Source organism: Nonomuraea polychroma, assembly GCF_004011505.1.
In the GTDB taxonomy this organism is placed as follows: domain Bacteria; phylum Actinomycetota; class Actinomycetes; order Streptosporangiales; family Streptosporangiaceae; genus Nonomuraea; species Nonomuraea polychroma.
Genome location: NZ_SAUN01000001.1, coordinates 10605353 through 10834032, shown reverse-complemented (window position 1 = coordinate 10834032; position 228680 = coordinate 10605353). Strand labels below are relative to the sequence as shown.

Below are 228680 nucleotides of genomic sequence, written 5' to 3'. Positions count from 1 at the left end.
ACCTCGAAACCATCGCCAGGCTGTACGAGCGACTGGTGGCGTACGACGCGCAATTCGGCTGGGTGGCCCTACGCCCCTCGGCCCCGTCCCGCATCCGCGAGTTCCTGACCACGGAGGTCCTGCCCACGGAGTGGTGCTGGCTGGCCGAGCCGGACGGGGAGGCGGTGGGCTGCGTCATCGTGCAGCCTCCTGTCCACTCCGCGTGGATCGCCCGATCCGTGAACGTGACGCCGCTGGCGTACCTGAGCGTCCTGTACGTGGAGCCGTCCGCCCGAGGCCGCGGCGTGGGCGCGGTGCTCACCGAGGTGGCCCATGGCCATGCGGCGGCCCTGGGCGTGACGACGATGACGCTCCACCACGCCCTCCCGAATCCGCTCTCGACGCCGTTCTGGCTGCGCCGCGGCTATCGCCCGCTGTTCACCCAGTGGGTCCGCCACCTGGGGGCGTGAGGCCGCATGCGGCCCGGCGAGGCCGGGTGAGGCCTTACGGCCGCCCCAGGGCCCGGTAGTGCCATCCGGCCGACCGCCATATCTCGGCGTCCAGCGCGTTGCGCCCGTCCACGATGCGCCGGGTCGCGACCACCGCCCCCAGCTCCTCCGGATCGAGCTCCACGAACTCCTGCCACTCCGTGAGCAGCAACACCACATGCGCCCCGCGAACCGCCTCCACAGCCGACTCGCCGTAGTTCAGCTCGGGATGAGCCTTGCGAGCGTTGCCGATCGCGATCGGGTCGTAGATGGTGACCTGTCCGCCTTGGTGGCCGATGGTGACGGCGACGTCGAGCGCGGGAGAGTCGCGAATGTCGTCCGAGTTCGGCTTGAAGGCCGCCCCCAGAACGCCCACGGTGCACCCGTGGAAGGAACCACCTGCCAGTTCCCTGGCCATGTCCACCATGCGGGCACGCCGCCGCATGTTGATGGCGTCCACCTCACGCAGGAACGTCAGCGCCTGGTCCGCGCCCAGCTCGCCGGCCCGGGCCATGAACGCCCGGATGTCCTTGGGCAGGCAACCGCCGCCGAACCCGAGCCCGGCGTTCAGGTAGCGTCCGCCGATCCGGTCGTCGTACGAGAGCGCCTCGGACAGCAGCTGGACGTCGGCGTGGGCGGCCTCGCAGACCTCGGCCATGGCGTTGATGAAAGAGATCTTGGTGGCGAGGAAAGCGTTGGCGGCCGTCTTGACCAGCTCGGACGTGGCGAAATCCGTCACCACGATCGGAACGTCACCCAGCGGCTCGTAAACCTCACGCAGCACCTTCTCCGCCCGTTCCGTACGGACGCCGAACACGATGCGGTCCGGGTTCAAGGTGTCCTGCACCGCGAACCCCTCCCGCAGGAACTCGGGATTCCAAGCCAGCTCGGCCTCGGCGCCGGCCGGGGCGAGGCGCGCCATCTTGTCGGCGAGCCGCTCCGCGGTCCCCACGGGCACGGTCGACTTGCCGACGACCAGGCACTCCCGATCGAGCAGCGGGGCAAGGGATTCGACCGCGGCGTCCATGTAGGAGACGTCCGCCGCGTACTCGCCGCGTTTCTGCGGCGTGCCGACGCAGATGAAGTGCACATCGCCGAATTCGGCGACCTCCTCGTAGGAGGTCGTGAAGCGCAGGCGGCCGGATTCGAGCCCGCGGCGGAGCACAGGTTCGAGCCCCGGTTCATGAATCGGGAGCTCACCGTTGTTCAGGCGGCGGACTTTGTCGGCGTCGATGTCGAGGCCTAGGACGTCGAATCCAAGATCCGCCATGCATGCCGCATGCGTGATGCCCAGGTATCCGGTCCCGATCACCGTGAGGCGATATGGCACGAGTGAGCTCCTTTCGATCGCGCAGGCATGCTACCGGCCTTTCGCTACCAGCTACGTGCCACGGGTGCCCGTCCGCAAACCGTACCCGCTGGTAACAAGATGGTCGGACGTCCTAGTATTTGACGCATGAGCTTCCCTCTATACGCGCCCGCCGAAGAGCACGACATGCTCAGGGAGAGCGTCCGAGCCCTGGCCGACGAGAAGATCGCTCCGCATGCCGCGGAGGCCGACGAGACCGAGGAGTTCTCCTGGGACGTCTACAAGGCGCTGGTGGCGGCGGACCTGCACGCCGTCCACGTCCCCGAGCAGTACGGGGGCGCCGGGGCGGACGCGCTGGCGACGGTGATCGTCATCGAGGAGGTGGCCCGCGCCTGCGCGTCCACTTCCCTGATCCCCGCCGTCAACAAGCTAGGCACCGTCCCGCTCCTCCTCTCGGCCTCGGAGGAGCTGAAGTCGCGTTACCTGGCGCCCGTGGCCAGAGGGGAGGCCATGTTCTCGTACGCGCTGTCGGAGCCGGAGGCCGGCTCGGACGCCGCCGCGATGAAGACGCGGGCGGTGGCCGACGGCGATGAGTACGTGCTCAACGGCACCAAGATGTGGATCACGAACGCCGGCGTCTCCGAGTACTACACGGTGATGGCCGTCACCGACCCGTCGGCCGGCGCCCGCGGCATTTCCGCCTTCGTCGTGGAGAAGTCGGACGAGGGCGTCTCCTTCGGCCCCAAGGAACGAAAGCTCGGCATCAAGGGCTCCCCGACCCGCCAGGTCATCCTGGACAACGTCAGAATCCCCGCCAGCCGCATGATCGGCGCCCCCGGCAGCGGTTTCAAGACGGCTCTGGCGACCTTGGACCACACCCGCATCACCATCGCCGCCCAAGCGCTGGGCATCGCCCAGGGCGCACTGGACTACGCGATCGGCTACGTGAAGGAGCGCAAGCAGTTCGGCCGCCCGATCGCCGACTTCCAGGGCCTGCAGTTCATGGTGGCCGACATGGCCATGAAACTGGAGGCGGCGCGGCAGCTCACGTACCACGCGGCCGCGAAGTCGGAACGCGCGATGCACGGCGAGCCCCAGAAGGACCTGACGTTCTTGTCGAGCGCCGCCAAGTGCGCCGCCTCGGACGCCGCCATGGAAATCACCACGGACGCGGTGCAGTTGCTGGGCGGGTACGGCTACACGAAGGATTTCCCGGTGGAGCGCATGATGCGCGACGCCAAGATCACCCAGATCTACGAGGGCACCAACCAGATCCAGCGCATGGTGATGGCCCGCCAGCTCCTGAAGTAGGCGTTGACGTGCGGATACCCGGCACTTCCTGTGGGATGGGCCGGGTCCGCCGTGACGTCGGCTGATCTTCGGCATCCGCCTGTTCCGTCCCTGTTCCGTGAGCGTTCCCCACGGAGAACAGTGGGATTTCGACGATAAGCAGGAGTTGGCTCGCAGGCTTCCGCGGATAGCCCGCTACCGGGACCGGTGAAGATCCCGGCAATGACCCCTCTACGCCGATTCAGCGGCCGCATGCGGCAAGAAACGCTCGTCGATCGCCTTGCGGGCGCGGTCGTGAGATCCGGGCATCATGTGGGCGTAGACACGCACGGTGAAGCCTGGGTCGGCGTGGCCTAGGTACTCGGCGAGTTCCTTGACCGAGACGCCGTCGGTCAGCATCACGCTCGCGTAGTAGTGGCGGAGCTGGTGAAGCCCTTCTTTGCGAGCCGTGGTGAAACGCGTGCGTTGACGAGAGTCCATTTCGGGCGCCGGAATCAAGCCCGCTTGCACGAGCGCGGGCTTCCACACGGTCTCGTTGTAGCTGCGAGCTCTGATGTAGCGATCATCCGTCCAGCGGAACAGCAGGTTGTGAGTGCGTAGCTTGCCATCGGCCTTCTCCCAGGGGAGCGAGCAGACCAGCGGCGGATAGGTTACGACGTGCCGATTGATGGCCTCAGCCGCCCATTCGGGGAGCGTTACCACACGCTCACGGTCGTTTTTCGGCAGCGCGAAGACGTGGTCGGCTCCAAGCTTCTTGAGCTGCCGACGCACGCGAAGGACGCGCTCCTCGAAGTCGACGTCTTCCAGAGCCAGGCCGAACAGCTCACCTTGCCGCAGCCCGCATGCGGCCCCGAGCATCGGAAGCAAACGGAAGAGAGCGGGGTGAGCGTGGATCAAGGCGTGAATTCGCTCATCCGACCACGCCATGATCTCTTCAGCAGCGCGCTTCGAAACCAGCGCGGACGGCCTCAGCTGACTGTTCGTGCTGGTCAGTCCTACCTCATGTGCCTGATCATGGTCGCGATCAAGTGACTTCGCATTGAACGGGTCAGGGTCCAATCCCTCAGCTCAACATGCGTCAGTAGTCGAGACGGCCTAAATCTTTGACGCAGTCCGTCTGATCCTCTGGTTCGGCCAGGGCTCCACGTTCTTCGAGCTAGAGCAACGTATCTCGCCGTCTTCGACGGCGTTGATCCCTGTGGGGCAATTGGCCCACGCCTACTGCGTTCCCTGTGGGCTTGATCGGTAGAGTGGCCGGCCATGGGCGTTCTAGTCGACTACTTCACGGCGGACTCCGATCAGTCCGCCCGACTGGCCCTAGATGGCGGGCCGGAGGGCATGAACCTGCCGTACATCGACTGCAAGGGGTGGCTGGACGAGCTCAACACGCTGGTCGCGGAGCTCAGCGGACGCGATCTCAGCGAGTTCGGGGACAGCGAGACCATTGTGGACGACGGCGAGTCAGCGGGCGTGGACCGGGCAGCGCCAGAGACCGTTGCCGCGCTCGCCCTTGTGGATGACGTGCGGCTGCGTGAGTACGCCGAAGAGGAACTGCTCGACGAGTTCGAGGTCGAACGCATCACGGCCTTGCGGGATCTGGCCCGCGAGGCGGTACGGCTCAATCAGGGGCTGTATCGCTGGACGTGCGTCTGAACGCCTCGAACAACTCCTCGCGGAGCGCCGGCGGCAGCTTGCGGCCCATGTCCAACGGACTCACCAGCGCCTGGTCGTCATTCTGTGCCAGGGCCGTGTCCGCGAGGAACTCCAGGCTGAAGCGAGCCTCCTTCCGGTGCCGTGTGTCCGGCCACCGCTCCAGCAGGGGCAGCACCGCGGCCACGCGCGCGCTGATCCGGTCGAGGAGCGCGTAGCCGGGCAGGCCGGGCCAGCGCTGGGCCTGCAGGTCGATGTGATGGAAGGCGACGTAGTCCAACTCCGCGCCGGTGAAGTCGTTTCCGGTGAAGTCATTGCGGTCCCTGCCCAGCGCGGCCTGGTGCTGGGTCGTGCGGCCCCGGAAGTTCATGTTCCGCACCCTGCCGAGGAAGACGCAGTCGACGAACTCTGCTTCGAAGGTGTCTGTCTGGTCTCTCAGCCGAGAGCGGTCGAAGGTGCATCTCTCGAAGCGGACGTTGCCGAAGAACGTGGAGAGCGGGAAGCGGGTGCGTCGGAACACGCAACCGCGGAAGACCGACTGCGGCCAGCCGACGCCGTCCCATGTCCCTTGTCTGCAGGTCGTAGCCATCGAGAGGCGCTCGAAGACGACGCCCGTGAAGTCACATTCCTCGAACTCGCTGCCATGAACGGTGAACTCGGCGAACCGCATTCCGGAAAAGTCCACGTCCACCAGCCGTGCCTGGTCGAAGGTCACGCTCGACACTCCGGCGGGCAACTCGAACCGCTGACCGCGACGCTCACCGCGCGCGATCCACGCAGGATCCCATGCCCCTGGACTCGGCTGCAGGCTGTGCTGCTCGAACGCGCTCATGTGCGCCACCTGCCACGGCTGCGATCGGAACACCTGTCCGCGATGCGTCTCACCGCGCGGGAGGACCAGCTGCGATGATGTTCGCTGAGAGAACCCCTGGGTCTGGCCACAGTCCCACTCCGCATCGCCTTGGCGGCAGGGGGCTGAATCCGGTCATCCCGACTTGCAAGGCGGGCCGGTAGCCGGTGAGCCTGATTACCACTCGCTGCACTATCAAAATGTACTCATGCGTGCTGGTCGGTCCCGACGATGAGCGTGTAATCAACGCCCGTGCGGAAGCCGCCAGAGGACCCGCGGATGGTCAATGTATGACGGCCGGGCTTCAGCGGTTGGAGGCGCACCCAGATACCACAAGCATACGATGTGGTCGTTCCTTCTTCGCCGGTCAGGGGATTGCCCGCTACACCCGTCACGGCGACGTTGTCGTCTTTCATCCGTTCCGGCGTGGCCGCGTTGCCGTCAAGGGTGGCCTTGCCTTTCGCCGTGGCCATGAACTCCCTGCATTGCGCCTCGGTGCTAACCTGATTCACCAGCGGGAAGACCACCGGCCGTCCGGCAGGGATTCTGCATGTCCGCTGCACGGTACCGCCAAAGGTCCCAGCGAGAAACCACACATCATCTGGCTGATTCCGGTCGCAGAACTCCCCGGTCGTGTCCGTCACAGGGTTCGTGCTCTCGCCCTCGGAGGCCGCCCACGTCCACCAACGTCCTTGGATGGTCTCCGCCGCCGCGGCCGCAGTCTTCGAGGATACGACGCCGTACGGGCCGCTCTCTCGGGCCACCCCGCAGCCAGCGAAGAGACCGAGCACCAGCAGAAGTGGTATAGCGGATCTAGGGGGCATCCGAGAATTATAGTCTCAATGAGAACAAAGTGATCAGCGATTCTATCGTGACGATCGTGTCTCGAACGGGAGCAGGGGGACTGCCCTTCAAAGGGAAGCATGCCGAAGCGGGGGACGCTTCCAGTTCGGTGGCCGTTCCGTCAGAGCGTCCAAGATACGGAGAACCAGTGAGGGACGGTGGAAGCTCTTTTGGCTGATCAAGGATCTATCGCTGGTGTAGCCCTTGACGATCGCAATAGGGCTCCGCGAGCCTTGACGATGTGGGAGATCAACACCGCCTCACCGCTTGTCTTGACTCCAAATCTGAGTGCATCGAGGGAGGTCTTTGATGCCGCCACCTTCCGGGATCATGCCCCAGAGGAATGGGATCAGGTATTGAGGCTGTTCGCCCAGGAGCGCGATCAGTTCATCCTCAGTGACGGTAAGGGCGAATCCCGGTCCCGGTTGCCCCGAATTCCATCCTTGTTCCAGAGCCCGCCGGATGCATCCCACAACGAGGACGGGACGGATCACGATCGTTCGCTGTCCTCCCCAGTTGTCCGGCCGGGCGCAGGGAAGTGACACCACAAGGACGCTTCCCGGCTTCTCGGCTCGCTCAACGGCGAAGGTGAGAGGGCTCCACTTCTTGTCTTGGCTGTAGGTCGGCTTGTGGCTGACACGCCAGCGAAGGACGGTGCCATCGACGGTGATGAGCCGCGAGCCCTTCTTCGGCATCGCCATAGCTGCCTCCAAGCTCTGCTCTTGTTCCGCGCTGCTCCGTGGGACCATCCGAATCAGCAAGAAGTGATGCGAGACGCCCGCAAGAGTAACCACTGCGGAACAGCATGATCGAACTGTTTTCGAGCTGCGCTCCCCGAGCACGTGGCCTCTGCTCCCGGAACGTTCATGCGATGCCGTACAGGCGCGGCAGATCGACGAGGACCACGTCGGCGCGGGAGGCGGCGGTCCGGGCGAGGTCTGGAGTGAAGCCGGTCACCGAGAAGAGAGCGATGATCAGGTCGGTCGTGTCGTGACCTTCTCGGCTGAGCAAGTCTCGTATGCCGTCCAGGCGTTCGAGATCGGGCAGCCCTCGACGGGCGAGGGTGGCCTTGGCCTCGCCGATCAGATGGACGCGGGTGTTCTCAGTGGCGATGACGTCGATGTCGTGCTTGGCGCGTCCCGCATTGTCCTGGACGCTGCCGAAACCCACCGTGCCGAAGCCGAGAGGACGGCCCAGCTCGTCTGGGGCGAAGCGGTGGACCCAGTCCCGGGCCAGCTCTTCCAGGTGTGGCCCGAGGATGTTGGATCGAAAGGTCGGGGCGGCGGCGCGCCATACCTGCTCGGCGCGGCCCAGCTCGAGCTGGCCGAGGTGGGGGGCAGTGATAAGGCGGTCGAAACGGATGATCGGGTCGCAGACGGAAAGCGTCGGCTTCCTGCTGCGAATGAGGTCCTGGGCCCTCGTGAGATAGCCGGCCGATTCGAGGACACCGATGGGGTAGCGGACGGCATTGCTGTCGCGACCTATCGCTGCGCCTATCTTGGCGGGGGTGTGCGCGCCTTGTGCGACCGCGCTCAGGATGTCGTAGTAGAGGGCTCGGGCGGTGATCCGCGGGTCTTCGCGGAGCAGGTAGTCGACCTCGGTGCGGGTGAAGACACTGACGTCAACGGCGAGCAGATTGTCGGTGACCCACGTGTCGAAGTGGTCGGCGGACACCGGCCCGCCGGTCATCAAAGGGCGATAGCCGGGGATGCCGCCGACGCAGGCATGCACGCGCAGAGCGGCCTCCGGATCGTCGAGACCCCACAGCCTGGCCGCCTCACGATAGTCGAGCGCGTTGAGGCGCATGTCCATCATGGCCCGGCCTCTGAGCGGCTTCGTTCCCGACAGCAGGGTGTGCATGACGCTCAGTGCGGAGCCGCAGAGGATCAGCCGGCCGCCCGGAGCCTGGCCTCGCTGGGAATCGTCGTACAGGTGCTGAATGAGCGACGGCAGTTGAGGTGCGTTGCTCATCACGTACGGGAACTCGTCGATGACGAGGACGCCGGGCAAGCCTGGCGGGGCCAGACGGGTCACCGTGTCCAAGGCCGCCCGCAGCAACCGCTCCCAGGATTCCGGCTCCCCACGGACCGTCTCGCCCAGGCCGGCATGACGTGCCAGCGCAGAGGCGAACCTACGCCGAGCCGCACGGTCGCCCTCGTCCTGGACACAGGCGATGTACAAACCGCCGAGAGCCTCGCATACCGCGGTCAGAAGCTGTGTTTTACCTGTTCGGCGACGCCCTGACACGAGGCCGAGCCGTAGCGGGCCGTCGCGGTCGCCCCCCAGCAGAAAATGCTCGATGGCACGCCACTGCCGGTGCCTTCCAATGATCTGAGATGGCTTGTCCATGGCCGCCCCGGCATACTCCAACTCGGCTTACGGATATTAGTGTAAATCAATTACTTCTATCATGGTAAATGAATCTACGCCTGTAGGCATGCTGGGCATCATGCGACCCGACCAGCTGCCCTGTTCTGCGGATGGGCGAGACATGACGCGAGTCTCATGCTCCTTCACACGGTGGAGAGTGCCTCGGTGGGGCGAGGCGGGCGACGCGGCGCGCCGGGTGGAGGCCGGTGAGGGCGCCGATCAGGACGGCGAGCAGCACACCTCCGGCGATGGCGGCGCCGGGGAGCACGAGCGGCCATCATCGATAGAGCGCGTAGCCGAGCGTCACGGCGAGGCCGACGACGACGCCCACCATCCCGCCCAGGGTGGAGACGGCGACCGACTCGGTGAGGAAATGCAGGCGGATCTGCCGGCGTGTGGCGCCGAGTGAACGGCGTAGGCCGATCTCCTGGCGGCGCTCCAGCACTGAGATGATCACGATGTTGGCGATGCCGATGGCCCCGACCAGCAAGGCGACCGCACCGAGCCCGAGGAACAGGGAGCTGAAGGCGGACGCCGCGGCCAGTTGGCTCGTCAGCGCGTCGGAGGGCCCGCTCACGTCGACTTCGCGCGGGTGCTCCAGATAGACCGTCGCCGCCAGAACGCCAGCCACCGACGTCACGGACTCGTCGGAGGACCGCTCGTAGATCGTGGTCGGGTGGCCGTCGAAGCCGAGCCGGGCCGCCGCGTACGTCCAGCCGATCAGCGCGGACCGGTCGATGTCCGGCGCCAGGCCGGTGGTGTCGAGTACGCCGATGACGGTGTACCACCGGCCCCCGATGTAAATCTGCTCGTCCTGGCCCGCTCGGGCGACGCCGAGCCGTTCGGCGGCGACCGCGCCCGAGCCTGCGAAGCTGACGGAGCTGGGCGGTCGTTCCGGGTGGCCCTCGCAGGCACGGCCGCCCAGCGACCTGCACCGTAGCGTATTGCCGCCCCTTCGGAATCGCCTCCCATAGAACGATATTTCTAAGTGCCCTCTTTACGCGGTAAGTTCATCCGTCTGACACCCGGCCTACATCGTGGCCGGTACGCTGGGTGGACCAGGCAGCCGAGGGAAGGGACCGAGCGGAGACGTGGATCTCGTTAGACGCCTCTATGACCGGTTCGCGTCCCTCGTCCATGAGCTGGCCAAGTTCGGCAGCGTCGGGGCCATCGCCTTCGTGATCGACCTGGGGCTGCTCAACCTCTGCAGCGTGGTGCTCGATCTGGGGCCGCTGACGTCCAAGGTCGCCGCGACGACGGTCTCCACGACCTTCGCCTACGCCGGCAACCGCTTCTGGACCTTCCGCCACCGCGAGCAGAGCGGCCTGAGGCGCGAATACTTCCTGTTCTTCCTGCTCAACGGCATCGCGCTGCTGTTCGGGATGCTGACGATCGGCTTCACCACCTACACGCTCAACCTGCACGACACGCTCAGCCTCAACATCGCCAACATCATCGGTGTCGGGCTCGGCACGTTGTTCCGTTACTGGTCGTACAAGAAGTGGGTGTTCCTGGAGGCCACCGCCCCGATCCCGCTCGAGCTGCCCGAGACCGGGGTCAGGCAGGACCGCTGACCACCCTGTTCCTGCTCTCGTCGTCCGCGGGGCGCAGGAAGATGGCGAACGTCGCGGGACGGCGGCGCACGAGCTCCAACCGGCCGCCGTCGGCGGCGGCCAGCGCGCGGGCGAGCGTCAAGCCGAGGCCGGTGCCCCCGCCGCCGCTGACGTTGCGGTCGAAGATCTTGGGGGCGATCTCGTCGGCGATGCCGGGGCCCTCGTCCGCGACCTCGATGACGATGTAGTTGTCACCGCTGCTGGTCGTGATGGTGACCGGGCCGCCCCCGTGGCGCAGGGAGTTCTCCAGCAGGGACGCGATCACCTGGCCGAACCCTCCGGTCGTGGCCATCGCCTTCAGCTCGCGGGCCCCGTCCAGCCGCAAGGTGCGGCCCGCGTCCCTGAACACCGGCTCCCACTCGGTGATCTGCTGGCCCAGCACCTCGTCGATGGCGACCGGCTCGGCCTGGGCGTGGCGCTGGCGGCGGGCCGCGGCCAGCAGTTCGTCGATCACGGCGGTCAGCCGCTCGGCCTGGACGATCGCCGCCTCACCCTCCTCACGCACCACCTCGGGATGGTCGGAGGCGGCGACGATCTCCTCCAGGCGCATGGTGAGGCCGGTCAGCGGGGTACGGAGCTGGTGCGAGGCGTCGGTGGCGAACTCGCGTTCCCTGGTCAGCAGGTCGGAGATGCGGGTGGCGCTGCGATCGAGCACCTGGGCCACCCGGTCGAGCTCGGGAATCCCGTAGCGGTGTTTGCTCGGCCGCGCGTCCCCGGAGCCCAGGCGCTCGGCGATCTTCGCGAGGTCCTGCAGGGGCAGCGTCAGCCGGCGGGACTGCACGACGGCCAGGCTCACGGCCACCGCCAGGGCGGCCACGGCCAGGGCGACGATGAGGAGCAGGCGAGCCCGGACGTCCCGCTCGACCTGATCACGGTCTCGGCTTATTCGTACGTAGACGCCGGTGTTGGTCTGCGCGTCCTCCGTCATCAGGTGACCGGACGGCGGCGGCGTGCCGACGACGGTCACCCGAAGGGGGGTTCCGCGTTCCCAGATCTGTATGTACCTGCCCGGGTATTTCTGTTCCAGTTGCTGGGGATCGAGCGGTGTCTCCTGTACGCGGGCATACTCGACCTCACCCACGAGGCGCTTGGCCTCTGCCCCGAGCTCCTGAGCCGCCTCGTCGACGATCAGGCGGCTCACCACGACGCCCAGGGGGACCCCCAGCAACAGGACCGCGATCACCGCGACGACCAGGGTGGAGGTGAGCAGTCGACGGCGCATCCGCCTACTCGCGTTCGAACCGGAAGCCGACTCCCCGGACGGTGGTGATGTAGCGGGGCTTGGCGGCGTCGTCGCCGAGCTTGCGGCGTAGCCACGAGATGTGCATGTCGAGTGTCTTGGTGGAACCCCACCAGTTGGTGTCCCACACCTCGCGCATGATCTGCTCGCGGGTGACCACCTTGCCGGCGTCCCTTACGAGCACGCGCAGCAGGTCGAACTCCTTGGTCGTGAGATGTAGCTCCTTCTCCCCCATCCAGGCGCGCCGCGAGTCGGCGTCGATCCGCACGCCCTGGACCACTGGGGTCTCGGAGGTGCCGCGACGTAGCAGCGCGCGTACTCGGGCCAGCAGCTCGGCCAGCCGGAACGGTTTCGTGACGTAGTCGTCCGCGCCGGCGTCGAGCCCGACGACCGTGTCGACCTCGTCGACGCGGGCTGTGAGTATGAGAACCGGAGTGCCGTGGCCCTCTGCCCGGATCCGGCGGGCCACCTCGAGGCCGTCCATCTCTGGCAGGCCAAGATCAAGAACGATGAGGTCGATGCCGCCCGACAGGGCCCTCTCGAGGGCCTGTGGGCCATCCGGGCTCACCTCGACCTGATAGCCCTCACGGCGCAAAGCACGCGCAAGAGGCTCGGAGATCGAGGTGTCGTCCTCGGCTAGAAGTACGCAGGTCATGAAGCGATCGTAGGACCTTAGGCGATCGTTTCCCGGGCACAGCGCGCGGTTTGACTTGTCATTGACCTATCTATTGACCTGGGCAAACACGACTAAAAGGTGGTTGGTCGTGATTAAATTACCGCGACTTTCCGTGGGAGATCATTGGCTGATCCTTCCCGGAGACGGAATTCTCAACCGTCCGAGAGAAAACCCATCATCGACTCGATGATCCGATCGAGCTGTGCCGCATCCGGCAAAAGGTACGGACCGCGGAGGGCGATCATGCGTGCGCCCGACAATTTTGCGCTCTGTGTCGAATGACCTGTTCGCCGGAGGGAACTCCACGGATCCTCGTCCGGGACATTCTGTGGGGGAAAGGAAGAACGATCATGTCGACAACTACCGACGAGTTCGCCGAGCGTCTGTTCCAGGCGTCGCTCGGCACCATCGAGGTGCTCTCCGTGCACATCGGCGACCGCATGGGCTGGTACCGCGCGCTGGCCGCGCACGGCCCGGCCGACCCGGGGGAGCTGGTCACGCGGGCGGGCGGCCACGAGCGCTACGCCAGGGAATGGCTGGAGCAGCAGGCCGCGTACGGGATCCTGGAGATCGCGCCGGACGGCCGCTTCGTGTTGCCGAAGGGCGCGGCCGAGGTGCTGACGCATGAGGCCAGTCTCGCCTACCTCGCGCCGCTGGCGCGGATGCTGGCGGGCGCGGCCGTGCAGATGCCCGCTCTCCTGGAGGCGTACCGGAACGGCGGCGGGGTCGGCTGGGCGCAGTTCGGGGCGGACGTGCGGGAATCACAGGCCGACATGAACCGGCCCTGGTTCGAGCACGCGTTGCCCGGCGCCCTGGCCGGCGTGCCGGACCTCGACGCCGTGTTGCGCCGTCCCGGCGCCCGCATCGCCGACGTCGGCTGCGGGGGCGGCTGGTCGTCCATCGCGCTGGCCAGGGCGTACCCGGAGGCGCTGGTGGAGGGCGTCGACATCGACGCGCCCTCCATCGAGCTGGCCGGGCGCAACGCGGCCGCCTCCGGCCTCGGCGAGCGGATCTCCTTCCGGCGCGGCGACGCCGCGCTCCTGGACGAGGGGCGCTACGACGCGATCTTCGCCTTCGAGTGCGTACATGACATGCCGCGGCCGGTGGACACGCTGGCGGCGGTGCGGCGCGCGATCGCGCCCGGCGGGGCGGTCGTCATCATGGACGAGGCCGTGGGCGAGTCCTTCACGGCCCCGGCCGACGACACCGAGCGGCTGATGTACGGCTTCAGCCTGCTCATCTGCCTGCCGGACGGGATGCACGACCAGCCGTCGGCCGGGACCGGCACCGTGATGCGGCCGGACACGTTGCGCCGGTACGCGCGGGAGGCCGGTTTCGGCGACATCGAGGTGCTGCCGATCGAGGACTTCGGGTTCTGGCGTTTCTACCGGCTGATCCCGTAAGCCGCGAAGCCTTCGCGCCAGGACGTGTACGCCGGCGTCCAGCCGAGGTGCTTGCGGGCGTACCGGTTGTCCGCGCCGCGCGCGAACCCGTTCCGCGGCGCGTCGTCCTCCGCCGGCGCGGGCGCCCTGACCGCCCCGCAGAACGCGGGCAGCCAGTCGTACGCGGGAGCGGGCTCGTCATCGCACACGTTCACGGGCCCGGACGGCCAGTCGAGGGCCTGGACGGCGGCGGCCGCGGCATCGTCGACGTGCACGAAGCTCGTCACGTCCGCATTGGCCACAAGGCCGCCCGAACGGGCCTGGTCCGCCCGCAGCCCGCGCGGCTCGAACCAGGTGCCCGGCCCGTAGAACATCCCGTAGCGCAGCACCACCCACTCCGGCAGCTCCCGCGCCGCCGATTCCAGGGCCGCGACCGCTTCGACCATGGGCCGGCGCGGCTCCGGCGCGTGCATGTCGAGCGGGGTTTCCTCGGCGGCGGGTGCGTCACCCGGCTCGTACACCCACGAGATGCTCTGCGCCACGATGCGCCGCACTCCGGCGGCCAGGGCCGCGTCGACCAGGTTGCGGGTCCCGATCACGCGGATCCGGCTGTTGGCCGCGAAGTCACCCCCGCTCAGATCCGTCAGCTGGTGCATCACGACGTCGGCGCCGGACTCGGCGAGCGCGGTCCGCAGCGCGGCGGCGTCGTAGACGTCCACCCGCACGGGTACGGCCCCCAGGTCCCGCAGCAGCACGGCCTTCGCCTCGTCGCGGGTCGTGGCGGTCACCGTGTGCCCCCGGGCGACCAGCAGCGGCACGATCCGGCGGCCCAGCACACCGGCGCCGCCGGCCAGGAAGACATGCATGGTCATGCCACGCCACGTTAGGACGTGGCCGGTCCACGCAAATAGTCCACTTGACCCGCATTCCCGTGGACCACTTAGTTACCGTTGTCCCTCATGACAGGCTTAACCCTCTGGTATGACCGGCCCGCTGTCGACTGGGAGACCGAGGCGCTGCCGATCGGCAATGGGGCGCTCGGCGCGATGATCTTCGGCGGCACGGCACTCGAACAGATCCAGTTCAACGAGAAGACCCTGTGGACGGGAGGTCCGGGGTCGCGGCAGGGGTACGACTTCGGCAACTGGACGGCCCCGCGGCCGGGCGCGCTCGCCGAGGTCCGCGAGCGGCTGGACCGCGAGGGGCGCATGGTGCCGGAGGAGGTCGCAGCCGCGCTGGGCCAGCCGAAGTCCGGCTTCGGGGCGTACCAGACCTTCGGCGACCTGTGGCTGGACCTGCCCGAGGACTCCCCCGCCACCGGCTATCGCAGGGAGCTGAGCCTGCGCGAGGCCGTGGCCACGGTGACGTACACGGCCGGTGGGGTGCGGCACTCGCGCGAGTACTTCGCCTGCCACCCGGGCAACGTGATCGTCGGGCGGATCTCGGCCGACCGGCCTGGCGCGGTGGAGTTCACGTTGCGCGCGTCCTCGCCGCACGACGACAAGCGGGTCAGCGTCGCGGACGGGCGGCTGACGATGCGCGGGGCGCTGGCGGACAACGGGATGGTGTTCGAGGCTCAGGTGCAGGTGGTCGTGGAGGGCGGCACCCGTACGGACGGAGCCGACCGGATCATCGTCGCCGGGGCCGACAGCGCGGTGTTCGTGCTGTCCGCCGGCACCGACTACGCCCCCGTCTACCCGGCGTACCGTGGCGACGACCCGCACGACGTCGTCACCGCGACCGTGGACAAGGCGGTGGCGCAGGGGTACGAGGCGCTCAGGCAGGCACACAGGGACGACTACGCGGGGCTGTTCGACCGGGTGGAGCTGGATCTCGGGCAGGAGACGCCGGAGGTGCCGACGGATCGGCTGCGGGCGTCGTACACCGGCGGCGATTCGGCCGCCGACCGGGCGCTGGAGGCGCTGTTCTTCGCCTACGGGCGCTACCTGCTGATCGCGTCCTCCCGGGCCGGGTCGCTGCCGGCGAACCTGCAAGGGGTGTGGAACGACTCCACCAGCCCGGCCTGGGCAGGCGACTACCACGTCAACATCAACCTGCAGATGAACTACTGGCCCGCGGACGTGGTGAACCTGACCGAGACGGCCCGCCCCTACGACGACTTCGCGCGGGCGCTGATGGCGCCGGGCCGGCGGACGGCGCGGGAGATGTTCGAGGCGGACGGGTGGGTGGTGCACAACGAGACGAACCCGTTCGGGTTCACCGGCGTGCACGACTGGGCCACCGCCTTCTGGTTCCCCGAAGCGGCGGCCTGGGTCACGCAGCACCTGTACGACCGTTACCGGTTCAGCGGAGACGTGGGCTACCTGCGCGAGAGCGCCTATCCGGTGATGAAGGGGGCGGCCGAGCTCTGGCTGGACACGCTGCACGCCGACCCGGGCGATGGGATGCTCGTCGTGTCCCCGAGCTACTCCCCCGAGCATGGGGACTTCTCGGCGGGAGCCTCGATGGCGCAGCAGATTGTCTGGGACCTGTTCACGAACGTCGCGGAGGCGGCGGAGATCCTGGACGTGGACGCCGAGTTCCGTGCACGGGTGCTGGAGGCGCTGGAGAGGCTGGATCCCGGGCTGCGGATCGGGTCATGGGGCCAGTTGCAGGAGTGGAAGGCCGACTGGGACGAGCAGGACAACCAGCACCGGCACGTCTCACACCTGTTCGGGCTGCACCCCGGGCGGCAGATCGTCGCAGGCAGCCCCGAGGGCGAGGCCGCCAAGGTCACGCTGGCGGCCAGAGGCGACGGCGGCACGGGGTGGAGCAAGGCCTGGAAGATCAACTTCTGGGCGCGGCTGCTCGATGGCGATCATGCGCACCGGATGCTGGGCGAGCTGCTCAAGCACTCGACGCTGGACAACCTGTGGGACACGCACCCGCCGTTCCAGATCGACGGCAATTTCGGGGCCGTCGCGGGCATCGCGGAGATGCTGGTGCAGAGCCACCAGGGGGTGATCCACGTGTTGCCCGCGCTGCCGCGGGCCTGGCGTACCGGGTCGGTGCGCGGGCTGAGGGCCCGGGGCGACGTGACGGTGGACGTCTCGTGGCGCGACGGGGCCGCCGAGAAGGTGACGCTGCACGCGGGGCGCACCGGGGAGATCAGGGTGCGGGCAGCCGTCGAGGGCCGGATGTGGGACGGCGGGAGCCGTTCCGGGGACACGTGGAGCTGGCAGGCGCGGGCCGGAGAGTCGTACACGATGGGCGGGTGAGCCGCGGGCTCGCCCGCCCGTCGTGCGGTCAGTCGTCGGCGGACGGCGGCTCGGCGTAGCGGGCCAGGTAGAGCTGGATGCCCAGGCTGTTGATCAGGCCGAGCTCCGTCTCCAGGTAGTCGATGTGCTGTTCCTCGTCCCGCAGGATGTCCTCGAAAATGTTGGCCGAGGTGATGTCGCCCTTCTCGCGCATGAGGGCGATCGCCGGGCGCAGCCGCTGCACCACCGACATCTCCACTTCCAGGTCGGCCCTCAACTGCTCCTCGACGGTCTGCCCGATGTGCAGGGTGCCAAGTCTCTGATAATTGGGCAGGCCCTCCAGGAAGAGGATGCGATCAGTGAGGCGCTCGGCATGGCGCATCTCGTCGATCGACTCTTCGCGCGTGTGCTCGGCGAGCTTGGTGTAACCCCAGTTCTCCTGCATCTTCGCGTGCAGGAAGTACTGGTTGATCGCGGTGAGTTCGGCGGTCAACTGTTCGTTGAGCAACTCGATGATCTGCTTGTCGCCCTGCATGTGACGGGCCCCTTGCTGCTATCCGGCTATGCGGTCGTCAGTTCTTCCGACCGTTTCAGGATCGCACAGATCTTCCGTACACATCGGGCACAGTCCCCACCAGCCCCGGTGGTGTCGCGAATCTGCTTCGCGCTCGTCGCCCCTGAGGCAATACAGTCGTGGACCTCGTTTTCGGTCACAGCACGACAAATGCACACGTACATCCAGGGACGGCCTCTCGTGAAGGGTTGGGACGCCAAGGTTAGGCACACCTAAGATAGCCCACTTTGGTAAGGCTTGCCTACGTTAGGTGGGCCACACTCCTGTATCCCTCTGCGAGCGGGAGATTACGGCCTGTCTCGATCAGTGCCCTCGGGCGATCCACTCCTCCAGATGCGGAGCCTCGGCGCCGATCGTGGTGGAGTCGCCATGGCCGGTGTGCACGACGGTTTCCGCCGGCAGCGTCAGCAGGCGCTTCCTGATCGACTCGATGATCGTGTCGAAGGAGGAGTACGAGCGGCCGGTCGCGCCCGGGCCTCCCTTGAACAGGGTGTCGCCGCTGAACAGCGCGCCGAGCTCCCGCCCGTGCACGCAGACCGCGCCGGGGGCGTGGCCGGGGGTGTGCAGGATCTCCAGCGCGCAACCGCCGACCTCGATGCGCTCGCCGTCGGTCAGCGGCTGGTACGGCACCGCGTCGCCGTACTCCATGTCCCACAGCACCTGGTCGGCGGGGTGCAGCCGGATCGGCGCCCCGGTCAGCTCGGCCAGCGGCCGGGCGGCGTTGATGTGGTCGTTGTGCGCGTGCGTGCAGATGATGGCCTTGACCGTGCGCCCGCCGACCCGCTCGGCGATCACGTTCGCATCGTGGGCGGCGTCGATCACGATCACCTCGCGGGCGTCGCCGATCAGCCAGACGTTGTTGTCGACCTCCCAGGTGCCGCCGTCCAGCGAGAACGTCCCGGAGGTGATGACACGGTCGATCATCTAGAACGTCACCACCGAACGCAGCACCTCGCCGCGGTGCATCTTGGCGAACGCCTCCTCCACCTGGCCGATCCCGATCGTCTCCGAGACGAACTTGTCGAGCGGCAGCCGGTTCTGCAGGAACAAATCGATCAGCATCGGGAAGTCGCGGCTCGGCAGGCAGTCGCCGTACCAGGACGACTTCAGCGACCCGCCGCGGCCGAAGACGTCCAGCAGCGGCAGCTCCAGCTTCATCTCCGGCGTCGGCACGCCGACCAGGACGACCGTGCCGGCCAGGTCCCGGGCGTAGAAGGCCTGGTTGTAGGTCTCGGGGCGGCCGACGGCCTCGATGACCACGTCGGCGCCGAAGCCGCCGGTCAGCTCGCGGATGGCCTCGACCGGGTCGTTCTCCCGAGAGTTGACCGTGTGGGTGGCGCCGAAGTCGCGGGCCCACTCCAGTTTGCGGTCGTCCACATCAACCGCAATGATCTTGGCGGCGCCGGCCAGCGAGGAGCCCAGGATGGCCGCGTCCCCGACGCCACCGCAGCCGATCACGGCCACGCTGTCGCCGCGGGTCACGCCGCCGGTGTTGATCGCCGCGCCGATGCCGGCCATCACCCCGCACCCCAGCAGGCCCGCGACCTGCGCCGGGGCCTCTGCGGAGACCTTGGTGCACTGCCCGGCCGCGACCAGGGTCTTCTCGAGGAACGCGCCGATCCCCAGGGCCGGGGACAGCTCTGTGCCGTCCTTGAGCGTCATCTTCTGCGCCGCGTTGTGCGTGTTGAAGCAGTACCAGGGGCGGCCGCGCAGGCAGGCGCGGCACTGGCCGCACACCGCGCGCCAGTTGAGTATCACGAAGTCGCCCGGCTCGACCTCGGTGACGCCGGGACCGACCGCCTCGACGACGCCCGCGGCCTCGTGGCCCAGCAGGAACGGGAAGTCGTCGCTGATGCCGCCTTCCCGATAGTGCAGGTCGGTGTGGCAGACGCCGCAGGCCTGCACGTTCACGACGGCCTCACCCGGCCCCGGGTCCGGCACCACGACCGTCTCGAGGGTAACTTCCTGGCCCTTACCTCGGGCGATGACGCCCTGCACTTCGTACGGCATGGCAGCCATCTTGTGTCAGGAGGATGATCTCCGCAAGACATAGGGCTGCACCACGCCGAGGCCTCTCGCCGGGCGGCGTCTGATCTTGTGCAGCTCGTGGCCGTCCAGCGCGCCGGCCAGCTCGGGGTCCACCAGCACGGTGCCCGGGCGGGCGATCGCGGTGAGCCTGGCGGCCAGATTGACGGTGGTGCCGAAGACGTCGCCCATCACGGGCAGCACCGGGCCATAAGCCATGCCGATGCGCAGCTCCTCGGCATCGACCAGGTCGAGCGCGATCGCCGCCGCCTGCGCCGGGGTCGGCGCCGTGAACAGCACCTCGTCGCCGAGCGTCTTGACCAGCCTGGCGCCGTGCGTGGCCACCACGTCGGAGGCCCGCGACTCGAAACCCTCCACCAGCTCCGCCAGCTCCCGCTCGTCCAGCTCGCGGGCGCGCCGGGTGAACGACACCAGGTCCGCGAACCCCACCGCCATCGACACGCGGGTCGGCACCAGCTCGTCGTGGCCGTCGGCGAGGGCCAGCAACCGCGTGCCGGCCGCGGCGAGCTGGGCCCGCCAGACGTGGATCAGCACGTGCTCGAAGTCCGGCAGCAGCTCCTGGGCGGTGTCCAGCACGTCGGCCAGGTCGCCTTCGTCGGGGTCTTTCGGCAGCATCGAGCCCGTCATGATCTCGGCCTGCCACTGGGCCAGCCTGGCGGTGGTCTGGCCGAGCGCGCGGGCCATGCGGACGACCGTCTCCTCGTCGAGCAGGCCGCTGCCGAGCATGCTGCGTACCCGGCGCAGGGCGTCGACGTCGGCGTCGGTGAACGCCGCGTCGTCGTCGGCGCGCTGGGCGAACCCGAGCGCCCGCCAGATACGCGCCGCCAGCTCCTGCGACACGCCGGCCAGCGCCGCGACCTGCGCGCGCGTGTAGCGGGGAGGCAGGCCGAGCAGCCGCCGCTCGATCTCCTCGGCGGTCGGCCGCCCCCGCGGATCAGAGCTCAACGGCCGTCGAGCTCGCCGTCCGTGGCGTCCTCGACGAGCCTGAACAGGTCGGTACGGACATCCTGGATCTTCGGGATGTCACGGAGCACGATCTCGCCGCGGTCGCCGGCCGACTCGACGGTCAACGTGCCGCAGCCGAGCAGGCGCTCGGGGAACGTCTGGTCGGAGCTGACCGTGTTGACCTTGGTGATCGGGATCTCGTCGGTGGACTTGTTGAGCACGCCCGTGCTGATCGTGAAGCGGTGCGTGGTCAGCACGTAGCCGGTGTTCTTCCACTGCAGGTAGGGCACGAACGACCAGATCGTCAGCAGGATGAGCGCGATGACGACGACGGCGATCCTGGCGTAGAAGGCGAACTCCCACTCAGGTATGAACCACAGCGCCGCGCCCGAGGCGGCGGCGATGAGGATGAGCGCGACGAACGGGCCGATGAGCCGCTTCCAGTGCGGGTGGAAGGACCGGATGCGCCGCTCACCCTGCGTCAGATGGTGGTCGGGAAGGGTCATGGGCCAAATCGTGCCATCATCGCCGCCCGGCGGCTATGAGAAACGACGTAACCGGCTCATCCCAGGCTCCGTGCGAAGAAACCAGGTCATGCCGTGCTCCGTCACGAGCCACCCGGTTCATCCCGCGATCCGTACGTGCACCACGTCCCCCGCGCTCAGCGTGTGACGCTGGTCCTCGGCCGCCACCTGCAGGTGGCCGAAGGTGTCCACGCCGGTCGCCTGCCCGATCAGCACCTGCCCGTTGGGCAGCTCCACCCGCACCAGGCGGCCGATCGTGGCGCTCGCCGCCAGGTAGGCCGAGTGCAGCCCGGAGGCGTCGGCGTCGCCGCCCGCCGCCGTCCACTCCCTGTAGTGGCTCTCGACCTCCCTGAGCACGGCCCTGAGCAGCGGATCCCGGTCCAGGCACGCCGCCTCCTCGATGGCCAGCGACGTGGCCGTCTCCACGGGCAGTTCCTCGGCCTTGAGTGACACGTTGAGCCCCATGCCGATGACGACGGCGTCGTCGGCCCGCTCCGCCAGCACCCCGGCCAGCTTGCGCTCGCCGATCAGGAGGTCGTTGGGCCACTTCAGGAGCACGTCGACCTCGGCGAGGCGGCGTACGGCCGAGGCGGCGGCGACGCCGTACAGGAGCGGCAACCAGCCCTGCGCGGTCACCGGGACCTGCGGCCGCAGCAGGATCGAGAACGTCAGCCCGGAGCGCGGCGGCGCCGTCCAGGCACGCCCCAGTCTGCCGCGGCCGGCGAGCTGCTCCTCCGCCACCAGCACCGCACCCTCGGCGGCTCCCTCGCTCGCCGCCTTGGCCAGGTCGGCGTTGGTGGAGCCGGTGCTGTCGACGACGGTGACGCCCGTCCACAGGCCGCCCGGGCGGACCAGGGCGCGGTTGAGCGCCGCCTCGGAGAGGGGCGGCCGGTCGAGGTCGGAGTAGCGCATTCTCACATCTTCGCAGGAGGGAAGATGTGAGACATGAGCAGCAAGCGTCTGGACCCGCGCATCTTGGCCTCCTGGCGGCCGTCCGGCGCCGCCCACCGAGGAGACCTGGACGTGCTCATCTCCTCGGGCGGCAACTTCCTGGAGGTGCTCCCCGACCCGGCGTACTGCCGGGAGGCCCTGTCGCGGCGGGCGCCATGAAGAAGCGACCCGGCCCCACCACCCGGGCCAGGATCCGGGAGATCACCGGCTCCGTCGCCCATGACCGGCGCGACGACCTGGCCACGGAGGAGCCGCTGGAGATCCGGCTCACCGCGCCGGACGGCGACCGCAAGACCGTCGCCATCACCATGCGCACGCCGGGCCACGACTTCGAACTGGCCGCCGGGTTCCTGCAGGGCGAAGGGCTCGTGCGCTCCGGTGACGTCGCGGCCATCGTCTACTGCACCGACGAGGACCTCCCGCCGGATGCCCGCTACAACACGGTCACCGTGCGCCTGCGCGGCCCCATCCCCGACCTGCCCGCGCTGGACCGGCACTTCCTCACCTCCAGCGCGTGCGGCGTCTGCGGCTCGGCCAGCCTCGACGCACTGCGCGACCGCTGCGTGCCCATCCCGGAGGGGACGCTCCGGCTCACCCCCGACATCCTGTACGGGCTGCCGGACGCGCTGCGCCGGGCGCAGGGCGTGTTCGGCAAGACCGGCGGGCTGCACGCGGCCGGGTTGTTCTCGGCCGCCGGCACCCTGGTGGCGCTGCGCGAGGACGTGGGACGGCACAACGCCGTGGACAAGCTGGTCGGCTGGGCCGCGCTGGCGGGACGGCTGCCGCTGGCCGAGCACGTGCTCATGGTCAGCGGCCGGGCCAGCTACGAGATCATGCAGAAGGCGCTGGCGGCCGGGATCCCGGCGGTGTGCGCGGTGTCGGCGCCGTCGTCGCTGGCCGTGGACCTGGCCAGGGAGTTCGGTATGACCCTGGTGGGCTTCCTGCGGGGAGAGCGGTGCAACGTGTACGCGGGCCAGGAAAGGATCATTGCCCCAGTGATGGAATGAAGCATTCCGTTCTGATATTCTCGGAACAGAACAAACCGTTCCGAGAGGAATCGCCATGACCGCCATCACCCCCTTCCGCATCGAGATCCCGCAGGCCGACCTCGACGACCTCCAGGCCCGGCTCGCCCTGACCCGCTTCACCGACGAGATCCCCGGCACCGACCAGGGCGTGTCCGTCGAGCGGGTCAAGCGCCTGGTCGGCTACTGGCGCGACGGCTTCGACTGGCGGGCCCAGGAAGCCAGGCTCAACGCGTACCCGCAGTTCACCACGGAGATCGACGGGCAGGACATCCACTTCATCCACGTGCGCAGCGACAACCCGGACGCCATGGCGCTGATCCTCACCCACGGCTGGCCCGGCTCGATCGCCGAATACCTGGACGCCATCGAGCCGCTGTCGCGCCACTTCCACGTGGCCGTCCCGTCACTGCCCGGCTACGGCTTCTCTGGCCCCACCAAGGAGCTGGGCTGGAACAACCTGCGTATCGCCCGCGCGTGGGCCGAGCTGATGGCCCGGCTGGGCTACGAGCGCTACGGCGCGGTCGGCAACGACGCCGGCTCGATGATCTCGCCCGAGGTCGGCCGCGTCGACCCCGAGCACGTCGTGGGCGTGCATGTCACGCAGCTGTTCTCGTTCCCCTCGGGCGACCCTGCCGAATTCGCGGAGCTGAGCGAGGAGGAGCAGGCGGGGCTGGCCGTGCTGGAGTGGTTCTGGAAGGAGAAGGGCGCCTTCAACGTGCTGCACTCGCAGCAGCCGCAGACCCTCGCCCATGCCATCGCCGACTCCCCCGCCGGCCTGCTCGGCTGGCTGGCCCAGCTCCTCGACGACGACCTGGACGACGACTTCGTCCTGGCCAACGCGGCGATCTACTGGTTCACCGGGACCGCCGGCTCCGCGATCCGCCTGTACTGGGAGAACGCCCGCATGGAGCATCCCAAGGAGCCCACGACCGTGCCGACGGCGCTGGCCATGGCCGAAGGCGACTTCCAGTCCATGCGCCGCTTCGCCGACCGCGACCACAGCAACATCGTGAGCTGGAAGACGCTCCCGGCCCCGGCCCGCGGCCACTACACCGCGCACACCGCGACCGAGGCCCTCACCTCCGACGTCATCGCCTTCTTCGCCGGCCTCCGCTAGCCCCGTCGTCCGCACCCGTCCCGGCTTTGACTCCCTCCCGCGGGGCCTCCACCGCCCCTCGGCCCCATCCTCGAAGGACCCCCGCCGTCCCCGGCCCACACTCCAAGGACTCCGCCGCTCCTCGCCCCACACCCAAAGGACCTCCGCCGCAGTGCGGAGGGGTGGCGAAGGAAGGCAGGCCAGTCGTGACGAGGTGCCGAAAGCGGGGGTCTTCCGCCCTTCGTAGCCCCCTTGGGAGGAGGGCAGAGAGGCGCGGCGGACCCGTGGAGCCGACATGGCGTGCGCGCCATGCCTCGGCCGCGACGCCCCGGATACGGTCGTCAGCCCGTGTTCTGCAGGCCCGCCGCCACCCCGTTGACCGACAGGAGCAGGAGCGTGGACAGGCGGTCGCGCTCCTGCTCCGACGGGTTGCCGGTGCGCAGGGCGCGCAGGGCCCGCAGCTGGAGGTGCGACAGCGCGTCCACGTACGGGTCCCGGAGCTGGACGGCACGTGAGAGCACCTTGCGGTTCTCCAGCAGCCGCGTGTGCCCGGTCACGCGCAGCACCAGGTCGCGAGTCCGGTCGTACTCCTCCAGCACCTGCTGGGTGAAGTCCTCCCGCCCGCCCAGGGCAAGGTAGCGCTTGGCGATCGAGCGGTCGGTCTTGGCCAGCGACATCTCCGCGTTGTCCAGCATCGCGTTGAACAGCGGCCACTCCGCGTACGCGGCCCGCAGCTCGTCCAGGGAGCCCACCGATGCCAGGCCGGTGCCCAGGCCGTACCAGCCGGGCAGGTTGACCCGGGTCTGCGCCCACGCGAACACCCACGGGATCGCCCGCAGGTCGTCGAGCGAGCGCGGCGCGCCCAGGCCGCGGCGGGCCGGGCGGGAGCCGAGGCGCAGCGAGCCGATCTCCTCCAGCGGGCTGACCAGGGCGAACCACTCGGGGAAGCCCGGCGCCTCGGTCAGCGCCCGGTACGCCTGCTCCGACGCGACGGCCACCTGCTCAGCCATGCCGCGGAAGCGCTCGGCCGCGGCCGCGGTGCGGGCGCCGACCGTGGGCGAGGAGGCCATCAGGACGGCGTTGGTGACCTGCTCCAGGTGGCGGCGGGCGATCGCGATGTGGCCGTAGCGGGCGAAGATGACCTCACCCTGCTCGGTGACCTTGAAGCGGCCCGCGACCGAGCCGGGAGCCTGGGCCAGCACCGCGCGGTTGGCCGGGCCGCCGCCACGGCCGAGCGCGCCGCCGCGGCCGTGGAACATGCGCAGCTTCACGTCGTGCTTCGCGGCCCAGGCGGTCAGCTCCTCCTGCGCCTCGTAGAGCCGGAGCGTGGCGGCGGCGGGGCCGAGCTCCTTGGCCGAGTCGGAGTAGCCGAGCATGATCTCCATGCGCCGGCCGGTCTCCGCCAGGCGCTGCTGGACCTGCGGGATCTCCAGCATGCCCGTCAGCACGCGCGGCGAGTTGGCCAGGTCCTGTCCGGACTCGAAGAGCGGCACCACGTCCAGCACGGGCGCGCGGTCGCCGAGCGCATGCCGGGCCAGCTCGTAGACGGCCGCGACGTCGTCGGCCGAGCGGGTGAAGGACACGACGTACCGGGAGCAGGCGGTGACGCCGAACCGCTCCTGGATCCAGCCGATCACCCGGATCGTGGCCAGGACCTCTTCGGTGCGCTCCGACAGCTCGCCGCCGGCCCGCAGCTCCTCCAGCGTCGCCGCGTGCACCTGGGAGTGCTGGCGCACCTCCAGCTCGGCCAGGTGGAAGCCGAACGTCTCCACCTGCCAGATGAGGTGCTGCAACTCCCCGTACGCCTGCCGCGGCGCGGTGGCGGCCAGCGACTCCTGCGCCAGCCGCAGGTCGGCCAGCAGGTCGGCAGGCGAGCGGTAGGCGAGGTCGAGGTGGCGGCGCTGGGTGGCGGCGATGCGCGCGGCCACGAACAACAACCACTGCCGGTGCGGCTCCCGCGGCGAGCGGGTGGCCAGCTCCGAGACGACCTCGGGGTAAGCGGCCACGACCGCGGCCAGCGCCGTCTTCAGCTCGGCCGAGCAGGGGGCGAGCGTGGCGGCGGCGGTGAGCGTACGGGCGATACGCGAGCAGGCGGCCTCGAGCGCGGCCAGCACGTGGTCCGACTGGATCTGGATGGTCTCGCGGGTGACCCTGGCCGTGACGTTGGGGTTGCCGTCGCGGTCGCCGCCGATCCAGCTGCCGTACCTGATGAAGGGCCTGCCCTGCGGCGGTCGGGTGCCGGTGCCCGGGTCGAGCGCCGCGTCCAGCGCGCGGTAGACCTGCGGCACCATGCGGAACAGCGTCTCGTCGAAGGCCGCCATGGCGGTGCGCACCTCGTCGAGCGGGTCGAGCTTGGTCGAGCGCAGCTGAGCCGTGCGCCACAGCAGGTCGATCTCCTCCAGCAGGCGGCGCTTGCTCTCGGCCCGCTCGGAGGCTCCGCGACCTGGGGCGTTGTATTCGGTGAGCTGGCCGCTGATCCGCTGGATGGCGGTGACCACCGCACGCCTGCGCGCCTCGGTGGGATGCGCGGTGAGCACCGGGTGCAGCTCCAGGCCCTCCAGCAGCTCGGCGACACGATCGTGGCCCAGCTCCTGCACGGCCTGCGCCAGCGACTCCCGCTGGACCCTGCCCTCGGCGTCCCGCTCGCGCAGCGTGCGGATCCTGTAGTGCTCCTCGGCCAGGTTGGCCAGGTGGAAGTAGCACGTGAACGCGCGGGCGACCTGGACGGCCCGCTCGATGTCCCACGCGGCGACCATCTCGGTGATCACGTCGGCCGAGATCTCGCCTCTGCGTGCCGCGATGACGGCCTTGCGCAGCCGCTCGACGTCGGCCAGCAAGTCCTCGCCGCCCTGCTCGGCGAGCACCTGGCCGAGCAGCTTGCCGAGCATCCGCACATCGTGGCGCAGCTCGTCCGGCATCTCCGTCACGGCGGCGCTGCGATGTTCGAGCCCCTGGTCAATCATGTCTCGAAGGGTATCTACTCGCGCGAAGTGCCCGCAGACCGGTCTCATTAATTGGACTAGACCACTGGTCAGGAGGCCTTTGATACTGCCCCGAGCAACTCGGGCAACCGGGCGAAGCCGATTCTGGCGGCGAGCCGTCTGCCGAGCATCTCGGCCAGCAGGCCGTAGAACGGTGCGAGCACGCTGACCCACAGAAGCCCGAAGACGAGAGGCACCACGAACGGCAGCGACAGCAGCGTGATCCCGAGCATCGCGCCTATGGAGGAGGCGAACGCCTGCCCGCCCTGACCGGGGGCGGCGCCGCTGAAGGCGTTCATGCGCTCGGGCACGGAGTACGGCAGCACGACGCTGGTCACGGACCCGACGCCGAGGCCGATTCCCAGCGCGCCCCAGGCGGCCAGCATCGCCGGCAGGATCGCCGCCGGATGGCCGGCGAGCAGGCCGGCGCCGACCGCGATCACGGCCAGCAGCGGCACCGCGACCATGGCGTTGGCCAGGTGACGCCCGGCCAGGTCGACGGCCAGGCTGCGCTCGGAGCCGAACGTCACGGCGTTCATCCACAAGGAGCGGCCGTCGATGCCGAACGCGTTGCCGGACTGCAGCACGATCATCAGGGCGCCGGCGGTGGCGATCACGATCGGCTGGCCCTGTCCCGGCGGGCCTTCCGACGTGCCGCCCAGCGAGAACGACAACACGAGCGTGACCACGACGGCGCTGAACCAGCCCACGCGGAACCTCGGCTCGCGCCTGATGTACTTCAGCTCCTTGGTGACCACCGCGGCCAGCGGCCCGTCGGGCAGGATCCGGTCCACCACGCCCGTCTCCCTGCGTACGGAGGCTGCCTGGGTGGAGACGTCCGGCGTGACCAGCGCCCGGCTCAGCGCCTTGATCCACAGCCAGCCGAGCGCCACGACGAGCAGCGCCAGGAACGCGAGCTCGGCCAGCCCGATCAGGCCGCCGTCGGCGATCGCGTGCGCGGCCATGCCGGGCGGGGTCCACCGGAGCACGGCCGCCATCTGGTGCAACATGGCCTCGGGGTCGCCGAAGCCGCGGTTCATCACCAGGTTGGGCAGCTGCGCGAGCACCACCACGAGCACGGCGGCCACGGCCAGGACGTCACGGCCGCGCCGGGTACGCAGCGCGCTGGACAGCGACGTGGTGATCAGCCGCGACGTCACCACGCAGAGCGCGAACTGCAGTAACACGGCCGGCACGCCGAGCAGCACGCCGCCGGCGTTCGTCGGCAGGGCGATCAGCGCGGCCAACGTGACGATCAGCATCGCGGCGGGCCAGACGCCGGTCACGGACGCGGTGAACATGCCGACCGCGAGCGTGCGCGTACGCAGCGGGAACAACGACAGCTTGGCCGGATCGAGCGTGTCGTCCAGGCCGAACGCCAGCAGCGGCACGATCATCCAGGCGAACAGGAAGAACGCGAACGCCACGATCACGAGCGAGCTCGCGATGTCGGCGGGCGCCAGCCTGAGCAGGCTCATCAGGAAGAAGCCGAGCGCGGCCAGGCCGGCGGCCATGATGAGGGTGAAGACGAAGCCGAGCTTGCGCTGGAGGTCGCCGCGCAGGTTGCCGGCCAGCAGCCGGAGCTTCAGCCGCGCGAAGAGCGTGACGGTGCTCAAGGGGTGTCCTTGGCCTTGGCGCCCAGCCAGGTCAGCCCCGCCTCGCGGTCCTGGGCCGGGCCGCCGACCAGATCGAGGAACGCCTGGTTGAGGCTGCGGCCACCGCGTACGTGCTCCAGCGGCCCCTGCGCCACGATGTGGCCGGCGCTCATCACCGACACCCAGTCGCACAACCGCTCGACCAGATCCATGACGTGGCTGGAGAAGATGACGGTCGAGCCGGAGGCGGTGAAGCGCTGGAGCACCTCGGTGAGGGTGTTGGCGCTGACCGGATCGACGCCCTCGAACGGCTCGTCCAGGAACAACACCGACGGATTGTGCAATAAGGCGGCCGCCAGGCCGATCTTCTTGCGCATGCCGGTGGAGTAGTCGACGACCAGTTTGTCGGCGGCGCCGGCCAGGTCCATCACGTTCAGCAGCTCGCTCGCCCGCTGCTCCACCTCGCCTTTGGGGATGCCGCGCAACCGCCCGGAGTAAAGAAGCAGCTCGCGCCCCGACAACCGCTCGAACAGCCGCAGCCCTTCCGGCAGCACCCCGATGCGGGCCTTGACCTCGACGGGATCTCGCCACACGTGGAACCCGTCCACCTCGGCCGACCCGCCGTCCGGCCTGAGCAAGCCGGTGATCATGCTGAGGGTGGTGGTCTTGCCCGCGCCGTTGGGCCCGACCAGGCCCGCGAAGCTGCCGGCGGGGACGACGAGATCGACTCCAGCCACCGCGACCTGCTGTCCGTACCGCTTGAACAGGCCATGGGTGCGAACGGCATCCGTCATGGAACCAATCTAGGGGGAGCGACTAGCCTTGCGCGCATGGCGCAGCGAACCCGACGTAGTGAGCGGAGTGGAGGCCCGGCGCAGGAGGGACTCCGCGGAGCGAATGAGGAGTGGTGAGCGACCGATGAGCACAGCAGCTGCGGAGCCTATGCCGGACAAGCCGGACATTCATACGACTGCAGGAAAGATCGCTGACCTCGAGCGCCGCCTCGATGAGGCCGCGCACGCCGGATCCGCGGCGGCGGTGGAGAAGCAGCACGCCAAGGGCAAGATGACGGCCAGGGAGCGGGTGCTGGCGCTGCTGGACGAGGGCTCGTTCGTGGAGTTCGACGAGTTCGCCAGGCACCGGTCCACGATGTTCGGGCTGGAGAAGCGGCGGCCGTACGGCGACGGCGTGATCACCGGGCACGGCACCGTCGACGGGCGGCAGGTCTGCGTGTTCTCGCAGGACGTGACCGTGTTCGGCGGCTCGCTCGGCGAGGTGTACGGCGAGAAGATCGTCAAGGTGCTGGACATGGCGCTCAAGACCGGCTGCCCGATCATCGGGATCAACGAGGGCGGCGGCGCGCGGATCCAGGAGGGCGTGGTCGCGCTCGGTCTCTACGCCGAGATCTTCAAGCGCAACGTGCACGCCTCCGGCGTTATCCCGCAGATCTCACTCATCATGGGCGCCGCGGCCGGCGGGCACGTCTACTCCCCCGCACTGACCGACTTCGTGGTGATGGTGGACCAGACGTCGCAGATGTTCATCACGGGCCCGGACGTGATCAAGACGGTGACGGGCGAGGAGGTCACGTTCGAGGAGCTCGGCGGGGCCCACACGCACAACACGAAGTCGGGCGTGGCCCACTACCAGGCCGCCGACGAGGAGGACGCCCTCGACTACGTCAAGGCGCTGCTGTCGTACCTGCCGTCGAACAACCTCGACGAGGCGCCGGTCTTCGAGCCCGCCGCGGACCTGGACCCGGATCCCGAGCTCGACGAGCTGATCCCGGACTCGGCGAACCAGCCGTACGACATGCACCGGGTGATCGAGCACGTGGTCGACGACGGAGAGTTCCTGGAAGTGCACGCGTTGTTCGCGCCGAACGTCGTGGTCGGGTACGGCCGGGTGGACGGCCAGCCGGTCGGGGTGGTCGCGAACCAGCCCATGCATTTCGCCGGATGTCTGGATATCAACGCATCCGAGAAGGCCGCAAGATTTATTCGAACATGTGATGCTTTTAATATTCCTATCCTGACTTTCGTTGATGTACCGGGATTCCTGCCCGGCACCGATCAGGAATGGAACGGAATCATCCGGCGCGGCGCCAAGCTCCTCTACGCCTACGCCGAGGCCACGGTGCCGCTGATCACGGTGATCACGAGGAAGGCGTACGGCGGCGCGTACGACGTCATGGGTTCCAAGCACCTGGGCGCGGACGTGAACCTGGCCTGGCCCACCGCCCAGATCGCGGTCATGGGCGCGCAGGGCGCGGTCAACATTCTTTACCGCCGCGAGCTGGCCGCCGCCGAGGACCCGGACGCCGAGCGCGCCAGGCTCGTCACCGAGTACGAGGACACGCTGGCCAACCCGTACATCGCGGCCGAGCGCGGATACGTGGACGCGGTGATCCGGCCGTCCGACACCCGGCCACAGGTCGTCAGAGCGCTGCGCGCGCTGCGGAACAAACGGGCGACGCTCCCGCCGAAGAAGCATGGGAACATCCCGCTATGACGGCACATCTGCGTATTGTCCGGGGCGACGCCACGCCCGAGGAGATCGCCGCGTTGGTGACCGCGCTCGCCACACGACAGAGCTCGCACGCCCAACCGCCAACGCCACCCCAACCACGTCGGCAAACATGGCGAAACCCCGCCAGAGGCATGCGTAAGCCTGCCCTTCCCGGGAAGTCGGCATGGCGGATGAGCGCTCTACCTTAGATAGATCCTGGGAAACGGGTGTCAAGCTCGCCGGGAGTTGGGACTATCTAGAGAAAGTAGGCGTATATAGTCGGCCGATCAACTAACACCGCGGCCTGGAGGACGACATGGCCATCCCAGACCTCATGCCGCATCCTGTGGCAGCCAAGTACGCCGTCCTAGTGGATGTCGGTTATCTCTATGCGGCGGCAGGCGAAGTGCTGCTCGGCGCCAAGGAGCGCAAGGAATATCGGGTGGCCGCAGATGAGCTCATCCAGAGTCTACAGAAACATGCAGAGGAACGTATTTCTGGCGAACTTCTGCGGATCTATTGGTATGACGCCGCCCGTGACCGCGTGCCCACCGTCGACCAGCGGGTCATCGCCCAGCTCCCCTGGGTCAAGGTGCGCCTTGGCAACCTGAACGCCCGTGGCCAGCAAAAAGGTGTGGACGCGCAGATCAGGAGCGATCTGGAGGCCCTGGCGAGACATCATGCGGTCACCGACACGATCCTGCTGGCCGGTGACGAGGACATGGTCCCGGCGGTGGAGGCCGCGCAGGCGTACGGCGTGCGCATCCACCTGTGGGGCGTCGAGCCGCCGTACGGCACCAACCAGGCCGAGCGCCTGGTTTGGGAGTCCGACACCGTGGAAGTGATCTCTGCTGATTTCCTGAGGCCCTTTTTCAGCCGTGCTCCCCAGCCTGTCCCCGTCACCCCGCCTGCCGCTCCCTCGCCCGCCCAGGTCTTCGCCGGCCGCGCGCCGGTCAAGCCGCACGCCAAGCCGGGGCAGGTGGCCAAGCTCGGGCCGAGCCGGCCGCGGGTGGAGGACGTGGGCGAGCACGTGGCGCAGAAGTGGATTCTCACCCGTGGCCGCGACAACATTCGCGACCTGCTGCCGGGGCCGATCCTGCCGACCGTGATCGACACCGAGCTGCTGATCGAGGCGGAGAAGGAGCTCGGCCACTCGCTGCGGCCGTTCCCGGAGGCCCGGGTGTGGCTGCGTGACGGGTTCTGGGCGCGCGTCTACCGCGAGTTCGACCTGGGTGTGGGGGTCTCATCGAAGTAGCGCCTCGGCGATCTCCGTGCGGGCGTACAGAACGTATCGGCCCGTACGGTGCGCCGAGCACAGTCCCGCCTTGCGGAGCGCGGTGAGGTGCTGGTTGACGCCGGGCTCGGAAAGCCCGGCACGCTGGGCCAGGTCGCGCGTGGAGGCGGGCTGGTCGAGCTCGGCCAGCAGCCGGGCACGGGTCCTGCCGAGCACGGCGGCCAGCGCCTCCGGCGGTTCCAGCTCGCGGCGCTCCCACAACGTGGCGATGCCGCGCGGCGCGTAGCGCACGGTGGGCTGGTACGGCGGCGTGGTGACCGAGAAGACCCGTGGCGCGACGAACACGCACGGCACCAGCAGCAGCCCGAGCCCGCGCAGCGAGCGCACTCCCGACGCGTACCGGTGCTTGATGCGCAGCGTCCCGTCCTCCCAGGTGACGGCCTGGTCGAGGTCCGCCAGCATGCGCTGGGCGCCGCCCTCGGCGAGCAGCTTGGCCCGGTAGAGGATCTCGCCTTCCAGCAGCGACCTGATCCGCGGCCAGTAGGGCGCCATCGCGGCCGCCCAGTAGGTCTCGACCTCCTGGGCCAGTCGGTCCAGGCCCCGCTCGGGGTCGTCGTAGAGGGCTTGGACCCGTTTCGTCCGCGGGCCTGGGATCTCGTCCAGGTCTGAGCGGACCCGGTCGGCCGCGCCTCGCATCGTGGCGAGTTCCAGCTCCAGGTCCGGCAGGGACGTGGACGGGGGTGTGCAGGTGAAGCCGGCGATGGCGATCGTCGGCACCGGCACCAGGTCGGACAGCAGGCGCCAGTCGACGTCCTGGAGGCGCCGGTGTACCTGCTTTGCCCAGGGGCGCAGGAGGGGGTGGGCGTTCGGGTCCTTCACCACGCGGACGCTGGCCACGACCTCGCCGAGCGGTGAGATCGCGAAGCGGGTGTCGGCGATGTCGCGAGCCGTGAACGTCAGGTCCAGGGTCATTGGATTCGCGTGTCACTTAATCGATGGCCACTTTTGTTGATATCTCAGCACTCTGGCTGGCATGTCGGCAACTGTGATGGAAGAGCCGCTGCTGCGGTTCCGCGGATTTCGTAACCTCTTCGTCGCCGGGGCGGTCAGCCAGCTCGGCAGCCAGATCAGCTACGTCGCGCTGCCCCTGCTGGCCGTGACCGTACTGGGCGCGGGCGCCGGTGAGGTGGGGCTGCTGGCGGCGCTCGGCACGCTCACGGTGCTCGTGCTGGGGCTGCCCGCCGGGGCCTGGGTGGACCGGGTACGGCGGCGGCCGGTGATGATCGCCACCGATCTGCTGCGTGCGGGGGCGCTGCTGTCGGTGCCGGTCGCCTGGTGGGGCGGGTGGTTGTCCATGGGGCAGCTCTATGCGGTGGCGGTGCTGGTGGGGGCGGGCACGCTGGTGTTCGACGTGGCCTCGATGGCTCTCGTGCCCGGGCTGGTGGGGCGCGAGCGGCTGACGTCGGCGAACTCGCTGCTGGTCGGGATGGGCGCGGGCATGGACATCGCGGGGCGGAGCATGGCCGGGGTGCTGGTGCAGGTCGCGGGGGCGCCGGTCGCGGTGCTGGCGGACGCGCTGAGCTACCTGTGGTCGGCCGCCTGGCTGCGTCGTGTGCCCGAACCGCCGACGACCCTGGAACGCCGGGAGCCGATCGGGCGGCAGATCTCGGCCGGCGTGCGTTTCCTCTTCCACGACCGGGTGCTCGTGGCGGCCCTGGTCCAAGGGACCATGGCGAACCTGGCGTTCCCGCTCTGCTCGGTCCTGTTGCCGGTCCTCCTCGTCGGCGAGCTCGGTTACCCGGAGTGGGTGCTCGGCGCGTACCTCGCGGTCGGCGGGCTCGGGGCGCTGGCGGGCTCGTCCTTCGCCCACTTGATCGGCCGCCGCCTCGGCACCGGCCGGGCCACCTGGCTCGTCAGCCTGGCCACCGCACCCGCCTCGCTGGCGATCCCGTTCCTGGACCGGGGGCCGTGGTTGTGGGCGGCCGCGGCGGCCTGGTTCGTGGTGGCGTTCCGTACCGGGGTCAACAACGTGCTGCTCGTCAGCCTGCGGCAACGCGTCACCCCCGACGCCATGCTGGGCCGGATGACGGCCACGATGCGGCTGCTCCTCATGGGCGCGGTCGGCCTGGGCGGCTTGCTGGCGGGCGCGCTCGGCGAGATCTGGGGCGTGCGCTCCGCGTTGTGGCTGGGCGCCCTGATCATGGCCGCGAGCTGGATCCCGATCCTCTTCTCCCCGCTCCGCCGCCACCCCTGAGAATCCATGTCCGATTCCTGCCGGTCATCTGCTGTGACCTGCTGACCTGGTGTTTCACGGTCGTGTCCGATTTCCGCCGGTCAACACTCGGCGAAGCGCATACCGTCGAAGACATGTCACCACTTGAGCTCGACTTCGACTCCTGCTACCGGGCCGTCTCGGCCAGGGACGCCCGGTTCGACGGGCGCTTCTACACGGCGGTGACGACGACGCGCATCTACTGCCGCCCGATCTGCCCGGCTCGTACGCCGGCGTCGCGCAACGTGCGCTTCTACCGGCACGCGGCGTCGGCCGAGGCCGCCGGGTTCCGCCCGTGCAAGCGCTGCCGCCCCGAGCTGTCCCCCGGCGACCCCGGCTGGGACGTGCGTGGCGACCTCGTCGGCCGGGCTCTGCGGCTGATCGACGACGGCGGGGCCGACGAGCAGGGCGTCGCGGGGCTGGCCAGGCGGCTGCACATCACCGAGCGGCACCTGCACCGGCTGTTCGTGGCCGAGCTGGGCGTCGGGCCGCTGGCGGTGGCGCGGACGAAGCGGCTGCTGCTGGCCAAGCAGCTCCTGACGGAGACAGGGCTGCCGGTGACGGACGTGGCGTTCGCAGCCGGGTTCGGGAGCGTGCGGCAGTTCAACGCGACGATGCGGGAGACGTACGGCTTCACGCCAAGCGAGCTGCGGGCCACGGCCGGGCCGCGGGTGTCCGACGCCTCGCTCAGGCTGCGGCTGCACCGGCGGGAGCCGTACGACGTGGAGGGGGTCTTCGCATTTCTGGCCTCCCGGGCGATTCCCGGGCTGGAGGTGGCGGACCGGACGTCGTACTCCCGGGCCGTGCCGGGTGGGACGATCACGCTCACACCACGGCAGGACCACATCGCACTCGACGTGGCGGTGGACGACACGCGGCAGCTCGCCCGCGTCGTGGCCCGCTGCCGCCGCCTCCTCGACCTGGACGCCGACCCTGACGCCATCGCCGAGATCCTCGGCCAGACCTCGCTCGGGCCTTTGGTCGCGGCGCGGCCCGGGCTGCGGGTGCCGGGGGCGTTCGACGGGTTCGAGCTGGCCGTACGGGCGGTCGTGGGCCAGCAGATCTCCGTGGCGGGCGCCCGTACCCTGCTGGGGCGCATCGTCGCCAGGGCCGCCGCACCCGGAGGCCTCTTCCCTGCGCCGTCCCACCTCCTGGAGACCGACCTCACCGGCCTGGGCCTGACCAACCGCCGGATCGAGACCCTCAAGGACCTGGCCGCCCGCCTGGCCGAGGGCCAGATCGACCTGGACGGCGGCCAGGACCCCGCGGAGGCGGTGGCGGGGCTGCTCGAAGTCCCCGGCATCGGCCCGTGGACGGCCAGCTACATCGCGTTGCGGGCGCTCCGCGACCCCGACGCCTGGCCCACGGGCGACCTCGTGCTCAAGAAGCGCATGGCCGCCCTGGGCATCACCGACGATCACATCGAGCGGTGGCGGCCCTGGCGGGCCTACGCCGCGCTGCACCTCTGGAGCTCATCATGATCGCTGCACAGCTCATCCCGACCCCCATCGGGCCTTTGTCCCTGCTGTCCCGCGAGGGAGTGCTGGTCGCGGCCGGCTTCACCGCCGACCCGAAGGAGATGTACGCCCGCCTCACACCCGCGCTCCAGGCGGAGGGCCTGGAGGTGGTGGACGACCTGGGTGCGGCGTCGGAGGCCGTCCGCGCGTACCTGGCGGGCGACCTGCACGCCCTGGACGCCATCCCGGTCTCCCAGCCCGGCAGCCCGACACGCAAGCGCCTGCACGAGGCGTTGCGCGAGGTCAAGGCGGGGACGACCGTGTCGTACGCGGAGCTGGCCGAACGGGCCGGGCTGCCGAAGACGGCGGCACGGGCGGCCGGGTCGGCGTGCGCGCAGAACCTGATCGCGCCGTTCGTCCCATGCCACCGGGTCCTGCCCAGCAGTGGAGGGTATGGCGGCTATTACTACGGCGTACCGGTCAAAGAGTGGCTGCTTGCCCACGAATCCGGGGGAATCACCTACCCATAGCAATGTCTCGGGCCGTCAGGACGGCCGGCACATGCGCATGCAGCAGCCGGCCCGCGCGGTCGGGCTCAGCCAGAGCGCCACCACGCGCCTCGTCACCAGGCTGGAGAACCGCGGGCTGCTCAGGCGCTACCTGTGCGAGGACGACAGGCGCGGCATCTGCTCCGAGGTCACGCAGGACGGACGGGACCTGCTCGCGCAGGCCCGCCCGACGCACGACGCCGTGCTCAAGGAAGTGCTGGCCGAGGCGGCGGAGCAGCCGGAGCTCGCCCCGCTCGCCGCGGTCCTCAGTTAGGCGGCTTGACGTTGCTCTGGATCTCACCGACCGGCACGTCCCGGGTCACGCCGAGCTCCACCGGCGCGAACTGGAACGGGACCACGTCGCCCTGGACCTCCACCGGCCACACGGCGGTGACGGTCAGCGGGTACGTCTCGCGCGGCTGATCGATCGAAGAACGCAGGTAACGTACGCCGCAGGAGAACTCCCCGCCTTTGACGTACGGCTTCCCGGCCGTGCCGCACCCGCTCTCGGTCACCTCCGCACGATCCGGAGTGGTGCCGGAGTCGATCTTGAGGTCTTGGAGCGTGGCCACCAGTGTCACGCTCATGACGCCGGGGATCTCGGCCGTGACCGAACGGCGGGTCTCGCCTATCCCCTCCAGCCAGACGTGGGTGGGCAGGTTCACGAAGCTCTTGGCGTCCGGATTCAGCTTGACGGTCTGCTCGGGCACGGTCATCGCGGCCCTGGCGAGCTCGGCCAGCTGCTCGATGGTGATCCCCGAGGGCGGCGTGACCCCAGGCGGCACGAACAGGAACTGCTGGAGATCGGCCCAGCAGGCCGCTCCCGCTGGATCGCCCTTGTTGTAGCCCGGCGTCCACCACAACCCCTTCTGGCCCAGCTTGTCCTTGAACTGCTGGGTGAAGGCGCGGAAGCTCTCCTCGTCGATCCGCGCTCGGTTGGCCGCGTCACGGCCCTCCGTGAAGAAGCGGTGCATGTCCTCGGCGTTCAGGAAGGGTTCGTACCAGCACGGTCGCTTCATCCGGAAGCCGTCACCCTTGCCGCCTCTGACACCATTGCCGGAGACCTTGATCCGTCTCGACTCGATCTCGGCGCGTAAATTCTCCCCGGAGTCGCCGATCTGGGAGCCGCGTGCGGACGTGTCACTTCCCGGCCCCGGATCGTAGGTGATCCAAGGCTGCAGGAGCAGCAGTCCTGCCGTCGCAATCGAGATCAACGCTTTCATCGGGTGCATCCTTCTCTGGGAGTGAGGTAGGACCTGATGCGCCACACTCCGTCGTCACCGTGGTGCGCGGCCACGCTCTCGGCGTAAGGGCGGGTCCAATCAGGGTGGGGGGAGACGACCTCCCCGGTGCGCGAGGAGATCAGGCGCACTTTCGACTCGTCCACGCATGCGTCGATCTGCGCGCCCCTGCCCATGCGCGCGCTGACCCGCAGGTTGTAGATGCGGCCCGTGCCACGCATCGAGCGTTCCTGGTCGATGAGCTCGTTCACCCACTCGGTCGCCTGGACCTGGGCGTCGATCTCGAGGTTGCGCTTGTAGCCGCGTTTTCCCTCGACGACGGCCTTACGGGTGCCGACGTACTGGTCGACCATGACCTTCAGCAGCGGGTCCGGGTTCGCGGGCCATTCCACCCGCACGCGCATGCCCTCGGCGATGTCGATGAGCTGCGGGCCGGACGGAAGCCCCTCTTCCGCCGGCTCGGTCTGTGCCGTGTCGCTCTTCGCGGGTTTCGGCGCCTCCTGCGGCCGGTACGGCTGCTCGGCCTGGCCGCAGCCCGCCACGGCCAGCAGGATCAGCGCCATCGCCATTCGTCTCATGCCGACGACTCCCTCACGACGTGGATGCGCCACGTGGGCAGCAGTTCCTCGATCAACGCCTCGGTCTCCGGAGCCATCCCGCCGCCGTACGGGTGCGAGGCCGCTCTCCTGGTCAGACCCTCGACGACGGCGCGCAGTCGTACGACGTCCTCGGTCGCGTGCGTGGCCCGCAGCAGGTCGCGCCACAGGCCCTCGTCGTCGGCCGCCAGCAGCAGCGCCGCGCGTACGGCCGCCACCGCGGCGTCCGGCTGCTCCTGCGCGAGCCTGATCTCGCAGAGCTGGTGCGCCGCGTCGGCGACCTCGGCGGCCACGTCGTACTCCAGGTCCTCGGCCGCCAGCCACGCGTACCTGCCGGGCGGCCGACCGGCCAGCAGCGGCCCCCTGACCAGGCCGAGCGCCTTCTCCAGCAGCACGGCCCTGGCCATCGGGTCGACGTGCGAGCGGCGAACGAGCTCCCGGAACAACGCCCAGTCCGTACGCACCTCGGGCCCAAGCCGCAGCCGCCCGGCTCCGTCGGTGAGCAGGTGGCGGGGTCCCAGCCATTCGGCGACCCTGGCGATCGTGGCGTCCCTGACCATGTCCTGCACGCCACGCGGCCACAACACCCCGCCGAGCACCACGGGATGCACGCCGCCCGGGTGTGTGGCCAGGTAGATCAGCAGCTCCGTGGCCAGCGCGAGCCGGCCTTCCTCCAGCGGGCCGAGGCCGAGCAACTCGATGGGGCCGAGCATCCTGATCTCGACGGCCGGCGGGTGCAGTCCCGGCAGCGGCTCCGCCTCGGGGATGGCCTCGCCGTCGAGCCGCCCGGCGGTGCGGAACAGATCGACGAGCGCCCGGTAGTGGCGGCGGGGCAGGAGCTGGGCATCCACCTCGAACCCCAGCTCGGCGATCTTGGCCTTGCCGTCGTCGCTGATCTCCAGCGTCCACGTGGCGTGCGGGACGTCGCCCGCGACGACGTACCCGGCAGTGTCCCTGCGGGCCAGCAGCGCCAGCCGGCGCGCCTCCTCGTGCGTGGGCGCGACCGCGGACAGCAGGTAGTGGGCGTCGCGCGGGCTGCCGCTGATGCGGCCGGTCAGCACCTCCCTGCGGGGCGCCGCGGCGGCCTCCAGCTCGGGGAGCACCTCGGCCAGGCTGCCGACGGCCCTGATGCGGTCGGGGGCGATCGCGGTCAGCTCCTCGCCGAAGCCGACGAGCGTGACGCGCATGCGGTCGGACCAGCGGTTGGTGGCCAGCTCGACGGCGAGGGCGGCCAGCGCGGCCGTGGTCTGCGTGCCGCGTACGTTGATCAGGCCCTGCGCGGCTTCGAGGTCGATGAGCACCCGTCCGTGCACGTTCGTGCCGATGGAGACCAGCCCCGGGTACGGCGCTCCGCCCAGCTGGTTCTCCGCCAGCATGCGGCCCTCGTGGGCGGGCAGCCGCCACACCTGGCCGCCGTCCTCCGCCGTCCAGGGCGCGGGCGGGTCGGGGGCCGGCGGATGCACCCACAGGTCGAGCGTGCGTGGTGACAGGTGGGCCGCGTACACGATGGGCGGGGTGCGGTGCTGCGCCGCCAGCTCGGCGCCGAGCAGGCGCAGGCCGATGTCCAGGATGCGAGCGCCCGGCGCGTCCCCGCCCAGCCGGAGCGCGACCTCGGCTTCGGCGGCGTCGCCGCGCGGGCGGGCGATCCTGCGGCCGAACACCCGGTTCCACAGCTGCTCGCGGCGCCGCCTGGCCAGCACGAGGAGCAGCCCGGCGGCGGCCAGCGAGGCCGCGGCCAGGTATTCGACCAGGTCGTCGCCCTGGCTCTCGCGGACGATCGGCTGCTCCTGCTGCTCGGGCTCCTGCCGCCGCTGGTCCTGCTGCTCCGGCAGGCGGTGCTTGGCCTCGCCCCTCTTCTCGGTCTTCCGCTCGACGTCGTCCTTCTTCTTCTCGATGTGGTCGGGCACCTGCGCCCGGCCCGGGTGGTCGCGCAGCGTCTCCTCGCGCGGCTGGTCGACAGGGACGATGTGGACGTTTCTGGCGTCGTCCGGCATGTCGAGCACCCAGCCGGGCCTGATCAGATCAGCCATCTTCAGGCGGGTGCCGTCCGGCTGCACTTTCGCCTGGTTGAGTCGGTAAATTTCGGGATAGCGGCGGCCGTCGCCCAGGCACTTCTCCGCGATCTCCCACAGGCTCTCGTGGTGGCGGCCGTGCGGCGGCTGGACGACGTACACCTTTTTGGTCTTGTTCGTCTCCATCGCCTTCTCGACGATCGGCGCGGAGTACGCCACCGCCGTCACGGGAGGTGCGGCGGGAGTGGGCGTCAGCTTGGCGATCGGCGCGAGCATCGCCCCGGTGGTGAACAGCAGCAGCACGGCGCCGACGAGCTTGTTGGCCAGGGCCTGGGTGCCGCCGGAGAACGGCACGCGGGCGGGCATGCCCACCCGGCGGACCCCGGCGTACACCTCGACGAGCACACACGCGAACAGCTGGAACCAGGCCAGCCACACCAGCAGCACCAGCACCGCCACGATCGTGCTGGGGCCGACCCGGCTGGTGAGCGTCTCGAGGTCGAGCAGCTCCGGTCTGAGCGGGGGCCCGACGAACGTGAGCAGCGCGTACGGCACCCCGCCCACGAGCGCGACCAGCACGACCAGCGCCGCGAGCCCGGCGACCACGTCGCCGGCGCTGCGTCTGGCGGGCATGCGCGCGGACGTGTGCCGCCCCTGGGGACGCGCGGGCTCTCGCGTCGGCATCGCCTCTCTGTCTCCTTTACCTCGGGGGCTCCGCGCCCTTCGGGTCTCCGGTCCAGCGTCTTGCCTCGTGCGTTCCGCAATCCATCGAGTGGAGCGATTCGGTCTATCTCGCTTCGGGCGCGGCGGTCGCCTGGCCGGTCATCTCCGAGCCGGGGAATCCGATCGCGCCGAGGAAGAACGCCTCCCACCGCACCGACACGGTGACCGTCACCAGTGCCTGCCCCTGCCCCACCGAGCACTCGCCGCTGGTCACGTCGTCGCCGCCCTGGGCCGCGACGATCTCGTCGGCCCGCGCGCACACCTGGTCGTCGCCGAGCAGCCTGGTCTCCCCGATGGCACGCAGGTGGTCCACGTCGATCTGGTCGGCGCCGGCCCGCGCGGCCTGCTCGGCCACGTCGGCGGCACGCAGCCGGGCGTTGATCGCCGCCCCGCCGTCCACCAGCAGCCCGGCCAGCAGGAACACGACCACGGAGAACAGCACGGTGAACACCGACATCGAGCCGCGTTCACTCATCGATCCTCCTGAACTGCTCCAGAGGCACCACGGCCGTGCCGGTCATCTGCTTGGTGCCGCCGAAGCCGAGGAAGCCGAGGTCGAGTTCGCACGTCACCTCGGCCTGGACCTGGCCGCCCTGCTCCCACGCCGAGCCGTCCAGCGTGACCGACGGCGACCCGCAGGGGCCGGTGAGCGTGCTCTCGGCGATCGCCTCGGCGGCCGCCTCGGCCTCGTCGAACGTACGCTGCACCGACGCCGCCCTGGCGGCGTCCCTGGCCGCCCCGTTGACCCGCCCCTGGGTCTCCACGAGCACCCCGGCGCCGACGAGGAACATGAGGAACAGCAGGAAGAGCGGGGCCAGCATGACCGTCTCCACGGCCATGGAGCCGCGCTCGGGATCTCTGGTCGTCATCCGCAGTCCTCGCCGCCGTCGTCGGGGCGGAAGCACTCGACGGGACCGCCCGCGGTGGCGGTGATCGTGAACGTGAGTGGCGGCAGCAGCGGGATGACCTGCACGGCGCTGCCGGTCACCGTGACGAAGCGCTGGTCGGGCTCCCGCTCGGACGTCGTGGCGGTGGCGTTGCCGAGCAGCCGCGGCCCGATGGCCCGCACGATGTCGGTGGCCTTGGCCGTGGCCGCACCGGGCCAGTCGCCCGAGTCGATCGGCGCCGCCCTTGCCACGCGGGCGCCTTCCCTGGCGGCCGCCTCGGCCACCTGCCGCCCGTGGAACCAGAGCGCCACCTGCACGATGAGCAGCACCACCGCGAGCACGACCGGCATGAGGATGGCCAGCTCGACCGCGGTCACGCCGCGCTCGCCGTCGCGGGGCCTAGCCGCCGCCACCGCCGCCGCCGCCGCCGCCGAAGTTCGACCGGATCTGCTCCTGTTGCTGCTCGACCAGGCTTCTGATCAACGTGGCCAGGCCGAGCGCCACACCGGCGATGATGGCGGTGATGATCACCCATTCCACGGCGGAGGCGCCGCGGGTGGGCGCCGTGCGGGCGCGGTGGATGCGCAGGCTCAGCCACGCGGTGAGGTAAACGATCCAGGGATGGTTCATGAGACCCCCAACATCTTCATTGCGGCGGGAAAACTGAGAAAAATCACGAATCCGGCGCAGAGCAGGAGCTGGGCCACGAGCATCGACTGCGAGCGCTCGCCCGCCCGGCCCTCGATCTCCGCCAGCTCGCGGCGGCGCAGGGTGGCGGCCCTGGCCGTGAGCGAGGCGCGTACCTTGGCGCCGTCGTCGGCCACGAGGCCGAGCGCTGCGGACAGGTCACGCAGCTCGTCGACGTTGATCTCCTCGCCGAGCTGGCCGAGTGCCTGCCATGGGGTGATGCCGACGATCCTGGCGCCGCTCAGCGCGTCGCGGATGCGGCCCATCGCCCAGTTGGGCCGCTCGCCGCTGACCGAGACGGCCATCATGAGCGCCTCGGGCACGCCGCGACCGCCGGCCAGGTTCATGGAGACGAGGTCGAGGAACGCGCTCACGGCGTGGCGGAAGTCGCGTCTCCTCGCCGCCGCCTCCTTCTTCACCTGCAGGTCGGGCAGGAAGAAGAACAGGATCGCCACGAGCACGGAGGTCCAGAACGGGATGGTCAGCGAGGCGCCCCACTCCATGAGCACCAGCCAGCCGAGCAGCAGCGGGAAGGCCAGCAGGCCACTGGCACCCAGCAGCGCCTTGGTGGCGAGGAACGCCTCGAACGACCGTCCCAGCAAGGCCAGGTCCGCTCTGGCCGATCTCGCCTCCCAGCCGCGGGCGCCGTAGAGGCGGGCGAGCCGCGCGCCGAGGCCGCGGCGGAACGCGCTGACCTCCTCGTCCGGCAGCACGAGCTGGATACGCGGGGCGCCGGCGTCCTCGCGTACGGCGTCCAGCGCCAGCAGCCGCGCCACCAGCCCGGGGCGGGCCGGGAACAGCGCCCGCAGGAACACGAACAGGCCGAGCCCCAGTACGGCGCCGGCCAGCGCGCCCTCAACCATTGCCGCCCCCTCCCGTCAGCAGCCGCGTCGGTTTGTCGAACCTGGCCAGCCGTCTCATCCACGCGAACCCCGCCCCGAACAGCCCGGCCACGACCACGAGCACGGCCTGGCCGAGGAGGCCTTCGTACTCGGCGACGTAGGAGGGGTTGAACACGACGAGGATCCCGGCGAAGAGCAGCGCCGTGATCACGACGATCTGCACGCTGCGCCTGGTCGAGCGGCGTTCGGCCTCGACGCGGCGGCGCATGTCGAGCTCCTCGCGGGCCGAGACGGCCAGCGCGCCGAGCACGTCGCGCAGACCGGGGCCGCGAAGCTTGGAGTTGAGGATGAGCGCGGCCACCACCAGGTCGGCCGAAGGGTCGTCGAGCTCGTCGGCGAAGAGGGCGAGCGCCTCGGGCAGCGCCATCCTGGTGTGCAACCGGTCGATCATGGCCCGCAGGTGGGGCCTGAGCGTGGGCGCGGCGGCCCTGATGGACGACGGGATGGCCTGTTCGAGCCCGGCCGCGCCGGCGATCGTGTCACGCAGCGACTCGGTCCAGGCGGCGAGCCCTTCGAGGCGGCGCATGGCCGCGCGTTCCTCGGCCGCGCCGCCCGACAGGCCGCGCCAGGCGAACACCAGCAGCACCGTCCCCACCGCCATGACCGGCCAGCGGGTGATCACCAAGACGACGGTGGCGGCCACGGCGGCGATCGCGGCGCGCGTGGTCAACATCTTGACCAGGTGCCGCTTGGGTTGCGGCGGGCGGGGGCGCAGGCCGTACAGGGAAAGGACGAACAGGAACAGGCCGCCGCCGGCCACGGCGCCGGCCAGCAGGGCGAGCGGGTCGAACGTGAGCGGCATCCGTCACCATCCCCCCGGCGTGTAGCCGTGCGCCATGAGCTCGTCCAGGCAGGAGACCGGGGCATGCGGGACGGCGCCGCCGCCGGGTCCCGGGACGAACACCTCGCTCGACAACACGCGCCCGTCGCAGCCGTTGACCTCGCGGATGCTGGAGACGTAGCGGCGCAGGGTGCCGCCGCGGTGGTAGTCGTTGCGCTTCTCGATGAAGACCACGAAGTCGATGGCGCCCGCGATGAGCATGTGGGTGGCGTCGATGGGCAGGCGCTCGCTGGCCTGCAGGGCGTAGGTGGCGATGCGGTTGAAGACCTCCATGCTGGAGTTGGCGTGGATGGTCGACAGGGAGCCGTCGTTGCCCTGGGTCATCGCGTTGAGCATGGTGACGATCTCGTCGCCGAGGACCTCGCCGACGATGACGCGGCTGGGGTTCATCCGGAGCGACCTCCTGACCAGCTCGGCCATGGAGATCTCGCCCTGCCCCTCGGAGTTGGGCAGGCGCTGCTCGAAGGCGACGACGTTCGGGTGGAGCTCGGGGAACTGGTCGAGGCCGAGCTCCAAGGCGCGCTCGACGGTGATGAGGCGCTCGCTGGGCGGGATCTCGTTGGCCAGGGCCCGCAGCAGGGTGGTCTTGCCGGCGTTGGTGGAGCCGGCGATCATGAGGTTTTTGCGGGCGGCGACGGCCGCGCTCAAGAACCTCCCCACGTCCGGACTTATCGTGCCGTTGCCGACTAGATCGGACATGAAGACCTTGCCCAGGCGGGCGCGGCGGATCGACACCGCCGGCCTCACCGTGACGTCCATGACCGCGCTCAGCCGGGAGCCGTCCGGAAGGCGCAGGTCGAGCTGTGGGTTGGCGGTGTCGAACGGCCTGCTCGACAGGCCCGAGTACGCCGCCAGAATCTGGATCAGCTCGATCAGCTCGTCGTCGGACTCGGCGACCGGGTCGTGCATGAGCTCCTGGCCGTCGGCGTAGCTGACGAACACCTTGTCGCAGCCGTTGATGTCGATGTTCTCGACCTCGGGGTCGTCGAGCAGCGGCTGCAGGCGGCCCACGCCGAACAACGCGGCATGGATGCCGGCCGCGAGCGCCTCCTCCTCCTCCACCGTGGGGGGCGTGCGGCCGAGGCCGATCTCGCTGCGCGCGTGCTCCTCGAGGACCTGGGAGATCAGCGCCCTGGCGAACTGGCGCTCGTCCTCCCCCGTCATCGCGGGCAGGCCGTTGGCCTGGTCGAGCCTGCGCTGATGGGCCAGGCGGTCGCCGACCTCCTGGCGGAACCGCTTGACCAGCGAGTGATCGATCATCGGTGGCTCACCAGCCTCGCCGCCAGGTCGCGAGCCGTACGGATGAGGAGCGAGCGGTCCAGGCGGCCGCCCCACTGGCCGCGCAGGAGCTCGGCGCCCTTGGGGTCGTACGCGAGGCCGTGGACGAACTGCACGCTGGGGCCGACGATCCTGCGGACGTCCTCGATCGAGGCGCGGTAGGCGCGCGGGTCGGCGATCACCACCACGCCGTGGGCCTTGGTGATCTGGAGGCGTTCGCGCAGGTGGGCGACGTGGTCGAGGGTCGCTCTGGTCAGCAGCACGACCTGCTCGGCCTCGGCCAGCAGGTCGCCGAGCTGCGGGTACGCTCCTAGGCGGCCGCAGTCGGCGATCACGTCGGCGTTCGGGATCCCGGCGAGCGACCTGCCGAGCGGGCCCCACAACCAGGTGAGACCCGCGGCCTGCTCGCCGTGGGTGAGCCCGGCCAGCACGTCCAGCCCACCGATGATCTTCTGCGTGTGCTGGTGTATCTGGGCGGGTTCCAGGCCGCGCCGGGCCGTCGCGCCCAGCGTGAGCAGGCCCTTGCCCGGGTTGAGCACGCCGCCGTCGGCGGCGGGCAGACGGTAGGCGAGGTCGCCGCCGGCCGGGTCGCACTCGGCCAGCAGCACCGGCCGCGGCCAGACCGCGGCCATGGCCGTCGCGGCCGTCGTCACCCCCGGCGCGCCCTTGTCGGCGGCCAGCACGATCAGTCCCACGTCAGCGTGCCCCCGGCAGCTCGGCCACCGCGATCTCACCGGTGGAGGCGAACGCCGCTATTTCCGCCGCGGCCGCCGAATCCACGACCACCGTGATCTGGCCGGAATTTCCAGATCTGGACTTGTCGCCCGAGGCGAAGACGAGCGCGCTGGACGCCAGGACGCGTGTTTGTCCCTGGCTCGAGCGGCTCGGCACGAATATCACCTGGACGCGGTCGCCTTGTTGGATGCCGGCGGGCATTTGCCCTGGCTTGAGCGCCAATCCGACCGTCGCCTTTCCCTCGCCGAGCTCGGTGCTGGCCCGGACGCCCATCTGGTTCGTCAGCAGGGTGCCGGGGAGGATCGTGACGGCCGCGAAGCTGTTGACGACCTGCTGGCGCTGCGACCAGCTGACGTAGTCGATGCCCGTCTCGGCGATCTTCACCTCTTCGAGCGCCTCGGGCGGGAACTTCTGACCTGCGCCGATCTGCTGGGTGACCCTGATGGCGGAGACGCGGTCGCCGCTGTTGAGCACGAGCAGGGTCGTGGCCAGCGCGCCGCCGAGGATGAGCAGGACGGCGAGCGCGGCCAGGGCCGGCTTGCGTTCGCGGGGTGGCACGGGGAGCTTGCGCGAGGCCGGGCCGGACAACCCCGCCGCCGCGTTGACGGCAGGCTTTTCACTGGTCCTCATGGGTGGGGGGCTCCCAATGTGAATTGTGGAATCCACGCCATTATGTGGGGCTGGTCCGAACGGCGGGGGCGAAATGCGAGGACCAATGCTCGTTTCGCAGGTGACGGTATGTCAACGGGAAATAACCGATGCTTATTGTTTCTATCGAGTTGACGGATGGGGATTTTTCCGGCTAGTTCCGCGCGATTACCACTGGCGTCACATCAGGCACAGGATCAACTGCTTTTACGGATTCATACCGACGAATGGCCGGTCGGTCATGCCATTGATGTCAACCGGCCGGTCTCGCCCCGCTTCGGGCGCTACCTTGGCGGCCGAAGTCGAGCGAGGAGACGGCACCATGCGGATCATGCTCACCGTGCTCGGCGGGCAGGGCGACCGTGACGTCGTGATCGACGGCGACGACCACACCACAGTGGCCAGGGTGAGTGCGGCGCTCAGCGACGCCGGGCCGCTCGCGACGGTCGTCCGGCTGCCCAGAGCCAGAGCGCCCTACGGCATGTCCGCCGGACGCGGGCCTGCGCCCGACGACGCCGGGCTGCACGTGCCCCGCCCGCGCCGGCCTGACCGCGCCGGCAGGCCCGGCCGGCACGAGGCGGCCATGCCAGGCGGGCAGGCTGCTGTCACGCCGGGCGGTCAGGAGCCGGCTATGCCGGGCGGGCAGGAGCCGGTCATATGGCGTGACGGCCGCCCGCTCGACCCGCGCGCCCCGGCCACCTCCGTGCTGCGGGACGGCGACAAGATCACGCTCGACCCTCGCCTGGCCCGGGCCACGGTGGTCGAAGAGCCGGGCGGGGTGGCCGAGGTGCGGGTGGTGGGCGGGCCCGCGGCAGGGGCGGTGCACCGGCTGGGGCTGGGGACGTACATCATCGGCTCCGATCCGATGTGCGCGATCGCCGCCGCCGATCCGGCGCTCGCCCCGGAGGCGGTGACCGTACGCGTGACGCCGGATGCGATCACCGTGGAGCGCACGTGGCAGCAGCCGGGCGACGCGCCCAAGCTCAAACTCAAGGGCCGATGGGCCGAGGAGGTCGCCGAGCTGACGGCACGGGTCGCCGAGCGGGAGGCGGCCGAGCTCGCGGCCGGCTACGGCGAGGTGCCCGAGCTCGACGGCCGGCCGCTCACCGAGCCCGTCCAATGGATCGACCAGGCGGTGCTGACCTGTGGTTCCTCGGTCTTCGTCCTGACGTCGATCGAGGCCAAGGACGCGCACCTGACGCCCAGGAGCGAGGGCGGCGTGGCGTACAACCGCCCGCCCAGGCTGCGCCGCCCCGAGCCGGAGCGCACGTTCGTGAAGCCGAAGGAGCCGAGCAGGAACGAAGGGCTGCGCCTGCAGTTGCTGGCCGCGCTCCTGCCCGCCGCGCTGGGGCTGACGCTGGCGATCGCCCTGGGGCAGTGGTACTACCTGCTCATCGCCTTCATGACGCCGATCATCATGATCGGCCAATGGTGGAGCGACCGCCGCCACGGCAAGAAACAGCACAAGAAGGCGATCAAGGAATACAAGGAACGGCTCCAGAAATTCGACGAGGTGGTCGAGCAGGCCAGGGTCGCCGACGAGGCCGCCCGTAGAGCCGACGCTCCAGACCCGGCCCAGGTGCTGCTCACAGCCACGGGGCCGCGCAGGCGGCTGTGGGAGCGCAGGATCCACGACTCCGACGCGCTCCGGCTGCGGGTCGGTCTCGCCGACCTGCCCGCCGATCTGCAGCTGTCAGAGGAGCAGGGCGGACCCATCGATCCACCGATCTGCCGTTCCGTGCCCGTGGCACTGCCGATGCGGCGGCTGGGAGTGGCGGGGGTCACCGGTCCGCGAGGCGCCGCGGCCGCCCTGGCGAGCTGGCTGATCGCCCAGGCCGCGACCCTCCACAGCCCCCGCGACCTGGCCATCGTGGTGGTGTCGGCGCACGCCGACGCCGAGCACCGCTGGGGCTGGATGCGCTGGCTGCCGCACTGTGCGCCACGTGCCGGCGAGGAGTGCGTGGCGCTGGTCGGCACCGACCCCGAGTCGGCCGCGCGCCGCGTCTCCGAGCTCGCCGCCCTCATCGACGAGCGCCAGAACACCAAGATCCCCGAGCTCGGCAAGGTCCCGAGCGGCTGGGACGACCTCGGCGGATCCGAGAAGCCCACGTTCTCCTCCTACGACGTGCGCCCTTACGACGTGCTGGTGATCCTCGACGGCGCCCAGGTGCTGCGCGGCCTGCCCAACATGCCGCAGGTGCTGCGCCAGGGACCCCGCGCCGGGGTGTACACGCTCGCCATCGACGACGACCAGCGCCTGCTGCCGGAGGAGTGTCAGACAGTGGCCGCGTGCGGCGGCGACGGCCTCGTGCACCTGCGGGGCGGCGGCCTCGACGTCATCGGCCCGGTGCTGGGCGATTTCGTGTCGGGCGCCTGGTGCGACCGCTTGGCCAGGTCACTGGCTCCGATCCGCGACGTGAGCAGGGACGACCCTGCGGGCAACCTGCCCGGGGCGGTCCGCCTGCTCGACCTGATGGGCATGCCCGACCCGTCGGGCAAGGAGCTGGCCTCCCGGTGGCGCGACCATGGCACCACCCGCGCGCTGATCGGCGTCGGCCCCGAGGGACCGTTCTCGGTGGACCTCAAGCTCGACGGGCCGCACGGCCTGATCGCCGGCACCACGGGCGCGGGCAAGTCGGAGCTGCTGCAGACGCTGATCTGCACGCTGGCGGTGGCCAACCGGCCGGACCAGCTGACGTTCGTGTTGATCGACTACAAGGGCGGGGCCGCGTTCAAGGAGTGCGTACGCCTGCCGCACACGGTCGGCATGGTCAGCGACCTCGACGGCCACCTGACGCAACGGGCGCTCGACTCGCTGGCGGCGGAGATCCGGCGCAGGGAGCGACTGCTGCTGAAGGCCGGGGCCAAGGACATCGACGACTACGCGGGCGACGTCCCGCTGCCGCGGCTGGTGCTGATCATCGACGAGTTCGCCGCTCTGGTGGCCGAGTTGCCCGACTTCGTCGCCGGCCTCGTGGACATCGCCCGCAGAGGCCGCTCACTGGGCATCCACCTGATCCTGGCCACCCAGCGCCCGGCGGGCGTGGTGACGGCCGACATCCAGGCCAACACGTCCCTGCGGATCGCACTTCGCGTGACCGAGCCCGCCGAGTCGTCGGACGTCATCGACCTGCCTGACGCGGCCCACATCTCGAAGTCCACACCGGGCCGCTGTTACGTGCGTTCGGGGGTGGGCGCGGCCACCGCGGTGCAAACGGCCAGAGTCGGAGGCCGCAGCCCGGCGAGACCGGCCACGTCGCCGAGCGGAGCCGACCATGCGGCGACCGTCCGGGTGCTCGACGTAACCTGGCGTTCCCTCGGCAAATCCCTCCCACCTCCGCCGGAGCCGGAGGAGGAATCGGCGGTCACGGACCTCACGCTGGTCGCCGACGCCCTCATCGAGGCCGCCCGGCTGGCCGGCGTCCCCACCCAGCCGAGCCCCTGGCTGGACCCCCTCCCCACCCATTTCGTCCTGGACCTCCCCGACTCGAGCGCACCTGTCTCGCCCACGCTCACCCCCGAAGCGTCCGATCCCGCGACGTCTGACGGCGCAGGTCCCGAGACGCCGAGCGCGGTGGAAGCCGTTCCCCTCAGCGCGTCCGGGCTTCCCTTCCGCGGCAATCCCCTCCAGGCCCGCGTGAAAGCGCCGTTGGGCACGTTTCCGAAGGCTGCCCCGCCTGCGGGATTCGGGGCCCTCCCGCCATCGGAGCCGGGTGTGGGCCTGTCGCCGGAACCCGCCGGAGCTGGCGCATTCGCCGAGGTGGCGCCACTGCCTTTCGGGCTGACGGACCGTCCGTGGGCGCAGGATCGGCGGCCTCTCGCTCTGGACCTGGCCCACGGAGGACACCTGCTCATCGCGGGCGCCGCGCGCAGCGGCAGGTCGACGGCGTTGCGGACGATCGCGGGGTCGATCGCGGCCCATGCCTCTCCCGGCGACGTACATCTCCATGCGGTCGACTGTGGCTCGGGCGCGCTGTTGCCGCTGGTGGCGATGCCGCACTGCGGGGCGGTGGTGACCCGTGACCAGCTCGACCGGGTCGAACGCCTGCTCACCCGGCTCCGCGTCGAGATCGGGCGCCGCCAGCAGTTACTGGCCGAGGCCGGGCACGCCTCGCTGGCCGAATACCGGCAGGCGGGCCACCGGATTCCCTGGCTGGTGTTCATGCTCGACCGTTGGGAAGGCTTCGTGGCCGCGTTCGAGGGTTACGACTACGGCCGCCTGATCGAGTCGCTGCTCCAGTTGCTGCGTGAAGGACCGGCGGTGGGATTCAGGGCGGTGATCACCAGCGACCGGTCGGGGCTGCTGGGCCAGGTGTCCACGGTGTTCGACGACCGCCTGCTCCTGCGCCTCGCCGACTCCTCCGACTACGGTCTGGCAGGATTCCCGCTCAAGGGCCTGCCGTCCTCCATGCCTGCGGGCCGCGCTCTGTCCATGGGCGATCACGGCATCGTGGAGCACCACATCGCGCTGCTCTCCCCCGATCCCGCCGGCCCCGCGCAGGTGGCGACCCTCCAGGCACTGGCCCGGGCCGCCGCCACCGCCCCGTGCGCTCCCCCGGCTGGGCGGGCCCAGCCCTGGCCCGCCCATGCGGCCGGCCGGAGTGGCTGGCATTGGCACGGGGAGCCGCCGCTGCGCGTCGACGCCCTTCCGATGCGCATCACCGCGAGCCAGGCGCTCGCGCTGGACCCGTCCTTCAGTCCTCCGTCGCCGCTGTGGGCGCTGGTGGGTGCGGGCGGCGACGCGCTCGCGCCGCTCGGGCTCGACCTGCTGGCTCACGGACCCGGGGCCGTGATCGCGGGCCCGGCGCGCTCGGGCCGCTCGTCGACCCTGCTGGCGGCCGCTCATTCGCTGATCGCACGAGGGACGCCCGTCATCGCCGTCGCGCCGAGACGCAGCCCGCTACGAGAGCTGGCCGGAGCGCGGGCCGTGCTGGACGGCAACGCCACGAACCTGGCCGAGCTCGTCGCGGATCTGCACCACTATGTCGTGCTGGTCGACGACGCCGAGCTGATCAACGCGGACGGTCCGCTGGGGATGGCGCTGGAGGAGGTGCTCAAGTCGGGGAGAGACGGCGATCACGCGCTGCTGATCGCGGGCACGACAGGGGATCTGGCCGTCGCCTACCGCGGGTTCGCGGCGGAGACCCGGAAATCCCGTACGGGTGTGCTGCTGTCGGTCCAGGGCCAGAACGACGGTGACATCTTCACCATTCGCCTGCCCCGTGGGGCGACCGGAGGTCCGCCCGGGCGCGGGATCCTCGTGACGACCGGCACCATCACTCCGATCCAAGCGGCTCTCCCGGACGGCGAATAGCCCTGGTGGGGCGCGGGGTGAATGTACGGTTTCTGAATAGTCCGCGAAGATCTGGACGGGCCGATGATCCGGCTGACAATGTTCCGCCATGCGGATCAAGACCCTATTAGCCGGCCTCTGCGGCATGGCCGTGCTTTCCCTCGGCGGCGTCAACGCGGCGAGCGCCTCCGCGGTATCGGCAGGACCCACGTTCCAGCTCCCGTTCCCCTGCGGAGAGACCTGGGTGGGCAGCAACAAGAGCTCAGCGCACACCGCCGGTTACGAGATCGACTTCAACGGGAGCGCCGGCGACGGCGACAGGGACCTGGGCAGGACTGTCGTGGCGGCGGCCGCGGGCACGGTCGTGATGTCGGAGTTCCGGACCACGGACGGCTTCGGCAAAGTGATCAAGATCCGGCATTCCGATGGCTCCGTCACCTTGTACGCCCACCTGAACGACCTGCTGGTCAGCAAGGGCGCGACAGTGCGGCAGGGGCAGAAGATCGGCACCGTGGGCAAGACGTCCAAGAAGTACAAGATGCTGGCTCACCTCCACTACGAGCAGCGCACGTCCGCGGGGACGATCGTCGCGGCCACGTTCAACGGCGTCAGGTTCCGCTACCCGAACCAGACGCTGACCTCGAAGAACTGCGGCGGCAGCCAGCCCACCACGCCGCCCCCGGCCACCGGCGGCACGAAGAACCCGTACTCGGCCACGCAGGTCTGCGGTTCCGGTTTCAAGCAGATCGACTCGGCCGCCCTCGGCACGGTGGGGCGGGTGGTCCTGCTCTACTCGGCGGCCAGCGGCGAGAACTGCGTCGTCACGCTGCGTAACAACGTCGCAGGAAAGGCGGCCATGCGGGCGTACCTGGAGGTCAAGGGCCAGCCGAGGAAGACGGGCGCGGGCAGCTTCCAGTTCTACGCGGGTCCGATCCGGGCCAAGGCCGTCCGCACCTGCGTCAAGTGGGGCGGCGCCATCGGCTCCGTCACGTACGACAGCCCCTTCGAACACTGCGGCTGAGAAGCCGGACGTCGGCCTCGTGACTCCGGCAGTCACGAGGCCACAGGTGGATATGGTGCTTTAGGGACGTTCGGGAAACAAGGGCCTTTATGCTGATGCGCGGGCTGTGACGCGCGGGAGGGGCGGGAGGGACTGTGCAGACCAAGAAAGACCTCTATCAGGCCCACCGCCTGATGCAGCAGCGGCTCGGGATGGCGCTCCTGCAGGCGGAGCCGGACGTGCCCGAGTCCCCGATGCGGCGGCAGAACGTGGCAACGTTCGGCGGGATCCTGGTCGGAGTCCTGGTCATGGCGGTGTTCGGGATCTGGGGGCTGGTCAAGCCCGGCAACGCCACCAAGCTGACCGACCCGGGCCAACTGCTGGTCGAGGAGGAGACCGGGGCCACGTTCGTCTACAGCCAGCAGCAGCAGCGGCTGTTGCCGGTCGCGAACTACGTGTCCGCGCGGTTGGTGCTGGACGCCGGGGAGATCACGACGCGGAGCGTGACCGCCGCCTCCCTGGCGGGGCTCAGCCGTGGGCCGCTCATCGGCATTCCCGGCGCACCCGACTCGCTGCCGGTCAGGGAGAAGCTGGTCAAGGCCCCGTGGTCGGTGTGCGTCGTGGACGTGCCCGACAACCTGACCGGGCGCAGGCCGTACACGACGCTGGTCGGGGGGACCGACGTCGGCGGGAAGCCCGTGGGCACGAGTGCCATGGTGGTCTCCGACGGACAGCAGAACTGGGTCATCTGGGGCGACCGGCGCATGCGCGTCGGCGAGCCGGGCGTGCGCGCGCTCAACGCGCAGCCCAGGAAGGTGCCCACCGCCTGGCTGACCGCGCTGCCGGTCGGCCGCGACTTCAAGGGCCCCGACGTGGCGAACCGGGGGAAGAAGCTACGCGCCGGAGGCCAGGCCACAGCGGTGGTCGGGCAGGTGTTCACGGTGCCGGCCCTGCCGGGCACCGCGGCGCGCTGGTACGTCCTGCTCGACGACGGCTTGGCGCCCATCACCGCCGTCCAGGCCAGGTTGCTGCTGGAGGATCCGGCCAGCAAGAAGGCCTACGGCAACCGCCCGGTGCAGCCCATCCAGATCGACGCCGCGTCGGCCAACGCGGCACCGTCGCGCCAGAACGTCATGGACACCAGCCTGCCGCCGGCCATGCCGAACGTGATCAACGTGCCGGGCTCGGCACCGCTCTGCTCGGTGTACGCCAACACGGCGGCGGGCTCCGTCGCGGCGAAGGTGACCGTCGGCAGCAGGATCACCATTCCGACGCCGGCGAACTCGAGCGTCCAGAACCGCTTCGACCAGGTCCTGCTCCCGCCGGGAAGCGCCGTGGTGGCCGGCGTGCTGCCCGGCGAGGGTCAGCTCAACGCGGTGGCCGGCGCGCTGTCACTGATCACCGACCAGGGCGTGCGCTTTCCAGTGCCGTCGGCGGATGTGCTCACCAAGCTCGGCTACGACGCCGCCGACATCGCTCCGGTGCCGGCGAGCATCATGCAGTCGATCCCGCAGGGCCCGACGCTCGACCTGGCGGCCGCCATGGTGCCGGTGACGGTGGCCGGCAGGTAGGCCCGTCTCAGCCGCCGGGGTCGCCGTCGGCCACGACGAGAGCGAAGCTCCCGGGCAGGGGGATGACCTCGGCGAGCCGGAAGCCGGCCGCCCGCAGCAACGTGGTGTACTCCTGGCGCGTGCGCTCCATCCCGCCGTCGAACACCGCGAGCATCCTGATGTCCATGTCCTTGCCAGGATGCGGGCTGTCGTCGTCCGGCAGCACCATTTCGAGCACGAACAGCGTCCCGCCCGGGCTCATCGCCGACCGGACGTTGCGGAGGATCCGTACGGCCTCCTGGTCCGACCAGTTGTGCAGGACGCTGGCCAGCAGGTACGCATCGGCACCTGGCGGGACACTGTCGAAGAAGTCTCCCGCCACGAGCCGGCATCGGTCCGCCACGCCGCGCTCGCCCAGGGCACGTGCGGCGCCCGGAACGACATGGTCGAGGTCGAAGAGCACGCCCTTGAGCCGCGGATGCCCGGCCAGCACCGCGGCCAGCAGATGCCCTCGCCCGCCGCCGACATCAACAAGTGTGTGGAATCTGGAGAAGTCATAACTCGCGGCTATCGTCCCGAGGTACGGCCGCGTACGCGCGATCATGTACTCGTCGAAGAGCGTCCTGAGCGCCGGGTCGCGGTCGAGGTACGCATAAAAGCTCCCGTACCGCTCGGCGAACGCGCTCCTGCCGGTCCGCACCGTCCGGGTCAGGGCGCCTATCGCGTACCAGAGCCCCTCCTGGGCGATCGCCCGCACGGCGGGACGCAACGACCCGGGCGCTCCGGAGCGCAAGGTCATTCCGTGTTCGGTGAGCTCGTAGCCGTCGTCAGTGGAGCGCACGATTCCCATGCTCGCCACCTCACGCAAGGCACGATGCAACGACGGCGCGTCCGCCCCGCACAGGTCGGCCAGTTCGTCCACCCTGCGAGGGCCGTCCGCGAGATGATCGGCGCAGCCGAGCTCGGCCACCGCCGCCAGCGCCGCGAAGCGTGAGAGACCGTAGATCGCCTCCCACACCGGTTTCCCTGAAGACGACATCGGACCCCCTGCCTGTGTTCGGGCACCCGCTCCATCGCCGGTCGTGCCCGCCCGATGCCGTGCTTCTACCCAGCGTGCACTCGCCTGCCCCCGTGGCCGGCTACCAGCCAGGCATGAGCGACGGCTGCTCGAACTGGCCGGTGTCGAACTTGCTCTCCGGGGAGTCGACCATGTCCAGCGAGGCGGCATCGTAGATCGCGCTCGCCTCCATCAGGTTCGGCTTGCTCGCCGACACGGCCTGCAGCCCCGGCAGGTCCTTGGCGAACTGGTTGTAGGCGATGCCTGCGATCCCCAGGATGCCGGTGGCCTTCATGATGAGCTTCCAGTGGTTCTTGAAGACCGTGGACACCGAATTGTGCAGCCCCACCACCGCGCGCATCGCCGCCGCCTCGCCCTGCAGTGCGCCCGCCACCGACATCCGGCACGCCAGGACGAACACCGCCAGCGCCTCCAGGAAGGCCCCGACGATGATGCACACGGACATCAGCACGTGGTAGCCCTGCGCCGTGCACCTGAGGGTGTTCCCGCAACCGGTCCTGTTCTCGTCGAGCGTGGCGAGGTGGCCATCAAGGACGTCGACCTTGTCCTTGAACGACTGGTAGGCCCGGCCCTCCCAATCCCCGGCCTCGCCGATCTCCTTGGTCAGCCGCTGCAACTCGCCGCGCAGGGCGGCGATGTCACTGGCGGCGGGCGCCGCCATCGGCGGGCGCCACTCCTGCTGCCCGCCACCGGCGAAGAGCGGTGACGCCGAGGCGGGTGAGATGTTGACGGAGTGGGGGTTGAGCCACTGGTCGGCCGCCTGGTCCTGCGCGAACGGGTCCGCGACCATCAGCCCCATGAGCCCGACGATCGGCCAGGCGTACGGCATGACCACGGCCGCCGCGGTGGCGAGCCCCAACGCGGTGACGAAGCCATCGAAATCCGTCTCGTAACCCGCCATCTGCCTGCCCCTATATCTCTTCCTTGCCGAGCACCGCCGGCGCGACGTCCTCGTCCATCCCCCAGACGCCCTCTTCCTCGGCGAGATGCGGGCCGCGCTCGCGGTCGTTGTCCCCGTTGCCGGGGCTCGCCCCGCCCATGGCGCCGGGAGGGTAGATCGGCGGTATGCCGGTGTTCAGCGCGCGGGCGATGCTGCCCGGCGCCACGCCACCGCCCGCCGACGGCCCGCCGGGTCCCAGGGGGCCCTCCGGATAGCCGACCGCGGGACGGGCCATGGAGGCACGCGGGTCGAACGCCGAGGTGTCCGGCACGGAGATCCGCGGGGTGGTGCCGGTCGGCAGGTTGGGATTCACCGCCGCCAGGTCGGTGTCGGGCTTCTCCACGCCGCTGAGGTCCGGGGTGTTGACGCCGGGATTGTTCAGGTCCGGATTGTTGAGGTCAGGGCTGTTGAGGTTGGGCTGCTGGATGTCGCCCGGGTTCGGGGTGTTCAGGTCCGGCCGCTCGATGTCGCCGGGGTCCGGCGTGTCGAGGTCCGGCGTGTCGAGGTCCGGCTGCTTGATGTGCCCCGTGTCGGGCTTGGGGATGGACGGCCGGTCAATCGAAGGGTCGCCCAGCTTGCTCGGATCGACGCCGCCGGGATCTCCCATGCCGCCGATCTTCGGCATCTTGCCCAGCCCGCCGCCCGGTATCTTGCCCGGCCCGCCGCCGCCAGGACCCCCCGGGCCTGGCGGCTTCTTGCCCCCCTTGCCGGCCTCTTCGGCCGCCTCGGTGTTGTCGGCGGCCGTGTTGAGCGCCTTCTTCCAGGAGTCCAGCACGTCCTTGGCCTGCTTCAGCGCGTCGGCCGCGCCGTCCCGCACCGAGCGGTGCACCACGTTCAGGCCGCCGCCGATCGTGCCGAAGGCCATGGTGTGGATGTCGATGGCCCTGGTCTTGTCGCTCATCTCCGTCAGGTCCTGGCCGTAGCCGCCCACGTTGGTGCCCAGCGTCCTGACCCTGGAGTGGCGCATCGTGAACTTCGGGTCGATGGACCGCGGGTCGAGATTGGCGCCGAGGTTGCCGGCGCCCAGATTGCCGTAGGCGCCGGCGAAGGGACTGCCGCTGGACGAGGATGAGTTGGACACGCGCCCCCCTTGTCACGTACGCCACATACGCTACGCCAACGGCATTACGGACGCACCCGAATCAGAGGCACTGTTCTGGGCGATACACCCACGAGCCACCCCGAGGATATGGAAAATTAACTGGATCACATGCGACGCTAGCGACAGTTGTTCACTAATGTGACCAATCAGGCCGACATGTCGCCGTCGGCCTGAGTCAGCCAACCAGCAAGGGAGGGAGACCCTATGGGGGCCGAACCGCAGACTCAAGTAAGTGAAGCCGATCTCAAGGCCGCCGTCATCGCCATTGAGGACGCGGCCACACGCCTGCGCACGATCCAGCGGAACCTCGACACCGCCGGCGTGGAGCTCAAGCACAACTGGGTCGGCCAGTCGGAGTATGCCTTCGACGCCGTGCACAGGAAGTGGCACGAGCGGATGGACAAGGTCCTCGAAAGCCTGCAGCGCCTGGCGCAGGCCATCACCACGAGCAACACGAACTACACGGAGTTCAACAGAGAGCGGACTGAGGCGATGAACCAGATCGCCGCGATGATCAGCGGCCAGTTCAACTCCCGCATCTAGCAGCACAGGAGGCCGCGATGCCCGCGGAAGACATCTTCGACATCACAAAGGTCAACTACGCCGGTCTGGACAAGGGCGAGGAAGCCTTCGCCACCGCGCTCAACGGGATGATCGACACTTTGGAGCAGCTGGAGCAGAAGCTGCTGGCCCAGAGCGCGATCTGGCAGGGCCAGACCAAGACCGTCTTCGATCAGGAACGACAGCTCTGGAACCGCGAGGCCAACGACATGTCGCAGTTCGTCAGCCTGTTGAAGCAGAACATCAACATCACGAACATGAACATGCAGCAGGTAGAGAGGATCAACTCGCAGATCTTCGACGGCAGGTAGGAACACGCGAGGCGAGACCGCCGGAGCCCTGACAGCGAAGGGGGAGCATGGGCACCGATCGTGGAGTGGACCTCAGCAGGCGAGCGATCCAGACCGCCAGGAACGACCTGGCGGAGGCGCTCGCGCTTCTGAGCCCTGACAGGGAGAAGGGCGGCACCGCCACACCTGTGCTCAGGCCGGAGGGCGTGGCGGCCGAGTTGTCCGCCGACTTCTCGGCCATCGGCTTCACCTGGCCGGCGGCCATGAACTTCCACGAGAGCGCGAGCAACGGCATCAGGGCCGTGACCACGTCGTACAACAGCATCGTCCTGCAGTTGCAGACCCTCCTCGAGCTGTTCGACCAGGCGTTGCGCAACTACGACGGCGTCGAAGTGGACAGCGGGGACCGATCCGGTCAGGTGCGGGTCTGATGGCTCAGGAAACGCATGCGATCAGGGCGCCGATCAACACCGAGGAGGTCGAGGACGCGAACCTCGAGATGCTCCGGGAGGATCTGGCCAACAACAAGCCCGAACTGTTGCGCAACGCGGCCTCTGAGCTTCTCACCGCCAAGCGGCGCCTCGACAACCTGGTGGGAGTGATCGACCGCCATCTGAGGGAGCTGGACCAGCACTGGACCGTCGGCGAGGACGCCAGGACGGTGAAGGCCGGGCTCCGCAGGCTGCGCGAGTCGGCCGCGGACGTGTCCACCACGATCAGCGAGCAGACCCTCGACCCCGACGCGAACCAGTGCCTCGCCAACCCGTCCGGCGTCGCCCCCGCGCTCCTCCTGCAGGCCCACACGTTGTCGGCGTTCAGCGGCAAGAACGTGCCGGAGTCCGCGGACAAGGACGTCAACTTCCTCGAGGGCGCATTCCAGGGCGGCGTGGCCGGCACCATCGGAGGCGGACTCATAGGCGGCCCGCCGGGAATGGTGATCGGCGCCGTCGTCGGCACGCTGGCCGGAGGCGTCACCGCCCTGTTCACCGACGGCCCCTTCGCCAACCTCGTCGGCGATTCCAAGGAGGAGCAGGACAGGAAGGCAGCAAAGGAGCACATCCGGCTGCTCACCGAGGCGACCGAGCAGAACAACCGGGCCTTCCCGGCTCAGCTGCAGACCGACATCCCGCAGTTCGATCCGCTCGCGCCCAAGATCCCCAAGATCCCGTTCAACGGCGGCGGCGGGTTCGACGGCACGGCGCCGGCCGGCCTCAACCAGTCCTTCACCTCCCCGAACACCGATCTGAACGGTCTGGGCCATCCGGACCAGGACGGCCTGCGGGATCCAGGCCTCCACCAGATCCCCGGCCTCGGCAACACCGACCCGAGCAGCAGGTTCCCCGGCGGCCCCGGCACGGACGCCGGCACGGGCGCGGTCCCCGACCCCGGCACGGACCTGAACGGCGCAGGGATGCCCGACGGCCCGAACCTCAACACCCCCTCGGCGAACACCCCCGACGCCCCCGGCACTGACGTGAATGCCCCGCGGACCTCCCTGGCGGGCCTGCCCGACCCGTCGACGTCCCTGCCCACCACGTCCGCCGCGAACACGCCGGGCACGCCGAACACGCCGAGCACGCCGAGCACCAGCGGCATCGGCAGCCCGTACGGCGGCGGCGGCGGCACAGGCCCGGGCAACGGAATGGCGAGCGCCGCGAACGCGGCCGCCGCCATGCGCGGCACGGGCAACAGGTCCCCGATGATTCCGTTGATCCCGCCGGCAGGCCGAGGCGGCCAGCAGGAGGGACAGGAATCGACCCGGACCACGTGGCTTCTCGAGGACGAGGACTACTTCATGAGCGACGAGGCGACCACGATTCCCTACCTCCGCGGTGATTCGAAAGGCAAAGCATGAGCAGGCCCCCGGAAAGCGGCAGCCCGCCGCCGGAGTTGGAGCTGCCCAGCGGCTTCCCCGGGCTCGGCGAGGACGACGGCGGCGGCCCCTTCATCGATCACCAGGAGGTCAAGAGCGTCATCTCGGCGCTGCGCGAGAGCCTCGGCGCGCTGCGCGGCGAAACGATGCCGAACATGAGCGCCACCTGGACCGGGCCCGGCACCGTCAACGAGGTGTCCTACCTGGGCAACGTGGGGCCGCAGGAGGCCGGCCAGTGGGAGGCGGCCTCCGCCTTCGGCAACAACATCCACTTCGCCTACGGCGCGTTCGACAACAGCTATGCGCTGCTCATCGAGCACGTCGAGAAGTGGGCCAACGCGGTGGAGAAGGCCATCGCCAACTACGAGAGATTCCATCAGGACAGCAGTGCGTGAGAACCGGCAGGGATGAGCGATGGCCGATCACTGGGAGCCGATCAGGGTCTATGAGGTCGGCGTCACCGCACCCGACTGCGACACCACCAAGCAGCAGATCGTCGCTTGGCTGGAGGCCACCGATCCGGACCGGATCGAGTCCGCCGGCCAGAGCTACCTGCAGGCGGCCAAGCTGATCCGGGACGAGGGCGGCGTCCAGGACGCCATCATGACCGCCGCCAACGGGTTGTCGCGCGCATGGCGGGGCGAGGACGCCACCAAGGCGCTGAAGGCGCTGCGGCTGCTGTACGCCAGCGCGGGCGCGCTCGCCGACGCCATGCACGACACCGGCCGGCCGATGACCGACTACGCCAGAGAGGTCAGGACCACCCGCGAGAAGGTGGCCGCCCCGGCGAACAGCGCCCCCCTGCTGTCCAACGACAGGCTCTTCACCAACGGCGGCAACTACGGCGCCTACGGCGGCTCGGGCCTTGGAACCGGCCAGACCGCGCCGCCGCTGATCACCGGCAACGGCAGCCTGCCGAACACCCCGTTGCTGCCGCCGGCGGCCCAGGTGGACGCGCAGGCGAGGAAGGACCTGGAGGACCTCAACGTCAAGATCGCCAGTCTGAACAGCCAGCTGGCCGAGGGCCTCGCCTTCCAGATGCCCGACATCACCCCTCTCGAGGTGGACCTGCAGAAGCAGGACAAGCTCGACCCCGGCAGCGGGTCCAGGACGTCCACGGGCACGACCACGTACTGGAACGGCGGCGGCACGGACGGCGGCGGTCCAGGATCAGGTGCCGGTTCGGGATCAGGCGGCGGCACCGGTGGGGGCGACACCGGAAACGGTCCGGAGAGCGGCGAGGACACGCCGCAGGACCCCGACCGGACGGATCCCGAGCAGGGCCGGGACGACCCGTCCACGGACCCGCAGGATCCTTCCACCCCGGAGCAGCCCGGCGGCCCCGGCGAGCAACAACAGCCTCCCGGCCAGAACCAGGGCCAGGACGGCGCCGACCAGCAGCAGGACGTTCCCCCGGTCATCGGCGCCGACAACAAGGACCAGACCCAGCTCGCGGACGCCGGGAACCCGACCACCACGACGCCGCCCGGCACGACCACGAACCCGTACCAGACGACCACGCCGAACGGGACGATCATCCCGACCACCCAGCCCCCGGCGAGCACCCCCAACCCGTACGCGTCCGCTCAGCCGGGCGCGGCCACGTGGTACGGCACGAACGGCACGGCTCCGGCGGCCACCCCGGCCGTGCTCAGGGGCGGGACGGCCACTCCAGGCTCGGGCTTCATGACCTACCCCCCGGGGGTGGGCATGGGCGCGGCGGCCGGCAACGAGGGAGACGAGCGCACCCGCGAGATCTACGACCCGGAGCCCGGCGTCTGGTCCGTCCCCCATGAGGCAGGCCCGGAGAAGATCGGCTGACCCGGGCGCGGTCGGCCCATAAAGGTTGTGGGCCGGCCCATGAAGGCGCTCTGGGCGAGGCCGGCCCATGAAGGCGCTCTGGGCCGGCCTCTCAGCCCTCCATGCGCTGGCGGATCCGGTCGAGCTGCCCCATCAGATCCTCGAAGGTCCGGTTGTAGGCGGCCTGCGCCTGGCGTACCTGTTCCATGGCGGCGTCGGAGTCGGTGCCGAAGCGCATCGGGTTGTCCTCGCCGAAGGCCTCCTCCATCGCCTCTCCCATCTGCCGCCGCAGGTCCGCGGCGGCCTCGGCGACGGTGAGCTTGATGCGCTCGGCGAGCTCGCCCGAGGTCAGGCGCATGGCCTTCGGGTGGAGGACCAGCTCCTTGAGCCCGCCGCCGGAGAACTCCACGGTGACGAGGCCGTCCTCGTCCTCGGCCTGGCCGACCAGCTCGGTCATGGAGGTCCGCAACTCGGCCACGCGTGACATCTGCTCGTCGGCGTTCTTCAGGATCCTGTCGAAATCCAGCGCGCCGAACTCCCGCTCGATCATCCGCATACCCCACATGCCACAAAAGACGCTTTGGTCACAACCCTATCCTCAAGGGTTGGCGGGGGCAGGGATGTCCGGCTAGTGGTCGCCGGAATCAACGCGGCGGCGGATGGTCTCCAGGCCGTCGAGCCGCTCGCTCATCTGCCGGGAGAAGTCATCCTGGAGTTCCTGGAACTGGCGGCTGACCTCATCGAAGGACATGCCGGGGAAGGACTGCTGGGGCATCAGCTCCAAGGCCTTGCGCGCCTGGTCGTCCTGGGCGGCGCGGACCGCCTGGACGATCTCCGCGGTCAGTTCGTCCAGCTCCATCCTGGAGGCCCTCGCGCTCAGCCGCAGGTCATCGAGCCAACCGTTGGCATCCACCCGGGCACGGACCACGCCGCTGAGACTCTCGCCCTCTCCGGTGACTGCGCCCAGCTCGTGCAGGGCGCCGGCCAGCGCGCGGATCGAGCTTTCACTCTCCTGCAGGACGCGGTCGAGATCGTCGGGGTGGAAGTGGCTGGAGTTCATTCCGACACGCCACCGCTCCTAGGTTAACGCTCCGGGAGCAGCGGCTTTCCGACCACTGAAGTGATCACTAAATCCTGTTCTAGGTGATGAAACAGGGGCAAAGCACCGCGAGAATCGGGCATCGTGGCAGCTAATCGTGAAATCCACATCACCTCGTCCTGTATCGCCAAAACGCGGAACATGGTGGAGCTCGAGCTCAAGAACGACATGATCGGCTTCGTCAAGGGCCTGGTCCCGGAGACGGCGCTGTCAGGTCTCGGGTTCGGCGTCTTGGGCGACATGATCCTCGGGGGCACGTACGGAGGCATCATGCAGCGGGCCGACGAGCTGCTGAAGGATGCCGAGACCACGCTCGACGGCTGGAATCGGGCGCTGACCAACTGTCAGCGCAACTGGCGGGCCGCCGAGGATGCCAGCATCGTGAGATACCGCGCATGAGCCGTGACCCATATCTGGATGCGATCAATAAGGGCAGGGGACCCACACGCGACCCGTACCTGGATGCGGTCAACAGACGCTCCCCGCTCCGCCCGGCGCGCCCGCCCTCGCCCAGCCCGACGCTCGGCCGGGTGGCGCCCATGGCCGCCCGCTCCGCGGAGTCCCTCAGCGCCAGGGTTCTCAGCGCTCTGCGCGGGCTCGCCAGGCTGTCGCCCTACATGATCCCGGTCGTCGCGGTGGCGACCATGGCCGCGGCCGACGAACCGGCCATGGCGGCGGCCGCCGCCACGTGGAAGTTCGGCATGGCGTCCCGTCTCGACGACGGCGTCAAGAACGTCATGCCCCGGATCGTCGCGGCGTCCAAGAGCGGCTGGATCGCGGAGGACCAGGAGGCGTTCGCGCGGGCACAGGGGATCTTCCATCGGGAGATCGGCGCGCTGCGCAACACGTTCAGCGAGGTCGGGGGTGTGATCGACGAGGTCGCCGCCGGGTTCCGCAGCTTCTGGCTCGAGCTCGGGGGGACGGTGCTGACGGCGGGCTCGCTGCTCGTCGCGGCCCTTCGGATGAAGTTCTCACCGGTACCCACGGTGTCGGCGGCCGGCATGATCATGGAGCGGCTTGTCGGATCGATGATGCTCAGCGCCACGGCGATCTTCGCCGGCATGCTGGGAAACATGCTCAAGGAGGGCATGCAGGTCCTCGGGTCCCTGGTCAAGAAGCAGCACCAGTTCGGGTTCGTGTTCCCGGGAGGGGGCGCGGCCATCGACTTCTCCCATGCCACCATCGACACCCGCGACCTGCCCTCGTTCCAGGAGCCACCCGCCCCGGGGCAATTGCCCGTCGGCCACCAGGACTTCGAGTGGATCGCACCGGATGTGAAGACCACCACTTAGCCGGCCAGGCCCCGGATCCAGGTGTAGACCTCGAGCACGCCGAGCGCCAGCGGGAAGAGCGCGATGAGCAGGATGACGTCCACGACCTCGCCCGCACGCCCCCAGAACGGCGAGAGCCGCCCGGACGGCAACCACAGCCCGAGCCCGACGACCAGCATGGCCAGCCAGAGCAGCCCCATCACCACGGCCGCGGCCGCCACCGTGCCGGCGCCCGCGGCCAGCGCGATCGCCACCGCCACCAGACCGGCGAGCCCCGTGCCCAGCAGCCAGAGCCGCTGACCGAGCCCGTGGAAGACGCGGGCACGCAGCAGCAGCACCAAAGAGAGCACGATGGCCATCGAGACCGCCATCCAGGTGGCGGCGGTGATCAGGTACGCCAGCGCCCCGATGGCGGTCAGCGCGATGCCGACGACCATGCCGGTGGCGTACCGGCCGGCCTGTGCGGTCCGGCTGAGCACGGCGTCGCTGTCCAGCCGCTGGTTGTCGGCACGCAACTCTTCGGCGTTGGCGGGCAGGGCGGGCAGCGGCACCCGGGCGATCCGGAACGACAGGGACGGGATCAGCGGGCTGAGCGAGATCAGGATCGTGACCGTCATGGCGGCGACGCCCACTGCGGGCACACCGAACACCATGACCACGGCCGCGGCCACCGCGCCTGCCACCGTCGCGATGGCCGTGCCCAGGAATCCCGCCACACCGTCCGCGACCAGGGTGCCTCCGACCGTGGCGACCAGTGCGGTGCAGGTGAGCGCGGCCAGCAGGTGCGGGGCGCCGATCCCGGCCAGGGTGGAGCCGCTGACCAGGCCGTACAGGCCGGCCAGGAAGGCGTACGGGAGGGCGGCGTATCCGATGAGGGCGCCGGCGGACGAGTCGCCGACCGCCCTGGACAGCGCGGCGCTGACGCCGAGCAGCAGCAGCGCGAGCATGCCCGCGACCACGGTCACGCCCAGCGGCGCGCTGCCGGACAGGACCAGCGCGGGGGCGCCGAGCGCGAGCAGGACGGCCGACGCGCCCGTGCCCATGGCCTTGGTGTGGCGGGATTCCCATTTGCCGGTGCTCTGCTTCACGCCGGTGGCCACGACGTCGGCCACGTCGTCGTACAGGGCGGGCGGCAACGTGAACTCGCGGGGCCGTAGGTAGAGGAGCTCCCCATCCAGCACCCCGAGCGAGGACAGCGTCTGTCCCAGATCGAACGGCTGGCCACCGAGCCGCTGGAGCACCCAGCCGGGCGCGCCGGCCGCGTCACCGCTCGCCTCACCGACCGCGCGCAACAACCCCGGCAGCACGTGCGGCAGCGGGATGTCGGCAGGCAGCGCCAGATCCACCCGGCGGCGCGGGGCGACGATCGTGACATGGCACAGCGGCGCCAGCGGCGCCCGGCCCGGCGCGCCGTGCGGGACCGGGGGCACCGGCGGCATGGGCTGCATGGGCGGATGGGCGAGCGAGGTCACGACCACTCCAGATCCGGCTGGCTTAAAACGACACGACCGACATGGCGAACATATAGGGACGGCCACATATAAGGATGGCGCATCTGGTAAGAAAGTGTTTCAGGTGACAGGAGGGTTGTCCCGTCAGTGAGCATTGTTGTCGTCCGGCGTCCTGAGCGCCGTCCGAGCCCCCAGCCACCGCGCGGGGAGATCCTGCTGGAGTCTCCGCCGGAGATTCCCGAGGTCCAGCCGGCCGGGCTCGGCGGCGTCCTCATGTACGTCCCGATGCTGGCCGGTGGGGCGGCCATGGGGCTGATGTTCACCGCGGGCGGCCACTCCAGCCCGATCATGTACGTGGCCAGCGGACTGTTCGCCGTCTCGATGCTGGGCATGACCGCCGGCCAGTTCGGCCGCAACGCCAGCGAGCGCAAGAACCGGCTCAACGGCCTGCGCCGGGACTACTTCCGTTACCTCTCCCAGATCCGCAAGAGGGTCCGCAAGGCTGCCGTCCAGCAACGCGAGGCCCTCGAGTGGAGCGGCCCGGCCCCCGACACCCTGTGGTGGGTGGCCATGGGGCCGCGCCTGTGGGAGCGCAGGCCCCGCGACGACGACTTCGGCACCGTACGCCTGGGCACGGGCGTGCAGAAGCTCGCCGTGCAGCTCATCCCGCCCGACTCCAAGCCGATCGAGGACCTCGACGCGTTGACGGCGGGCGCGCTGCGCAGGTTCGTCAGGGCCCACTCCACCGTGGCCGGGCTGCCGGTCGCGGTCGCGCTCAACTCCTTCGCCCGCATCCACCTCAGCGGCGACCCGCGTGCCGTCCGCGGCCTCGTCCGGGCGATGATCGCCCAGCTGGCCACCTTCCACTCCCCCGACGACATGCGCATCCTCGTGTGCGCGAGCAAGGAGTGGATGCCGCACTGGGACTGGGTGAAATGGCTGCCGCACGCGCTGCACCCCGAGGAGGTGGACGCGGCCGGCCAGGTGCGGCTGATGGGCGAGAACCTGGGGCAGCTCGACCAGCTCGTGGGCGACGAGCTGAAGGAACGGGCCAGGTTCCGGCCGGGCACCTCGACGGACGCGTTGCCGTACCACGTGGTGATCGTGGACGGCGGGCACGTGCCGCACGACTCCCAGCTCGGCACCGACGCCATCCAGGGCGTCACGGTGATCGACCTGTCGGACGCGACCGGGCCGGTCGAGGAGGCCAGCACGCTGCGGCTGGACATCCGGCCCGACGGCTTCCACATGGTGAAGATCGACCACGCCGGCAAACGCTCCACGACCCGGCTGGGCGACCCCGACTCGCTGGACTACCCCCGCGCCGAGGGGCTGGCCAGGCAGCTCGCGCCGCTGCGGGCCTCGGCAGGCTCGGGCGGCGAGTCGCAGGACCTGCTGAGCACCAACACCACGCTGACCGACCTGCTCGGCGTCGGCGACCCCGCCAGGCTCCAGCCCGCGGTCACCTGGCAGCCGAGGGCCGGCCGCAACAGGTTCCGCGTGCCGATCGGCCTGGGCGGCGACGGCAGGGTGGTCGAGCTGGACATCAAGGAGTCGGCACAGGGCGGCATGGGCCCGCACGGGCTGGTCATCGGCGCGACCGGCTCGGGCAAGTCGGAGCTGCTGCGCACGCTCGTCCTCGGGCTCGCGATCACGCACTCGTCCGAGATCCTCAACTTCGTCCTGGTCGACTTCAAAGGTGGCGCGACGTTCCTCGGCCTGGACACGCTGTCGCACGTCTCCGCCGTGATCACCAACCTGGAGGACGAGCTCCCCCTGGTCGACCGCATGCACGACGCGCTGCACGGCGAGATGGTGCGCAGGCAGGAGCTGCTGCGCGCGGCCGGCAACTACGCCTCGCTGCGCGACTACGAGCGGGCTCGCGAGCAGGGCGCGGACCTGCGGCCGATGCCGACGTTGTTCATCGTGCTGGACGAGTTCAGCGAGCTGCTGGCGGCCAAGCCGGAGTTCATCGACCTGTTCGTGATGATCGGCCGGCTGGGCCGCTCGCTCGGCGTGCACCTGCTGCTGGCCTCGCAGCGGCTGGAGGAGGGGCGGCTGCGCGGTCTGGACACGCACCTGTCGTACCGGATCGGCCTGCGGACGTTCTCCGCCATGGAGAGCCGGGTGGTGCTGGGCGTGGCGGACGCGTACGAGCTGCCGTCCGCGCCGGGCAACGGCTACCTGAAGTACGACACGAGCGGCATGACCAGGTTCAAGGCCGCCTACGTCTCCGGCGCCCACCACGAGGACCCGGCCCAGGCCGTCGCCGCGGACGGTCAGGCGCCGCTGCGCGAGATCGTCGAGTACGGGCCCGCGTTCATGCCGCTGCCCGAGATCACCACGCCCGTCCAGACCACACCGCAGGAGGATGACGAGCCCGCGAGCCGCAACCAGCGCAGCCTGCTCGACGTCGTGGTCGGCCGGCTGGCCGGGCACGGGCCGGCGGCCCACCGCATCTGGCTGCCGCCGCTGTCCGAGCCGCCCACCCTCGCCCACCTCATGCCGCCGCTGTCCGTCACGCAAGAGCACGGCCTGACCACTGCGGGCTGGGCCGGGCGGGGCAAGCTGCACGCCGTCATCGGCATCATCGACAAGCCCTTCGAGCAGCGGCGCGACCCGTTCTGGCTGGACGTGTCCGGCGCCGCGGGCCACGTGGGCGTGGCCGGCGGCACGCAGAGCGGCAAGAGCACCGTGGTGCGAACGCTGATCGCGAGCATGGCGCTCATGCACACGCCGCGCGAGGTGCAGTTCTACTGCCTGGACTTCGGCGGCGGCGCGCTGGCCTCGTTGGAGGGGCTGCCGCACGTGGGCGGTGTGGCCACCAGGCTCGACGCCGAGCGCGTGCGCCGCACGGTGGCCGAGGTCGGCGCGATCCTGGAGCAGCGCGAACGGGACTTCGGCGAGCACGGCATCGAGTCGATCGTGACGTACCGGCGGCTGCTCGAGGAGGGCGCCATCGAGGGCGACGGCTGGGGCGACGTGTTCCTGGTCGTGGACGGGTGGCTGACGCTCCGGCAGGATTTCGACTCGCTGGAGCCGACGATCACCGACATCGCGGCACGCGGGCTCGGCTACGGCATCCACCTCGTCGCCGCGACCAACAAGTGGTCGGAGTTCCGGCCCAGCATCCGCGACCTGCTCGGCACCAAGATCGAGCTCAAGCTCGGCGACGCGTACGAGTCCGAGGTCAGCAGGAAGAAGGCCCTCGCTGTCCCCGAGGGCGCTCCCGGGCGCGGGCTGACCAAGGACGGCTTCCACTTCCTGTCCGCGCTGCCCAGGATCGACGGCGTGCAGAACGCGACGGATCTCGCGGCCGGGGCGCGCGGGCTGGTGCAGGCCGTCCGCGACTCCTGGCACGGCCCGGTGGCGCCCCCGGTCCGGCTGCTCCCGCCGGTGTTGTCCGTCTCGGCGCTGCCCGACGACCCGGACCGCATCCCGATCGGCATCGACGAGGCCTCCCTGTCTCCCGTGGCGCTGGACTTCGACGCCGACCCCCACTTCGTGGTGTTCGGCGAGAACGAGAGCGGCAAGTCGAACCTGCTGCGCCTCATCGCCGAGGGGCTGGTACGCAGGAAGCAGCCGAGTGAAGCCATGATGATCGTGATCGACTACCGCAGGTCGCTGCTGGACTCGGCGGCCACCGAGCACCGCATCGGCTACGCGGCCTCCAGCGCGGCCGCCACCGAGCTGATCAACGACGCCAGGGGCGCCCTGCTGAGCCGCCTGCCGCCGGCGAACCTGACACCCGAGCAACTCCGCGACCGCAGCTGGTGGCAGGGCTCGGACCTGTACATCTTCGTCGACGACTACGACCTGGTCGCGACCTCGTCCAACCCGCTGCTGCCGCTGGTCGAGCTGCTGCCGCAGGCCCGCGACATCGGCCTGCACCTGGTGCTGGCCCGCCAGATGGGCGGCGCAGGCCGCGCCATGTTCGACCCGGTGATCCAGCGCATGAAGGACATGGCGACCCCGGCGCTGCTCATGTCCGGCAGCAAGGACGAAGGTTTCCTCTTCGGCAACGTGCGCCCCCAGACGCTGCCACAGGGGCGCGGTCACCTCGTGGACAGGCGGTTCGGCGCGCGCCTGATGCAGACCGCGTACCTGGACACCGGACCGTCAGGAGGCGAACGTGGCGGATCTTGACATTCACCTCTCCGCACTGGACCGATGCCGGCAGGCCATCAACAAGGCGGCCGGCCAGTACGAGGACACCCTGCGCGAGCGCAACCCCGGCAAGCAGAGCTACGACGAGCACGGCAACCTGCGTAACAACCGCACCCCGGTCAACGAGGAGATCTTCGGCGACCTGCCCGACTCCGGCCTGCTGGCCGCGGCCGCCGACAACGTCTGGACCACGCTGGCCAGGGAAATGGACCAGGCCTACCGCAAGCTCGACGGCACCGAACGCGGCCTCAGCAGCGTCGAGGAGAACATTCGCGCCGCGCACCGAGGGACCTCGTGAGCGTCTCCGACCTGCCGGAGTACCAGCAGCTCATGGAGATGCTCAGGAAGGTGACCGGCGACCCGGACAAGATCACGTCGCTGGCCGGCGCGTGGCGGAGTGCCTCCGGCGACCTCAACGAGTTCGCCGGAGAGTTGGGGGCGGCGGTCGAGGTCGTGGACGACGCCTGGAAGGGCCGCTCGGCCGACCAGTTCGACACCTACATGCGCAAGTACGGCAGGGCCGCCGAGGAACTGAAGGGGGCCCTGTCCAGCTGCGCGTCCTCGCTGGACGGCGTCGCGAGCGCGCTGCGCGAGGCGCGCACCGAGATCAGCGCCATCCGCAAGGACCTGGTCACCAACGCGCACAACTACGAGGTCCGCTACTTCGCGAACAACTCCGAGGCGACCGAGGAGGACGTGAAGCCGGAGCTGCGCAGGATGGTGAACGAGGCGCTCGGCGAGGCCCGGCCGTGGCTGAACAAGGCGAAGAGCGCCGTGCACAAGGCCCAGGGCGACATCAACCGGTTCCTCACCGAACGCGAGCTGCTCTTCCGCGACATCCCGGACGTGACGCTCCAGGAGTTCACGCCGGCGCCCGGACGGAAGATCGAGTGGAAGCCCGACCCCGGCTACCAGACACAGGACCGCACCTCCCTCGAAGGTCACCGAGGCGGCGGCTCTGCGGGCGGCGGCGGCTCCACAGGCGGCTACGGCGGGTACGGCCCGAGCGGTCCGCCCCCGCCCGGCGGCGGGCCCGCGCCGACGGGCCAGGTCAAGGAGTGGATCGAGCAGGCCATCGAGATCCTGACCCGGCACGGCGTGCCCGCCTCGAAGATGAACGCCAACGACATCTGGATGATCATCCAGCACGAGTCCGGCGGGAACCCCAACGCGATCAACAACTGGGACTCGAACGCGGACCGCGGCACGCCGTCCAAGGGCCTGATGCAGACCATCGACCCCACGTTCAACGCCCACAAACTGCCCGGTCACGGAAACATCTACGACCCCGTCGACAACATCATCGCGGGCGTTCGGTACGCGATCTCACGCTACGGATCGGTGTCGAACGTGCCGGGTGTGGTCAACACCAAGAACGGCCTGGACTACGTCGGCTACTGACCGGCGTTCAGGGCCCGGACGCGAGGTCCGGGCCCTGGGACGGCTCAGCCGCAGTTGGCCCAGCCGACGCTGGTGCGCTGCGAGCCGACGCTGCCGGAGAACTTCACGCACTTGCCCTTGGCGGGCAGCTTGACCGGCCCCGCGTAGTACTCGAAGTTGCCCGAGTCCGTGGCCGAGCCCCCGCCCTGGACGTCCAGGGTGGCGCTGACCGGGGTCTTCTTGCCCACGTCCGCGGACTTCATGGTGACCACGCAGTTCTGGCCGGTGCTGTTGTTCCACAGCTGGTACGTGGTGCCGCCGGTGAACACGCTGGAGCGCTGGATGGAGAAGCCGGCCCCGCACACCTGCTGAGGCGTGTACGGGTTCTTCGCCGGCGGCTGCGTGGGCTTGGCCGTCGTCTTGGTCGGCGTGGGCTTCGCCGTGGTCTTCGTGGGGGTCGGCTTGGCCGTCGTCTTCGTGGGAGTGGGCTTCGCCGTGGTCTTCGTCGGGGTCGGCTTGGCCGTCGTCTTCGTGGGCGTCGGCGTCGGCTCCTCCGTCGGCGTGGGCTCCTGGGTGGGGGTCGTGCTCGGCTTCACCGTCTTGGTGACGGTGGCCGTGGGCGTGTGCTTGCGCTTCTTGGTGGGCGTCGCCCGGACCGGGGCCGATCCCGTCGCGGTGGGCTGCGTGGTGGGGATCGGCTGCGTGGGCACCGGGGCCGGCGTGGGGGGCATGGTCGTGAGCTCGGGCACCGGGGGCGAGGCCGACGTGTCGTCGGTGGGCAGGATCATCGGGCCGATGCCCGAATCGTCAGTGCTGCCCGTGGTGTTCCAGGGAACCGGGACATCGGGCTGCGTCTGCTGCGGGTCGGCGCCGACGGGGTTGGAGCCCTGCGGCACGGGAGCCACCGAGGTGCCGGCGGGCACCGGGACCTGGTCCGCGTTGGCCTGAGCCACGGAGGCAGGGTTGACCGGCTCCAACTTCACGTACCTGTTGGCGCCCCACAGGCCCAGGCCGGACAGGAGCACCACCACTCCGACGCCGGCGACCAGCGCCACGGGGAAGCCCCGGCGCGGTGTCTGGGCGGCGGACCCGGCGGGCATCGCCTCCAGCCTGATCTGGTGCGGCGGCTGCGGGTCCTGCTCCGGCGGTCCCCACATGGGCGCCTCGGGCTGCTGCGGCACCGGGGGCGGCACGCTCATGCCCTGCATCGGCGGCGGCCCCTGAACGGGCGCACCGTGCACGGGTGGCCCCTGCACCAGCGGCCCCGGCACGGGCGGGTACCCCTCCATGGGCGGACCTTGCACCGGCGGCCCCTGCAGCGGGGGACCTTGTATGGGAGGACCCTGCAGCGGGGGCCCCTGCATAGGAGGACCCTGCAGCGGAGGGCTCTGCATGGGCGGACCCTGCAGCGGAGGGCCCTGCATGGGAGGACCCTGCGGGGGCGGGCCCTGGATCGGGCCCTGCGCCAGCGGGATGTGGATCGGCGGAGCACCCTCGATGAGCGTGGGCTGACCCTGGTCGGGGATCGGCACGCCTGGGACCGGAACGCCTTCGATCACCGTCTCCGGTGCGGCCGGCGGCCGGGCGGCGCCGGCGTCGCCGAGCACCTGCATGAGCGCGCTGTACGTGGTCGGCCGCTGCCCGACCTCCTTCGCCAGTGCCGACAGCAGCACCCTGCGCATCGGCTCGGCCTCGACGTCCACCTCGGGCTCGGCGTTCAGCACCGCCTCCCGCCCGTCGAACGGCGGACGGCCGGACCCCGCGAAGGCGATGATCGAGGCCCAGGCGAACACGTCCGCGTACGGACCGTACTGCAGGCCGGCGAGCTGCTCGGGAGCCTGGTAGACGACCTCGCCGACGGGCTCGCCGAGCGCGGCGTCGGTCACTCTCGGACCGTCGGCGCCGAGGATCACGTTGTGCGGCGTCAGCGATCCGTGCGACAGCCCGGCGAGGTGCACGGCCGACAGCGCGGTCAGCACCCCGACCGCGACCCGCTCGAGCGCGTCACCGCTCAGCGCCCCGTCGTCCGCCACCACCTGGGCGAGGCTCTTGCCCTCGACGTACTCGCGGACGACGTACGGACGATCCTCCAGCCGGCCGGCGCCCAGCACCCTGGCCACGTAGGAACTCGACACCCGCTTGGCGCGCAGGTATTTGGCCAGCGCGTCCGGGCCGGTCTCAGGGTCGGACGGGAGCAGCTTGATGGCGACGATGGGCGCGTCTTCGGATTCCCGTCCGAGGAAAACCTCGCCCCGCGGCCCCTCTCCCAGGAGACCGACGATGGCGTACTCGCCGATCTGCTCTGGATCACCAGGGCGCAAAGGGTTCATGACCAGACCTTTCACAGCAAAGCATGATCTCGTCACATTGAACCAGATCTGTCACATCAGCATCAGTTGTTTGCCGCCCCACTCGACAATTCACAGTCCCGTTTCCTTGCAGACGCTGTGAGGCCCGTCACTCGGCGCGTCCGGGCCGCCAGCCCCTGCGCCGGCCCATGGGGATCACGACGCGGGCGGCGGCCACGAGCAGCGCCAGTCCCAGCGCCGACCCGGCGATGATGAGGGCGAGGTCGACCGCGTTCTGGTCCACGGGCGGGACCTTTGCCACGGCTCCACGCGGGAGCGGGCTGGCCGGAGGCGGGGCGACCACGGGGGCGTTCGCGGGCTCGAAGGGAAGGACGGCGCTGAGCGCCTGCATGGGGTTGACCATGCCGGCGCCCTTCCCCGCGCCGGTGGCGCCGTCGGCCGTCGCGATGATGCGCTGCCGCACCTGGGCCTGGTCCAGGGTGGGGAAGCGGGCCCGGACGAGCGCCGCCACCCCGGACACGTACGGGGCCGCGTAGCTGGTCCCCTTGAGGTCCTTGTAGTAGGAACCTCCCGGCCAGGTCGAGGTGATGCCCTGGCCCGGACCGAGCACGGCGACAGGCGTCTTGGGGTTGGAGAATTCGGACAGGAGGCCGTTCGGCCCGGCCGCGCCCACCGCCAGGACGCCCTCGTAGGACGCCGGGTAGTCGCGGACAGGGGTGCCGTCCTCGCTCTTGATGTTGCCCGCGGCGGCCACGATGACGGCGTCCTTGGCGAGCGCGTAGTCCACGGCCGCCTTGAGCGAGGGCTGGTCCGTCGTCGAGATCGACACGTTGATGACCTCGGCCCCCTGGTCGGCGGCCGACTTGATGGCCCTCACAAGCAGGTCGAGCCCCTCGGACCGCTCGGCGTTGGTCTGCTTGTACGACAGCAGCCGCGCGCCCGGCGCCATGCCGTAGAAGAGCACGCCCTGCATGTATTGTGCGCCGATGATGCCCGCCACCGCGGTCCCGTGCCCTACGCAGTCGCGGTAGCCGGTGCCGGTGAGGTCGGCTCTGCCTGCCAGGCGGATCTGCGGATGTTGCAGGTCGACGCCGCTGTCGATGATCGCCACACGCACGCCGGCGCCGGTGGACAGCGACCAGACACGTTTGGGGTCGAGCCGTTTCTGCGCCCAGGACTCGCTGCTCTCCAGGACGCCCCTGGGCGGGTTGCAGGGCTCACGAGCGGCCGTCGCGGGCGCCAGCGGAACCTGCAGGGCGAGCACGCTCGCCACAAGGGCGCGACCAATCATGGCGGAAAAGCGTAGCTTGCCCGATTCGGCGCGTTGCCCGGTTCAACGGAAAGAAGCCCCAGCGGCGCGTCGCCAGGGCTCCGTTCCGTTGATCATTTCGTCGCGGACTCGATGTTCTGCCGGTAGGTGCCGATGACGCGAGAAGCCTCCGCGAGCTCCTCCGTCATGCGCTGGAAGGCCGTGCGGTAGTTCTGCCAGGCCTGCTGGAAACGCTGCGCTCCGGGACCCGTCCACGCCGTGCCGACCTTGGCGGCCTCGCGGTCGAGCGCGGTCATCGTGGTGCGGACCGCCTCCGACTGCTGCGTGAACTGGCTGGCCATCTGCTGCATTTCCGCGGGATCGCCGCCGAGCATACTCTGGCTCATGCAAACCTCCTGACCGTGTGAAAGCGCCATCACACTAAAGGGGGTACACCGGGCGTCGTCGTGGTTATACCGAGCGGCTATGGTCTTCCAGAGGAAGATTCGGATTTGACGGGAGCTGTCCGGGCATGCGCGAGGTTGTGGTGACCGGCGGCGGCACCGGGATCGGCTACGCGATCGCCGCGGCGTTCTCCTCGCTGGGCGACCACGTCACGATCACCGGCCGCCGCGAGCACGTGCTGAAAGAGGCCGCCGAACGGCTCGGCGCGGCGTACGCGGCCTTCAACGCCGCCAGCCCCGTCGCCGTCAAGGAGGCGCTCGACAGCCTGCCGTCGCGCGTGGACGTGCTCGTCAACAACGCCGGCGGCAACACCAACCTCGACCGCAGGCAGCCGGACGACCTGATGGACGTGGCCGAGGCGTGGTGGGCCAATCTCAACGCCAACCTGATGTCCGCCGTGCTGGTCACGACCGCGCTGGCGCCGCGCATGAGCAAGGGCGGCCGGATCGTGTCGATCGGCTCGATCGCCGCCCGCGGCACGGGCTCCGGCTCCTACGGCGCCGCCAAGGCCGCCATCGAGTCCTGGACCGCCGACCTGGCCGCCGAGCTGGGCCCCAGGGGCATCACCGCGAACGTCGTCTCCCCCGGCCTGGTCCTGGACACCGAGTTCTTCCGCGGCCGCCTCACGGAGGACGGCATCAGGGCCCGCGTGGAGAACACGCGTAACGGCCGGCCTGGCACTCCATCTGACGTGGCGGATACCGTTCTGTACCTGGCCTCCGCGGGAGCCGGGCACGTCACCGGGCAGGTGCTCCACGTCAACGGCGGCGCGTACCTGGGCCGCTGACTCTCACAGGAAGGACGGACATCGGTGCGGAAGGTTCTGATCGCCAACCGCGGCGAGATCGCCGTACGGGTGGCCCGTGCGTGCAAGGACGCCGGCATCGCCAGCGTGGCGGTCTACGCCGACCAGGACCTCGACGCACTGCACGCCAGGGTGGCCGATGAGGCCTACGCGCTGGGTGGACAGTCCCCTGCCGAGACCTACCTCGACATCGCCAAGCTGCTCGACGTGGCGTCCCGCTCGGGCGCCGAGGCCGTGCATCCCGGGTACGGCTTCCTGGCCGAGAACGCCGCCTTCGCCGAGGCCGTCATCGACGCGGGCCTGATCTGGATCGGGCCGCCCCCGGCCGCGATCGCCGCGCTCGGGGACAAGGTGCAGGCCAGGCACATCGCGCAGAAGGTCGGCGCGCCGCTCGTCGCGGGCACCAAGGACCCGGTGTCCGGGGTCGGCGAGGTGGTGGCGTTCGCCGAGGAGCACGGGCTGCCGATCGCGATCAAGGCCGCGTACGGCGGCGGCGGGCGCGGGCTGAAGGTCGCCCGGACCCTGGAGGAGATCCCCGACCTGTACGACAGCGCGGTACGCGAGGCGGTGGCGGCCTTCGGGCGCGGCGAGTGCTTCGTCGAGCGTTACCTGGACCGGCCCCGCCACGTCGAGACCCAGTGCCTGGCCGACGCGCACGGCTCCGTGGTCGTGGTCTCCACCCGCGACTGCTCGCTGCAGCGCCGCCACCAGAAGCTGGTGGAGGAGGCGCCGGCGCCGTTCCTGTCGGCCGAGCAGGAAGCGCTGCTGCGCGACAGCTCCAAGGCCATCCTGCGGGAGGCGGGATATGTCGGGGCCGGGACGTGCGAGTTCCTCGTCGGCCAGGACGGCACGGTCTCGTTCCTGGAGGTCAACACCCGCCTGCAGGTCGAGCACCCGGTGACCGAGGAGGTCGTCGGCATCGACCTCGTACGGGAGATGTTCCGCATCGCCGACGGCGAGCCCCTGGGCTACGACGACCCGCCCCTGCGCGGCCACTCCATCGAGTTCCGCGTCAACGCCGAGGACGCCGGGCGGGGCTTCCTGCCCGCCCCCGGCACCATCACCGGCTGGCGCGCTCCCTCCGGTCCCGGCGTGCGCCTGGACTCCGGTTATGAGCAGGGCGAGACGGTGCCCGGAGCGTTCGACTCGCTGCTGGCCAAGTTGATCGTGACCGGGCGCACCCGGCAGGAGGCGTTGGAGCGCTCGCGGCGGGCGCTGGCGGAGTTCGAGATCTCCGGGATGCCGACGGTGCTGCCGTTCCACCGGGCGGTCGTCGCCGACCCGGCTTTCACGTCCGCGCCGTTCTCCGTGCACACGCGGTGGATCGAGACCGAGTGGGACAACACGATCCCGCCATACGCGGAGGAGGTGGCCGCGACCGAGGCCCCGTCGCGCGAGACGGTGACGGTCGAGGTCGGCGGCAAACGCCTGGAGGTGGTCCTGCCCGCGGGGCTCGGCACGTCCGCCGCTACGCCTGCGGCGAACAAGGCGCCGCATCGGCGCGGCGGCGGCGCGGCCAAGAAGTCCGCGGCGGGCGGGGACTCGCTGGTGAGCCCGATGCAGGGCACGATCGTCAAGCTGGTGGCCGCCGACGGGGACACGGTGCACGAGGGCGACACGGTCGTCGTGCTGGAAGCCATGAAGATGGAGCAGCCGCTGGCCGCGCACAAGTCCGGCACGATCACCGGTCTCACGGCGGCCGTGGGCCAGACGGTGACGTCAGGCGCGGTGATCTGCGAGATCAAGGACTCCTGACCCACCGCACGTGACCTTGACTTGACGTCAATGGGATGGGTAAGAGAATTCGCAGCCCCAGGATCTTCGTCGAGGGTGTGCGCCTGCGGGCTTTCCTGCGGGTAACGTGCGCAGTGAGGAACTTTGCCGACCGCCCATTCGTCCTCAAGGGCGAAGGAGGCTTGCTGCCAATGACCCATTCGCTGCGCCGAGCAGGGGCCGCGATCGCGGCTCTGATCGTCGGTCTATTCGTCGTTCTTGCGCTGTCCCCTGCCGCCAACGCGGCGGCGGCTCCCCCTGACGCTCAGTCGGTGGTGTCCAACTGGAAGAACAATCCGCTTTACGTGGTGTCCGGCTCCCCCTTGACGTCGGACCAGCAGAGTGAGATCAGTGACGCGCTGAAGGGAGCCGACAGCAAGATCTACGCTGTGGCGCTTCCCGACGGGACCGTGGACAACTCCACCATTGCGCCGTTCATGAGCTCGCTCAACTCCGCGCTGACCGCGGCGGGCCGGCCCCGCGCCACCATCGCGGTGCTCGACGGCCAGACGTTGTTCGCCGCCTCGAGCGCCATCCGCCGGAGCGGCATGGCGGGCGAGCTGGCCAATCGCGCCGTCACTGCCAACTCTGACGTCGTCGACGGGATGAAGGACTTCGTCAACCGGGTCGACGCCGCCGTCGCGGGCAAGACGCGCACGGCTCTCGACACCGGCAGCCAGGCCAACCCGGGCGCCGGCGGCACCGCCGCGCTGGTCGGCCTGGGCGTGCTGGCCCTGGTCGGCGGTGGCGGCTACTTCCTCTACTCCAGCAACAAGAAGAAGAAGCGCGCCATCCAGGAGGCCAAGGACCTGGCCGCGGTCAAGCAGACCGTGGACGAGGACGTCACCAAGCTCGGTGAGGAGATCACCGCTGTCGACGCCGACGTCACCCTCTCCGGTGAGGGCGGCAAGCACATCGACGAGTGGCAGACGGCGCTGGACTCCTACGAGAAGGCCAAGACCCAGCTGGCCACCATCGAGCGTGTCGACCAGGTCCGCGAGGTCACCCAGACCCTCGAGGACGGCCGCTACGCGCTGGCCGTGGTCAAGGCCAAGGTCAACAACGAGCCGGTCCCCGAGCGGCGCGCGCCCTGCTTCTTCAACCCGCAGCACGGCCCGTCGGCCCGCGACGTGCGCTGGGCCCCGCCCGGCGGCGCCGTCCGCGACGTGCCCGCCTGCCGTGCGGACGCCGAGGCCGTGGAGCGCGGCTTCGACCCGCAGATGCGCGAGGTCATGGTCGACGGCCAGCGCCGGCCCTACTACGACGCGGGCCCGGCCTACCAGCCCTACGCGTACGGCTACTACGGTGGCTTCGGCGACATCATGACCGGCATGTTCATCGGCACCATGATGGGCAGCATGCTGAGCGGCGGCTGGGGCATGGGCGGCTACGGCGCCGGCTACGCCGAGGGCGCCGCTGACGCCGGCGCGGGCGACTTCGGCGGCGGAGACGGCGGCTGGGGCGACTTCGGCGGCGGCGGCGGAGACTTCGGAGGCGGAGACTTCGGCGGCGACTGGTAGCCGATCAATCATCACAAAGCGCTCCCCCGGGACGACCGTCCCCGCGGGGAGCGCTTCTTGTTGCTCAGCCGTTCCGTTCGGGCAGCCCGCCGATGGCGGCGATGACCGTCTTCGTCTGCGGGCACGCCCACACGGCGACGCCGCCCGTGACCGTGGCGCTCAGCGGGTGGGTGTCCGGATGCGCCGGGCATTCCGGCCAGACTGCCGGCAAACCCTCCAGCCACAGGGCTTCGACGGCCCACTCCTGCACCTGATCAGCGAGATCGGCCACTTGATGCGGGGTGTCGCCACCGCGGCGGATCTGCACGCCCTGCCCGCTGCCGTCGGGAGCGTGCAGCCAGACGAACGGCTCTTCCCAGCTTCGAACATCGGCCAAGCGGACGGTGGGCCGCACCGCGCAGTTCGCGTAGAGATCCTTGAGCGCGGGCTGCAGCGTCGCAGGGAGCACCTTATCCATGAGGCGATTCAAACCCGGCTCGTGTCCCCGTGTCACGAGGGCAGCTCGGCATCAAGGCGTAAGATCACCTGAATGACCTACCTGGCCGTGGGCAGCCGTGTCGGCATCCGCCGTGTCTCCCGCCGGGACCGCTCCGAGTTCCTGGCCTTGAACAGGGAGAGCGCGGAGTTCCTCGCCCCGTGGATGCCCGGCACGCCCATCACCACACCTGAGGCCTTCGACGCCTACATCGAGCGCTTCATCGGCCCCGCGCACGACGGGTTCGTGATCTGCCGCCTGGACACCGGCGCGATCGCCGGGCGGGCCAACATCAACAACATCATCCGGGGCACCCATCAGGCCGGGACCCTCGGTTACAACGCCTACGCGACCACAGCCGGCCGCGGTTACATGACCGAGGGCCTGCGGCTGCTCGTCCAGTACGCCTTCGGCGAGCTCGCGCTGCACCGCCTGGAGGCGAACATCCAGCCGTCGAACACCGCCTCACTCAACCTGATCAAACGTGCCGGGTTCCAGCGCGAGGGCTACTCACCCAACTTCCAGTTCATCGACGGCGCGTGGCGCGACCACGAGCGTTGGGCCATCACCGCGGAAATGGTCTGAACGGGTGGCGCATCGCCCACACGGTGCCGTGGGTGATGGCCTCGCCCAGGCTCATGGGCAGGCCGGTCTGGCAGGACATGCGGGCCGGCCGACCGACTCACGGGCCCGCCGGGCCCACGAGTGGCAGGACCGGTCAAGAGATCTGATCTGGCCGGTGAACTGAGCTGATCGATATGGGCGAGCGCAAGGCATGGTCGGACAAGCGCGCCGAGATCATGACCAGTTCGTGAAGCGAGCTGACCTTCCACGACGTGGCGCCGAGTTCCGCATCGAGCTCTCCGGCGATCACTCGCACGGCGTGGTGTAGAGGATGTCGTCGCCGAAGTGACGACGCCATCCGTCGGCGGTGAGACCCGCGGAGGTCGCTGGCGGTCTCGCTCGGGATCAGCGGGTGAATACCACGATGTCGGCCTCCGGCCTGGTCAGGCGCTGCCAGCCCAGCTTTTCGTAGAGTCTGATCGCATCGACCGCCGCCGGGGCGGTGAGCAGCCAGCAGGCGTCGGCGCCATCGCACAGCAGGTCGAGGATGCGTCCCGCCAGTCCCTGGCCGCGCGCGTGCGGACTCACCGCGAGCTCGTCGACCTCCAGCGCCCCGACCAGGCGCGCTTCCACCTCGTCGCCGAGCTCCGCGCGTACCCGATCGTAGGCGCGACCCGTGGGAAAGGGGCTCTGGGTCGGCCATGCCGTGCCTAATCCCGCGGGCACACCGTCGTGGCCGGCCAGCACCGCCGCGAACCCAGGGCGGTTGACGTCTGCGGTCAGGCGCTCGGCGAAGTCGGCGGCGCCGTACCCGTCCTCATACCAGGGTGAGCCGCTGAATGCGGTGCGGTAGATGTCGACCAGTTGGGCGGTGCGGGCGAGTGCCTCCGGTCCGGTGAGTCGTTCGAGCTTCATGCGGGTACCCGTACCTTGCCGATGCCCAGGGTGCTCGTCGCCGGTAGCAGGCCTGACTCGAAGACCGCGCCGAGCAAGGGCCGGTTGAGATCGGCCAGGCGCTCGGCCTTCGCCTCGCCGAGGACTCGCCACGGCTCGGCGGCCAGGTCGTCGGTGAGCCGCTCGACCTGGTCGCGCAGGGCCTGTCCGGCCGCGGTGGCCGATCCTTCGGCATCGATGAGGCCGCGGCTCGCGAGCCGTTCCCGCGCGGCTGCCCATTCCTCGGGGCTCCAGCCCCGTCCGGCGAAGTTGGCGACGGGGGCGGCTCCGACCGAGGCGAAGGAGACCAGAGCCTCGCAGGCGTCCAGGCCGACGGCCTGCAAGGCGGTCAGGTGTCCGTCGCCGCGATGTTCACGCAGCACCGTGTACGCCTGCCACAGGGCCAGATGCGGCTCGTCCGGCCAGGGCAGGTCGAGGTTGGCCGCGGCCAGCGGCCGGTGGCCGATTTGGATGCTCTCCGCGGTCCTGACGGCCAGCTCAGCCGCCTCTTTCAGGTCGGGCAGGTCGCCGGGCAACGCGTGGATCGTACGGTCCATCGCGCGCAGGCGGGCGTCGAGCACCTGCTGGGGCGTCGCGGTGGCCCAGATGCCGGGCACATGGTCGGCGATCATCGCGGGGCTGAAACTGTAGTAGGTGGCGGCGACCAGCCTCGAGCCGGCGGCGCCGAGCGGCGCCGTGCGCCAGGCGAAGTAGCTCGGCCAGCGCGAGATGACGTCGTAGCCGAGTCCCGCCGCCTCCTCGAAGGCCTCAGGGCTGAAGTAGAGCGTCGCATGCACCGGCTCGATCTGATGCCACATCTGCCGCGCGAGCGATCCGAAACTCATCACACACCTCACTGTCTATATAAACTATGCCAGTGACGATAGATCCGTGGCGCATCACTGGTCAACCTGAAATAGACAGTTATGTTGGGGGAAGGGTCGAGCTGGCGGTCCTTCTGGTCAACTGCCTGGCTGTCACCACGGCACATGGCAGGCCCGTCACGCCGCCGCAATCCGGGGAGGAACGGCGCGCCGCCATCAACGCCCAGCTGGCCGCGGCCGGTCGCCCGCCCAGCGCGCTCACCGTCGCCGACGCCGACCGGCTGGCGGAGGTCGCCGGGCAGCTACGCCCGGTCTTCGGTGCGGGCGATCGCATCCTCGCCGTCGTGGCACAGCTCAATGATCTGCTGATCCGCCACCAGGCCGTCGCCAACCTGCACGACCATCCTGACCGGCCCCCGACACTGGCCTTCCACCGGGCCGATGCCGGCCTGGTGGACGCCTGGGCCGCGGACATGGGCACGGCACTGGCCATGGTCATCGGTGTCGGCCAGTCCATTCGCCTCGGCGCCTGTCAGGCCGGCAAGTGTTCCCTGGTCTTCTTCGACACCACGCGCAATGCTTCCCGCCGCTTCTGCGATCTGTCCTGCCAGAACCGCGCCAAAGCCAGCGCCTACCGGGCCAGACGGAGAGCGTGAGACACCCGCCGCCCGAGCTCGAGGCGGCCCACGTGGGGCCGTGGCGAGTGGCCGTCCTTCTCAACAGCCTGGCAGGATCGGTTCGTGACCTTCACACCTCCGCCGAAGACCGCCGCCTGGCGGCACGCCGACGTGCAAACGGGCTTCGAGGTGGTCTACTTCCGTCCGCTGGGCGACTGGTACCGCATCGAGGGTTGTACGACCGGCGTCGAAGAGGGCCGGACCTGGATCGTCGGCTACGCCATCGACGTCGACTCGCGGTGGATCACGAGACGCGCCGAGGTCACGGGACGGTGGGTGACCGGGTCCCGGCGCACCACCCTGGAGAGCGACGGGGACGGCCACTGGCTGGTCGACGGCGCACCCGCCCCGCACCTGGACGGCTGTTTCGACGTCGACCTGGAGTCGTCGGCGATGACCAACGCGTTCCCCGTGCACCGCATGCGGCTGGCCGTGGGCGCCGCGTCCGAAGCCCCCGCCGCCTACGTCCGTTCCCTGGACCTCGCCGTCGAGCGCCTCGAACAGCACTATGCCCGGGTCGACGGCGAGAGCTACGACTACGTCTCGCCGGGCGACGGGTTCTCCTGCCGCCTGGTCTACGACAAGGCGGGTTTCGTCCTGGACTATCCCGGCATCGCCGTGCGGGCCTTGTAGGCCCCTCAGGTGCTGCTGCGGACGGCCAGCAGCGGGGTGAGGAGGGTGGAGTCCGGCACGGCGCGCCCTTCCAGCTTGTCCATGACGAGGCGCACCGCCTCCCTGCCGACCTCCTCGGCCGGGATCAGCACCGAGGTCAGGGCCGGGCTGGCGCGCTCGGCCACGTCCTCGGGGCAGATCGCCACCACGGCCATGTCGTGCGGCACTCGCCGGTTCAGCTGGCGCAACGCCGCCATCACGTGCCCCACCGCGGCCTCGTTGTGCACCACCAGCCCGGACAGGCCAGGATGGTCGAGGAGCAGGTCGCGCACGGTCTCGTAGACCTCGTCGAACGTCTCCTCGCAGGGCAGCGCCACACCCTTGAGCCCGTGGTCGGCCATGGCGGCCTCGAAGCCCTCGCGGGTGCGGGTGGCGAAGCCGGTGCCGCGGTCGTACACCACGGAAGGCGCCCCGAGCAGGGCGATCTCCCCGTGCCCGCGCTCGGCCAGGTGCTCCACGCAGCGCGCCCCGGCCGCGTGGAAGTCGAGGTCGACGCAGGTCAGCCCGGCCGGCTCGGCGGGGAAGCCGATGAGCACGCTCGGCTCGGCCAGCTCGCGCAGCAGCGGCACCCGGCGGTCGTCCAGCTCCACGTCCATGAGGACCAGCGCGTCCACCAGCGCGCTCGCGGCCACCCGGCGGATGCCGGCGGCGCCCTCGTCGGCGGTCAGCAGCAGCACGTCGTGGTCGAAGCGGCGGGCGGCCGTGACGACGGCGCTGGCGAAGCGCATCAGCACGGGCACGTGCATGCCTGCCCGCAGCGGCAGCACCAGCGCGATCACGTTGGAGCGCTTGCTCGCCAGGGCCCGGGCGCCGGCGTTGGGGTGGTAGCCGAGCGCGCTGATGCTGTCGAGCACCCGCCGCCTGGTGTCGGCCGAGATCGTCCGCTTGCCGCTGAGCACGTACGAGACCGTGCTGACGGCCACGCCCGCGTGCTTGGCGACCTCGGAGATCGTGACCGTGCGCCGGCTCAAGCCCCGGCTCCGAAGTCGAGCTGGACCAACGTCACGCCGTCGTTCTCGAACACCACATAAAGATCCTGCACCCCGTCGGGGGCCGCAAGGGGTGCCGTGATGGCGTGATAGTCGTAACGGTCCGTTCTGGGCACCGGGAAGGTCGCCAGGGCCTGGCCGTAGAGCGGGTCGCCGCGGCGGATCGTGATCATGCCGCCTTCGCTGCTGCCGGCCGTGGCCACGCAGGCCGTGACGCCGGTGAGGTCCACCTGCCGGAACAGGATCCAGGCGCCTTCCTCGTCCGACCGCACCGCGTCGCCGTCCACCCTGGTCTCGTCCACGAACGTGATCGCGTCGTACTCGTCGTGGCCGGCCGCGCGCAGCAGCCCTGCTTGCGGCGGGATGGCCTCCCCTTCGACCTCGAAGCGGGCGCTCAGGCGCAGGTCGGTGGCGCTGCGGCCGACCATGAGCTGGTGCGGCGCGCTCTCCACCACGAACCTGTTCCTGGTCACGTCCCAGAAGGCCAGCTCGGACACGGGTATTTCCAGGGTCACGGTCCGGCTCTCGCCGGGTGCGAGGCGGGCCTTGTCGAACCCGCGCAGGCGGCGCACCGGCTGCTTGACGCGGGAGCGTTGCTGATGGGTGTAGAACTGGACGACCTCCACACCGGGCCGGTCCCCCGTGTTCGTCACCGTGACCTCGGCGGTGATCACGCCGTCCGCGTTCCGGACGCGCAGGTCGGCGTACTCGAACGTGGTGTAGCTGAGGCCGTGGCCGAAGGGGTGCAGCGGGGTGCCGCGGAAGTACAGGTAGGTGGCGTCCGCGGCGATGATGTCGTAGTCGAGCAGGTCGGGAAGCTCCTGCTCGGAGCGGTACCAGGTCTGGGTGAGGCGGCCCTCCGGGTCCGCGTCGCCGAAGAGCACCTCGGCCAGGGCGTGGCCGTACTCCTGGCCGCCGTGGGCCGACCAGAGCACGGCGGGCACCTCGTCGTCGGTCCAGGTGAGCGGGTAGCCGCTGGTGATGACCATGACGGTGCGGGGGTTGGCCTTGCGCACGGCCGCGACCACGGCGTCCTGAGCGGAGGCGAGGGCCAGCGTCATGCGGTCCTCGGTCTCGCGGCCGTTGACCAGCGGATGGTCGCCGACCACCACGACCGCCACGTCGGCGTCCGCGGCCAGGCGGGCGGCCTGGTCGGTGCCGCTCCTGAGCACCTCCATGGCCAGCCACACGGCCTGGTCGGCGTCGTCGACCAGGCGCAGCACGCCGTCCTCGCCCGCGCCGACGTAGCAGCCGGTCGAGATGTGGCGCAGGGCGAGCGTGCCGCGCGGCCGTTCCTCCATGCGGAAGGTCTCGCGCACCTCCCACCCGTTCGGCCCCGGCTGGTCGTTCACCAGCGTTCCGTCGACCACGGACACGAACCGGCCGGTCGTCACGGAGCGCAGCGCGTACGCGCCGCCGCCCCAGTCGAACAGGTCGAACGCGCCGGCCTCCGCCGTCCTGATCTGCAGCGGCCCGCCGGCGGGGTCGGCGATGACCGGTCCCGCGTCGGCGGTCAGCGTCACGCGGTCCACGGCCTCGCAGAAGACGGTCTCGCACCGCTCGGCCAGCCCGGCGCGGGCGGTCACGGCGTAGGGCAGGGTGCCGCTGTACCAGTCCTCCATGAGCGTGTCACCGAGCTGCCCGATCACCGCGATCCTGGTCACGTCCGCCAGCGGCAGCAGGCCGTCGTTCTTCAGCAACACGAATGAGCGCCGCGCCGCCTCCCTGGCCAGCGCCTGGTGGTCGGGGCAGTTGACCACGCTCTCGTCGATGTCGTCGTACGGCGTCGCGGGGTCGAACTCGCCGAGCCTGAGCCGGATCGACAACGCGTGCCGCACGGCCGCGTCGACGTCCTCCTCGGCCAGGAGGCCCTGCTCCAACGCGTGCCGGAGATGCCCGAGCGTGGCCTCGCTGCGGTCGTCGTCCTGGGTGAAGCTGTCCAGCCCGGCCTTGACCGCGTGGGCGTACGCCTCCGGCAGCGTGTCGTGGTAGCCCTGCAGCGAGGTGAGGTTGCCCGGCGCGTACGCGTCGCTGACGACCAGCAGGTCGTCCGGCGCCCACGTCCGCAGCACGCTGTTGATCAGCGGGCTGAGGTGGGCCGGCCGGCCGTTGACCAGGTTGTAGGACGGCATGACGGCCACGGCCACGCCCTGCTCGATGGCCGGCCGGAACGCGGGCAGCTCGTATTCGTGCAGCACCCGCGGCGGCATGCTGCTGGAGGTCGTGCAGCGATCGGTCTCGTTGTTGTAGGCGAGGAAATGCTTGAGCGTGGGGGCGGTCTTGAGAACTTCGGGAGCGCTCCCACGAAGTCCGCGCGCGTAGGCGGTGGCCATGACTCCGGTCAACCACGGATCCTCGGAGTAACCCTCCTCGTTGCGCCCCCACCGAGGGTCACGCAGCGGGTTGACCACGGGCGCCCACACGTTGAGCCCCGCCCCGGCCGGGTCCTTGTGGTGAAAGGCCAGCACCTCGTCGCTGGTGGCCTCGCCGACGCGTCTCATGAGATCGAGGTCCCACGTCGAGGCCAGTCCGATGGCCTGGGGAAACACGGTGGCCGGGCCGAGCCAGGCCAGGCCGTGGAGCGCCTCGGTGCCGGTACGGAACGCGCCGAGGCCCACGCGCTCGACGGGCGCCTGGTACTGGTGCAGCAGCCCGACCTTCTCCTCGAGCGTGAGCCTGCGCACCAGGTCGTCGATCCGGTCGGTCAGGGGAACCGAGGGGTCGCGGAAGGGGGGTTCGTGCATGGTCATCCCTCTAAGAGTGTCGAAGCGCTTCGACGACCGGCCTGGGGAAGTTACGCGGACATTTCGGTGGGTTGACTGAAGGGTGCACTTCCCGGTGACCGAGGTCAAGGGATTCGCGACAATCCCCCGGGCAATCTTCCCGAATCAATGGAATCGAGGACTCTTGCCGCGCCGCCCAGGGCGGCCGCGTCGTGGCCCAACGTCGAGGCCACGACCTGGCATCCCCCTGCTTCGGAGGCGATGGCGCGGTCGCTCAGCTCGTCGTGGACGGCCGGCAACAACCACGGCGCGAGCGGCACGTAGTAGCCACCGAGGATCACCACCTCGGGATTGAGCAGGTTGGCCAGAACGGACACTCCCCGGCCCAGGCTCCGGCCGACCGAATCCAGCAGGGCCAGGGTGTCGGCGTCTCCGGCCCGGGCCAGGCGCACCGACTCCTCTATCTCGATCTGGATCTCGGCGGGGGAAGGGACCTTGCGCAACACGGCGCCGATCCCCGCCATGACCTCCAGGCAACCGCGCCGGCCGCAGTGGCACTCGGGGCCCTCGGGATCCAGCTGCACATGGCCGATCTCGCCGCTGTAGCCGAGGCCGCCGCGGCGCAGCCGCCCGTCGAGGATGATGCCCGCGCCCACGCCCATCTCGCCGGTCAGGTAGACCAGGTCGGAGGCGCCGGCGTGGGCCCCGAAACGCTGCTCGGCCAGGGCCGCGAGGTTGGCGTCGTTGTCCACCTGGATGGGGAAGCCGGGATCGCGCAGCGCCTTGGCCAGGTCCCCGCCGATGTCGGCGTCACGCCAGCCGAGGTTGGGCGCCAGGCGAACGGTGCCCTGCACGTCGACCAGCCCCGGCACGGCCACGGCCAGGCCGAGCACCTGGCGCTCCTCCTTGGCCATGCGGTTGACCACCCGCCTGATGATCGCCCCGACGCTGGCCACCCCCTGGTTGACCGAGTCGCCGGTCGAGAACGAGCGCCGCCACGTCAGCAGCCGCTCCCCCGCGAGACCGGTGGCCACGGCCGACACGTGGTCGACGTTGATCTCGACTCCGATGGCCGCGTACGGCGAACCGTCCAGGACCAGCATCGTGGCCGGCCGGCCCACGCGGTTTTCCGTCAGGCCGGTCTCGCGGACCAGCCGCCGGTCGATGAGGTCGGCGACCAGGCTCGACACGGTGGCCTTGTTGAGGCCCGTGGAGGCCGCGATGTCGGCGCGCGAGCAGGGGGCGTGCTCGCGTACGAACCGCAGCACGACCGCTAGGTTGGTGGCCCGTACGTCGGCGAAGTCGGCCGGCTGCGGGCCGGTCGTAGAAGTGATCAATATCAGCCCCGTTCCCGCCAAGAGACGACCCCAGCATGCCGCATTCCCGGGCCTCCTTCACCAACCTGTGACCGTAACGATCCCTTGTGGTCAGGACAACACTCTACTAATTTGTTTGGTCGCAATACCAACTAATTTTAATAGGCCATCCCCCACTCGGAGAAGGGAGAGATCCATGGCGACCAACACGACTCGCCGCGGGTTCCTCGGCCTGGTAGGCGCAAGCGTTCTGGTGGCGGGCTGCGCCGAGAAAAAAGCAACCTCCAAGGGCACCGCCGTGGCGGCGGACAAGCTCAAGAGCCTGGTACCGACGCGGATCCCGTTCGAGATCCCCGGGCTCAAGCCGGACCTTCCTGGCAGCGAGTTCGTCGCGCCCGGCTTCCTGACCCGACCGGCCAACATGGTGCAGGCCGTCACTACCAAGCCGCTGACCAGCGGCAAGGAAGTGACCGCGATGACGCCACTGTGGGGGACCGTGCCGCCCGGGCTGGGCGAAAACTCCTACTACGAGTACATGAACGAGCGTCTGGGCGGCACCGTCCGCTTCAACATCTCGGACGGCAACACCTACCACGAGAAGCTCAGCACCACCCTGGCCAGCGGCGACGTACCCGAGATGGTCATGGTCCCGGGCTGGGAACTCATCAAGATCGCCCGTTTCACCGAGGCGGCCAACAAGCTCTTCGCCGATCTGGGGCCCTACCTGGCCGGGGACAAGGCCAAGGAGTTCCCGCTGCTGGCCAACTACGACACCGCGGCCTGGCAGTACGGCGTCTTCGGCGGCATCCTCCAGGGCATCCCCTGGCAGAACGAGCCGTTCCCGTTCGCCACGTTCGTCCGCCAGGACATCATGGAAGAGCTGGGCCTGCAGCACCCCAAGAGCGGCGACGACCTACTCGTGCTCGGCAAGGCCATCACCGACGCGAAGAAGAAGCGCTGGGCCTTCGGCGGCGGCATGGAGCAGGAGATGCAGCGGGCCTTCGGCGCGCCGCGCGAGTGGCGCAAGAAGAGCGACGGCACGCTCGAGTACAAGTACGAGACCGCCGAATTTGCCGCCTCGATCGAGTTCATGGTCAAGCTCTTCGAGGCCGGGTACATGCATCCCGACCTCGTGGCCAACAAGGACGCCGACATGAAGGGCCCCTTCGGCAGCGGCCAGATGATCATCTACCGGGACGGTCTCGGCGCCTGGCACGAGAACCTCGGCCGCTTCCAGACCGACAACCCCAAGTTCGACATGCAGGCCGTCGTCCCCTACCCGGCCAAGCCCGGCGGCAAGACGATCATGTGGCGAAACGAGCCCGCCGGCATGTTCGTCTTCATCAAGAAGGGTCTGGGCGACGCCCGCACGCGCGAGCTGCTCGCGCTGTCCAACTGGACCTCGGCACCTTTCGGCACGCAGGAGTACGAGCTGGTCACCAACGGCGTCGAGGGCAAGCACTACAACGTCAAGGACGGCAAGGTCGAGCAGACCGCGCTGGGCCGCAAGGAGGTCGCGCCCACGTACATGTTCCTGTCCGGCCGGCCGCCGGCGAACGAGAAGGTCCAGTACAAAGGCCTCGTCCAGGCCCTGTACGACTGGCAGACGCAGGCCGCGAAGCTCCTGGAGAACGACCCGTTCGTCGGGATCCGCGTGGAGGTGCCCTCCAAGATGGCCGGCCTGGCGCAGCCCACAGAGGACAAGATGCAGGAGATCTTCCGCGGCAAGCGGCCCGTCTCCGAGTGGGCGAAGATCGTCAAGGAGTGGCAGGACGGCGGCGGCAACGAGGCGCGTGAGTTCTACATGAAGGTCGCGCGGGAGAACGGCAGGCTGTGAGGAGCGCTTCATGGGGGTAGTCACGGCCAAGCGGCCGGTCAAGCCCGGCCCGGCCCCCACCGCTGAACAGGTGAAAATAACCTGGCAGGCCAAGCTACGCAGGGACTGGCCGCTGCTGGTGATGAACCTGCCGATGTTCCTGCTGGTGCTCGCCTTCTGGTGGATCCCGGCGCTCGGCAACGTCATCGCCTTCCAGGACTACAACCCCTACACCGGCGGCATCACCGGCAGCCCGATCATCGGCTTCACCAACTTCGCGCTGCTCTTCCAGGACCCGCAGTTCCTGCGGGCGATCGCGAACACGCTGTCGATCACGGCCTTCCAGCTCGCCTTCTACTTCCCCGTGCCGATCATGCTGGCGTTGCTGCTCAACAGCATCGTCTCGGCCAGGCTGAGGGCGTTCGTGCAGGGCGTCGTCTACATGCCGTACTTCTTCTCCTGGGTGCTGGTCGTGGCCATCTTCCAGCAGATGTTCGGCGGGGCCGGCCTGCTCGCGCAGATCCTGCGCGAGCGCGGCCACGAGGGCGTCGACTGGATGACGAACTCCGACACGTTCATCCTGCTCATCACCAGCCAGACCATCTGGAAGGACGCCGGCTGGGGCGCGATCATCTTCCTGGCCGCGCTGAGCACCATCGACCCCAACCTGTACGAGGCCGCCGCCGTGGACGGGGCCCGCAGGTGGCGGCGCATGTGGCACATCACGCTGCCCGGGCTGCGCCCGGTGATCGTGCTGCTGCTGATCCTGCGCCTGGGTGACGCGCTGAACGTCGGGTTCGAGCAGTTCATGCTGCAACGCAGCGCCGTCGGCAGCGGGGCGTCCGAAGTGTTCGACACGTTCGTCTACTGGCAGGGCCTGCGTACCGGGGACCTCGGGTACGGGGCGGCGGCCGGGTTGTTCAAGGGCCTGGTCGGGCTGCTGCTGATCCTGGCGGCCAACCGGGTCGCGCACGCGATGGGCGAGCGAGGGGTGTATTCGCGATCATGACAGCTCTGACGTCCAGGAAACCGTCGAAGCTGGCGCCTTGGGAGGAGCGGCGCTCGCCGGTCGGCCAGGTGGGCAAGGGCACGCTGGTGACGTTGATCGTCCTGGCCGTGCTCGGCCCCCTCTACACGATCGTGCTGACCAGTCTCAGCTCGTCGGCCACCGTCAACCGCGCCGGCGGGCTCGTGCTGGTGCCCGACGGGATCACGTTCGAGGCGTACCGGCAGATCTTCTCCGACACCGTGGTCAGCAGGGCCGTACTGGTCAGCACCGGGGTGACCGTCATCGGGACGCTGGCCAGCACCGCGGTCAGCATCCTGGGGGCGTACTCGCTGTCACGCCCCGGCTCGTTCCTGCACCGGCCGCTGCTGTTCAGCATCCTGCTGATGTTCGTGTTCTTCCCCGGCATCATCCCCGTGTATTTGATGGTGAGCGGTCTGGGCCTGAAGGACACGTACTGGTCGCTGATCCTCCCGACGGCCGTCTCCGCGTTCAACGTGGTGGTGCTGCGCTCGTTCTTCATGAACATCCCCGGGGAGGTCCTGGACAGCGCGCGCATCGACGGAGCCGGCGAGTTCCGCATCCTGTGGCGCATCGTGTTGCCCATGTCGAAGGCGGTCACGGCCGTCGTCGCGATGTTCTACGCGGTGGGCTACTGGAACGCCTGGTTCAACGCCATGTTGTACATCGACGACACGCGTAAATGGCCCCTGGCGTTGATCCTGCGGCAGTACGTGGTGGACTCGAACCCGCTGCCGGCGGCGACGGCGGGGGTGACAGGCGACGCACCCCCGACCCTGGCGATCAAGATGGCGATCGTCGTGATCGCCGTCGTGCCCGCCTTGATCATCTACCCCTTCGTCCAACGCCACTTCACCAAGGGCGTCATCGTGGGGGCCATCAAGGGCTAAAAGGCAAGGCCTTCCACAAGAGCCGCTTCGCGGGCGTGACTCCAGACGTGCTTCCCAGGGGGCTCCGCTCCCTTCGACCCCCTTACAAGCACCCACCCGTTGCCCGATTACCAAGTGGGCTGGCGGGATCCCGCCCTGAGCGGTCCTCGCTGACGCTCGGGCGTACTCATCCGGATCGGGGCTTCGCCCCGATCCCGGGCGAGAGGGCTTTCCAGCCCTCTCGCGCTCTCCCGGCCTTGGCCGACAGGCCGTGAACCTGCCGAATCCTCACCACAGCACAACCAGCCTCCGCGCCCTTGTCCCCCGTTCGCTGGCGCATGAACCACAAGCGGGGTTTCAGGTCGCATCCTGTCCGACGGTGATCGTGAACGTCGTACCCATTGCCCGGGCCAGCCGATCCAGCATGGCAAGCGTCGGCACACCACCGCCGCCCTCGATCCGGGACAGAGCGGGCTGGCCGATCTGCGCACGCTGCGCCACCTCAGCCTGAGTCAGGCCCAACTCGATCCGCCGCGCCCGCACCATGTCGCCCAGCCGCAGATCCAGCCCCGCCTGCGCATACTCGGAATGTTCGACCACGTCTTCACGCAGCCGAGCTGCCTTAATCGTCTTCCATCTGCTGTGTGCCGACATCAGCCCTTCCTCTCGAACATGTGGGTCGCGCGGTCGAGGTGGGCCTCTTCACAGATGCGCTTGGCCTTCACTGCCCGCTCAACGTCGTCATCCTGTGGGCCCTTGCGCCACTCACGGACGTCTGCAAGACACGGTTGCCGCGACCGGCGCCGCTGTGCCGGCGAGAGAAGCCACCGTGCGGCGCCATCGCCACGATGACCGCCACATTACCCCTGGCAATTGGCATAGCGGACTCGTCCCACCAGCACGCTTAGCAGCAACACCGCGATGACGATGGACGTCAAAGCGAAGCGGAGTCCGATCGCGCCGCTCAAGGCACCGATCAACGCCGGCGCGACGATCGACGCTCCCGGCATCTGCCCGATCTCCACCATTGAGACGCCCTCGCTTGACGACAGGCCCTCCTGGTTCCCGGCAAGGGTGTAGACGCTCGGATTCACGGCTGACATCCCTGCCGCGAGGAGAACGAATCCGATGATCGCCGCCGCAGGACTACTGATCACGAGACAGACGCCGAATCCTGCCGCCGCAAATAAGGTGGACGTCCGCACGAGGCGGACAATGCCCAGGCGTGCCGTGGCTCGGTCCACGGCCAGCAACGCCACGGTGCCCGCAGTAGCGGCAGCGGTGTAGGAGATGCCGCCGGCAACGGAGCCCGCGCCCATGGTTTCGGAGACGTAGATGGCGTTCCAGAGGATCGCCGACTCGGACACGTATCCGGACAGGAAGGCCATCGCAGTGATCGGGAGCATCCGGCGGTTGAACCTTCTCCGCAGCGACGTCCGGAGCGTCCCGTTTCCCTCCCTGATCTCCTCAGGCAACCATCGAGCCACCGCCGCCAAGCACAGCACGAGCAGTCCACTCGTGACGGCGAACTGTACCCACGGGGGCACTCCCAAGGCCGCCGACAACGTGCCGGCTATTCCGCCGATCAGCGTCCCTGCTCCGAAGCAGGCATCGAAACTGCCCATGAGGGGTCTGCGGTAGCGGCGTTGGACCTCGAGCGCGAGTGCGCCCATGGGGATGTCCATGATGTGGGCGACCAGAGCCCACGTCGTCAAGCCGAGCACCACCGCCGCGAAGTTGGCCGACCACGCCATGAGAGGCACGGTCAGGAGGACGAGCCCAGCCCCGACGACAGCAAGGAGACGGCTACCGACCCGCCCTGCCAAGAGGACGATCGTGCAGAGGCCGATGATGTTTCCGACGCTCGGCACGGTGTTCGCCAAGCCCCAGATAGTGTCGTCCGCACCCACCTGTCGGCGCACGTCGGGGACTCGGGCAGCCCACCCGCCGATGGGCATGCTCATGATCACATAGAGCAGGGCGACGGCTAGGCGCGCCTGTCGATTTCTGCGCTGCTCGCCAGTACGTTGCAGACTTCCTGAGGCGTCAATCGGGCCGTGCCTCACCGGTATCGCGTCGGCCTGTTTCGGGCATGCCGAAAGCTCCTCCGTGGCGGTCGTGTGAGTCGTGCAGGTAATGCTTCTGCGCGTTGGCAGAATCGCGATAGAAACGCTACGAACGGACCACATGTCCCGTCAATCCCGCGGGCATCGGACTCCTCGGCACCAGGGCGTTGCTGCTTCCAACCCTGCCTTTCTCACCGGCGTCTGACCTGGTACGGGAGCAGATCACGGTTCCAACGGGCGGCACATCCGCATCGCCTCTGGTGGCGCCGGAGCATGGCTCTACATTCTCACGAGCAACGCGAATGTCCGGAAATGCGATCCCACTTGGCCGATCGATCAATGATTTCTTTGACTTGCGCATCTGCGCAGAGCGCGATGTCACGGCATAAATCCAGCCCAAGCTGTGGATACCCAGCAAGCGTCAGATTGTGCTGCATTGGGCGAGGTCGTAGACGGGCGGATGGGGCGATTACCATCCGAAAAGGCCTGCCCCGGGTCACTGCAGAGCAACGGGGGTGGCCCACACTGCTCGTAGGCCCGCAAGCGCAAGAAAGAGGATCAGAACCGCCGAGTATGGACAGGAGCGCGCGTCGGGATGAAAGGATAACCCGTATCCTTTCATCGCCCCGGTCTTCGTGAAAGGAAACAGTCCTCGCGGCGGCACGCGCCGCCAGCCGACGCTTCAACAGAATTCCGTTGCAGCCGCCGTCGCCCGACGGCGCGGTTCCCGCGGAAGCCGGCGCCGCGGGACTGCACACTTCGCGCAGGGTGACTGCCCGGCCTGCGGGACGGTTCGCCGTCCGGCTCCCATTGGGGGGCACCGTTGGTGGCGCCCCCCAATCTCGCGACTTAAGCCGGAGTGCAGGTGACGGTGGTGGGTGTGGCCGCGGCGCCGGAGCCGGTGAAGCCGAACGACGTGGACGCGTTCGCCGCCAGGTTGCCGTTGTAACTGGCGTTCGTCACACTGACGTTGGCGCCCGTCTGGGTCGGGGTGCCGTTCCACAGCTGGGTGATCTTCTGGTCACCCGGCCACGTCCAGGTGACCTTCCAGCCGGTGATCGCCGACGAGCCGGTGTTCTGGACCGACACCTCCGCCTGGAAGCCGCCCTGCCACTGGTTGCCGGGTTTGTAGGTGGCGGCGCAGCCCGTGCCCGTCGTCGGGGTGACGGTGGGGGTCACGGTCGGGGTGACCGTCGGGCTTACGGTGACGGTGGGGGTGACTGTCGGGGTGACCGTGACCGGGGGGCCGGTGCGGTCGCCGTAGATGATGCCGCGGCCGTTGGTGCCCAGGTAGACGCGGCCGTACACGCGCGGGTCGCCGGTCAGCGCCTCGCCCATGTTGCCCCACTGGTGCTTGTCGTCGTTGATGCGCAGCCAGCTCGACCCGGCGTCGTCCGAGCGGTACAGGCCGGTGACGCCGTCGATCGTGGCCACCGCGAAGATCGCCATGTAGTTCCCGCCGGGTGCGGCCTTGCCGAAACCGACGTTCACGGACTTGGTGATCCCGGACACCTTCGTGAAGGAGGCGCCGCTGTTGGTGGAGTGCCACAGGCCGCCGTCGCCGGCCAGCCAGAGGTCGCCCTCGATGCCCGGGACCGCCTTGAACTTGCCGCTGGTGGGCAGGCCCGTGGCCGCGGTGGCGGTGAAGGTGGCGCCGCCGTTGGTGCTGACGTACAGGCGGCCGCCGCTGAGGCCGTAGAACTTCATCGGGTTGACCCGGTCGGACTCCACGACGGCGTCGGTGGGCAGGCCGGAGGCCTGCTGCCAGGAGTTGCCGTAGCCGACCGAATAGACCGGGGTCACCCCGCGAGGCGCCCACACGAAGCGGGAGCCGTCGGCCGCCGCCGCCACCGTGCCGCCCTCGTTGATGCCGCCCGGCTCCGAGCCCTGGAACCAGTTCGCGCCACCGTCGGTGGAGAAGGCCACGTGGCTGTCGTTCGGGCGGTCGGCGTCGGTGAAGTTGCCGGCCCGCACCATGATCGACGGCGACTTCTCGGCGTAGTCGAGGCTCGTGGTGGAGGTGAAGTTCGGCTGGGTGAACATCATCGGCGGTACGGCGTCCAGGTTCGTGTGCCGGAAGCCGCCGATGTCACCCAGACCGCTGACCAGAGGCGCGCCGCTGGGCGGGCTGATCAGGTCGAGCACGGCCGTCTCCTCCAGGCCCTTCGCCATGGGCTTGATGGTGAACTGGCCACCCGCCACGTCCCATTGCGTGAGGTTCTCGGTGCCGTAGATCGTGGCGCCGGTGCCGTACATCATCCTGTTGGAGTCGAACGGGTCGATCTCCAGCGACTCGGTCATCCAGCCGAGCTTCGGCGTGACCTCCGGCGGCTGCGGGTTGCCGCCGAACGTCAGCCACGGGTTCTCCGTGATGTCCATCTTGTAGCGGAAGCTGCGGTTCGGGTACGAGGTCCAGTCCCACACCCGGGTCCACGTGGCACCGGAGTCGGTGGAGCGGAAGAAGATCACGTCAGGCCACCACGAGATCTGCGTGGCCACCATGATCGTGCCCGGGTTCTGCCTGTCGATGGTCAGGCCGCTGTAGCCGAAGTAGTCGTCGCTGCTGGAGGACGGGACGGGGCTGATCTGGGTCCAGGTGCCGGTCGCGGTGGCGTAGCGCCACACGTCGCCCTTGGCGCCGTCGTACGGGCCGCCGGTGTCGCTGGTGGCGATGTAGAGGTAGCCGTTGACCGTGTCGAGCACGCCCTTGTGCGCCAGATAGCCCGTGGGCTGACCGGCCAGCCGCGACCAGGTGGCGCCCCCGTCGGTGGTGCGGTAGACGGTGTTCTCCTTGTCGGCGACGCCGACGTAGATGGTCTTGGTAGGCGTTCCGCGGGTGGACGAGCGCGGGTCGTAGGTCACCCACACCACGCCCGGCTTGTGGCTCAGGTAGCCATTGGGGTCGTTCGGGTCCTGGGCGTAGTTGCCAGGGTTGGGGAAGCTCGCCACCTTGGCCCAGGTCGCGCCGTAGTCGGTGCTGCGCCACAGGCCGTTGCCGTTGGGCGCGCCGAAGTAGAGCACGCGGTTGTCGTTCGGGTCGACGGACAGCGCCTCGCCCATGCCGCGGCCGGGCATGTTGCCGCCGAGCTTGAACGGCAGCGCCGTGGCCTGCCAGGTGTCGCCCTTGTCGGTCGAGCGCAGGATCGCGCCGTTGTTCGGGTCCCAGCTGTTGGTGTACATGCCGACGGCGGCGTACACGCGGTTGGTCTGCACGGGGTCGGTGGCTAGGCTGATCACGCCGTTGTAGCCCCACTTGTCCCAGCCGACCCAGTCGAGCAAGGGGGTCCAGGATTTGGTGGACTGGTTCCAGCGGTATGCCCCGCCGATGTCGGTGCGGGCGTAGATGAGGTTCCGCTCCGTCTGGTTGAAGATGATCCCCGGTACGAAACCGCCACCGTCGATCCTGACGTTCTTGTACGCGTACGGATCCGAGGCGACGGCCGAGACCGGCGACATCCTCACGACAGCCGCCACCAGCAGCACGGCGGCGGTCGCCAGCATGACGAATAATCTTCTTCGCATGCGCGGCTCTCCCTTTCCAGGCACGCCAACAGGCGCCCCAAAGGCGTCAGATGACCGCCATGCACGATCAGATTGCAGGACCCTGACCGTCACCGCGCCTTCGCGCATGAGCTCAATTAGAAGGCTCACACAAGGGTGAGGCGAAGGTCAATAGTTTGGATATACAACGAATTAAGGGGTGAGGGCAGTGTTTCCCGAGTTTCGGGTCGACGGAGAGGTCGCCCTGGTCACAGGGGCGGCGCGCGGCCTCGGCCGGGCCATCTCACTGGCGCTGGCCAACGCCGGGGCTGACGTCGCCATCGGTCTGCGGGACGCCGGCGACGACGACGGGCTGGCCGGCGAGATCACCGGCATGGGGCGCGCCACGCTGCCTCTCCAGATGGACATGACCGTCCCGGAGCAGATCGCCGGGGCGGTGCGGGACGTGGTGGACCGGTTCGGCAGGATCGACATCCTGGTCAACAACGCCGGCATCGCGCCGGGCAACCCGGCGGAGGAGGTCACCGAGGAGGACTTCGACCGCACGCTCGCGGTCAACCTCAAGGGCACCTTCCTGGCCACCCAGGCCGTGGGCCGGGTCATGATCGGGCAGCGGCACGGCAGGATCGTCAACGTCGGATCCCAGGCCGGCGAGGTCGCCCTGCCCGGCGAATCCATCTATTGCATGACGAAGGCGGCGATCGCCCACCTCACCCGCTGCCTCGCGGTCGAGTGGGGACCGCACGGGATCACGGTCAACAACGTCGCGCCGACGTTCATCCGCACGCCGGGCACCGCCGAGGCCCTGTCCGACCCGGCGTTCGAGGCGGACGTGATCGAGCGGATCGCGGCGCTGCACCGCATCGGCGAGCCCATGGACGTGGCCGGGGCCGTGTTGTTCCTGGTCTCCCCCGCCGCCTCCCTGGTCACCGGGCACACGCTGGTCGTGGACGGAGGCTGGACGGTTCGATGAGCGACTTCGAGGACACCTTCGAGGGCGACCGCCTCGACGAGACGAAGTGGATCCCCTCCTACCTGCCGCAGTGGACCACCCGGGCCGCCGCCGCGGCCCGCTACCGGCTCGGTGACGGCCATCTGACCCTGCTGATCGAGGAGGACCAGCCGCCATGGGCACCCGACCTGGAGGGCGACCTGCGGGTGTCCTCCCTCCAGACGGGACTCTTCTCCGGTCCGGTGGGCAGCCGGATCGGACAGCACGGGCGCGGCGCCGTGGTCCGCGAGGAACAACCCGAGGTCAGGCTTTACACCCCGCAGTACGGCCGGATCGAGATGCGTGCGAAGGCGATCGACGACCCGAACTGCATGGTGGCCCTGTGGCTGATCGGTTTCGAGGACGTGCCCGAGCACTCAGCCGAGATCTGCGTCGCGGAGATCTTCGGCCGCGACGTCACGCCGGCCGAGGCGCGGATCGGCATGGGCCTGCACCCGTTCGGCGATCCGGACATCACCGATGACTTCACGGTGGAGACGCTGCCCATCGACGCCCGCGAGTTCCACGTCTACGCCGCCGACTGGACGCCCGGCCGCGTGTCCTTCTTCGTGGACGGGCGACACGTGCGGACGGTGAACCAGTCGCCGGCGTATCCGATGCAGCTGATGCTCAACATCTACGAGTTCGAGCCGGGAGGCGCCTACCCGAAGGAGTTCACGGTCGACTGGGTACGCGTCCGGGCAGCCCACAACGCGATCCCGATGTAGAGCACCTGCTCCGGGACACGCTGCCACAGCGGCGACGCAGGCTCGCCGCCGAGGGTGACGTCATTGAGCGCGGCGTGCACGTTCGCCGGAAGCATGGCCACGAAGAGCACCGCCAGGCAGACGCCGGCGGCTTTGCGGGTCCTTTCGAGCATCAGCCCCACGGCCCCGGCCAGCTCCAGCACACCGGTCAGGTAGACCATGAAGGCGGGGAACGGCACGAACGGCGGCACCATGGCCACCATGTCGCCGTGGTTGGGCATGAAGGTGACGCCCGCCGGGACGAAATGGGCACTGGCCGTCATGACGAGCATGACGGCCAGCCCGTGCGCGGCGCTGACCCGCCAGGTGGTGAACCGGGCCACGCCCAGCACGCCGAGGAGGCGGAACACCAGCGTGGCGACCAGCAGAACGATGACGGTCATTCACTTCCCCCTTTAGATAGCAGGACTATCCTGCAGTTGGATAACGATACTATCCAACCGCTTGGGAGGAAAGGCTTATTTCATCAGCTCGCGACTTGGCTCTTCGGTGGGGCGGAGATGCTCACCCGAGCGCCCCAGCGCTCGTAGCGGGTCTCGGTGCTGAACTTGCCGTCCCCGACCTCGACGCCCTCGGCGACGTGACTGGACGCCAGGTGGGAGGTGACGAGCTTCTTGGGCAGATTGTCGGCTCCGAGCGTGAGCTTGTACTCGATCACCGTCTTCTCTTTCTCGCTGAACGGCGACGACACGCGGAACCACGGCGACACCTTCGCGAGCGCGCTGTAGGTGATCTTCCCGGAGTACGTCCGGCCCTGCTTCTTCCCCTTGAGCAGCACCTTCAGCGTCGCCGGCTCGGCCGGGTTGACCACCTGTGCGAAGGTGCCGAGCCAGCCGCCGGTCGTGCCCAGCGGCTCTCTGACCCACTTCTTGCCTTCGGGGACCTCGTGGAGCATCGGGGCCGTGCTGTAGGTCTTGCCGCCGACCCAGATCGTGCGTCCCGAGCGCAACCGGTACATGTGGTCGAAGATGCCGCCCTGGTACCGCTTGAAGTCGGCGGTGATGTCGGACGCCACGATGCCGGACTTGCCGAACTGCATCTTCCCGGTGCGCTTGAGAAACGTCGTCGTCCCGGTGTCGTCCACGTGGGACGTGGCCTCAGTGAACGTCACCCCCTTGCCGGCGCGCAGCTTGGACTTGAGCGCGGCAAGGGGGTCGGACGCTTCGGCGGGAGTGGCGGCCATGAGCACGGCCATGGCCGCCACGACGGCGCCTGCGATCATCCGCTTCATGGATCTCCTTTATGGGCGCGGAGTGGATCGCAGATTCTTCCGGACGCCGATCACGACGTGATCACCGGGCGAGGGCGAAGTCCTTGATCCGCAGGTCGCCCTTGAACACCAGGTAGAGGTTGCCGGTGCCCGCCTTCACGGTCGCGGTCGCCGTGCCGTACTGGTAGATCCCTCCGGTGGCGGGCGCCTGGAGGGTGCCGAGCAACGTGCCCGTCGGCGAGCCGAGGCGCAGCTCGACCGAGCCGCCGTTCGCCGAGGCCACCGACGCCGTGAGACGGGGGCCCCAGGAAGCGCCGGTGAAGGAGATCCAGTCACCCGCCGAGCCCTCCACGACCTCGCCGCTCACCTTGGACTCGTCGGCGAAGAAGACGCCCGAGTAGTCGTCGAAGTCCATCGCCCTGGTCGTCTTGGCCAGGTCGCGGACCGGGACGGTCTCGCCGGACACGCGCAGGGTGGTGGCCTGGCGGATCCGGTCGGAGGCGGAGCCGACGAGGACGTCGTGGGTGGCGTTCTCGACGACCCACTTGTTGCGGGTGTAGTCCCAAGCGGCCAGATCCTGCTTCTTGAGCTGGAAGGTGACGGTACGGGTCTCGCCCGGGTTCAGCGTGATCCGCTGGAAGCCGCGCAACTGCTTGACCGGCTGCTTGAAGCGGGATTGCTGCTGGTGAGTGTAGAGCTGGACGACCTCGTCGCCCTTGACCTTGCCGGTGTTGGTGACCTTCACGCTCACCTTGTCACCCTGCACCTGAAGGCCCTGGTAGCCGAACGTGGTGTAGCTCAGCCCGTGGCCGAAGGAGTAGAGCGGCTTGCTCTTCCCGTACAGGTACGTCATGCCGGTCTTGGCCAGGTCGTAGTCCAGCTTGTTCGGCAGGTTGTCCGACGCGGGCCAGGTCTGGGTGAGCCGACCGGCCGGGTTGACATCACCGAACAGCACGTCGGCGACCGCGTGGCCGGTCTCGGCGCCGGCGTGCGTGGTCCACAGCAGGGTGGGCGCGTCCACGATCACCGGGTAGCTCGTCTCCAGGACCACGACGGTCTTCGGGTTGGCCTTGCGCACGGCCTCGATCAGCCGCCGCTGCCCGTCACCGAGCTGCAGGTTGTCGCGGTCGTGGAACTCGCGCCCGGCCACGTACGGATGGCTGCCGACCACCACGACCGCGACCTCGGCCTTGGCGGCCTGCGCGGCGGCCGCGGCGATGCCGTCGGCGACGACCTCCTTGCCGAACTTCGCCGCCCCCGCCTTCGGCGCCAGCCCGAGCGCGCCGTCCGCGGTCACGGTCACGTACGGGTCAGGCAGGTTGTACCAGCCTTCGACGTTCTCGTAACCGGCGTATCTGATCAGGTAGCTGCCGTCGGACTGGCGCTCCAGGGCGAACTGCTGCTGGACATACCAGCCGTTGGGCTCGTCGTCGTCGGTGTCGAGCGAGCGCCAGTCACCGCCGAGCAGCTTGCCGTTGCCGGCGTTGCGCAGCGTGGACACGCCGCTGGTCCAGTCGGTCAGGTCCCACTGGGACGCCGCGGTGGGGGCCGCGTCGATCAGGGCCGCGTTGTCGTTGGGGCCCGTGCCGGTGGCGGTGATGTACTTGCCGGAGGCCAGGTGCTTGAGCGCGATCCGCTCCAGGCCCTCACCGGTGCTGACGTCGGACACCCGCTCCTTGATCCCGGCGAGCGGGGTCACCTGGTAGGGCATCTGGCCGGCGTACCAGTCCTGGTAGAGCTTGTTCGACAGCGGCCCCACCACGGCCGCACTCTGCGGCTTGGCCAGCGGCAGCAGGCCGGAGTTCTTGAGCAGCACCGCCGCCTTGCCTGCGGTCTCGCGGTTGAGCTTCTGGTTGGCCGCGCTGTTGATCACATCCTTGGTGATCTTCTTGTACGGCCCCCCGTCCGGGTCGAAGTGCCCGAGCCGGGTCCTGATGGAAAGGACGCTGCGCACGGACTTGTCCACATCGGCTTCGGTGATCCGGCCCTGGTCGAGCGCGGCCTTGAGATTCGTCACCATCGTGGTGATGTCGCTGCCGTCGATGGTGAAGCTGTCCTGCCCGCTCTTCAGTACGGCGGCGAACGCCTCCGGCTTGCTGTCGAAGTACTTCTGCAGGTCGGTGAGCGCGTGCGGGCCCCAGGCATCGCTGACGTTGTAGAGCGTCTTGTCCGTCCACGACCTGACCACCGTGTTCAGGTCGGTGTTGACGTGCGCGGGCCGCCCGTTGACCACGTTGTACGAGGCCATGACACCGGTCGCGGCGTTCGCCGAGATGGCGGCCTTGAACGCCGGCTCGTAGTACTCGTGCTTGAGCTTCGGCGTCAGGTTGGAGGAGGTGAGGCTGCGGTTCTCCTCGTTGTTGTAGGCCATGTAGTGCTTCAGCACCGGCGCGGTCTTCAGGTAGAAGGGATCGTCGCCCTGCAGACCCTTGCCGTAGGCCGTCGAGATGACCCCGGTCAGGAACGGATCCTCCGAATAGCCTTCCTCGTTCCGGCCCGCCCGCGGGTCGCGCAGCAGGTCGACCACGGGCGCCCACACCTGCAGGCCCCACAGGACGGGATCGGCGTCGTTGTAGCCGCGCGTCTCGTCACCAACGGCCGAGCCGACGTTCTTGATCAGCGCCGGGTCCCAGGTGCTGGCCAGCCCGATGGCCTGCGGGAAGACCGTGCCACTGGCGAACTTCTGGTTCCAGTTGTCGTTGAGGTGGTTGGACCAGGCGACGCCGTGCAGCGCCTCGGTGCCGTTCTTGTGATAGGCGATGCCGAGCCGCGGGATCGCCGGCTGCGACTGGTGCAGCAGGCTCAGCTTCTCGTCCAGCGTGAGCCGGCCGAGCAGGTCGTTCACCCGCTGCTCCAGCGGCAGGCTCGGGTTCTGGAAGGGGTAGTCCACCGCCTGGGCGGGCGGCACGGCGAGCAGCGAGGCCGCCAGGGTGAGGGTCGCTAACAACGGGATTCTTGAACGCATACAGGTCTCCATCATTTGATGGCGCCGACCGTGACTCCTCGGGTCAGCGTGCGCTGGAAGATCAGGAAGAAGGCGATCGCCGGTACGACGCCGAGCAGTGCCGAAGCGCTGGACATGGTGGCGTCCATGAACTTCTCGCCCTGCAGGACGGCGAGCGCGACGGGCACCGTCTGGGTGTCGTTGGAGATCAGGAAGATCAGCGGCAGGAAGAACTCGTTCCAGGTCCAGATGAAGAAGAAGATCAGCAGGACGTTCAGGGTGGGCCTGCTGATCGGCACCACGATCCGCAACAGCGACCGCAGCCGCCCCGCGCCGTCGATCGCCGCGGCCTCGAGGATCTCCTTCGGGAACTGCCCCAGGACCGCGCTCAGCAGGTACGTGCCGAACGCCGCCTGGATCACGGTCATGACGATGATCACGGCCAATTGCGTGTCGTAGAGCCCGACCGCCTTGGACAGGTAGTAGAGCGGGTAGGCCAGCGCCTCCTGCGGCAGCGTGTTGGCCACCAGGAACAACACCAGGATGGACAACCGGCCCTTCACCCTGCCGATGCCCAGCGCGTACGCGTTGAGCACCGACAGCACGACGGCCACCACCGCTACGGAGGCGCTGATGATGAAGCTGTTCCAGAGCTTCGTGCCGAAGTCGACCCGGTTCCAGAAGTCGATGATGCCCTGGAGGTAGAGCCCGTCCGGCAGGCTCAGCGGCCCTTGCGTGCTGTACTCGGCCGGCGACTTGACCGCGTTCATCGCCACGATCGCGAACGGGAACATCATCACGACCGCGAGCACGACCAGCGCGAACAGCACCGCCCAGCGTCCTGGACCCCTCATTGCTCACGCTCCTGGACACGGAGGAACAGGAACGTCACCACGATGATGATCAGCGCCAGCACCGTGGCGATCGCGGAGCCGTACCCGACGTTGCTCTTCTGGAAGAAATTCAGGTACGAGAAGTACGAGGGGACCATGGTGGCGTTCCCCGGTCCGCCCCGCGTCAGCACGAAGATCGGCCCGAACACCTTCAGCGCGGCGATCGTGCACGTCAACAGGACCACGAAGATCTCCGGCCGGATCTGCGGGATCGTGATGTGCCAGAACTTGCGCCACCACGAGGCCCCGTCGATCTCGGCCGCCTCGTAGTAGGCCGGATCCACCCGCTGCAGCCCGGCCATGAAGATCACGACCGGGTAGCCGAGCTGGAACCAGACCATGACCGCCATGACCGTCGCCAGCGCCAGGTCGGGATCGCCGAGCCAGTCGAGCTCCAGCCCGAAGATCTGGTTGACCGCGCCGTACGACGGGTGCAACATCCAGCCCCACACCACGCCGGCCACCGCCACCGGCAGGACCTGCGGCAGGTAGTACATCGCGCGCAGCGCCGAGGCCGTTCGGGTCCCGAAGCGTTTGCCGATGTAGTCGAACAACGCGGCCGCCAGCACGAGGCCGATCGCGGTCGGCACGATCGCCATGGCCACGATCAGCGCCACGTTGTGCTGGAACGACTGCCAGAACCGCTCGTCCTGCAGCAGCCTGGTGTAGTTGTCGAACCCGATCCACCTGGGCGTCCCCACCCCGGACCAACGGGTGAAGCTCGCGCCCACGTTCATGAGGAACGGGACGACGATGACGCCCAGGAAGAGCAGCAGGCTGGGGATGAGGTAGAGCCAGTACCCCCTCGTACGTACTCTCATCTAGTTACCAATGTCGGCGAGGTTGTCCTCGTAGGGCTTGGCGATCTCGTCCAGCACCGCGGAGGGAGCCTTGCTGCCGTTGATGAGCTCTTGGACCCCGGCCACCAGCACGTCGTAGTAGCCGGGTGCCGGCCAGTCGGGGTAGAAGGCCAGGCCGTCGGCGGTGGTCAGTTTGTTGAAGGACTCGATGAGCTCCTTGCTCTTGGCGTCGGTGATCGCGGCCGGGTCGGCGGCAACGGGCACGCCGCCGGAGTTGCCCAGAATGTTCTGGATCTCCTTGCTCATCGTGATGTCGATGAAGTCGTAGGCCAGGTCCTTGTTCTTGGAGTTCTCGGGGACGACCCAGAGGTTTCCGCTCGAACCGGGCGACATCGTGGCGCCGGGGAACAGGAAGTGGCCCCACTGGAAGTCCTTGATCGTGGAGGCCACGCGGCCGTACCACCAGCTACCGCTGATCATGATGGGGAACTTGCCGTTCATGAAGGACACGCCCATGTCCTCGGCCTTGAGCCCGGCCGAGTTCTTGGCGATGTAGCCCTTCTTCACCCAGTCGGCGAAGGTCTCCACGCCGTAGGTGAACTCGGGGCCGTGGAAGTCCACCTTGCCCTTGTAGGACTGGAAGGCGTCCAACCACGGCTTCTGCGCCTTGGTGAGCGCGAGCTGGTAGAGGATCTGCTGGGCCGGGTACTCGGCACCGGCGTTCGCGATGGGCGTCACCCCGGCCTTGACGAACGTGTCCAGCCCGGCTGTGAACTCCTCGAACGTGGTCGGGACCTTGACCTTGTGCTTGTCGAACAGGTCCTTGTTGTAATAGACCATCACGAACTCGCCGTAGTTCGGCACGCCGTACCAGTTGCCGGCGCCCATGACGCCCCGGTCGTCGTACTTGGCGGTCGTCTGCAGGCCGCCGGGCAGCAGCTTGTCCCAGCCGCGCTTGGTGGCCTCGTCGGTGAGGTTCGTCAGCAGACCCTGCTTGGACAGCAGTCCGGCCGTGGCGTTGCCCTTGTTGTACTCCATGATGTCGGGCGCCTCGTCGGAGTTGAGCACCATGCTCGCGGTCTTCTGGATCTGCTCGAAGCCCTTCTCCTCGAACTTGACGGTCACGTTCGGGTGCGATGCCTCGAACTTCTTGATGGCCTCCGCCCAGGCCTTGGCCATGGCGCTGTCTTTCGACTCGTAGTGCCAGAGCTTCAGCACGCGGGGCTGGTTGCCCTGCGTCGGGGGACTTTCGGTGCCGCCGGAGCCGCAGGCCGTCAGGACCAGGACCGCGGCGGCCAGTGCCGCCGCGCCTCTGAGTTTGCGCATGATCCCTCCAGGGGGTGTTACGAGATGACGGCCCGCGCGGGAGCTCCGGCCACCGGGGCGATCTCCACCGCGGTGACGCGCTTCGGGCCGGTGACGGCGACACGTAGTTCGTCGCCGTCCCTGGTTGCGACGGCGACCGTCACGCCGTCTTCGTCGTGGATCTCGGTGGTGCCGTCGCCGCCCCCGAAGGCGACGAGGGTGATCTCTCGCGGCACGTCGACCGTGTCTCCCTGCTCGGAGACCGGGATGAGCGCGCCGTCGCGTACGAAAAGGGGAACCTGGTCGAGCGGCTTGCGGACCGCGACATAGCGGGAGCCTTCCAGCACCTCGCCCGTCCAGTAGTCGACCCACCTGCCCTGCGGCAGGTACACCTGCCTGACGCCCTCAGGCGCGACCATGGGCGCGACGAGCAGGTCGCGGCCGAACAGGTACTCCAGGTCCGCCTGCCAGGCAACGGGGTCGTCCGGGTAGTCCACGCAGAGCGCCCGCATCATCGGCGCCCCCGTGCGCGCGGCCTCGACGGCCGCCGAGTAGATGTACGGCATCAGCCGGTAGCGCAGCTTCAGCGCCTCCACCGCCTGCGCCTCGACGGCCGGGAACTCCCACGGCTCGCGGGTGGTCGTGCCGTGCAGCCGTACCAGCGGCGACAGGGCGCCGAACTGGGTCCAGCGGACGTACAGATCGTCCGACGGCCGGCCGGTGAACCCGCCCGCGTCGTGGCTCCAGAACGGCACCCCGGACAGGCCGTGCGCGAGCCCGCCCCTGATCGTGCTGCCCATGGCGGCGTAGCTGGTGTAGGTGTCGCCGTTCCACTGGGCGCTGTGCCGCTGCCCGCCCAGGTACGACGACCGCGCCCACACCAGCTCGTGCCCGTTGACCTCGCGGGTGACCTCGGCGACCGCGTCGTTGAAGAGCAGTGTGTAGACGTTGTGCAGGTCGGTCCCGCTCATGCCGTTGTAGGCGATGGCGTCCGCGGGCACACCTTCGGCGAAGTCCGTCTTGAACGCGTCCACGCCCTGCCGCAGCAGGTTCCTCAGCAGCCCCTTGAACCAGTCGGCCGCCGCCGGATTCGTGAAGTCCACGATCCCGCAGGCCGGGAACGACCCGTGCCAGCAGTCAGCGACGTAAGCCTCCCCGTCCTCGGTCTTCAGGAAAAATCCGGCGCTGGCCGCCTCCTCGAAGGCCGGGCTGAGATGGGAAATGTAGGGATTCATCCAAAGACAGATCTTGAACCCCATGTCATGCAACTCGCCCAGCATCTGCTCCGGCTGCGGGAAGTTGGCAGGATCCCACTGCAGGTCAGACCAGTGCCCGTCGGTCTGCCAGTACGTGTCCAGGTGCAGCACGTCGCACGGGATGCCACGTTCCCTGATCGTGCGCGCCCTGGCCAGCACCCGCTCCTGGCTGTCCACGCAGAACCCGGAGGAGATCCACGTCCCGAACGCCCACTTCGGCGGCAACGACGGGCGGCACGTGAGCCGGTCGTAACGGTCCAGAACGTCGGACGGGGTCGGCCCGGCGATCACGTAGTAGTCCATGACGTCGTCGGGCACCAGGATCTGCACGACGCTGTGCGTGGACTGGCACACGTCGAACTCGGTGGGCGCGCCGCTGTCGACCAGCACGCCGTAGCCGCGGCTCGACACGTACAGGGGGATGTTCTTGTAGGCGCGCTGCGACTCGGCGCCGAACGCGTCGAAGTTCCACATGAGCGGCCGCTGGCCGCGCTTGTCCAGCCGCGTGAACGACTCCCCGAACCCGGCGAAGGCCTCGTCGGGGGCGGCGGCGAAACTCTCGTGGAAGGCCACGGCCGCGCCGCCCGCGCTGGAGCGGCCGAACGGCAGCGTACGCAACCTTCCGCTGATGTCGGTGTGCCCGCGGTCCTGCTCCAGCACCGTGGCCCCGGAGGCGTCGGTGAAGCGCAGGTGCCACGGCGCGAGGCTGATCTCGGCCCGCAGCGCTCCCGCGTCGATCACAATCGGCTCACCTGGAGTGACCCCGGCACGGGCCCCTGAGTACGTACCGGGCGTCACCAGCGAGATGGCCCCTTCCGACCGCGGCCTGGCGGCCGCGTCCTGTGACAACCGCACCCGGATCACGCCCTCGCCGGCCACACCCACCTGCACGACGAGCATCTCCTCCGCCGTGGTGACCGCCTTCAGCATCACCTCGGCGCCGTCGGCCGCGACCAGCTCGGCCGCGGTGACCGCCGACAGACCGCCCTCGCCGCGTGCGCGAACCGGCAGTTCGGGCGGGTCCGCGACGAAGTACTCGTGCGCGACCAGTGGGGGGCGATAGGGCATGGAAGCTCCTTATGAAACGGCTGCGCCAACTCGTGAATTAGTTTGCTGTCCATACCAACAAACGTCAACGGCAACAGCCCGTCGTTTAGTTTGCTTTCCATCCCAACTACGGCGGGCGCACGCCAGTGAACACCGCACGCGCCCGCGCCGACGGCAGGCGTATCAGGTCCACCGCAGGTGGCCAGGGAGCGCATGCGTCAGGCGCACCACAAGTAGCGCGACACCGCCGACGCCGTCGTCGGACCGGCGGATGATCGCGGCCGTAGGGGAGGCTAGATGCCGCTCGCCGTCTGGGGCTGCATGAGGCGGCGGGCGGCCTCGGTGATCGAGCCGGACAGCGACGGGTAGACCGCGAACGTGTGCGCCAGATGATCGACCGTCAGCCGCTGCTGGACGGCCACCGACACCGCCAGGATCAGCTCCGACGCCCGCGGCGCCACCACGACCCCGCCCAGCACGATCCCCGTGTGCGGCCGGCAGAACAGCTTGACGAAGCCGTCGTTGAAGCCCTGCATCTTGGCCCGCGCGTTCGTGGCGAGCGGCAGCTTGACGACGTTGGCCTCGATCTCGCCCGCCTCGATGGCCCGCTGGGCGACCCCGACCGCCGCGATCTCCGGGTCGGTGAAGATGTTGGAGGCGACCGTGGCCAGCCGCAGCGGCTGCACGGCCTCCCCGAGCGCGTGCCAGACCGCGATCCGCCCCTGCATGGCGGCGACCGAGGCCAGCATGAGAACGCCCGTGCAGTCACCGGCCGCGTAGACGCCCGGCGCGGACGTTCGCGAGACCTTGTCGACCTTGATGAAGCCGCCCCGGTCCAGCTGGACCCCGGCCTCCTCCAGCCCGATCCCGGCGGTGTTGGGGACCATGCCGACCGTCATCAGCGCGTGGGACCCCTCGGCCGTGCGCCCGTCCTCCAGGGTCACCACCACTCCGTCGGCGGTGCGCTTGACGGAGGACGCGCGCGAGCGCCCCATGACGTTCATGCCGCGCCGCCGGTAGACCTCTTCGAGCACCTCGGCGCCGTCGGCGTCCTCGTTGGGCATCATCCGGTCCCGGCTGGAGACCAGCGTGACCTCGGCGCCGAGGGACCGATAGGCGCCGGCGAACTCCGCCCCGGTCACGCCCGACCCGACCACGATCAGATGCTCGGGCAGCTCCTCCAAGTCGTAGAGCTGGCGCCAGTTGAGGATGCGTTCGCCGTCGGGCTCGGCCCCGGGCAGCACGCGCGGAGTGGCGCCGGTGGCCACGAGCACGACGTCGGCCCGGATCGTGCGGTCCCCGGCCCGCACCACCTGCGGGTCCACCAGCCGCCCGCGGGCCTTGATGATCTCGACGCCCTCGGCCTCGACCCGGGTCGCGATGTCCGCGGACTGAGCCTGCGCCAGCTCCTTCACCCGCTTGTTGACCAGCGGCAGATCGACCCCGACCGTCCCCGGCTCGCCGTCGGGCCCGCCGTCGAACGAGATGCCCAGCCCGGGCGCGTCGAGCAGGGCCTGCTTGCGCACGGAGGTCGCGATCAGCGTCTTGGAGGGCACGCAGTCGGTCAGCACGCATGCGCCGCCCGGCCCGTCCTGCTCGACCATGGTGACTTGCGCGCCTAGCTGGGCGGCCACCAGCGCCGCCTCGTAGCCGCCGGGTCCGCCACCAATGATCACGATCCTCGTCACGTGTCCCATTCTCCCGTACGAGCTCGACCGAGCTGTAACCGGGCTGCGTCCCATCCAGCTCAGCGACGAAGGATGACGGATCCTTCTGCTGCGCCTGAACCTCATGATGGATCGACTCGGCTCCTCGGCATGGCAGGATGGCGCGGTAGCTGGACGATGAGCAGCACCCAGCGAGAGGGGTGGATCGTGGCGTGGCTTTCAGATTCGGGAAAGCCCAATGAGCTCAGGCTTTATGCCGCGTACGGCTCCAACATGGATCCTGAGCAGATGGCCATGCGCGCCCCGCACTCCCCCATCCGGGGTGTCGGCTGGCTGACCGGTTGGCGCCTGACGTTCGGCGGATTCGATCCGGCCTGGGGCGGCGCGCTCGCCACGATCGTCGAGGACCCGGACGAGCACGTGTTCGTCGTGCTCTACGACGTGCCCGACTGGGAGGAAACCTCACTGGACCAGTGGGAGGGCGCGGTGCGCGGCGCCTACCACAAGGTGCGGCTGCGGGTGCAGACCCTCGAGGGCGAGGTCCTGGCCTGGTTCTACGTGCTCGACGGCTACGAGGGCGGCCTGCCCTCGGCCCGCTACCTGGGCAGCCTGGCCGAGGCGGCCGAGCGGGCGGGCGCCCCCGACGACTACGTCAAGGAGTTGCGGGAGCGCCCCTGCACCTCGTTCGGCTAGCTGAGCGGCTGGTCCTTGGTCTCGCGCAGCACGAAGATGTAGACCAGGGTGGAGATCAGCGCGAGCGCCGACATGTACCACGGGAACAGGCCCGGGTTCTTGGCCTCCTGCAGCGCGGTGCCGATCAGCGGGGCGGTGCCGCCGAAGAGCGCCACGGTCAGGGAGTACGGGAACCCGGCCCCGGCCGCCCGCACCCGCGTGGGGAAGAGCTCGGAGTTCACCGCCGCCGAGATCGAGGTGAAGCAGCCGAGGAAGACCATGCCGATGAGCTGCACCAGCAGCAGGCTGCCGTACGCGTCGGTGAGCATGCCGAGCAGCGGCACGGGCAGGATCAGGAATCCGAGGCCGAAGGTGATCAGCATCGGCTTGCGCCCGATCCGGTCCGACAACATGCCCAGCAGCGGCTGCAGGATCATGAAGAAGACCAGCGAGATCGTGCCGATCTGCAGCGAGTCCGCCTTGTCGAAGTTCACGGTGATCTGCGCGTACGTGGGCAGGAAACTGGTCCAGGTGTAGTACGCGACGGTGCCGGCGATGGTGATGCCGACGATCGTGAGGGCGGACCTCGGGTGGTGCTTGAGGAAGTCGAACATCTGCGGCCGCGCGGCCTCGCCCCGCTGGATCTCCCCGGCCACGGCCGACGTCTCGTCGGCGCCCTTGCGGATCCACAGGCCCACGAGGCTGAGCACGGCGCCCACGATGAACGGGATACGCCAGCCGTAGGAGCTCATGTCGGCCTCGATCAGCACCGTGGCCAGCAACGCGGCCAGTCCGGAGGCCAGCAGCTGGCCGATGGTGGTGCTGACGTACTGGAAGCTCGAGAACAGGCCGCGGCGGCCGGGCGGGGCCGACTCCACCAGGAACGTGGTGGCGGCGGCGAACTCACCGCCGACCGACAGGCCCTGGATCAGGCGGGCCAGGGTCAAGATGACCGGCGCCAGGACGCCCACGGCCGCGTAGGTCGGGGTCAGGCCGACGAGCAGCGATCCCGCGCCCATCAGCATGATCGTGAACGTCATCGCGGCCTTGCGCCCGTAGCGGTCGGCGAACGCGCCGACCAGCAGGCCGCCGAGCGGGCGCATGAAGAAACCGACCGCGAAGACCGCGAACGAGCTAAGCAGCGGCACCAGGCTGTTGCCCGCGCTTTCCGGGAAGACCTGCTTGGAGAAGTAGATGGCCAGGAACGTGTAGGCGTACCAGTCGTACCACTCGACAACGTTGCCGATGCTGGCCGCCATGAGCTGGCGGGAGCGGCTCTTGGGGATGCCGAGGGGGGATTGGGTCACGGGGGAGGTCGCCACGGAGGCTCCTTTGCTGACATGTGCGGTATGCCTTACTCTGCTATTAGACGACCGAAACAGTCAAATTTGCGGATGCGAATTTACATTCCAGACATGGAAACGGGTGTAGGTGGACGTTCTCGACCGGCGCCTGGTCGCCGCTCTCCAAGTCAGCCCCCGCGCCTCATGGGGCGAGATCGGCCGGGCCGTGGGCGAGCATGAGCGCACCGTGGCCCGCCGCCTGCAGCGGCTCCTCACGGACGGCGTGGTCCGGGTCACGGCGATCTACGACGACCTGCGCACCGGGCACGGCCGCCCGGTGCACCTGGACGTCCAGGTACGCCCCGGCTGCGCGGCCCAGGTGGCCAAGGCGCTGGCCGACCGGCCCGACACGCGCTCGGTCTACGCGCTGACCGGCGTCGCCGACCTCGGCTGCGAGCTGGTCTCGCCGTCGCGCGAGGCGCTGCACCGCATCCTGTCCGCGGAGATCAGCGCGATCGACGGGGTGTCGCAGACGCAGACTCAAGTCGTCCTCCACACGTTCAGGACCGTGGCGGAGTGGCACGCTCCTTACCTCACCGATCAGGAGGTCGCCGAGCTGCAGCCGGCGCCGCCCCCTGAAGGCCTGCCCGACGAGGAGGGCCTGTCACCTCTGGAGCAGGAGATCGCCGAACTGCTCGCCGCCGACGGCAGGATCGCCTTCACGGCGGTGGCCGAGCGCCTCAACATCTCCGTGCCCACCGCGCGCCGCCGGGTGACCTCGCTGATCGAGCGCCGGCTGCTGTTGCCGCGCGCGGAGGTGGAGCCCGCCCTGCTCGGCCTGGAGGTGGAGGCCATGTTGTGGCTGAAGGTCCGCCCGTACGGGCTGGACCAGGTCGGGCAGCGGCTGGCCGGGCATCCGAACGTGCGTTACTGCGCGGCCACCTCGGGCACCCATTCCCTGATCGTCCAGGTGGTGGCCGCCCACGAGGCGGACCTCTACCGTTTCATGACCGGCGTCGTCGGATCCCTCGACGAGGTCACCGACAGCGACCTCACCCTCATCACCCGCGCTTACAAGCGCGGGCACCTGCACAAGTCCGGACTGCTCACACTGGAGAAAACGCCATGACACCTGCCGAGAAGGAAGTCGCCGACCTCTGCGTGGAGCTGATCCGCGTCGACAGCAGCAACTACGGGGACGGCAGCGGCCCGGGTGAGCGGGCGGCTGCCGAGGTCGTCCTGGCCAGGCTGGCCGAGGTCGGGATCGAGCCCACCTACGTCGAGAGCGAGCCCGGACGCGGCAACGTGGTCACCCGTGTCGAGGGCACGGACCCGTCGCTGCCCGCGCTGCTCGTCCACGGGCACCTGGACGTGGTTCCGGCCAACGCCGCCGACTGGTCGGTGGACCCCTTCGGCGGCGAGGTGCGCGACGGCTACATCTGGGGCCGCGGCGCCGTGGACATGAAGGACATGGACGCGATGATGCTGGCGGTGCTGCGCCAGATGAAGCGCGAGGGCCGCCGGCCGCGCCGCGACATCGTCTTCGCGTGGGTGGCCGACGAGGAGGCCGGCGGCGTGTACGGCGCCAAATACCTCACCGCACACCACCCCGGGCTGTTCGAGGGCGTCACCGAGTCGATCAGCGAGGTCGGCGGCTACTCGCTGGAGGTGGACCCGTCGCTGCGGCTCTACCTGATCGAGACGGCCCAGAAGGGCCTGGCCTGGATGAAGCTGATCGCGGACGGCACGGCGGGGCACGGCTCGATGCTCAACTCCGACAACGCCGTCACCGAGATCGCCAAGGCGGTGGCCAGGATCGGCGAGCACGACTGGCCGCTGACGTACACACCGACCGTGCGGCAGTTCCTCACCGAGGTCGCCGACGCGTTCGGCATTCCCTTCGACGAGTCGGACCCGCAGCCGATCCTCGACAAGATCGGGCCGCTGGTGCGCTTCGTGGGCGCGACCCTGCGCCACACCACGAACCCGACCCAGCTCGGCGCCGGCTACAAGTCCAACGTGATCCCCGGCCAGGCAACGGCCGTGGTGGACGGGCGGTTCCTGCCGGGGTTCGAGGAGGAGTTCTTCAAGACCATCGACTCGCTGATCGGGCCGCGCGTCCGGAGGGAGTTCGTGCACCACGACATCGCGCTGGAGACGACGTTCGACGGGGCGCTCGTGGAGTCGATGATCGCGGCGCTCAAGGCCGAGGACCCGACGGCGCGGGCGATCCCGTACTGCATGTCCGGCGGCACCGACAACAAGACGTTCTTCGCCGACCTGGGGGTGCGCGGGTTCGGGTTCGTGCCGCTGCGCCTGCCTGCGGACATGGACTTCGCGTCGATGTTCCACGGCGTGGACGAGCGGGTGCCGGTGGAGGCGCTGCAGTTCGGCGTGCGGGTGCTGGACCGGCTGCTCCTAAACTACTGAGCTGTGAGCAACGACGCGTACACCCTGGCCAGTGAGGCCGCTGCGGCACTGCACAACGCCGCCGGTCTCGACACCTTCGACGTGGCGCTCGTCATGGGGTCGGGGTGGGTGCCCGCCGCCGACGCGATAGGCGAGACGGTGCGCGAGATCCCGTTCATCGAGCTGCCCGGCTTCCAGGCCCCCGCCGTGGCCGGGCACGGCGGCAAGATCCGCGTCGTGCGCACCTCCAGCGGGCGGCACGCGCTCGTCTTCCTCGGGCGCACCCACCTGTACGAAGGGCTCGGGGTGGACGCGGTCGTGCACGGTGTGCGTACGGCCGCCGCGGCCGGCGTCCGTACGGTCGTGCTCACCAACGCGGCCGGCGGCCTGCGGCCCGAGACGCAGAGTGTCGGCGACCCGGTCCTGATCAGTGACCACATCAACCTGACCGGCGCCAACCCGATCACGGGGACCACGTTCATCGACCTCACCGAGGTCTACTCGCGCCGCCTGCGCGCGCTGGTCAGGGAGATCGACCCGACTCTCGCCGAGGGCGTCTACGTGGCCTTCCGCGGGCCGACGTACGAGACGCCGGCCGAGATCCGCATGCTGCGCACGCTGGGCGGGGACATGGTCGGCATGTCCACTGTCCTGGAGGCCATCGCCGCCCGCGAGGCGAACCTGGAGGTGCTCGGCATCTCCCTGGTCACCAACCCAGGCGCGGGCCTGTCGGGCGAGCCGCTCAACCATGAGGAGGTCCTCGAGGTCGGCCGCGCCACGGCGACCCGCATGGGCGTGCTGCTCGCCAAGGTGGTGGACCGGCTGTGAGAGACGAGCCCCACGCGCCGGCCGGCACGCCCGCAGCGTCCGACGCCGCCGACCTCATGGCGGCCGCCCGCCTATGGCTCGCCCAGGACCCCGACCCCGACACCCGCGCCGAGCTGACCGCGTTGCTGGAACGCGAGGACATGGCCGCCCTCCAGGACCGCTTCGGCGCCAAGCTCGAGTTCGGCACCGCCGGTCTGCGCGGTGAGCTCGGAGCCGGCCCCAACCGGATGAACCGCGTCACCGTCATGCGCGCCGCCGCCGGCCTGGCCAAGGTCCTCGGCCCCGGCAAGCACGTGGTCATCGGCTATGACGCCAGGCACAAGTCCGACGTGTTCGCCCGCGACACCGCGGCCGTCCTGACGGGCGCCGGCCTGCACGCCTCCCTCCTGCCGTGCCCCCTGCCCACCCCGGTCCTGGCCTTCGCGGTCCGCCACCTGCGGGCGGACGCCGGGGTGACGGTCACGGCCAGCCACAACCCACCCCGCGACAACGGCTACAAGGTCTACTGGGGCGACGGCTCCCAGATCGTGCCGCCCATCGACAGCGAGATCTCCGCCGCCATCGACGCCGTCGGCCGCGTGGACGAGCTGCCGCTGCACGGCCCCGGCACGCTGACGGAGCTCGGCGAGGGCATCATCGACGACTACATCGAGGCCGTCACGTCCCTGCCGCTGGGCGACGCCCGCGACCTCAAAGTGGCGTACACGCCCCTGCACGGCGTAGGCGCGGCCACGTTGACCGGCGCCTTCCTGGCCGCCGGCTTCGACAGCCCCATGGCGGTCGAGGAACAACGCGCCCCCGACCCGGACTTCCCCACCGTGTCCTTCCCCAACCCGGAGGAGCCGGGCGCGATGGACCTGGCCATCGCCCTGGCCGCCAAACAGGGCGCCGACCTGGTCCTGGCCAACGACCCGGACGCCGACCGGTGCGCGGTGGGCGTACCACTGCCCGACGGCACCTGCCGCATGCTGACCGGCGACGAGGTCGGCGGCCTGCTTGCCGAGCACGTGATCACACACACCACCGGCGACCGCATGGTGGCCACCACCATCGTCTCCTCCACCCTCCTCAGCAAGATCGCCCAAGCGCACGGAGTCCGCTACGGCGAGACGCTGACCGGCTTCAAATGGATCATCAAGGCCGGCCCCGGGCTGGTCTTCGGCTACGAGGAGGCCATCGGCTACAGCGTCGGCTCGGACACCGGCCTCCCGGTTCACGACAAGGACGGAATCGGCGCCGCCCTGACGGTGGCCGCCATCGCCGCGGCGGCCAAACGCGACGGCCGTACCTTGCTGGACCTGCTGGACGACCAGGCCCGCCACTACGGCCTGCACGCCACGTCGCAGCTGTCCTTCCGCGTAGCAGACCTGTCGCTGATCGCGGATGCCATGTCCCGCCTGCGTGCGAACCCCCCGGCGGTCCTCGGTGGGCACGCGGTGGAGCACATCGACGACCTGAACAAGGGCGAAGGCGGCCTCCCACCCACCGACGGCCTGCGCTACCGGCTGTCTGGGAACTCCCGCGTGGTGGTCCGCCCTTCGGGCACGGAGCCCAAGCTGAAGTGCTACCTGGAAGTGGTGGTGCCGGTGACGGGCGAGGTGTCGGACGCCCGCGCCCGCGCCACCCAGGACCTCAACGCCCTGAAAGCCGACCTCTCTACCACCCTGGGCCTCTAACGGCTCCCAGGGCCGAAAGCATGGTCCTCCGCGATGAGCGGCGCTACGCGCCATGAGACTCCGGGCAGCGCTCTGTGGGGGCAAGCCCCCAGCCCCCCGGGCGAGGGGACTCCCGTCCCCTCGCGCTCCCTGGACGTGACCTGCCAAGCAAGCCAGCAAAACCGACATGAGCTCGCTTTTCCGAACCAAGAAACGATCTTGCTGGGATGGTCGGAGCAGTTGAGCCGTAGGCTGCTGGTCATGGCGCGATTCGAAGACGTCAAGGCAACGTTCTGGGGCGACGGCGGCTACGGCGTCCAGCTGCCGGTCACGGAAAAGGCGATCACGGAGGCCGAGCGCGAACTTGGTGTGACGCTTCCTTCCGCATTGCTTGACCTTCTCCGCGTTCAGAACGGCGGCCGGGTGGCGGCTGAATGGAACGCCTTCGCCACCAGCCAGCCGACTTCGTGGAGCGAAGACCACATCCCATTCACCGACTTGATGGGTATTGGTCGGCACGAACGCATGACCTCGCTGCTTGACACCCCGTACTTGATCGAGGAGTGGGAGATGCCGTCGCCGATCGTGCTCCTCTCCGGCGATGGGCACCACTGGATCGGGCTCGACGGTCAGCCTGGCTGGCGCCGAGGAGAGGCTCCGCCAGCTCGATCGGGGCCACGGGCAGCATACGGCCGTGGACCTTGGCATCCCCACCACGCGCGGTGATCGATGAACCCCACGAAGGTGGGCTGCCGCATGGCCCTCAACCAAGATCGAGAACAAGTCGAAGAAGTGTGCATCAAACGCCCTTCAGGACACGATCAAGTGCCGCCCGGCCTGCAGGTCCCCAGTTCGGCTTGCCGCCGGGAAGGCCCCGATCTCCGTTCTGCCCCATGAGCATCAGGAAGAGGCTCTTCATCGCGGCCAGCCCGCGGGCGCGCCGGATTGCCGCCTCGTCCGCGTGCCCGTACATGTCGAAGAACCGTGAGGCCGTGCCCGCGGGTAGCAGCACCCATGCAGCGGCAAGGTCCCACGCCGGATCGCCGGCGAACATGTCACCGAAGTCGATGATGCCCGAGAGCGTTCCGTCCGAGACGACGACGTTCGCGGGATGGAGGTCGCCGTGCACCCACACCGGCGGGCCCTCCCACGCCTGGGCCGCAACGGCGTCGTCCCAGACGTCCCGGACGTCGGCAGCAATGTCGTCGGGGGCAACGGCCTGGAAGAAGTTCTCGAAGCCGTCCGTGCAGTTCCTGGGGTGGGCACCGCGGTCCTTAGCGATCGGCGCCTCGGCGGGCGCCTCCACATGGAGCGCCTGGAGGAAGCCCGCCAGCGTGTCGGCCGCGTGGGCGCCGCGGCTGATCGAGCCGTGGTCCAGCGGCTCGCCGGGAACCCACGTCATCACGGTCCAGTGCTTGGGGAAGCGCTCGGACGGTTCGCCGAACCGCACAGGGGTCGGCACCGGGAGCGGCAGGCGCGGGGCCAGCACGGGTAGCCACCGCCGCTCCTTGAGCTGGAGCTCCGGGGTGGGGTCCATGCGCTGCATGCGCACGGCCAACTCGTCCCCGAGGCGCCACATTTGGTTGCCCCAACCGCCCACCACCTCGCGGATGGCCAGCCCTGCAAGGTCTGGATGTTGCTCCTGCAGCAAGTCGCGGACCAGGTCTGCGGTGATCTCGATCTCAGTGTCGGTCATGCGAAGTCACAGTACTGAGGCGGCAGGCGGAGCGGCTCTCGCTCTCCGGAAGATCTCGCTGTCATTCCTCTGGCATCACCAATTCGGCTTCAGAGAGCTCCAGATCAGGGGCTTTGGGACGGAACGGCCCCATAGTTCAGAGAAGCAGGCGTGTTCGTGGGCGCAGGGGTGCCGTAGGGGGTGCGTGATGGGGCGAGCGGTCATAGGGACGCGGAGCCCCCGGCCTCGGCGCGTCGGGGGTTGAAGACGCCTCGCACGGCAGCTTCATCGCCTTCGATGTCGACGAGCCCAAGGGTGTCGTTGAGCGTGAGCACACCCGCTGCCAGGCCGAGAACGATCGAGGCGTCAGCGCGCACGACGGCATCGAGATTGCGACCGTCATGCAGGCTGACCTCGACACCCGAGCCCGTCGTCCTCACCTGAATCAGGCGGCCGTCGACCGCGATCCCCACCGTCGATGGTCGGCATGCGGCCTCCTTGCCGGCGAGCAGGGCCGGAAGGGCGAGGAGGAGCCATTCGGCGCGGAAGTTGTCGCCGCCTGGTCCGCGCGCCATGAGCGGCGTGGACCAGCGGATGAGGCTCTCGATCGGCTCCCGCAGCTCGGCGCCCCACGGGGTGAGGGCGTACACGATGGCGTTGCCCTCCTCGGCCAGGCGCCGCTCGACCACTCCGGCGGTCTCGAGGTCTCGGAGGCGGTCGGTGAGCAGGTTGGTGGCCACGCCAGGGAGCCCATCGAGCAGCTCGCGGTAGCGGGCGGGAGCCATGAGGAGCTGGCGGACGATGAGCAGATTCCACCGGTCGCCCACGACATCGAGCGCCCGGGCGAGACCGCAGTACTGGCCGTAGCTTCGACTCATTCCACCTACTTGATGATTTCAAGCTTGTATGACTATATCTAGCATAGTCAGCGAAAGGAGAGTAGCCGTGGCTGGCACGGGAAGGCCCAGGTGGGTCGACGACGAGCTGTTCCCGTTCGAGAGCCGCTTCGTCGCCATCGACGGGCACACCGTCCACTATGTGGACGAAGGATCGGGGCCGACGCTACTGCTGCTGCATGGCAATCCGACCTGGTCGTTTGTGTATCGCGACGCGATCCGTGCCCTGCGGGACGAGTTCCGCTGCGTCGCCCTCGACTACCCCGGCTTCGGGCTGTCGTCTCCCCGCCCGGGCTACCGGTATCTGCCCGAGGAGCACGCCCAGGTCGTCACCGCCTTCGTCGACGCCTTGGCCTTGAGCGGGGTCACCCTGGTGGCCCAGGACTGGGGTGGCCCCATCGGCCTCGCCACCGTCGAACAGCGGCCCGCCGCCTTCGAGGGTCTTGTGCTGGCCAACACCTGGGGCTGGCCGGTCACCGGCGACCTCCCCTTCGAGGCCGTCTCCCACCTGCTGGGCGGCCCCCTGGGGCGCTTGCTGGTCAGGCAGTTCAACCTGTTCGTCAACGCGATGATCCCTGCCGGGCACCGGCTGCGGAAGCCGACTGCCGACGAGATGGCCCATTACCGAAAGGCTCTCGCCACCCGCAACCGGCGTGACGCGTCGGCCGTGCTCCCCCGGCGCATCACCGCCAGCCGCGCCTTTCTCGCCTGTGTCGAGGCCGGGCTCCCCGCCCTCGCGTCACTCCCGACGCTCATCGTGTGGGGCGACGGCGATTTCGCTTTCCGGGAGAAGGAGCGACAGCGATGGGAGCAGATCTTCGCCGACCACCACACCGTGATCCTCGAAGGCGCTGGCCACTTCGTGCAGTCCGACGCGCCCGGCCTGTTCGCGGCGGCGATCCGTGACTGGCGGTCCGCACCCGACGGGCGGCGCACACCCCCGACTCGCCGGGGCGCCCGGCGCGAAACGCCAACGGAGTCTTAGTGGCCTACGACGCGCGCCTGGCGGACCGTGTCCGGGGAGCTGCTGGTGGACGGCTCGCCGGTGACCGAACAGATGCTGTTCGGAGGACTCGCCTTCCTCGTCGCCGGCAAGGTAGCGGTGGCGGCAAGCGGCCAAGGCGGCTCTTGGCGGGGGTCGATCCCGCACGCGCAGACCGTCTCCTCGCGACCACCAACGTACGGCCGATGGACATGAAGGGCCGAGCGGTCCAGGGCTGGCTGCACGTCGACGGCGACGACCTGCGCACCAAGCGTCAACTGGCCCAATGGATCGCCATCGTGACAGCTACCGCCAGAAATGCTCCCGCCAAGAGACCAGATCGATGACGGACACCCCTGCCGCAGGCAAAGCCCCGTCTCTAACGCCCAGAAAGGTGCTACATGGCTCCGGCTGCGACGCGCAGTGGTGCATCCGAACCCTGGCCCAGGCTCGTGCGGCGTTGCGGGACGTCGTCCCCAGCCTCGTCACACTTGTGCGGAGCGTTCCTGACGCCAACACCGCAGGGGTCGGTACTTGGACGGTGGGCGATGTCGCGGCTCACCTATCCCATGTTTTTCGCTTCGACACCGACGCCGTCGCCGGAAGACCGGTCCCGGACGCCATGGTGACGATGGCGGGAATGGCCGAGGCCAACGCGACGATGCTGGCCGAGGACGGCGAACGGGACCCAGCCGTCCTCGCAGATCGCATCGGCACGCTTGCAAACAAGTTCGACGACGTCGCGTCGCGTTCGCGAGCAGCCACCGTCGATTGGCTGCAAGGCGCCCGCCTTCCGCCTTCGGCGGTGGCATGTCACCTGCTCGAGGAATGCCTGATCCACGGCCACGACATTGCCACAGCCACAGGGCGTCCGTGGCCAATACAGCGTCACCACGCGCTACTCGCGGTCGAGGGCGCCGCGCTTCCGCTTATCGCGGCTCTGCCTCCCACTGCCTTCTTGAACCAGGAGAAGGCCGGGTCCTTCCGAGCCCGCTTCGAACTGCGCCTGCGTGGAGGTGGACGCACGGTGCTGAACTTCGACGGCGGCTCGTTGACGCTCGACGCGGCTGGCACACGTGACGTTGACGCCCACATCTCTGCCGACCCCCCGGCTCTCATGCTGGTGTTCATCGGCCGACAAGCAATATGGAAACCACTTCTTGGAGGGAAGCTCGCCGCTTGGGGCCGTCGGCCATGGAAGCTCGCCCACATGCTCACCGCCATAAGCCCCCCATAGCCCGTTCGTCGGACGGTCCGCCAGCAGCACTGGCCATGTGATTTTGGTGGCGCATCACTCGGGCTGTCGGCACCCGTTCCGTCAGGGCGTCGATCCGTGCCCCTGCGGCGACCGCTCGGCCGCCTTCCGACCCGTGGCGGACCGCGCCTTCGACCTGGCCGACATCGTCCAGGCCCCCGCTACCTGGAGTCCAACAGCCAGATTGGCAAGATCGTAGTCACCGCCGCTCCTCCGATCTGCCGCAAGATCGGAAGAGCGGCCCTGCAAGCTCGCGCACAGCGCCACCGCAGCGCACACGCTGGTGAACGCGGCATCCATGTCCGCCGACGACATCAGCCATGCCGCTGAGGGCTGTCGAGACGAGGCAGCATTTTCGGGTTCACATGCAATTGCGCGCACAGTAGACAAGCGTGCTCATGCTGGCAGCTCATCGCGGTGGGAGCGCAGGGCACCGAACAGGGCGTCCCACTGGCGATCCGCTTCCGGGTGATCGAGTTAATCGTTCCCGCGGCCCCGGCGACCGCGTCCGCGCGGCCTGCTGGGGCTTGGTGGTTCGCTGCAGCCAGAGCACGAACTCGCGAACCTCTGACGCGGTCACCTTGTCCCAACCAAGATCGAAGACTTGGAGCCACCGCCACCAGCGCAGCAGATCATAGGCGTAGCTCCGCACGCTTCCCGAACGCCGTCCCCGCGCCACAAAGTCGCGCAGGTAGCGACGGATCGGCTCGATCACTCGCCCTTCGACGTCCTGCACCTCGTACGGAACCACGCCGACGGTCTCTACCGCGCGCCCCCAAGTTGGGAGGCGCAAGCCCTCGGCGTCCCCCTCCACATCACTCGGTAATAGCACGCAGACCCCTTCACTTCGGCTGCGTGACTTCCTACCGGCACAGACCCGCGAGCCCCCCGACGAACAGGGCGTGTCGCACTCCGTGGTCCGGTCAACGGGTCATGCCGGATGCGTAGTCACAGGGAGGGATAAGAAGACCCCAGGCTTGGGAAGGCCTTGCATGTTGGGCTAGAAGTCGAATTCGCCCTTCTTGGCGCCCGCCACGAAAGCCCGAATGACGCCGCCACGTACCACCCACGACTCCAGGTCGGGTCGCTCGGTGTCACGGATGCCGACACGGTCCCCGCTAAGAACTCCTAACAGAATGATCTTTAAAGAGTGAGGACGAGGCGACCGCGGAGGCCGCCTTTGGCGAGGCGCTGGTGGGCGGCGGCGACTTGGTCGATGGGCATGGTCTCGGCTACGCGTAGGGTGAGCGAACCTGCTTCGACCAGGGCGACAAGCCTGGAGAGGAGGGCGCCGTCAGCGCGGATCCAGTGGTTGAAGACCCGGATGCCGCGCAGCGGAATCGGCGCTCCTCCCGCCACCAGCGCGGCGAAGGCTCCCCCCGACCGGACCGCGTCGAGGGCGGGCGCTCCGACCACGGCAGCGTCCAGCGCTGCGTGCACACCGCCCGGAACGAGGGAACGGACCGCCTCGCCCAGCCGCGCCGTGCGTGGCACGAACAGTTCGGCTCCAAGCCCGCGGACGAGCGGTTCATCATCGGCCCCGGCGACCGCGACCACCCGGAGCCCACGCGCGACGGCCAGTTGAATCGCGAAGCCGCCGACGGCACCGGCCGCCCCTGTCACCAGCAGAGTCTGCCCGTGGCTCAGGTCGAGTCCGTCGAGCGCTTGCGCGGCGGTGAGACCGTTCAGGGGCAGCGTGGCGGCTTGTACGGGCGGGACACCCGCAGGCGCGGCTGTGACCGCACCGGCGTCGAGTACGACGTGTTCGGCCTGAGTGCCGAGCGGCACATCCAGCCGGTCGGACAGGCCGATCACCTGGTCCCCGCGAGCGATACCGGTGACCCCTGGGCCCGTCTGCTCGACGGTTCCAGCGACATCCCACCCGATGCCGATCACGTCGCGCGCCGGCAGCAAGCCCGCCTCGGTGAGCGCACCGGACCGAGTGGCCAGATCGACCGGATTGACCGTCGCGGCCTCGACCCTGATCCGGACTTGCCCTTCTGCCGCAACCGGCATCGGCACGTCCGCGATCTGCAGGACCTCAGGCCCGCCGAAAGCACGGACAACAACTGCGCGCATCAGATCTCCCCGTTCCAAAGGTTTCAGGACTTGAGAACAACCATATGGAGAGCTACTCTCTGGCGGGAAGTACGCACCTCAAAGTGCCTATCGTACGGACAGGAGCGCAATGACCACCCGCACCACCGCTCAGCAGCGCGAGCAGGCGCGCACCGCCTACGACGCCTACCTCGCGACCTGCCCAGCGCGTCAACTGCTCGACCGGATCAGCGACAAATGGGTGAGTCTCCTGCTCACCGCGCTCGCCGACGGCCCGCAGCGCTACAGCAGTCTGTCTCGTACCATCGCCGGTGTCAGTCAGAAGATGCTCACCCAGACCCTGCGTACCCTGGAACGCGATGGCCTGGTCTCTCGCTCCGTCACGCCCTCGGTCCCGGTACGGGTCGATTACACCCTCACCCCACTGGGCATCAGCCTGCTGCCCGTGATGCAGGCCATCAAGGACTGGGCCGAGACACATATCGAACAAGTCGCCGCCGCGCGCGACACCTACGACAACCGCTCTACCTCCCCGGATGCCCTTGCGGAGAGGGTCTGAGATCTGTTGAGACGTCGCCAGCAGATGATGGCGGCGGCAAGGGTCATGAAGGCCTCGTGAATGTCGTCGCGAATCTCCCAGCGGATACGCAGACGGCGGAACCAGTGCAGCAGCGCGATCGTCTGCTCGATCACCCACCGGTGTACGCCCAGGCCAGAGCCGTGCTCGGTACCCCGGCGGGCGATGACCGGCTTGACCCCGGTGGACCAGACCAGCCGCCGGTACTTGTCGTGGTCGTAGCCCCTGTCGGCGTACAACACCTTGGGTCGGCGGCGGGGCCGGCCGCGCCGCCCGCGCACTGACGGGATCGACCGGAGCAGCGGCATGACCTGGGTCACGTCGTTGCGGTTGCCACCGGTCAGGGTGAGGGCAAGGGGGATGCCGTTGCCGTCGGCGATGTCGTGGTGCTTGGAGCCGGTCTTGCCGCGGTCGACCGGGCTCGGACCTGTTTTTGGGCCGCCCTTCAGCGCCCGGATGCGGGAACTGTCGGTTCAGGCGCACATACCCATTCGTCGATCTCGAAGGCGTCCGGCAGGTCGATCACACGCGGTCTGCGCACTCTCATGGAGAAGCGAATGATCACAGCGGACGCACCCCTGTCCACCCGATCCTCCAAGCAGCGCCGTTACCGCATCACGTACATGGACCTGAGTTTCTGGCTGACCTGCATAGAACCGGGCATGCCGGAGATCTACCGACGCCGGGGTGACCTGGCCCTGCGCCGCATCGAGCATTCGTGGACGGCATGGCACAGCACAGCTCTGAAGTCCTTCGTGCGTCAGTCGCTGCGCCGCATGGACGATCTGCCCGAGCGGACCCGCGCGATCGGCGGCTACTGGACCAGGACCAACGATCCCGAGATCGATATTGTGGGCGCCGACCGAGAGCCCATAGCGAAGACGATCACGATGGTGGGTTCCGTGAAATGGCTGGAGGACCAGCCGTTCGACCATCACGACCTGAGCGAACTCATCGTCTACCGCTCCAAGATGCCCGGGGCGGACACCTCCACGCCTCTCTACGCGATCTCCCGTAGCGGGTGCGACGTGGAGGGAGTCGTGCACATCACACCTCAGGACCTGCTCGACGCTTGGCGGTGAGCCGGCCTGCCGAGAACCCTGCGTCCGAGCAGATCGGAGCCGGTCGGCTATCGGCCGGTCACAGTCGCCTGAGGGAGCGATTCCTTGCGTGCGGCAGGTGTGCCGACGACGACGGACACGCCGTCCCCCGACAGCTGGGCGGCGGCATGTCCGTCCAGTGCGACCTTGCGCTGCTTGGTCGTGATCTTGACGAACATGCGGGTGGGCGTGCACATCAGGCTCACTTTGCTTTCGGCCATGCTCACCATCACGGGCTCGGTGGGGCCGGCGAAGCCTTCCTCGGTGCTGGTGCTGGTGCCGGACTGGTTCAGTGGAAAGGACATGCTCCACCCATCGTCGGTCTGCTGGGAAAGCCCGCACACGCCCTTGGTGTGAATCCACGCGACCAGGTCGTAGGAGCCCACCCGGATGCGCGCCAGCGCCCGCTCCGCCTCGTCCGGCAACTCCTCCTTGGTCGCCGTGCCTGTCAGCGTCGCAAGCGGCCACTTCGCCGGATCCTTGAGGATTCCGTCGTCGGTCTCGGCCGAGCAGGCGGTCAGAGCGAGTGTGAGGGCGATTGTCAGACTTCTGCGCATGGGCCGATCATGGTACAGCGAACCCCGTCGGCACCATCTCTGCAGATCGCTGGAGCGCGACGCCCGGAACAGTCGCCGGACGTCGCACCCGAGACGGGCCGTCAGGCCAGGCGGAACTGCAGGTCGGTGTGCCACTTGTTCATGTCGGGCTCTTCAGCGGGATTGGTGTTGTAGAGCTCCAGGCGGCAGCCCCAGTGCTCCGTCCCGTCGTCATCGGTCGTCATGTCCCAGGTCAGCCCCTGCTCCGCGGCCCATTTCCGGAACGCGTCGATGGCGTCGACGAGCTGGTCCGGGTGACCGTGGTGGGCGACGGTGGCGTAGCGGCCGGCGGGGAGGGTGGCGGCGAAGATGTCGCCCTCGCCCTCGATCGGCGTGGCCACCGGCACCCCCGCCTGCACCACCAGCCGGTCGGCGGCCATGTTGATGGCGTCGTACCTCAGGAACGGCGCTCCGGCCGGGTACGTGCCGCGCTCGACGAGCCAGCCGACGATCTCGCCGATCCGGTCCGCGACCAGGCCGAACGTGGTCATGGTGATGGTCTTGCGCACCCCGACGTACGGGCGCTCGGGAAGTTCGATGATCTCTGGCATGTTTCTGTGTTCCTCTTTCTGTGTTCCTCCTTCACCTCTCAGTACGGAGTGCGGGCTCGAAACTCATCGGCAGGCCGAAGAACGGGAACAGGCCGGGATCCAGATACGTCGTCTGGCCCATGATCAGGCCGTCGGCGACGTCGAGAACGACCAGGGCGAAGGACTCGCCGTTGACGTACTGGCCGAAGGCCGGGGAGCCGTTGGCCCGGGTCGGAACGAGGCGGGACCCCGCGCACGCTGCGTCGGCTTCGGCGGCGAGCAGGACGGCGCGGATGTGCTCACGCCCGCGCAGCCACCACGTGAACGGCGGCATGGACGAGGTCGCGTCCTCGTGCAGCAGCGAGACCAGCGTCTCCACGTCATAGCGCTCGAACGCCGTCACGTAGCGAGCCAACAGCTCCTCGTCCACTTTCTCGTCGACCGGCTCGGTCGGCGGGAGCTTGGCGCGGGCACGTTGCAGGGCGCTGTTGACGGACGTCACGCTCGTGTCGAGCAGGGTGGCCGTCTCGGCAGCGGACCATTTCAGCACGTCGCGGAGGATGAGCACGGCGCGCTGGCGGGGCGGCAGGTGCTGCAGGGCCGCCACGAACGCCAGCCGGATCGTCTCCCGCGTCACCGACAGGTCCGCCGGGTCGAGGACACGGCTGTCCGGAATAGGGTGGATCCACCGGTCCGGCGGGAGCGGGGCGCCCAGGTCGGCGCCGGGGATGGCATCGGGGACCAGGTCCATGGCGCGGGCGCGGCGCTGCGGGCCGCGCAGCATGTCCAGGCAGATGTTCGTGGCCAGGTGGAACAGCCACGGGCGCAGCGGGCCCCTGCCCGGGTCGTACGTGCGCCACGCCCGCACGAACGCCTCCTGCACCGCGTCCTCAGCCTCGAACCCCGAGCCCAGCATGCGGTAGCAGTAGCCGGTCAGCTCGACCCGGTGCCGTTCGAAGTCGTGTGCTGACTCACCTCGATCTGCAGCTCTGTCACCCATTCATCCTCATTCTCCGGGCAGTGCAGGGAGATCTCCCTGGCCAGCCCGATAGAGCGATAGCCATGCTCCTCGATCCAGTGGGCCAGCGTCTGGAACGTCGGCCCCACCGCCTCCATCGCTCCCTGATGGATGATGGTGGCCGCCAGCTCGATGGCAGGCAGTTCGACGACGTCGAAATCATAGGAACCGGGCGGCGCGGAGACCGGCAGGCAGGTGTGCACCATGACCGAGCCGTCCTCCTCCGGCACGTAATAGGCCAGCCCGGGAGCCACGACCGACACGCCGGCCGCGTCCACCCGGCGGCAGATCTCCTGGAACAGCGGCTTGATCACCGGCCCGATGTCCTCGCCCTCGTAACTGGCCGCCCTGGCGCTGAGCTCGGCGACCAGCACCGGGGGCACCCTCTTCAGAAGAACCTCGGCCGTCCGCATGTGTCCCTCCGTCTCGATCGTGCGGAGCCTCGCCTCGACGCTGCGCAGCCTGGCCAGGTCGGCGCTGATCTGGGCCTCGAGCTGGGCGCGGCGCATCCGTACCATGCCGTGCAGCTCCTCCGTGCTCACCTTCTCGTCGAGGATCGCCCTGACCTGCTCCAGCGTGAAGCCGAGGTCCTTGATCGCGACGATGCGGTTGAGCCTGGACAACTGGGCGGCTTGGTAGGACCGGTAGCCCGTGACCGGGTCCACGTGGGCGGGGCGCAGCAGGCCGATGGCGTCGTAGTGGCGCAGCATGCGTACCGACACGAGCCCCAGTCTGGCGAAGTCTCCAATGCTGAACATGGCCTCTCCAGATCTAGGGCCTGACACGGTGTCAGGGTCAACCTATGGCGATTTCGCCGGAGAGAGGTTACCTTAGGAGCTACCGAACGTTCGGTAGGAGAAATGATGGACCTCAAGGACCGGGACGCGGACGCGAGCCGGCGGATCAGGATGGCGGCGGTGCTGCTGTTCGCCCGGCAGGGCTACGCCGCCACGAGCATTCGCGACCTGGCCAAAGAGGTCAACATGACCAACGCCGGCATCTACCACCACGTGTCGAGCAAGGAAGCCCTGCTGGCCGACCTCATGCGGGTCGCGCAACAAGGACTGATCGACGCCACCGAGCGCATGGTGCGCGACGTCCAGAGCCCCGCCGACCGACTCGCCCTGCTGATCGGCTCGCTCACCGCGAGCCACGCGATCGCCCCCATGACGACCCGGGTCATGGACGCCGAGCTACGCGCCCTGACCCCCGGCTCCGCCGCCCTCGACGAGATCATCGCACTCCGCGACGCCTACGAGGAGCACTGGAAGCACGCCATCGCCGACGGCGTCTCGGCAGGCGTCTTCCGCATCGCCGACCAGAAGCTGACCCGCCTCGCCCTCATGTCCATGTGCACCGGCACCAGCGAGTGGTACCGCCCCGACGGGGACTCCACGCTGGAGCAGGTGTGCGCGGAGTTCGTGGCGATCGGCCTGGCCGCCGTACGCGCTCCCGTCCAGGTCGTCACGGCCCTCGACCTCTCCCTGCTGCCCGACTTCCCTTGGGAGCCGCCGGATGCCAGAGACGATCCCCGACCTGCTGAGGCACGCCGCTAGTCAGTACGGCCGCCGCGAGTTCCTCCGCTTCCCCGACACCTCGCTGACCTTCGAAGACGCCGACGTCCAGTCGGATCGGCTGGCCGGCGCCCTGATCGACAAGGGCGTACGACCCGGCGACCGCGTGGCGATCATGATGGACAACGTGCCCGGCTGGCCACTGAGCTGGCTGGCGATACTCAAGGCAGGCGCGATCGCCGTGCCGGTCAACGTCCGCTACCGGGCCGCCGACCTGGAGCACGTCCTGCGTGACTCGGGCGCCGTCGCCACCCTGACCACAGCCGAGCACGCCCCGCACATCCCGGGCACGGTCCACACCCTCGACTCCCTGTCCGGGTCACCTCCCACCCGGCCCGTTCCCATTAACTCCAAAGATGTCGCGAATTTTCAGTACACGTCGGGAACGACCGGCTTCCCCAAGGCCTGCATGCTCACCCACGACTACTGGCTCAGAACCGCCCAGATCGTGGCCGACCAGGCACGGCTCCGCGACGACGACGTCATGTTGATGGCCCAGGCCTACTCGTACATGGACCCCCAGTGGGCCACCCTCCTCTGCCTCATCGGCGGCATCCCGCTCGTGGTGCTCCCCCGCTTCTCCGCCTCCGGGTTCTGGCCTGCGGCCAGGGAGCACGGCGCGACGCTCACGTACGTGCTCGGCACGATGCCCCTCCTCCTGCACAAGCAGCCGCCCCACCCCCACGACCGCGAGAACCGGATGCGGCTCGTGCTCTGCTCGGGCATCCGCCCCGACCTGCACCGGGAGTTCGAGGAGCGCTGGGGAGCGCCATGGCGCGAGCTGTACGGCTCCACGGAGAGCGGCCCCGACCTGTACGTGGACATCGACGCCGAGGAGACGGTCGGCACCGGCGCGATGGGCCGCCCGCCGGCCGGCAAGGAGGTCGTGATCGACGAGGAGACCGGCGAGATCCTCGTCAGGGGCGTGCCCATGATGAACGGCTACTGGAACCACCCGGAGGCGACCGCCAAGGCGTTCAGGGACGGCTGGTACCACACCGGCGACCTCGGCTTCCGCGACGCCCACGGCTACATCCACCACGCCGGGCGGATCAAGGACATGGTCCGCAGGGGCGGCGAGAACATCTCGTGCGCCGAGGTCGAGAGCGTGCTCACCCAGCATCCCGCGGTGCTGCAGGCGGCTCTCGTGCCCATCCCCGACGAGCTGTGGGGCGAGCTGCCGAAGGCGTTCCTCCAGCTCCACCCCGGCCACGCCCCCGATGCGGACACGGCCATGAGCGTGATCGAGCACGCCAGGAAGCGCCTGGCCCGCTTCAAGATCCCCGCGTACGTGGAGTTCGTCGAGGGTTTCTCGCTGACCCCGTCGGCCCGCATCGAGAAACGCCACCTGGCGAGACCCGACCAGCGCTCCGCCCCCGCCATCGCAGTCGACCAGGAGAAGAAATGATCGAAATAACGCACCACGACGAGGTGGCCCTGATCACGCTGGCCCGCCCCGAGAAGCTCAACGCCCTCACCGCGCAGATGCGCAGGGATCTGGCCGCGGCGGTACGCGAGCATGGGGACGGCAAGAGCGTCAAAGGCATCGTGGTCACCGGGACGGGCCGGGCGTTCTCCGCCGGGGAGGACCTCCGTGAGGCGGCGGGCAAGTCCCTTTTCGACGAGGTGGAGCTCTTCCACGACATGACCAGGGCCGTGCTGGAGACCCGCGTCCCGGTGGTGGCCGCGGTCAACGGCATGGCCGTGGGCGGGGCCGCCGAATGGACGTTGTGCTTCGACTCCCGCATCGGCACCCCGGCGGCCGAGTATTTCTTCCCCGAGAACCACATCGGCCTGTCGATCTCGAACGCCTCCAGTTACCTGCTGCCCCGCCTGACCGGGGCCAGGGCGATGCGGCTGGTGCTCGACTCGGCCCGCCTGAGCGCCGAGGAGGCCAGGGCCGCGGGCCTGCTGGACGAGATCGCCGGGCAGGAGGCGCTGGTGGAGACGGCGATCGCCCGCGTACGCCACTGGTCACGGCCGGGGACCGCCACGGCCGTCCACCTCACGCTGCTGCGCCCGCCGCTGGCCGAGGTGGAGCGGGCCTTCGCGGTCGAGACGGAGGCCGCCAAGCAGGTCGAGGAGACCGGGATCGCCCAGGCCGGCATGCGGCGCTTCGTCGAAGCTAGGGGATGACGATCGCGACGACCACGAGCACGACCGCGGCCGCCAGCACGGCGATCGCGTCGTAGGCCCAGACGACCCGGACCGGCGCCGCCTCCTCGTGGCGGTGCCGGACCGACTCGGCACGCTCGCGGATCTGGTCGCCCACCCAGTCGGCGTGCGTCTTGCCCGCGAACGCCTCCACCGCCGCCTGCTCGCCCTTGCTCAGTGTCGGCTCGGTGCGGAAACGCCCCCGCTGCTGCCCCGGCATGCCGCGCCGCTGCGCCTTGGCCCGCTCCCGTGCGCTGGCCATCGGCGTCCACAATCGCAGCACCTGGTCCTCGCCATAGCGCACGTTGATGGCGTGCGACACGCTCACGTCCTCGATGGACGCCCACGGCACGTATGTCGTGCGCACCGGGTTGCGGCCCACCAGCTCGGACTCCGTGAACACGGTCGCGGGCCGCAGCGCGACGACATAGACCAGCGCCGTCAGCGCGCCGAGCACGGCGAGCGCCACCAGCGACGGCTTGCCGTTGTATTTGCTGATCAGGTCCCAGACGTTGAACGCGACGAACGCCAGCCAGACCCACGCCAACACGAACGCGGCCCTGGACCGATAGGTCTGTTTCACGGCTGCCACTTCAGCCGCGCGAACCCGGGCTTGATCACACCGTTGATCAACGACAGCCGCTCGTCGAACGGGATGAACGCCGACTTCATAGCGTTGACCGTGAACCACTGCAGGTCGTCCCAGCCGTACCCGAACGCCTCGGCCAGCTTGGCGAACTCCAGCGACAGGCTCGTCCGGCTCATCAGCCGGTTGTCGGTGTTGACCGTGACCCGGAAGTAGAGCCGCCGCAGCAGCCCGATCGGGTGCTCGGCGATCGACGCGGCGGCGCCGGTCTGCAGGTTGGACGTGGGGCACATCTCCAGCGGGATGCGCTTGTCGCGAACGTACGCGGCCAGCCGGCCCAACTTGGCCGTGCCGCCATCAGCCACGGTGATGTCGTCGATGATCCGCACGCCGTGCCCCAGCCGGTCGGCGCCGCACCATTGGATGGCCTGCCAGATCGACGGCAGCCCGAACGCCTCGCCGGCGTGGATGGTGAAGTGGGAGTTTTCCCGCTGCAGGTATTCGAACGCGTCGAGATGCCTGGTGGGCGGGTATCCGGCCTCCGCCCCCGCGATGTCGAACCCCACCACGCCCACGTCGCGGTAGCGGACGGCGAGCTCGGCGATCTCCATGGAGCGCGCCTGGTGGCGCATGGCCGTGAGCAGCGTGCCGACGCGGACGCCGCGGCCCTCTGAGCCCTGCTTGAAGCCCTCGAGCACCGCCTCGACCACTTGGTCCAGGGTCAGCCCCGTGGTGGTGTGCTGCTCCGGGGCGAAGCGCACCTCGGCGTAGACCACGCCGTCGGCGGCCAGGTCCTCGGCGCATTCGGCGGCCACGCGCACAAGCGACTCGCGCGTCTGCATGACGCCGACGGTGTGGTCGAACGTCTCCAGGTAACGTTCGAGTGATCCGGAGTCCGACGCCTCCTCGAACCACTGGCGCAGATTGTCGGGATCGTTGGTGGGCAGCCGGTCGTAACCCGTCTCCCGGGCAAGCTCGACGATCGTCTCGGCGCGGAGCCCGCCGTCGAGGTGATCGTGCAGCAAGACCTTGGGAGCCCGGCGGATCTCATCAAACGTGGGGCTCATCCGCCCATGATATGACCCGCGGTCTCAGTCGCGGCCAGCGCTCTCCGGAGAGAAGGCGGGCAGGCACACGGCCACGTATTCCGCCCCTTCGGGACCCACGGTGTAGCGGACCTTCTCCCCCGGTGACGTCACCACGGACTGCCCGGCCGCGACCTCCGTCCGGCCGCCGTCGTGCTCGACGATCACCATGCCGCGCAGGACCACGGTGTATTCGGCGAACGACGGCGTCTGCGCGGGCTCCTCCCAGCCCGGCGGTGCGGTCATGTGGGCGATGGAGATCTCCTCGTCGCCGCTGTTGACCCGGCCGATGTGCTCGTCGATGAGCTTGCCGCCAGGTACGGGGATGCGGGCCGGGCCCTCGATCTTTCTCACCACGAGATCAGTGTGCCACGTCGAGCACGAGCCGGTTGGGCGAGGACGCCTCGCTGAGCTGGAACGCCGCCTGCCTGGCCAGCACCAGGCCGATGCCGACGTGGCCCTCGAAGTCGCCGGTCCGCACGACGTCGGTGAGATTGCGGAGGTCGGCCGGGTAGATCGGGCCGCCCTCCCAGGTGGGCCGTCCGTTCTCGTCGTGCGCGTTCGCGGGGTGGAGCGTGAGCTGCAGGTACGCGCCGCCGCGCGCGTCGATGGGTTTGCCGGAGCCGACCTGCACGAACTCGTCCACCCATCTCACGTTGTATCCAGGGATATCGCCTTCGAGATCGATGACCACGCGATCGTACGTGTCGTGGGAGGCGTACCGCACGGCTGTCACGACAGCGGTCCCGACGCCCTTCCGCTCGACGTCCACTTCCGCCGTGCTGGTCGGAGCGCCCGGCTCCGGAATGACCGCACCTGATCCGGTCGTGAACGGAGTCTCGGGCGCGGCGGACTGCGTGGCCGTACCGCAGGCCGTGAGCAGGGCCAGGCACACGAGCGGGGCGGCGAGGCGGCTGCGCGCCGACCGGCCGCCGGCCGGGGATGACGGTCGCATGCCCGGTAGATGCCCAGCATGCGGGGTCGCAAGCGGCGTTTCGGGCGACCGGCGCGATCTTTCCCCGCCCTTTCGCGGAATGGGATCGACCCTCTACGCTGATCAGCTCACAAGGAGTCACATACGTGAGCAAATCCAATGATTTACCGGCTTTTCTGGCTAGTTATGGACCGTCATTCGCCCGGACCGCGTACCTGCTGACCGGGGACGCGGACCGGGCCCGTGACCTGGCCGTCGGCGCGCTGGTCACGGTCGGCCGCCGCTGGGCCTCGGTCCGCTGGAGCCAGCCGGTGCATGCGGTGTTGCGCGAGTTATATCGGCGCTTCCTTTCGGAAAAGGTCCCGCCGGGATCCGGGTCCTTCGTGCTGGCCTCCCTACCGCCCAACGTGCGGGCCGCGGTGGTCGCCCGCTACCACGACGGCCTTCCGCCACAGCAGGCCGCCACCATCACGGGCCTGTGGACGGCCATCCTCGACCAGGAAGCCCACCAGGCCCTGGCCTACCTGAAAGCCACCCATCCGCAGCTCTTCACCCCCGCCGCCCCACCGCAGCAGGCAGCACCCACGCCACGGCCCGCCGAGCCCGCCCCGGAGACGCCCCTTGGCGGCCACGACGATCCGCCCATGCCGGCAACCGCCTCGGCGGTCCATGAGCCGGAGCACGCCAACCCGCAGGACCGAGCCCATGCGCAGCACGCCGGGCCGCACGACCAGACGCCCGCGCAGCAGCAGGGCCAGGACCAGGCGCAGCGGGACTCGGGGGCGACGTGGACCGCACCATGGGACGTCGCCGGGGCCGGAGCAGACGCCCCTCGACCCGAACACGAGACACCCGGCTCGGGGCCATGGGCGGTGCCGGCGCGGGCGTGGGATGCGGGAGCGGAGGACGACGAGCCGGCCGTGCGGGCCGCACTCATCCGCATCGCCGGAGAAATGCCCCACGTCCACCTCTCGGACACCGTCGTGCGCACCATCGCCAGGCGGCGCAGGATCCGGACGGCCACGTGGACGACGGTCATCGCCGGCTCCGTGGCGGCGTTCGCGGCCCTGACCATCGCGGGCATGACCGCTGTCGCCCGCAACATCGAGCAGGCGATCGACGAATCCGACGGCTACCCCACCAGTTACCAGACCCCGGAGAAGACCCCCGACGCGATCCCCGCGAAGCTGACCGACCCGATCCACTACGCGTACGTCGGCCACTGCGGGAACACCCCCAACGAGCCGGGAGACCCGCAGCCCTGCGGCCAATGGCGCCTGGTGACCGTGTCGGGCGACGAATGGCGCCTGCCCGGCGCCGGAGCCGGCTACGACGAGGACACCGGCGTCGAGTTCCCCCTGGCCGTCAGCCACAACGGCCGCCGCCTGGCCTACCGCGACAACCAGGGCTCGTACGTCGTCCGCGACCTGCCCACGGGCACCGTCAAGCGGATAGACGTCGACGACGAGCCGTCCGGCGCGACGCTCACGTCCTCGCCCAACGGCCGCTACTTCGCCATCGCCTTCGCCGGCGAGGGCACCACCACCAGTGCGCTGCTCGACTTCGACTCCGGCGTGACGCGCTACACCACCGGCAAGGAGGTCGAGGTCCTCGCCGTACGCGACGACGGAGCCCAGGTGATCAGCGAGCGGGAGGACGTGGACGACGTCCCGGGCCACGCCTCCGTCACCACGATCGAGCTGCGCGGCGCGCAGGTCTACGCGGGCGGCTACCGCATCGACCCCGACCTCATCTTGTACGGCGGCGCCCTGTCCCCCGACGGCCGGACGCTGGCCCTGGTGGCCGAGGGATCCCACCTCGTCACCATGGACGTCCGCACGGGGCGCGTCTCCAGTGTCCGCGCGGAGCTGGAGACCTACGAGGTGCTCGCGGTGGAGCGCTGGATCAGCGCGGACGAGGTCCTGGTACGGCACTGGGACGACGACGACTACGTCTACCTGGCGAAGGTCAACGTACGCACGGGCACCACCACCGAGTTCACGGACGAGGCGACCGAGCGGCTCGACTACGACTCACCGCTCGGCGTCGTGCGGGAATCGAGTAGGGGACGGGGTTGACCCGTCCCCTCTCACACCACCGGACATGCGGGCCCGCATCCGGCGGTTCGTCAGGCCGTGGTTTTGAGCCTGTGCCAGGTCGGATAGAGACCCTTCAGGCCAAGGTCGGTCCAGTGGATGTTGGGCAGTGCCCGCGCCAGGATGGGTGAGCCCGCGATGCGCCAGTAGCCCTTGCCGCTCGATGCCCATTCCCTGGCCTTGTGGTCAGGGATGCCGAGCTTGCGCAGGTTGCGGCGTCGGGTCTTGGGCTTCTTCCATTCTTTCCAGCGGATCTGCCGCATCCGACGGCGAAACCACTCATCCAGATCCTTGAACACCCTGGGGGTGTCGGCCAGATGGAAGTAGGCCATCCACCCGGTGACATAGGCGTTGAGCTTGCCGATCCTGCAGGGCATCGACACGCTCCACCTGCGACTGGTCAACTCCCGGATGCGGTCCTTCAGGCGGCTGACCGCCTTTGGATCGACCCGGATCTTGACCCCGGACCGAGTGAAGAAGAACCCGAACCCCAGCAACGTCGCCTCGCGAGCGTGCCGGACCGAGGACTTCTCGGTGTTGACCTTGAGTTTCAACCGCTGCTCGATCATCGTGGTCACCGAGTCGAGCACCCGGTGCGCGGCCCGTCTGCTGCGCACGAAGACACGGATGTCATCAGCGAAGCGGACGAACCGGTGACCGCGTTTCCACAACTCCCGGTCCAGATCATCCAGCATGATGTTCGACAAGATCGGCGACAGCGGGGAACCCTGAGGAGTCCCCTCCACCGTGGCCTGGACGATCCCATCGACCATCACTCCGGCCTCCAGATACGCCCGGATGAGTTTGAGGATCTTGCGGTCGTCGACCTTGCGCGCCACCCGTGCCATCAGCACGTCGAACTGGACCCGGTCAAAGAACCGTTCAAGATCGACATCTACCACCCATCGCAGCCCATCCTCCACACATCGCCGCGCGACCCGCACCGCCTGATGGGCGGACTTGCCAGGGCGAAACCCGAAGCTGGAACCGGAAAAGAACGGGTCGAAGATCGGCACGAGCACTTGCGCAATCGCCTGCTGGATCAACCTGTCCAGCACAGTGGGCACTCCCAGCATCCGCTGACCGCCCCCGGGTTTGGGGATCACCACCCGGCGGACCGGCAACGGCCGATACGTGCCCGCATCCAACGCCTCCCGCACGCTCGCCCAGTGCTCGCGGATCCACGGACGAAGTTCTTCCGTGCTCATTCCGTCCACGCCAGGCGCGCCCCGGTTGGCCTCCACACGCCTCAACGCCCGGCCCAGATTCCCCGGCGAAAGCATCTGCTCCCACAACGAGACCCCCAGGCCCGGGATCACGGACTCCGGTAAGGGCGCCGACCTGCCGCTACGCTCCGTCGTGGTACTCACCGGATGCACCGGCCCCTCCCACCACGGGCCCGCACACGCGAGATGGCTGCGATCACCGCGACCGGCACGAGCACCTCACCCTCACCCGCTCTACCTGACGTTCGGTCCTTCCCGGCTGATTGTCCGTTCCCCTCACCGGTACTACGACCTCTGCTGACTTCTGCCCGGTCAGTGCCCACCTCACGATGACCACCGTCGGCGCGGCGACAACGACAGCACAACCGACACCCGGACAGACCTCCCCGGATAAGAACGATCACTTTCCCCCTGCAACCGCCGCGTTTACACACCAGCCGTCTTGGCAGTGACGGGCTTCGCCGTAGCATGCAGGCTCACCCCAGCTGGCATGCCTCATACGCGGTTCGCGTTCCTCGGTGCAGGGTTTCGCCTCGGGCTTCCTCCCCACCTCGCCTCACGACGACGCAGTTGCCTCCGGCTCGGAGTTAGCACTACCTCTTCCTCCAGGGGACTTTCACCCCCAAGCAATCGCCCATGCCGGGCGTACATGACAAAGGGCCCCGCCGGGACGGCGGGGCCCATCGAGCAATCTGGTCAGACGGTCTCGTAGACCTTCGAGGTGTCCGGCTCCACGGCCGGGGCCCGGCGGCCACGCAGCCCCGTCGCCGAGATCGCCAGCCCGACCAGCGCCAGCACCAGCGACACCACGATCGCCGCGCGCAGCGAGTCGATCGACAGCGTCTCACCGCCGCCGCCCGAGGTCAGCACGGCCGTGACCACCGCCAGCACGATGGCGCCGCCCACCTGCCCGGAGGTGTTGAGCAGCCCGGAGGCGAGCCCCTGCTCGTCGTCGTCCACGCCGTTGGTGGCCTGGATGTTCAGCGCGGGGAACATCAGCGCGAACGCGACCCCCAGCAGCAGCATGCCCGGGATCACCATGCCGGCCAGGCTGGGCGTGCGGTCGATGCCCAGGAAGAGCGCGTACCCGCCGGACAGCGCGGCCGCGCCGATGACGATCAGCTTGCCGGTGCCGAACCGGTCGGCGAAGTCGCCCATCTTGGTCGAGGAGACCGCGACGAGGAGGCCGGCGGGCAGGAACGCCAGGGCCGTGCCCAGGGCCGACCAGCCCAGGAGGTTCTGGAAGTACTGCATGGCCACGAACTGAAAGGCCACGTACGAGCCCATGAGGATGACGAGGCCGAGGTTGGCCCGCACGATGTGGCCGGACCGCAGGATGCCGAGCCGCACCAGCGGGTGCTTCATCCGCAGCTCGGTGAAGACGAACAACCCGAGCAGCGCCGCCACGGCCACCAGCGAACCGATCGTCCTGGCGGAGGCCCAGCCGACCTCGGGCGCCTGGACGACGGTGAAGACCAGCAGCAACATCGAGGCGGTGATCAGGACGGCGCCGAACAGGTCGTGGCCGCCCTCGGCCCGCTCCTCGGCGCCACGCGGCAGCACCTTCAGCGCGGCGACCAGCGCGATGATCGCGACCGGCACCGGCATCAGCAGCGTCGCCCGCCAGTCGAGCTCCGTCAGCAGGCCGGAGAGCACGAGACCGAGCGAGTAACCGCTGGCGCCGCAGGCGGTGAAGATGCTCAACGCCCTGTTGCGCTCCGGGCCCTCAGGAAAGGTCGTCGTGATGATCGACAATGCCGCGGGCGCGGTGAAGGCGGCGGCCACACCCTTGACGAACCTTGCCGCGATCAGCAGCGCACCGTCGTCCACGAGGCCACCGAGCAGCGACGCGACGGCGAAAACACCCAGCGCGACCAGGAACACCCTGCGCCGCCCGAGCAGGTCGGCGGTCCTGCCCCCGAGCAACAGAAGACCGCCGTAGCCGAGCACGTAACCGCTGACCACCCACTGCAAAGACGACGTGCTCAAACCCAGGTCGTGCTGGATGGCGGGGAGAGCGACACCGACCATCGAGACGTCCAGGGCGTCCAGGAAGATCACCGCGCAGAGCACGGTCAGCAAGCCCCAACGGGAGGAAAGCGATGCGGAAGTTGAGGAAGTGGAAGAGGACATGAACCAGAACACTACATGCAATTGCATCTAATGCAAGCGCATTTAATGTCGTTGCATAAGTTTTAGCGAGGTGGTAACCTCCGCGACATGGACGAGGAGTTCGTGCTCGAGACCTGGCATTACGTCCTGGCGAAGCACGCCAAAGCGATGTGCGCGCTGGAGCGGGAGCTGGGCGACCGGCACGGGCTGGGGCCCAGCGAGTTCGAGGTGCTGGACCGGATCGTCCACCACGACAAGAAGTTGCGGCTGCAGGAGCTCTGCGACGAGGTCCACCTGAGCCAGAGCGCGTTGTCCAGGGTTGTGGCCCGACTGGAGAAGGCTGCGCTCGTGTCACGGGGCGCATGCGACGAGGACCGGCGCGGCGTCTTCGTGTGCATCACCGACGAGGGCCGGGCCCGCCACGCCGAGGCCCTCCCCACCCACCGCGCCGTCCTGTGCGGCATCTTCACCGAAACCCCGGCCGCCGTGACCTCCTGACCAGGCCACCCCGGGACACGCGTCACCCCCGCCCGTAGCGAGCACGCGCCCGCCCGCCTCAGCCCCTTTCCCTTCCCCTCAAGGGGACCTCAGCCCGGACGGCGGGACAGGCGCAGACGCACGCTCCGCCGGACTACGGTGTAATGATGCGGTCGATGACGAGCGGGAGGTGCTCCTCGGTGGAGTCCCCCACCGCGTAACCGCCCTCCAACGCCTCCAACGCCCGCGCGAACCGCTCGGTCTCATCGGCGTGCAACGTCATCAACGGCTGCCCGGCCCGCACGAGATCCCCGGGCTTGGCGTGCAGCGTGACGCCGGCTCCGAACGACACCGGGTCCTCCTTGCGCGCCCGCCCCGCTCCCAGCCGCCAGGCCGCCAGGCCCACCGCGTAAGCGTCCAGCCGGGTCAGCACCCCCGACGCCGGCGCCTCGACGACCATGGTCTCGGCCGCGCGCGGCAACACGGCGTCCGGATCCCCGCCCTGAGCGACGATCATCCGCCGCCAGGCGTCCATGGCCGAGCCGTCCTGCAGCGCCTTGGCCGGGTCCTTGCCGGAGGCGACCCCGGCCGCCTCCAGCATCTCCTGCGCCAGCCGTACCGTCAGCTCCACCACGTCAGAGGGCCCGCCGCCGGCGAGGACCTCGACGGACTCCTCGACCTCCAGCGCGTTGCCCACGGCCCGCCCCAGGGGCCGGTCCATCGCGGTGAGCAGCGCGACCGTGCGCACCCCCGCGTCCGTGCCGAGCGCGACCATCGTCTCGGCCAGCTCACGCGCCGTCGCGACGTCCTTCATGAACGCCCCGGAGCCGACCTTCACGTCGAGGACGAGCGACCCGGTCCCTTCGGCGATCTTCTTTGACATGATCGACGAGGCGATCAGCGGGATGGACTCGACGGTGCCGGTGACGTCGCGCAGCGCGTACAGCTTCTTGTCGGCGGGGGCGAGGCCCGAGCCCGCCGCGCAGACGACGGCGCCGGCCGAGCGCAGGACGTGCAGCATCTCGTCGTTGGAGAGCGAGGCCCGCCAGCCCGGGATGGACTCCAGCTTGTCGAGGGTTCCGCCGGTGTGGCCGAGGCCGCGCCCGGACAGCTGCGGCACGTACGCGCCGCACGCCGCCACCAGCGGCGCCAGCGGAAGCGTGATCTTGTCGCCCACCCCGCCGGTGGAGTGTTTGTCGGCAGTGGGCCGGTCCAGCATCGACCAGTCCATTCGCTCGCCGGAGCGGATCATGGCCTGCGTCCAGTCGGCGATCTCCCGCCGGTTCATGCCGTTCAGCAGAATGGCCATGGCCAGCGCGGACATCTGCTCGTCGGCCACGTCGCCGCGCGTGTAGGCGGCGATCACCCAGTCGATCTGGGCCGTGGTCAGCTCGCCGCCGTCCCGCTTGGCGCGGATGACCTCGATGGCATCCACTATGCGCTCCTGCTCAGGTCGTCAGGACCGAACGCGTACGGCAGGATCTCGGACATCGGCTTCGGCCCGTCGACGGTCTCGACCAGCAGGTCGTCACCACCGAACTCGTACAGGAGCTGCCGGCAGCGCCCGCACGGCATCAGCAGCTCGCCGTGGCCGTCCACGCAGGTGAAGGCCACCAGGCGGCCGCCGCCGGACCGCTGCAGCGCCGACACCAGCCCGCACTCGGCGCACAGGCCGAGCCCGTAGGAGGCGTTCTCGACGTTGCAGCCGGTGACGATCCTGCCGTCGTCGACGAGCGCCGCCGCCCCCACGGGGAATTTCGAGTACGGCGCATACGCGTACCGCATGGCCTCCGCGGCCTGGTCCCGCAGCGCGTCCCAGTCGATGCTCAACGTTGTTCCCCCCGGCGGTAGCGCACGCCGTCGGCCTTGGGCATCCGCAGCCGCTGCGAAGCCACCAGGAGCACGAGCAGCGTGAGCACGTGTGGTGTGATGAAGACGAACTCACCCGGCAGCTGGTCGACGGTCATCCAGAGCCAGAACAGCACGACCATACCCGCGGCCGCGGCGGCCATCAGTGTGTAGTCCTTGGGGTTCCTGGCCGCCAGCTCGGCCGGCTGGTCGGGCGAGAGCATCCGGCGCACCCTGATGATCAGGTAGACAAGCAGCAGCACCGCGCCGAACAGGAAGACCGACGTGATCGCCCCCGAACTGCGCAGCCGCAGCCCTTCGGTGTAACCGAACAGCGAGGCGCCCGCGGCGAGCCCGCCAGGCCGCCAGTTTCCGAAAATCATCGCGGCCAGGCCGATGAAGCCGCGCCCCTGCGTCTGGCCTTCGACGTACTTGTCGGAGACGAAGACCAGGAACACGCCGCCGAGCCCGGCGAACGCGCCGGAGATGACGACCGCGACGTACTTGATCAGGTAGACGTTCACGCCCAGCGACTCGGCCGCCCACGGGTTCTCGCCGGCCGAGCGCAGCCGCAAGCCGAAGGCCGTGCGCCAGAGCACGAAGAACGTCAGCGGCAGCAGCAGGACCGCCAGGATCACCAGGACGTTCACCTCGTGGGTGAGGCCACGCATGATGCCGGCGAGGTCGGAGAGCAGGAACCAGTGGGTGTTCTCGAGCTTTCCGAGCAGGTCGGGGCCATCCGAGAGCAGCGGCAGGCTGGGCTCCCACGTCCGCCCGGTGACCGCGGGCGAGGTCGTGATGCCCGCGCCGGCGTCGGCCGCCGGGGTGCCCTCCTTGTAGAGCACCTCGGACAGGAAGCGGGTGACGCCGGGACCGAGCAGGTTGATGGCGACGCCGCTGATGATGTGGTCCACGCCGAAGGTCACGGTGGCCACGGCGTGGATGAGACCGCCCAGCGCGCCGCCCAGCAGCCCCGCGATCAACGCGGCCACCGGGCCCCACTGGTATCCGGCCCAGCCGGCGAACCAGGTGCCGAGCACCATCATGCCTTCGAGCCCGATGTTGACCACGCCGGCCCGCTCGGCCCACAACCCGCCGAGTCCGGCAAGGCCGATCGGCACCGCCAGCAGCAGCGCGGCGGCGAACGTGCCGGAGGAGGTGATGTCGTTCTGGCCCGAAACGACGCGTACCAGCGACATCAGCAGCAGAAGCGCGGCGACGCCGATGAGCACGAGGTGGTACTTGGTGAACCTGGTCATGCTGCCACCTCAACCGGAGTGTTCCTGCCAAGCTGCTGGGCGGCTCGCTGTTCTTCGAGCCTGAGCGCCAGCCGTTTGGTCACCTCGTTCGCCACCACGACCAGCAGGACGATCACTCCCTGGATGATCGTGATGACGGACGCGGGAACCTCCGCGAACTGCAGCGCTCCCTGGGCCCGGTCGAGGAAGGCGAACAGCAACGCGGCGACTGCGATGCCCACGGGCTTGTTCCTGCCGAGCAACGCCACCGCGATGCCCAGGAAGCCCAGACCGGCGGTGAAGTTGGAATTGAAGGCGCCCCTGTCGCCGAGGATCTCCGGAAGGCCGATGAGCCCGGCGATGCCACCGGACAGCACCATCGCCGCAATGATCATCTTCTTCGGGTCGACGCCGGAGGCGAGCGCGGCCGGGCTGTTGAGCCCGCTGGCCTTCACGTTGAAGCCGAAGCGGGTGCGCTCCAGCACCACCCAGACCGCCAGACCGAGCACGACCGCCAGGAGCAGGAAGCCCCACAGGCCGCCCCCACGGGTCGGCGACGGCTGCCCGAACCAGTCGAAGATGAAGTTGAGATTGGGGAACATGGCCGAGTCCGCCAACTCGGGCGTGGTCGTGGTGAGCTGCCCTTCGCCGCGCTGCCCCGCGAACGGCCCTCGCACCAGAAAGGACGTCAGGTTGATCGCGATGTAGTTGAGCATGATCGTGGCGATGACCTCGTTCACGCCCCTGGTCACCTTCATGACCGCGGGGATCAGCGCGTAGAGGCCGCCGACGGCCGCCGCGACCACCACGATCACGGCGATCTGGATCGGCGCGGGGGCGGTGAACGTCGAGCCTACGTACGCCGCGCAAATGGCGGCCAGCCGGTATTGCCCCTCCACGCCGATGTTGAAGAGGTTCATGCGGAAGCCGACGGCCACCGCCAGACCGGCGATGAACAGCGGCACCGCCCGGTTGAGGAACGCCGCGACGCCGTTGACCACCGCCCGTGGCGTCTCGCCGAAGTTGAAAAAAGCGGCGAACGCGTCCAGCGGGTTGGCGCCCGCGGCGACGATCGCCACGCTGGAGATCGCGATGGCCAGGACGATGGCGATGACGGCGCCGGCCACGGTGAGCAGCGCCCGGTTGAGCCCGGCGGGCATCACGTCTCCTCAGTGCCGGCGATGGCGCCGGTCATGTAACCGCCCAGCCGCTCGGGCGTGATGTCGGAAGGATCGAGCGCGGCCACGAGGCGTCCCCGGTAGATCACCTGGATCGTGTCCGACAGGCCGATCAGCTCGTCCAGGTCGGCGGAGATGAGCAGCACGGCCAGGCCCGCCGCCCGGGCGTTACGCAGGTGGTCCCAGATGGCGGCCTGCGCGCCGACGTCCACGCCGCGCGTCGGGTGCGCGGCAATGAGGAACTTGGGCGCGCCGCTCATCTCCCGGCCCACGATCAGCTTCTGCTGGTTGCCACCGGACAGGGCCAGGGCGAGGGTGTCCACGCTCGGCGTGCGGACGTCGTAGTCCTTGACGATGCGCTCGGTGTCGGCCTTCGCGGCCCGCCGGTCGACCCAGATGCCGTTGCGCGCCGGTTTCCTGGTCTGGTGGCCGAGCACGCGGTTCTCCCACAGGGACGCCTCCAGCAGCAGGCCCTGGCGGTGCCGGTCCTCGGGGATGTAGCCGATGCCGGACTCCCGGCGCTTGAGCGTCGACCAGGTGCTGATGTCCTGCTCGCCGAGGGCGACGCCGCCGTGTGCGGCGCGGATGCCCATGATGGCCTCGATCAGCTCGGACTGGCCGTTGCCCTCGACACCGGCGATGCCGAGGATCTCGCCCTCGTGGATCTCGAACGACACGTCGTCGAGGAGCAGCCGCTTGCCCTCGGCACGCAGCTTTCCGACGTAGTCCTCGATCGAAGTGCCCTTCGGCACCGGGTGGTAGCCGTCCGCCTCCATGGTGAGGTGCGCGACCTTGAGCGCCACGCGGTCGGTCACCGTGGACTCGCGGGTCTCGGGCGTGGGCAGCTCGCTGCCGACCATGAGCTCGGCGAGCTGGCGGGCGCTGGTGACCTCGTTCCTGGCCAGGCTGGCGACCGTGGTGCCGCGCCGGATCACGGTGATCGCGTCGGCGATGTCGAGCACCTCGTCGAGCTTGTGCGAGATGAAGATGACGGTCAGGCCCTCGGCCTTGAGCTCGCGCAGGTTCTGGAAGAGCTCCTCGACCTCCTGGGGGACCAGCACGGCCGTCGGCTCGTCGAGGATCAGGATGCGGGCGCCGCGGTAGAGGACCTTGAGGATCTCCACACGCTGGCGGTCGCCGACGCCGAGGTCCTCCACGAGCTTGTCGGGATCGACCCGCAGGCCGTGGCTTTCGGCCAGCTCGGTGATGCGCTTGCGGGCGGCGGCGGTGTCCAGCCTGCCGCCCTTCTTCGGCTCGGCGCCGAGAACGATGTTCTCCAGCACGGTGAGGTTGTCGGCCAGCATGAAGTGCTGGTGGACCATGCCGATGCCGACCGCGATGGCGTCACTGGGCGTGCGGAAGCCGACCTCGGTGCCGTTGACTTTGATGGTGCCCTCGTCCGGCTTCTGCATGCCGTACAGGATCTTCATCAGGGTGGATTTGCCTGCGCCGTTCTCACCGACGATGGCATGCACCGTGCCGGGTTCGACGGTGATGCGGATGTCGTGGTTCGCTACGACGCCGGGGAAACGCTTGGTGATGCCCTCCAGCTCTACGGCGGGTTTCGCCGTGGCCAGGGTGTCAGCACTCATCTCGCCTCTCCTAGAGGGGGGCGGCATAGACAGAAGGCCCGAAGTAGCCGGACTCCGGGCCCTCAGTCGATCGTCCTACCCAGGTTACGGCTTAGCCGGAACCGTGATTTTGCCGTCGACGATGCCCTGCTTGGCAGTGTCGAGCTTGTCCTTGATGTCGTCGATCTCGCCGCCGGTGGTGGCCAGACCCACGCCGTCGACCTTGAGGTCGTACGTGACGTTCGTGCCGCCCTTGGCGCCGCCCTGGAAGGCCTTGATGAACTCGAACACGCCGACGTCGACGCGCTTGAGCATCGAGGTCATGATGACCGACTGCAGGTCGGTCTCCTTGACCGTCTGACGCTGGTCGGAGTCGACGCCGATGGCCTTCTTCTTGGCCGCGGCCGCCGCCTGGAACACGCCCAGGCCGGAGTCGCCGGAGGCGTGGTAGACGATGTCGGCGCCGTCCTGGTACATCTTGTCGGCCGCGACCTTGCCCTTGTCCGGCGCCTTGAAGCCGGAGAAGTCACCGTCGGGCGTGAGGTACTTGATGTCGATCTTGATGTCCGGCTTGACCGACTTCGCGCCGGCCACGTAGCCTGCCTCGAACTTCTTGATCAGGTCGTTCTCCACACCGCCGACGAAGCCGATGTGGCCGCCCTCAGACTTGGTGGCGGCGGCGACGCCCGCCAGGTAGGAGCCCTGCTCCTCGGCGAACAGCAGGCCGGTCACGTTGGGCGCGTTGGAGGCGGAGTCGACGACCGCGAACTCGATGTCCGGGTACTCCTGGGCCGCCTTCTTGATGTCCTCGCCGTAGGCGAAGCCGACACCGATGATCGGGTTGTAACCGGCGTCGGCGAGCTGACGCAGCAGGTCACCGCGGTTGGAGCCGTCGGCCGCCGGGCTCAGCTCCTTGATCTCCGCGTTGAGCTCCGTCTTGGCCTTCTCCAGGCCGGCGTACGCCGCGTCGTTGAACGACTTGTCACCGCGTCCGCCGATGTCGAACGCCAGTCCAACCTTGAGCGCACTCTTGGGCGCCTCGCTGCTGGCCGCGCCGGTCGGCGCCTCGCTGGCCGTCGTGGAGCCCCCACCACTGCCGCCACATGCGGCCGCTGCCATGAGCATGACGCCGGCCACCGAGCCGAGCGCCATCCTGTTGAATCGCTTGCCGAGCAAGGCGACTCCCTTCCATCTCCCCGCCGTCGAACTTCATCGCAGGCGCGAAGAAACGTACGGCACCTGCACGGAAGATAGTTGGTTGACCAGGGCAGACCAAACCAGCACACAGGGTCGCAACTACTCCGTTATCGACATCAGTCGCGTCTGTGACCTGAAACCCTCATGAGAGAGCACACATAAGTTTTGCCCGACTTTGGGGTTGAATCACCCCTTGCTATACGTCCGATCATGACGGAGATTCCGACCGACGGTGGAACTTTCCGATCGGAGCCCCCCGCATGCACCCTAGGAAGGCACTGGCCGTGCCCCTGGCCGCGATCCTCATCGCGGCCTTGACCGGCACCACGCCTGCCGCAGCCGACACCCCGGCCATCAAAGTCGAGAACAACGCCACCCAACCGGTCTTCTCCCGGGCGGACGCCATCAAGCAGACGGTGTTCGTCGAGGTCGCCGGGACCGACAGCGACAACGACGGCGCACCGGACCGGGTCGCGGTCGACATCCTGCGCCCCAAGGAGACCGACCAGGGACTCAAGGTCCCGGTGATCATGGAGGCCAGCCCGTACTACGCCGGCGGCAACGACGTCTCCAACCACCCCGTGGACGTGGACGAGAACGGCAACCCCCTGCCCACGCTCAAGGCGCTGGCCAACAAGCTCGCCGCCGAGCCGTTCGACGGCTACTACGACAACTACTTCGTGCCCCGCGGCTACGCCATCGCGCTGGTGGAGAACCTCGGCAGCGGCCGCGCCACCGGCTGCCCGACCTCCGGCGACCGCAACGAGACGGCGGGCCCGAAAGCCGCGATCGACTGGCTGAACGGCCGCGCCAAGGGCTTCGACGCCGCAGGCAACCCGGTCCAGGCCACCTGGTCGACCGGCAAGGTCGGCATGATCGGCGTCTCCTACAACGGCACGCTCCCGAACGCGGTCGCCGCGACCGGCGTCGAGGGCCTGGAGACCATCGTGCCGATCGCCGCGATCTCCAGCTGGTACGACTACTACCGCGCCAACGGCGGCGTCCTGGCCCCCGGCGGCTTCCAGGGCGAGGACCTGGACGTGCTCGCCAAATACGTCCTGACCAGGGAGAACGGCCAGGAGGCCTGCGGCGCGCTGATCGACCAGATCACAGCCACGCAGGACCGGATCACCGGCGACTACAGCCCGGTCTGGGACGCCCGCAACTACATGAACGACGTCGGCAAGGTCAAGGCCAGCGTCTTCGTCGTGCACGGGCTCAACGACTGGAACGTCAAGACCAAGCAGTTCGCGCAGTGGTGGTACGCGCTGGCCAAGCAGAACGTGCCGCGCAAGATCTGGCTGCACCAGGGCACCCACATGAACCCGTTCAGCCTGCGCACGGTCGAGTGGCTGCGCCAGCTGCACGGCTGGTTCGACCACTGGTTGTACGGCATCGACTCCGGCATCATGCGTGAGCCGCAGGCCGACGTCGAGATCGCGGCCGGCCAGTGGGCCCAGCACAAGTCCTGGCCCCTGCCCGGCGCCACGGCCGTCCCGCTGCACCTGGGCGCCGGACAGCGGCTGAGCCTGGCCCCCAGGCCGCTGTCGGCCAAGGAGTCCTTCGTCGACCAGAAGGCCAGGACGGCCGAGCAACTCGTCGAGGCCACCGGTTCCGACCCGAACCGGCTGGCGTACACGACCGGGGAGCTCCCCGCCGACGTGCGGATCTCCGGCACGCCGACGGTGTCGGTGCGGGCGTCGTTCAAGAACGGGGCGTCGCCGTACCTGACGGCGTTGCTGGTGGACTACGGCACCGATGTCCGCCCGAACGGCTCGTTGCTCTCGACCGGGCAGACCTACTGCTACGGCCAGGGCGTCCCGGGTGACACGGGCTGCACCACGCTCAGGGTGCTCGGCACGGCCACCACCCCGTACAAGATCGTCACCCGGGGCTGGCTGGACGTGCGCAACCGGCACCGCCCGGACAAGACCGAACCGCTCAGGCCAGGCAAGGAATACACCTTCACCTGGGACTTCCAGCCGACGGACTACCTGTTCAAGAAGGGCCACCGGCTGGGCCTGGTGATCATCTCGACCGACTACGACTACACCCTGCGCTACCCGCCGGGCACCGAGATCACGGTGTCGCCGGGGCACTCGTCCCTGCGGCTGCCGATGGTCACGCCAGCGCGCTGGTGATCGAGTCGAGCGGCCCGACCTCCCAGAGGGCGGTCAGCGCGGTGGCGGCCATCATCCGCACACCCATGGCGATCGCCTTCTCGTCCACGTCGAACGTGCCCTGGTGGATGTCGTAGGTCACGCCGCCCGGTGAGCGGGTGCCCAGACGGGCGAACGCGCCGGGAATCGACTCGAGGTACCAAGCGAAGTCCTCGCCGCCGAGCGACTGCTGGGTCGGGACCACAGCACTCGCACCCAGCACCCGCTCGGCGGCCTCGGCCAGCATCTCGACGCTGACCTCGTCGTTGACCACCGGCGGCACGCCGCGCTTGTAGTCCATCTCGGCCTCGATGCCGTAGGCGCCGGCCACCGACTCCAGCAATGACTTGATCAGGTCGGGGGCGGCGTGCCAGGCGTTCTCGTCGAGGCAGCGCACGGTGCCTTCGGCGATGCCGTCGTCGGGGATCGCGTTGGCGGCCGTACCGGCCTCGACCCGGCCCCAGACGAGGCTCAGCGAAGAACGCGGGTCGACGCGGCGCGACAGGGCCGCGGGCAGCTCGGTGAGGATCTTGGCGAGGGCGAAGACCAGGTCGGCGGTCAGGTGCGGGCGCGCGGTGTGACCGCCGGGACCTGACACCCGGATGCTCAGCTTGTCGCAGGCCGAGGTGATCGGGCCCGCCCTGAGCCCGACCTGGCCGACGTCCACGCGCGGGTCGCAGTGCAGGCCGAAGATGCGGTCGACGCCGCTGATGCCGCCGTGCGCCATGACCTCGAGCGCGCCGCCCGGCAGCTCCTCGGCGGGCTGGAAGATCAGCCGGACCCGGCCTGGCAGGAGGCCGGCGGCGGCCTGCTGGGCCAGGAAGAGCGAGGTGCCGAGCAACACCGTGGTGTGCACGTCATGGCCGCAGGCGTGGCACGCGCCGGCCACGGTCGAGCGGTAGGAAACGTCCTTCTCGTCCTGCAGCGGCAGCGCGTCGATGTCGGCGCGCAGCGCGACGGTCGGGCCGTCGCCGCTGCCCACGTCGCAAATGAGGCCGGTGCCCCGGGGGAGCACCGAAGGCGTCAGCCCGGCGGCGGTGAGCCGCTCGGCGATGCGCTGTGTCGTGCGATATTCGGCAAAGGCCAGCTCAGGGTGCATGTGGAGGTCGCGGCGGAACGCCACGAGATCCTGCTCGGTCTCCGCCAGGAACGCGTCGAGTTCCCCCCGAAGCTCACGTCCCCGCATATGTCACCATCCCGTCCATGCCGCGCGCACCAATATGTCTGACCACCGCGGCTCATGCGCTGTGAAAGCTCGTCCGTCCGCCGTGGCCACCCGGTCGAGCGGCCGCTCGGCGAATCAAAAAACACACCCCTGGTTCGGGTGCGCGAGATCGTCAGCATGGGCTTTGCGTTCGTCAGACGCGAGTGCCGCTGCAGCCCGGGTGCACAGCGGTCGGCCGTGAGCCCGATGGCGATGCTTCGACTCTATCGCTCGCACGTGAGTTCACGCCGACAGATACACCAAAAGTTAGCCGACGGCACGCCCGTAACCGCAGGTGGTGACGTTACGTGAACGTCAGCCTGATCCGGAAATAGTCACAAGGGATCATTAGATGGTGACCCGATGTCGCCGGTTCCAAACGTGGTCGGCGATTCCGAATCCTGTCACCTTCTGTCATGGTCATCACACTTCGACGGTGGCTGCATTTGAGAAGAATGCGTGTTTCACTCGCAATATGATCACTAATATCCCGTTCGGGGAGAAGTATGCTGGGTTGAGCATCTTCGAGCCGAGTGAGGGGACCCTGGTGGTCGTACCCTCGCTCTCCCTTCCGCAGGATGAGCTCCGCCGCATCACGGCGGCCCGGTCCTACGAGGAGCGCCTGCTCTTCCTCCTGCTGACGCTCCGGGAACCCGGGGTAAAGGTGGTCTACCTCTCCTCCGCGCCCATCGATCCCGACATCATTGACTATTACTTCGCGTTCCTGCCCGATCCGGATGACGCCGCCAAGCGGCTCACGCTGATCACGCTCGACGACCCCTGGTCTCAGCCGTTGACCAGGAGCCTGCTCGACCGCCCCGACGTGATCGAACAGCTGCGGTCGGAGATCGAGGGTGACGCGTGGATCGTGCCGTTCGTCCTGAGCGAGCTCGAAGAGGAGCTCGCATCGTTACTCAACGTGCCCCTCTACGGTCCGGCCACGTCTTTCGCCTATTACGGCTCCAAGAGCGGCGCCCGCGAGATGGGCCACGAGGCCGGGGTGCCGATGGCGCGCGGGTTCGGCGACCTGCGCACCGCGCTCGAGATCGAGGAGGCGATCGAGGCTCTGCCGGGCGAGCGGGTGATCGTCAAGCTGAACGACGCCTACTCCGGGCTCGGCAACGCGATCGTCACCAAGGCCGACAGGTCGCTGACCAGCTTCGCGATGGCAGGCGAAAGCTGGGAGACGTTCAGCGTGAAGATCAGGGATCGCGGTGCCGTGGTCGAGGAGTACATCGAGCACCGGCCGCTCTACCACCCCAGCGCGCTGGCCTGCATCACACCGGGCGGCCAGGCGCGGGTGCTGGCCACGCACGACCAGGTGCTCGGCGGCGCCAACGGCCACGTCTACCAGGGCTGCACGTTCCCCGCCGCGCCCGAGTACCGCGCCGAGGTGGGCGCCTCGGCCGAGCGGATCGCGCGCGTGCTGGCCGAGCGGGGCGTGGTGGGGGTCTTCGGGATGGACTTCTTCGCGCTGAAGGCGGACGCCGGGTACGCGGCGCTGCTGTGTGAGATCAATCTGCGCATCGGCGGCACCACGCACCCGTTCGGCGCCGCCATGCTGACGACCGGGGCGGCGTACGATCCCGCGACCGGCCTGCTCATGGCCGGCGACCAGCCGAAGTACTACACCGCGACCGACAACTGCGCCGCCTCCTGCCTGCGCGGACGCACCCCCGGCGAGGTCATGCGCACGGCGGATCGGCTCGGCATCGGATTCGACGCCGAGCGGCGCACCGGCAACGTGTTCCATCTGCTCGGGGCCATACCCGAGCACGGGAAGCTGGGCTTCACCTCGATAGGCGACTCGCGAGATGAGGCCGACGAGCTGCACGCTCTTACCCGGCGTCTCCTCTGCGGTTCCTGAGTCCCCGCCAGCCGATGGCGACCAGCACGATGGCGAGGATAATGTTCACCGCGATCAAGATGCCGTGGACGACATAGAAGCTGGTTTCATGCCCATCTTGCAGGTTAAACCCGAGATTCACCCACTCGAAGACCATGAACGCGCCGAGCGCGATCAGGAATCCGGCGATCTTTCGTGACATGCGTGCCTCTCTGGTATCGATGGTGGATCTTTGGGGCATGTGTCGCCACATGGGCATTCATACGAAGCTACGCTGAGACCGCCATGTGGACAAAAATCGTGCCGGTGATGGCACTCGTCGCCTCGGTCTCGCTCACCGGTGGGACCGCATATGCCACACCGACGACACCCGTCGGTGGCGAGGCGCTGGGCAGCCGCGGCCTGGTGGCGCCCCAAGGCGTCAAGAAGCCGCCCAAGACCAAGGCTACTTCGTACGTGATCGCGGACGCGGGAACGGGCAACGTGCTCGCGGCGAAGGACGCCCACGGGCGTTACCTGCCGGCCAGCACGCTGAAGACGCTGACCGCGCTCACGCTCATCCCCAAGCTGGACAAGAACCGCCGGATCCGGCCCAGCCAGAACGCCTGCAACCAGGAGGGCAGCGCGGTCGGCCTGACGCCCAAGACGACGTACAAGGTCGAGGACCTGTTCAGGGCGTTGATGATGTCCTCGGGGAACGACGCGGCCATGGCTCTGGCCGAGACGAACGGCGGCCTCGCCAAGACCATGGCGGACATGAACGCCGAGGCCAAGCGGCTGCAGGCGTACGACACCGTGGCCAAGACCCCGAGCGGCCTGGACAAGCCCGGCCAGAGCAGCTCGGCCTATGACCTGGCGCTCATCGCCCGTGCCGGCCTGGCCAACCCCGACTTCGTCCGCTACATCAGCACGAAGGTCGCGAACTTCCCGGCGCCCAAGGGCAAGCACTACCAGATCAGCAACCACAACAAGCTGCTCTGGCGCTACAACGGCATGGTCGGCGTCAAGAACGGCTGGACCACGAAGGCGCAGGCCAGCTTCGTCGGCGCGGCCACCCGCGGCGGCCACACGATCGTGGTGAGCATCATGCGGCACGAGGGCGGCTTCTGGGACGAGGTGGCCGCGCTGCTCGACTGGGGTTTCTCGGTCAGGGGCAAGGCCGCGCCGGTCGGCCGGCTGGTCGACCCGCTCCCCGCCGGGCTGCCCGCGCCGCAGCAGCAGGTATCCGCGCCCGCCACCGCGACGGTCACCCCGGCCCAGCAGCCGCCGCTGCTGGACACGGCCGCCCGGAACCAGGACGGCTCCACCAAGGCGATCGGGTCGGTGGTGATCGGCGGCGGGCTGCTGTTCGGGCTGATCTACCTCTGGTACGGCATCCGCCGCAAACGCACCAGATCACGCTTCTGACGTCGGCGGCGGCGTCGGGGACGGCGGCGGGCAGAGCCCGGCCGTCGCCGTCCACGCGGCGACATAGAGCACGAGCCTGGCAGAGAAGTTGATCCAGACCAGCAGGCCCACGATGACGGCGAACGTGCCGTAGACCGGGTTGCCGAGGGTCTGCCCCAGCAGCAGCGTGGCGAGTTGCTTGAGCAGGCCGAAGCCGATCGCGCCGAGCAACGCGCCCCTGGCGATCACCCGGAACGGCCGGGTCGGCCTGGCCACCCAGCCCAGCAGGATCAGGAACAACAACCAGTCGGCGCCCACGCTCACCGCCACCCCGGCCAGCCGCAGCCCGGTGGTGGCCAGTGCGGACTCGCTGCCGAACAGGAATTCCAGCACGTTGTCCGTGGCCGTGGTGGCGAACCCGACCACCAGCACCGACGAGATCATCGTCAGGCCGATCATGACGAGCGAGGCCAGATCGCGGAGCTTGCCGAGGAAGAAGTTGAGCGGCGGCTCGGTGGTCATGGACATCTCGCGCAGCGCCCCGCGCAGCGCGTCCAGCGCGCCGAGCCCGGCGTAGAGGAGGCCGAGCAGGCCGATGATCCCGGCGGCCTCCTTGGCCTTGGCGATGGCATCGAGGTCCAGCTGCGCGGCGATCCCCGGCAGCCGCTCGACGATCGCCACCTCCAGCGCCTCCCTGGTCGTCTCGCTGGTCGCCACCACGATCCCGAGCACCGCGTACGACAGCGCCACCAACGGGAAGAACGACAGGAACGCGAAGTAGGTGACCGCGCCCGCCAGCCGGTCGCCGTACTGCAGCCGGTAGCGGTGCACGGCTCTGATGAGATGGTCGAACGACAGCCTGCGGACCCGCCAGTCGTCCACCTTGCCACGGCCCCAGGCCTTGGCCTCCCCGATCCTCTCCTTCAGGCCCGCCATCACGCCCTACCTGTTCATGGCCTCACTACGGCGTCGGCGGACTCCTGCAGGGAAGCGAGCACCGCCGATAGGTCGTGGTGGAGCAACTGCCCATCTCGCTTGACGACACGCCCCGCGACCAGCACTGTGTCCACGCAGCTGGTGTCGGCGTTCAACACTACGGCGCCGATCGGGTCGTGGGCGGCGGCCATGCCCAGCCGGTCCGTGCGCAACAACACCAGGTCCGCCTGCTTGCCGGGCCTCAGCGAACCGATCACCTCGTCCATGCCCAGCACCTGGGCGCCCTCGATGGTGGCCATGCGCAGCGCGTCGCGGGTGGTGAAGCCGAGGCCGGCGCCGTCGGGGCGGCCGCGTTCGAGCAGGTGGATCGTCCGCATGAGGGAGAACATGTCGCCGGGCGAGCAGACCACGGTGTCGGCGCCGAGCCCGGTCGGTACGCCTGCCGCCCTGGCCCGGCCGGCGGCCGGGTAACCTATCCCCAGGTTCATCTCGTCCACCGGCGCGAGTGAGACGCTGCCGCCGCTGCCGGCGATGCGCTTGAACTCCCCATCGGTGTAGTGCAGTGCGTGCACGAAGGTCGTGGGGGTGTCGAGCAGACCGTTCGCCTCCAGGAATGCCAGCCCGGCGCTCTCCGGGTTGTGGCCGAGGTGACAGGTGACCGGCAGGTCGAGCTCCCGTGCCAGCCGCCATTCCGCGAGCGCGCGCTCCTCCCCCGCGATCTCCGGCCCCAGGGCGGCGAGGGCCATCGTGACCAGGCCGTCCGGCAGCAGGCCGCGGACCCGCCGGGTCTCGCTCTCGAGGCCGCCCGGCTCGCCACCGTGGCAGTAGCCGAACACGGCCCTGATCCCTGACTCCCGCAGTGCCTGGATGGCCGCGTCGGTGTGGCCGGGGGTCAGCTGGATGTGCGACCAGTCGAGCAGCGTGGTGATGCCGGCGTCGAGGCACTCCAGCGCGCCCCCGAGGTTGCCGGCGTAGACGTCCTCCGCGCGGTGGCGGGGCGCGAGCTCGCCGACGACGCGCCGCAGGTAGCCGGGGAAGTCGACGTCTGGTGCGGCCGCCCTGATGGCGGCCTGCCAGGTGTGCCGGTGGGTGTCGACGAAGCCGGGGAGCACGATCCGCCCGGTCGCGTCGATCACCTCCGCGCCCGGGACGTCGGGCAGGCCGAGGCCCACCTCGGCGATGGCGCCGCCCTCGATCCGCACATCGGCGTGGCCGAGGACGACCGGCTCCGGCTCGGTGTCGATGACGACGCCGTTCTTGATCAACACGGTAGTTGTCATGGCCGAAAGCTTAATAAGAAGCTTTTAGAAAAGCAATCTCGGGCTAGGTATCCTCGATGGCGTGAAACCAGATGAGATCGACGCGCTGACAGCCCTCTGGAAGGAGACGGGCATGTCGTCGTCGCTCATCGCCACGCTCGAGCTCGGCAAGCGCATCTCCCGGCTGCACCTGCTGTTCGAGCAGGCGGTCAAGGCGGAGCTGGCCGAGCTGGGGCTGACCTACGCCGAGTTCGACGTGCTGATGGCGCTGAGGCGGGCGGCGCCGCCGCACCGGATGAAGCCGAGCGAGTTGTCGAAGGGGCTGCTCCTCACCTCGGGGGGCATCAGCAACGTGCTGCAGCGGCTGACGGCGGCGGGATACGTGGAGCGCGAGGCCAACCAGGGGGACGCGCGCAGCCGGTGGGTGCAGCTGACCGACAAGGGCCGGCGCGTGGCCGAGGCGGGCTTGGAGGCCTCGTCACGGGCGTACACAGAGGTGACGGCCGGGATCCCGGAGGAGACGGTGCGGCGGGCGGCCGACGCGCTCCGCGAGGTCCTGGCCCCGATGAGCCGCCGCCGCTACCGCTAGCCCAGCTCGTGCCGGGCGGCCCAGGCCGAGACGGCTGCCGCGATGGCCTCGGGCTGATCCTCCGTCGCGTGGTGCCCGGCGGGACCGACGTGCTCGCTCTCCAAGGCGGCGATGTTCTCCGCGCACCAGGCGGCCATCGGCTCCGTGATCAGCAGCGTCGGCGAGGAGTCGAAGGTGAGCAGCAACTTGGGCACGTCGGCGCTGGCCCCCAGCCACTTGACGTAGCCGTCGATCCGCTCGGCCACGTCGGCCGGCTCGCCGTCGAGCGGCAGCGAACGAGCCCACTCCAGCAACGGCCGCCGGCTCTCGCGCGTCGGGTACGGCGCCAGGTAGGGCTCCTTCTCCTCATTACTCAAGGGCGTGAGCACGCCTCCCGTGAACGCGGTGTCCACGAGGAAGTTCTGATCGAGCACCAGCGACTCCCCCTCGGGGCCGCGGATGGCCTCGGCACGGGCACGCGGCCCCTCACCGAGCTCGTCCCAGCTCATCCCGCGCAGGATGGTCTCGAAGAACGCCACACCCCGCACGCGATCCGGGTGGCGGGACGCCCAGTCGAAGGCGAGCGAGCCGCCCCAGTCGTGTCCGACGAGCACCACCTGGGACAGGTTGAGCGCGTCGAACCAGGCCTCGAGATAGCAGGCATGGTCGGCGAACCGGTACGGGATGTCGGGCTTGCCCGATCGGCCCATGCCGATGAGGTCCGGGGCCAGCAGGCGGCGTCCGGCCCCGGCGACCCCGGGCAGGACCTTGCGCCAGGCACGAGAGGAGGCGGGGTTGCCGTGGAGGAAGACGAAGGGCACACCGTCGCCCGAGTCCTCGTAGGAGATGGTCGAGTCGAGCACATCGATCGTCTTGGACATGACGCCTCTTTCGTTCGTGTGACTAACGTTTATGGCACTAACGAAAATACATCGTTAGTGCCACTAACGCAAGGAGTATGATCGCCGGCATGACCTGGCACGCCATGGACGACCACCACCCCTCCGCCCGGCTGCGGCGCCTGCCCAGCCGCATGTTGTCGATGGTCGCGATGCAGGCCGACCGGTTGGTGAGCGAAGGGCTGGCCCGCGTGGACGCCCGCAAGTGGCACTACGCGACGCTCGTGGCGCTGAACGAGGCCGGGCCGGCCAGCCAGGCGGAGCTGAGCAAGCGCACCGGCATCTACCGCAGCGACCTCGTCGCGGTCATCAACGAGCTGGCCGAGCGCGGCTTCGTCGAGCGCGCGCCCGACCCCTACGACCGCCGCCGCAACGTCGTCACCGTGACCGAGGCGGGCCGCCGGCATCTGCGCCTGCTCGACAAGCTCATCACCGAGCTGCAGGACGACGTTCTCGAGCCCTTGACACAACCGGAACGCGAGCAGCTGACCGACCTCCTGGCCCGCATTTTGGAGCATCATTCGCGTTAGCGGTCTGGAGCCCTAGCGTCTACGGCTCTCTGTGTTTACCTGCGTAAAGCGGACATCAGCGTGACCTCCTCGCATGCCGACCGAGGCCGGGAAGCGAGCCGGTGGAAGCCGATGCCGCGTCCGTCCGGCAAGCCGGGCGGACCATGGCTGAGAACCGCATTATCGGGGCCTGACTCCGCAGTCCTGGAGGGAGTGCGGCTCTTGGGCCACCGCCCCGCCGGACGCCGTCCCGTTGGCGCGGACGCCAACGAGGGCGGGGACCGGGCGCCAGTCAGGCACCCGGCCGTGACTCAACATTACCATTCAATTACGTTGAGTCACAATCGATTGATCCAGAACACCAACCACAGCTCTACGGGCAACCACTACGTTCGCATAGCGAGCGCCAGCAACAGTTCATACTCTGTGGGGTGTTCAACCGAGCCAGGAGGCGCCCACCCCCATGACCGAAATAAGCACCGGGCAGATGGTCAGACTCCAGCGCGAGCGACGAGGCATGAGCACCACCGCGCTGGCGACCCAAGCCGGATGCACCCCCCGGCACATCGAGCTGATCGAGCACGGCAAACGCACCCCCTCACTGCCGCTCCTGCGGGAGATCGCCAAAGTGCTGGGCGTACGCACCGCCGTGCTGCTGGGTGAAACCCCGCGCGACTCACACGAGCCCAGCCGGCCGCAGATCAGCGACATCGAGCGGGCGTTGTTCACCTGCCGCTCGTCGGCGCCCGACCTCGAGCCGCCGGACGCCGAGCAGCTGTCGGAGCGGGTGGCGGCGGCCCGTAACTCCTGGTTCACCTCGGCGCGCCGCTACTCGATCCTGATGGCGGCGCTGCCGTCCCTGGTGGCCGACGCCGAGAGCCTGGCGGCCGAGCGCACGCCGCGGTCCAGCAGCGTGGCGGCGGACGCCTACCTCCTGGCCAGGGGCGTGCTCAAGCACCTGCGGCGGGTGGACCTCGCGCATCTCGCGGCGGACCGGGCCATGCGCTTCGCCGAGGAGTCCGAGGACCCGCTGATGATCGCGTGGGCGTACTGGAGCCTCGGGCAGTCGATGTTGTCGGACGACATGCACCAGATCGCGTACGAGGTCGCGCGGCGCGGCATCGAGCTCATCGAGCCGCACGTCGCGAACGGCGACCAGCGCCACGTCAAGGCGCTCGGCGCGTTGCACCTGCTCGCCGCCGTCGGCGAGGCCCGCGCGGGCGACGACGACCGGGCCAGGGAGCGGCTACGCGGGCCCGCGGCACAACTCGCCGAACGGGTGCGGGACCCGGCGGACGTCTATGACCTGGCCTTCTTCGGGCCCGCCAACGTGGCCATCCACATGGCCGGCATCGAGAGCGACGTCGGCCGGCCCGAAGACGTGCTGCGGATCGCCGACGACATCGACCTGCGCGACACCCCCTCCATCGAGCGGCGCGCCACCCATCTCGGCCACGTCGCCCGCGCCTGCGAGGACCTGGGCGACGACGCCGCCAGCCTGCTCCACCTGCTGAGGATCGAGCGCGAGTGCCCTGAGGAGCTCGACCACAAGCTGCTGCTGAGAGAGATGGTCCGATCGCTGGCACGGCGGGCACGGCCGTCGTGGGCGCCGGAGGTCCGCTATCTCGCCGAACGCCACGGCATCCTGAACTGAGAGTTCGGACTTTGCGAACTGGAAGATCTGTCGCTCGAGTTCGTCACGGACCGACACTTCAATGACACGCTGCGTTCATGACCACAGCGCCGAGTGCCGATCTCGTCATGGAACGACTGCAACAGGAAGCCGTGCGGGAGTTTCCCGGGTGGGCCTTCGAACGGGATCGTTCCGGCTGGACCGCCGTTCACGGCGACATCCGGTACACCAGGCCGACCCTGGCCGCCCTTCGTGCGATTCTGCGCGTCCACCGGGCGACACGGCGTCGCTAAGGGCGGGCCGCGGCGATGCGGGCGCCGATCGCGTCGAGCACCAGGTCGAGGCTTCGGAAGGGCGGCTGGCGCGGGTGGTGGCCGCGGCGCCCGGCAGGCGGGCTCCCACGGGGATGAGGAAGCCGGGATCCGCATGCTGGAGAACGGGCTCGCCCGGCACGCCGACGCACCGGCCGTGCAGCGGGTGCCGGCGCTGGTCTACCTGGCCGAGTTGCGGATGCGCACCGGTGATCGGGATGGGGCGGTGGCGGTGCTGGCCGACGTGGAGGCGATGGAGCTGACGCCGGGCGACCGCGAGGCCCCCGACACCGTCCTCGCCACTGCCGCCGAGCTCACCGCCGACCTCCGCCCCTGATCCCGGCCACCCGCCCTTGCAGAGGACCCGGCCGGCCGGGTCCTGCTCGGACCGGACACCCCAGGCCATCGCCTGGCCGGCCGCGGCGGGTCCAGGCGTCAGAGCTTGGGGAGGAAGCCGATGCGGTCGCGGACCGCGGCCATGGTCTGCCTGGCCACGGCCGAAGCACGCTCCGCCCCCAGGGCCAGCAGCCGGTCCAGCTCCTTCTCGTCCGACAGCAGTTTCTCCGTGCGCTCCCTGATCGGCGTGAAGGTCTCCACGACCGCCTCCGCCACGTCCTTCTTGAACGTGCCGTACCCCTGCCCCGCATAACGGGCGACCAGCTCAGGGATGGGCGTGGCGGTCAGCGCGGACTGGATCCGGAGCAGGTTGGAGATGCCGGGTTTGTTCTCCTCGTCGAACAGGACCTCGGTCCCCGTGTCCGTGACCGCCCGCATGATCTTCTTCCGCAGCGGCCCCGGCTGCTCCAGGACGTCCAGGATCCCGGCCGGGCTCGACGACGACTTCGACATCTTCGACGTCGGGTCCTGCAGGTCGGTGATCTTCTCGACTTCCTTGAGTATGTACGGGTCCGGCAAGGTGAACGTGTCACCGAAACGGTGGTTGAAGCGCTGCCCCAGATCGCGGGTGAGCTCCAGGTGCTGCTTCTGGTCGGCCCCCACCGGCACCGCGTTGGCCTGGTAGAGCAGGATGTCGGCGGCCTGCAGGATCGGGTAGGTGAACAGGCCGACGCTGGCCGCGCTCTCCCCGAACTTGGCGGACTTGTCCTTGAACTGCGTCATCCTGCCCGCCTCGCCCATGCCGGTGAGGCAGATCAGGACCCAGGCGAGCTCGGTGTGCTCGCGTACGTGCGACTGCACGAAGACGGTGGACCGCTCCGGGTCCAGGCCCGCGGCGAAGAGTTGCGCGGCGGCCACGCGGCTGCGGCGGCGCAGGGCGGCGGGCTCGGTCGGCACGGTGATCGCGTGGAGATCGACCACGCAATAGAAGGCGTCGTGGGTCTCCTGCAGGGTGACCCACTGGCGAACGGCACCCAGGTAGTTGCCCAGGTGGAAAGAGTCCGCTGTGGGCTGGATGCCGGAGAGAACACGAGGTCTGGCCATAGCAGGCAATTGTGTCAGGAATCCTGGTCGGGCGGCGACTCGACGACCGGTCGGCGTTTCACCCGCACGCGTGCGACACGGCGGCCGTCGAGCTCGGTGACGGTGAGCTCGAATCCCGGGATCTCCACGCTCTCCCCGAGGATCGGCACGTGACCCAGCATGGCCATGACGAAACCGCCCAGCGTCTCGTAGGGGCCGTCCGACAGCCTGATGCCGGTCTCGGTGGCGAAGTCGTTGAGGTTCGTCAGGCCGTCGATCTCGATCTCGCCGGCGGGCAGGATGACGATGTCCTCCTCGATGTCGTATTCATCCCTGATGTCGCCGATCAGCTCCTCGACCAGGTCCTCCATGGTGACGATGCCGGCGGTGCCGCCGTACTCGTCCACCACGATCGCCAGGTGCTGGCCCTCGTCCCGCATCTCGTTCAGCGTGGTGAGCAGCCGCTTCGAGGCGGGCACGAACTTGGCGGGGCGGATCGGCACGACCGCGCTGATCGGGTCGGTGCGACCGGCCAGCTCGGGGTCGAGGATGTCGCGTACGTGGACGAAGCCGATGACCTCGTCGTACGACTCCCGGTAGACCGGGAAGCGGGAGTGCGGCAGCCTGGCGGCCTCGCGCGCCGCGTCGACCAGCGGCGTGTCGGCCTCCATGAACTCCACTTCCGTACGCGGCAACATCACCTCCCTGAGCTGCCGTTTCCCGGCGGCGAACACCTCGCCGATCAGCTTGCGCTCGTCGGCGGTCAGGTCGGTGTGCCCCACCACCATGTCGCGCAGCTCCTCGGTGGTGACCTCTTCCCTGTCGGCCTTCGGATTGCCGCCGAGCAGCCTGACCACGCCGTCGGTGGACTTCGACAACGTCCAGATGATCGGGCGCGACAGGGTGGCGATCCAGTCCAGGAACGGCGCCACGAACAACGACAGGCCCTCGGCCCGCTGCAGGGCCAGGCGCTTGGGGGCGAGCTCGCCGAGCACGAGCGACACGTACGAGATCGCCAGCGTCACCAGCACCAGGGCCAGCACGGGCGCCACGGCCGCGGGCACGCGCCACGTTTCGAGCGCGGGCACGAGCTGCGCCGCCAGCCGGTCGGCACCGAACGCCGCCGACAACATGGTGGCCACGGTGACGCCGATCTGCACGGCGGACAGGAACCGGTTGGGGTCTTGCGTGAGTCTGGCCACGCGTTCGCCTCGGCGGCCGTGTGCGGCGAGCTTGCGGACCTGGCTCTCCCTGAGGGAGACCATCGCCATTTCGGCCGCGGCGAAGAAGCCCCCGATCAGAATGAAGAGCAGAACCAGGGCGATGTTGGCCGCGACGGTGTCAAACATGGTGGTTGGCAGCGTACTCGTGTGGTTTCCAGCGTATGCTGAACGGCAAGCCGTACAAAATCAAACATATTTGAACAGGAGCCAACATGAGACTGCTGGTCACCGGAGGGGCCGGATACGTCGGCAGCGTCGTCGCGGCGCAGCTGGTCGAGGCGGGACACGAGGTGACCGTGCTCGACGATCTGTCGACCGGGCATGAGGACGCGGTGCCGGAGGGTGCCCGCTTTGTCCAGGGGGACATCGCCGCGGCAGGCGACGCGCTCGACGGCGTGGACGCGGTGCTGCACTTCGCGGCCAAGTCACTGGTGGGCGAGTCGGTGGAGAAGCCGGGGCTCTACTGGGCCAACAACCTTGGGGGCACGCTGGCGCTGCTCGAGGCGATGCGGGACAAGGGCGTAGGCAAGATCGTGTTCTCCTCGACGGCCGCCACGTACGGCGAGCCCGAGCGCTCCCCGATCCAGGAGGACGACCCGACGCGCCCGACCAACCCGTACGGCGCCTCCAAGCTGGCCGTGGACACCGCGTTGAGCGCGTACGCGCGCATCCGCGGGCTGGGCGCGGTGAGCCTGCGCTACTTCAACGTGGCCGGCGCCTACGGCCGCTACCGCGAGCGGCACGCCGTCGAGACCCACCTCATCCCGAACGTGCTGAAGGTCGCCACCGGCGAGCGCGCGTCGGTGAGCGTGTTCGGCACCAACTACCCGACGCCCGACGGGACCTGCGTGCGCGACTACATCCACGTGGCCGACCTGTCGCGGGCGCACCTGCTGGCGCTGGAGGCGATCACGCCGGGCGAGCACAAGATCTACAACCTGGGCAGCGGCACCGGGTTCAGCGTGCAGGAGGTGATCTCGGTCTGCCGCGAGGTCACCGGCCACGCGATTCCCACCGAGATTGGCGAGCGCCGGGCCGGCGACCCCGCCGTGCTGGTGGCCTCGTCCGCGAAGATCCAGCGCGAGCTGGGCTGGAAGGCCGAGCGGCCGGCGCTGCGCGACATCGTCACCGACGCTTGGGACGCACTTTCTGGCAAATAAGCCATATCGCGCCGCAATCTGTGCTGTGATACCGAAACGTGAGGAGCTTTACACCAAGGGTCACGAGGCTGATCTATGGTGCCCTCGTCGTGATGGGCAGCCTCCTCGCCGCCGCGGCTGTGATCTTCACGACCCCGCAGCCCGCTCCAGCCGTGGAACCGACGTCCTGCCCGGCGCGGACCGGGACCGCCTCCTCGTGAAAAAAGCCCCCCGCGTGGCGCGGGGGGCGTGCGGCGCGCTCGTCAGATGAGGCCGAGCTCCCTCACCGCGGTGCGCTCCTCCTCCAGCTCGCGCACGCTGGCGTCGATCCGCTCGCGGGAGAAGGCGTCGATCTCGAGGCCCTGGATGATCTCGAACGTGCCGTTCGCCGCGCGGACGGGGAACGACGAGATGAGGCCCTCGGGCACCCCGTAGGAGCCGTCGGAGACCACGGCGGCCGAGGTCCAGTCGGTCCCGTTGACCCAGTCGTAGACGTGGTCGATCGCGGCGTTGGCGGCCGAGGCGGCCGAGGACGCGCCACGGGCCTCGATGATGGCGGCGCCGCGCTTGGCCACCGTCGGGATGAACGTCTCCTTCAGCCACTCCGAGTCGACCTGCTCGGCCGCGACCTTGCCGCCGACCTCGGCGTGGAACAGGTCGGGGTATTGCGTCGCGGAGTGGTTGCCCCAGATCGTCATCTTCTTGATCTCGGTGACCGGGACCTGGAGCTTGGCCGAGAGCTGCGACAACGCGCGGTTGTGGTCGAGCCTGGTCATCGCGGTGAAGCGGTCGGCCGGCACGTCGGGCGCGTGCTGCTGGGCGATGAGCGCGTTGGTGTTGGCCGGGTTGCCCACGACCAGGACCTTGATGTCGTCGGCGGCGTGGTCGTTGATCGCCTTGCCCTGCGGGCCGAAGATGCCGCCGTTGGCGCCGAGCAGGTCACCGCGCTCCATGCCGGCCTTGCGCGGCATGGCGCCGACGAGCAGGGCGACGTTCGTGCCGTTGAAGGCGACGTTGGGGTCGTCGGTGATCTCGATGCCGGACAGCAGCGGGAACGCGCAGTCGTCCAGCTCCATCGCGGTGCCCTCGGCGGCCTTGATCGCCGGCGGGATCTCCAGCAGGCTCAGCTTGACCGGCACGTCGGCGCCGAGCAGCTGCCCCGACGCGATGCGGAACAGCAGTGCGTAGCCGATCTGGCCGGCGGCTCCGGTGACGGTCACCTTGACGGGCGCAGTGGCTGACGACGCCATGGCCTTCCCCTAACTCGCAGCAGGATTGTTGACGTTGGGGATGTTACTCCCTCGTCATCCGCAGGTTTCCATCGCGGGCTGCTCCAGCTCCGGCTTGAAGTCAACCTTGCCGAAATACTTGGCGATGAGCTGCTTGAGCGTGCCCCTGCTGTAGAGGTCGGCGATGATGCCGTTCACCGCCTTGCAGGTCTTCGCGTCGCCGTTCCTGATGCCGACGGCGTAGCGCTCGGTGCTCAGCTTGGCGCCGAGGATCTTGTAGCGGTGGTTCTCCCGGTTGGCGAATCCGGCCAGGATGAGGTCCTCACCGGGGACCGCGTCGATCTTGCTGCTCCTGAGCATGTCCATGCAGATGGCCATGTCACCGGCCGGCACGGGCTTGACCTTCACCCGGTCCTGCACCTCGCCGACGATCGGGCTGTTGGGGGCGCAGATCCTCTTGTCCTCGAGGTCCTCGATCGAGTCGATGCCGCTGCCCGCCCGCACCAGCACGTCGCGGTGCGCCACGTAGTAGGGACCCGCGAACTCGGTCGGGCCCTTGTCGACCGCGAAGGTCGCGACGACGAGGTCCACCCTGCCTTCGGCCAGCCCTAACGGCCGGTCGTCCCGGCTGACCCTGACGAACTGCGTGTCCGTGGCGCCCAGGCCTTGGGCGATGCGTCTGGCGATCTCGATGTCGAAGCCCTGGAAGTCGTCGCCGTTCTGCAGTCCGATGCCGGGCAGGTCGCCCTTGACGCCGATCACGATCTTTCCGGTCTGCGCGACCTTGTCGGCCACCGAGGCGAACGAGCGCGCGGGCTCCGTCGTCTCGGTCGGCTCGGGCGTCCGCTCCTGGAACAACAGCGCCGGCCAGCCGTTCACGGCCAGCGCCATCGCGGCGGCGGCGACAAGGGCGAGTGCGGTGCCGAACGCGACCCACAGTTTGGCGCGGCGGCGCCGCACCGGCCCTGACGGCTCCGTCATCGGGTACGGCGCCCGGCCGGCGTCCGATGGCCCGGCGACGCCACCCGACTCACCCGGCATCACCCTCACGGCTCCCTGGCCGGTCTCCCCTTGGCCGGTCACGGCTCCCTGGCCTGGAGCGGCCCCCTGGCCCGTCACGGCACCTTCCTGGTGCGCTGTGGGGCTGGACTGGGAGGGCACCAGCGAGGTGGAGCCCTGCTGCACCGGCTTGTCGGTGATCGACCCGGCCGACACCCTCATGAACGGCGTGGTGTCGTCGCTCGCCACCTGCACGCCCCGGGTCAGCACCGCCGTGGACGCCCCCACCGCGGTCGACTGCCCGAGCAGCCGCAGCAGGATCTGATCGGCCGACGGCCGCTCGGCGGCCGCCTTGGCCAGCGCGGAGCTCACCACGCTGCGCAGCGGCTCCGGCATCATGCCGACGTCGACCTCGTGGTTGAGAATCCGGTTGAGCACGGTGGCGATGGACTTGCCGTCGAACACGGCCTTCCCGGTCGCCGCGAACGCGATGGTCGCGCCCCAGGAGAACACGTCGGTGTACGGCCCGATGTCGTCGCCGGCGATCTGCTCGGGCGCCATGTAGGCGGGCGTGCCGATGGCCCGGCTGGTGATCGTGCCGGTGGAGTCGATGATCCGGGCGATGCCGAAGTCCACCACGCGCGGCCCGTCGGCGGCGATCAAGACGTTGTCGGGCTTGAAGTCCCGGTGCACGATGTGCGCGTGGTGGATGGCGGTGAGCGCGGTGGCGGTGCCGATCGCGAGCCGGTCGAGCGCCGTGCCGGTGATCGGGCCGTCGGTCTCGACGATCTCCCGCAGCGAGCGGCCGTCGATGTATTCGCTCGCGATGTACGGCGTGTCGCCGTCGAGATCGGCCTCTATCACCCTGGCCGTGCAGAACGACGCCACCCGCTGCGCCGCCTTCAGTTCCCTGGCGAAGCGCGACCGCGCGATCGTGTCACCGGAGAACTTCACGTGCAGCAACTTGATGGCGGCCCGCTCGCCGGCCTCGTTGACGCCCAGGTAGACGATGCCCTGCCCTCCCTCCCCGACCCGTCCGGACAGCCGGAATGACCCCAGGTGGGTGGGATCGCCGGCCATCAGCGGCGAGATCTGCGGCATTCGTCATCCCCACGTTTACGCCAACCCCATCGACGCAAACTTTACGACGCTCAGCAACCTCTCAGGGTTTCGTTAACCGTTCGTGAGGTCACGAATTGCCTTGCGCACGCGGCCGATCACGGGGAGGCTCGAGATCATGGACCGTCCCTACGACATCGTGCTCTTCGGCGCGAGCGGGTTCACCGGCGCGCTCACGGCCGCCTACCTCGCCCGTGCCGCGGGTCCCGGCACCCGGTGGGCGCTGGCCGGACGCGACCGGGCCAAACTGGAGCGGCTCGGGCTCGACGTGCCGATCCTGATCGCCGACGCGGCCGACGCGGCATCGCTGGCCGAGCTCGCCCGGCAGACGCGTGTCCTGGTCACCACGGTCGGCCCGTACATGACGCACGGCGGGCCGCTGGTCGCCGCCTGCGCCGAGGCGGGCACCCACTACCTGGATTTGACCGGCGAGCCCGACTTCGTGGACCGGACGTACCTGCGCCACCACGATCAGGCCGCCAGGACCGGCGCCAAGATCGTGCACGCCTGCGGCTTCGACTCCATCCCGTTCGACCTCGGCGTCCTGCACACCGTCAGTCTGCTCCCCGAGGACGTCCCGCTCTCGGTCAGCGGCTTCCTGCGGGTGAGCGGGCGCCCGTCGGGCGGCACGCTGGCCACCGCCATGTCGATGTTCGGTCGCGCCCCTCAAATGGCCGAGGCGGCCGCGCAGCGCCGGGCCGCCGAACCCCCACTGAAGGGACGCAAGGTCAGCTCGGCGCCCGGCGGCCTGCGGTACGTGGGCGGGTGGGCGTTGCCGATGCCCACCGTCGATCCGTCCATCGTCGGCTACTCGGCCCGCCTGCTCGATCGTTACGGCCCGGACTTCTCCTACCGCCAGCACTACGCCGTCAGGACACTTCCTCAGGCGCTGGGGACGGCGGCGGGCGCGGGCGCGTTCGCGGCGCTCGCGATGATCCCGCCGGCCCGCCGCCTGATCCAGAGCCGGTTGCGGCCGGGCGAGGGCCCGTCGCCTGAGCGGCGCGCGAGGAGCTGGTTCAAGGTCACGTTCCTGGGCGAGGGCGGCGGCGAGCGGGTGGTCACGGAGGTCGCCGGCGGCGATCCCGGCTACGACGAGACCGCCAAGATGCTCGGCGAGTCGGCCCTGTGCCTGGCCTTCGACGACGTGCCCGACCGCGCGGGACAGCTGACGACGGCCTCGGCCATGGGGCGGCCGCTCATCGACCGCCTCCAGCGCGCGGGCATCTCCTTCGTCAGGAAGGCCGGCTAATAGGGCAGGCTCCACTTGGTGAAGGCCTTACGCAGGTACGGTGACTTGAACTTCGGGTACGCCACCGTGCTGGCATCCCCGTCTGACGTGTACCGCATGTCCGGGTTGTTCTTCAGCCAGTCCAGCCAGGCGTGCGAGCAGAATTGGGCGCAGTCGCCCTTCTTCTCCATGACCTTGATGCGCGGGATGCCGGCCGGGTCGAACGCCTTGCTGAACGGCGCGGGAGCCGGCGTGTAGCCCGCCAGGAACGCTCCCTGGTGGTTGTAGTGCTTGCCGCGCATGGCCCAGTCCTTCTTACGCGGCTGGTTGCCGTACGGGAGGGCGATCGTGGCAGGCTTGACGGAGGACAGCGAGGTGATCTGCTGTCCGATCGTGCCGATCTGCTCCTCGACCTGCTCGTGCGAGCGCGTACGCAGGTCGAAGTGGTCGCGCGTGTGGTTGCCGATGTCGAACCCGTTGTCCTTCAGCCAGACCAGCATCTGGGTCTGCTCCTCGCGGCTGGTCTTGCCGAACATGTCGCGCGTCACGTAGAACGTGGCGACCGGACGGAAGCCGGGGTTCTTGGCGGCCACGTCCTGCAGGATCGCGACGGCCGTGTCCTTCTGAGGGGCGCCCATCTCGTTCAGCGTGAGCTGCGAAGGGGAGGAGTCGTCGAACGTCAGGACCACGGGGTGCTTGCCGGCCGGGATGTCGATCTTCCCGCTCACCAACTCGGCAGCCGTGATCGGCACGTAGTCTTCCTTGACCAGCCGCTCCAGGTCCGCGCGGAACTGCTGCGGCGTACGGTCGTCGGTCGTGGCCGGCTTCTCTATGACCCGGTGGAACATCAACACCGGGATCTGACCAAGCTCGTTGGCCTTCACCTTGGCCGCGGCCTTGGCCTTGGCCGCCTTGTCCACGACCTTGGCGGCCTTCGGCTTGGCGTCCGCCATCTTGGCGGTGTCGGGCTGCGAGTCGCACCCGGTCAGGAGCACCGCAACGGCCAGCACCCCTAGCCCACTGGAAATAGGCAGTCGCATTCGAACCCCCCGAGACGCGTACGACTGTTACGAGTGAGCTCTTACCCAGCTGATCAACTACGCCACGCCGCCGTACCGTCAAGACATAGGAAAAGGGCCGCCCGAGGGCGGCCCTTTTCGCAGCGGGAGGACGGTCAGGCCATCTTCTTCTTGAGGTTCTCGTCCAGCGCGGCCAGGAAGTCCTGGGTGGTGAGCCACTTGGCGTCGCCGCCGATCAGGAGCGCGAGGTCCTTGGTCATCTGACCGCCCTCGACGGTCTCGATGCAGACCTGCTCCAGCGTGTTGGCGAACTCCGTCACGGCGGGGGTGTTGTCCAGCTTGCCGCGGTGGGCGAGGCCACGGGTCCACGCGAAGATCGAGGCGATCGGGTTGGTGGAGGTGGGCTTGCCCTGCTGGTGCTGGCGGTAGTGGCGGGTGACCGTGCCGTGGGCGGCCTCGGCCTCGACGGTCTTGCCGTCGGGGGTCATCAGCACCGAGGTCATCAGGCCGAGCGAGCCGAAGCCCTGCGCGACCGTGTCGGACTGCACGTCGCCGTCGTAGTTCTTGCAGGCCCAGACGTAGCCGCCCTCCCACTTGAGCGCCGCGGCGACCATGTCGTCGATGAGGCGGTGCTCGTAGGTCAGGCCGGCCTTCTCGAACTCGTCCTTGAACTCGGTCTCGAAGACCTCGGCGAAGAGGTCCTTGAAGCGGCCGTCGTACGCCTTGAGGATCGTGTTCTTCGTGGAGAGGTAGACCGGGTAGTTACGGGCCAGGCCGTAGCGCATCGACGCGCGGGCGAAGTCGCGGATCGACTCGTCCAGGTTGTACATCGCCATCGCGACGCCGCTGCCGGGGAAGTCGTAGACGTCCAGCTCGATCGGCTCGGAGCCGTCCTTGGGGGTGAACGTCAGGGTCAGCGTGCCCTCGCCCGGGATTTTCAGGTCGGTCGCGCGGTACTGGTCGCCGAAGGCGTGACGGCCGACGACGATCGGCTTGGTCCAGCCGGGAACGAGCCGCGGCACGTTCTCCATGATGATCGGCTCGCGGAAGATGACACCGCCGAGGATGTTGCGGATGGTCCCGTTGGGGGACCTCCACATCTTCTTGAGACCGAACTCCTCGACCCGCGCCTCGTCCGGGGTGATGGTGGCGCATTTCACACCGACGCCGTACTTCTTGATGGCGTTGGCGGCGTCGATGGTGACCTGGTCGTCCGTCGCGTCCCGGTGCTCGATGCCGAGGTCGTAGTACTTCAGGTCAACGTCGAGGTAGGGAAGGATCAGCTGGTCCTTGATGAACTGCCAGATGATCCGGGTCATCTCGTCGCCGTCAAGCTCGACGACCGGACCCTCCACCTTGATCTTGGGCATGCGAATGGTTCCCCTTCAATGAATTGATGCGTTGAGGCTATCGGACCGCCAGGTCAACGGTCGAAAAGGGACAGGATGAGCGCCTTCAGCTGGTTGTTGTCCAGCAGGAGCGAGGTCAGGACCAGCACGAAGCCGAACACGGCAAGCGTGATGACGTCGGTCCTCTTGCTGCGGACGGACAACTGGCCGCCGTATCCCGCGAACCGCAGCGCGGCGGCGATCATGACGACAGCACCCAGCGCGAACCCGCCCCAGCGCGGGTCCACGAAAAAGATCGCGATCACGCCGACGACCGCACCCGCCAGAATCAGCGGGTACGGTCCCCAGCTCTCACGCCCAGTCCCTTGATCGCTCAACAGTCGCTCAACGCCCGTGCTTATGGTCGCGTTCGTGGCAAGCCTTGCTCACCGCTCCTCAATTGGCTTCCACTTCTGATCCGTCTCGCCGATGTATTCACTGTCGGGGCGGATCAAACGGTTGTCGGCATGCTGCTCGATGACGTGGGCCGTCCAGCCGGACATGCGGCTGATCGAGAAGACCGGCGTGAACAGGTCCGTCGGGATGCCGAGGTAGTGATACACCGACGCGGCGTAGAAGTCGACGTTCGGATAGAGGCCCTTCTCCTCGAAGACGACCTCCTCCATCTCCTTCGACATCCGGTAGTAGCGGTCGTCGCCCTTGGCCTCGGCCAGCTCCGCGGACATCCTGCGCAGGTGGGTGGCGCGCGGGTCCTCGGTCTTGTAGACGCGGTGACCGAAGCCCATGATCTTCTCGTGCGCGGCGAGCTTGTCGCGTACGGCCTGGGCCACCCCGTCCGCGGGGATCGACTCCAGCGTCTTCATGACCTGCTCGTTCGCACCGCCGTGCAGCGGGCCCTTCAAAGTGCCGATGGCGGCGACGATGGCGGAGTGCATGTCCGACAGCGTCGCGGCGCAGACGCGGGCGGCGAACGTGGAGGCGTTCATGGTGTGGTCGGCGTGCAGCACCAGGCACTCGTCGAAGATCTCGACCTCGCGCGGCTCGGGGGTGCGTCCGGTGACCTGGAGCAGGAAGTTCGCCGCGATGCTCAGCGACGGGTCGGGGTCGGGGACGCTCCCGCCGGTGCGGGCGGCGTGATAGCGGGCGACGAGCAGAGGCTGCTGGGCCACCAGCCGGGCGGCCTTGCGCAGGTTGGCGTCGGGGGCGATGGAGTCTTTGTCCGGATCGTCCGCACCCGACAGCGACACCAGCGAGCGCAGCGCCTCCATGGGTTTCTGTTTCTCGGCGATCTCGGCGATGTTCGCGGACACCAGGGCGCCGAGCTCCCTGCCCCGCGTCAGCTCCTCGCCGAAGGCATCCAGCTCCGAGCGGGTGGGCAGCTTGCCACGTTGCAGCAGGTGTGCGGTCTCTTCGAACGTCGCGCGGCCGGCCAGGTCATGGATGTCGTATCCACGGTAGAAGAGGCGACCGGCCTTTCCGTCAATGTCGCTCAGCGCTGTGGACGCGGCTACGACATCGGCCAGGCCTTTCGTGGGCTTGTCCGCCATGAGTGATTCCTCCGCTTATCTTCGTTCGAAGTCTACCCGTGAGCAGGCAAAACCGTCCGCAAAGGTCCAGACCAATTTCACGGCGGATTCTCCTTTCGGCAAAGGAGATTCCGCATCCCCTCGTTTGGGTAAGCCGGAGCTGTAGTAATAGTTACGGCGGGCTACCTGGGGAGGAACTGCCGTGCCCAGGAGGAGGCGTGCCGTTCATACGCTGCCTCACAAGGGGAGGAACCGCCAGTGGAGGGGCCGTTCATACGCATCGAGGACACCGGTGAGGTGATCCCGTTGCGCCCCGAGATCACGACGGTCGGGCGAGGCCGGGGTGTGGACATCCGGCTCACCGATCCCAGCGTCTCTCGACTCCATGCGGAGTTCGTCAGACGAGGACCCTACCTGTACGTCGTCGACCTGGGACTGTCCAGGAACGGCACGCGGGTGAACGGCAGGCCGATCGCCCGGAGGGTCCTCGACGACGGCGACGTCGTCTCGTTCGGTGCGGCGCGGGGCCGCATCGGCGGAGTCCCCCGTGAGGACTTCACCCCCGAGGTGGAGCTGCGCAGGGCTGCGGCGCCCGAGCTGACCAGGCGCGAGGTCGACGTGCTGACCTCGCTCTGCCGGCCGGCGCTGTCGGACGAGGCGTTCGTCGCGCCGGCGACCGCACGCGAGATCGCCGACGACCTGGTCGTGACCGAGGCCGCGGTCAAGCAACATCTGCTGCGGCTCTACCAGAAGTTCAGGATTCCCGAGGGCACCAACCGGCGCACGCGGCTGGCCAACGAGGTCGTCGCGCTCGGTCTGGTGCGCCCGACCCCTGTGGTGCCACCGCAGCGGTCATCGGGAGCCACGGCCGAGCAGGCTTCGGCGGCTGGGCGCAGGGCTTCATAGGGACTGGATCGCGACCGGGGCTTCGGCGAGGGGTTCCGGCAGCGTCGGAACCTGGACAACACCATGCTCGTGAGAGCGGCGAGCGCCGCGCGCCTTTCGGTGCACGGCGCCCGCCGGGCTCGGCAATGGCCGGCGACACGTGTGGGCGAAGCATGCTCACATGCGCGTCGCCGGCGGATGTCAGATGACCCGGAACCCGTTGCTGGGCCTGCTGGTCCGGTTGGCGCGGTCCACGGCCACCGCGTAGTAGTGGTCGCCGCTCTTGCCGTCCGGGTCGGTCCAGCGGATCTGCCGGTCTCCCGGCACGACGGCGACCAGGTTGCGGGCGTCGGCGAAGGCGCCCGCGGACGCGTGCCCGTCGAAGCGGAAGATCGCGAACAGGAACGGCTCCTCCCTGCCCGTGGCCACCGCCCGCACCTCGACCCCGCCGTCGCGGCGCAGCGCGTACGCCACCACCGGCCGCCGAGGCGGCTCCCCGTCCGCCAGCCTGGGCAGCACGGGCGCGAGCGCGGGCCGCTGGTAGTGCTCGCTGACGGCGGTGGTGATGGAGCCGATCCTGTCGACCTTGACGTCGTTGGCGTTGTACCAGATGTCGCCGCTGATCTCGGGGTGGTTCCTGTTGAGCGTCAGGTGGTTGGACAGCTCGGCGGGATTCTTCCACTCGGGCGCGGGCTGGGCGGGGTCGCCGGCCTTGTAGGCGGGCTGCCCGATCCACAGCAGCGTGTTCGTGCCCTTCGCCACGTCGGACCACCACGGCACGAGCTTGGAGTAGTCGGCCGGGGGCTGCCCGATGTACCAGTAGAGCTGCGGCGCGATGTAGTCCAGCCAGCCCTTCTTCACCCAGCCGCGGGTGTCGGCGTGCAGGTTGTCGTACGACTGCCCGCCGTTGGTGTCGGAGCCGAGCGGGTCGCCGGCCTTGTTGCGCCAGATGCCTGACGGGCTGATGCCCCAGGCGATGTCCGGCTTGCTCTCCAGGACCCGCTGCTGCATCTCCTGCACCATGAGGTCCACATTGTTGCGCCGCCATGAGGCCAGGTCGGGGAAGCCGGCACCATACTTCGCGAAGGCGGCGCTGTCATTGAAGGCCGTGGTGTTGACCGGGTAGAAGTAGTCGTCGAAGTGCAGGCCGTCGATGTCGTAGCGGGTGACCGCGTCCATCATCGCGTCCTGGCAGAACTTGCGGACCTCCGGCATGCCCGGGTTGTAGTAGAGCTTGCCGCCGAACGGCACGATCCAGTCGGGGTGCTTGCGTCCGGGGTGGTCGGGGTGCAGCTTGGCCGGGTCGGCCTGCATCGACACGCGGTACGGGTTGAACCAGGCGTGGAAGGCGAGGCCGCGCTTGTGCGTCTCCTCGACGGCGAACCCGAGCGGGTCGTAGCCGGGGTCCTGGCCCTGCGTGCCGGTGAGATATTGGGACCACGGCTCGTACGGCGAGGGCCAGAACGCGTCAGCGGTCGGCCTGATCTGCACGAACACCGAGTTGAGCTTGCGCTGCACGGCCACGTCGAGCCAGGCGAGGTATTCGGCCTTCTGCTGGTCGGCGGTCAGCCCCGGCTTCGACGGCCAGTTGATGTTGACGACGGAGGCGATCCACATGCCGCGCATCTGGCGCAGCGGCGGCACGTAGTCGGCCTGGGCGAAGGCAGGCAGCGGAACGGCGGAAGCGGCGGCGGCGAGGGCGAGACCCTTTAAGAGAGTCCTTCTGCTGGGCATGGGGGGTGGCCTCTCTGAGGAGGTGGTTGTATAGAGGGCGACAATGACAGAAAATTACCTTCAGATCAATATCGATGAAGGAAAATGCCGATGAGCCGTGACCTGTGCAGACTGGCGATGACGGTGCTGCATCCGGGGTTCGACGGGACCTCCGTCCCCGACTGGCTGCGCCGTGCGCTGGGTGAGGGTCTCGGCGGGGTCGTCCTGTTCGCCCGCAACGCCATCAACGCCCCCCTCGTAGGGCAGCTGCGGGCCGAGAACCCGGGCACCGTCGTCGCGATCGACGAGGAAGGAGGCACGGTCACCCGGCTGGAGGTCCTGTCCGGCAGCTCCTTTCCCGGCAACAGGGCGCTGGGCGTGGCCGACGACGTGGATCTCACCGAGCGGGTGGGCCGCCAGATCGGCAGGATGCTCGCCGAGCTCGACATCACGCTGAACTACGCGCCCTCCGCCGACGTGAACGCGAACCCGGCCAATCCGGTGATCGGCGTGCGCTCGTTCGGCCCGGCCCCTGACCTCGTCGCCCGCCATACGGTCGCCTACGTCAACGGCGTCCAGCGGGCGGGCGTGGCCGCCTGCGCCAAGCACTTCCCCGGCCACGGCGACACCGTCGCCGACTCCCACCTGGCGCTGCCCACCGTGCACGCCTCGCGCGACGTGCTCTTCGAGCGCGACCTGCCGCCGTTCCGGGCCGCGATCGGCGCCGGGGTGCGCAGCATCATGACCGGCCACCTGCTCGTGCCCGCGCTCGATCCGGAGGCGCCGGCGACGTTGAGCCGTACCGTGCTGACCGAACTCCTCAGGGGCGAGCTCGGCTTCGACGGGATGGTCGTCACCGACGCGATCGAGATGCGGGCGGTGGCCGCCATGTACACCCCTGGCGAGATCGCTGTGCGGGCGCTGGCCGCCGGCGCCGACGCCGTCTGCGTGGGGCTGTGCACCGAGGAGAGCCTGCACGAGATGCGCGACACGATCGTGGCGGCCGTGCGCGACGGGGTCCTGCCCGAGGAGCGGCTGGCCGAGGCGGCCGCCCGGGTGCTGGCGCTCTCCGGCTGGTACGCCGGCCAGGCCGCGCTCCGCGACAAGGCCCGCGCCGACGTCGACCCCGGCGTGGGCCTGGAGGCGGCCAGGGCCGCTCTGACCACGACCGGAACCGCCGTACTCGACCGCGGGCCGCTGGTCATCGAGGTCAACACCCGCCACAGCCAGGCCGTGGACCCGGCCACGCCGACCGGCGTCACGGCCGCGCTCACCAGGCGCCTCCCCGACACGGCCATGCTGAGGCTGGAACCCGACGGCAAGCTGCCGCCCTTCGACGATCGGCCGGTCGTGCTGGTCGTGCACGACGCCGCCCGGCACGCCTGGGTACGCGAGATCGTGGCCAAGGCCGTCGCGGCGCGGCCCGACGTGATCGTGGTGGACACCGGCATCCCCGGCCCGCCGGTCGGCGCCGCCCACGTCGCCACCCACGGGATCTCACGAGTGTCCGCCCAGGCGGCGGCCGAATGGCTGACCCGATGAGGGCCGCCGAGCCGGCCAACCCCGTCGCGGCCGTACGCGCCGTGCTGCCGTCGCTCACGCCGGCGGCCCAGTCCATCGCCCGCATCATCCTGGACGACCCGGGGCTGGTGGTCCGCAGCACGATCACCGAGTTCAGCGGGGTGTCAGGAACCAGCGAGGCCACGATCGTGCGGACGGCGCGGGCGCTCGGGTTCTCCGGGTATTCGCAGATGCGCTTCGCCTTGGCGGCGGCCGTGGCCAAGGAGCCCGAGCGGCTGGTTCCCGGGGACCTCGCGCCCGACGACCCGCTGACGGATGTGATCGCCAAGGTGGCGCGGGCGGAGTCGGAGGCGCTGGCCGACACGGCGGCCCAGCTCGACCCCGACCAGCTGGGCGAAGTGGTGGCGGCGATCTCGGCGGCGCGGCGGGTGGACGTGTACGGGGTGGCGGCGTCAGGGCTGGTCGCGGCCGACATGTCGCAGAAGTTGCTGCGGATCGGGCTGTCCAGCCACCCGTTCAGCGATGCCCACCTGGCGTTGACCAGTGCCGCTTTACTGCGGGAAGGGGACGTGGCGGTGGCGATCAGCTGCAGCGGGGAGACGCCCGACGTGCTCGTCCCGGCCCGGACCGCGGCGGATACTGGGGCGTTGGTCGTGGCGATCACCAACAATCCGCGGTCGGCGCTGGCCGAGCTGGCGGATCACACGCTGGTGTCGGCGGGGCGGGAGACGGCGTTCCGGCCTGGGGCGCTGGCCAGCCGCATCAGCCAGTTGCTGATCGTGGACTGCCTCTTCGTGGGGTTGGCGCAGCGGACGTACGACACCGCGGACGCGGCGATCCGGGCGACCCGGGAGGCGACGGACCGCTACCGGAACCGGTGACGCTCCGGGCCCCTGCGACTGCCCCGGTGCCCGCGATCCCGCCGGTCCGACATGACCGCAGTCAGTGGTGGCCGTCCTTGGGATGGGGAGGAGGGGCGGCGGCCCCTGGTGAGTCGTGGGCGACCTGAGGTGGGACGTTGACCGCGGCCACCGTGCGCCCGACCGGTCCCGGATCGGCGCTGCCGTGGACACCGATGCCTCGCCGTCGACGCTGGGTTCACCGAGCGCTCGTTTGGTGTTCCGCGGCCTCCACGACGTTCGAGAGCAGCAGGGCCCGCGTCATAGGGCCGACACCTCCCGGGTTGGGCGTGAGGAACCCCGCGACCTCCGCCACGTCCGGCGCCACATCCCCGGCGATCTTCCCGTTCACCCGGGAGACCCCCACGTCGAGAACGGCCGCGCCGGGCTTGACCATGTCGCGGGTGATCAGGTCGGGCACGCCCGCCGCCGCCACCACGATGTCCGCCCGGCGCACATGGCCGGCCAGGTCCTGGGTGCCGGTGTGGCAGAGCGTCACGGTGGCGTTTTCACTGCGGCGGGTCAGCAGAAGGCCCAGCGAGCGGCCCACCGTGATGCCGCGCCCGACCACGGCCACCTCCGCGCCCTTGATCGGCACGCCGTATTCCTGCAGGAGCAGCACGATGCCGTGCGGGGTGCACGGGAGCGGCGCCTCCACCATGTGGACGAGGCGGCCGAGGTTGACCGGGTGGAGGCCGTCGGCGTCCTTGGCCGGGTCCATGCGCTCCAGCAGGGCCATCGTGTCGAGGTGCTTGGGGAGGGGGAGCTGGACGATGTAGCCGGTGCACTCCGGGGAGGCGTTGAGCTCGTCGATGGCCACCTCGACCTCGGCCTGTGTGGCGGTGGCCGGCAGGTCGACGCGGATGGAGGCGATGCCCACCTCGGCGCAGTCACGGTGCTTGCCGGCCACGTAGATCTGGCTGCCCGGGTCGTCGCCCACGAGCACGGTGCCGAGGCCCGGAGTGATGCCGCGGTCCTTGAGCGCGGCCACCCGGGTGGTGAGGTCTGCCTTGATCTTGGCGGCGGTCGCCTTGCCGTCGAGTTTCACTGCGCTCATGCGTGACATCCTTCCATGCCGCCTCCCACCTCACGCACACGTGCTCCCCCGAGCGCCGCCGGAGTGCGGTACGCGAGCGGAGCTCGCAAGTTATCCACAGGGCCCAGGCAGCCAGGCCTAAGTTATCCACAGACCATCCTTGACATCGTTGTCATTGATCTCCGAAGGGCCTAGTGTTACGGGCGCCGGCATCATGCTGCTCCTCACGGAGGTCTCCCCTTGCCTGTCCGCCTGCTGTCCGCCGAGTCGACCGACCTGTTCGTAGGTTCCCCGGGCGAGCCGCACCAGGTGCTACGCGTCACCGTCGCCCAGGGAGAGCAGGACACCCCCCTGGAGCTGCGTGGCGAGGGCGTGCGACTGGCCGAGCCGGTGACCGTGCCCGCCACCGCCTCCGGCGCCCTGGAGATTCCCCTGGTCCTGACGGCGCCGCCCGGCGCCGCTCTGCCGTGCGTGGTGATGCTGGGCGAGGAGTCCCTGGAGGTCACGGTCACGGCCGAGGAGCCGGGCTGGACGATGCACATGGTGTCCCACTTCCACTACGACCCCGTGTGGTGGAACACCCAGGCGGCCTACACCAGCCCATGGGAGCTGCTCTCCGGCGACGCCACCACCAGGCCGCTCTGGGAGCGAAACGCGTTCGCGCTGGTCGAGGCGCACATCGAGCTGGCGCTGCGGGACCCTGACTACCGCTTCGTGCTGGCCGAGGTCGACTATCTCAAGCCGTTCTTCGACACCCATCCCGAGCGACGGGCCGATCTGCGCGCCCTCATGGCCGAGGGCCGGGTCGAGCTGATCGGCGGGACTTACAACGAGCCCAACACCAACCTGACCGGCGCCGAGAGCACGATCCGCAACCTCGTCTACGGCATCGGATACCAGCGCGACATCCTGGGCGGCGATCCGCGTACGGCGTGGCAGCTGGACGTGTTCGGGCACGACCCGCAGTTCCCCGGCTATCTCGCGGCCGCCGGGCTGACCGGCAGCGCGTGGGCGCGCGGGCCGTTCCACCAGTGGGGGCCGATCCACAAGAACTTCCAGCAGGCCAAGAACGACGCGACCATGATGCAGTTCCCGAGCGAGTTCGAGTGGATCTCGCCGTCCGGGCAGGGCGTGCTCACCCACTACATGCCCGCCCACTACTCGGCGGGCTGGTGGATGGACTCCACGCCCACGCTGGAGGATGCCTGCCAGGCGGTCCATGACCTCTACCGGGCGCTCAAGCCCGTGGCCGCGACGAAAAACATCCTGCTCCCCGTGGGCACCGACTACACGCCGCCCAACAAGTGGGTCACCGACATCCACCGCACGTGGGCGGACCGCTACGTGTGGCCGAGGTTCGTGTGCGCCACCCCACGGGACTTCCTCAACGCCGTTCGTGCTGACATGTCGCGTTTCAGCCCTCAAACCCGCGACATGAACCCCATCTACACCGGCAAAGACGTCTCCTACATCGACACCAAGCAGGCCCAGCGTGCCGCCGAGGTCGCCGCGCTCGACGCGGAGCGGCTGTCGGCGTTCGCCGCCGTGCTCGGCCTCGGCCGTTATCCGCACACGGCACTCGACAAGGTGTGGCGGCAGCTGGCCTACGGCGCGCACCACGACGCGATCACGGGTTCGGAGTCCGACCAGGTCTACATCGACCTGCTGACCGGCTGGCGGGAGGCCTACGACCTGGCCACGACCGCCAGGGACACCGCACTCGACGCCCTGACCGGCCGGATCGCGGTGGAGACCGCGAGCGTCGTGGTCACGAACACGCTGCCCTTCGCCCGCGACGGGCTGGCGCGGGTGCGGCTGCCCGCCGGCCACACGCTCGCCGGCGTGGCCGCCGTGGTGGAGGACGGCACGCTGACCTTCCTGGCCCGCGACATCCCCTCGATGGGCTGGCGCACGCACCGGGTGGTTCCCGGATCCCCCGCCACCTGGCAACCCGCGCCCGCGTCCGCGTCCGGCGTCATCACCATGGAAAACGACCGCTGGCGCATCACCGCGGACCCTTCCCGCGGCGGTGGCCTCACCTCGATCGTCGACCTGGCCTCGGGCCAGGAGCTTCTCTCCGGGCTCGGCAACGAGCTACGCCTCTACCACGAATACCCGCAACACCCGGACATGGGCGAGGGCCCCTGGCACCTCATCCCCACCGGCGAGGCCACGGGGTCGGGCGAGTCCCGGGCACTGACCGCCCGCGCGGAGACGAGCCCGATCGGACAGCGCCTCATCGTGACGGGCCAGGTGGGCGAGATCTCCTACGAGCAGATCGTGACCCTCGTGTCCGGCTCCGACCGGATCGACTTCACCACCCGCGTGCTCGACCACACGGGCGCCGACCGTCTGCTGCGCGTCCGTTTCCCCGCCCGCGTCGAAGGCGCGCTGCCCGTGTCGGACGTGTCGGGGGCCGTGGTGGGCCGCGGTTTCGCGCTCCCCGACGTGGACACGGCCGAGCATCCGTGGACGCTCGACAACCCGGCCAACACCTGGTTCGGCCTGTCCACCACCGCCAAGGTCGATCTGGGCGAGGCGGGCGCCCGGGCGCTGGGGGTGGCCGAGGTCGTGGTGCCGACGCCGGCCGACGCCCCGGAGGCACGCGACCTGGTGGTGGCGCTGGCCCGCGCCGGCGTGACCGCCACCACGTCCTCCGCCTCGGGCACCAGATACGGCTGGCTGGACGTCGACTCCAACCTGCCCGACGTACGCATCGTCGTGGGCGGCCCCGACATCAACCCCGTGGCCGCCGACGTGCTCGCCGAGGCCGACCCGGCCTACCTGGAAGCCCTGAAGTCGGGTGCGCCCCGCGTGTGGGTGCCCGCCGAGCGTCCGCTCCCGGAGGTGTGGCAGCCGAGCGCCGACCTGCGCGACCTCCGCGCCCTGCCCGCCCTGATCGTCGCCGGACCGGTCGCGGACCTGGTGGCCGACCTGGCCGACGCCACCATCGAGGCCGCGTGCCCGCTGGGGGCGGAGCGCCTGGAGGACCGTACGGTCGCGCTGCTGGCCTACGGCCTGCCCGGCTTCGCCGTCGACCCGGACGGGGCGCTGCACCTGTCGCTGATGCGTTCCTGCACGGGCTGGCCCTCGGGCATCTGGCTGGATCCGCCCCACCGCACGACCCCGGACGGCTCAGGCTTCCAGCTCCAGCACTGGACGCACGAGTTCTCCTACGCACTGGTCGCCGGCCAGGGCGACTGGCGTGCCCTGCGCCTCCCCGCCGCAGCCCAGGACCACATCACTCCGTTCCTGACCCGCACGCTGAACGCCCAGGACGGCGATCTCGCGCCGACCCACTCACTCCTCACCCTCTCCCCGCCCCGCGACGTGCTCCTGAGCACCATCAAGGCGACCGGCAACCCCCACGCCCACGGCCGGACGACCGAGCGCGACCATGGCCTGACGATCCGCCTGATCGAATCCACCGGGTTGGGGTCCCGGGTCACGATCGGCTCCCCGATCCTTCCGCTGGACGACCTCACCCATTCAGATCTGCTGGAACGCCCCGGCACCCCGGTCTCCGACCTCAACCTGACCGGCTTCGAGGTCGCCACCTACCTGGCCCCGGCCCCGCCCTCGCCGGAGGAACCCGAGCTCGGCCCCACGACCGAGCAGGCCCAACCCGTCTACAGCCGCTACTGGCTCCACAACAAGGGCCCGGCGCCGCTCGGCTTCCTGCCGATCTCCATCGCCATCAGCCCGGGCCTGGTCACGTCGGCGGAGGGCCCCTTCGAGGTGGAGGTGGTGGTCTCCTCCCACCTGACCGACGAGCCCCATGAGGGCATGGTCGACCTGCGTGTTCCCGAAGGCTGGACCGCCACCCCGGCCCGGCGCCCCGTCCGCCTGCCTCCCGGCGGCCACGTACGCTTCCCGGTCACCGTGACGCCTCCCCCGCAGGGCACGGGCCTGTACTTCGTCTCCGCCCGCACCTTCGCCGGCGGTCAGCTCATCGAGGACGTCACCACCGTGGCCGTGGGCGACGACATCCCCGAACTCCCCGTCTCAGGCCCACCCCCGGCCTCGGGCACCGCCGTCAAGGGCACCTCGTCGCCCGAGGCCCGCCCCACCGGCCTGTCGATCATCCCTGCCACGGACGCCCTCTCCCTCCGTCCTGGCGACCGCACCGCCCTGGTCCTGCGGCTCACCAACACCACGGCCGACGAGATCCGCGGCGAGTCCCAGCTGGCCTCGCCCTGGGGCACCTGGGCCCTGCTCCCCGAGGTCATCCAGGGCTTCACCGTGGCGGCAGGCGAAACAGCAGAGGTGTCGTTCCCGGTGGACGTGCCCGAGGACGCGCCGGCCGGCCACGCCTGGGCGCTCGCCAAGGTGATGTGGTACGGCCGCTGCCAATACACCCCGGCGATCCGCCTGGAGGTGACCCGGTGACGCCTCCGGGAGGTGGCCCAATGGCCGCCCAGCGCCACCGCTGGGAGGCGACCCCATGAGCAGCCACGTCCATCACCACCCAGCGCAGCCACCCACTGCCGGCGGTGGCCTCATCGGCTGGATCGAGGACCGTCCGATCCCACGCCAGCGCCTCGACCGGCGCCTCGCCGACCTGCGCAACGGCCCGCTCAGCGCGGCCTTGCCCGTGCCCGGCAGCTCCGAAGACCGCCAGCTGGCCCGGTGGCTGACCCAGGTCATCCTCACCGAAGCCCTGTGCGAGACCGCCGCCAGAGCTTTGGGCCTGGCTCCTGTGGAGGGCTCGCCGTCGGGGCCGGCGTTGCTCGATCGTGTGGCGGCCGTCGAGCTGGGCTCGATCAACGCCGCCGCCTACCACGGCAGCCCGTGGGTGCGTGCCCTGTTCGAGCACGTCACCGCCGCGACGGAGATCCCACCGGAGTGGCGCGCCCACGCCTCACCCGAACGCTCCCCCAGGCACGTTGTCCGCCACGGCCTGTTCGCCGACCGCACGAGCGCCGAGCAGGCCGGACCCGACGACCTCGAACCCCTGGGCGCCGTGGAGCTCGACTCGCTGCCGGCCGCGATCGCCGAGGCAATCAAGCACCGGCCGTACGGCACGCTCGCCGGACCGGTCAAAGACACCCTGGGCTGGCACCTGGCCATAGCCGTCCCGGCGGCAGACCCGAGCCCGGATCACCCCGCCACACCCTCCTCACACGGACAAGGAGCAGCCCTGACGTCAGAGCAAGGAATCTCCCCATCAGGATCCGCCGACTCTCCACGCCGCCACGGCGCCACCGCCCTCCCGGCGGATCGTTTGCTGGAGGCCGCGCGGCGAAGGGCCTTCGCGCGCCGGCTCGATGAGCTGCGTGCCGAGAAGGTCACGCTAGTGCCCGGACTGGAACATCCTGGCGACCCTCGCCAGCCCGACAACAACCACAAACATTGATGACCTGCGTACTTGCCATTGACATCGGAGGAACCAAGCTCGCCGCCGCACTGGTGGACGAGGCGGGTTCCGTATTGTGCTCCGCTACCCGGCCCACGCCGCGTACGGACGTCATGTCCGCCCTGGCGGCTCTCATCGAGGAGGTGACCGCGAACGGCCCACCGGCGCTGGCGGTCGGTATCGGCTGCGCCGGTCCGGTGGATCTCGCCACCGGCACCGTGAGCCCGGTCAACATGCCCAGTTGGCGTGGGTTCCCGCTGCGGGAGGAGGTTCAGAAGCTGACGGGACTGCCCACCGTGCTGGCGGGCGACGCCCAATGTTTCGCGCTCGGCGAGCACTGGCTGGGGGCGGGACGCGGCAGCGCGTCGTTGCTCGGGATCGTGGTGTCCACGGGCATCGGCGGCGGCCTCGTGATCGACGGCGCCCCGCTCCTCGGTCCCACCGGCAACGCCGGACATGTCGGGCACATGAGCATCGACCCTTACGGCGAACGCTGCGAATGCGGCGGCCGAGGATGCGTGGAGCGCTACTCCAGCGGCCCCAACATGGTCCAGTGGGCCCTGGACAACGGCTGGTCACCTGCCGCCGGCCAGGAAGCCGGTTCCACCCGTCACGCGGCCGATCTCGCCGCGCCCGATGTCACGATGCTCCGTACCGGAGAGCAGCCGGATGGGCGGGCGCTGGCGCGGGATGCCGCGGCCGGCGACCCGGTCGCGGTGGCGGCGTTCGAGCGCGGGGCCAGGGCACTGGCCGGCATGATCGCGTCAGTCGCGGCCGCAGCCGAGGTCACGACGGTGGTCGTGGGAGGCGGCGTGTCGGCGGCTGGCCAGGTGCTGTTCGAGCCCTTGGAACGGGCGCTCGACGACGTCGCCGGCCTGCCCTTCGTACGGGCCGTCCAGGTCAGGCAGAGCACCCTGGGCGTTCGCGCCAGCCTGGCCGGCGCCGCCAAGCTGGCCTACGACGCCGGCGGATCGCGGCCGCGCTAGTCGCGTTCGACGGCCTGGGCCTCGCGGCGCTCGATGATCCGGCGGGTGAACGGGATGACCTCGACTACTCGGCTGCCGAGGTAGGCGCCGACGAAGGCGAGCACCAGAAGCACGACAGGGCTGGTGGCGAAGCCGTTCATGGTGACGAAGGCCTGCAGGATCGCTTCGAGCAAGGGAGACTCCGTGTGCTGGACTAAGCGGGGAGGCACTCAGGCTAACCGGACATAGCCAGTGCTCGCCTCCAAAACGCACTAAAGGGCGGCATGATGGTCATGCCGCCCTTTAGTGGATGATCAGTGGAAGAAGTGCCGGGTGCCGGTGAAGTAGAGGGTGATCCCGGCCTTCTCCGCGGCCTCGACGACCAGGTCGTCCCGGATGGAGCCGCCGGGCTCGACGATCGCCTTCACGCCCGCCTCCGCGAGCACCTCCAAAGCATCCGGGAACGGGAAGAAGGCGTCAGAGGCCGCGACCGAGCCGGGCGCACGCTCCCCGGCCCTGGTGACCGCCAGGCGGCAGGAGTCCACCCGGTTGACCTGCCCCATGCCCACGCCCACGGTGGCGCCGTCGCTGGCGAGAAGGATGGCGTTCGACTTCACCGAGCGGCAGGCGCGCCAGGCGAACTCCAGGTCGGCCAGCACCTCGGGCGAGGCGGGCTCGCCGGTCTTGAGCTCCCACTGCGAGGGAGTGTCGCCGGGCGCGTCCACCCGGTCGACCGTCTGCACCAGGAGCCCGCCATCGATCTTGCGGAATTCCGTCGGCTGCGCAGGCCCCTCGGCGCACACCAGCAGCCGCAGGTTCTTCTTCTCGCGCAGCACCTCAAGCGCCTCCGCGTCGAAGGCGGGCGCGATGACGACCTCGGTGAACACATCCGCGATCTGCCTGGCCAGCTCCACCGTGACGGGCCGGTTGACGGCGATCACCCCGCCGAATGCCGACACCGGGTCGCAGGCGTGAGCCTTGCGGTGCGCGTCGGCCACGTCGGAGCCGATCGCGATGCCGCACGGATTTTGGTGCTTGATGATGGCCACGCAGGGATCGGAGAAGTCCCACGCGGCCCGCCAGGCCGCGTCGGCGTCGAGGTAGTTGTTGTAGGACATCTCCTTGCCGTGCAGCTGCTCGGCGTTGGCCAGTCCGCCGCCGCCGGCCGTGTAGAGCGCGGCACGCTGGTGCGGGTTCTCGCCGTAGCGGAGCGTCGCCTTGCGCTCATACGCCGCCCCGGTGAAGGCCGGGAGCTCGTCCTCCCCGTACGTGCCCGCGAACCAGTTGGCGACGGCCACGTCGTACGAGGCCGTGTGCGCGTACGCGATGCCCGCGAGCCGGCGCCGCTCGGTCAGCGTGAACCCGCCCTCGGCCAGCGCGGTGAGCACGTCGCCGTAGTAGCCGGGGTCGACCACGACGGCGCAGGTGTTGTGATTCTTGGCGGCGCCGCGGATCATGGCGGGCCCACCGATGTCGATCTGCTCGACGCATTCCTCGTCGGACGCGCCGGAGGCCACCGTCTGCTGGAACGGATAGAGGTTGACCACGACCAGCTGGAACGGGTCGATCTCCAGCTCCTCCAGCTGGGACACGTGGTGCGGCTTGGTGACGTCGGCCAGCAGCCCGGCGTGCACGCGCGGGTGCAACGTCTTGACCCGCCCGTCGAGGCACTCGGGGAACCCTGTCAGCTGCTCGACCTTCGTCACCGGGATCCCGTACGACGAGATCGCGGCGGCCGTGCCGCCGGTCGACACGATCTCCACACCCGCGCCGTCAAGTGCCCTGGCCAGCTCCTCGAGCCCGGACTTGTCGTAAACGGCGATCAGCGCGCGCCGGATGGCGATGCGAGTCACGTGGATTCCCCTTCTGATTGGTTCCCGATGCGGACATGACGCCCGCTGGCCGTCCAGCCCTCGCGGGCCATCCGGCCGACGATCTCGACGAGCAGGCGGCGCTCGACGGTCTTGATGCGCTCGTGCAGAGTCTCCTCGTCGTCGTCCGGAAGCACGGGCACCGCCTCCTGGGCGACGATGGGGCCGGTGTCGATCCCCTCGTCGGCAAGCATCACGGTGCAGCCGGTGACCTTGACCCCGTGGGCCAGCGCGTCGCGTACGCCGTGCGCGCCGGGGAACGACGGCAGCAGGGCCGGGTGGGTGTTGAGCACGGGGAAGGCGTCGAGCGTCGGCGCACCCAAAATCTTCATGAAGCCCGCCGACACCACCAGGTCGGGCTCGTACGATGCGATCTTGGCCGCGATCGCGCGGTCCCAATCCGCTCTTGTCGGATAATCGCCCAGTTTTTCGACAAAAGTCGGGACGCCTGCCTTGGTGGCCCGGACCAGCCCTTCTATCCCCTCCCTGTCCGCGCCGACCGCTACCACGCGAGCCCCGTACGACGGGTCGGCAGAAGCGTCCAGCAGGGCCTGTAGGTTGGTTCCAGAGCCGGAGACGAGGACGACGAGCCGCCCAGCCTTAGACACGCACACTCTCCAAGAGGAAAACAGGGTGGGCTGCCAGGGTATCTGTTCCTTGTCCGGCGACGCAGAGGAGGTCAGGTGTCGACACCGGTGCAGGCACCGGCAGGCCAGCAGCCCGCCGAATCGGCGGGTCGCCGAGCGATTTGGTTGTCCATCGCAGCGCTGGCCATGACGTTCATGTTGCCGCTCGCCGGCCTGGTCATGGCGCTGTTCGCGCTGGCGGCCGGGATCCGTGCGCTGCCGCTGCTGAAAGGCGCGGGCAAACCCACGGGGATAGCCGTGGGTGGCATCACCATCTCCTCGATCGCACTGGCGTTGTCAGCCATGGCCACGGGGATGCAGCTGTATCTGATGGATGAATACGCCGCCTACCAGGAGTGCATGAAGGGCGCCGGCACGGTGTCCTCTCAGGGCGAGTGCTTCACCCAGTTCAGAGACGCGGCCGAACGCAAACTCCCACCGGACGTCCTCGAACTCCTGGGCGCCATGCAACCCTGACCCGGCTCACGGTCGGTTTCCTCGGGAGTCGCCGCTCGGCACCACTGGCGGCCGCATCCTCTCGCGCCCTTGGACGCATCCCAAGGGCCACCATGGAGTCGGCCCACGTTCGACCACCGAGTCGGCCCACGATTGACCACGGAGCCGGCCCACTGTGCGTCGTAACGGCGGCGCGCCACTGACCGGGTCAGAAAGCGTCTCCCTGGACAGAGGGCAACCCACGACGGCGCTTGGGGCAACCACGTCGCAGCGTAAAGAAAAAGAAAAAAATCAGTCCTTGTCCCAAGCATAGGGATCGAGATAAATGACGTGGCCGCCCCGGTCGTCGGACTCGTCGACGATGTCGTTGCGCGGCGGGCGCGCCTCCGCCGGGCGGGGTGGCCGCGCCTGGGCCTGCGTCTCGGCCGCCGCCGAGGCGTGCTCGTCCTGCCAGTCGTCCCTGATGACCGGGATCTCCTGGGTGTCGGCCTCGGTGGCGTCCATCCAGTGGCCCGGCAGCGGACGCGGGTCCGACTCGGCCAGCCCCACCTTGCTCGCCGCCTTGGCGATCGCCGCACCCGCCTTGCGTACCGGGGCGGCCGCCTTGTCGAGCGGCGCGCGGGCCCGCTTGTTGATCAGCAGCAGGTTCGTCACGCCCGCGGAGATGCCGGCGGCGACGCCGACCTCGAGCGCGACCGACAACGCGACCTCCCAGGGCGAGGGCCCCACCGCCGCCAGCCGCCCGCCGCCGATGGGCCCGCCGGACAGGGCCGCCAGCGCCCCCGCCACGACCCCGGTGGACACCCCGGTGAGGAATCCCCAGAGCGGCGCCGCCTCGTACGACGGCGACGGCGCGATCCTGGCCACCATCACCCCCGCCACGGCCCCCGCCGCGAACGGCAGCGCGATCACCGCCATCATCCACGCCGACACCGGCCCGCTCTCCGGCAACGCGCCCAGCAACGGCAGGCTCGGCACCGTGCCGAGCTGCACGCCGGTAGGCGCGACCAGGGTGTCCGCGCCGATCGCGAACCCCGGCCCCGCGATGTAAGAAGACGCCCAGATGACGACGTTGAGCAGGTAGAGCAGCTGGAGCAGCACCAGCAGCACCCCGCCCACGAACCCGGGCGACAGGACGCTGGACAACTCCGTGACCTGGTCGAAGTTCAGCACGACGGCGACCAGCACCAGTGCCAGCCCGGCCACCAGCAACAACGCGGTGGCCACCGCCGTGCCGACGGTCAGCGCACGCACCCGCTCGGGCAGCAGCTTGAGCATCACCCGCCAGGGCCCGATCATCCGCGCGGTGGCCAGCGCGCCCGCCAGGAACGCCAGCACGAAGTGGCTGAACAGCGCCTCACCGATGAACGGCTGCGTGATCTCGTTGCTCGCCACGAGCGCGATCAGCCCGGCCAGCAGCGCGTATGGCGCCGCCAGCGACACCCCCGCCTGCACCACCAGCACCAGCTGGGCGCGGCGGCGGGCCTGCGCCTGCTCACGCGGGCTGTTCTTCGGCAGCCGCGCGGGCAGCCGGAGCCGCAGGTCGGCATCGCGTGCCATCCAGCGCCCCGCCCGGTAGAGCAGCACGGCGGGCAAGATGATCAGCCCGAGCGGCAACAGCCCGACCCGCCCGCCGGGGATCGCGAACCCGGCATGGTGCGCGGCCAGCCAGAGCTGCGCCGCCGTACGGAACACCCCCGGCAACCCGGAGCCCAGCGTGCCGCGCGGGGCGGCGATCCAGCCGACCAGCGTGAGCGTGGTCAGAGCGGCCAAGCCGACGCCGAGGGTGCATGCCGCGGCGAGCATCCCCGACACGGGTAGCGGACGCCTCGTCTCGTCGTCCGCCCCGGGGAGCTTGCTGAGCATTGACCCGGTGCGCAGTTGGTCGAGGATCGCCGTCACAGGGCGATTTTCTCAACCTTTCCCAACCAACACTTGGTTGACGCGCCGGGGGAATCGCTTTTTCATCCTTTACGCTGCGACGTGGTTGCCCCAAGCGCCGTCGTGGGTTGCCCCCTGTCCAGGGAGACGCTTTCTGACCCGGTCAGTGGCGCGCCGCCGTTACGACGCACAGTGGGCCGGCTCCGTGGTCGAAAGTAGGCCGACTCCATGGTCAAACGTGGGCCGGCTCCATGGGCAAACGTAGGCCGGCTCCATGGGCAAACGTGGGCCGGCTCTGTGGTCGAGCGTGGAGCGGCTCCGTCTTCGAACGTGAGCGACGCCGTGGTTAATCGTGAGAACGGCCGCCACGTACGGACCGACCCGGCACAGGCGAAAGCCCCGCACGGTGTGTGCCGTACGGGGCTTTCGTCAGGTGTCAGCGGGACTGCATGATCTCGCGCATCAGGCGGGCCGTCTCCGACGGGGTCTTGCCGACGCGGACACCCACCTTCTCCAGGGCCTCCTTCTTGGCCTGGGCGGTGCCGGCCGAGCCGGACACGATGGCGCCGGCGTGGCCCATCGTCTTGCCCTCGGGCGCGGTGAAACCGGCCACGTAAGCGACCACCGGCTTGGTCACGTGCTGCTCGATGTAGGCCGCGGCCCGCTCCTCGGCGTCGCCGCCGATCTCACCGATCATCACGATGGCGTCGGTGCCCGGGTCCTCCTGGAAGGCCTGGAGCGCATCGATGTGCGTGGTGCCGATGACGGGGTCGCCACCGATGCCGACCGCGGTCGAGAAACCGAAGTCGCGCAGCTCGTACATGAGCTGGTAGGTGAGCGTGCCGGACTTCGAGACCAGGCCGATGCGGCCGGCGGTGGTGATGTCGGCGGGGATGATGCCCGCGTTGGAGGCGCCGGGGGAGGCGATGCCGGGGCAGTTGGGGCCGATGATGCGGGTCTTGTTGCCCTTCTCGACGGCGTAGGCCCAGAACTCGGTGCTGTCGTGCACCGGGACGCCTTCGGTGATCACCACGCAGAGCGGGATCTCGGCGTCGATGGCCTCCTTGACCGCGTCCTTGGTGAACGCCGGGGGCACGAACACGACCGACACGTCGGCGCCGGTCTGCTCCATGGCCTCCTTGACCGTGCCGAACACGGGCAGGCCCTCGTGAACGGTGCCGGCCTTGCGGGCGTTGACACCGCCGACGACCTTCGCCCCGGAGGCGAGCATGCGGCGGGTGTGCTTGGTGCCCTCGCCGCCGGTCATGCCCTGAACGATGATCTTGCTGTTTTCGGTCAACCAGATGGCCATGAGTTACGCACCTACCGCAGCGAGCTCGGCGGCCCGCTTGGCCGCGTCGTCCATCGTGTCTACCAGCTCGACCCGCGGGAGCGCGGCGTCGGCCAGAATCTGGCGCCCGAGCAGGGCGTTGTTGCCGTCGAGGCGGACCACCAGCGGGTGGGTCACGGCCTCGCCCCGGCTCTCCAGCAGCTTGAACGCCGAGACGATGCCGTTGGCGACGGCGTCGCAGGCGGTGATGCCGCCGAAGACGTTCACGAAAATCGACTTCACATCGGGGTCGGAGAGGATGATCTCCAGGCCGGCGGCCATGACCTCGGCCGAGGCGCCGCCGCCGATGTCGAGGAAGTTGGCGGGGGACGGCTTGCCCGGGAACGCCTCACCGGCGTAGGCCACGACGTCGAGGGTCGACATGACCAGGCCCGCGCCGTTGCCGATGATGCCGACGCTGCCGTCGAGCTTGACGTAGTTGAGGTCCTTCTCCTTGGCCTTCGCCTCGAGCGGGTCCTCAGCGGCCTTGTCGGCCAGCGCCTCGTGCTCCTGCTGGCGGAAGGAGGCGTTGTCGTCGAGCGTGACCTTGCCGTCGAGGGCCTTCACCTGGCCGTCGGCCGACAGGATCATGGGGTTGACCTCGACGAGCGTGGCGTCCTCGTCGACGAAGCAGCACCAGAGCTTCTCGATGAGCTCGGCGGCGCCGTCGAGCGACTTCTCCGGCAGGCCGCCGGCCACCGCGATCTCGCGGGCCTTGGCCCGGTCGATGCCGGTCAGCGCCGAGACCGGCACCTTGGCAACCTTCTCGGGGGCGCTGTGGGCGACTTCTTCAATGTCCATACCGCCGGCGGCGGAGCAGATCGCGAGGAACGTGCGGTTCGCGCGGTCGAGCAGGAAGGAGAAGTAGTATTCCTCCGCGATCGCGCTGGCCTCCTCCACGAGCACCTTGTGGACCGTGTGGCCCTTGATGTCCATTCCCAGGATGGCGGTGGCCTTCTCGACGGCGTCAGCGGCGTCGCCGGCCACCTTCACGCCACCGGCCTTGCCCCGGCCACCGGTCTTGACCTGGGCCTTGACGACTACGCGGCCGGTCAGCTGCTCAGCGGCCGCCCGCACCTCCTCCACGGTGTGGGCGACGATGCCGCGCGGCACCGGGATGCCGTAGTCAGCGAAGAGCTCCTTCGCCTGATGTTCGAACAGGTCCACGAGGGTCCGTCCTTGCTTATCCGACTGATGTTCGACGGCCCGGGCAACCCCGTGCGTGCCGGGCGTTTCCGCCAGTGAAGCCTAGCCCCAAGCTTGACCTGCCCAGGTCACCGGGTCATGGTTCTCCCAGTATGTGACGCTGATCTCACCTCCGGTCCCACTTCTGTCCCGGTTTCCGGTCACACTTCCGGCGGCAGGGTGCGAATGATGATCTGCACAAGAAATGCACCGATTCGCCGCCGTGGGGCCCGAGCACCGATATATGGCCGTGATCTTTAATTGGCAGGATTCCTGGAGCCCCGGGTTATCCGGGGCTTTATGCGCACCTCGCTTCCACCTGAGGCACCAGAGCTTCAGGGGAAGCACCGGTAGACCCCCTCAACAAAGGAATCCGCATGAAGCGAATGCTCGCCGGCGTGGTGTTAGCCACCACCGCCACCCTCATCGCCGCGACCCCGGCGATGGCCGCCGCGCCGAAGGACCCCGTCGTCGCGGTGAAGAAGCAGCTCGCCCCGGGCAAGGGAGTGAAGTTCACCGAGCGGACCACCCTCGAAGCGGACGGGGACCGCCAGATCTTCGTCCGGCGCAGCGGCACCCTGCAGTTCGGCAAGTCCGGCATCGCGGCCTCGGACATCACCGGCAGGTTCAACATCTCGCTGAAGGACTTGGGCGAGAACACGGAAGACGTCCCGGAGCTGCTCAAGGCTCTGGCCACGCCGGAACGCACCATCCGCGTCGGCACGACGTCGTACGTGTCCGGCGGCATGTGGTCGACCCTGCTGCCCGAGGGCAAGACCTGGCTCAAGTTCCCCAAGGGTCCGACCGGCGGCATCACCGGCGCGCTCGGCCAGCCCCTGAACCTCGCCGAGACCGCCACCCTCAAGACGCTGCTCAAGGGCGCCAAGCCCGTCAGCGGCGGCTACGCCGGCAAGGTCATGGTGGGCGACCTGTGGAAGGTGTCCCCGTGGTACCGCGCCACCGCGCTGGACAAGCCTTCCAAGAAGCAGCAGAAGAGCACGATCAGCTGGCGGCTCACCCTGAACTCGGCCGGTCTGCCGACCCGCCTCGTGTCGACCTTCCCGATCGCCGCCGTGTCCTCCGGGAAGGGCACCTTGAGCGTGGACACCAGGTTCTCCGACTGGGGCACCGCCGTGTCGATCAAGGCGCCGCCGGCGGAGGAGGTCGCCACCAAGTTCAAGGACGGCGAAGAGGCTGACCCGTCCGAGATCCTGAACTCGTTCGGCAACGTCACCATGTGACGTCCGAGACCTTGGGCTTGATCGGCAACATCGGCGACTGATCCCGCCGTCCCAGCCCTCTCCCGCCGCCAGGAGGGAGAGGGCTGACTGTTGTCGACGCCTGTTCCGTGCGCTGGACCCGCCACCGCACCAAGCGCTCGCAACCGCTCGTCGACGCCGATCCAGACGATTATCCGAGCCGGGACTCGCGCAGGCGCGCCCATTCGAGCGAGTGCCGGATGCCGTCCTCGACGGAGTAGCGGGCCTGCCAGTCGAGGAGGCGGCGGGCGCGGTCGCTGCGCGTGTAGGCGCCGGCCACGTCGCCGGGGCGCGCGGGGGCCTCGACGACCTCGATCGGGCGGTCGACAACGCGGTTGAACGCCTCGACCAGTTCGCGGACGGTGGTGCCCGAGCCGGTGCCCAGGTTGATCACGTTTGCTTTCAGTTCGTCGAACCGGCGCAGGGCGGCGACGTGTGCGGCGGCCAGGTCCCAGACATGGACGTAGTCGCGGATGCCGGTGCCGTCGCTGGTCGGGTAGCAGGCGCCGGTGATCTGGAAGGGCACCCCGTCCTCGTACGCCTCGATCATCTTGCCGAGAGCGTGGCTGGGGCGCCGCAGTTGCAGGCCGGTGCGCATCTCCGGGTCCGCGCCGATGGGGTTGAAATAGCGCAAGGAGAGGATCTTGATGGGGAGGGTGGCGGCGATGTCGGCGAACATGGCCTCGCACACCGCCTTGGTGCGGGCATAGGGGCTCATCGGGTCGAGCGGGGAGTCCTCGTCCACCGTGTGGTCCTCGCCCGTGCGGTAGATCGAGGCGGAGGAGCTGAAGATCATCCGGGTGCAGCCGTTGCGGAGGAGGTGCTCGACGAACTCCAGGCTCTTGGCCACGTTCGCGCGGTAGTAGCCGACGGGATCGGCCACCGAGTCGGGCACGACGATGAGCGCCGCACAGTGGATGACGGCCTCGATATCCGGATTTTCGGCAAATATCTTGTCGAGCAGCAGGCCGTCGCTGATATCCCCCTCATAGAACACCCGACCCTCTGCGAACTCCCGCCGCCCGGTCACGAGGCTGTCGAGAATCACGGGCGAGATCCCCGCATCCAGACACGCCGAGGCGACCGTGCTGCCGATATAACCCGCCCCACCGCTGATCAAAACACGCATCCCAGCACCCTAACCGGATCTCCTTCGCGCCGTCCCTGCGGCGCCTCACGGCCGAACTCTCCAACACGCCGTCCCGGCCCCTCACGACCGAACTCTCCAACGCGCCGTCCCGGCCCCTCACGGCCGAACTCTCCAACGCGCCGTCCCGGCCCCTCACGACCGAACTCTCCAACGCGCCGTCCCGGCCCCTCACGGCCGAACTCTCCAACGCGCCGTCCCGGCCCCTCACCTGGCCGGGCTTTCCAAAGACACCCATCTTGTACGGCTCCGCCAAGTGGGCCGCCACCCGCCATACTTCGGCTGAGGGCCCTCCAGGAACACGGCCTCTGACCCCTTCACCGGCTGAGCGCCGTTACGGCGCGCATCGTTGGCCGGGGCCCGTGGTTCACCGCTGGGCCGGCACGCCATCCGGGACGCAGGGCGGCCCAGCACCGACCAGGGGCATCCGGACAGCCCCGCCAACCACGGACATCCCCTGCCACCGCAACCTTCCAAGGTCTTCGCCTGGGGCGGCTTCGGTAAAGGTTCGGTGGGAAGGGTGGGAGGGTGGCCTGGTCTTGGGGGCTTTGGCGTGCGACATTTCCAGATATGGGCAGGGACGTGCCGGTCGTGGTCTTCAGCCGCGAAGACCGGCGGAACTATCGCGAAAAGGTGCGACGATGCCTCGACGTCTTCGCCCAGATGCTGCGTGAATCCCGTTTCGAGCTCGAACGCCCGCTCGCCGGCCTGGAGATCGAGCTCAACATCGTGGACGCGGACGGCGAGGCGGCCATGCGCAACGCCGAGGTGCTCGCCGCCATCGAGCAGCCGGACTGGGCCACGGAGCTGGGCCAGTTCAACGTCGAAATCAACATCCAACCCCAGGAGCTGTCCGGGCACGGCGCCCTCCGCCTGGAGAACGACGTACGGGCCCGGCTCAACCACGCCGAGGAGCGCGCCCGCTCCGAGGGCGGGCACCTGGTCCTGATCGGCATCCTGCCCACGCTGCGCGAGCAGGACGTCCACGAGGGCTCGCTCTCCTCGAACCCCCGCTACCGCCTGCTCAACGAGCAGATCTTCGCCGCCCGAGGCGAGGATCTGCACCTGTGCATCGAGGGCGTGGAACGTCTCGACACGCACGCCGACAGCGTCGCGCCCGAGGCCGCGTGCACGAGCGTGCAGCTCCACCTGCAGGTCAGCCCCGAGGCGTTCGCCGCGCACTGGAACGCAGCCCAGGCCATCGCCGGGGCGCAGGTCGCGGTGGCGGCCAACTCGCCTTACCTGTTCGGCAAGGAATTGCACCGGGAGACCAGGATCGCGCTGTTCGAGCAGGCCACGGACACACGGCCGGCCGAGCTGAAGGCGCAGGGCGTGCGGCCGCGCGTGTGGTTCGGCGAGCGGTGGATCACGAGCGTCTTCGACCTGTTCGAAGAGAACGTCAGCTACTACCCGGCCTTGCTGCCGCTCTGCGAGGACGAGGATCCCCGTACTGAGCTCGAAGAGGGACGCATCCCCAACCTCCACGAGCTGACCCTGCACAACGGCACCATCTACCGATGGAACCGGCCGGTGTACGCGGTGGTCAACGGCATGCCGCACTTGCGTGTCGAGAACCGCGTGTTGCCCGCCGGGCCCACCGTGGCCGACGTCGCGGCCAACGCGGCCTTCTACTACGGGCTGATGCGCGTGTTGCCGGACGCCGAGCGGCCGATCTGGAGCCGGATGTCGTTCCAGGCAGCGGAGGACAATCTCAGCGCGGCGGCGCGGCACGGGCTGGATGCGCGGCTCTACTGGCCGGGGATGGGCGAGGTGCCCGCCTCCGAGCTGATCCTGCGCCGCCTGCTGCCGATGGCGCAGGAGGGACTGGCCAAGTGGGGTGTCGACGGGCCCGTCGCCGACCGGCTGCTGGCGATCATCGAGGGGCGCTGCCTGACGGGGCGTACGGGGGCGACCTGGCAGGTGGAGCGGGTTCATGCGCAAGGAGGTGACCGGCATGAGGCGCTGCGGGCCATGACCCTCGAGTACATCGAGCGTATGCACACGAATGAGCCCGCGCACCTATGGGAAGTGTGAAGCCCGTGGCCCTCCGTCCGCTGCTGATCGTGCTCCTCGTCCTGGTGCTGGCCTCCTGTGGCATCGTGCGCCCGCCGTCCATGAATCCGCGGGGTGAGGACACCTTCGAGGACGACATCCGTACGGCGCGGACGTTGACGGAGGAGTTCTGGAAACAGCAGTTCTCCCGGATAGGGGAGACATATCGGCCCATTGCCGATTTCATCCCGTACTCCGGCAGCTCCGGGCCGAGTTGCGGCGGCCAGCCCTCCGTGCCGAACAACGCCTTCTACTGCCCCGTCGGCCACTTCATCGCCTTCGACCAAGATTGGATGGAGGCCCTCTGGACCGAGATGGGCGACGGATCGGTCTACGTGATCATTCCTCATGAGTTCGGCCACTCCATCCAGGCTCAGCTGCGATCCACCTTCGAGCTGAACGTGGAGATGGAGCTGCAGGCCGACTGCTACGCGGGCGGCACTCTGTCGGCCCTGGTCAACTCCGGCGTCCTGAACACGGAGCAGGGCGACGAGGAAGAGCTGCTGATGAGCCTGGCGGCCGCCGGCGACCCCACGGACGACTGGCTGAACCCGGCCGCCCACGGCACGGCCGAGCAGCGGCAGGTGGCGTTCGCGAAGGGTTACCGCAACGGAGTGGCTGCCTGCTGAGGTCGTGAGGGTCTCCCGTGGGTGTATGCCTCGATCAACCCAGAGGATGATGTGGTCGATCATGACCACGCCGTACCGTTGACGCATGCCAATGGAGGAGATCGGCTGGCTGCGCCGGGGGGCGTGCAGATCCAGCGACCCTGACCTCTTCTTCCCACTCGCCCCCTCGCCTCTGCAGGAAGCGCGCGCCAAGGCGGTCTGCGCGGGTTGCCAGGTGCTGGAGGAGTGCCGCTCCTACGCATTACGAGCGGGTGAGTCGGAGGGCATCTGGGGCGGCCTCACCCCGGAAGAACGCCGCCGCAGTCGTTTCCCAGCCGGCTGGCGCAACTCAGCCGCCGCCTCCTGACCGTTCCTCACCCGTCTCTGCCCGGGCCGGATGCCGCTCACGCCGTTGCGGAACGGCGTGAGCGACGTTTGAGCATGGACCTGAGGCTCGGCATCCCGGCGCGGAACGCGCGTGGGTCTGGGCCGGGGGCGGTTCTCGTGAGGTGGGTCGCGCCGGGTGCGGCGCGACGTAGCCTGCAAGGGTGCTCCTCCGCTCGATCGCCGTCCTCGCCGCCGCCAACCTCATGAACAACAAGGTCGCCCCCCGCCTGGGCCCCCTGACCTCGACCGCCGCCACGGCCGCCCTCGTGGCGATGGCCCGCAGGTCCGGCCTGTCGTGGGAGGAGCTCGGCTTCGAGCACGGCCGCCGCGGCGCGATCGCGGGCGGCGCCCTGGCCGCGGCGGTGGCCACCGCCTACACGGTCGGCATATCGCACCCCCGCACCAGGCCGCTCTTCCACGACGAGCGCGCCCTGTCGCTTTCCCACGCCCGCGTCCTGGAGGAGGCCCTCCTCCAGGTCCCGCTGGGCACAGTGCTGCTGGAGGAGGTGGGCTTCAGAGGGGCTCTCTACGCCATGCTGCGCCAGAGGCACGGCACGGTCGCCGCCACAGCGGTCTCCTCGGCCCTGTTCGGCCTCTGGCACATCCTGCCCGCCATGGACATGGCCCGCGCCAACCCGGCCCTGGGCGCCCTGACGGCCGGCGAATCCCCTAACCATCTGGACATGGCGCGGGTGGTGGCCGGGAGCGTGGTGTCCACGGCGGCGGCCGGGGTGCTGTTCTGCGAACTACGCCGCCACAACGGTCTCCTGGCCCCGGCCATGCTGCATCTGGCGACCAACTCTTTGGGTTATCTCTTCGCCCGGATTGCCGCGAAGAAGAAGTAAGTCCGCGCGTCGCCGTCACTCCGTGAAGGAGAGTTCTTCACCTATGGATGAAGATCCTCTCCCTTTTCATGGAGCGTTCCATATGCGCCTGACCTCGATGCTTTACGGTCTCCCGGAGCGCTCTCCCCGAGGCCGGTGCCGCCTCGGGGAGTGCGTATATCAAGATCACGAGTTCTGATATACGCTGGAGGTACGGAGGTGGTGTTGCATGCGTACGGTAATCGACATCGACAAGGAGCTTCTGGAGACCGCCCAAAGGAAACTCGGGGCGACGACCATGAAGGAAACGGTTCACGCCGCACTCCAAGCAGTCGTCGAGCGGGACGCGGAAAGGGCCAGCGCAATCGAGGCGTTCGAGTTCTGGCGCACGGAGGGGAGCCCGGATCTGCTCGATCCGGAAATCATGAAGCATGCGTGGCAACAACAGGACTGATGTACCTGCTCGACAAAAGCGCCCTGGCGCGCATACGCACCAGCGACGTGGTCGCCAAGGCGCTGCATCCGCTCTACGCGGCCCGAGTCGTGGCGACCTGTAGCGTCATCGACCTCGAGGTGCTCTATAGCGCCCGCGACTTCGGCCACTACCAGCGCATCCTGCAGGCCCAGCGCGAGTGCATCTCGCTCCCCGTGGACCAGGAGGTGCAGAGGCGGGCCATGGAGGTGCAGATGCAGCTGGTCAAGCGCTCTCACCACCGCGGCATCGGGCCGAATGATCTGCTGATCGCCGCCTGTGCCGAGGTGCACGGGGCGACGGTCCTGCATTATGATCGCGACTTCGACGTCATCGCCGAGGTCACCGGGCAGCCCACGCTCTGGGTGGTGCCACCGGGCTCGGTCCCGTAAGACCTACGCCGTGGGGACCACCTGGAAGGCCTCCGCGTAGCGGTCCTCGCCGAAGCCGGCCTCTTCGGCCCAGGCGGCGAAGCGGCCCTTGACGAACTCGGCGAACCCTTCCACGTGCGACACCTGGCTCACATGCGACTGCAAGGCCGCGAGCTTGCGGTCCATGGCGTCGGTGATGTCCACCCAGTGGTTCGGGGTCGGGCCGCCGTTCAGCCAGACCTCCCGCACCGTCCACGCCTCGAGGCCCTCGTCCTTCAGCAGCTCGGGGAAGGCGTAGGGGTTGCGGGCGTCCGGGTAGACGGCGTCCAGGGTGGCGCCGCCGACCGCACGGTGGTCGGGGTGGCTGGGGGCGATGAACCGGTAGTTACGATCCGGGTGGTGAGTGATGACCAGGTCCGGCCTGACCTGGCGGATCACGCGGGCGATGTCGCGCCGCAGCTCCAGGGACGGCACCACCTGGCCGTCCGAGTAGCCGAGGAAACGTACGTCCGTCACGCCGACGGCCTTGGCCGCGGCACGCTGCTCGCCCCTGCGAAGCTCGGCCATGCCGGAGTTGTCCAGAGTACGTTCGTTGCCGCCCGCGTCACCGTCCGTGACCAGCAGGTAGGTGACCTCCACGCCCCTGTCGACGAACAACGCCACACTCCCGGCGGAACCGAAATCGGCGTCGTCGGGATGCGCGGTCACGACAAGTACCCTGTTGATCTCGGCTTCCGGCAGCATGAGTCCCCCTTCTTGACCTTCCGTTGAATCACAACCGGAGCCCTGCCTATGGCATTCCATGCGCCGTTTGTCGGTGGCGGGTCTTAACCTAGACGCGTGCCCACCCAAGTCTCTGTTGACCACCCCTTGCTCGACGGTCTCAACCCGCAGCAGCGCGAGGCCGTGATCCATCACGGCGGTCCGCTGCTCATCGTGGCGGGGGCGGGGTCGGGAAAGACGCGGGTGCTGACCCATCGCATCGCTTACCTGCTGGCCGAGCGCAAGGTGCACCCGGGCGAGATCCTGGCGATCACCTTCACCAACAAGGCCGCCAAGGAGATGAAGGAGCGCATCGACAAGCTGGTCGGGCCGCGGTCCAAGGCCATGTGGGTGATGACGTTCCACAGTGCCTGCATGCGCATCCTGCGGCGGGAGGCCAAGCGGCTCGGGTTCCCGTCCAGCTTCTCGATCTACGACCAGGCCGACTCGCAGCGGCTCATGGCGATGGTCTGCAGGGAGATGGAGCTCGATCCGAAGCGCTACCCGCCGCGCTCGTTCTCGGCGCAGGTCAGCAACTTCAAGAACGAGCTGATCGACTACGAGACCGCGATGGACAAGGCGGGCTCGCACCTGGAGAAGACGCTCGCGCAGGCATACAAGGCCTATCAGCTCAAGCTGACCGAGGCCGGCGCGATGGACTTCGACGACATCATCATGAACACGGTGACGTTGTTCCAGCTCTTCCCCGAGGTGGCCGAGCACTATCGGATGCGGTTCAGGCACGTGCTGGTGGACGAATACCAGGACACCAACCACGCGCAATACATCCTGATCAGGGAGCTCGTGGGGCATCCCGAGCTGCGCACCGTGGACGGAGACCTGGTGCGGTCCGGGGCCGACCAGTCCGAGTTGTGCGTGGTGGGCGACGCCGACCAGTCCATTTACGCCTTCCGGGGCGCGACCATCCGCAACATTTTGGAGTTCGAGCGCGACTATCCGGACGCGCGGACCATCCTCCTGGAGCAGAACTATCGCTCCACGCAAAACATCCTGGCCGCGGCCAACGCCGTGATCTCGCGCAACGAGTCGCGCAAGCCCAAGAACCTCTGGTCCGACCAGGGCGACGGGCCCAAGATCGTCGGATACGTCGCCGACAACGAGCACGACGAGGCCATGTTCGTGGCCCAGGAGGTCGACCGGCTCAGCGACGAGGAAGGTGTGAAGCCGAGCGACGTCGCCGTCTTCTACCGGACCAACGCCGCGTCCCGGGTGTTCGAGGAGATCTTCATCCGCACCGGACTGCCCTACAAGGTGGTCGGGGGCGTGCGCTTCTACGAGCGCAAGGAGGTCAAAGACCTGCTGGCCTACCTGCGGGTGCTGGCCAACCCGGCCGACGTGGTGTCGCTGCGGCGCATTCTCAACGTGCCCAAGCGCGGCATCGGCGAGCGCGCCGAGGCGATGATCGAGGCGCTGTCGTCGCGCGAGGGCATCACCTACTGGGACGCGCTGCGACGGGCCGACGAGGCCTACGGCATGGCGACGCGATCGCTCAACGCCGTGCGCGAGTTCGTCGCCATGATGGAGGAGCTGATCGCCAAGGCCGAGGGCGTGCCACCGTCGGCGCTGGCCGAGGAGGTGCTGGTGGCCACCGGCTACCGCGCCGAGCTGGAGGCGTCCGAGGACCCGCAGGACGAGTCTCGGCTGGAAAACCTCAACGAGCTCATCTCCGTGGCCTCGGAGTTCGAGGAGGCCAATCCGGAGGGCACGCTGGTGGAGTTCCTGGAGCAGGTGTCGCTGGTGGCCGACGCCGACCAGATCCCCGACGTGGACGGCGGGCAGGGCGTCGTCACGCTGATGACGCTGCACACCGCCAAGGGCCTGGAGTTCCCCGTGGTCTTCCTGACGGCCATGGAGGACGGGGTCTTCCCGCACATCCGGTCGCTGGGCGAGCCGAAGGAGCTGGAGGAGGAGCGGCGGCTGGCCTATGTGGGGATCACGCGGGCGCAGAAGCGGCTCTACCTGACGCGGGCGGCCGTGCGCAGCTCGTGGGGGGCGCCGTCGTTCAATCCCGCCTCGCGCTTCGTCAACGAGGTGCCGGGCACGCTCATCGAATGGCGTACCGATCCGGAGAAGTCGGCGTGGAGCGCGGCCACCCGGCGGGAGCCCGCCGCCCGGCCGGCGGCGACGGCGAAGAGCGGTGGCGGGCGCAAGGTGCCCTCGCTGGCGCCCGGGGACCGGGTCTCGCACGACGCGTTCGGGCTGGGCACGGTGGTGGCCGTGGACGGGGTCGCGGAGAAGACCAAGGTCAAGATCGACTTTGGCACTGGCGGGGAGAAGACACTGCTGCTGGCGTACGCGCCGCTCGAGAAGTTGTGACTCCCTCGATCGGGTAATCGGCGATTCCGGACAGCCGGGGCATGGATGGCTAACATGCCGACCCATGAACTTACCGGCGAAGATCGCGTCCGTGGCGCTCGCGGCCGCCACCGGGGCCGTTTCGGTCCCGGTGGCCTCACCCGCGCTGGCCGCCGAGGGCGACATCCAGGTCAGGAACGTCGGCACCGGCCTTTGCCTGACCCTCGGCCACGACCCCCATCGGCGCGAGCTGGGTCTGGTCGCCCGGTCCTGGCACTGCCAGTCGCGCGACGTCAAGACCCATACGTGGCGGCGCATCGCCCGGTCCCAGCTCGCCAATGTCGGCACGATCGGCAGCAAATACGGGACGTTGTGCCTGGGGCCGTTGAAGGGCTCGGCCGTGCTGATGCGCCGGTGCGGTTCCGATCGCCGTCAGCGGCTGACGTTCACGGTGGTCGATCAGCAGCGGATCTCGCGCGAGAACTTCCTGGTGATCAAGTGGAAGGGACGGTCAGGAGACATGTGCCTGCGGACCAACTTCCGGCAGGAGGTCTTCGCCGAACGGTGCCAGCCCGGCAATCGGGACGCGCAGTGGCGGCTGGTGAACTGGGACTGGTCCTGAACCAGCCGCCGGCGGCCGGGCGTTACAGCGCGCTGCCCTTCTTCCACTGGGTCCAGTTGAGCTGCCAGTAGCTCCAGCCGTTGTTCCACTGCAGCTTGCGCTTGGTGCCGGTGATCTTCACGACGTCACCGCGCTGGGCGATCGTGTAGAAATACTTGGCCCCGGCCGGGGTGGCGCGGACGCAGCCGTGACTCTGGTTGGAACGGCCCAGGAAGTGGTAGTAGCCGGCGCTCTGGTGGACGTACTCACCGCTGTCGGAGATGCGGACCGCCCACGGGATCTCCTCCTTGTAGTAGCGCGGATCCTTCGGATCCGTCACGCCCATCCAGGAGGAGGTCATGGTCTCGACGGCCTTCTTGCCCATCGTGAGGTGGATGCCGCTCGTGGTCAGGTAGACGTCCACGCCGTTCCTGATCAGGCCGCCCTTTCCGGCGCTGATCGGGATCTTCTTGGCCAGCTTGCCGTTCCGGTAGACCTTCATCTGGTGCGTACGGGTGTTGACCACGGAAATGTGCTGCGCGCCGACGGCGAAGCGGCGGGAGACGTCCTTGGCGCCGGTGTTACCCGGCAGCTCCGACAATCTCGCGGTGAAGAGCACCTTCTGGTACGGCTTCCAGTACGTCTTGGTCCGGTAGATGACCTTGCGCGCCGACACCCACCGCCAGGCGCCTTCGACCGGCTTCTCCGGCGTCACTTCCAGCACAGCCTCGACGGTCGCCCTGTCCTTGGCTTTGACGTCACGGTCGAACGTGACGATGATCGGGAAGCCGACGCCTACCTTCTCGCTCTTCTCCCCCATGGGGGTGATGTCGGCGATGTCGAGCTTGACCTTCTTCGCCGGGGCTGCGGCAGCCGCGGCCGCGGGAGTCTGGATCGCGGTGGCCTGGGGTCGCGGTGCGGGGACACTCTCCGCCGCACACGCCGTCGCGGCGACCAGTGCGACCATGGCCGGAAGTATCCGGGTGACGCGCTTCAAAGGGGTTACTCCTGGACTAAGTGCCTATCTACCTCCTTGTGTGACAATTGAGACCAGTGTTTCGTCTGCCGAAAACGGATAACTTTCCAGTAACGGTGTAATCCGCTAGACCAGGCGGCGTGCGGTGGCCCAGCGGGACAGCTCGTGGCGGTTGGAGAGCTGGAGCTTGCGCAGGACGGACGAGACGTGTGTCTCCACCGTCTTGACCGAGATGAACAGTTCCTTGGCGATCTCCTTGTACGCGTACCCGCGCGCGATCAACCGCAGCACCTCGCGCTCGCGCTGCGTCAGCGAGTCGAGCTCGGGGTCGATCGGCGGCGCCTCCGACGAGGCGAACGCGTCCAGCACGAACCCGGCCAGTCGCGGCGAGAACACGGCGTCGCCATCGGCGACCCGGCGGATGGCGTCGGTCAGCTCCTTACCGCTGATGTTCTTGGTGACGTAGCCGCGCGCGCCGCCCCTGATCACGCCGATGACGTCCTCGGCCGCGTCGGAGACCGACAGGGCGAGGAAGCGGACCTGGGAGCCGGAGCCCAGAACCCGGCGCAGGACCTCCTGGCCACCGCCCCCCGGCATGTGCACGTCCAGCAGCACCACGTCGGGCTGGTGCTCGGCGATCGCCTTGACGGCCGACTCGACGTCCTCGGCCTCGGCCACCACCTCGATCGAGTCGCCCAGCTCGGCGCGTACGCCAGACCGGAACAGCCGGTGATCGTCGACGATCAATACGCGCGTCATGCCTTCTCCACCTTCATCGTCAACATCACTTCCGTGCCCTCACCGAGCTCGGTGCGTACGCGGGCCGAACCTCCGTGCCGCTCCATTCTCCCGATGATGGACTGCCTGATCCCCATCCGGTCGAGCGGCACCGCCTCCAGATCGAACCCCTTGCCCCGATCCTTCACGAAAATCGTGACCTCTTCACCCTCTACTTCGGCGTAGACGGAGATGGAGGGACTTTCAGAGTATTTGGCGGCGTTGACCATCGCCTGCCTGGCCGCTTTCAGCATGGCGCCGAGCCGGCCACCCCCGTCGAGGTCGATGTCGCCGACGCAGACGACCTCGATCGGCACGCCGTGCGCGTCCTCCTCCTCGGCCGCGATCCTGCGTACGGCGGCCGCCAGCGTGGCGTCGGCGTCCTGCGCGGGCTGGTAGAGCCAGTTGCGCAGCTCGCGCTCCTGGGATCGGGCCAGGCGGGTGACCTCGCGCGGGTCGTGGGCGACACGCTGGATCAGCGTGAGGGTGTGCAGCACCGAGTCGTGCACCATGGCCGCGACCTCGGCGCGTTCCTCCTGCCTGATGCGCTCGCGCCGCTCCAGCTGCAGCTCCTTCCACAGGCCCGCGAGCCAGGGCGCGGCGATGACCGCCAGGCCGCCGACGACCACGACCGTGAACAGCAGCCCCGGCCTGGCCTGGGCCAGCTCGCCCTGCGAGTACAGGAATCCGGCCGCGCCGATCACCACGAGCACCACGCCGAGCAGCGTGCGCACGCGGTTCTTCCTGATGCTGAGTGCCGCCCCGCTCATCCAGCTCCGGCGGCGCTCGGGGTCGGCCTGCTGCCAGAGGATCAACGCGCCGATGCCGCCAACCGCGAACGGCAACATGCCGATCCCGCCCTGGGAGGCTCCGGTGAGCCAGCCGAACGCGAGCAACGCCACCCCGATCGCGGTGAAGGCCGCGAGCTGGCTCCAGTCCCGCGTCGGCGGCTGCCCCTGGTACGGCTGCCGCGGCGTGATCATCCACAACACCGCGTACATCACCGCGCCGACGCCGTCGACCACACCGACGCTGAGCAGCACGAACGCCAGCCTGATCACCACGGGATCGAGCCGGAGCTGCGTCGCCAGCCCCTGGGCGACGCCGCCGAGCAGGCGGCCTTCCATGGGGCGCATCATGCGCCGGTAGGGCGCGTCGCCGGTGGGCTCGGCGAGAGTCTTCTGGTCAGCCATAACATGGCCATCGTCACATGTCGGGGATGTCCTGGGCATCAGGGAACAACCCCCGGGTCGGGTCAGGGGTGTCCCGGATGCGAGTACTACGCGCGTGGGGCCACGATGGGTTTCATGACAGAAGCTCCGCCCAGAGAACCTGCCGCCACCCGCAAGGTACTGCGACGTAGCGGCGAGGGACGCATCCTCATGGGAGTGTGCGCTGGGCTCGGGCGGCACACCGGCATCGATCCCGTGGTGTTCCGGGTGACCTTCGCCGTGCTGCTGCTCGGCTCTGGTGTCGGCCTGTTCCTGTATCTGGCGGCGTTCCTGTTGATGAAGGAGCCGAACGGGCGGCCGGGGATCATCGAGCAGTGGACGCGGCGCGACTTCGACGGTGACGCGGTGCTGGCGCTGCTGACGGCGGTGCTGGCCTTCGGGCTGGCCATCAACCTGGCCACGGTCTGGTTCGGCACGGGGACGCTGGTGGTCGGCGTGCTCCTGGCCGTGTCGCTGCTGGCGGCGCACTCCAGCGGGGTGGATCTGGTGGGGCTGGCCCGGTCGATGCCGGAGCGGCTCAGCCGCCGGCGCGTGGACGAGCAGGCCGCGCCGTCCTACGCCGGCCAGCCGGCCGCTCCCCCGGTACGTCCGGCGCCCCCCGTCCGGCCCGAGCCCACGGCCTCGCCGGCGCCTGGACAGGCCGCGGAGCCGTACCAGGCCGGGGACCCCATGGCACCGGCCCCTGAGGCGCCGGCCATGGGCACGACGACGCCGGGCGCCGCGGCCCCGGAGACGGCCCTGGATGGCGAGGCAGCGCGCGCGAACGAGACCGCCGCCTACCCCAGCGCGGCCGCCGATGCGGGCGAGACCGCCGCCTACCCCAGCGCGGCCGCCGGTGCGGGCGAGACCGCCGCTTTCCCCGGCGCGGCAGCGCGCGGGGACGAGCCGACGGAGCGCGCGAGCGAGACAGCGGCTCTCGCCGGCGATGCGGCGGCCCGCGCGAGGGAGACGACCGCCCGGGCGCGCGAGGCGGCGGCCCGCCCCGATGAGACGCGGGTGAGCGAAGCGGCGGCCTCGGCGAGCACCTACACCCCGTACGGCGAGCCCTTCGCGCCCAGCGGCCCGTACCGGCCGCTGGACCCGGCCAAGCGGGCAGGCGGCTACTCGTCGTACGACCCCATCCTGTACGGCCGCCCGCTCCCGAAGAGGGAGCGAAGGCCGAAGTCGTTCATCGGCGCCATCACCATCCTGCTGGCAATCATCATTGGAGGGATCGTCGTGGCGGTCCAGGCCAGGTCGGCCGCCGGAGTGAGCCCGACCATCGTCGGCGGCGCGATGCTCATCACCATCGGCGCCGGGCTGCTGATCGCGGCCTGGTGGGGCCGGGGCGCCGGGCTGGTGGCGGCCGGGACCGCGGTGGCGCTCATCGTGAGCGTCGGCCTGATGCTGGGCGGCCTCCCCCGGAACATCGGCCCTTCCGAGTGGGCCCCGACCACGCTCGCCGAGCTGAGCGCCACGTACGACGTCGGCGTCGGTGACGGCCGGCTGGATCTCTCTGAGCTGGAGCTGTCCCCGGGCACGACGGCGACGGTCAACGCCGCGGTGTCGGTGGGCGAGCTGCAGGTGATCGTGCCGCCGACGGTCAGGCTGGAGGTGCACGCCACCAACAAGATCGGCGACATCACGGTCGACCAGTCGGTGCGCGGCGGCGTGGACATCCGGCTGGACAAAGTGCTGGAGCCGGAGACGGAGCCCAAGGGCAAGGTCTCGACGATCGTGCTCAACCTGAGGGGCGGGCTCGGCGACATGGAGGTGCGGCGTGCCGCGTGAGGGTGAGGTCGAGCGGCCCCGCCGGCTCCACAGGACGGACTGGATGGCCCTGCTCAGCGGCGTGCTCTTCGTCGTTCTGGGTATTTTGATCGTGACACGCGCGATCAGGGATCCGCTGGTCCTGATCGGCGTCATGGTGCTGGGACTGGCGTTCGCAGGGCTTGTCGCGATCGTCGCACGGGCGGTCCGCGGTAAGTGACCCTTGACCCCGAGTAACACCGGCGTAGGTTCGGGTGTGTCCGCCTTTCCCCTGCTCCTGAGGGAGGACGTATGCCCCGAATCACCGTCACCGTCGACGGGGTCAAGTACGAGGAGGACGTCGAGCCGCGGCTCCTTCTCGTCCATCTGCTACGAGAACGGCTGGGCAAGACCGGCACCCCTGTCGGCTGCGACACCAGTAACTGCGGCGCATGCACGGTCATGCTCGACGGCAAGAGCGTGAAGAGCTGCTCGGTCCTCGCCGTCCAGGCCGACGGCTGTGACATCGTCACGATCGAGGGCCTGGGCGTCAACGGGTCGATGCACCCCATGCAGCAGGCCTTCCACGAAGAGCATGCCCTGCAGTGCGGCTACTGCACGCCCGGCATGGTCATGGCCGCGATAGACCTGCTCAGGGACGATCCCGATCCGTCGGAGGAGACGATCAGGCACGGCCTGGAGGGCAACCTCTGCCGCTGCACGGGCTACTGCAACATCGTCCGCGCCGTACGCAAGGGCGCCCAGGAAATGGGACGGGCGGTGACCACGCCATGAGCGAAGTGGACGCCGGCCTGGTGGCCGAGCAGATAGCGGACAGCGACCAGATCAACGAGCCGACGGGCGCACGCGAGGTGGGCCGGCCGCGTAAGCGCAAGGAGGACGCGCGGCTGCTGACGGGGCGCACGCAGTGGACGGACAACCTGTCGCGTCCGGGGCTCCTGCACGTGACGTTCCTGCGCAGCCCGATGGCGCACGCCAGGATCACCCGGGTCGACGTGTCGGGGGCGCGTGAGCTGCCGGGGGTCGTGGCGGCGTTCAGCGGCCAGGACTTCGCCGCCGAGCAGGGCAGCCTGCCCTGCGCGTGGCCGGTGAGCGAGGACGTGGTCATCCCCGACCACCCGCCGATGGCGGTGTCGGAGGTGCGGTACGTCGGCGAGGCCGTGGCCTGCGTGATCGCGACCGACCGCTACCGCGCGGCGGACGCGCTGGAGGCCATCGACGTCGAGTACGAGCAACTGCCCGCGGTGCTCGACATGAGGGAGGCACTGACCGCGGACAGCCCCAAGGTGCACGAGGCGGGCAACAAGGCGTTCAGCGCCAAGATCACCTCGGGTGACATCGAGGCCGCCTTCCGGGACGCGCCCATCGTCATCGACCGGACGTTCCGGCAACAACGGCTGATCCCGAGCGCGATGGAGCCGCGGGCGGTCATGGCCGACACGGACGGCGACTCGTACACGGTGTGGTCGTCCACGCAGATCCCGCACGTGCTGCGGGTCATGCTGGCGGTCGTGACCGGCATTCCCGAGCACAAGATCCGCGTGATCGCGCCTGACGTGGGCGGCGGGTTCGGCTCGAAGCTGCAGGTCACCGCCGAAGAGGTGCTCTGCCTGCTGCTCGCCCGCAAGCTGGGCAAGCCGGTCAAGTGGACCGAGTCCCGCTCCGAGGGCAACCTGACCGTGCACCACGGCCGCGACCAGATCCAGCACCTCCGGCTGGCCGCCGACGCCGACGGGCGCATCCGCGGTCTGCAGGTGGACCTGCTGGCCGACATGGGCGCGTACCTCATGCTGGTCACGCCGGGGATCCCGCTGCTCGGCGCCTCGATGTTCAACGCGATCTACAAGATGGACGCGTACGAGTTCGCCTGCACGGGCGTGTTCACCACCAAGATGCCCACCGACGCCTACCGCGGCGCGGGGCGGCCCGAGGCGACGTTCGGCATCGAGCGGGTGATGGACGAACTGGCCGCCGAGGTGCGCATGGACCCGCTGGAGGTGCGCAGGCGCAACTGGATCAAGCACGAGGAGTTTCCGTACACCACGATCTCGGGGCTGACCTACGACTCGGGCAACTACGAGGCGGCGACGGACAAGGCGACCGCGATGTTCGGCTACGACAAGCTGCGCGCCGAACAGGCCGACCGGCGGGACCGGGGCGACCCGGTGCAGCTGGGGATCGGCGTGAGCACGTACACCGAGATGTGCGGTCTGGCGCCGTCCAGGCTGCTCGGCGAGGCCAAGTACGCCGCCGGCGGCTGGGAGCACGGCTCGGTGCGCCTGCTGCCGACGGGCAAGGTCGAGGTCATCACCGGCACCTCCCCGCACGGGCAGGGCCATGTGACGGCGTGGAGCCAGATCGTGGCCGACGCGCTCGGGGTGCCGTTCGAGGACGTCACGGTGTTGCACGGAGACACGGCGATCGCCCACAAGGGCATGGACACCTACGGCTCGCGTTCGCTGGTGATCGGCGGCATCGCGGTGCTGAAGGCGTGCGAGAAGGTCAAGGACAAGGCCCGCAGGCTGGCCGCGCACGTGCTGGAGTGCTCGCCGGACGACCTGGAGTTCGAGGCGGGCGCGTTCAAGGTGCGGGGCACGGAGTCGCAGAAGACCATCCAGGAGCTGTCGTGGGCCGCTTTCGCGGCGCACGACCTGCCCGAGGGCGTCGAGGCGCGGCTGGACTCCGACGCCACGTTCGACCCGGAGAACTACTCCTTCCCGCACGGGACCCACCTGTGCGCGGTGGAGGTGGACACCGAGACGGGCATGGTGAAGATCCGCTCGTACGTGGCGGTGGACGACGTCGGCAAGGTGGTGAATCCGCTGATCGTCGAGGGGCAGGTGCACGGCGGCATCGCGCAGGGCATCGCGCAGGCGCTGTTCGAGGAGGCCGTGTACGACGCCGACGGCAACCTGCTGACCACGACGATGGCCGACTACCTGCTGCCGTCGGCGGCGGACCTGCCGACCTTCACCCTCGACAGGACCGAGTCGCCCGCGACGAGCAACCCCCTCGGGGTCAAGGGCGTCGGCGAGGCCGGGACGATCGCCTCGACCCCGGCCGTGGTGAACGCCATCGTGGACGCCCTGCGCCCGTTCGGCATCCAGGACGTCGAGATGCCGTGCACGCCCGAACGTGTCTGGCGGGCCCTGGGAGAACGAGCGCAGGAAGGAGTGCGGCCATGATTCCCGCGCAGTTCGAGTACGTGCGCCCGGAGTCGCTCGCCGAGGCGTCGCAGGCGCTCGCGTCGGACGAGGACGCCAAGGTCCTGGCCGGCGGGCAGTCGTTGCTGCCGCTGCTGAGGATGCGGCTGGCGTACCCGTCGACGCTGGTCGACATCGGGCGGCTGACGGAGCTGAAGGGCGTGCACGACCGCGGTGACCATGTGTTCATCGGCGCGATGGCCACGCACGACGAGGTCATGCGCTCCGACGTGGTCAACGCCGGCTGCCCGCTGGTGGCGCTGGCCGCCGCCCACGTGGCGGATCCGGCGATCAGGCACCGGGGCACGTTCGGCGGCTCGCTGGCGCACGCGGATCCGGCAGGCGACCTGCCGGCCGTGGTGCTGGCCCTGGACGCCGTGTTCGTGGCCAGGTCGGCGCAGGGCGAGCGGGAGATCCCCGCCGCCGACTTCTTCGTCGACTACCTCGAGTCGTCGCTCGAGCCGGGAGAGATCCTGGCCGGGGTGAAGATCCCGAAGCTGGGCGAGGGCTGGGGCTTCCACTACGAGAAGTTCCATCGCACCGCGCAGGCGTGGGCCATCGTCGGCGTGGCGGCGGCCGTCAAGCGCTCCAACGGCGCGATCGCCGAGGCCAGGATCGGGCTGACGTGCATGGGCCCGACGCCCGTGCGCGCCCGCGCGACCGAGTCCGCCCTGCAGGGCATGGAGCTGGGCGACCAGATCCGGCAGGCGTGCGAGGACGCGGCGGCGGACACCTCGCCGCCGGCGGATCTGCACGCGCAGCCGGACTACCGCCGTCACCTGGCCAGGGTCCTGACCCACCGCGCGGTACGCACCGCCGCCGGGGCGCCCTGACCTCTACCTGGGGCGCCTCTTCCAGGGGCGCCCCAGCCGTCGTACTGTCGCAACATCGGCAGAAGGAGCGGATCGATGGCGATGCGGTTCGAGCACGAGTTCACTGTTCCAGTCCCGATCGAGCAGGCCTGGGCCGTGCTGCTCGACGTAGAGCGGGTCGCGCCGTGCCTGCCCGGGGCGACACTCGACATTTTCGAGGGCGACGAGTTCACCGGCAGGCTGAAGGTCAAGGTCGGCCCGATCATGGTGACCTATCGGGGGTCGGCCAGGTTCGAGGACGTGGACAAGGACTCCCACACGCTCTCCATCCAGGCGTCGGGCAAGGAGGCCCGTGGCTCCGGCACGGCCTCGGCCACGGTCAAGGCCCGGATGACGCCGCACGAGGGGGCAACGGCGGTGACCGTGGAGACGACGTTCAACGTGACCGGGCGGCCCGCCCAGTTCGGGCGGGGCGTGATGGCCGAGGTGGGCGCGAAGCTCATCGACAAGTTCGCGGAAAACCTGGCCGAGCTGCTGTCCGAGCCCACCGTGGAGCCCGCCCAGCCGCAGGCGGCGCAGGAGGAGGAGCGGCACCTGAGCGCCGTGCCCACGCCCGATGAGGACATACGCCCCGCGGGCACGCTGCGTACCTCGCGCACTCCTGACGAGGAGGCGCTCGACCTGCTGGAGATCGCCGGGCAGCCGGTGCTGAAGCGGCTGGCGCCTATCGCGGCGGCGCTCGTGGGGCTGGTGATCATCGCTTGGGTGATTCGTCGCGTTATGCGCTGACGCAAACACTCAGGATTCAGGCAAAACTCCACCAACTCCGGACACTTCCCCCAGCTCGGGGGCAGGGCCATCCCCGCAGGCAGTTGGACCAGCGGGGGGACTTGGGGATGCCGGACTGCACCGTTGTCGTGATCACGTATAACGACGCGGCCCGCCTGCCCAGGGCGGTGCGCTCGGTGCTCGGCCAGTCGCTCCGCGATCTCGAAGTGATCATCGCCGACGACGCGAGCACCGACGACACCCCGCAGGTGGCGGCCCGGCTCGCCGAACACGATGCACGGGTCCGCTACCTGCGCAGAGAGGTCAACAGCGGAGGCTGCGGGGCGCCGCGCAACGACGGCATCGACGCCGCGGCGGCGCCGTACGTCATGTTCCTCGACAGCGACGACGAGCTGCCCCGGCACGCGTGCAAGAGCCTGCTCACCGAGATCGAGCGGACCGGGGCGGACTTCGTGTCGGGGCAGATCTCGCGGTTGTTCGAGTCGAACGGGCGGCTCGTGCCGTACTATCCGTCGTTGTTCGCCCGGCGGCGGGTGGTCGAGGGCATCCGTGCGGAGCCCGGGCTGTTCCTGGACTGCTTCAGCACGAACAAGCTCTACGACGTGGGCCGGCTGCGGGAGAGGTCGTTGCGCTTCCCGGAGGACATCCACTACGAGGACCACGTCTTCGCCGCCGAGTTGTACGCGGTGTCACGCCGGTTCGCGGTCGTGCCCTGGGTGGTCTACCACTGGCACCGGGCCCCGACGAACGCCTCGATCTCCCTCAGCATCGACGACATGGAGAACGTGCGCCAGCGGGTCATCGCGGCCCGGCTGAGCGACGACATCCTGCGCGCGCACGGGGCAGAGGACCTGGTGCCGCACCGGCAGCGCCGGTTCCTGCGGCAGGACCTGCGGGTCTATCTCAACCCGCTGCCGGCGCGGGACCTGGTGTGGGTCAAGGAGTTCGCCTCGATCGTGCGGCCGTACCTGGAGGAGATCCCGGCCGAGCTGATGGACGAGGCCGAGCCGCTCGAACGGGTCTGCTGCCGGCTCATCCTCGACGATCGGATCGAGGACCTGCGGATCGCGGCCGGCTCGCTGACCGGGCCGCGGGCCGCGCCGCGGGCGGCCGTGCAGCTCAACGGGCGCACGTACTGGGGCACGTCGGTCTCGCCGGGGCTGGACATCACCGGGCTGCGGCTGGCCGAGCTGCCCTTCTCGGCCTCCCGGCTGCGGCACGAGGCGGTGGAGATCGCCTGCGACGGGGACCGGGTGCGGATGACCGTGCGGAGCTACGATCCGTTCGGCTCGCTGCCGCTGGACTGGACGGCGTTCCTCCAGCTCGGCAGGGAGAAGATCCCCATCGAGCCGGAGCCGTCCGGCGAGGGCGGATACGTCACCGAGGTCGTCTTCACGCCTTCCGGAACGTGCGATCCGCGCATCGGCTTCACCAGGGCCTCCGACGGGCACACCACGACCGACCGGATCATCGCCGACCCGCGCACGCCGCCGATCGAGCTGCCGGGGTGCCGGCTGCTGGTCGAGGGCTACGCCGCGTACCTGTGCGTGCGATCCGATCCCACCCCGCGGTCGGTGTGGCGGCGGGTCAAGCAGGCGTTGCTGAAACGGCTCAACACTCCGCGCCTCAAGCTACGCGCTTACAAGATGCTGATCAAGGTGCTACCGCGGCGACGCGACCTCGCGTTGTTCGAGTCCGACGTCGGCAAGAGTTGCAGCGGCAGCCCGCGGGCCGTCTACGAGGAGTTGCGGCGGCGGGGATCGCCGGTCGAGGTGGTGTGGTCGGTGGCCAAGAACCGCGGGCATTTCCCTCGCGGCGTGCGGCTCGTACGGCGCGGCAGCTGGCGTTACCTCTGGACGATGGCGCGGGCCGGGATCTGGGTGGACAGCCACGGGTTCCCGCTGGACTACCCGAAGCCGCGCGGCACCCGCTACCTGCAGACGTGGCACGGGCAGGGCATCAAGTCGATCGGCTTGGACGCGCCCGACCTGCGGGCCGACTTCGACAAGCCGCGGGCGCAGTGGCGGGCGGCGGTGGCACGGTGGGACGCGCTGGTGTCGCCGAGCGCGGAGTTCTCGCGGATCTTCGTGCCCACCAACGGGTACACGGGCAAGGTCTACCGGTACGGGACGCCGCGCTGCGACGCGCTGGTCAGGGGCGAGGCCGTCGGGGACGTGCGGAGGCGGCTGGAGATCCCGCATAGGCGACAAATCCTTCTTTATGCGCCTACTTACCGGGATTGGGCAAAAGGGAGCGGCAAATCCGTACGGGTCGATCTGGAGATGCTCGCCGAGGAGCTGGCCGACGACTGGGTGCTGGTGCTGCGGACCCATCCGGTCGAGCGTTACAACCCGCCCGAGCACCTCAAACATTTCGTCCGGTCCGCCGGGTCCTATCCCGAGATCAACGATCTGATGCTGGCCTCGGACGCGCTGCTGACGGACTACTCGTCCGTGATGTGCGACTACGCGATCACCGGCAAGCCCATGGTGTTCTTCATCGACGACTGGGACGACTACCGGCTGTCGGAGCGCGGCGTCTACCACGACCTGCCGGCCATCGCGCCAGGGCCGTGTGTCACGACGACGGAAGAGCTGGTGAAGGTGATCAGGCGGCTGCCGGACGTGCACGCGTCCTTCGCCGGACGGTACGCGGCCTTCCGCGACCTGTGGTGCGCCGACGAGCGCGGGGACGCGGCCGCCAGGATCGTGGACGACTTCTTCGGGCCCGATCTCGCCAGGGCGACCCGGTGAGGGTGGTCTTCGCCTGCATGGACGCCGACACCCTCGGCGGCATCCAGCAGGTCACGCACACGCTCGCCCAGGGACTGGCCGAGCGCGGCCATGAGGTGCACGTGATCGGCCTGCAGCGGTCCCGTTCACCGTTCGCCTACGTGGACCGGCCGCTCTACCACCGTCACCTGATCACGTCCGACCGGAAGGCGCGCAAGCTGCTGGCCGCGCTCGGGCCGGGGTATGCGATCATGACTTCGCCATCGGTGGTGATCAAGCTGTCCGGGCTGCTGCCCGCCGGCTTGCGTCCGATCGGCCAGTACCACGGCTCGTACGACCACGCCCGCGGCTGCTGGCACCTCGGCTCGATCAGGAAGCACTACCCCGACCTCGACCAGGCGGTCTTCCTGAGCGAAGACGACGCATGGCGCTTCTCCGAGCACGCGCTGCTGCCCAACACCTGGACCCTGCCGAACCCGCTGGCCGTCTGGCCGGAGCGGGCGTCCACGCTCGCCTCGCCCAGGGTGATCGGCATGGGCCGGCTGGAGGGCGTCAAGCGGTTCGACCGGCTGATCAGCGCGTTCGCACGTACGGGAGCGCCGCCGCCATGGGAGCTGCACCTCATCGGCGACGGCGCCGAGCGGGAACGGCTACGCGCGCACGCGGACAGGGAGGGCGTCGGCGACCGCGTGGTCCTCAGAGGCCTGGTGCCGGCCGCGCAGTTGCCCGCCGAGTACCTCAACGCCGCGATCCTGGGCTTGACCAGCGAGCACGAGGGCCTGCCGATCGTGTTGCTGGAGTCGGGCGCGCACGGGGTGCCGTCGGTGGCGTTCGACGTGTCGGGCGGCGTGCGCTCCGCGGGCCCGGTGCTGGTGCCGCCGGGTGACGTGGACGCCTTCGGAGCGGAGCTGGCCCGGCTCATGAACTCCGGGGACGAGCGGCGGCGACTCGGGGCCGCCGCCCGCGCACGGGCCGAGGCGTTCCGCCTCGACCACGTGCTGGACCGGTGGGAGCGGCTGTTCTCCCACATCGAGCGCTAGACGACCAGCTCCGGGCGCTGCTGCGGGACTCCCGCGAGCGAGCGCTGGCGCGAGGTGAGCATGGCGGCCACCGGGCTCGGCTCACGCAGCCGGTTGAAGCGGTCGCGCACGTGCTTGCGCATGCGGCTGGCCCTGCGCTTCTGCATCGTCTTCTGGCAGGTCGTGATGTGCTCCCTGGACGGCTTGGGCGCGCCGGTCAGCTCGTAGCCCATGGACTCCAGGCGGTCGCCGAGCATGTGCTCGCACAGCGCGATCTCCCAGTCCTCCAGGCGGTTGGCCCAGCTGCCCACGCGGGTGCGGATGACCTCGCCGTGCGTGTTGCTGTGCCAGACCTTGTGCTGCGGCACCGCCACGCTGGCCGCCTCGCGTGGAGAGACCATCGCCGGCGAGAACTCCTCCTCCAGGAAATGGCAGATCTTCTTCAGCTCGGTCGAGGGATCGTCGGTGAGGTCCTCGTACCGCAGCTCGTAGTAGGTGTCCTCGGGCAACGTGCGGCGCAGCCGGGCGCCCGCGTCGATGGCCTCGGCCCAGGTGGAGATGGCGTGGAAGGAGTCCAGCGTGTACCAGGGCATCTCCTTCAGCGACGACACGCAGTCGCGGCCGTCCCTGATCAGGTGGATGAACTGCGCGTCGGGGAACAGCCTCAGCAGCATGTCCACCTGCTTGACGTAGCTGGGCCGCTTGTCGCCCCAGCGGCTCTTGTCGAACCGGTCGGCATACATGCGGAAGGCGGTGCCGATCACCGACCCGAGCGAGCCGGGACCGGCCACGCACTGCCTGACGAACTCGTCCTTGTCGATCTTGAGCTCGCGGAACTTGGTGGTGCGGTCGGTCGCGATCCACTCCGCCAGGGCGCGACGGCGATGGGTCACCCGCAGGTCGCCCCACTTGCGCCGGCGGTAATACGCGGGAACGAGGAAGCGGGTCTCCGGCGGCACCGCCATGCGCGGGTGCGAGTGCAGCATGAGCTGGAGCATCGTGGTGCCGGAGCGCGGACATCCGATGACGAAGACTGGTCGGTCGGACATTTCGTACTAACCCCCGAAAACTAGACGAGAACGTGCTCTCGGCTCTCCTGAGAGGAGACCACGCCGTGCCTGCGCGTGAAGAGCCACATCCGGTAGACAAGGACGACCTCGTTGGCGAGCAGCAGAACCCCCGCCATCGCGGCGAGCGGGATCAGCGCCCACGCCCCGGCGAGAGGCGCGACCACGAACACCGCCGCGTGGAACTCGATGCCGCTGATCAGGTGTGAGCGGACCCGGCGCCGTGCCAGGAACCTGTTGAGCCGCCGAGGGAAGCTGCGCGGCCGCGGCGCCCGTTCCGGCGCCACTCGCTCCAGTGGCAGCGGTTCGCGCGGCCGTGGTTCCAGCGGCAGCTGCTCCAACGGCACCTCGTCCAGCAGCTCGGGGTCCTCATCGAGCACCGGCAGCTGCCGGGCTTCCCTGACGGCCTCGCGTACGCGCTTCATCTGCGGCGCGTTGACGTATCTGAACAGGTCCAGCACGGCCACCGCCGCGCCGAGGAACACCCACCGCACCTCCCCGGTCAGGGTGTACTGCCCGCACGCCAGCCCCCCGGCGCACAGGACCACTCTGATCCGGTCGCCCACGTAGTCGAGCCAGAGGCCGAAGGGCGTCCCCGTGCCTTTGAGCCTGGCTATTTTGCCGTCCACGCAGTCGATCATGAAGCTGAGATAGAAGACCACAGCGCCCGCGACGAGCTGGTCGGCTGCGAAGCAAGCGGCCGACACCATGCCGAGGACCAGCGAGAGCACGGTGAGCGCGTTGGGCGTCAGCCGGGTGCGGTTGGCGACGACGAGCGCGACCCGGCAGGCGACCGGGTCCACGAAGTACACGGTCCACCAGGAGTCTCTCCGCTTGCGGGTCCCATAGACGTCATCGAGCGAATAGGTCCTCATGGAGACCAGCATGAACACGACACGCGCTCTCGCGATTACTGTCTGGAACTACTGGGGCATGTCCATGCCGCTTCTTGACCAACCCGGCACTCCTGATGGCGTGAACCGCCACGACCCGCCCGCCTCGGCATCCCTGAACCAGCCCTTCAGCACCAGCCCGCGGATCTCGGCCCGCACTTGCAGCCGCCAGGTCGGGCCACCGCCGGCCAGCCGCTCCGGGTCGAAGGTCGTGACGATTCCATGGCGTCCGGCCCGCTGGGTCTCCAGCGGGATCCTGCGGCGGCCGTCACTGAGCCACAGATCGACCCGGCCGATCCGACGGTCGACCCGGTGGATCGCGACCTGCCCGCGCAGCCGGTATTCAGCGCCCGTCCACTCGCAGCTGTCGACCTTGGCGAGCAGCTTCAGCTCCTCCCGGGCGTCGAACACGGAGTCGGGGATCTTGAGGCGGCGGTCCCGGAAGAACGGGTAGTCGCCGTACCAGCCGGTGGTGCGCCAGCCGCGCGGCACCACGCGGGCAGCGTCCTCGCGGGCGCGCCGGAACTCGCGTACCTTCCGCAGCTCGGCCACCAGGCCGCGCCCGATCAGGTGCAGCTCCAGGCGGCGCAACGACGGGGCGGTGTCCAGGGCGTGCTTCCCCAGCTCGGCCATCCAGGCGCGGGCCAGATCGAGCACTGGGCCCGGCTCCTCAGCGGTCTCCAGCGCCTGGAACAGGAAGACGATGTCCTTCTCCAGCACCAGCGCGTCGAAGCCGTCGAGCAACTCGGGGGCCCGCTCGTCCAGGAACGCCCGGACCGCGCGGATGGCGGCCAGCCGCTCGTGCAGGTTGGGCAGTTCGTTCCGGCACTGCGTGATGGACCACTCTCGCCTGCGCCAGTGGTAGACCACGTCGCCCAGCATGTCCACGCTGGTGGCCAGCACGTGCGCCTGCATGGCCACCGGCACGTCCTCGTAGATGCCGGCGGCGAACTCCAGCCTGGCACGCTCCCAGAAGGCCCGCCGGTAGACCTTGTTCCAGATCGTGCGGTCCCTGATGAGCACATGCTTGTCGGTGATGTGCGTGCACAATTTCGGCCGTCTGAACACCCTCTCGTGCAGGATCGACTCCTCGAGCACGCCGTCGACGAGCCGCCGCACCGCGCCGCACGCCAGGTCGGACCCGGTCTCGGCGAGCGTGGCGACCAGCCGCTCGTACGCTTCCGGCGGCACGACGTCGTCGGCGTCGGCGAAGGCCAGGTACGCCCCCCTGGCCCGCTCGATCCCCGCGTTGCGGGCCGGCCCCGGCCCCAGGTTGCGCTGCCCGATCAGGACGAAGCGGCGGTCCGCGGCGACGAAGTCCTCGGCGATCCGCCGGCTGCCGTCGCTGGACCCGTCGTCGACCATGATCACCTCGAAGTCCTCAAGCGTCTGGACGGCCAGCGACTTCAGGCACTCGGTGAGGTACGGCTCCACGTTGTGGATCGGGACGACGACGCTGAGAAGGGGGATCATGCCGATTTGCTCCTTGGCCTCGGGATCGGGGATCGAGGGCAGCATGCCTTGGACTCCGCGCCCGAGACCTGAGCCTGATGAGCTCTTTACCCGACGCGCCATCCGCTACGTTGGGCAAAGGAACAATGACAGACGGTAAGGAACGCGATGCTGAGAGGCGTTCGGGACGACGATCTACCGGTCATGCGGCGCTGGCGCAACCACCCTCGGGTGCGCGCCGCCAGCTTCACCACACATGAGATCGGGGCCGGCGAGCATGCCCGCTGGTGGGCGGCGGTCCGGGCCGATCCGGCGAAACGGGTGCTGATCTACGACCACGGGGGGACCGCGGCGGGCGTGGTGACGTACGCGGACCTGTCGGCGGTGAGCGCCTGCTGGGGCTTCTACCTGGACTTCGACGGGCTCGAACGGTCGGGAACGCTGCTGCGGGCGTGGATCGGCCTGGAGCGGGCGGCCATCGACCACGCCTTCGGCCCGCTCGGGCTGACGACGTTGCGCGGGTCCGTGCTGGCCGACAACGAGCCGGTCAGGCTGCTGCACAGGCGGTTCGGGTTCGTCGAGGTCGGGACCTACCGGCGGGACGTGGACGGGGTGGCACGCGACGTCGTGGCCATCGAACTGAGGAAGGAAGACTCATGATCTCCATCGCGGGACGGCCGATCGGGCCGGGGCATCCGCCGTTCGTCGTCGCCGAGTTGTCCGGCAATCACAACGGGAGCCTGGAGCGGGCGCTCGCCATCGTGGACGCGGTGGCCGCGACCGGCGCACATGCGCTGAAACTGCAGACGTACCGGCCGGACACGCTCACCGTCGACGCCGACGGGCCGGCGTTCCGCGTCGGCGACGAGCACGCGCTGTGGGGCGGCGAGACGCTTTACCGGCTCTTCGAGCGGGCCCACACGCCGTGGGAGTGGCACGAGCCGATCTTCGAGCGGGCCCGAGCGCACGGGCTCATTGTCTTCTCCTCTCCCTTCGACCCGACGGCCGTCGAGCTCCTCGAGAAGCTCGACGTGCCCGCCTACAAGATCGCCTCCTCGGAGATCGTGGATCTGCCGCTGATCCGGCTGGCGGCCGGCACCGGCAAGCCGCTGATCATCTCCACGGGGATGGCGTCGACCGGCGAGATCCACGCCGCCGTGACCGCCGCCAAAGAGGCCGGGTGCGCACAACTCGCCGTGTTGGCGTGCACGGCCTCCTACCCGGCCTCGCCTGCCGAGAGCAACCTGCGGGCGCTGCCGCTGCTGGCGGCGCTCACCGGGGAGGTGGTGGGCGTCTCGGACCACACGCCCGGCATCGGGGTCCCGCTGGCCGCGGTCGCGCTGGGGGCCTGCCTGATCGAGAAGCACGTGACCGCCTCGCGGGCCGACGGCGGGGTGGACGCCGCTTTCTCGCTGGAGCCCCATGAGCTGGCGGCGCTGGTGACCGAGAGCGAGCGGGCCTGGGAGGCGCTGGGGAGCGCGGTGATCGGGCCGCGGGCGTCCGAACGCGAAGGGCTGCGGTTCCGCCGGTCGTTGTACGTGGTCCGCGACGTGCGCGCCGGTGAGCCGGTCAGCGCGGCGAACGTACGGTCGATCCGGCCCGCCGGAGGGTTGCCTCCGGACGCGGCGCGGGACGTGATGGGGCGACACTTCGTCCGTGACGTCCCGAAAGGCACGCCGCTGAGCTGGGACCTGATCTAGAACAGTGCCAGCAGGGCGTCGGCGACGCGTTCCCGGCCCTTGCCGTCCACCAGGCCGCCGCCCCGCCGGCCGTGCTCCTCGCGGGCGGCGGGATCGGCCAGGAGGCGGGCCAGCGTACCGACCGCCTGCTCGCCGGGTTTGTCGCCGAGCCCGGCCGCGACACCCCTGCCCACGAGCTCCTCGTAGCCGATGAGCTGGTTGTCCGCCACCCAGGTCAGCGCGGTGGGCACGCCGAGGTGGAGCAGCTCCCAGACGGCCGAGCCCGCCGCGGTGACCACCAGGTCGGCCCGGGCCATGAGCTCGGGCAGCCGGTCCGTCGGCGGGATGACGGTGATCGCGTCGCCTCCCGCGAACGGCGCCGGGCTGATCATCGTGCCCTCGAACGGCACGCCGGTCGCCACGAGCGCCTCCGCCCAGGCGGGCACCACACCCGCGCTGTCGGTGCCGCCGAAGAAGCACAACACCCGCGGCACCGCCCTGGCGCCCCGGAGCTCGCGTGACGCCCGCCGGCACCGCCGTACGCCGTCCCGCAGCAGCACGTAATCCGCCCCGGCCAGCCGGGGGCCGGCGTGGAAGGGCCGGTGTTCGGCGCCGAGGTTCTGGTCCAGGTAGAGGTCGGCCGCCTGGCCCAGCGGATCGCCGTCGACGATGGCGAGCACCGCCAGACCCGCGTCCCCGAGCACCGCCCCGGTCTCCGCCGGCAGGTCGTAGGAGTCGAGCACGACCGCGTCCAGCCGGAGCTTGCGGGCCAGCTCCGCCAGCCGGACCGGCTCGTCCGGCGCGGCCACCAGCGGCAGGCCGCGGTCACGCAACTGCGCCCGCGCCCACGCGGACCCGTGCACCGCGCCGGCGAACACGACGTCCACGCCGCGCGTGCGGAGTTCCTCGGCGAGGGCCACGCAGCGCACCAGATGCCCGACGCCGCGCCCGACCCCGGCGTCGCAGCGGAAACCGACCCGACCGGTCACGCGTCCTGGAGCGCTTTCTGCTTGACGTGGGCGTTGAGCCCGCGCACCTCGGGGTGGTCGCGCAACCAGCTCACCAGCCTCCCGACCGGCACGCAGGCGTCGCCCAGCGCGTCCACCACCTGGGAGATGAGCCGCCAGTCGTCCTCGGTGTCGAGCGTGACCCGCAGATCGTCGGCGACGGGCTGGTGGGCGAGCCCGAGCAGCCGCGTGTCACCGGGCTGCTCGTACACATAGGAGGTCACGTGCACGCGGTGATAGGCGGTGGCCTCCCGGTCGGCCCGCTCCAGCGCCTCCCGGCTCACGATCTCCACGTCGAGCCCGCGCGGCAGCGTACGGGGCAGGCTCGTGCTCAGGTAGCCGAGCCCGGGCACGGCCCGGTAGACGAGCGCGGCCTCCCTGATCACCTGGGGGTCGAGCAGCGGGCAGTCCGCCGTGAAGCGCATCACGGCCTCCCCCTCCCGCTCCTCCAGCGCCTGCATGAACCGCGTGAGCACGTCGTCCACGGGTCCCCGGTGCCAGTCCACGCCGAGGCGGCAACACTCGGCGACCACCACGTCGTCGACCTCCTCGGTCGTGGTGGCGACGACGAGGTCGTCCACCGCCTCCGACTCGCGAACGGCACGCACCACCCACCCCAGCACGGACCGGCCGCCGTCGCCCAGCTGCCGCAGCACCTTGCCCGGCAATCGTGTAGATCCCATACGAGCCTGAATGATCCCGACAATACGCACAGCAGCCCCATTCCCCCGTGTGACAGTGCGTCATTGACCGATCGCGCTATGCTACCGCCGAGCATGACCGCTACAGCGCTAAGTGCGATTTTCGGGGGGCACGTGAGCATTCTCAGCGGATCGTCGATTCTGATCACGGGCGGGACGGGGTCGTTCGGCAAGGCCTTCATCCGCCATGCGCTCGACTCGCTGGGGGTGCGCCGCTTGGTGGTCTTCTCCCGCGACGAGCTCAAGCAATACGAGACCAGGCAGCTCTTCGGCGACGACGAGCGGCTGCGCTGGTTCATCGGTGACGTCAGAGACCGCGACCGCCTGACCCGCGCCATGCACGGCGTCGACCACGTCGTCCACGCGGCGGCGCTCAAGCAGGTGGACACGGCCGAATACAACCCGTTCGAATACGTCCGCACCAACGTCGCCGGCTCGCAGAACGTGGTCGAGGCCGCCATCGACTGCGGCGTGCGTAAGGTGGTCGCGCTCTCCACCGACAAGGCGTCAAGCCCGATCAACCTCTACGGCGCCACGAAGCTGGTGGCGGACAAGTTGTTCGTGTCGGCCAACCACTACGCGGCCGCGCACGAGACCCGCTTCGCCGTGGTCCGCTACGGCAACGTCGTGGGCAGCAGGGGCTCGGTGGTGCCGCTGTTCCTGCGCCTGGCCGAGCAGGGCAGCAGCCTGCCGATCACCGACAAGCGCATGACCAGGTTCTGGATCACTCTCGAGCAGGCCGTCAGGTTCGTGGTGGACTCGTTCGACCTGATGCGGGGCGGCGAGCTCTACGTGCCGCGCATCCCCAGCATGCGCATCACCGACCTGGCCGAGGCGCTGGCACCGGACAGCCCGATCTACGAGATCGGCATCCGTCCCGGCGAAAAGCTGCACGAGGAGATGATCGGCCCCGACGACGGCCGCAGGGCGCTGCGGCTCCCGGACCGCTTCGTCGTCCAGCCCACGATCGCGACCTGGGGCTATACGCCGCCGCCCTCCGGCGAGATGTTGCCGGAGGGCTTCGCCTACCGCTCGGACACCAACGACCAATGGTTGTCGGTGGACGATCTGCGCACCATGGTGACAGGCTGATGCTCCCCTACGGGCGGCAGTCCATCGCGGAGACCGATGTCGAGGCGGTGACCCGCGTGTTGCGCGGCGACTGGCTGACCACGGGTCCTGCGGTGGGCGCGTTCGAGGCGGAGCTGGCCCGCTGGGCGGGCGGCGTGCCGTGCGTGTCGGTCACGTCGGGCACGGCCGCGCTGCACGTTGCCTACGCGGCGGCGGAGGTGCGCGCGGGCGACGAGGTCATCACGTCTCCGCTGACGTTCGTGGCCACGGCCGCCACGGCGGCGCTGCTCGGCGCGCGAGTGGTCTTCGCAGACGTGCAGCCCGACACCGGCAACCTCGATCCGGACGCCGTGGCCGCGCTGGCCGGCCGCAGGACGCGGGTGGTCACGGCCGTGGACTACGCGGGCCATCCCGCCGACTACGACGAGCTGCGGGCGGTCGCCGACCAGGCGGGCGCGACGCTGGTGGCGGACGCGGCGCACTCGATCGGGGCGGCGTACAAGGACCGGCCCGTCGGGTCGCTGGCGGACCTGACGACGTTCTCGTTCTTCCCCACCAAGACCGTGACGACCGCCGAGGGCGGCGCGGTCGCGGCGGCCGACCCCGAGCGGCACGCGCGGGCGGCCCGCTTCAGGAACCACGGCCTGGTCAGGGACCCGGCCGAGCAGCGGGAGCCGGACGTCGGAGGCTGGCACCAGGAGGTGCACGAGTTCGGGCTCAACTACAGGCTGCCCGACGTGCTGTGCGCGCTCGGCATCAGCCAGTTGCGGCGGCTGGCCGGCTTCCGCGAGCGCCGGCGGGAGCTGGTCTCCCGCTACAACGTGCTGCTGCGCGACGTGCCGGGGCTGACGCTTCCCGCGCAGCGGGCATACGTGTCCCCGAGCTGGCACCTCTATCCGGTGCGCGTCCGCGACGGGAGGCGGCGCGAGGTCTACGACCGCATGCGGGCCGCCGGCATCGGCGTGCAGGTCAATTACGTCCCGGCCTATTGGCATCCGGTGTTCGCGGACCTCGGCTACCGGCGCGGTCTCTGCCCGCGCGCCGAGGCGTATTACGCCGAGGAGTTGTCGCTGCCGCTCTTCCCTGACCTCACCGACGCCCAGCAGGACCGCGTCGTGGAGACGCTGGCGGGGATCCTGGTCTAACGCTCGGCCAGCAGCAGGCAGCCGTCCTCGCCCCGGTCCACCAGGAAATGCCGCTCCGCGACGGTCACGACGGGACGCTGGCGGGTGCGCACCAGCGGGAGCAGCGCCTTGCCCTGGTCGATGACGACCTCCCAGCACGACTCGTCGCCCACCCTCTCGTCGACGTCGGCCAGCGGCACCCGGGCGTGGAAGTCCTGTCCGGCCAGCGACACCGGGAAGTACATCTCCTCGCCGTCGCTCCTGCGTCGCAGCCTCAGCATCGGCTCCCCGTCGCCGACGTCGGACATCTCCCCCGAGAACACCAGATCGCCGCCGTCCACCCGGCACTCGCCGATGATCGCCTCCGCCGTACGCAGCCGCAGGCCCCAGGAGCCCTTGACGGTGCGCACCGGCACCAGCCACACCCCCGACCTGCGGCGCGGCGCCGGTATCGCGGGCGGCAGCCAGCGTGGCCCGCCCACCTTGCCGTCCAGCCGCAGGCCCGGGCCCTTGAGGTCGAGCCGCAGGTCCCACCGGCCGCGCCTGGCGAGCTGGGCGGGGGTCAACGTGGCGGGGTCGAAGGAGAAGGAGAAGGGGAACACGTGCTGGGGCAGTATGTCGCCATCCTCGTCCTCGACGTGCTTCCAGACCGGCGCGGAGTCCTGCTCGCACAGCTGCACGGTCTCGCCGGTCCCGCGTTCCTCCAGCCGGACGCGTAGGCGCGCCCGGCCCAGCGCGCCGACGTCGAAGTTGCCGAGGCCCACCCATCCGGCGCCGGCGAGCCGGCCGTCCCGCCAGTCGAGCTCCACGAGCCTGGCGGACACGTCCAGCTCGTCCGACACGTCCGACAGGCGTCCCGGCAACCACGGATGGCGGCCGTACCAGCGCCTGCGCAGGAAGCCCGCCGGTCTCACCCGGGGGCGGAGCCGGCCGTCGCGGTCCTGGGCGTGTACGTCGACGAGCTCGGCCAGGCGGCGCTCGTGCAGCAGGTGCACCTGCAGCCGGTGCGCGAACGGCACGCTCTGCCACGCCTCGCGTGACACGCCGTCGAGATAGCGGGCGATCAGGTCGATCAGCGCGGGGTCCGCCGACGGGCCCATGGCGGCCACGGCCTCCACCGCGACGCTCATGTCGATGTCCATGGTGTCGCGGTCGAAGTCCGGCTTGAGCCGCGGGGCGCGGCGGGCCAGCAGGTCGGCGGTCTCCAGCACCGACAGGAGGCGGTCGCGGAGGTTGGCCGGCTCCAGGCGGCGCTGGGTGATCGAGGAGCCCGGCTCGTCGCGCTGCCGCCAGTGGTAGACGACCTTGGCCAGCACGTCCACCGAACGCGCGCCGACGTGGGCGGCCATGGCGACGACCTGGTCCTCGTACATGCGCTCCGGGAAGCTCAGGCCGAGCTCGTCCCAGAAGGAGCGGCGGTAGACCTTGTTCCAGAGCATGCGGTCGCGGATCAGCAGCGGGTGGCGGGTGATGTGGGTGCCCTTGACGGGCTTGGCGAACGCCTCCTTGTGGGCCCACGACCGCACCAGCAGGTTCCTGTAGAGGCGCATGACGTTTCCGCAGGCCAGGTCGGAGCCCGTGGATTCGAGCGAGGACACCAGGCGGCCGAGCGCGTCCCGGGGCACCGTGTCGTCACCGTCCACGAAGGCCAGGTAGCGGCCGGCCGCCTGGCGCACGCCGACGTTCCGGGCATGCCCGACCCCGTGGTTGTCCTGTCGGATGAGGTGGATGCGGCGGTCGTCGGCCTGCCTGGCCTCGACGACGGCGGGGCCGCCGTCGTCGCTGCCGTCGTCCACGCAGATCACCTCCAGATCCTTCAAGGTCTGGGCGGCGATGGAGTCCAGGCAGGGTCCGATGTACTTCTCGACGTTGTAGAACGGGACGATCACCGACAGAACCGGCACCTGTGCTCCTCTTCGTCAGCCGGACAACAAGCGGAAGACCTTGCGGGCGACCCTGCGCGGGCGGGACAGGCGGCGCGAGAGCCGGTAGCCGAGCGTTCTGCGGTAGGCGGTGGCTTTGCGCTGCGTCTTGCGGATCTTCGCCCGCGCCCTGACCAGCTCGCGCTCCCGGTAGGACAGCTTGGTCTCCAGACGCGCGACCCGCGCCAGGGCGGCGGTGAGCTGGTCGGCCAGCCGGTCGCGGACGCTCAGCAGGTCGCGGTACGTCGGCGCCTGCTCCGCCAGCTCGGCGGGCTGGCCCAGCTCGGCGTCGAGCTTGCGGGCCCGGTCGAGATCGCCGGAGTCGCAGGGGCGGTCGGCCATGCCGCACAGGGTCAGCGTGAGCTGGTCCGCCTCCAACGGCCACGGCCACGGGTGGTGGTGGCCGGCCGCCAGCAGCCTGACCGCGAACCGCCGCAGGATCCGGCACAGGACGACACGGGGCTCCGGTGGTGTGGACGGGGCCGCCATGGGGCCGATGGCGGCGAACCGCTCGCCGTCGTAGACCAGGCTGTCGGTGGCGGCGGCCGCGTCACCGCCCTGCTCCAGCCAGATGGCGAGGTCTTTGAGCAGCTCGCGGACGGTCTTGACGTCCTCGCGTGCGCACGCCTCGACGAGGATCTCCTCGACGACCCTGCCCGCGGGGATGGGGTGCTCGGC

The 228680-nt window shown here is 69.4% G+C and carries 206 protein-coding genes and 1 pseudogene (2 of these 207 running past the window's edge); 93 read left to right on the top strand and 114 right to left on the bottom strand.

Annotated features, from left to right (window positions below; translation table 11 throughout):
- On the top strand, positions 1-449 hold the 3' portion of the coding sequence (locus tag EDD27_RS50625; protein WP_127939849.1) for a GNAT family N-acetyltransferase. The gene continues 433 nt to the left of window position 1, outside the view; 449 of the gene's 882 nt are visible here — the last part of the coding sequence; its start codon lies off the left edge, out of view; the stop codon is at positions 447-449.
- A gap of 34 nt (positions 450-483) precedes the next feature.
- On the opposite strand, the gene EDD27_RS50620 is transcribed toward EDD27_RS50625, so the two are convergent.
- Positions 484-1797 (bottom strand): UDP-glucose dehydrogenase family protein, encoded by a 1314-nt coding sequence (locus tag EDD27_RS50620; protein ID WP_127939848.1) that lies wholly within the window; start codon positions 1795-1797, stop codon positions 484-486.
- 126 nt (positions 1798-1923) lie between these two features.
- Between EDD27_RS50620 and EDD27_RS50615 the strand changes: the two genes are divergently transcribed.
- Positions 1924-3087 (top strand): acyl-CoA dehydrogenase family protein, encoded by a 1164-nt coding sequence (locus tag EDD27_RS50615; RefSeq protein WP_127939847.1) that lies wholly within the window; start codon positions 1924-1926, stop codon positions 3085-3087.
- Positions 3088-3297: 210 nt separating this feature from the next.
- Here the strand turns inward: EDD27_RS50615 and EDD27_RS50610 are convergent, their stop codons facing one another.
- Positions 3298-4125, bottom strand: a complete 828-nt coding sequence (locus EDD27_RS50610; protein WP_127939846.1) for a tyrosine-type recombinase/integrase — start codon at positions 4123-4125, stop codon at positions 3298-3300.
- Between the two features lie 201 nt (positions 4126-4326).
- On the opposite strand from EDD27_RS50610, the gene EDD27_RS50605 reads away from it, so the two are divergent.
- Positions 4327-4719, top strand: a complete 393-nt coding sequence (locus EDD27_RS50605) for a hypothetical protein (protein WP_127939845.1) — start codon at positions 4327-4329, stop codon at positions 4717-4719.
- Here the strand turns inward: EDD27_RS50605 and EDD27_RS50600 are convergent.
- The 5 genes from EDD27_RS50600 to EDD27_RS57515 form a co-directional block, all read right to left on the bottom strand.
- Positions 4685-5548: a pentapeptide repeat-containing protein gene (locus EDD27_RS50600; RefSeq protein WP_127939844.1), complete on the bottom strand. Its 864-nt coding sequence runs from the start codon at positions 5546-5548 to the stop codon at positions 4685-4687. The two genes, EDD27_RS50605 and EDD27_RS50600, sit on opposite strands and share 35 nt — an antisense overlap.
- Before the next feature lie 224 nt (positions 5549-5772).
- Positions 5773-6210: a signal protein gene (locus EDD27_RS50595; protein ID WP_241564681.1), complete on the bottom strand. Its 438-nt coding sequence runs from the start codon at positions 6208-6210 to the stop codon at positions 5773-5775.
- 459 nt (positions 6211-6669) lie between these two features.
- Positions 6670-7110 carry a hypothetical protein gene (locus tag EDD27_RS56140; protein ID WP_206642017.1) on the bottom strand — a complete coding sequence of 147 codons (441 nt, stop codon included), beginning with the start codon at positions 7108-7110 and terminating at the stop codon, positions 6670-6672.
- Positions 7111-7273: 163 nt separating this feature from the next.
- Complete coding sequence (locus tag EDD27_RS50585) at positions 7274-8590, bottom strand: AAA family ATPase (protein WP_241564680.1); 1317 nt, start codon at positions 8588-8590, stop codon at positions 7274-7276.
- Between the two features lie 466 nt (positions 8591-9056).
- On the bottom strand, positions 9057-9419 hold the full coding sequence (locus EDD27_RS57515; RefSeq protein ID WP_241564679.1) for an ABC transporter permease: 363 nt from the start codon (positions 9417-9419) through the stop codon (positions 9057-9059).
- A gap of 451 nt (positions 9420-9870) precedes the next feature.
- On the opposite strand from EDD27_RS57515, the gene EDD27_RS50575 reads away from it, so the two are divergent.
- A complete protein-coding gene (locus tag EDD27_RS50575) occupies positions 9871-10353 on the top strand; it encodes a GtrA family protein (protein WP_127939841.1) in 483 nt (160 codons plus the stop codon).
- Here EDD27_RS50575 and EDD27_RS50570 read toward each other — a convergent pair.
- Positions 10337-11614 (bottom strand): ATP-binding protein, encoded by a 1278-nt coding sequence (locus tag EDD27_RS50570; RefSeq protein ID WP_127939840.1) that lies wholly within the window; start codon positions 11612-11614, stop codon positions 10337-10339. The two genes, EDD27_RS50575 and EDD27_RS50570, sit on opposite strands and share 17 nt — an antisense overlap.
- Positions 11615-11618: 4 nt before the next feature.
- The gene (locus tag EDD27_RS50565) at positions 11619-12287 is read right to left on the bottom strand and encodes a response regulator transcription factor (RefSeq protein ID WP_043620820.1); all 669 of its coding nucleotides are present in this window, start codon (positions 12285-12287) and stop codon (positions 11619-11621) included.
- Positions 12288-12658: 371 nt separating this feature from the next.
- On the opposite strand from EDD27_RS50565, the gene EDD27_RS50560 reads away from it, so the two are divergent.
- Positions 12659-13711, top strand: coding sequence for a class I SAM-dependent methyltransferase (locus EDD27_RS50560; RefSeq protein WP_127939839.1), 1053 nt, complete (start codon positions 12659-12661; stop codon positions 13709-13711).
- Here the strand turns inward: EDD27_RS50560 and EDD27_RS50555 are convergent.
- Positions 13693-14562, bottom strand: coding sequence for an NAD-dependent epimerase/dehydratase family protein (locus EDD27_RS50555; RefSeq protein WP_241564678.1), 870 nt, complete (start codon positions 14560-14562; stop codon positions 13693-13695). The two genes, EDD27_RS50560 and EDD27_RS50555, sit on opposite strands and share 19 nt — an antisense overlap.
- An 87-nt stretch (positions 14563-14649) precedes the next feature.
- Between EDD27_RS50555 and EDD27_RS50550 the strand changes: the two genes are divergently transcribed.
- Positions 14650-16908 carry a glycoside hydrolase family 95 protein gene (locus EDD27_RS50550; protein WP_127939838.1) on the top strand — a complete coding sequence of 753 codons (2259 nt, stop codon included), beginning with the start codon at positions 14650-14652 and terminating at the stop codon, positions 16906-16908.
- Between the two features lie 28 nt (positions 16909-16936).
- Here EDD27_RS50550 and bfr read toward each other — a convergent pair whose 3' ends face one another.
- The 7 genes from bfr to EDD27_RS50515 form a co-directional block, all read right to left on the bottom strand.
- Positions 16937-17422 (bottom strand): bacterioferritin, encoded by a 486-nt coding sequence (bfr, locus tag EDD27_RS50545; protein ID WP_127939837.1) that lies wholly within the window; start codon positions 17420-17422, stop codon positions 16937-16939.
- Between the two features lie 26 nt (positions 17423-17448).
- On the bottom strand, positions 17449-17625 hold the full coding sequence (locus tag EDD27_RS50540; RefSeq protein ID WP_127939836.1) for a (2Fe-2S)-binding protein: 177 nt from the start codon (positions 17623-17625) through the stop codon (positions 17449-17451).
- Positions 17626-17764: 139 nt separating this feature from the next.
- Positions 17765-18385: an MBL fold metallo-hydrolase gene (locus EDD27_RS50535; RefSeq protein WP_127939835.1), complete on the bottom strand. Its 621-nt coding sequence runs from the start codon at positions 18383-18385 to the stop codon at positions 17765-17767.
- Entirely contained in the window at positions 18386-19471 is a 1086-nt protein-coding gene (locus tag EDD27_RS50530) for an S-(hydroxymethyl)mycothiol dehydrogenase (RefSeq protein WP_127939834.1), read from the bottom strand. It lies immediately after the preceding gene.
- Positions 19472-19486: 15 nt separating this feature from the next.
- On the bottom strand, positions 19487-20452 hold the full coding sequence (locus EDD27_RS50525) for an adenylate/guanylate cyclase domain-containing protein (protein WP_127939833.1): 966 nt from the start codon (positions 20450-20452) through the stop codon (positions 19487-19489).
- Entirely contained in the window at positions 20449-20958 is a 510-nt protein-coding gene (locus tag EDD27_RS50520) for a PH domain-containing protein (RefSeq protein ID WP_127939832.1), read from the bottom strand. Before EDD27_RS50520 ends, EDD27_RS50525 begins: the two co-directional genes overlap by 4 nt.
- Before the next feature lie 117 nt (positions 20959-21075).
- Positions 21076-21888: a biotin--[acetyl-CoA-carboxylase] ligase gene (locus EDD27_RS50515; RefSeq protein ID WP_127939831.1), complete on the bottom strand. Its 813-nt coding sequence runs from the start codon at positions 21886-21888 to the stop codon at positions 21076-21078.
- Between the two features lie 33 nt (positions 21889-21921).
- Here EDD27_RS50515 and EDD27_RS55165 point away from each other — a divergent pair, with 33 nt between their 5' ends.
- From EDD27_RS55165 to EDD27_RS50505, 3 genes are read left to right on the top strand one after another with little or no spacing between them, the layout of a single operon-like run.
- Positions 21922-22086: a hypothetical protein gene (locus EDD27_RS55165; RefSeq protein WP_164903392.1), complete on the top strand. Its 165-nt coding sequence runs from the start codon at positions 21922-21924 to the stop codon at positions 22084-22086.
- Positions 22083-22934, top strand: a complete 852-nt coding sequence (fdhD, locus tag EDD27_RS50510; RefSeq protein WP_127939830.1) for a formate dehydrogenase accessory sulfurtransferase FdhD — start codon at positions 22083-22085, stop codon at positions 22932-22934. The genes EDD27_RS55165 and fdhD overlap by 4 nt, the downstream gene beginning before the upstream one ends.
- Positions 22935-22989: 55 nt before the next feature.
- Positions 22990-24072 carry an epoxide hydrolase family protein gene (locus tag EDD27_RS50505; protein WP_127939829.1) on the top strand — a complete coding sequence of 361 codons (1083 nt, stop codon included), beginning with the start codon at positions 22990-22992 and terminating at the stop codon, positions 24070-24072.
- Positions 24073-24392: 320 nt separating this feature from the next.
- On the opposite strand, the gene EDD27_RS50500 is transcribed toward EDD27_RS50505, so the two are convergent.
- From EDD27_RS50500 to EDD27_RS50490, 3 genes are all read right to left on the bottom strand, one after another.
- Positions 24393-27014: a phosphoenolpyruvate carboxylase gene (locus EDD27_RS50500; RefSeq protein ID WP_127939828.1), complete on the bottom strand. Its 2622-nt coding sequence runs from the start codon at positions 27012-27014 to the stop codon at positions 24393-24395.
- A gap of 68 nt (positions 27015-27082) precedes the next feature.
- Entirely contained in the window at positions 27083-28648 is a 1566-nt protein-coding gene (locus EDD27_RS50495; RefSeq protein WP_127939827.1) for a hypothetical protein, read from the bottom strand.
- A complete protein-coding gene (locus EDD27_RS50490) occupies positions 28645-29421 on the bottom strand; it encodes an ABC transporter ATP-binding protein (RefSeq protein ID WP_127939826.1) in 777 nt (258 codons plus the stop codon). The genes EDD27_RS50495 and EDD27_RS50490 overlap by 4 nt, the downstream gene beginning before the upstream one ends.
- Positions 29422-29545: 124 nt before the next feature.
- Here EDD27_RS50490 and EDD27_RS50485 point away from each other — a divergent pair, with 124 nt between their 5' ends.
- From EDD27_RS50485 to EDD27_RS50475, 3 genes are all read left to right on the top strand, one after another.
- The gene (locus tag EDD27_RS50485; protein WP_127939825.1) at positions 29546-31138 is read left to right on the top strand and encodes an acyl-CoA carboxylase subunit beta; all 1593 of its coding nucleotides are present in this window, start codon (positions 29546-29548) and stop codon (positions 31136-31138) included.
- Positions 31135-31344, top strand: a complete 210-nt coding sequence (locus tag EDD27_RS59140) for an acyl-CoA carboxylase subunit epsilon (protein ID WP_127939824.1) — start codon at positions 31135-31137, stop codon at positions 31342-31344. The genes EDD27_RS50485 and EDD27_RS59140 overlap by 4 nt, the downstream gene beginning before the upstream one ends.
- 107 nt (positions 31345-31451) lie before the next feature.
- The gene (locus EDD27_RS50475) at positions 31452-32390 is read left to right on the top strand and encodes an NYN domain-containing protein (RefSeq protein WP_127939823.1); all 939 of its coding nucleotides are present in this window, start codon (positions 31452-31454) and stop codon (positions 32388-32390) included.
- Here EDD27_RS50475 and EDD27_RS50470 read toward each other — a convergent pair.
- Complete coding sequence (locus EDD27_RS50470) at positions 32379-33341, bottom strand: ArsR/SmtB family transcription factor (RefSeq protein WP_127939822.1); 963 nt, start codon at positions 33339-33341, stop codon at positions 32379-32381. The genes EDD27_RS50475 and EDD27_RS50470 overlap by 12 nt on opposite strands.
- 61 nt (positions 33342-33402) lie before the next feature.
- On the opposite strand from EDD27_RS50470, the gene EDD27_RS50465 reads away from it, so the two are divergent.
- The 4 genes from EDD27_RS50465 to EDD27_RS50450 all read left to right on the top strand — a co-directional run bounded on the left by EDD27_RS50465 (position 33403) and on the right by EDD27_RS50450 (position 36920).
- A complete protein-coding gene (locus EDD27_RS50465; protein ID WP_241564677.1) occupies positions 33403-34623 on the top strand; it encodes an MFS transporter in 1221 nt (406 codons plus the stop codon).
- Positions 34624-34736: 113 nt separating this feature from the next.
- Positions 34737-36122 (top strand): DNA-3-methyladenine glycosylase 2 family protein, encoded by a 1386-nt coding sequence (locus EDD27_RS50460; protein WP_127939821.1) that lies wholly within the window; start codon positions 34737-34739, stop codon positions 36120-36122.
- Positions 36119-36628 (top strand): methylated-DNA--[protein]-cysteine S-methyltransferase, encoded by a 510-nt coding sequence (locus EDD27_RS50455; RefSeq protein ID WP_127939820.1) that lies wholly within the window; start codon positions 36119-36121, stop codon positions 36626-36628. The genes EDD27_RS50460 and EDD27_RS50455 overlap by 4 nt, the downstream gene beginning before the upstream one ends.
- 31 nt (positions 36629-36659) lie before the next feature.
- Positions 36660-36920: a MarR family transcriptional regulator gene (locus EDD27_RS50450; RefSeq protein ID WP_421917067.1), complete on the top strand. Its 261-nt coding sequence runs from the start codon at positions 36660-36662 to the stop codon at positions 36918-36920.
- Here EDD27_RS50450 and EDD27_RS50445 read toward each other — a convergent pair.
- From EDD27_RS50445 to EDD27_RS50390, 12 genes are all read right to left on the bottom strand, one after another.
- On the bottom strand, positions 36913-37869 hold the full coding sequence (locus tag EDD27_RS50445) for a hypothetical protein (RefSeq protein WP_241564676.1): 957 nt from the start codon (positions 37867-37869) through the stop codon (positions 36913-36915). The two genes, EDD27_RS50450 and EDD27_RS50445, sit on opposite strands and share 8 nt — an antisense overlap.
- A complete protein-coding gene (locus EDD27_RS50440) occupies positions 37866-38465 on the bottom strand; it encodes a hypothetical protein (protein WP_127939817.1) in 600 nt (199 codons plus the stop codon). Before EDD27_RS50440 ends, EDD27_RS50445 begins: the two co-directional genes overlap by 4 nt.
- Positions 38462-41179 (bottom strand): BTAD domain-containing putative transcriptional regulator, encoded by a 2718-nt coding sequence (locus tag EDD27_RS50435; protein WP_241564675.1) that lies wholly within the window; start codon positions 41177-41179, stop codon positions 38462-38464. Before EDD27_RS50435 ends, EDD27_RS50440 begins: the two co-directional genes overlap by 4 nt.
- Positions 41180-41282: 103 nt before the next feature.
- Complete coding sequence (locus tag EDD27_RS50430; protein WP_241564674.1) at positions 41283-41693, bottom strand: TadE/TadG family type IV pilus assembly protein; 411 nt, start codon at positions 41691-41693, stop codon at positions 41283-41285.
- A complete protein-coding gene (locus EDD27_RS50425) occupies positions 41686-42087 on the bottom strand; it encodes a TadE/TadG family type IV pilus assembly protein (RefSeq protein WP_127939816.1) in 402 nt (133 codons plus the stop codon). The genes EDD27_RS50430 and EDD27_RS50425 overlap by 8 nt, the downstream gene beginning before the upstream one ends.
- A complete protein-coding gene (locus tag EDD27_RS50420; RefSeq protein WP_241564673.1) occupies positions 42084-42482 on the bottom strand; it encodes a TadE/TadG family type IV pilus assembly protein in 399 nt (132 codons plus the stop codon). Before EDD27_RS50420 ends, EDD27_RS50425 begins: the two co-directional genes overlap by 4 nt.
- 22 nt (positions 42483-42504) lie before the next feature.
- Positions 42505-42735, bottom strand: a complete 231-nt coding sequence (locus EDD27_RS50415; protein WP_127939815.1) for a hypothetical protein — start codon at positions 42733-42735, stop codon at positions 42505-42507.
- Entirely contained in the window at positions 42732-43655 is a 924-nt protein-coding gene (locus EDD27_RS50410; protein ID WP_127939814.1) for a type II secretion system F family protein, read from the bottom strand. Before EDD27_RS50410 ends, EDD27_RS50415 begins: the two co-directional genes overlap by 4 nt.
- Positions 43648-44496, bottom strand: coding sequence for a type II secretion system F family protein (locus EDD27_RS50405; protein ID WP_127939813.1), 849 nt, complete (start codon positions 44494-44496; stop codon positions 43648-43650). Before EDD27_RS50405 ends, EDD27_RS50410 begins: the two co-directional genes overlap by 8 nt.
- Before the next feature lie 3 nt (positions 44497-44499).
- On the bottom strand, positions 44500-45795 hold the full coding sequence (locus EDD27_RS50400; protein WP_127939812.1) for a TadA family conjugal transfer-associated ATPase: 1296 nt from the start codon (positions 45793-45795) through the stop codon (positions 44500-44502).
- On the bottom strand, positions 45792-46508 hold the full coding sequence (locus tag EDD27_RS50395; protein WP_127939811.1) for a CpaE/TadZ family protein: 717 nt from the start codon (positions 46506-46508) through the stop codon (positions 45792-45794). Before EDD27_RS50395 ends, EDD27_RS50400 begins: the two co-directional genes overlap by 4 nt.
- A gap of 1 nt (position 46509) precedes the next feature.
- Complete coding sequence (locus tag EDD27_RS50390) at positions 46510-47178, bottom strand: hypothetical protein (RefSeq protein ID WP_127939810.1); 669 nt, start codon at positions 47176-47178, stop codon at positions 46510-46512.
- Between the two features lie 340 nt (positions 47179-47518).
- Between EDD27_RS50390 and EDD27_RS57510 the strand changes: the two genes are divergently transcribed.
- The 3 genes from EDD27_RS57510 (at position 47519) to eccB (ending at position 55060) form a co-directional block, all read left to right on the top strand.
- Complete coding sequence (locus EDD27_RS57510) at positions 47519-52510, top strand: FtsK/SpoIIIE domain-containing protein (RefSeq protein WP_241564672.1); 4992 nt, start codon at positions 47519-47521, stop codon at positions 52508-52510.
- Positions 52511-52598: 88 nt separating this feature from the next.
- Positions 52599-53510: a M23 family metallopeptidase gene (locus EDD27_RS50375; RefSeq protein WP_206642016.1), complete on the top strand. Its 912-nt coding sequence runs from the start codon at positions 52599-52601 to the stop codon at positions 53508-53510.
- A gap of 134 nt (positions 53511-53644) precedes the next feature.
- The gene (eccB, locus tag EDD27_RS50370) at positions 53645-55060 is read left to right on the top strand and encodes a type VII secretion protein EccB (protein WP_127939809.1); all 1416 of its coding nucleotides are present in this window, start codon (positions 53645-53647) and stop codon (positions 55058-55060) included.
- A 7-nt stretch (positions 55061-55067) separates the two neighbouring features.
- Here the strand turns inward: eccB and EDD27_RS50365 are convergent, their stop codons facing one another.
- The 3 genes from EDD27_RS50365 to EDD27_RS55160 form a co-directional block, all read right to left on the bottom strand.
- Entirely contained in the window at positions 55068-56078 is a 1011-nt protein-coding gene (locus EDD27_RS50365; protein ID WP_127939808.1) for a methyltransferase, read from the bottom strand.
- A gap of 100 nt (positions 56079-56178) precedes the next feature.
- On the bottom strand, positions 56179-57018 hold the full coding sequence (locus tag EDD27_RS50360) for a hypothetical protein (protein ID WP_127939807.1): 840 nt from the start codon (positions 57016-57018) through the stop codon (positions 56179-56181).
- A 10-nt stretch (positions 57019-57028) separates the two neighbouring features.
- Positions 57029-58138 carry a hypothetical protein gene (locus EDD27_RS55160; RefSeq protein WP_164904151.1) on the bottom strand — a complete coding sequence of 370 codons (1110 nt, stop codon included), beginning with the start codon at positions 58136-58138 and terminating at the stop codon, positions 57029-57031.
- Between the two features lie 225 nt (positions 58139-58363).
- On the opposite strand from EDD27_RS55160, the gene EDD27_RS50345 reads away from it, so the two are divergent.
- From EDD27_RS50345 to EDD27_RS55155, 6 genes are read left to right on the top strand one after another with little or no spacing between them, the layout of a single operon-like run.
- Complete coding sequence (locus EDD27_RS50345) at positions 58364-58702, top strand: WXG100 family type VII secretion target (protein WP_127939804.1); 339 nt, start codon at positions 58364-58366, stop codon at positions 58700-58702.
- A gap of 17 nt (positions 58703-58719) precedes the next feature.
- Positions 58720-59031, top strand: coding sequence for a WXG100 family type VII secretion target (locus EDD27_RS50340; protein WP_127939803.1), 312 nt, complete (start codon positions 58720-58722; stop codon positions 59029-59031).
- Between the two features lie 47 nt (positions 59032-59078).
- Complete coding sequence (locus tag EDD27_RS50335) at positions 59079-59441, top strand: hypothetical protein (RefSeq protein WP_127939802.1); 363 nt, start codon at positions 59079-59081, stop codon at positions 59439-59441.
- Positions 59441-60865 (top strand): hypothetical protein, encoded by a 1425-nt coding sequence (locus EDD27_RS50330; RefSeq protein WP_127939801.1) that lies wholly within the window; start codon positions 59441-59443, stop codon positions 60863-60865. The genes EDD27_RS50335 and EDD27_RS50330 overlap by 1 nt, the downstream gene beginning before the upstream one ends.
- Positions 60862-61278, top strand: coding sequence for a hypothetical protein (locus EDD27_RS50325; RefSeq protein ID WP_127939800.1), 417 nt, complete (start codon positions 60862-60864; stop codon positions 61276-61278). The genes EDD27_RS50330 and EDD27_RS50325 overlap by 4 nt, the downstream gene beginning before the upstream one ends.
- Positions 61279-61297: 19 nt before the next feature.
- Complete coding sequence (locus EDD27_RS55155; protein ID WP_164904150.1) at positions 61298-62704, top strand: WXG100 family type VII secretion target; 1407 nt, start codon at positions 61298-61300, stop codon at positions 62702-62704.
- 91 nt (positions 62705-62795) lie between these two features.
- Here EDD27_RS55155 and EDD27_RS50315 read toward each other — a convergent pair whose 3' ends face one another.
- Together EDD27_RS50315 and EDD27_RS50310 are read right to left on the bottom strand one after the other, a co-directional pair.
- The gene (locus EDD27_RS50315; protein ID WP_241564671.1) at positions 62796-63239 is read right to left on the bottom strand and encodes a YbaB/EbfC family nucleoid-associated protein; all 444 of its coding nucleotides are present in this window, start codon (positions 63237-63239) and stop codon (positions 62796-62798) included.
- A gap of 72 nt (positions 63240-63311) precedes the next feature.
- Entirely contained in the window at positions 63312-63743 is a 432-nt protein-coding gene (locus tag EDD27_RS50310; RefSeq protein ID WP_127939799.1) for a YbaB/EbfC family nucleoid-associated protein, read from the bottom strand.
- A 180-nt stretch (positions 63744-63923) separates the two neighbouring features.
- Here EDD27_RS50310 and EDD27_RS50305 point away from each other — a divergent pair, with 180 nt between their 5' ends.
- Both EDD27_RS50305 and EDD27_RS50300 read left to right on the top strand, forming a co-directional pair.
- Positions 63924-64181: a hypothetical protein gene (locus EDD27_RS50305; protein ID WP_127939798.1), complete on the top strand. Its 258-nt coding sequence runs from the start codon at positions 63924-63926 to the stop codon at positions 64179-64181.
- A complete protein-coding gene (locus tag EDD27_RS50300; protein ID WP_127939797.1) occupies positions 64178-65074 on the top strand; it encodes a hypothetical protein in 897 nt (298 codons plus the stop codon). Before EDD27_RS50305 ends, EDD27_RS50300 begins: the two co-directional genes overlap by 4 nt.
- On the opposite strand, the gene eccD is transcribed toward EDD27_RS50300, so the two are convergent.
- On the bottom strand, positions 65071-66525 hold the full coding sequence (gene eccD / locus EDD27_RS50295) for a type VII secretion integral membrane protein EccD (RefSeq protein WP_241564670.1): 1455 nt from the start codon (positions 66523-66525) through the stop codon (positions 65071-65073). The genes EDD27_RS50300 and eccD overlap by 4 nt on opposite strands.
- Before the next feature lie 126 nt (positions 66526-66651).
- Here eccD and eccCa point away from each other — a divergent pair, with 126 nt between their 5' ends.
- Genes eccCa through EDD27_RS50280 form a run of 3 tightly spaced genes read left to right on the top strand, consistent with a single transcriptional unit; the run spans position 66652 to position 72072 of the window.
- Positions 66652-70650 (top strand): type VII secretion protein EccCa, encoded by a 3999-nt coding sequence (gene eccCa / locus EDD27_RS50290; protein WP_127939796.1) that lies wholly within the window; start codon positions 66652-66654, stop codon positions 70648-70650.
- Entirely contained in the window at positions 70637-70969 is a 333-nt protein-coding gene (locus EDD27_RS50285) for a hypothetical protein (protein ID WP_127939795.1), read from the top strand. The genes eccCa and EDD27_RS50285 overlap by 14 nt, the downstream gene beginning before the upstream one ends.
- Positions 70966-72072, top strand: coding sequence for a WXG100 family type VII secretion target (locus tag EDD27_RS50280; RefSeq protein ID WP_127939794.1), 1107 nt, complete (start codon positions 70966-70968; stop codon positions 72070-72072). The genes EDD27_RS50285 and EDD27_RS50280 overlap by 4 nt, the downstream gene beginning before the upstream one ends.
- A gap of 44 nt (positions 72073-72116) precedes the next feature.
- Here EDD27_RS50280 and EDD27_RS50275 read toward each other — a convergent pair whose 3' ends face one another.
- The 3 genes from EDD27_RS50275 to EDD27_RS50265 form a co-directional block, all read right to left on the bottom strand.
- Complete coding sequence (locus EDD27_RS50275) at positions 72117-74381, bottom strand: serine/threonine protein kinase (RefSeq protein ID WP_127939793.1); 2265 nt, start codon at positions 74379-74381, stop codon at positions 72117-72119.
- A gap of 127 nt (positions 74382-74508) precedes the next feature.
- Positions 74509-75651 (bottom strand): S8 family serine peptidase, encoded by a 1143-nt coding sequence (locus tag EDD27_RS50270; RefSeq protein WP_127939792.1) that lies wholly within the window; start codon positions 75649-75651, stop codon positions 74509-74511.
- Positions 75652-75743: 92 nt separating this feature from the next.
- Complete coding sequence (locus tag EDD27_RS50265) at positions 75744-76016, bottom strand: WXG100 family type VII secretion target (RefSeq protein WP_164904149.1); 273 nt, start codon at positions 76014-76016, stop codon at positions 75744-75746.
- 125 nt (positions 76017-76141) lie between these two features.
- Here EDD27_RS50265 and EDD27_RS50260 point away from each other — a divergent pair, with 125 nt between their 5' ends.
- From EDD27_RS50260 to EDD27_RS55150, 3 genes are all read left to right on the top strand, one after another.
- The gene (locus EDD27_RS50260; protein WP_127939791.1) at positions 76142-76861 is read left to right on the top strand and encodes an SDR family NAD(P)-dependent oxidoreductase; all 720 of its coding nucleotides are present in this window, start codon (positions 76142-76144) and stop codon (positions 76859-76861) included.
- Between the two features lie 24 nt (positions 76862-76885).
- Complete coding sequence (locus EDD27_RS50255) at positions 76886-78634, top strand: acetyl/propionyl/methylcrotonyl-CoA carboxylase subunit alpha (protein WP_127939790.1); 1749 nt, start codon at positions 76886-76888, stop codon at positions 78632-78634.
- Positions 78635-78804: 170 nt separating this feature from the next.
- A complete protein-coding gene (locus EDD27_RS55150) occupies positions 78805-80172 on the top strand; it encodes a hypothetical protein (RefSeq protein ID WP_164904148.1) in 1368 nt (455 codons plus the stop codon).
- A gap of 64 nt (positions 80173-80236) precedes the next feature.
- On the opposite strand, the gene EDD27_RS50245 is transcribed toward EDD27_RS55150, so the two are convergent.
- Positions 80237-80629, bottom strand: a complete 393-nt coding sequence (locus EDD27_RS50245) for a hypothetical protein (protein ID WP_127939789.1) — start codon at positions 80627-80629, stop codon at positions 80237-80239.
- Positions 80630-80701: 72 nt separating this feature from the next.
- Here EDD27_RS50245 and EDD27_RS50240 point away from each other — a divergent pair, with 72 nt between their 5' ends.
- Positions 80702-81232, top strand: a complete 531-nt coding sequence (locus EDD27_RS50240) for a GNAT family N-acetyltransferase (RefSeq protein WP_127939788.1) — start codon at positions 80702-80704, stop codon at positions 81230-81232.
- A gap of 384 nt (positions 81233-81616) precedes the next feature.
- Here the strand turns inward: EDD27_RS50240 and EDD27_RS50235 are convergent, their stop codons facing one another.
- Entirely contained in the window at positions 81617-82126 is a 510-nt protein-coding gene (locus EDD27_RS50235) for a GNAT family N-acetyltransferase (protein WP_127939787.1), read from the bottom strand.
- On the bottom strand, positions 82123-82989 hold the full coding sequence (locus EDD27_RS50230; protein WP_127939786.1) for an SCO6745 family protein: 867 nt from the start codon (positions 82987-82989) through the stop codon (positions 82123-82125). Before EDD27_RS50230 ends, EDD27_RS50235 begins: the two co-directional genes overlap by 4 nt.
- Positions 82990-83021: 32 nt before the next feature.
- Between EDD27_RS50230 and EDD27_RS50225 the strand changes: the two genes are divergently transcribed.
- Both EDD27_RS50225 and EDD27_RS50220 read left to right on the top strand, forming a co-directional pair.
- On the top strand, positions 83022-83624 hold the full coding sequence (locus EDD27_RS50225; RefSeq protein WP_241564669.1) for a CGNR zinc finger domain-containing protein: 603 nt from the start codon (positions 83022-83024) through the stop codon (positions 83622-83624).
- Between the two features lie 84 nt (positions 83625-83708).
- Positions 83709-84278 carry a putative glycolipid-binding domain-containing protein gene (locus EDD27_RS50220; protein WP_127939784.1) on the top strand — a complete coding sequence of 190 codons (570 nt, stop codon included), beginning with the start codon at positions 83709-83711 and terminating at the stop codon, positions 84276-84278.
- Between the two features lie 5 nt (positions 84279-84283).
- Here EDD27_RS50220 and EDD27_RS50215 read toward each other — a convergent pair whose 3' ends face one another.
- From EDD27_RS50215 to EDD27_RS50205, 3 genes are all read right to left on the bottom strand, one after another.
- Positions 84284-85288, bottom strand: coding sequence for a LacI family DNA-binding transcriptional regulator (locus EDD27_RS50215; protein ID WP_127939783.1), 1005 nt, complete (start codon positions 85286-85288; stop codon positions 84284-84286).
- A complete protein-coding gene (locus EDD27_RS50210) occupies positions 85285-88056 on the bottom strand; it encodes a glycoside hydrolase family 3 protein (protein WP_241564668.1) in 2772 nt (923 codons plus the stop codon). Before EDD27_RS50210 ends, EDD27_RS50215 begins: the two co-directional genes overlap by 4 nt.
- Before the next feature lie 98 nt (positions 88057-88154).
- Complete coding sequence (locus EDD27_RS50205) at positions 88155-89366, bottom strand: ROK family transcriptional regulator (RefSeq protein WP_127939781.1); 1212 nt, start codon at positions 89364-89366, stop codon at positions 88155-88157.
- Positions 89367-89541: 175 nt separating this feature from the next.
- On the opposite strand from EDD27_RS50205, the gene EDD27_RS50200 reads away from it, so the two are divergent.
- From EDD27_RS50200 to EDD27_RS50190, 3 genes are read left to right on the top strand one after another with little or no spacing between them, the layout of a single operon-like run.
- Positions 89542-91182 (top strand): extracellular solute-binding protein, encoded by a 1641-nt coding sequence (locus tag EDD27_RS50200; RefSeq protein ID WP_127939780.1) that lies wholly within the window; start codon positions 89542-89544, stop codon positions 91180-91182.
- 10 nt (positions 91183-91192) lie between these two features.
- A complete protein-coding gene (locus tag EDD27_RS50195; RefSeq protein ID WP_127939779.1) occupies positions 91193-92170 on the top strand; it encodes an ABC transporter permease in 978 nt (325 codons plus the stop codon).
- Entirely contained in the window at positions 92167-93078 is a 912-nt protein-coding gene (locus EDD27_RS50190; protein ID WP_127939778.1) for a carbohydrate ABC transporter permease, read from the top strand. The genes EDD27_RS50195 and EDD27_RS50190 overlap by 4 nt, the downstream gene beginning before the upstream one ends.
- Before the next feature lie 336 nt (positions 93079-93414).
- Here EDD27_RS50190 and EDD27_RS50185 read toward each other — a convergent pair whose 3' ends face one another.
- From EDD27_RS50185 to EDD27_RS50175, 3 genes are all read right to left on the bottom strand, one after another.
- Positions 93415-93711, bottom strand: coding sequence for a helix-turn-helix domain-containing protein (locus tag EDD27_RS50185; protein WP_127939777.1), 297 nt, complete (start codon positions 93709-93711; stop codon positions 93415-93417).
- Between the two features lie 206 nt (positions 93712-93917).
- Complete coding sequence (locus EDD27_RS50180) at positions 93918-95246, bottom strand: MFS transporter (protein WP_127939776.1); 1329 nt, start codon at positions 95244-95246, stop codon at positions 93918-93920.
- 726 nt (positions 95247-95972) lie between these two features.
- Positions 95973-98645, bottom strand: a complete 2673-nt coding sequence (locus EDD27_RS50175) for a cellulose binding domain-containing protein (RefSeq protein WP_127939775.1) — start codon at positions 98643-98645, stop codon at positions 95973-95975.
- A 187-nt stretch (positions 98646-98832) separates the two neighbouring features.
- Here EDD27_RS50175 and EDD27_RS50170 point away from each other — a divergent pair, with 187 nt between their 5' ends.
- Complete coding sequence (locus tag EDD27_RS50170) at positions 98833-99597, top strand: SDR family NAD(P)-dependent oxidoreductase (RefSeq protein WP_206642015.1); 765 nt, start codon at positions 98833-98835, stop codon at positions 99595-99597.
- Positions 99594-100343, top strand: coding sequence for a glycoside hydrolase family 16 protein (locus tag EDD27_RS50165; RefSeq protein WP_127939773.1), 750 nt, complete (start codon positions 99594-99596; stop codon positions 100341-100343). The genes EDD27_RS50170 and EDD27_RS50165 overlap by 4 nt, the downstream gene beginning before the upstream one ends.
- Here EDD27_RS50165 and EDD27_RS50160 read toward each other — a convergent pair.
- The 8 genes from EDD27_RS50160 to EDD27_RS50125 form a co-directional block, all read right to left on the bottom strand.
- Complete coding sequence (locus EDD27_RS50160) at positions 100277-100765, bottom strand: DoxX family protein (protein ID WP_127939772.1); 489 nt, start codon at positions 100763-100765, stop codon at positions 100277-100279. The two genes, EDD27_RS50165 and EDD27_RS50160, sit on opposite strands and share 67 nt — an antisense overlap.
- Before the next feature lie 83 nt (positions 100766-100848).
- Entirely contained in the window at positions 100849-101613 is a 765-nt protein-coding gene (locus tag EDD27_RS50155) for a hypothetical protein (RefSeq protein ID WP_127939771.1), read from the bottom strand.
- A gap of 61 nt (positions 101614-101674) precedes the next feature.
- A complete protein-coding gene (locus EDD27_RS50150; protein WP_127939770.1) occupies positions 101675-104557 on the bottom strand; it encodes a glycoside hydrolase family 3 protein in 2883 nt (960 codons plus the stop codon).
- Positions 104558-104568: 11 nt separating this feature from the next.
- Positions 104569-105390, bottom strand: coding sequence for a carbohydrate ABC transporter permease (locus EDD27_RS50145; RefSeq protein ID WP_127939769.1), 822 nt, complete (start codon positions 105388-105390; stop codon positions 104569-104571).
- A complete protein-coding gene (locus tag EDD27_RS50140; protein WP_127939768.1) occupies positions 105387-106250 on the bottom strand; it encodes a carbohydrate ABC transporter permease in 864 nt (287 codons plus the stop codon). The genes EDD27_RS50145 and EDD27_RS50140 overlap by 4 nt, the downstream gene beginning before the upstream one ends.
- Positions 106251-107555 carry an ABC transporter substrate-binding protein gene (locus EDD27_RS50135; protein WP_127939767.1) on the bottom strand — a complete coding sequence of 435 codons (1305 nt, stop codon included), beginning with the start codon at positions 107553-107555 and terminating at the stop codon, positions 106251-106253.
- A gap of 17 nt (positions 107556-107572) precedes the next feature.
- Entirely contained in the window at positions 107573-109858 is a 2286-nt protein-coding gene (locus EDD27_RS50130) for a TIM-barrel domain-containing protein (protein WP_127939766.1), read from the bottom strand.
- Positions 109859-110130: 272 nt separating this feature from the next.
- Entirely contained in the window at positions 110131-111525 is a 1395-nt protein-coding gene (locus EDD27_RS50125; RefSeq protein ID WP_127939765.1) for an NAD(P)H-quinone dehydrogenase, read from the bottom strand.
- A gap of 186 nt (positions 111526-111711) precedes the next feature.
- On the opposite strand from EDD27_RS50125, the gene EDD27_RS50120 reads away from it, so the two are divergent.
- On the top strand, positions 111712-112197 hold the full coding sequence (locus EDD27_RS50120) for a gamma-glutamylcyclotransferase family protein (protein ID WP_421917046.1): 486 nt from the start codon (positions 111712-111714) through the stop codon (positions 112195-112197).
- Here the strand turns inward: EDD27_RS50120 and EDD27_RS50115 are convergent.
- Positions 112194-113498 carry an MFS transporter gene (locus EDD27_RS50115; protein ID WP_241564667.1) on the bottom strand — a complete coding sequence of 435 codons (1305 nt, stop codon included), beginning with the start codon at positions 113496-113498 and terminating at the stop codon, positions 112194-112196. The two genes, EDD27_RS50120 and EDD27_RS50115, sit on opposite strands and share 4 nt — an antisense overlap.
- A 109-nt stretch (positions 113499-113607) precedes the next feature.
- Between EDD27_RS50115 and EDD27_RS50110 the strand changes: the two genes are divergently transcribed.
- The 5 genes from EDD27_RS50110 to EDD27_RS50090 all read left to right on the top strand — a co-directional run bounded on the left by EDD27_RS50110 (position 113608) and on the right by EDD27_RS50090 (position 119077).
- Positions 113608-114588, top strand: coding sequence for an Lrp/AsnC family transcriptional regulator (locus tag EDD27_RS50110; RefSeq protein WP_127939763.1), 981 nt, complete (start codon positions 113608-113610; stop codon positions 114586-114588).
- Positions 114585-115889, top strand: coding sequence for a M20/M25/M40 family metallo-hydrolase (locus EDD27_RS50105; RefSeq protein WP_127939762.1), 1305 nt, complete (start codon positions 114585-114587; stop codon positions 115887-115889). Before EDD27_RS50110 ends, EDD27_RS50105 begins: the two co-directional genes overlap by 4 nt.
- A 3-nt stretch (positions 115890-115892) precedes the next feature.
- Positions 115893-116696, top strand: a complete 804-nt coding sequence (locus EDD27_RS50100; protein WP_127939761.1) for a purine-nucleoside phosphorylase — start codon at positions 115893-115895, stop codon at positions 116694-116696.
- A 56-nt stretch (positions 116697-116752) separates the two neighbouring features.
- Positions 116753-118372 (top strand): phospho-sugar mutase, encoded by a 1620-nt coding sequence (locus tag EDD27_RS50095; protein ID WP_127941472.1) that lies wholly within the window; start codon positions 116753-116755, stop codon positions 118370-118372.
- Positions 118373-118612: 240 nt separating this feature from the next.
- Positions 118613-119077, top strand: coding sequence for an SMI1/KNR4 family protein (locus EDD27_RS50090; protein WP_127939760.1), 465 nt, complete (start codon positions 118613-118615; stop codon positions 119075-119077).
- Between the two features lie 73 nt (positions 119078-119150).
- Here EDD27_RS50090 and EDD27_RS50085 read toward each other — a convergent pair whose 3' ends face one another.
- Both EDD27_RS50085 and EDD27_RS50080 read right to left on the bottom strand, forming a co-directional pair.
- Positions 119151-120047 carry an aminoglycoside phosphotransferase family protein gene (locus tag EDD27_RS50085; protein WP_127939759.1) on the bottom strand — a complete coding sequence of 299 codons (897 nt, stop codon included), beginning with the start codon at positions 120045-120047 and terminating at the stop codon, positions 119151-119153.
- 200 nt (positions 120048-120247) lie between these two features.
- Entirely contained in the window at positions 120248-120904 is a 657-nt protein-coding gene (locus EDD27_RS50080; protein WP_127939758.1) for a winged helix-turn-helix transcriptional regulator, read from the bottom strand.
- Positions 120905-120971: 67 nt separating this feature from the next.
- On the opposite strand from EDD27_RS50080, the gene EDD27_RS50075 reads away from it, so the two are divergent.
- Both EDD27_RS50075 and EDD27_RS50065 read left to right on the top strand, forming a co-directional pair.
- The gene (locus EDD27_RS50075) at positions 120972-121907 is read left to right on the top strand and encodes an alpha/beta fold hydrolase (protein ID WP_241564666.1); all 936 of its coding nucleotides are present in this window, start codon (positions 120972-120974) and stop codon (positions 121905-121907) included.
- Between the two features lie 283 nt (positions 121908-122190).
- Positions 122191-123141 carry a maleylpyruvate isomerase N-terminal domain-containing protein gene (locus EDD27_RS50065; RefSeq protein WP_338324726.1) on the top strand — a complete coding sequence of 317 codons (951 nt, stop codon included), beginning with the start codon at positions 122191-122193 and terminating at the stop codon, positions 123139-123141.
- A 427-nt stretch (positions 123142-123568) separates the two neighbouring features.
- Here EDD27_RS50065 and EDD27_RS59135 read toward each other — a convergent pair whose 3' ends face one another.
- Together EDD27_RS59135 and EDD27_RS50055 are read right to left on the bottom strand one after the other, a co-directional pair.
- Positions 123569-123811 (bottom strand): site-specific integrase, encoded by a 243-nt coding sequence (locus EDD27_RS59135; protein ID WP_421917389.1) that lies wholly within the window; start codon positions 123809-123811, stop codon positions 123569-123571.
- Between the two features lie 491 nt (positions 123812-124302).
- Complete coding sequence (locus EDD27_RS50055; RefSeq protein ID WP_241564665.1) at positions 124303-125256, bottom strand: NADP-dependent oxidoreductase; 954 nt, start codon at positions 125254-125256, stop codon at positions 124303-124305.
- Positions 125257-125347: 91 nt separating this feature from the next.
- Here EDD27_RS50055 and EDD27_RS50050 point away from each other — a divergent pair, with 91 nt between their 5' ends.
- Positions 125348-125776 (top strand): winged helix-turn-helix transcriptional regulator, encoded by a 429-nt coding sequence (locus tag EDD27_RS50050; RefSeq protein ID WP_127939755.1) that lies wholly within the window; start codon positions 125348-125350, stop codon positions 125774-125776.
- On the opposite strand, the pseudogene EDD27_RS50045 reads toward EDD27_RS50050, so the two are convergent.
- Positions 125728-126264: pseudogene (locus EDD27_RS50045) on the bottom strand (IS5 family transposase); the annotation flags it as partial. The gene EDD27_RS50050 and the pseudogene EDD27_RS50045 sit on opposite strands and share 49 nt — an antisense overlap.
- An 87-nt stretch (positions 126265-126351) precedes the next feature.
- Between EDD27_RS50045 and EDD27_RS50040 the strand changes: the two are divergent.
- Positions 126352-126876 (top strand): DUF234 domain-containing protein, encoded by a 525-nt coding sequence (locus EDD27_RS50040; protein ID WP_241564664.1) that lies wholly within the window; start codon positions 126352-126354, stop codon positions 126874-126876.
- Between the two features lie 47 nt (positions 126877-126923).
- Here the strand turns inward: EDD27_RS50040 and EDD27_RS50035 are convergent, their stop codons facing one another.
- The 4 genes from EDD27_RS50035 to EDD27_RS50020 form a co-directional block, all read right to left on the bottom strand.
- Complete coding sequence (locus tag EDD27_RS50035) at positions 126924-127451, bottom strand: hypothetical protein (RefSeq protein ID WP_127939753.1); 528 nt, start codon at positions 127449-127451, stop codon at positions 126924-126926.
- 101 nt (positions 127452-127552) lie between these two features.
- Positions 127553-128041, bottom strand: coding sequence for a GyrI-like domain-containing protein (locus EDD27_RS50030; protein WP_127939752.1), 489 nt, complete (start codon positions 128039-128041; stop codon positions 127553-127555).
- A gap of 31 nt (positions 128042-128072) precedes the next feature.
- Complete coding sequence (locus EDD27_RS50025; protein ID WP_127939751.1) at positions 128073-129020, bottom strand: sigma-70 family RNA polymerase sigma factor; 948 nt, start codon at positions 129018-129020, stop codon at positions 128073-128075.
- Complete coding sequence (locus EDD27_RS50020) at positions 128954-129796, bottom strand: MerR family transcriptional regulator (protein WP_127939750.1); 843 nt, start codon at positions 129794-129796, stop codon at positions 128954-128956. Before EDD27_RS50020 ends, EDD27_RS50025 begins: the two co-directional genes overlap by 67 nt.
- A gap of 102 nt (positions 129797-129898) precedes the next feature.
- On the opposite strand from EDD27_RS50020, the gene EDD27_RS50015 reads away from it, so the two are divergent.
- From EDD27_RS50015 to EDD27_RS50005, 3 genes are read left to right on the top strand one after another with little or no spacing between them, the layout of a single operon-like run.
- Complete coding sequence (locus tag EDD27_RS50015) at positions 129899-130594, top strand: TetR/AcrR family transcriptional regulator (protein ID WP_127939749.1); 696 nt, start codon at positions 129899-129901, stop codon at positions 130592-130594.
- The gene (locus EDD27_RS50010; protein ID WP_241564663.1) at positions 130554-132020 is read left to right on the top strand and encodes a class I adenylate-forming enzyme family protein; all 1467 of its coding nucleotides are present in this window, start codon (positions 130554-130556) and stop codon (positions 132018-132020) included. Before EDD27_RS50015 ends, EDD27_RS50010 begins: the two co-directional genes overlap by 41 nt.
- Positions 132017-132748, top strand: coding sequence for an enoyl-CoA hydratase/isomerase family protein (locus EDD27_RS50005; protein ID WP_127939748.1), 732 nt, complete (start codon positions 132017-132019; stop codon positions 132746-132748). Before EDD27_RS50010 ends, EDD27_RS50005 begins: the two co-directional genes overlap by 4 nt.
- On the opposite strand, the gene EDD27_RS50000 is transcribed toward EDD27_RS50005, so the two are convergent.
- The 4 genes from EDD27_RS50000 to EDD27_RS49985 are packed head-to-tail and all read right to left on the bottom strand — an operon-like array spanning position 132738 to position 135392.
- Positions 132738-133349, bottom strand: a complete 612-nt coding sequence (locus EDD27_RS50000) for a PH domain-containing protein (RefSeq protein ID WP_127939747.1) — start codon at positions 133347-133349, stop codon at positions 132738-132740. The two genes, EDD27_RS50005 and EDD27_RS50000, sit on opposite strands and share 11 nt — an antisense overlap.
- A complete protein-coding gene (locus EDD27_RS49995; RefSeq protein WP_127939746.1) occupies positions 133346-134419 on the bottom strand; it encodes an adenosine deaminase in 1074 nt (357 codons plus the stop codon). Before EDD27_RS49995 ends, EDD27_RS50000 begins: the two co-directional genes overlap by 4 nt.
- A gap of 24 nt (positions 134420-134443) precedes the next feature.
- Positions 134444-134794 carry a cupin domain-containing protein gene (locus EDD27_RS49990; protein WP_127939745.1) on the bottom strand — a complete coding sequence of 117 codons (351 nt, stop codon included), beginning with the start codon at positions 134792-134794 and terminating at the stop codon, positions 134444-134446.
- A gap of 4 nt (positions 134795-134798) precedes the next feature.
- Positions 134799-135392, bottom strand: coding sequence for an AMIN-like domain-containing (lipo)protein (locus EDD27_RS49985; RefSeq protein WP_127939744.1), 594 nt, complete (start codon positions 135390-135392; stop codon positions 134799-134801).
- Between the two features lie 125 nt (positions 135393-135517).
- Between EDD27_RS49985 and EDD27_RS49980 the strand changes: the two genes are divergently transcribed.
- Positions 135518-137449: a hypothetical protein gene (locus EDD27_RS49980; protein ID WP_127939743.1), complete on the top strand. Its 1932-nt coding sequence runs from the start codon at positions 135518-135520 to the stop codon at positions 137447-137449.
- 50 nt (positions 137450-137499) lie between these two features.
- Here EDD27_RS49980 and ltrA read toward each other — a convergent pair whose 3' ends face one another.
- The gene (ltrA, locus tag EDD27_RS49975) at positions 137500-138750 is read right to left on the bottom strand and encodes a group II intron reverse transcriptase/maturase (protein WP_277750825.1); all 1251 of its coding nucleotides are present in this window, start codon (positions 138748-138750) and stop codon (positions 137500-137502) included.
- A gap of 639 nt (positions 138751-139389) precedes the next feature.
- Complete coding sequence (locus EDD27_RS49970) at positions 139390-140766, bottom strand: MFS transporter (RefSeq protein ID WP_338324778.1); 1377 nt, start codon at positions 140764-140766, stop codon at positions 139390-139392.
- 147 nt (positions 140767-140913) lie between these two features.
- Between EDD27_RS49970 and EDD27_RS49965 the strand changes: the two genes are divergently transcribed.
- The gene (locus EDD27_RS49965) at positions 140914-141303 is read left to right on the top strand and encodes a MarR family winged helix-turn-helix transcriptional regulator (protein WP_127939741.1); all 390 of its coding nucleotides are present in this window, start codon (positions 140914-140916) and stop codon (positions 141301-141303) included.
- Positions 141304-141436: 133 nt separating this feature from the next.
- Here EDD27_RS49965 and EDD27_RS49960 read toward each other — a convergent pair whose 3' ends face one another.
- The 6 genes from EDD27_RS49960 to EDD27_RS49935 form a co-directional block, all read right to left on the bottom strand.
- Positions 141437-142717, bottom strand: a complete 1281-nt coding sequence (locus EDD27_RS49960) for a thymidine phosphorylase (protein ID WP_127939740.1) — start codon at positions 142715-142717, stop codon at positions 141437-141439.
- Positions 142717-143112, bottom strand: coding sequence for a cytidine deaminase (locus EDD27_RS49955; RefSeq protein WP_127939739.1), 396 nt, complete (start codon positions 143110-143112; stop codon positions 142717-142719). Before EDD27_RS49955 ends, EDD27_RS49960 begins: the two co-directional genes overlap by 1 nt.
- Positions 143109-144389, bottom strand: coding sequence for an ABC transporter permease (locus EDD27_RS49950; RefSeq protein ID WP_127939738.1), 1281 nt, complete (start codon positions 144387-144389; stop codon positions 143109-143111). The genes EDD27_RS49955 and EDD27_RS49950 overlap by 4 nt, the downstream gene beginning before the upstream one ends.
- On the bottom strand, positions 144386-145528 hold the full coding sequence (locus tag EDD27_RS49945; RefSeq protein ID WP_127939737.1) for an ABC transporter permease: 1143 nt from the start codon (positions 145526-145528) through the stop codon (positions 144386-144388). Before EDD27_RS49945 ends, EDD27_RS49950 begins: the two co-directional genes overlap by 4 nt.
- Complete coding sequence (locus EDD27_RS49940) at positions 145528-147138, bottom strand: ABC transporter ATP-binding protein (RefSeq protein WP_127939736.1); 1611 nt, start codon at positions 147136-147138, stop codon at positions 145528-145530. Before EDD27_RS49940 ends, EDD27_RS49945 begins: the two co-directional genes overlap by 1 nt.
- Positions 147139-147222: 84 nt before the next feature.
- Positions 147223-148293, bottom strand: coding sequence for a BMP family lipoprotein (locus EDD27_RS49935; protein WP_127939735.1), 1071 nt, complete (start codon positions 148291-148293; stop codon positions 147223-147225).
- A gap of 281 nt (positions 148294-148574) precedes the next feature.
- On the opposite strand from EDD27_RS49935, the gene EDD27_RS49930 reads away from it, so the two are divergent.
- Positions 148575-150455 (top strand): Xaa-Pro dipeptidyl-peptidase, encoded by a 1881-nt coding sequence (locus EDD27_RS49930; protein WP_127939734.1) that lies wholly within the window; start codon positions 148575-148577, stop codon positions 150453-150455.
- On the opposite strand, the gene EDD27_RS49925 is transcribed toward EDD27_RS49930, so the two are convergent.
- Complete coding sequence (locus tag EDD27_RS49925; protein WP_127939733.1) at positions 150436-151659, bottom strand: M20 family metallopeptidase; 1224 nt, start codon at positions 151657-151659, stop codon at positions 150436-150438. The genes EDD27_RS49930 and EDD27_RS49925 overlap by 20 nt on opposite strands.
- Positions 151660-152152: 493 nt before the next feature.
- Here EDD27_RS49925 and EDD27_RS49920 point away from each other — a divergent pair, with 493 nt between their 5' ends.
- On the top strand, positions 152153-153544 hold the full coding sequence (locus EDD27_RS49920) for a peptide ligase PGM1-related protein (RefSeq protein ID WP_241564662.1): 1392 nt from the start codon (positions 152153-152155) through the stop codon (positions 153542-153544).
- Here EDD27_RS49920 and EDD27_RS49915 read toward each other — a convergent pair.
- Positions 153516-153725: an SCO4848 family membrane protein gene (locus EDD27_RS49915; protein WP_127939731.1), complete on the bottom strand. Its 210-nt coding sequence runs from the start codon at positions 153723-153725 to the stop codon at positions 153516-153518. The two genes, EDD27_RS49920 and EDD27_RS49915, sit on opposite strands and share 29 nt — an antisense overlap.
- Before the next feature lie 83 nt (positions 153726-153808).
- Between EDD27_RS49915 and EDD27_RS49910 the strand changes: the two genes are divergently transcribed.
- Positions 153809-154930 (top strand): D-alanyl-D-alanine carboxypeptidase family protein, encoded by a 1122-nt coding sequence (locus EDD27_RS49910; protein ID WP_127939730.1) that lies wholly within the window; start codon positions 153809-153811, stop codon positions 154928-154930.
- On the opposite strand, the gene EDD27_RS49905 is transcribed toward EDD27_RS49910, so the two are convergent.
- Both EDD27_RS49905 and EDD27_RS49900 read right to left on the bottom strand, forming a co-directional pair.
- A complete protein-coding gene (locus EDD27_RS49905; protein WP_127939729.1) occupies positions 154919-155845 on the bottom strand; it encodes a YihY/virulence factor BrkB family protein in 927 nt (308 codons plus the stop codon). The two genes, EDD27_RS49910 and EDD27_RS49905, sit on opposite strands and share 12 nt — an antisense overlap.
- Before the next feature lie 14 nt (positions 155846-155859).
- Positions 155860-157125: an amidohydrolase family protein gene (locus EDD27_RS49900; RefSeq protein ID WP_127939728.1), complete on the bottom strand. Its 1266-nt coding sequence runs from the start codon at positions 157123-157125 to the stop codon at positions 155860-155862.
- Positions 157126-157186: 61 nt separating this feature from the next.
- Between EDD27_RS49900 and EDD27_RS49895 the strand changes: the two genes are divergently transcribed.
- On the top strand, positions 157187-157693 hold the full coding sequence (locus EDD27_RS49895; RefSeq protein WP_127939727.1) for a MarR family winged helix-turn-helix transcriptional regulator: 507 nt from the start codon (positions 157187-157189) through the stop codon (positions 157691-157693).
- Here the strand turns inward: EDD27_RS49895 and EDD27_RS49890 are convergent.
- Positions 157690-158553, bottom strand: coding sequence for a haloalkane dehalogenase (locus EDD27_RS49890; protein WP_127939726.1), 864 nt, complete (start codon positions 158551-158553; stop codon positions 157690-157692). The genes EDD27_RS49895 and EDD27_RS49890 overlap by 4 nt on opposite strands.
- A gap of 89 nt (positions 158554-158642) precedes the next feature.
- On the opposite strand from EDD27_RS49890, the gene EDD27_RS49885 reads away from it, so the two are divergent.
- From EDD27_RS49885 to EDD27_RS49875, 3 genes are all read left to right on the top strand, one after another.
- On the top strand, positions 158643-159101 hold the full coding sequence (locus tag EDD27_RS49885; RefSeq protein WP_127939725.1) for a MarR family winged helix-turn-helix transcriptional regulator: 459 nt from the start codon (positions 158643-158645) through the stop codon (positions 159099-159101).
- A 442-nt stretch (positions 159102-159543) separates the two neighbouring features.
- On the top strand, positions 159544-160734 hold the full coding sequence (locus EDD27_RS49880; RefSeq protein ID WP_127939724.1) for a helix-turn-helix domain-containing protein: 1191 nt from the start codon (positions 159544-159546) through the stop codon (positions 160732-160734).
- Between the two features lie 405 nt (positions 160735-161139).
- On the top strand, positions 161140-161361 hold the full coding sequence (locus EDD27_RS49875) for a hypothetical protein (protein WP_127939723.1): 222 nt from the start codon (positions 161140-161142) through the stop codon (positions 161359-161361).
- A gap of 98 nt (positions 161362-161459) precedes the next feature.
- On the opposite strand, the gene trpS is transcribed toward EDD27_RS49875, so the two are convergent.
- Entirely contained in the window at positions 161460-162464 is a 1005-nt protein-coding gene (gene trpS / locus EDD27_RS49870) for a tryptophan--tRNA ligase (protein WP_206642013.1), read from the bottom strand.
- 14 nt (positions 162465-162478) lie between these two features.
- Positions 162479-163792: a hemolysin family protein gene (locus tag EDD27_RS49865; RefSeq protein WP_127939721.1), complete on the bottom strand. Its 1314-nt coding sequence runs from the start codon at positions 163790-163792 to the stop codon at positions 162479-162481.
- A gap of 86 nt (positions 163793-163878) precedes the next feature.
- On the opposite strand from EDD27_RS49865, the gene galE (EDD27_RS49860) reads away from it, so the two are divergent.
- On the top strand, positions 163879-164826 hold the full coding sequence (gene galE / locus EDD27_RS49860; protein WP_127939720.1) for a UDP-glucose 4-epimerase GalE: 948 nt from the start codon (positions 163879-163881) through the stop codon (positions 164824-164826).
- A gap of 242 nt (positions 164827-165068) precedes the next feature.
- Here the strand turns inward: galE (EDD27_RS49860) and EDD27_RS49855 are convergent, their stop codons facing one another.
- Positions 165069-166055 carry a malate dehydrogenase gene (locus tag EDD27_RS49855; protein ID WP_127939719.1) on the bottom strand — a complete coding sequence of 329 codons (987 nt, stop codon included), beginning with the start codon at positions 166053-166055 and terminating at the stop codon, positions 165069-165071.
- A gap of 54 nt (positions 166056-166109) precedes the next feature.
- Entirely contained in the window at positions 166110-168134 is a 2025-nt protein-coding gene (locus EDD27_RS49850; protein WP_127939718.1) for a serine/threonine-protein kinase, read from the bottom strand.
- Between the two features lie 136 nt (positions 168135-168270).
- Here EDD27_RS49850 and EDD27_RS49845 point away from each other — a divergent pair, with 136 nt between their 5' ends.
- A complete protein-coding gene (locus EDD27_RS49845; protein WP_127939717.1) occupies positions 168271-169401 on the top strand; it encodes a saccharopine dehydrogenase family protein in 1131 nt (376 codons plus the stop codon).
- Here the strand turns inward: EDD27_RS49845 and EDD27_RS49840 are convergent.
- From EDD27_RS49840 to EDD27_RS49825, 4 genes are all read right to left on the bottom strand, one after another.
- Positions 169398-170420, bottom strand: a complete 1023-nt coding sequence (locus EDD27_RS49840) for a polysaccharide deacetylase family protein (protein WP_241564661.1) — start codon at positions 170418-170420, stop codon at positions 169398-169400. The genes EDD27_RS49845 and EDD27_RS49840 overlap by 4 nt on opposite strands.
- A 134-nt stretch (positions 170421-170554) precedes the next feature.
- Positions 170555-171769, bottom strand: a complete 1215-nt coding sequence (locus tag EDD27_RS49835; protein WP_127939716.1) for an NADP-dependent isocitrate dehydrogenase — start codon at positions 171767-171769, stop codon at positions 170555-170557.
- Between the two features lie 53 nt (positions 171770-171822).
- Entirely contained in the window at positions 171823-172125 is a 303-nt protein-coding gene (locus EDD27_RS49830) for a DUF3017 domain-containing protein (protein WP_164904146.1), read from the bottom strand.
- Between the two features lie 48 nt (positions 172126-172173).
- The gene (locus tag EDD27_RS49825) at positions 172174-173295 is read right to left on the bottom strand and encodes a citrate/2-methylcitrate synthase (protein ID WP_127939714.1); all 1122 of its coding nucleotides are present in this window, start codon (positions 173293-173295) and stop codon (positions 172174-172176) included.
- Positions 173296-173532: 237 nt separating this feature from the next.
- On the opposite strand from EDD27_RS49825, the gene EDD27_RS49820 reads away from it, so the two are divergent.
- Positions 173533-174180, top strand: a complete 648-nt coding sequence (locus EDD27_RS49820; RefSeq protein ID WP_127939713.1) for an FHA domain-containing protein — start codon at positions 173533-173535, stop codon at positions 174178-174180.
- 180 nt (positions 174181-174360) lie between these two features.
- Here the strand turns inward: EDD27_RS49820 and EDD27_RS49815 are convergent, their stop codons facing one another.
- Positions 174361-175893, bottom strand: coding sequence for a glycoside hydrolase family 10-like protein (locus EDD27_RS49815; protein WP_127939712.1), 1533 nt, complete (start codon positions 175891-175893; stop codon positions 174361-174363).
- Between the two features lie 90 nt (positions 175894-175983).
- Here EDD27_RS49815 and EDD27_RS49810 point away from each other — a divergent pair, with 90 nt between their 5' ends.
- Positions 175984-177414 carry a glycoside hydrolase family 3 protein gene (locus tag EDD27_RS49810; RefSeq protein ID WP_127939711.1) on the top strand — a complete coding sequence of 477 codons (1431 nt, stop codon included), beginning with the start codon at positions 175984-175986 and terminating at the stop codon, positions 177412-177414.
- The gene (locus tag EDD27_RS49805; RefSeq protein ID WP_241564660.1) at positions 177399-178274 is read left to right on the top strand and encodes a MurR/RpiR family transcriptional regulator; all 876 of its coding nucleotides are present in this window, start codon (positions 177399-177401) and stop codon (positions 178272-178274) included. Before EDD27_RS49810 ends, EDD27_RS49805 begins: the two co-directional genes overlap by 16 nt.
- A 217-nt stretch (positions 178275-178491) precedes the next feature.
- Here the strand turns inward: EDD27_RS49805 and EDD27_RS49800 are convergent, their stop codons facing one another.
- A complete protein-coding gene (locus tag EDD27_RS49800) occupies positions 178492-179349 on the bottom strand; it encodes a bifunctional methylenetetrahydrofolate dehydrogenase/methenyltetrahydrofolate cyclohydrolase (RefSeq protein ID WP_127939710.1) in 858 nt (285 codons plus the stop codon).
- Positions 179350-179568: 219 nt separating this feature from the next.
- On the opposite strand from EDD27_RS49800, the gene EDD27_RS49795 reads away from it, so the two are divergent.
- From EDD27_RS49795 to EDD27_RS49785, 3 genes are read left to right on the top strand one after another with little or no spacing between them, the layout of a single operon-like run.
- Positions 179569-183717 (top strand): glycoside hydrolase family 38 N-terminal domain-containing protein, encoded by a 4149-nt coding sequence (locus tag EDD27_RS49795; protein ID WP_127939709.1) that lies wholly within the window; start codon positions 179569-179571, stop codon positions 183715-183717.
- Positions 183718-183772: 55 nt separating this feature from the next.
- The gene (locus EDD27_RS49790) at positions 183773-184684 is read left to right on the top strand and encodes a DUF7158 domain-containing protein (protein ID WP_127939708.1); all 912 of its coding nucleotides are present in this window, start codon (positions 183773-183775) and stop codon (positions 184682-184684) included.
- Positions 184684-185670 carry an ROK family protein gene (locus EDD27_RS49785; protein WP_127939707.1) on the top strand — a complete coding sequence of 329 codons (987 nt, stop codon included), beginning with the start codon at positions 184684-184686 and terminating at the stop codon, positions 185668-185670. The genes EDD27_RS49790 and EDD27_RS49785 overlap by 1 nt, the downstream gene beginning before the upstream one ends.
- On the opposite strand, the gene EDD27_RS55145 is transcribed toward EDD27_RS49785, so the two are convergent.
- The 3 genes from EDD27_RS55145 to purN all read right to left on the bottom strand — a co-directional run bounded on the left by EDD27_RS55145 (position 185667) and on the right by purN (position 188128).
- Entirely contained in the window at positions 185667-185843 is a 177-nt protein-coding gene (locus EDD27_RS55145) for a hypothetical protein (RefSeq protein ID WP_164904145.1), read from the bottom strand. The genes EDD27_RS49785 and EDD27_RS55145 overlap by 4 nt on opposite strands.
- 120 nt (positions 185844-185963) lie before the next feature.
- Positions 185964-187502 carry a bifunctional phosphoribosylaminoimidazolecarboxamide formyltransferase/IMP cyclohydrolase gene (gene purH, locus EDD27_RS49780; RefSeq protein WP_127939706.1) on the bottom strand — a complete coding sequence of 513 codons (1539 nt, stop codon included), beginning with the start codon at positions 187500-187502 and terminating at the stop codon, positions 185964-185966.
- Complete coding sequence (gene purN / locus EDD27_RS49775; RefSeq protein ID WP_127939705.1) at positions 187499-188128, bottom strand: phosphoribosylglycinamide formyltransferase; 630 nt, start codon at positions 188126-188128, stop codon at positions 187499-187501. Before purN ends, purH begins: the two co-directional genes overlap by 4 nt.
- A gap of 75 nt (positions 188129-188203) precedes the next feature.
- Here purN and EDD27_RS49770 point away from each other — a divergent pair, with 75 nt between their 5' ends.
- Entirely contained in the window at positions 188204-188623 is a 420-nt protein-coding gene (locus EDD27_RS49770; RefSeq protein ID WP_241564659.1) for a hypothetical protein, read from the top strand.
- Between the two features lie 270 nt (positions 188624-188893).
- On the opposite strand, the gene EDD27_RS49765 is transcribed toward EDD27_RS49770, so the two are convergent.
- The 3 genes from EDD27_RS49765 to sucC all read right to left on the bottom strand — a co-directional run bounded on the left by EDD27_RS49765 (position 188894) and on the right by sucC (position 192980).
- Positions 188894-190504, bottom strand: a complete 1611-nt coding sequence (locus EDD27_RS49765; protein WP_127939704.1) for a cell division protein PerM — start codon at positions 190502-190504, stop codon at positions 188894-188896.
- 415 nt (positions 190505-190919) lie between these two features.
- The gene (sucD, locus tag EDD27_RS49760) at positions 190920-191795 is read right to left on the bottom strand and encodes a succinate--CoA ligase subunit alpha (RefSeq protein ID WP_127939703.1); all 876 of its coding nucleotides are present in this window, start codon (positions 191793-191795) and stop codon (positions 190920-190922) included.
- 3 nt (positions 191796-191798) lie between these two features.
- Complete coding sequence (gene sucC / locus EDD27_RS49755) at positions 191799-192980, bottom strand: ADP-forming succinate--CoA ligase subunit beta (protein WP_127939702.1); 1182 nt, start codon at positions 192978-192980, stop codon at positions 191799-191801.
- 395 nt (positions 192981-193375) lie between these two features.
- Here sucC and EDD27_RS49750 point away from each other — a divergent pair, with 395 nt between their 5' ends.
- Positions 193376-194239 carry a hypothetical protein gene (locus EDD27_RS49750; protein WP_127939701.1) on the top strand — a complete coding sequence of 288 codons (864 nt, stop codon included), beginning with the start codon at positions 193376-193378 and terminating at the stop codon, positions 194237-194239.
- A gap of 169 nt (positions 194240-194408) precedes the next feature.
- Here the strand turns inward: EDD27_RS49750 and galE (EDD27_RS49745) are convergent, their stop codons facing one another.
- Positions 194409-195386: a UDP-glucose 4-epimerase GalE gene (galE, locus tag EDD27_RS49745; RefSeq protein WP_127939700.1), complete on the bottom strand. Its 978-nt coding sequence runs from the start codon at positions 195384-195386 to the stop codon at positions 194409-194411.
- 588 nt (positions 195387-195974) lie between these two features.
- Here galE (EDD27_RS49745) and EDD27_RS49740 point away from each other — a divergent pair.
- From EDD27_RS49740 to EDD27_RS49715, 6 genes are all read left to right on the top strand, one after another.
- Positions 195975-197438 (top strand): glutamate-cysteine ligase family protein, encoded by a 1464-nt coding sequence (locus EDD27_RS49740; RefSeq protein WP_127939699.1) that lies wholly within the window; start codon positions 195975-195977, stop codon positions 197436-197438.
- Positions 197426-198085: a neutral zinc metallopeptidase gene (locus EDD27_RS49735; protein WP_127939698.1), complete on the top strand. Its 660-nt coding sequence runs from the start codon at positions 197426-197428 to the stop codon at positions 198083-198085. Before EDD27_RS49740 ends, EDD27_RS49735 begins: the two co-directional genes overlap by 13 nt.
- Before the next feature lie 85 nt (positions 198086-198170).
- Complete coding sequence (locus EDD27_RS49730; RefSeq protein ID WP_127939697.1) at positions 198171-198431, top strand: WhiB family transcriptional regulator; 261 nt, start codon at positions 198171-198173, stop codon at positions 198429-198431.
- 181 nt (positions 198432-198612) lie between these two features.
- Positions 198613-199296 carry a CPBP family intramembrane glutamic endopeptidase gene (locus EDD27_RS49725; RefSeq protein WP_127939696.1) on the top strand — a complete coding sequence of 228 codons (684 nt, stop codon included), beginning with the start codon at positions 198613-198615 and terminating at the stop codon, positions 199294-199296.
- Positions 199297-199504: 208 nt separating this feature from the next.
- Positions 199505-199729 (top strand): type II toxin-antitoxin system VapB family antitoxin, encoded by a 225-nt coding sequence (locus EDD27_RS49720; protein ID WP_127939695.1) that lies wholly within the window; start codon positions 199505-199507, stop codon positions 199727-199729.
- Positions 199711-200139 (top strand): PIN domain nuclease, encoded by a 429-nt coding sequence (locus EDD27_RS49715; protein ID WP_127939694.1) that lies wholly within the window; start codon positions 199711-199713, stop codon positions 200137-200139. Before EDD27_RS49720 ends, EDD27_RS49715 begins: the two co-directional genes overlap by 19 nt.
- A gap of 3 nt (positions 200140-200142) precedes the next feature.
- Here the strand turns inward: EDD27_RS49715 and EDD27_RS49710 are convergent, their stop codons facing one another.
- Positions 200143-200862 carry a PIG-L deacetylase family protein gene (locus tag EDD27_RS49710; protein ID WP_127939693.1) on the bottom strand — a complete coding sequence of 240 codons (720 nt, stop codon included), beginning with the start codon at positions 200860-200862 and terminating at the stop codon, positions 200143-200145.
- A gap of 96 nt (positions 200863-200958) precedes the next feature.
- Between EDD27_RS49710 and pcrA the strand changes: the two genes are divergently transcribed.
- Positions 200959-203217, top strand: coding sequence for an ATP-dependent DNA helicase (gene pcrA, locus EDD27_RS49705; RefSeq protein ID WP_479680938.1), 2259 nt, complete (start codon positions 200959-200961; stop codon positions 203215-203217).
- A 64-nt stretch (positions 203218-203281) separates the two neighbouring features.
- Positions 203282-203818, top strand: a complete 537-nt coding sequence (locus tag EDD27_RS49700; RefSeq protein ID WP_127939692.1) for a hypothetical protein — start codon at positions 203282-203284, stop codon at positions 203816-203818.
- A gap of 22 nt (positions 203819-203840) precedes the next feature.
- Here the strand turns inward: EDD27_RS49700 and EDD27_RS49695 are convergent, their stop codons facing one another.
- The 3 genes from EDD27_RS49695 to EDD27_RS49685 form a co-directional block, all read right to left on the bottom strand.
- On the bottom strand, positions 203841-204764 hold the full coding sequence (locus EDD27_RS49695; protein WP_127939691.1) for a L,D-transpeptidase: 924 nt from the start codon (positions 204762-204764) through the stop codon (positions 203841-203843).
- Between the two features lie 135 nt (positions 204765-204899).
- A complete protein-coding gene (locus tag EDD27_RS49690; RefSeq protein ID WP_127939690.1) occupies positions 204900-205532 on the bottom strand; it encodes a response regulator in 633 nt (210 codons plus the stop codon).
- Positions 205529-206743 carry an ATP-binding protein gene (locus tag EDD27_RS49685; RefSeq protein WP_127939689.1) on the bottom strand — a complete coding sequence of 405 codons (1215 nt, stop codon included), beginning with the start codon at positions 206741-206743 and terminating at the stop codon, positions 205529-205531. Before EDD27_RS49685 ends, EDD27_RS49690 begins: the two co-directional genes overlap by 4 nt.
- Positions 206744-206857: 114 nt before the next feature.
- Here EDD27_RS49685 and EDD27_RS49680 point away from each other — a divergent pair, with 114 nt between their 5' ends.
- The 8 genes from EDD27_RS49680 to EDD27_RS49645 all read left to right on the top strand — a co-directional run bounded on the left by EDD27_RS49680 (position 206858) and on the right by EDD27_RS49645 (position 217107).
- Positions 206858-208552 (top strand): PspC domain-containing protein, encoded by a 1695-nt coding sequence (locus EDD27_RS49680; protein WP_164904144.1) that lies wholly within the window; start codon positions 206858-206860, stop codon positions 208550-208552.
- A 43-nt stretch (positions 208553-208595) separates the two neighbouring features.
- On the top strand, positions 208596-208751 hold the full coding sequence (locus tag EDD27_RS49675; RefSeq protein ID WP_241564658.1) for a hypothetical protein: 156 nt from the start codon (positions 208596-208598) through the stop codon (positions 208749-208751).
- A 71-nt stretch (positions 208752-208822) separates the two neighbouring features.
- The gene (locus EDD27_RS49670; protein WP_127939686.1) at positions 208823-209305 is read left to right on the top strand and encodes a (2Fe-2S)-binding protein; all 483 of its coding nucleotides are present in this window, start codon (positions 208823-208825) and stop codon (positions 209303-209305) included.
- Positions 209302-211716, top strand: a complete 2415-nt coding sequence (locus tag EDD27_RS49665; protein ID WP_127939685.1) for a xanthine dehydrogenase family protein molybdopterin-binding subunit — start codon at positions 209302-209304, stop codon at positions 211714-211716. The genes EDD27_RS49670 and EDD27_RS49665 overlap by 4 nt, the downstream gene beginning before the upstream one ends.
- Complete coding sequence (locus EDD27_RS49660) at positions 211713-212567, top strand: FAD binding domain-containing protein (RefSeq protein WP_127939684.1); 855 nt, start codon at positions 211713-211715, stop codon at positions 212565-212567. The genes EDD27_RS49665 and EDD27_RS49660 overlap by 4 nt, the downstream gene beginning before the upstream one ends.
- A 75-nt stretch (positions 212568-212642) precedes the next feature.
- Positions 212643-213335, top strand: a complete 693-nt coding sequence (locus EDD27_RS49655) for an SRPBCC family protein (RefSeq protein WP_127939683.1) — start codon at positions 212643-212645, stop codon at positions 213333-213335.
- A 107-nt stretch (positions 213336-213442) separates the two neighbouring features.
- Positions 213443-216088: a bifunctional glycosyltransferase/CDP-glycerol:glycerophosphate glycerophosphotransferase gene (locus EDD27_RS49650; protein ID WP_127939682.1), complete on the top strand. Its 2646-nt coding sequence runs from the start codon at positions 213443-213445 to the stop codon at positions 216086-216088.
- A 17-nt stretch (positions 216089-216105) separates the two neighbouring features.
- Positions 216106-217107, top strand: a complete 1002-nt coding sequence (locus EDD27_RS49645) for a glycosyltransferase (protein ID WP_127941465.1) — start codon at positions 216106-216108, stop codon at positions 217105-217107.
- On the opposite strand, the gene EDD27_RS49640 is transcribed toward EDD27_RS49645, so the two are convergent.
- From EDD27_RS49640 to EDD27_RS49630, 3 genes are read right to left on the bottom strand one after another with little or no spacing between them, the layout of a single operon-like run.
- Positions 217104-218135 (bottom strand): sulfotransferase family protein, encoded by a 1032-nt coding sequence (locus EDD27_RS49640; protein WP_127939681.1) that lies wholly within the window; start codon positions 218133-218135, stop codon positions 217104-217106. The genes EDD27_RS49645 and EDD27_RS49640 overlap by 4 nt on opposite strands.
- 20 nt (positions 218136-218155) lie before the next feature.
- Entirely contained in the window at positions 218156-219028 is an 873-nt protein-coding gene (locus tag EDD27_RS49635) for a CDP-alcohol phosphatidyltransferase family protein (RefSeq protein WP_241564656.1), read from the bottom strand.
- Positions 219029-219076: 48 nt separating this feature from the next.
- On the bottom strand, positions 219077-220564 hold the full coding sequence (locus tag EDD27_RS49630) for a glycosyltransferase family 2 protein (protein ID WP_164904142.1): 1488 nt from the start codon (positions 220562-220564) through the stop codon (positions 219077-219079).
- Positions 220565-220666: 102 nt separating this feature from the next.
- Between EDD27_RS49630 and EDD27_RS49625 the strand changes: the two genes are divergently transcribed.
- Positions 220667-221158, top strand: a complete 492-nt coding sequence (locus EDD27_RS49625; RefSeq protein ID WP_127939679.1) for a GNAT family N-acetyltransferase — start codon at positions 220667-220669, stop codon at positions 221156-221158.
- The gene (gene pseI, locus EDD27_RS49620) at positions 221155-222198 is read left to right on the top strand and encodes a pseudaminic acid synthase (RefSeq protein WP_127939678.1); all 1044 of its coding nucleotides are present in this window, start codon (positions 221155-221157) and stop codon (positions 222196-222198) included. Before EDD27_RS49625 ends, pseI begins: the two co-directional genes overlap by 4 nt.
- Here pseI and EDD27_RS49615 read toward each other — a convergent pair.
- Complete coding sequence (locus EDD27_RS49615) at positions 222195-223166, bottom strand: PseG/SpsG family protein (RefSeq protein WP_127939677.1); 972 nt, start codon at positions 223164-223166, stop codon at positions 222195-222197. The two genes, pseI and EDD27_RS49615, sit on opposite strands and share 4 nt — an antisense overlap.
- On the bottom strand, positions 223163-223897 hold the full coding sequence (locus tag EDD27_RS49610; protein WP_127939676.1) for a cytidylyltransferase domain-containing protein: 735 nt from the start codon (positions 223895-223897) through the stop codon (positions 223163-223165). The genes EDD27_RS49615 and EDD27_RS49610 overlap by 4 nt, the downstream gene beginning before the upstream one ends.
- 102 nt (positions 223898-223999) lie before the next feature.
- Between EDD27_RS49610 and pseB the strand changes: the two genes are divergently transcribed.
- Both pseB and EDD27_RS49600 read left to right on the top strand, forming a co-directional pair.
- On the top strand, positions 224000-224977 hold the full coding sequence (gene pseB / locus EDD27_RS49605) for a UDP-N-acetylglucosamine 4,6-dehydratase (inverting) (RefSeq protein WP_127939675.1): 978 nt from the start codon (positions 224000-224002) through the stop codon (positions 224975-224977).
- Positions 224977-226101, top strand: a complete 1125-nt coding sequence (locus EDD27_RS49600) for a DegT/DnrJ/EryC1/StrS family aminotransferase (protein ID WP_127939674.1) — start codon at positions 224977-224979, stop codon at positions 226099-226101. Before pseB ends, EDD27_RS49600 begins: the two co-directional genes overlap by 1 nt.
- Here the strand turns inward: EDD27_RS49600 and EDD27_RS49595 are convergent.
- Both EDD27_RS49595 and EDD27_RS49590 read right to left on the bottom strand, forming a co-directional pair.
- Positions 226098-227984 carry a glycosyltransferase family 2 protein gene (locus tag EDD27_RS49595; RefSeq protein WP_127939673.1) on the bottom strand — a complete coding sequence of 629 codons (1887 nt, stop codon included), beginning with the start codon at positions 227982-227984 and terminating at the stop codon, positions 226098-226100. The two genes, EDD27_RS49600 and EDD27_RS49595, sit on opposite strands and share 4 nt — an antisense overlap.
- A 15-nt stretch (positions 227985-227999) precedes the next feature.
- Positions 228000-228680 carry the end of a class I SAM-dependent methyltransferase gene (locus EDD27_RS49590; RefSeq protein ID WP_127939672.1) on the bottom strand. The gene runs 942 nt beyond the window's last position, so only the last 681 of its 1623 coding nucleotides appear in the window; its start codon lies off the right edge, out of view; the stop codon is at positions 228000-228002.

Bases quoted from the DNA above. Each gene is read 5' to 3' on its own strand.
- EDD27_RS50615 (WP_127939847.1), top strand. From the start codon at position 1,924: ATGAGCTTCCCTCTATACGCGCCCGCCGAAGAGCACGACATGCTCAGG.
- EDD27_RS50605 (WP_127939845.1), top strand. From the start codon at position 4,327: ATGGGCGTTCTAGTCGACTACTTCACGGCGGACTCCGATCAGTCCGCC.
- EDD27_RS50600 (WP_127939844.1), bottom strand. From the start codon at position 5,548: ATGAGCGCGTTCGAGCAGCACAGCCTGCAGCCGAGTCCAGGGGCATGG.
- EDD27_RS56140 (WP_206642017.1), bottom strand. From the start codon at position 7,110: ATGGCGATGCCGAAGAAGGGCTCGCGGCTCATCACCGTCGATGGCACC.
- EDD27_RS50570 (WP_127939840.1), bottom strand. From the start codon at position 11,614: ATGCGCCGTCGACTGCTCACCTCCACCCTGGTCGTCGCGGTGATCGCG.
- EDD27_RS50565 (WP_043620820.1), bottom strand. From the start codon at position 12,287: ATGACCTGCGTACTTCTAGCCGAGGACGACACCTCGATCTCCGAGCCT.
- EDD27_RS50560 (WP_127939839.1), top strand. From the start codon at position 12,659: ATGTCGACAACTACCGACGAGTTCGCCGAGCGTCTGTTCCAGGCGTCG.
- EDD27_RS50555 (WP_241564678.1), bottom strand. From the start codon at position 14,562: ATGACCATGCATGTCTTCCTGGCCGGCGGCGCCGGTGTGCTGGGCCGC.
- EDD27_RS50550 (WP_127939838.1), top strand. From the start codon at position 14,650: ATGACAGGCTTAACCCTCTGGTATGACCGGCCCGCTGTCGACTGGGAG.
- bfr (WP_127939837.1), bottom strand. From the start codon at position 17,422: ATGCAGGGCGACAAGCAGATCATCGAGTTGCTCAACGAACAGTTGACC.
- EDD27_RS50540 (WP_127939836.1), bottom strand. From the start codon at position 17,625: ATGTACGTGTGCATTTGTCGTGCTGTGACCGAAAACGAGGTCCACGAC.
- EDD27_RS50535 (WP_127939835.1), bottom strand. From the start codon at position 18,385: ATGATCGACCGTGTCATCACCTCCGGGACGTTCTCGCTGGACGGCGGC.
- EDD27_RS50530 (WP_127939834.1), bottom strand. From the start codon at position 19,471: ATGCCGTACGAAGTGCAGGGCGTCATCGCCCGAGGTAAGGGCCAGGAA.
- EDD27_RS50520 (WP_127939832.1), bottom strand. From the start codon at position 20,958: ATGACCCTTCCCGACCACCATCTGACGCAGGGTGAGCGGCGCATCCGG.
- EDD27_RS50515 (WP_127939831.1), bottom strand. From the start codon at position 21,888: ATGCGCTACTCCGACCTCGACCGGCCGCCCCTCTCCGAGGCGGCGCTC.
- EDD27_RS55165 (WP_164903392.1), top strand. From the start codon at position 21,922: ATGAGCAGCAAGCGTCTGGACCCGCGCATCTTGGCCTCCTGGCGGCCG.
- fdhD (WP_127939830.1), top strand. From the start codon at position 22,083: ATGAAGAAGCGACCCGGCCCCACCACCCGGGCCAGGATCCGGGAGATC.
- EDD27_RS50505 (WP_127939829.1), top strand. From the start codon at position 22,990: ATGACCGCCATCACCCCCTTCCGCATCGAGATCCCGCAGGCCGACCTC.
- EDD27_RS50500 (WP_127939828.1), bottom strand. From the start codon at position 27,014: ATGATTGACCAGGGGCTCGAACATCGCAGCGCCGCCGTGACGGAGATG.
- EDD27_RS50490 (WP_127939826.1), bottom strand. From the start codon at position 29,421: ATGACGGATGCCGTTCGCACCCATGGCCTGTTCAAGCGGTACGGACAG.
- EDD27_RS50485 (WP_127939825.1), top strand. From the start codon at position 29,546: ATGAGCACAGCAGCTGCGGAGCCTATGCCGGACAAGCCGGACATTCAT.
- EDD27_RS59140 (WP_127939824.1), top strand. From the start codon at position 31,135: ATGACGGCACATCTGCGTATTGTCCGGGGCGACGCCACGCCCGAGGAG.
- EDD27_RS50475 (WP_127939823.1), top strand. From the start codon at position 31,452: ATGGCCATCCCAGACCTCATGCCGCATCCTGTGGCAGCCAAGTACGCC.
- EDD27_RS50470 (WP_127939822.1), bottom strand. From the start codon at position 33,341: ATGACCCTGGACCTGACGTTCACGGCTCGCGACATCGCCGACACCCGC.
- EDD27_RS50465 (WP_241564677.1), top strand. From the start codon at position 33,403: ATGTCGGCAACTGTGATGGAAGAGCCGCTGCTGCGGTTCCGCGGATTT.
- EDD27_RS50460 (WP_127939821.1), top strand. From the start codon at position 34,737: ATGTCACCACTTGAGCTCGACTTCGACTCCTGCTACCGGGCCGTCTCG.
- EDD27_RS50455 (WP_127939820.1), top strand. From the start codon at position 36,119: ATGATCGCTGCACAGCTCATCCCGACCCCCATCGGGCCTTTGTCCCTG.
- EDD27_RS50450 (WP_421917067.1), top strand. From the start codon at position 36,660: ATGCGCATGCAGCAGCCGGCCCGCGCGGTCGGGCTCAGCCAGAGCGCC.
- EDD27_RS50445 (WP_241564676.1), bottom strand. From the start codon at position 37,869: ATGAAAGCGTTGATCTCGATTGCGACGGCAGGACTGCTGCTCCTGCAG.
- EDD27_RS50440 (WP_127939817.1), bottom strand. From the start codon at position 38,465: ATGAGACGAATGGCGATGGCGCTGATCCTGCTGGCCGTGGCGGGCTGC.
- EDD27_RS50435 (WP_241564675.1), bottom strand. From the start codon at position 41,179: ATGCCGACGCGAGAGCCCGCGCGTCCCCAGGGGCGGCACACGTCCGCG.
- EDD27_RS50430 (WP_241564674.1), bottom strand. From the start codon at position 41,693: ATGAGTGAACGCGGCTCGATGTCGGTGTTCACCGTGCTGTTCTCCGTG.
- EDD27_RS50425 (WP_127939816.1), bottom strand. From the start codon at position 42,087: ATGACGACCAGAGATCCCGAGCGCGGCTCCATGGCCGTGGAGACGGTC.
- EDD27_RS50415 (WP_127939815.1), bottom strand. From the start codon at position 42,735: ATGAACCATCCCTGGATCGTTTACCTCACCGCGTGGCTGAGCCTGCGC.
- EDD27_RS50410 (WP_127939814.1), bottom strand. From the start codon at position 43,655: ATGGTTGAGGGCGCGCTGGCCGGCGCCGTACTGGGGCTCGGCCTGTTC.
- EDD27_RS50405 (WP_127939813.1), bottom strand. From the start codon at position 44,496: ATGCCGCTCACGTTCGACCCGCTCGCCCTGCTGGCCGGCGCCGTGGCC.
- EDD27_RS50400 (WP_127939812.1), bottom strand. From the start codon at position 45,795: ATGATCGATCACTCGCTGGTCAAGCGGTTCCGCCAGGAGGTCGGCGAC.
- EDD27_RS50390 (WP_127939810.1), bottom strand. From the start codon at position 47,178: ATGAGGACCAGTGAAAAGCCTGCCGTCAACGCGGCGGCGGGGTTGTCC.
- EDD27_RS57510 (WP_241564672.1), top strand. From the start codon at position 47,519: ATGCGGATCATGCTCACCGTGCTCGGCGGGCAGGGCGACCGTGACGTC.
- EDD27_RS50375 (WP_206642016.1), top strand. From the start codon at position 52,599: ATGCGGATCAAGACCCTATTAGCCGGCCTCTGCGGCATGGCCGTGCTT.
- EDD27_RS50365 (WP_127939808.1), bottom strand. From the start codon at position 56,078: ATGTCGTCTTCAGGGAAACCGGTGTGGGAGGCGATCTACGGTCTCTCA.
- EDD27_RS50360 (WP_127939807.1), bottom strand. From the start codon at position 57,018: ATGGCGGGTTACGAGACGGATTTCGATGGCTTCGTCACCGCGTTGGGG.
- EDD27_RS50345 (WP_127939804.1), top strand. From the start codon at position 58,364: ATGGGGGCCGAACCGCAGACTCAAGTAAGTGAAGCCGATCTCAAGGCC.
- EDD27_RS50340 (WP_127939803.1), top strand. From the start codon at position 58,720: ATGCCCGCGGAAGACATCTTCGACATCACAAAGGTCAACTACGCCGGT.
- EDD27_RS50335 (WP_127939802.1), top strand. From the start codon at position 59,079: ATGGGCACCGATCGTGGAGTGGACCTCAGCAGGCGAGCGATCCAGACC.
- EDD27_RS50330 (WP_127939801.1), top strand. From the start codon at position 59,441: ATGGCTCAGGAAACGCATGCGATCAGGGCGCCGATCAACACCGAGGAG.
- EDD27_RS50325 (WP_127939800.1), top strand. From the start codon at position 60,862: ATGAGCAGGCCCCCGGAAAGCGGCAGCCCGCCGCCGGAGTTGGAGCTG.
- EDD27_RS55155 (WP_164904150.1), top strand. From the start codon at position 61,298: ATGGCCGATCACTGGGAGCCGATCAGGGTCTATGAGGTCGGCGTCACC.
- EDD27_RS50315 (WP_241564671.1), bottom strand. From the start codon at position 63,239: ATGCGGATGATCGAGCGGGAGTTCGGCGCGCTGGATTTCGACAGGATC.
- EDD27_RS50310 (WP_127939799.1), bottom strand. From the start codon at position 63,743: ATGAACTCCAGCCACTTCCACCCCGACGATCTCGACCGCGTCCTGCAG.
- EDD27_RS50305 (WP_127939798.1), top strand. From the start codon at position 63,924: ATGGTGGAGCTCGAGCTCAAGAACGACATGATCGGCTTCGTCAAGGGC.
- EDD27_RS50300 (WP_127939797.1), top strand. From the start codon at position 64,178: ATGAGCCGTGACCCATATCTGGATGCGATCAATAAGGGCAGGGGACCC.
- EDD27_RS50275 (WP_127939793.1), bottom strand. From the start codon at position 74,381: ATGAACCCTTTGCGCCCTGGTGATCCAGAGCAGATCGGCGAGTACGCC.
- EDD27_RS50270 (WP_127939792.1), bottom strand. From the start codon at position 75,651: ATGATTGGTCGCGCCCTTGTGGCGAGCGTGCTCGCCCTGCAGGTTCCG.
- EDD27_RS50265 (WP_164904149.1), bottom strand. From the start codon at position 76,016: ATGAGCCAGAGTATGCTCGGCGGCGATCCCGCGGAAATGCAGCAGATG.
- EDD27_RS50260 (WP_127939791.1), top strand. From the start codon at position 76,142: ATGCGCGAGGTTGTGGTGACCGGCGGCGGCACCGGGATCGGCTACGCG.
- EDD27_RS55150 (WP_164904148.1), top strand. From the start codon at position 78,805: ATGACCCATTCGCTGCGCCGAGCAGGGGCCGCGATCGCGGCTCTGATC.
- EDD27_RS50245 (WP_127939789.1), bottom strand. From the start codon at position 80,629: ATGGATAAGGTGCTCCCTGCGACGCTGCAGCCCGCGCTCAAGGATCTC.
- EDD27_RS50240 (WP_127939788.1), top strand. From the start codon at position 80,702: ATGACCTACCTGGCCGTGGGCAGCCGTGTCGGCATCCGCCGTGTCTCC.
- EDD27_RS50235 (WP_127939787.1), bottom strand. From the start codon at position 82,126: ATGAAGCTCGAACGACTCACCGGACCGGAGGCACTCGCCCGCACCGCC.
- EDD27_RS50230 (WP_127939786.1), bottom strand. From the start codon at position 82,989: ATGAGTTTCGGATCGCTCGCGCGGCAGATGTGGCATCAGATCGAGCCG.
- EDD27_RS50210 (WP_241564668.1), bottom strand. From the start codon at position 88,056: ATGACCATGCACGAACCCCCCTTCCGCGACCCCTCGGTTCCCCTGACC.
- EDD27_RS50200 (WP_127939780.1), top strand. From the start codon at position 89,542: ATGGCGACCAACACGACTCGCCGCGGGTTCCTCGGCCTGGTAGGCGCA.
- EDD27_RS50195 (WP_127939779.1), top strand. From the start codon at position 91,193: ATGGGGGTAGTCACGGCCAAGCGGCCGGTCAAGCCCGGCCCGGCCCCC.
- EDD27_RS50190 (WP_127939778.1), top strand. From the start codon at position 92,167: ATGACAGCTCTGACGTCCAGGAAACCGTCGAAGCTGGCGCCTTGGGAG.
- EDD27_RS50185 (WP_127939777.1), bottom strand. From the start codon at position 93,711: ATGTCGGCACACAGCAGATGGAAGACGATTAAGGCAGCTCGGCTGCGT.
- EDD27_RS50180 (WP_127939776.1), bottom strand. From the start codon at position 95,246: ATGTGGTCCGTTCGTAGCGTTTCTATCGCGATTCTGCCAACGCGCAGA.
- EDD27_RS50175 (WP_127939775.1), bottom strand. From the start codon at position 98,645: ATGCGAAGAAGATTATTCGTCATGCTGGCGACCGCCGCCGTGCTGCTG.
- EDD27_RS50165 (WP_127939773.1), top strand. From the start codon at position 99,594: ATGAGCGACTTCGAGGACACCTTCGAGGGCGACCGCCTCGACGAGACG.
- EDD27_RS50160 (WP_127939772.1), bottom strand. From the start codon at position 100,765: ATGACCGTCATCGTTCTGCTGGTCGCCACGCTGGTGTTCCGCCTCCTC.
- EDD27_RS50155 (WP_127939771.1), bottom strand. From the start codon at position 101,613: ATGAAGCGGATGATCGCAGGCGCCGTCGTGGCGGCCATGGCCGTGCTC.
- EDD27_RS50150 (WP_127939770.1), bottom strand. From the start codon at position 104,557: ATGCGTTCAAGAATCCCGTTGTTAGCGACCCTCACCCTGGCGGCCTCG.
- EDD27_RS50145 (WP_127939769.1), bottom strand. From the start codon at position 105,390: ATGAGGGGTCCAGGACGCTGGGCGGTGCTGTTCGCGCTGGTCGTGCTC.
- EDD27_RS50140 (WP_127939768.1), bottom strand. From the start codon at position 106,250: ATGAGAGTACGTACGAGGGGGTACTGGCTCTACCTCATCCCCAGCCTG.
- EDD27_RS50135 (WP_127939767.1), bottom strand. From the start codon at position 107,555: ATGCGCAAACTCAGAGGCGCGGCGGCACTGGCCGCCGCGGTCCTGGTC.
- EDD27_RS50130 (WP_127939766.1), bottom strand. From the start codon at position 109,858: ATGCCCTATCGCCCCCCACTGGTCGCGCACGAGTACTTCGTCGCGGAC.
- EDD27_RS50105 (WP_127939762.1), top strand. From the start codon at position 114,585: ATGACACCTGCCGAGAAGGAAGTCGCCGACCTCTGCGTGGAGCTGATC.
- EDD27_RS50095 (WP_127941472.1), top strand. From the start codon at position 116,753: ATGGCGGCCGCCCGCCTATGGCTCGCCCAGGACCCCGACCCCGACACC.
- EDD27_RS50090 (WP_127939760.1), top strand. From the start codon at position 118,613: ATGGCGCGATTCGAAGACGTCAAGGCAACGTTCTGGGGCGACGGCGGC.
- EDD27_RS50085 (WP_127939759.1), bottom strand. From the start codon at position 120,047: ATGACCGACACTGAGATCGAGATCACCGCAGACCTGGTCCGCGACTTG.
- EDD27_RS50080 (WP_127939758.1), bottom strand. From the start codon at position 120,904: ATGAGTCGAAGCTACGGCCAGTACTGCGGTCTCGCCCGGGCGCTCGAT.
- EDD27_RS50065 (WP_338324726.1), top strand. From the start codon at position 122,191: ATGGATCGCCATCGTGACAGCTACCGCCAGAAATGCTCCCGCCAAGAG.
- EDD27_RS50050 (WP_127939755.1), top strand. From the start codon at position 125,348: ATGACCACCCGCACCACCGCTCAGCAGCGCGAGCAGGCGCGCACCGCC.
- EDD27_RS50040 (WP_241564664.1), top strand. From the start codon at position 126,352: ATGATCACAGCGGACGCACCCCTGTCCACCCGATCCTCCAAGCAGCGC.
- EDD27_RS50035 (WP_127939753.1), bottom strand. From the start codon at position 127,451: ATGCGCAGAAGTCTGACAATCGCCCTCACACTCGCTCTGACCGCCTGC.
- EDD27_RS50030 (WP_127939752.1), bottom strand. From the start codon at position 128,041: ATGCCAGAGATCATCGAACTTCCCGAGCGCCCGTACGTCGGGGTGCGC.
- EDD27_RS50025 (WP_127939751.1), bottom strand. From the start codon at position 129,020: ATGGGTGACAGAGCTGCAGATCGAGGTGAGTCAGCACACGACTTCGAA.
- EDD27_RS50020 (WP_127939750.1), bottom strand. From the start codon at position 129,796: ATGTTCAGCATTGGAGACTTCGCCAGACTGGGGCTCGTGTCGGTACGC.
- EDD27_RS50015 (WP_127939749.1), top strand. From the start codon at position 129,899: ATGATGGACCTCAAGGACCGGGACGCGGACGCGAGCCGGCGGATCAGG.
- EDD27_RS50010 (WP_241564663.1), top strand. From the start codon at position 130,554: ATGCCAGAGACGATCCCCGACCTGCTGAGGCACGCCGCTAGTCAGTAC.
- EDD27_RS50005 (WP_127939748.1), top strand. From the start codon at position 132,017: ATGATCGAAATAACGCACCACGACGAGGTGGCCCTGATCACGCTGGCC.
- EDD27_RS49995 (WP_127939746.1), bottom strand. From the start codon at position 134,419: ATGAGCCCCACGTTTGATGAGATCCGCCGGGCTCCCAAGGTCTTGCTG.
- EDD27_RS49985 (WP_127939744.1), bottom strand. From the start codon at position 135,392: ATGCGACCGTCATCCCCGGCCGGCGGCCGGTCGGCGCGCAGCCGCCTC.
- ltrA (WP_277750825.1), bottom strand. From the start codon at position 138,750: ATGCTTTCGCCGGGGAATCTGGGCCGGGCGTTGAGGCGTGTGGAGGCC.
- EDD27_RS49965 (WP_127939741.1), top strand. From the start codon at position 140,914: ATGGACGAGGAGTTCGTGCTCGAGACCTGGCATTACGTCCTGGCGAAG.
- EDD27_RS49950 (WP_127939738.1), bottom strand. From the start codon at position 144,389: ATGACCAGGTTCACCAAGTACCACCTCGTGCTCATCGGCGTCGCCGCG.
- EDD27_RS49945 (WP_127939737.1), bottom strand. From the start codon at position 145,528: ATGCCCGCCGGGCTCAACCGGGCGCTGCTCACCGTGGCCGGCGCCGTC.
- EDD27_RS49940 (WP_127939736.1), bottom strand. From the start codon at position 147,138: ATGAGTGCTGACACCCTGGCCACGGCGAAACCCGCCGTAGAGCTGGAG.
- EDD27_RS49930 (WP_127939734.1), top strand. From the start codon at position 148,575: ATGCACCCTAGGAAGGCACTGGCCGTGCCCCTGGCCGCGATCCTCATC.
- EDD27_RS49925 (WP_127939733.1), bottom strand. From the start codon at position 151,659: ATGCGGGGACGTGAGCTTCGGGGGGAACTCGACGCGTTCCTGGCGGAG.
- EDD27_RS49920 (WP_241564662.1), top strand. From the start codon at position 152,153: ATGATCACTAATATCCCGTTCGGGGAGAAGTATGCTGGGTTGAGCATC.
- EDD27_RS49915 (WP_127939731.1), bottom strand. From the start codon at position 153,725: ATGTCACGAAAGATCGCCGGATTCCTGATCGCGCTCGGCGCGTTCATG.
- EDD27_RS49910 (WP_127939730.1), top strand. From the start codon at position 153,809: ATGTGGACAAAAATCGTGCCGGTGATGGCACTCGTCGCCTCGGTCTCG.
- EDD27_RS49905 (WP_127939729.1), bottom strand. From the start codon at position 155,845: ATGGCGGGCCTGAAGGAGAGGATCGGGGAGGCCAAGGCCTGGGGCCGT.
- EDD27_RS49900 (WP_127939728.1), bottom strand. From the start codon at position 157,125: ATGACAACTACCGTGTTGATCAAGAACGGCGTCGTCATCGACACCGAG.
- EDD27_RS49890 (WP_127939726.1), bottom strand. From the start codon at position 158,553: ATGTCCAAGACGATCGATGTGCTCGACTCGACCATCTCCTACGAGGAC.
- EDD27_RS49885 (WP_127939725.1), top strand. From the start codon at position 158,643: ATGACCTGGCACGCCATGGACGACCACCACCCCTCCGCCCGGCTGCGG.
- EDD27_RS49880 (WP_127939724.1), top strand. From the start codon at position 159,544: ATGACCGAAATAAGCACCGGGCAGATGGTCAGACTCCAGCGCGAGCGA.
- EDD27_RS49875 (WP_127939723.1), top strand. From the start codon at position 161,140: ATGCTGGAGAACGGGCTCGCCCGGCACGCCGACGCACCGGCCGTGCAG.
- trpS (WP_206642013.1), bottom strand. From the start codon at position 162,464: ATGGCCAGACCTCGTGTTCTCTCCGGCATCCAGCCCACAGCGGACTCT.
- EDD27_RS49865 (WP_127939721.1), bottom strand. From the start codon at position 163,792: ATGTTTGACACCGTCGCGGCCAACATCGCCCTGGTTCTGCTCTTCATT.
- galE (WP_127939720.1), top strand. From the start codon at position 163,879: ATGAGACTGCTGGTCACCGGAGGGGCCGGATACGTCGGCAGCGTCGTC.
- EDD27_RS49855 (WP_127939719.1), bottom strand. From the start codon at position 166,055: ATGGCGTCGTCAGCCACTGCGCCCGTCAAGGTGACCGTCACCGGAGCC.
- EDD27_RS49850 (WP_127939718.1), bottom strand. From the start codon at position 168,134: ATGCCGCAGATCTCGCCGCTGATGGCCGGCGATCCCACCCACCTGGGG.
- EDD27_RS49845 (WP_127939717.1), top strand. From the start codon at position 168,271: ATGGACCGTCCCTACGACATCGTGCTCTTCGGCGCGAGCGGGTTCACC.
- EDD27_RS49840 (WP_241564661.1), bottom strand. From the start codon at position 170,420: ATGCGACTGCCTATTTCCAGTGGGCTAGGGGTGCTGGCCGTTGCGGTG.
- EDD27_RS49835 (WP_127939716.1), bottom strand. From the start codon at position 171,769: ATGCCCAAGATCAAGGTGGAGGGTCCGGTCGTCGAGCTTGACGGCGAC.
- EDD27_RS49825 (WP_127939714.1), bottom strand. From the start codon at position 173,295: ATGGCGGACAAGCCCACGAAAGGCCTGGCCGATGTCGTAGCCGCGTCC.
- EDD27_RS49815 (WP_127939712.1), bottom strand. From the start codon at position 175,893: ATGCCCAGCAGAAGGACTCTCTTAAAGGGTCTCGCCCTCGCCGCCGCC.
- EDD27_RS49810 (WP_127939711.1), top strand. From the start codon at position 175,984: ATGAGCCGTGACCTGTGCAGACTGGCGATGACGGTGCTGCATCCGGGG.
- EDD27_RS49805 (WP_241564660.1), top strand. From the start codon at position 177,399: ATGGCTGACCCGATGAGGGCCGCCGAGCCGGCCAACCCCGTCGCGGCC.
- EDD27_RS49800 (WP_127939710.1), bottom strand. From the start codon at position 179,349: ATGAGCGCAGTGAAACTCGACGGCAAGGCGACCGCCGCCAAGATCAAG.
- EDD27_RS49790 (WP_127939708.1), top strand. From the start codon at position 183,773: ATGAGCAGCCACGTCCATCACCACCCAGCGCAGCCACCCACTGCCGGC.
- EDD27_RS49785 (WP_127939707.1), top strand. From the start codon at position 184,684: ATGACCTGCGTACTTGCCATTGACATCGGAGGAACCAAGCTCGCCGCC.
- sucD (WP_127939703.1), bottom strand. From the start codon at position 191,795: ATGGCCATCTGGTTGACCGAAAACAGCAAGATCATCGTTCAGGGCATG.
- EDD27_RS49750 (WP_127939701.1), top strand. From the start codon at position 193,376: ATGAAGCGAATGCTCGCCGGCGTGGTGTTAGCCACCACCGCCACCCTC.
- galE (WP_127939700.1), bottom strand. From the start codon at position 195,386: ATGCGTGTTTTGATCAGCGGTGGGGCGGGTTATATCGGCAGCACGGTC.
- EDD27_RS49740 (WP_127939699.1), top strand. From the start codon at position 195,975: ATGGGCAGGGACGTGCCGGTCGTGGTCTTCAGCCGCGAAGACCGGCGG.
- EDD27_RS49735 (WP_127939698.1), top strand. From the start codon at position 197,426: ATGGGAAGTGTGAAGCCCGTGGCCCTCCGTCCGCTGCTGATCGTGCTC.
- EDD27_RS49730 (WP_127939697.1), top strand. From the start codon at position 198,171: ATGCCAATGGAGGAGATCGGCTGGCTGCGCCGGGGGGCGTGCAGATCC.
- EDD27_RS49720 (WP_127939695.1), top strand. From the start codon at position 199,505: ATGCGTACGGTAATCGACATCGACAAGGAGCTTCTGGAGACCGCCCAA.
- EDD27_RS49710 (WP_127939693.1), bottom strand. From the start codon at position 200,862: ATGCTGCCGGAAGCCGAGATCAACAGGGTACTTGTCGTGACCGCGCAT.
- EDD27_RS49700 (WP_127939692.1), top strand. From the start codon at position 203,282: ATGAACTTACCGGCGAAGATCGCGTCCGTGGCGCTCGCGGCCGCCACC.
- EDD27_RS49695 (WP_127939691.1), bottom strand. From the start codon at position 204,764: ATGGTCGCACTGGTCGCCGCGACGGCGTGTGCGGCGGAGAGTGTCCCC.
- EDD27_RS49690 (WP_127939690.1), bottom strand. From the start codon at position 205,532: ATGACGCGCGTATTGATCGTCGACGATCACCGGCTGTTCCGGTCTGGC.
- EDD27_RS49685 (WP_127939689.1), bottom strand. From the start codon at position 206,743: ATGGCTGACCAGAAGACTCTCGCCGAGCCCACCGGCGACGCGCCCTAC.
- EDD27_RS49680 (WP_164904144.1), top strand. From the start codon at position 206,858: ATGACAGAAGCTCCGCCCAGAGAACCTGCCGCCACCCGCAAGGTACTG.
- EDD27_RS49675 (WP_241564658.1), top strand. From the start codon at position 208,596: ATGGCCCTGCTCAGCGGCGTGCTCTTCGTCGTTCTGGGTATTTTGATC.
- EDD27_RS49670 (WP_127939686.1), top strand. From the start codon at position 208,823: ATGCCCCGAATCACCGTCACCGTCGACGGGGTCAAGTACGAGGAGGAC.
- EDD27_RS49665 (WP_127939685.1), top strand. From the start codon at position 209,302: ATGAGCGAAGTGGACGCCGGCCTGGTGGCCGAGCAGATAGCGGACAGC.
- EDD27_RS49660 (WP_127939684.1), top strand. From the start codon at position 211,713: ATGATTCCCGCGCAGTTCGAGTACGTGCGCCCGGAGTCGCTCGCCGAG.
- EDD27_RS49655 (WP_127939683.1), top strand. From the start codon at position 212,643: ATGGCGATGCGGTTCGAGCACGAGTTCACTGTTCCAGTCCCGATCGAG.
- EDD27_RS49650 (WP_127939682.1), top strand. From the start codon at position 213,443: ATGCCGGACTGCACCGTTGTCGTGATCACGTATAACGACGCGGCCCGC.
- EDD27_RS49645 (WP_127941465.1), top strand. From the start codon at position 216,106: ATGGACGCCGACACCCTCGGCGGCATCCAGCAGGTCACGCACACGCTC.
- EDD27_RS49640 (WP_127939681.1), bottom strand. From the start codon at position 218,135: ATGTCCGACCGACCAGTCTTCGTCATCGGATGTCCGCGCTCCGGCACC.
- EDD27_RS49635 (WP_241564656.1), bottom strand. From the start codon at position 219,028: ATGAGGACCTATTCGCTCGATGACGTCTATGGGACCCGCAAGCGGAGA.
- EDD27_RS49630 (WP_164904142.1), bottom strand. From the start codon at position 220,564: ATGCTGCCCTCGATCCCCGATCCCGAGGCCAAGGAGCAAATCGGCATG.
- EDD27_RS49625 (WP_127939679.1), top strand. From the start codon at position 220,667: ATGCTGAGAGGCGTTCGGGACGACGATCTACCGGTCATGCGGCGCTGG.
- pseI (WP_127939678.1), top strand. From the start codon at position 221,155: ATGATCTCCATCGCGGGACGGCCGATCGGGCCGGGGCATCCGCCGTTC.
- EDD27_RS49600 (WP_127939674.1), top strand. From the start codon at position 224,977: ATGCTCCCCTACGGGCGGCAGTCCATCGCGGAGACCGATGTCGAGGCG.